At 53.5% G+C, this 230686-nt stretch carries 205 protein-coding genes, 1 tRNA gene, 5 pseudogenes, 1 riboswitch and 1 other annotated feature; of the genes and pseudogenes, 161 read left to right on the top strand and 50 right to left on the bottom strand.

Annotated elements, in window-relative coordinates:
• The first annotated feature begins 143 nt into the window (after positions 1-143).
• Positions 144-1232, top strand: coding sequence for an AbrB family transcriptional regulator (locus tag AC27IT_RS08945; protein WP_340672954.1), 1089 nt, complete (start codon positions 144-146; stop codon positions 1230-1232).
• A 39-nt stretch (positions 1233-1271) separates the two neighbouring features.
• Here AC27IT_RS08945 and AC27IT_RS08940 read toward each other — a convergent pair whose 3' ends face one another.
• Positions 1272-1823 carry a hypothetical protein gene (locus tag AC27IT_RS08940; protein ID WP_155808656.1) on the bottom strand — a complete coding sequence of 184 codons (552 nt, stop codon included), beginning with the start codon at positions 1821-1823 and terminating at the stop codon, positions 1272-1274.
• Between the two features lie 528 nt (positions 1824-2351).
• Between AC27IT_RS08940 and qoxA the strand changes: the two genes are divergently transcribed.
• The 17 genes from qoxA (at position 2352) to AC27IT_RS08855 (ending at position 17145) form a co-directional block, all read left to right on the top strand.
• Positions 2352-3335 (top strand): cytochrome aa3 quinol oxidase subunit II, encoded by a 984-nt coding sequence (gene qoxA, locus AC27IT_RS08935; protein ID WP_025848019.1) that lies wholly within the window; start codon positions 2352-2354, stop codon positions 3333-3335.
• A gap of 23 nt (positions 3336-3358) precedes the next feature.
• Positions 3359-5329 (top strand): cbb3-type cytochrome c oxidase subunit I, encoded by a 1971-nt coding sequence (locus AC27IT_RS08930; RefSeq protein WP_005835023.1) that lies wholly within the window; start codon positions 3359-3361, stop codon positions 5327-5329.
• A 2-nt stretch (positions 5330-5331) separates the two neighbouring features.
• Positions 5332-5934 (top strand): cytochrome o ubiquinol oxidase subunit III, encoded by a 603-nt coding sequence (gene cyoC / locus AC27IT_RS08925; RefSeq protein WP_025848022.1) that lies wholly within the window; start codon positions 5332-5334, stop codon positions 5932-5934.
• Between the two features lies 1 nt (position 5935).
• Positions 5936-6250 (top strand): cytochrome o ubiquinol oxidase subunit IV, encoded by a 315-nt coding sequence (gene cyoD, locus AC27IT_RS08920; RefSeq protein WP_005835019.1) that lies wholly within the window; start codon positions 5936-5938, stop codon positions 6248-6250.
• Between the two features lie 139 nt (positions 6251-6389).
• Positions 6390-6941: a GNAT family N-acetyltransferase gene (locus tag AC27IT_RS08915; RefSeq protein ID WP_025848024.1), complete on the top strand. Its 552-nt coding sequence runs from the start codon at positions 6390-6392 to the stop codon at positions 6939-6941.
• A 139-nt stretch (positions 6942-7080) separates the two neighbouring features.
• A complete protein-coding gene (locus AC27IT_RS08910; RefSeq protein WP_025848025.1) occupies positions 7081-7650 on the top strand; it encodes an FAD-dependent oxidoreductase in 570 nt (189 codons plus the stop codon).
• Positions 7651-7806: 156 nt separating this feature from the next.
• Positions 7807-9330 (top strand): MDR family MFS transporter, encoded by a 1524-nt coding sequence (locus AC27IT_RS08905; protein ID WP_025848027.1) that lies wholly within the window; start codon positions 7807-7809, stop codon positions 9328-9330.
• Positions 9331-9342: 12 nt separating this feature from the next.
• Positions 9343-9876, top strand: coding sequence for a PadR family transcriptional regulator (locus tag AC27IT_RS08900; protein ID WP_007781730.1), 534 nt, complete (start codon positions 9343-9345; stop codon positions 9874-9876).
• An 88-nt stretch (positions 9877-9964) separates the two neighbouring features.
• Positions 9965-10255, top strand: a complete 291-nt coding sequence (locus AC27IT_RS08895) for a DUF3817 domain-containing protein (protein ID WP_005835010.1) — start codon at positions 9965-9967, stop codon at positions 10253-10255.
• A gap of 125 nt (positions 10256-10380) precedes the next feature.
• Positions 10381-10578, top strand: a complete 198-nt coding sequence (locus AC27IT_RS08890) for a hypothetical protein (protein ID WP_005835007.1) — start codon at positions 10381-10383, stop codon at positions 10576-10578.
• A 526-nt stretch (positions 10579-11104) separates the two neighbouring features.
• Entirely contained in the window at positions 11105-11623 is a 519-nt protein-coding gene (locus AC27IT_RS08885) for a DUF2179 domain-containing protein (RefSeq protein WP_005835003.1), read from the top strand.
• 224 nt (positions 11624-11847) lie between these two features.
• The gene (locus tag AC27IT_RS08880; RefSeq protein ID WP_005835001.1) at positions 11848-12576 is read left to right on the top strand and encodes an amino acid ABC transporter ATP-binding protein; all 729 of its coding nucleotides are present in this window, start codon (positions 11848-11850) and stop codon (positions 12574-12576) included.
• A 43-nt stretch (positions 12577-12619) separates the two neighbouring features.
• Entirely contained in the window at positions 12620-13474 is an 855-nt protein-coding gene (locus AC27IT_RS08875; protein WP_005834999.1) for a transporter substrate-binding domain-containing protein, read from the top strand.
• Positions 13475-13557: 83 nt separating this feature from the next.
• Complete coding sequence (locus AC27IT_RS08870) at positions 13558-14211, top strand: amino acid ABC transporter permease (RefSeq protein WP_007781739.1); 654 nt, start codon at positions 13558-13560, stop codon at positions 14209-14211.
• 14 nt (positions 14212-14225) lie between these two features.
• Positions 14226-14876 carry an amino acid ABC transporter permease gene (locus AC27IT_RS08865; RefSeq protein WP_005829028.1) on the top strand — a complete coding sequence of 217 codons (651 nt, stop codon included), beginning with the start codon at positions 14226-14228 and terminating at the stop codon, positions 14874-14876.
• Positions 14877-14955: 79 nt separating this feature from the next.
• Positions 14956-16224 carry a sensor histidine kinase gene (locus AC27IT_RS08860; RefSeq protein WP_005829030.1) on the top strand — a complete coding sequence of 423 codons (1269 nt, stop codon included), beginning with the start codon at positions 14956-14958 and terminating at the stop codon, positions 16222-16224.
• A gap of 3 nt (positions 16225-16227) precedes the next feature.
• Positions 16228-17145, top strand: coding sequence for a response regulator (locus AC27IT_RS08855; RefSeq protein ID WP_005829032.1), 918 nt, complete (start codon positions 16228-16230; stop codon positions 17143-17145).
• Between the two features lie 142 nt (positions 17146-17287).
• Here AC27IT_RS08855 and AC27IT_RS08850 read toward each other — a convergent pair whose 3' ends face one another.
• Genes AC27IT_RS08850 through AC27IT_RS08835 form a run of 4 tightly spaced genes read right to left on the bottom strand, consistent with a single transcriptional unit; the run spans position 17288 to position 20779 of the window.
• Positions 17288-18013, bottom strand: coding sequence for an ABC transporter ATP-binding protein (locus tag AC27IT_RS08850; protein ID WP_005829038.1), 726 nt, complete (start codon positions 18011-18013; stop codon positions 17288-17290).
• A 4-nt stretch (positions 18014-18017) separates the two neighbouring features.
• The gene (locus AC27IT_RS08845) at positions 18018-18824 is read right to left on the bottom strand and encodes an ABC transporter permease (RefSeq protein ID WP_487091743.1); all 807 of its coding nucleotides are present in this window, start codon (positions 18822-18824) and stop codon (positions 18018-18020) included.
• Positions 18825-18842: 18 nt separating this feature from the next.
• Positions 18843-19433 (bottom strand): nitrous oxide reductase accessory protein NosL, encoded by a 591-nt coding sequence (locus AC27IT_RS08840; protein WP_005829041.1) that lies wholly within the window; start codon positions 19431-19433, stop codon positions 18843-18845.
• Positions 19430-20779, bottom strand: coding sequence for a right-handed parallel beta-helix repeat-containing protein (locus AC27IT_RS08835; protein WP_174435234.1), 1350 nt, complete (start codon positions 20777-20779; stop codon positions 19430-19432). Before AC27IT_RS08835 ends, AC27IT_RS08840 begins: the two co-directional genes overlap by 4 nt.
• A 510-nt stretch (positions 20780-21289) precedes the next feature.
• On the opposite strand from AC27IT_RS08835, the gene AC27IT_RS08830 reads away from it, so the two are divergent.
• The 9 genes and pseudogenes from AC27IT_RS08830 to AC27IT_RS08790 all read left to right on the top strand — a co-directional run bounded on the left by AC27IT_RS08830 (position 21290) and on the right by AC27IT_RS08790 (position 28464).
• Positions 21290-21589 carry a hypothetical protein gene (locus AC27IT_RS08830; protein ID WP_283858799.1) on the top strand — a complete coding sequence of 100 codons (300 nt, stop codon included), beginning with the start codon at positions 21290-21292 and terminating at the stop codon, positions 21587-21589.
• A 296-nt stretch (positions 21590-21885) separates the two neighbouring features.
• The gene (locus AC27IT_RS08825) at positions 21886-22383 is read left to right on the top strand and encodes a hypothetical protein (RefSeq protein WP_487091742.1); all 498 of its coding nucleotides are present in this window, start codon (positions 21886-21888) and stop codon (positions 22381-22383) included.
• A 50-nt stretch (positions 22384-22433) separates the two neighbouring features.
• The gene (locus AC27IT_RS08820; protein ID WP_487091741.1) at positions 22434-22910 is read left to right on the top strand and encodes a hypothetical protein; all 477 of its coding nucleotides are present in this window, start codon (positions 22434-22436) and stop codon (positions 22908-22910) included.
• A gap of 11 nt (positions 22911-22921) precedes the next feature.
• Complete coding sequence (locus AC27IT_RS08815; RefSeq protein ID WP_487091740.1) at positions 22922-23320, top strand: DUF4280 domain-containing protein; 399 nt, start codon at positions 22922-22924, stop codon at positions 23318-23320.
• A gap of 23 nt (positions 23321-23343) precedes the next feature.
• Positions 23344-25923 carry an EndoU domain-containing protein gene (locus tag AC27IT_RS08810; protein ID WP_487091739.1) on the top strand — a complete coding sequence of 860 codons (2580 nt, stop codon included), beginning with the start codon at positions 23344-23346 and terminating at the stop codon, positions 25921-25923.
• A 22-nt stretch (positions 25924-25945) separates the two neighbouring features.
• Positions 25946-26326: a ribonuclease toxin immunity protein CdiI gene (cdiI, locus tag AC27IT_RS08805; protein WP_005829054.1), complete on the top strand. Its 381-nt coding sequence runs from the start codon at positions 25946-25948 to the stop codon at positions 26324-26326.
• Positions 26327-26476: 150 nt separating this feature from the next.
• Positions 26477-26722: pseudogene (locus tag AC27IT_RS08800) on the top strand (transposase); the annotation flags it as partial.
• Positions 26723-27022: 300 nt separating this feature from the next.
• Positions 27023-27997 (top strand): hypothetical protein, encoded by a 975-nt coding sequence (locus AC27IT_RS08795; protein ID WP_487091738.1) that lies wholly within the window; start codon positions 27023-27025, stop codon positions 27995-27997.
• Positions 27998-28011: 14 nt separating this feature from the next.
• Positions 28012-28464: an SUKH-3 domain-containing protein gene (locus tag AC27IT_RS08790; protein WP_025847537.1), complete on the top strand. Its 453-nt coding sequence runs from the start codon at positions 28012-28014 to the stop codon at positions 28462-28464.
• Positions 28465-29708: 1244 nt separating this feature from the next.
• On the opposite strand, the gene AC27IT_RS08785 is transcribed toward AC27IT_RS08790, so the two are convergent.
• Positions 29709-30239 (bottom strand): peroxiredoxin, encoded by a 531-nt coding sequence (locus AC27IT_RS08785; protein WP_005829060.1) that lies wholly within the window; start codon positions 30237-30239, stop codon positions 29709-29711.
• Between the two features lie 260 nt (positions 30240-30499).
• On the opposite strand from AC27IT_RS08785, the gene AC27IT_RS08780 reads away from it, so the two are divergent.
• Positions 30500-32092 (top strand): FMN-binding glutamate synthase family protein, encoded by a 1593-nt coding sequence (locus AC27IT_RS08780; RefSeq protein ID WP_283858804.1) that lies wholly within the window; start codon positions 30500-30502, stop codon positions 32090-32092.
• On the opposite strand, the gene AC27IT_RS08775 is transcribed toward AC27IT_RS08780, so the two are convergent.
• Positions 32072-33364 (bottom strand): copper amine oxidase N-terminal domain-containing protein, encoded by a 1293-nt coding sequence (locus AC27IT_RS08775; RefSeq protein ID WP_005829064.1) that lies wholly within the window; start codon positions 33362-33364, stop codon positions 32072-32074. The two genes, AC27IT_RS08780 and AC27IT_RS08775, sit on opposite strands and share 21 nt — an antisense overlap.
• 271 nt (positions 33365-33635) lie before the next feature.
• Between AC27IT_RS08775 and AC27IT_RS08770 the strand changes: the two genes are divergently transcribed.
• Entirely contained in the window at positions 33636-35720 is a 2085-nt protein-coding gene (locus AC27IT_RS08770) for a TerD family protein (protein WP_283858805.1), read from the top strand.
• A gap of 17 nt (positions 35721-35737) precedes the next feature.
• Here the strand turns inward: AC27IT_RS08770 and AC27IT_RS08765 are convergent.
• The 3 genes and pseudogenes from AC27IT_RS08765 to AC27IT_RS08755 all read right to left on the bottom strand — a co-directional run.
• Positions 35738-36202, bottom strand: a pseudogene (locus AC27IT_RS08765) (MFS transporter); the annotation flags it as partial.
• Between the two features lie 14 nt (positions 36203-36216).
• On the bottom strand, positions 36217-36501 hold the full coding sequence (locus AC27IT_RS08760; protein WP_007785834.1) for an MFS transporter: 285 nt from the start codon (positions 36499-36501) through the stop codon (positions 36217-36219).
• Positions 36502-36517: 16 nt separating this feature from the next.
• Positions 36518-36937: a MarR family winged helix-turn-helix transcriptional regulator gene (locus AC27IT_RS08755; protein ID WP_005831982.1), complete on the bottom strand. Its 420-nt coding sequence runs from the start codon at positions 36935-36937 to the stop codon at positions 36518-36520.
• 195 nt (positions 36938-37132) lie between these two features.
• A riboswitch (cobalamin riboswitch) is annotated at positions 37133-37352 on the top strand.
• Between the two features lie 283 nt (positions 37353-37635).
• On the opposite strand from AC27IT_RS08755, the gene cobO reads away from it, so the two are divergent.
• The 23 genes from cobO to AC27IT_RS08640 all read left to right on the top strand — a co-directional run bounded on the left by cobO (position 37636) and on the right by AC27IT_RS08640 (position 59994).
• Positions 37636-38175, top strand: a complete 540-nt coding sequence (gene cobO, locus AC27IT_RS08750; protein WP_005831984.1) for a cob(I)yrinic acid a,c-diamide adenosyltransferase — start codon at positions 37636-37638, stop codon at positions 38173-38175.
• Positions 38175-39281, top strand: coding sequence for a threonine-phosphate decarboxylase CobD (gene cobD, locus AC27IT_RS08745; protein WP_007785829.1), 1107 nt, complete (start codon positions 38175-38177; stop codon positions 39279-39281). The genes cobO and cobD overlap by 1 nt, the downstream gene beginning before the upstream one ends.
• Positions 39278-39817, top strand: a complete 540-nt coding sequence (gene cobU / locus AC27IT_RS08740) for a bifunctional adenosylcobinamide kinase/adenosylcobinamide-phosphate guanylyltransferase (RefSeq protein WP_283858806.1) — start codon at positions 39278-39280, stop codon at positions 39815-39817. Before cobD ends, cobU begins: the two co-directional genes overlap by 4 nt.
• Positions 39814-40554 (top strand): adenosylcobinamide-GDP ribazoletransferase, encoded by a 741-nt coding sequence (gene cobS, locus AC27IT_RS08735; protein ID WP_122952911.1) that lies wholly within the window; start codon positions 39814-39816, stop codon positions 40552-40554. The genes cobU and cobS overlap by 4 nt, the downstream gene beginning before the upstream one ends.
• Positions 40551-41174: a histidine phosphatase family protein gene (locus AC27IT_RS08730; protein ID WP_025847515.1), complete on the top strand. Its 624-nt coding sequence runs from the start codon at positions 40551-40553 to the stop codon at positions 41172-41174. The genes cobS and AC27IT_RS08730 overlap by 4 nt, the downstream gene beginning before the upstream one ends.
• Positions 41171-42130 (top strand): adenosylcobinamide-phosphate synthase CbiB, encoded by a 960-nt coding sequence (gene cbiB / locus AC27IT_RS08725; protein ID WP_283858807.1) that lies wholly within the window; start codon positions 41171-41173, stop codon positions 42128-42130. Before AC27IT_RS08730 ends, cbiB begins: the two co-directional genes overlap by 4 nt.
• 99 nt (positions 42131-42229) lie before the next feature.
• Positions 42230-44011 carry a precorrin-3B C(17)-methyltransferase gene (gene cobJ / locus AC27IT_RS08720; RefSeq protein WP_007785819.1) on the top strand — a complete coding sequence of 594 codons (1782 nt, stop codon included), beginning with the start codon at positions 42230-42232 and terminating at the stop codon, positions 44009-44011.
• 34 nt (positions 44012-44045) lie between these two features.
• Positions 44046-45035, top strand: a complete 990-nt coding sequence (locus AC27IT_RS08715) for a sirohydrochlorin chelatase (RefSeq protein ID WP_487091737.1) — start codon at positions 44046-44048, stop codon at positions 45033-45035.
• A gap of 13 nt (positions 45036-45048) precedes the next feature.
• A complete protein-coding gene (gene cobK / locus AC27IT_RS08710; protein ID WP_007785815.1) occupies positions 45049-45816 on the top strand; it encodes a precorrin-6A reductase in 768 nt (255 codons plus the stop codon).
• Positions 45817-45878: 62 nt separating this feature from the next.
• Positions 45879-46529, top strand: a complete 651-nt coding sequence (locus AC27IT_RS08705) for a precorrin-8X methylmutase (protein ID WP_007785813.1) — start codon at positions 45879-45881, stop codon at positions 46527-46529.
• Positions 46530-46533: 4 nt separating this feature from the next.
• Positions 46534-47670, top strand: a complete 1137-nt coding sequence (locus AC27IT_RS08700; RefSeq protein ID WP_340673380.1) for a cobalt-precorrin-5B (C(1))-methyltransferase — start codon at positions 46534-46536, stop codon at positions 47668-47670.
• Positions 47633-48862 (top strand): precorrin-6y C5,15-methyltransferase (decarboxylating) subunit CbiE, encoded by a 1230-nt coding sequence (gene cbiE, locus AC27IT_RS08695; protein WP_283858809.1) that lies wholly within the window; start codon positions 47633-47635, stop codon positions 48860-48862. Before AC27IT_RS08700 ends, cbiE begins: the two co-directional genes overlap by 38 nt.
• A complete protein-coding gene (cobI, locus tag AC27IT_RS08690) occupies positions 48859-49572 on the top strand; it encodes a precorrin-2 C(20)-methyltransferase (RefSeq protein WP_005832006.1) in 714 nt (237 codons plus the stop codon). Before cbiE ends, cobI begins: the two co-directional genes overlap by 4 nt.
• Complete coding sequence (gene cobM, locus AC27IT_RS08685; RefSeq protein ID WP_283858810.1) at positions 49569-50348, top strand: precorrin-4 C(11)-methyltransferase; 780 nt, start codon at positions 49569-49571, stop codon at positions 50346-50348. The genes cobI and cobM overlap by 4 nt, the downstream gene beginning before the upstream one ends.
• Complete coding sequence (locus AC27IT_RS08680) at positions 50345-51487, top strand: cobalt-precorrin 5A hydrolase (RefSeq protein ID WP_025847497.1); 1143 nt, start codon at positions 50345-50347, stop codon at positions 51485-51487. The genes cobM and AC27IT_RS08680 overlap by 4 nt, the downstream gene beginning before the upstream one ends.
• Entirely contained in the window at positions 51484-52860 is a 1377-nt protein-coding gene (locus AC27IT_RS08675; protein ID WP_487091736.1) for a cobyrinic acid a,c-diamide synthase CobB, read from the top strand. Before AC27IT_RS08680 ends, AC27IT_RS08675 begins: the two co-directional genes overlap by 4 nt.
• Positions 52853-54370 carry a cobyric acid synthase gene (locus tag AC27IT_RS08670; protein ID WP_487091735.1) on the top strand — a complete coding sequence of 506 codons (1518 nt, stop codon included), beginning with the start codon at positions 52853-52855 and terminating at the stop codon, positions 54368-54370. Before AC27IT_RS08675 ends, AC27IT_RS08670 begins: the two co-directional genes overlap by 8 nt.
• Positions 54367-55419 carry a nicotinate-nucleotide--dimethylbenzimidazole phosphoribosyltransferase gene (gene cobT, locus AC27IT_RS08665; RefSeq protein WP_007785801.1) on the top strand — a complete coding sequence of 351 codons (1053 nt, stop codon included), beginning with the start codon at positions 54367-54369 and terminating at the stop codon, positions 55417-55419. Before AC27IT_RS08670 ends, cobT begins: the two co-directional genes overlap by 4 nt.
• Positions 55416-56204: a uroporphyrinogen-III C-methyltransferase gene (cobA, locus tag AC27IT_RS08660; RefSeq protein WP_238504112.1), complete on the top strand. Its 789-nt coding sequence runs from the start codon at positions 55416-55418 to the stop codon at positions 56202-56204. The genes cobT and cobA overlap by 4 nt, the downstream gene beginning before the upstream one ends.
• A gap of 90 nt (positions 56205-56294) precedes the next feature.
• Entirely contained in the window at positions 56295-56948 is a 654-nt protein-coding gene (locus AC27IT_RS08655; protein ID WP_487091734.1) for a precorrin-2 dehydrogenase/sirohydrochlorin ferrochelatase family protein, read from the top strand.
• A 188-nt stretch (positions 56949-57136) separates the two neighbouring features.
• Positions 57137-58504, top strand: coding sequence for a YcdB/YcdC domain-containing protein (locus AC27IT_RS08650; RefSeq protein ID WP_483072524.1), 1368 nt, complete (start codon positions 57137-57139; stop codon positions 58502-58504).
• Positions 58505-58754: 250 nt separating this feature from the next.
• Positions 58755-59447: a hypothetical protein gene (locus AC27IT_RS08645; RefSeq protein WP_429779113.1), complete on the top strand. Its 693-nt coding sequence runs from the start codon at positions 58755-58757 to the stop codon at positions 59445-59447.
• Positions 59437-59994 (top strand): peroxiredoxin family protein, encoded by a 558-nt coding sequence (locus tag AC27IT_RS08640; RefSeq protein ID WP_487091733.1) that lies wholly within the window; start codon positions 59437-59439, stop codon positions 59992-59994. The genes AC27IT_RS08645 and AC27IT_RS08640 overlap by 11 nt, the downstream gene beginning before the upstream one ends.
• 270 nt (positions 59995-60264) lie before the next feature.
• Here the strand turns inward: AC27IT_RS08640 and AC27IT_RS08635 are convergent, their stop codons facing one another.
• Positions 60265-61494: a cation:proton antiporter gene (locus AC27IT_RS08635; protein WP_005832025.1), complete on the bottom strand. Its 1230-nt coding sequence runs from the start codon at positions 61492-61494 to the stop codon at positions 60265-60267.
• A 2-nt stretch (positions 61495-61496) separates the two neighbouring features.
• Positions 61497-61994 (bottom strand): cation:proton antiporter regulatory subunit, encoded by a 498-nt coding sequence (locus AC27IT_RS08630; protein ID WP_025847479.1) that lies wholly within the window; start codon positions 61992-61994, stop codon positions 61497-61499.
• Positions 61995-62274: 280 nt separating this feature from the next.
• Between AC27IT_RS08630 and AC27IT_RS08625 the strand changes: the two genes are divergently transcribed.
• The gene (locus AC27IT_RS08625; RefSeq protein WP_005832027.1) at positions 62275-62529 is read left to right on the top strand and encodes a hypothetical protein; all 255 of its coding nucleotides are present in this window, start codon (positions 62275-62277) and stop codon (positions 62527-62529) included.
• Positions 62530-62700: 171 nt separating this feature from the next.
• On the opposite strand, the gene AC27IT_RS08620 is transcribed toward AC27IT_RS08625, so the two are convergent.
• Positions 62701-63996, bottom strand: a complete 1296-nt coding sequence (locus AC27IT_RS08620) for a dicarboxylate/amino acid:cation symporter (RefSeq protein WP_448792588.1) — start codon at positions 63994-63996, stop codon at positions 62701-62703.
• Between the two features lie 263 nt (positions 63997-64259).
• On the opposite strand from AC27IT_RS08620, the gene AC27IT_RS08615 reads away from it, so the two are divergent.
• From AC27IT_RS08615 to AC27IT_RS08605, 3 genes are all read left to right on the top strand, one after another.
• The gene (locus AC27IT_RS08615; protein WP_005832029.1) at positions 64260-65006 is read left to right on the top strand and encodes a stalk domain-containing protein; all 747 of its coding nucleotides are present in this window, start codon (positions 64260-64262) and stop codon (positions 65004-65006) included.
• 167 nt (positions 65007-65173) lie between these two features.
• A complete protein-coding gene (locus tag AC27IT_RS08610; RefSeq protein WP_025847473.1) occupies positions 65174-65854 on the top strand; it encodes a response regulator transcription factor in 681 nt (226 codons plus the stop codon).
• Complete coding sequence (locus AC27IT_RS08605) at positions 65844-67271, top strand: HAMP domain-containing sensor histidine kinase (RefSeq protein ID WP_025847471.1); 1428 nt, start codon at positions 65844-65846, stop codon at positions 67269-67271. Before AC27IT_RS08610 ends, AC27IT_RS08605 begins: the two co-directional genes overlap by 11 nt.
• Before the next feature lie 23 nt (positions 67272-67294).
• Here AC27IT_RS08605 and AC27IT_RS08600 read toward each other — a convergent pair whose 3' ends face one another.
• Positions 67295-68344 carry a DctP family TRAP transporter solute-binding subunit gene (locus AC27IT_RS08600; protein WP_487091732.1) on the bottom strand — a complete coding sequence of 350 codons (1050 nt, stop codon included), beginning with the start codon at positions 68342-68344 and terminating at the stop codon, positions 67295-67297.
• A 127-nt stretch (positions 68345-68471) separates the two neighbouring features.
• On the opposite strand from AC27IT_RS08600, the gene AC27IT_RS08595 reads away from it, so the two are divergent.
• The 10 genes from AC27IT_RS08595 (at position 68472) to AC27IT_RS08550 (ending at position 78315) form a co-directional block, all read left to right on the top strand.
• Positions 68472-70031, top strand: coding sequence for an ATP-binding protein (locus AC27IT_RS08595; protein ID WP_025847468.1), 1560 nt, complete (start codon positions 68472-68474; stop codon positions 70029-70031).
• Positions 70031-70789, top strand: a complete 759-nt coding sequence (locus AC27IT_RS08590; protein ID WP_005832033.1) for a response regulator — start codon at positions 70031-70033, stop codon at positions 70787-70789. Before AC27IT_RS08595 ends, AC27IT_RS08590 begins: the two co-directional genes overlap by 1 nt.
• On the top strand, positions 70786-72156 hold the full coding sequence (locus AC27IT_RS08585; protein WP_005832034.1) for a sigma-54 interaction domain-containing protein: 1371 nt from the start codon (positions 70786-70788) through the stop codon (positions 72154-72156). Before AC27IT_RS08590 ends, AC27IT_RS08585 begins: the two co-directional genes overlap by 4 nt.
• 231 nt (positions 72157-72387) lie before the next feature.
• Positions 72388-73317, top strand: a complete 930-nt coding sequence (locus AC27IT_RS08580; protein ID WP_007785781.1) for a S66 peptidase family protein — start codon at positions 72388-72390, stop codon at positions 73315-73317.
• The gene (locus AC27IT_RS08575; RefSeq protein ID WP_487091731.1) at positions 73314-74528 is read left to right on the top strand and encodes a M20 metallopeptidase family protein; all 1215 of its coding nucleotides are present in this window, start codon (positions 73314-73316) and stop codon (positions 74526-74528) included. The genes AC27IT_RS08580 and AC27IT_RS08575 overlap by 4 nt, the downstream gene beginning before the upstream one ends.
• 113 nt (positions 74529-74641) lie before the next feature.
• On the top strand, positions 74642-75094 hold the full coding sequence (locus AC27IT_RS08570) for a Dps family protein (RefSeq protein ID WP_007785779.1): 453 nt from the start codon (positions 74642-74644) through the stop codon (positions 75092-75094).
• A gap of 22 nt (positions 75095-75116) precedes the next feature.
• Positions 75117-75782 carry an RNA polymerase sigma factor gene (locus AC27IT_RS08565; protein WP_005832038.1) on the top strand — a complete coding sequence of 222 codons (666 nt, stop codon included), beginning with the start codon at positions 75117-75119 and terminating at the stop codon, positions 75780-75782.
• Positions 75773-76750, top strand: coding sequence for a hypothetical protein (locus AC27IT_RS08560; RefSeq protein ID WP_310670343.1), 978 nt, complete (start codon positions 75773-75775; stop codon positions 76748-76750). Before AC27IT_RS08565 ends, AC27IT_RS08560 begins: the two co-directional genes overlap by 10 nt.
• 169 nt (positions 76751-76919) lie before the next feature.
• Positions 76920-77852, top strand: coding sequence for a type I pantothenate kinase (gene coaA / locus AC27IT_RS08555; protein WP_005832040.1), 933 nt, complete (start codon positions 76920-76922; stop codon positions 77850-77852).
• Between the two features lie 22 nt (positions 77853-77874).
• Positions 77875-78315 carry a 2-thiouracil desulfurase family protein gene (locus AC27IT_RS08550; RefSeq protein ID WP_005832041.1) on the top strand — a complete coding sequence of 147 codons (441 nt, stop codon included), beginning with the start codon at positions 77875-77877 and terminating at the stop codon, positions 78313-78315.
• A 294-nt stretch (positions 78316-78609) separates the two neighbouring features.
• On the opposite strand, the gene AC27IT_RS08545 is transcribed toward AC27IT_RS08550, so the two are convergent.
• Positions 78610-78852: a hypothetical protein gene (locus AC27IT_RS08545; RefSeq protein WP_340673390.1), complete on the bottom strand. Its 243-nt coding sequence runs from the start codon at positions 78850-78852 to the stop codon at positions 78610-78612.
• A 104-nt stretch (positions 78853-78956) separates the two neighbouring features.
• Positions 78957-79826, bottom strand: a complete 870-nt coding sequence (locus AC27IT_RS08540; protein WP_025847445.1) for a LysR family transcriptional regulator — start codon at positions 79824-79826, stop codon at positions 78957-78959.
• Between the two features lie 145 nt (positions 79827-79971).
• On the opposite strand from AC27IT_RS08540, the gene AC27IT_RS08535 reads away from it, so the two are divergent.
• The 9 genes from AC27IT_RS08535 (at position 79972) to AC27IT_RS08495 (ending at position 90314) form a co-directional block, all read left to right on the top strand.
• On the top strand, positions 79972-81264 hold the full coding sequence (locus tag AC27IT_RS08535; protein WP_309479455.1) for an NCS2 family permease: 1293 nt from the start codon (positions 79972-79974) through the stop codon (positions 81262-81264).
• A gap of 82 nt (positions 81265-81346) precedes the next feature.
• Positions 81347-82753, top strand: a complete 1407-nt coding sequence (locus tag AC27IT_RS08530) for a competence protein CoiA (RefSeq protein ID WP_327945100.1) — start codon at positions 81347-81349, stop codon at positions 82751-82753.
• A 135-nt stretch (positions 82754-82888) separates the two neighbouring features.
• Entirely contained in the window at positions 82889-83674 is a 786-nt protein-coding gene (locus tag AC27IT_RS08525; protein ID WP_025847437.1) for an ABC transporter ATP-binding protein, read from the top strand.
• Entirely contained in the window at positions 83671-85593 is a 1923-nt protein-coding gene (locus tag AC27IT_RS08520) for an AMP-binding protein (protein WP_327945101.1), read from the top strand. The genes AC27IT_RS08525 and AC27IT_RS08520 overlap by 4 nt, the downstream gene beginning before the upstream one ends.
• Positions 85593-86477 (top strand): branched-chain amino acid ABC transporter permease, encoded by an 885-nt coding sequence (locus AC27IT_RS08515; protein WP_005832048.1) that lies wholly within the window; start codon positions 85593-85595, stop codon positions 86475-86477. The genes AC27IT_RS08520 and AC27IT_RS08515 overlap by 1 nt, the downstream gene beginning before the upstream one ends.
• Before the next feature lie 4 nt (positions 86478-86481).
• Positions 86482-87543, top strand: coding sequence for a branched-chain amino acid ABC transporter permease (locus tag AC27IT_RS08510; protein WP_005832049.1), 1062 nt, complete (start codon positions 86482-86484; stop codon positions 87541-87543).
• Positions 87544-87590: 47 nt separating this feature from the next.
• On the top strand, positions 87591-88835 hold the full coding sequence (locus AC27IT_RS08505) for an ABC transporter substrate-binding protein (protein ID WP_007782849.1): 1245 nt from the start codon (positions 87591-87593) through the stop codon (positions 88833-88835).
• A gap of 20 nt (positions 88836-88855) precedes the next feature.
• Entirely contained in the window at positions 88856-89644 is a 789-nt protein-coding gene (locus AC27IT_RS08500; protein WP_005832051.1) for an ABC transporter ATP-binding protein, read from the top strand.
• Positions 89645-89849: 205 nt separating this feature from the next.
• A complete protein-coding gene (locus AC27IT_RS08495; protein ID WP_007782845.1) occupies positions 89850-90314 on the top strand; it encodes a GNAT family N-acetyltransferase in 465 nt (154 codons plus the stop codon).
• Positions 90315-90426: 112 nt separating this feature from the next.
• Here AC27IT_RS08495 and AC27IT_RS08490 read toward each other — a convergent pair whose 3' ends face one another.
• Positions 90427-91485 (bottom strand): hypothetical protein, encoded by a 1059-nt coding sequence (locus tag AC27IT_RS08490; protein WP_007782842.1) that lies wholly within the window; start codon positions 91483-91485, stop codon positions 90427-90429.
• A gap of 281 nt (positions 91486-91766) precedes the next feature.
• On the opposite strand from AC27IT_RS08490, the gene AC27IT_RS08485 reads away from it, so the two are divergent.
• From AC27IT_RS08485 to AC27IT_RS08470, 4 genes are all read left to right on the top strand, one after another.
• A complete protein-coding gene (locus tag AC27IT_RS08485) occupies positions 91767-92447 on the top strand; it encodes a queuosine precursor transporter (RefSeq protein WP_005836664.1) in 681 nt (226 codons plus the stop codon).
• 852 nt (positions 92448-93299) lie between these two features.
• Complete coding sequence (locus AC27IT_RS08480; protein WP_005836666.1) at positions 93300-93956, top strand: SurA N-terminal domain-containing protein; 657 nt, start codon at positions 93300-93302, stop codon at positions 93954-93956.
• A gap of 53 nt (positions 93957-94009) precedes the next feature.
• Complete coding sequence (locus tag AC27IT_RS08475; protein ID WP_005836668.1) at positions 94010-94231, top strand: hypothetical protein; 222 nt, start codon at positions 94010-94012, stop codon at positions 94229-94231.
• Between the two features lie 610 nt (positions 94232-94841).
• Positions 94842-100358, top strand: a complete 5517-nt coding sequence (locus AC27IT_RS08470) for a chitobiase/beta-hexosaminidase C-terminal domain-containing protein (RefSeq protein WP_487091730.1) — start codon at positions 94842-94844, stop codon at positions 100356-100358.
• A gap of 136 nt (positions 100359-100494) precedes the next feature.
• Here the strand turns inward: AC27IT_RS08470 and trpS are convergent, their stop codons facing one another.
• Positions 100495-101478: a tryptophan--tRNA ligase gene (trpS, locus tag AC27IT_RS08465; RefSeq protein WP_005836084.1), complete on the bottom strand. Its 984-nt coding sequence runs from the start codon at positions 101476-101478 to the stop codon at positions 100495-100497.
• 68 nt (positions 101479-101546) lie between these two features.
• Positions 101547-101811: a binding site (T-box leader), on the bottom strand.
• A gap of 138 nt (positions 101812-101949) precedes the next feature.
• Here trpS and AC27IT_RS08460 point away from each other — a divergent pair.
• The 5 genes from AC27IT_RS08460 to AC27IT_RS08440 all read left to right on the top strand — a co-directional run bounded on the left by AC27IT_RS08460 (position 101950) and on the right by AC27IT_RS08440 (position 107202).
• The gene (locus tag AC27IT_RS08460) at positions 101950-102558 is read left to right on the top strand and encodes a TetR/AcrR family transcriptional regulator (RefSeq protein WP_487091729.1); all 609 of its coding nucleotides are present in this window, start codon (positions 101950-101952) and stop codon (positions 102556-102558) included.
• The gene (locus AC27IT_RS08455; protein ID WP_327991482.1) at positions 102551-103090 is read left to right on the top strand and encodes an HXXEE domain-containing protein; all 540 of its coding nucleotides are present in this window, start codon (positions 102551-102553) and stop codon (positions 103088-103090) included. Before AC27IT_RS08460 ends, AC27IT_RS08455 begins: the two co-directional genes overlap by 8 nt.
• Positions 103091-103162: 72 nt before the next feature.
• Positions 103163-104461: a helix-turn-helix domain-containing protein gene (locus tag AC27IT_RS08450; protein WP_005836089.1), complete on the top strand. Its 1299-nt coding sequence runs from the start codon at positions 103163-103165 to the stop codon at positions 104459-104461.
• 227 nt (positions 104462-104688) lie between these two features.
• Entirely contained in the window at positions 104689-105918 is a 1230-nt protein-coding gene (locus AC27IT_RS08445; protein ID WP_025847422.1) for a Zn-dependent hydrolase, read from the top strand.
• A 102-nt stretch (positions 105919-106020) separates the two neighbouring features.
• A complete protein-coding gene (locus tag AC27IT_RS08440) occupies positions 106021-107202 on the top strand; it encodes a M20 family metallopeptidase (protein ID WP_007782819.1) in 1182 nt (393 codons plus the stop codon).
• Positions 107203-107279: 77 nt separating this feature from the next.
• On the opposite strand, the gene AC27IT_RS08435 is transcribed toward AC27IT_RS08440, so the two are convergent.
• Genes AC27IT_RS08435 through AC27IT_RS08415 form a run of 5 tightly spaced genes read right to left on the bottom strand, consistent with a single transcriptional unit; the run spans position 107280 to position 111122 of the window.
• Complete coding sequence (locus AC27IT_RS08435; protein WP_005836091.1) at positions 107280-107756, bottom strand: DinB family protein; 477 nt, start codon at positions 107754-107756, stop codon at positions 107280-107282.
• A gap of 28 nt (positions 107757-107784) precedes the next feature.
• Positions 107785-108291 (bottom strand): HugZ family pyridoxamine 5'-phosphate oxidase, encoded by a 507-nt coding sequence (locus tag AC27IT_RS08430; RefSeq protein WP_025847418.1) that lies wholly within the window; start codon positions 108289-108291, stop codon positions 107785-107787.
• A gap of 28 nt (positions 108292-108319) precedes the next feature.
• Positions 108320-109099, bottom strand: coding sequence for an ABC transporter ATP-binding protein (locus AC27IT_RS08425; RefSeq protein ID WP_005836095.1), 780 nt, complete (start codon positions 109097-109099; stop codon positions 108320-108322).
• Position 109100: 1 nt separating this feature from the next.
• Positions 109101-110096 carry a FecCD family ABC transporter permease gene (locus AC27IT_RS08420; protein ID WP_283858828.1) on the bottom strand — a complete coding sequence of 332 codons (996 nt, stop codon included), beginning with the start codon at positions 110094-110096 and terminating at the stop codon, positions 109101-109103.
• Positions 110097-110111: 15 nt separating this feature from the next.
• Complete coding sequence (locus AC27IT_RS08415) at positions 110112-111122, bottom strand: helical backbone metal receptor (protein ID WP_487091728.1); 1011 nt, start codon at positions 111120-111122, stop codon at positions 110112-110114.
• A gap of 547 nt (positions 111123-111669) precedes the next feature.
• Here AC27IT_RS08415 and AC27IT_RS08410 point away from each other — a divergent pair.
• Complete coding sequence (locus AC27IT_RS08410; RefSeq protein WP_340673394.1) at positions 111670-113784, top strand: polymorphic toxin-type HINT domain-containing protein; 2115 nt, start codon at positions 111670-111672, stop codon at positions 113782-113784.
• Positions 113785-113801: 17 nt separating this feature from the next.
• The gene (locus AC27IT_RS08405) at positions 113802-114188 is read left to right on the top strand and encodes an Imm8 family immunity protein (protein ID WP_007782801.1); all 387 of its coding nucleotides are present in this window, start codon (positions 113802-113804) and stop codon (positions 114186-114188) included.
• A gap of 453 nt (positions 114189-114641) precedes the next feature.
• On the opposite strand, the pseudogene AC27IT_RS08400 reads toward AC27IT_RS08405, so the two are convergent.
• From AC27IT_RS08400 to AC27IT_RS08380, 5 genes and pseudogenes are all read right to left on the bottom strand, one after another.
• Positions 114642-115462, bottom strand: a pseudogene (locus AC27IT_RS08400) (IS256 family transposase).
• Between the two features lie 150 nt (positions 115463-115612).
• Positions 115613-116248 carry a hypothetical protein gene (locus tag AC27IT_RS08395; RefSeq protein ID WP_005837212.1) on the bottom strand — a complete coding sequence of 212 codons (636 nt, stop codon included), beginning with the start codon at positions 116246-116248 and terminating at the stop codon, positions 115613-115615.
• A gap of 4 nt (positions 116249-116252) precedes the next feature.
• Positions 116253-117194, bottom strand: coding sequence for a S8 family peptidase (locus AC27IT_RS08390; protein WP_141333635.1), 942 nt, complete (start codon positions 117192-117194; stop codon positions 116253-116255).
• Between the two features lie 53 nt (positions 117195-117247).
• The gene (locus AC27IT_RS08385; protein ID WP_327945107.1) at positions 117248-118240 is read right to left on the bottom strand and encodes a hypothetical protein; all 993 of its coding nucleotides are present in this window, start codon (positions 118238-118240) and stop codon (positions 117248-117250) included.
• 427 nt (positions 118241-118667) lie between these two features.
• Positions 118668-119264: a MerR family transcriptional regulator gene (locus AC27IT_RS08380; protein WP_283858833.1), complete on the bottom strand. Its 597-nt coding sequence runs from the start codon at positions 119262-119264 to the stop codon at positions 118668-118670.
• 286 nt (positions 119265-119550) lie between these two features.
• On the opposite strand from AC27IT_RS08380, the gene AC27IT_RS08375 reads away from it, so the two are divergent.
• The 3 genes from AC27IT_RS08375 (at position 119551) to AC27IT_RS08365 (ending at position 121319) form a co-directional block, all read left to right on the top strand.
• Positions 119551-119745, top strand: a complete 195-nt coding sequence (locus AC27IT_RS08375; protein WP_005828092.1) for a hypothetical protein — start codon at positions 119551-119553, stop codon at positions 119743-119745.
• A gap of 169 nt (positions 119746-119914) precedes the next feature.
• Positions 119915-120610: a metal-dependent hydrolase gene (locus AC27IT_RS08370; RefSeq protein WP_005828090.1), complete on the top strand. Its 696-nt coding sequence runs from the start codon at positions 119915-119917 to the stop codon at positions 120608-120610.
• Positions 120611-120860: 250 nt separating this feature from the next.
• Positions 120861-121319: a TspO/MBR family protein gene (locus AC27IT_RS08365; RefSeq protein WP_005828088.1), complete on the top strand. Its 459-nt coding sequence runs from the start codon at positions 120861-120863 to the stop codon at positions 121317-121319.
• A gap of 19 nt (positions 121320-121338) precedes the next feature.
• Here AC27IT_RS08365 and AC27IT_RS08360 read toward each other — a convergent pair whose 3' ends face one another.
• Positions 121339-122631 carry an amidohydrolase gene (locus AC27IT_RS08360; RefSeq protein WP_238503933.1) on the bottom strand — a complete coding sequence of 431 codons (1293 nt, stop codon included), beginning with the start codon at positions 122629-122631 and terminating at the stop codon, positions 121339-121341.
• Positions 122632-122840: 209 nt separating this feature from the next.
• Here AC27IT_RS08360 and AC27IT_RS08355 point away from each other — a divergent pair, with 209 nt between their 5' ends.
• The 10 genes from AC27IT_RS08355 to AC27IT_RS08310 all read left to right on the top strand — a co-directional run bounded on the left by AC27IT_RS08355 (position 122841) and on the right by AC27IT_RS08310 (position 133074).
• Complete coding sequence (locus AC27IT_RS08355; protein WP_035423134.1) at positions 122841-123698, top strand: MurR/RpiR family transcriptional regulator; 858 nt, start codon at positions 122841-122843, stop codon at positions 123696-123698.
• Positions 123699-123719: 21 nt separating this feature from the next.
• A complete protein-coding gene (locus tag AC27IT_RS08350) occupies positions 123720-124757 on the top strand; it encodes a serine hydrolase domain-containing protein (protein ID WP_487091727.1) in 1038 nt (345 codons plus the stop codon).
• Positions 124758-124814: 57 nt separating this feature from the next.
• On the top strand, positions 124815-126113 hold the full coding sequence (locus AC27IT_RS08345) for an ABC transporter substrate-binding protein (RefSeq protein ID WP_005828078.1): 1299 nt from the start codon (positions 124815-124817) through the stop codon (positions 126111-126113).
• A gap of 26 nt (positions 126114-126139) precedes the next feature.
• Positions 126140-127129: a carbohydrate ABC transporter permease gene (locus AC27IT_RS08340; RefSeq protein ID WP_025846786.1), complete on the top strand. Its 990-nt coding sequence runs from the start codon at positions 126140-126142 to the stop codon at positions 127127-127129.
• A 60-nt stretch (positions 127130-127189) separates the two neighbouring features.
• Positions 127190-128014 carry a carbohydrate ABC transporter permease gene (locus tag AC27IT_RS08335; RefSeq protein WP_025846788.1) on the top strand — a complete coding sequence of 275 codons (825 nt, stop codon included), beginning with the start codon at positions 127190-127192 and terminating at the stop codon, positions 128012-128014.
• Complete coding sequence (locus AC27IT_RS08330) at positions 128001-128975, top strand: N-acetylglucosamine kinase (RefSeq protein ID WP_283858834.1); 975 nt, start codon at positions 128001-128003, stop codon at positions 128973-128975. Before AC27IT_RS08335 ends, AC27IT_RS08330 begins: the two co-directional genes overlap by 14 nt.
• An 8-nt stretch (positions 128976-128983) precedes the next feature.
• Positions 128984-129886: an N-acetylmuramic acid 6-phosphate etherase gene (gene murQ, locus AC27IT_RS08325; RefSeq protein WP_005828070.1), complete on the top strand. Its 903-nt coding sequence runs from the start codon at positions 128984-128986 to the stop codon at positions 129884-129886.
• Positions 129887-130059: 173 nt separating this feature from the next.
• The gene (locus tag AC27IT_RS08320) at positions 130060-131472 is read left to right on the top strand and encodes a PAS domain-containing sensor histidine kinase (RefSeq protein ID WP_283858835.1); all 1413 of its coding nucleotides are present in this window, start codon (positions 130060-130062) and stop codon (positions 131470-131472) included.
• A 33-nt stretch (positions 131473-131505) separates the two neighbouring features.
• Positions 131506-131832 (top strand): DUF3870 domain-containing protein, encoded by a 327-nt coding sequence (locus AC27IT_RS08315; RefSeq protein ID WP_005831450.1) that lies wholly within the window; start codon positions 131506-131508, stop codon positions 131830-131832.
• Between the two features lie 27 nt (positions 131833-131859).
• The gene (locus tag AC27IT_RS08310) at positions 131860-133074 is read left to right on the top strand and encodes a sensor domain-containing diguanylate cyclase (protein WP_007782758.1); all 1215 of its coding nucleotides are present in this window, start codon (positions 131860-131862) and stop codon (positions 133072-133074) included.
• Here AC27IT_RS08310 and nhaC read toward each other — a convergent pair.
• Entirely contained in the window at positions 133071-134441 is a 1371-nt protein-coding gene (nhaC, locus tag AC27IT_RS08305; protein WP_283858836.1) for a Na+/H+ antiporter NhaC, read from the bottom strand. The genes AC27IT_RS08310 and nhaC overlap by 4 nt on opposite strands.
• Positions 134442-134806: 365 nt before the next feature.
• Between nhaC and AC27IT_RS08300 the strand changes: the two genes are divergently transcribed.
• The 14 genes from AC27IT_RS08300 (at position 134807) to AC27IT_RS08235 (ending at position 150896) form a co-directional block, all read left to right on the top strand.
• Entirely contained in the window at positions 134807-135730 is a 924-nt protein-coding gene (locus tag AC27IT_RS08300) for an NAD(P)/FAD-dependent oxidoreductase (protein WP_005831444.1), read from the top strand.
• 30 nt (positions 135731-135760) lie between these two features.
• Complete coding sequence (locus tag AC27IT_RS08295; protein WP_005831442.1) at positions 135761-136009, top strand: glutaredoxin family protein; 249 nt, start codon at positions 135761-135763, stop codon at positions 136007-136009.
• A gap of 70 nt (positions 136010-136079) precedes the next feature.
• Positions 136080-136637, top strand: a complete 558-nt coding sequence (locus AC27IT_RS08290) for a peroxiredoxin (protein WP_005831441.1) — start codon at positions 136080-136082, stop codon at positions 136635-136637.
• Positions 136638-137391: 754 nt separating this feature from the next.
• The gene (locus AC27IT_RS08285) at positions 137392-139632 is read left to right on the top strand and encodes a hypothetical protein (RefSeq protein WP_197187258.1); all 2241 of its coding nucleotides are present in this window, start codon (positions 137392-137394) and stop codon (positions 139630-139632) included.
• Positions 139633-139657: 25 nt separating this feature from the next.
• Positions 139658-140845: a HEAT repeat domain-containing protein gene (locus tag AC27IT_RS08280; RefSeq protein ID WP_487091726.1), complete on the top strand. Its 1188-nt coding sequence runs from the start codon at positions 139658-139660 to the stop codon at positions 140843-140845.
• 16 nt (positions 140846-140861) lie between these two features.
• Positions 140862-142298 (top strand): glycosyltransferase family 2 protein, encoded by a 1437-nt coding sequence (locus AC27IT_RS08275; RefSeq protein ID WP_026557914.1) that lies wholly within the window; start codon positions 140862-140864, stop codon positions 142296-142298.
• A 2-nt stretch (positions 142299-142300) separates the two neighbouring features.
• The gene (locus AC27IT_RS08270; RefSeq protein WP_025846796.1) at positions 142301-143092 is read left to right on the top strand and encodes a response regulator transcription factor; all 792 of its coding nucleotides are present in this window, start codon (positions 142301-142303) and stop codon (positions 143090-143092) included.
• 32 nt (positions 143093-143124) lie between these two features.
• Positions 143125-144486: a nucleotide sugar dehydrogenase gene (locus AC27IT_RS08265; RefSeq protein WP_005831430.1), complete on the top strand. Its 1362-nt coding sequence runs from the start codon at positions 143125-143127 to the stop codon at positions 144484-144486.
• Positions 144487-144540: 54 nt separating this feature from the next.
• On the top strand, positions 144541-146373 hold the full coding sequence (gene glmS / locus AC27IT_RS08260; protein ID WP_026557913.1) for a glutamine--fructose-6-phosphate transaminase (isomerizing): 1833 nt from the start codon (positions 144541-144543) through the stop codon (positions 146371-146373).
• Between the two features lie 56 nt (positions 146374-146429).
• Positions 146430-146636: a hypothetical protein gene (locus tag AC27IT_RS08255; protein ID WP_005831426.1), complete on the top strand. Its 207-nt coding sequence runs from the start codon at positions 146430-146432 to the stop codon at positions 146634-146636.
• Positions 146633-147655 (top strand): bifunctional UDP-N-acetylglucosamine diphosphorylase/glucosamine-1-phosphate N-acetyltransferase GlmU, encoded by a 1023-nt coding sequence (gene glmU / locus AC27IT_RS08250; RefSeq protein ID WP_025846800.1) that lies wholly within the window; start codon positions 146633-146635, stop codon positions 147653-147655. The genes AC27IT_RS08255 and glmU overlap by 4 nt, the downstream gene beginning before the upstream one ends.
• Positions 147655-148575: a hypothetical protein gene (locus tag AC27IT_RS08245; protein WP_025846802.1), complete on the top strand. Its 921-nt coding sequence runs from the start codon at positions 147655-147657 to the stop codon at positions 148573-148575. Before glmU ends, AC27IT_RS08245 begins: the two co-directional genes overlap by 1 nt.
• A gap of 5 nt (positions 148576-148580) precedes the next feature.
• Entirely contained in the window at positions 148581-150260 is a 1680-nt protein-coding gene (locus AC27IT_RS08240) for a hypothetical protein (protein WP_025846804.1), read from the top strand.
• A 93-nt stretch (positions 150261-150353) separates the two neighbouring features.
• Positions 150354-150896 (top strand): hypothetical protein, encoded by a 543-nt coding sequence (locus AC27IT_RS08235; protein ID WP_005831419.1) that lies wholly within the window; start codon positions 150354-150356, stop codon positions 150894-150896.
• Between the two features lie 78 nt (positions 150897-150974).
• Here the strand turns inward: AC27IT_RS08235 and AC27IT_RS08230 are convergent, their stop codons facing one another.
• The 6 genes from AC27IT_RS08230 to AC27IT_RS08205 all read right to left on the bottom strand — a co-directional run bounded on the left by AC27IT_RS08230 (position 150975) and on the right by AC27IT_RS08205 (position 157730).
• Positions 150975-151853: a hypothetical protein gene (locus AC27IT_RS08230; RefSeq protein ID WP_025846807.1), complete on the bottom strand. Its 879-nt coding sequence runs from the start codon at positions 151851-151853 to the stop codon at positions 150975-150977.
• 125 nt (positions 151854-151978) lie between these two features.
• On the bottom strand, positions 151979-152461 hold the full coding sequence (locus tag AC27IT_RS08225; RefSeq protein WP_005831415.1) for a GNAT family N-acetyltransferase: 483 nt from the start codon (positions 152459-152461) through the stop codon (positions 151979-151981).
• A 5-nt stretch (positions 152462-152466) separates the two neighbouring features.
• A complete protein-coding gene (locus AC27IT_RS08220; protein WP_007782718.1) occupies positions 152467-153777 on the bottom strand; it encodes a YheC/YheD family endospore coat-associated protein in 1311 nt (436 codons plus the stop codon).
• 43 nt (positions 153778-153820) lie between these two features.
• Positions 153821-155197, bottom strand: a complete 1377-nt coding sequence (locus AC27IT_RS08215) for a YheC/YheD family endospore coat-associated protein (RefSeq protein WP_005831411.1) — start codon at positions 155195-155197, stop codon at positions 153821-153823.
• A 2-nt stretch (positions 155198-155199) separates the two neighbouring features.
• Positions 155200-156291, bottom strand: a complete 1092-nt coding sequence (locus tag AC27IT_RS08210) for a YheC/YheD family endospore coat-associated protein (protein WP_007782712.1) — start codon at positions 156289-156291, stop codon at positions 155200-155202.
• Positions 156292-156296: 5 nt separating this feature from the next.
• Complete coding sequence (locus AC27IT_RS08205) at positions 156297-157730, bottom strand: YheC/YheD family endospore coat-associated protein (RefSeq protein WP_283858841.1); 1434 nt, start codon at positions 157728-157730, stop codon at positions 156297-156299.
• A 93-nt stretch (positions 157731-157823) separates the two neighbouring features.
• On the opposite strand from AC27IT_RS08205, the gene AC27IT_RS08200 reads away from it, so the two are divergent.
• The 3 genes from AC27IT_RS08200 to AC27IT_RS08190 all read left to right on the top strand — a co-directional run bounded on the left by AC27IT_RS08200 (position 157824) and on the right by AC27IT_RS08190 (position 162247).
• The gene (locus AC27IT_RS08200; protein WP_007782705.1) at positions 157824-158981 is read left to right on the top strand and encodes a DUF445 domain-containing protein; all 1158 of its coding nucleotides are present in this window, start codon (positions 157824-157826) and stop codon (positions 158979-158981) included.
• A gap of 212 nt (positions 158982-159193) precedes the next feature.
• A complete protein-coding gene (locus AC27IT_RS08195) occupies positions 159194-160504 on the top strand; it encodes a DRTGG domain-containing protein (protein WP_005831405.1) in 1311 nt (436 codons plus the stop codon).
• A gap of 1110 nt (positions 160505-161614) precedes the next feature.
• Positions 161615-162247, top strand: coding sequence for a DUF2087 domain-containing protein (locus AC27IT_RS08190; protein WP_005831403.1), 633 nt, complete (start codon positions 161615-161617; stop codon positions 162245-162247).
• A 191-nt stretch (positions 162248-162438) separates the two neighbouring features.
• Here the strand turns inward: AC27IT_RS08190 and AC27IT_RS08185 are convergent, their stop codons facing one another.
• Together AC27IT_RS08185 and AC27IT_RS08180 are read right to left on the bottom strand one after the other, a co-directional pair.
• Positions 162439-162657, bottom strand: a complete 219-nt coding sequence (locus AC27IT_RS08185) for a hypothetical protein (protein ID WP_025846811.1) — start codon at positions 162655-162657, stop codon at positions 162439-162441.
• Positions 162658-162723: 66 nt separating this feature from the next.
• Positions 162724-163035 carry a YtpI family protein gene (locus tag AC27IT_RS08180; protein WP_005831401.1) on the bottom strand — a complete coding sequence of 104 codons (312 nt, stop codon included), beginning with the start codon at positions 163033-163035 and terminating at the stop codon, positions 162724-162726.
• A gap of 177 nt (positions 163036-163212) precedes the next feature.
• Here AC27IT_RS08180 and AC27IT_RS08175 point away from each other — a divergent pair, with 177 nt between their 5' ends.
• The 8 genes from AC27IT_RS08175 (at position 163213) to pyk (ending at position 173961) form a co-directional block, all read left to right on the top strand.
• Positions 163213-166641: a DNA polymerase III subunit alpha gene (locus tag AC27IT_RS08175; RefSeq protein ID WP_487091725.1), complete on the top strand. Its 3429-nt coding sequence runs from the start codon at positions 163213-163215 to the stop codon at positions 166639-166641.
• Positions 166642-166809: 168 nt separating this feature from the next.
• Positions 166810-168054: an NADP-dependent malic enzyme gene (ystJ, locus tag AC27IT_RS08170; protein ID WP_005831397.1), complete on the top strand. Its 1245-nt coding sequence runs from the start codon at positions 166810-166812 to the stop codon at positions 168052-168054.
• 98 nt (positions 168055-168152) lie between these two features.
• Positions 168153-168824, top strand: coding sequence for a FadR/GntR family transcriptional regulator (locus AC27IT_RS08165; RefSeq protein ID WP_283858844.1), 672 nt, complete (start codon positions 168153-168155; stop codon positions 168822-168824).
• 82 nt (positions 168825-168906) lie between these two features.
• Positions 168907-169089 carry a hypothetical protein gene (locus AC27IT_RS08160; RefSeq protein ID WP_005831394.1) on the top strand — a complete coding sequence of 61 codons (183 nt, stop codon included), beginning with the start codon at positions 168907-168909 and terminating at the stop codon, positions 169087-169089.
• 21 nt (positions 169090-169110) lie between these two features.
• Positions 169111-170055, top strand: coding sequence for an acetyl-CoA carboxylase, carboxyltransferase subunit beta (accD, locus tag AC27IT_RS08155; protein WP_007782689.1), 945 nt, complete (start codon positions 169111-169113; stop codon positions 170053-170055).
• Positions 170022-170978, top strand: coding sequence for an acetyl-CoA carboxylase carboxyl transferase subunit alpha (gene accA / locus AC27IT_RS08150; protein ID WP_005831390.1), 957 nt, complete (start codon positions 170022-170024; stop codon positions 170976-170978). Before accD ends, accA begins: the two co-directional genes overlap by 34 nt.
• A gap of 223 nt (positions 170979-171201) precedes the next feature.
• Positions 171202-172161 (top strand): 6-phosphofructokinase, encoded by a 960-nt coding sequence (gene pfkA, locus AC27IT_RS08145; protein WP_005831388.1) that lies wholly within the window; start codon positions 171202-171204, stop codon positions 172159-172161.
• Between the two features lie 45 nt (positions 172162-172206).
• The gene (pyk, locus tag AC27IT_RS08140) at positions 172207-173961 is read left to right on the top strand and encodes a pyruvate kinase (protein ID WP_025846818.1); all 1755 of its coding nucleotides are present in this window, start codon (positions 172207-172209) and stop codon (positions 173959-173961) included.
• A gap of 928 nt (positions 173962-174889) precedes the next feature.
• Here the strand turns inward: pyk and AC27IT_RS08135 are convergent.
• Positions 174890-175609, bottom strand: a complete 720-nt coding sequence (locus AC27IT_RS08135; RefSeq protein ID WP_025846819.1) for a hypothetical protein — start codon at positions 175607-175609, stop codon at positions 174890-174892.
• 379 nt (positions 175610-175988) lie between these two features.
• On the opposite strand from AC27IT_RS08135, the gene AC27IT_RS08130 reads away from it, so the two are divergent.
• Positions 175989-176183, top strand: a complete 195-nt coding sequence (locus tag AC27IT_RS08130) for a hypothetical protein (RefSeq protein ID WP_025846822.1) — start codon at positions 175989-175991, stop codon at positions 176181-176183.
• Between the two features lie 480 nt (positions 176184-176663).
• Positions 176664-178925, top strand: a complete 2262-nt coding sequence (gene nrdJ, locus AC27IT_RS08125) for a ribonucleoside-triphosphate reductase, adenosylcobalamin-dependent (RefSeq protein ID WP_007784801.1) — start codon at positions 176664-176666, stop codon at positions 178923-178925.
• Positions 178926-178972: 47 nt separating this feature from the next.
• On the opposite strand, the gene AC27IT_RS08120 is transcribed toward nrdJ, so the two are convergent.
• Positions 178973-179770, bottom strand: a complete 798-nt coding sequence (locus AC27IT_RS08120) for a GerAB/ArcD/ProY family transporter (protein WP_005834772.1) — start codon at positions 179768-179770, stop codon at positions 178973-178975.
• 11 nt (positions 179771-179781) lie between these two features.
• A complete protein-coding gene (locus AC27IT_RS08115) occupies positions 179782-180015 on the bottom strand; it encodes a hypothetical protein (protein ID WP_005834770.1) in 234 nt (77 codons plus the stop codon).
• Between the two features lie 138 nt (positions 180016-180153).
• On the opposite strand from AC27IT_RS08115, the gene AC27IT_RS08110 reads away from it, so the two are divergent.
• Positions 180154-180585 (top strand): acyl-CoA thioesterase, encoded by a 432-nt coding sequence (locus AC27IT_RS08110; protein WP_007784796.1) that lies wholly within the window; start codon positions 180154-180156, stop codon positions 180583-180585.
• Between the two features lies 1 nt (position 180586).
• Positions 180587-180982 (top strand): FxsA family protein, encoded by a 396-nt coding sequence (locus tag AC27IT_RS08105; protein WP_005834767.1) that lies wholly within the window; start codon positions 180587-180589, stop codon positions 180980-180982.
• 68 nt (positions 180983-181050) lie between these two features.
• Here AC27IT_RS08105 and ytvI read toward each other — a convergent pair whose 3' ends face one another.
• A complete protein-coding gene (gene ytvI, locus AC27IT_RS08100; RefSeq protein ID WP_327945151.1) occupies positions 181051-182181 on the bottom strand; it encodes a sporulation integral membrane protein YtvI in 1131 nt (376 codons plus the stop codon).
• A 379-nt stretch (positions 182182-182560) separates the two neighbouring features.
• Here ytvI and citZ point away from each other — a divergent pair, with 379 nt between their 5' ends.
• The 4 genes from citZ to AC27IT_RS08080 all read left to right on the top strand — a co-directional run bounded on the left by citZ (position 182561) and on the right by AC27IT_RS08080 (position 187522).
• Positions 182561-183673, top strand: coding sequence for a citrate synthase (citZ, locus tag AC27IT_RS08095; protein WP_005834764.1), 1113 nt, complete (start codon positions 182561-182563; stop codon positions 183671-183673).
• A 135-nt stretch (positions 183674-183808) separates the two neighbouring features.
• The gene (gene icd / locus AC27IT_RS08090) at positions 183809-185092 is read left to right on the top strand and encodes an NADP-dependent isocitrate dehydrogenase (RefSeq protein ID WP_005834761.1); all 1284 of its coding nucleotides are present in this window, start codon (positions 183809-183811) and stop codon (positions 185090-185092) included.
• A gap of 52 nt (positions 185093-185144) precedes the next feature.
• The gene (gene mdh, locus AC27IT_RS08085; RefSeq protein WP_005834759.1) at positions 185145-186083 is read left to right on the top strand and encodes a malate dehydrogenase; all 939 of its coding nucleotides are present in this window, start codon (positions 185145-185147) and stop codon (positions 186081-186083) included.
• Positions 186084-186913: 830 nt separating this feature from the next.
• Positions 186914-187522, top strand: a complete 609-nt coding sequence (locus AC27IT_RS08080) for a hypothetical protein (protein WP_487091724.1) — start codon at positions 186914-186916, stop codon at positions 187520-187522.
• 81 nt (positions 187523-187603) lie between these two features.
• Here the strand turns inward: AC27IT_RS08080 and AC27IT_RS08075 are convergent, their stop codons facing one another.
• Complete coding sequence (locus AC27IT_RS08075) at positions 187604-188128, bottom strand: hypothetical protein (protein WP_005834754.1); 525 nt, start codon at positions 188126-188128, stop codon at positions 187604-187606.
• A gap of 1035 nt (positions 188129-189163) precedes the next feature.
• Here AC27IT_RS08075 and AC27IT_RS08070 point away from each other — a divergent pair.
• The 9 genes from AC27IT_RS08070 to AC27IT_RS08030 all read left to right on the top strand — a co-directional run bounded on the left by AC27IT_RS08070 (position 189164) and on the right by AC27IT_RS08030 (position 198785).
• Positions 189164-189859 carry a response regulator transcription factor gene (locus AC27IT_RS08070; RefSeq protein WP_005833838.1) on the top strand — a complete coding sequence of 232 codons (696 nt, stop codon included), beginning with the start codon at positions 189164-189166 and terminating at the stop codon, positions 189857-189859.
• Between the two features lie 18 nt (positions 189860-189877).
• A complete protein-coding gene (gene pnpS / locus AC27IT_RS08065; protein ID WP_221843328.1) occupies positions 189878-191641 on the top strand; it encodes a two-component system histidine kinase PnpS in 1764 nt (587 codons plus the stop codon).
• Between the two features lie 93 nt (positions 191642-191734).
• A complete protein-coding gene (phoU, locus tag AC27IT_RS08060; protein ID WP_005833842.1) occupies positions 191735-192391 on the top strand; it encodes a phosphate signaling complex protein PhoU in 657 nt (218 codons plus the stop codon).
• Between the two features lie 176 nt (positions 192392-192567).
• Entirely contained in the window at positions 192568-193656 is a 1089-nt protein-coding gene (locus AC27IT_RS08055) for a PRK06851 family protein (protein ID WP_005833844.1), read from the top strand.
• Between the two features lie 68 nt (positions 193657-193724).
• Entirely contained in the window at positions 193725-194663 is a 939-nt protein-coding gene (locus tag AC27IT_RS08050) for a VanW family protein (RefSeq protein WP_283858847.1), read from the top strand.
• Between the two features lie 200 nt (positions 194664-194863).
• Positions 194864-195292: a MarR family winged helix-turn-helix transcriptional regulator gene (locus tag AC27IT_RS08045; protein WP_283858848.1), complete on the top strand. Its 429-nt coding sequence runs from the start codon at positions 194864-194866 to the stop codon at positions 195290-195292.
• Between the two features lie 9 nt (positions 195293-195301).
• A complete protein-coding gene (locus AC27IT_RS08040) occupies positions 195302-195961 on the top strand; it encodes an efflux RND transporter periplasmic adaptor subunit (RefSeq protein WP_007784784.1) in 660 nt (219 codons plus the stop codon).
• A gap of 6 nt (positions 195962-195967) precedes the next feature.
• Entirely contained in the window at positions 195968-197197 is a 1230-nt protein-coding gene (locus tag AC27IT_RS08035) for an efflux RND transporter periplasmic adaptor subunit (protein WP_005833853.1), read from the top strand.
• 13 nt (positions 197198-197210) lie between these two features.
• Positions 197211-198785 carry a DHA2 family efflux MFS transporter permease subunit gene (locus AC27IT_RS08030; protein WP_122953234.1) on the top strand — a complete coding sequence of 525 codons (1575 nt, stop codon included), beginning with the start codon at positions 197211-197213 and terminating at the stop codon, positions 198783-198785.
• A 510-nt stretch (positions 198786-199295) separates the two neighbouring features.
• Here the strand turns inward: AC27IT_RS08030 and AC27IT_RS08025 are convergent.
• Positions 199296-200240, bottom strand: a complete 945-nt coding sequence (locus tag AC27IT_RS08025; protein WP_005833858.1) for a DMT family transporter — start codon at positions 200238-200240, stop codon at positions 199296-199298.
• Positions 200241-200368: 128 nt separating this feature from the next.
• Here AC27IT_RS08025 and AC27IT_RS08020 point away from each other — a divergent pair, with 128 nt between their 5' ends.
• On the top strand, positions 200369-201121 hold the full coding sequence (locus AC27IT_RS08020; protein ID WP_025846844.1) for an N-acetylmuramoyl-L-alanine amidase family protein: 753 nt from the start codon (positions 200369-200371) through the stop codon (positions 201119-201121).
• Here the strand turns inward: AC27IT_RS08020 and AC27IT_RS08015 are convergent.
• On the bottom strand, positions 201099-201920 hold the full coding sequence (locus tag AC27IT_RS08015) for a divergent polysaccharide deacetylase family protein (protein ID WP_283858849.1): 822 nt from the start codon (positions 201918-201920) through the stop codon (positions 201099-201101). The genes AC27IT_RS08020 and AC27IT_RS08015 overlap by 23 nt on opposite strands.
• Positions 201921-202031: 111 nt before the next feature.
• Between AC27IT_RS08015 and polA the strand changes: the two genes are divergently transcribed.
• The 5 genes from polA to AC27IT_RS07990 all read left to right on the top strand — a co-directional run bounded on the left by polA (position 202032) and on the right by AC27IT_RS07990 (position 207974).
• The gene (gene polA / locus AC27IT_RS08010) at positions 202032-204683 is read left to right on the top strand and encodes a DNA polymerase I (RefSeq protein ID WP_283858850.1); all 2652 of its coding nucleotides are present in this window, start codon (positions 202032-202034) and stop codon (positions 204681-204683) included.
• A 53-nt stretch (positions 204684-204736) separates the two neighbouring features.
• Positions 204737-205564: a DNA-formamidopyrimidine glycosylase gene (gene mutM, locus AC27IT_RS08005; protein WP_005833866.1), complete on the top strand. Its 828-nt coding sequence runs from the start codon at positions 204737-204739 to the stop codon at positions 205562-205564.
• 27 nt (positions 205565-205591) lie between these two features.
• Positions 205592-206194, top strand: a complete 603-nt coding sequence (gene coaE, locus AC27IT_RS08000) for a dephospho-CoA kinase (protein WP_005833868.1) — start codon at positions 205592-205594, stop codon at positions 206192-206194.
• Entirely contained in the window at positions 206191-206754 is a 564-nt protein-coding gene (locus AC27IT_RS07995) for a lytic transglycosylase domain-containing protein (RefSeq protein ID WP_005833870.1), read from the top strand. Before coaE ends, AC27IT_RS07995 begins: the two co-directional genes overlap by 4 nt.
• 173 nt (positions 206755-206927) lie before the next feature.
• The gene (locus AC27IT_RS07990) at positions 206928-207974 is read left to right on the top strand and encodes a glyceraldehyde-3-phosphate dehydrogenase (protein ID WP_005833872.1); all 1047 of its coding nucleotides are present in this window, start codon (positions 206928-206930) and stop codon (positions 207972-207974) included.
• Positions 207975-208107: 133 nt separating this feature from the next.
• Here the strand turns inward: AC27IT_RS07990 and AC27IT_RS07985 are convergent, their stop codons facing one another.
• On the bottom strand, positions 208108-209238 hold the full coding sequence (locus AC27IT_RS07985; protein ID WP_007784773.1) for an HD-GYP domain-containing protein: 1131 nt from the start codon (positions 209236-209238) through the stop codon (positions 208108-208110).
• A 137-nt stretch (positions 209239-209375) separates the two neighbouring features.
• Between AC27IT_RS07985 and nrdR the strand changes: the two genes are divergently transcribed.
• The 3 genes from nrdR (at position 209376) to dnaI (ending at position 212395) form a co-directional block, all read left to right on the top strand.
• Positions 209376-209861: a transcriptional regulator NrdR gene (gene nrdR, locus AC27IT_RS07980; RefSeq protein WP_007784772.1), complete on the top strand. Its 486-nt coding sequence runs from the start codon at positions 209376-209378 to the stop codon at positions 209859-209861.
• A 140-nt stretch (positions 209862-210001) separates the two neighbouring features.
• The gene (locus AC27IT_RS07975) at positions 210002-211441 is read left to right on the top strand and encodes a replication initiation and membrane attachment family protein (RefSeq protein ID WP_005833878.1); all 1440 of its coding nucleotides are present in this window, start codon (positions 210002-210004) and stop codon (positions 211439-211441) included.
• A 15-nt stretch (positions 211442-211456) separates the two neighbouring features.
• The gene (dnaI, locus tag AC27IT_RS07970) at positions 211457-212395 is read left to right on the top strand and encodes a primosomal protein DnaI (protein WP_005833880.1); all 939 of its coding nucleotides are present in this window, start codon (positions 211457-211459) and stop codon (positions 212393-212395) included.
• Here dnaI and AC27IT_RS07965 read toward each other — a convergent pair.
• The gene (locus tag AC27IT_RS07965) at positions 212285-213007 is read right to left on the bottom strand and encodes a YdcF family protein (RefSeq protein ID WP_487091723.1); all 723 of its coding nucleotides are present in this window, start codon (positions 213005-213007) and stop codon (positions 212285-212287) included. The two genes, dnaI and AC27IT_RS07965, sit on opposite strands and share 111 nt — an antisense overlap.
• Positions 213008-213213: 206 nt before the next feature.
• On the opposite strand from AC27IT_RS07965, the gene AC27IT_RS07960 reads away from it, so the two are divergent.
• The 4 genes from AC27IT_RS07960 (at position 213214) to AC27IT_RS07945 (ending at position 219373) form a co-directional block, all read left to right on the top strand.
• A complete protein-coding gene (locus tag AC27IT_RS07960) occupies positions 213214-215853 on the top strand; it encodes an Ig-like domain-containing protein (protein ID WP_487091722.1) in 2640 nt (879 codons plus the stop codon).
• Between the two features lie 300 nt (positions 215854-216153).
• Positions 216154-217248: an ankyrin repeat domain-containing protein gene (locus AC27IT_RS07955; RefSeq protein ID WP_487091721.1), complete on the top strand. Its 1095-nt coding sequence runs from the start codon at positions 216154-216156 to the stop codon at positions 217246-217248.
• 378 nt (positions 217249-217626) lie between these two features.
• Positions 217627-217702 (top strand) — tRNA-Ala (locus AC27IT_RS07950).
• A gap of 312 nt (positions 217703-218014) precedes the next feature.
• The gene (locus AC27IT_RS07945; protein WP_122953236.1) at positions 218015-219373 is read left to right on the top strand and encodes a stalk domain-containing protein; all 1359 of its coding nucleotides are present in this window, start codon (positions 218015-218017) and stop codon (positions 219371-219373) included.
• Positions 219374-219529: 156 nt separating this feature from the next.
• On the opposite strand, the gene AC27IT_RS07940 is transcribed toward AC27IT_RS07945, so the two are convergent.
• Positions 219530-219748 carry a helix-turn-helix domain-containing protein gene (locus AC27IT_RS07940; protein ID WP_207212831.1) on the bottom strand — a complete coding sequence of 73 codons (219 nt, stop codon included), beginning with the start codon at positions 219746-219748 and terminating at the stop codon, positions 219530-219532.
• A 483-nt stretch (positions 219749-220231) separates the two neighbouring features.
• Between AC27IT_RS07940 and AC27IT_RS07935 the strand changes: the two are divergent.
• Positions 220232-220429, top strand: a pseudogene (locus tag AC27IT_RS07935) (transposase); the annotation flags it as partial.
• Positions 220430-220493: 64 nt separating this feature from the next.
• On the opposite strand, the pseudogene AC27IT_RS07930 reads toward AC27IT_RS07935, so the two are convergent.
• Both AC27IT_RS07930 and AC27IT_RS07925 read right to left on the bottom strand, forming a co-directional pair.
• Positions 220494-220733 (bottom strand): annotated as a pseudogene (locus tag AC27IT_RS07930) (ATP-binding protein); the annotation flags it as partial.
• 19 nt (positions 220734-220752) lie between these two features.
• Positions 220753-221873, bottom strand: a protein-coding gene (locus AC27IT_RS07925) for an IS3 family transposase (RefSeq protein ID WP_100225778.1) whose coding sequence is annotated in 2 segments (ribosomal slippage) — positions 220753-221624 and positions 221624-221873 — 1122 coding nt in all. Because the reading frame shifts where the segments join, the coding sequence is not laid out codon by codon here.
• A 459-nt stretch (positions 221874-222332) separates the two neighbouring features.
• Here AC27IT_RS07925 and AC27IT_RS07920 point away from each other — a divergent pair.
• From AC27IT_RS07920 to AC27IT_RS07895, 6 genes are all read left to right on the top strand, one after another.
• Positions 222333-223124 carry a DUF2935 domain-containing protein gene (locus AC27IT_RS07920; RefSeq protein ID WP_122953199.1) on the top strand — a complete coding sequence of 264 codons (792 nt, stop codon included), beginning with the start codon at positions 222333-222335 and terminating at the stop codon, positions 223122-223124.
• A 1327-nt stretch (positions 223125-224451) separates the two neighbouring features.
• On the top strand, positions 224452-225540 hold the full coding sequence (gene dndB, locus AC27IT_RS07915) for a DNA sulfur modification protein DndB (RefSeq protein ID WP_122953198.1): 1089 nt from the start codon (positions 224452-224454) through the stop codon (positions 225538-225540).
• Between the two features lie 7 nt (positions 225541-225547).
• On the top strand, positions 225548-226951 hold the full coding sequence (gene dndC / locus AC27IT_RS07910; RefSeq protein WP_122953197.1) for a DNA phosphorothioation system sulfurtransferase DndC: 1404 nt from the start codon (positions 225548-225550) through the stop codon (positions 226949-226951).
• Complete coding sequence (dndD, locus tag AC27IT_RS07905) at positions 226941-228965, top strand: DNA sulfur modification protein DndD (RefSeq protein WP_122953196.1); 2025 nt, start codon at positions 226941-226943, stop codon at positions 228963-228965. Before dndC ends, dndD begins: the two co-directional genes overlap by 11 nt.
• Positions 228949-229335, top strand: a complete 387-nt coding sequence (gene dndE / locus AC27IT_RS07900) for a DNA sulfur modification protein DndE (protein WP_122953195.1) — start codon at positions 228949-228951, stop codon at positions 229333-229335. Before dndD ends, dndE begins: the two co-directional genes overlap by 17 nt.
• On the top strand, positions 229336-230463 hold the full coding sequence (locus AC27IT_RS07895; RefSeq protein WP_122953194.1) for a cysteine desulfurase family protein: 1128 nt from the start codon (positions 229336-229338) through the stop codon (positions 230461-230463).
• Positions 230464-230686 lie beyond the last annotated feature (223 nt).

Below are 230686 nucleotides of genomic sequence, written 5' to 3'. Positions count from 1 at the left end.
AGCGTTTTTCTTTTTCTGCCATTCGCGCAAGGAATCGTCCGCGATAACGAATGGCTATTTTTCAGATGGCTTTTTCTGGCGTACACTGGAGGTACAGCAAGAGAGCAACAAAAGCAACGTCAGACAAGAAAAGAGGGATCAGCATGCTTTTGCTTTTGCTTCGCATATTGCTCACGCTGCTGCTCGGTTCAGCGGGAGGCTGGCTGTTTGCCGAGGTGCTTCACAGCCCGCTGCCGTGGTTGATCGGTTCCTTGCTGGCGACTGTCGCGGCGACCATGCTCGGGGTGCAAAAGCTGTGGATTCCGGGCTGGTTCCGTCAGGCGGGACTGATTGTGATCGGCATATCGCTTGGCCTGCGCATGACGCCGGATATTTGGCAGACCATGACAGATCATATCGGTTTGATGCTGATCGCCACGCTGCTCACAGTGCTAATCAGCCTGCTCAACGCGTGGATTTTTTACAAAATGGGCAAGGTCGATCGGGTTACGGCGATCTTCAGCAATATTCCCGGCGGTCTGTCGGAAATGGTGACGATCGGCCAGTCTGTCGGCGGCAATCAACAGGTGATCTCGATTTTTCACTCGATTCGTGCGGTGACGATCGTTTTGTGCACGCCATTTTTAATCTCCTGGCTGTTTGACGGGCACGCCTCGTCTGTGGTGCTGTCGACAGGCGGTCACGTGCTGGAGTGGCTCCCGACCATTTTGCTTGTCACAGCCAGTCTGATCGGTGCGCTGGTGGCTACCCGCTGCTCCATTCCTGCGCCGTATTTGCTTGGCCCGTTGCTGATTGCCGCACTCGTCTCCCTGAATACACCGTGGACGGGCGAGAATCCGGCGCTGGCAGGAGGGCTGGTCAAAGCCGCGCAAGTGTGGATCGGAGTAAGCATCGGGCTTGGTTTTCGCAAAGAAAACATCCGAAAACAAAAGCGTTTTTTCCTGCTCGGCGCCATACATTCGCTGCTGCTGTTCGGCATGGTGACGGCGATGGCTGTGGGCCTGGCCTATTTCGCCAACATAGAAGTGGCGACGAGCATTTTGGCGACGGCGCCTGGCGGAATTGCCGAAATGAGCTTGACCGCCATGTCGATCGGGGCAGATCCGCTGCTCGTGACGGCCTTCCAGTTGTTTCGCGTCCTGTTTGTGCTCACGCTGTTTTCCTTCGGCGGGCGTAGCTGGGGAAAACGGCATCGGGCCGAGGCGGCAGCGACTTTGGACAGAACGGCCTGACGTTGGCAAAACGGAGGGCGGCAACAAAATCCGGCAGCATCAATGAGCAATAACAGAATCCGGTAGCACCAAGCGAATACGAAAGCCTGCAGCCTGTTTGCGAACAGCGAAGCTGCAGGCTTTTTTTATCGGGACAAGCAAAAATCTTCTACCGATCAACAAAAAGCGCCGCTTCACAATTAAGACACAAAGGAAAAATGTAACAATCGCTAGTTCAATAGGTTTGTGGAAAAAGTTTTGACAAATTTTCAATAAAAATTTGAACAAAACATGAACAAAAAGTGAATTTTGTGTTACAATAAGTTCAACAAAGAAAACGACGCAAGGTAAAATTCCAAAACGACAGGGGTTTTGAACCATGAATACAGATAAAAAAGCTGCTGACTTGCTGAGATGGATCGCTTGGACAGCAATTGCAATCGGCGGATTGTTGATGGCGTTTACTGCAAGCGATTTCAGAGCGGAGAACTTCCCGTTGATGGTATCCATCGGATTTTTGATCGCAGGCATGAACATTTTCATCATGAGCACGGTTTTCCGCTTGATGAATCTGCGCAAACAAGAAGTGTAACAAAACGATGCCAAATCCATAAAGGAAACCTCTCATTTCTTCCTTATATAATGAGAGGTTTTTTGTTGCCTGTAGCTGAAAAATAACGGAAACAATAGCGGAAAAACCGAACACCGCTTACGCAAATGCGCGGCGTAGCCTTCTTTTTGGAGCTGTCCAAGAGGAAGGCTTTTTTTATTTAAATTGAAAGCACAAAACGGAGGCGATCAAACTGGATATTATATCCATGTTTGGGTGTGGTTGTGCATCCAAGGGGATTCCTAACAAGAATTTGAGCAACTCGTGACTGCTTCGTGAACACTTTGTCACAGAAAAGCTACGAATTATTGAACGTCCGAAAAAACAAGTACAAAAGTTGTTCGTCTCTGCTAGTATGTATATGCGGTTATCTGGTATGTTCACTTTCGTTAAAAAAATCTCTGCTGAGTCCTGTTCGAAGATGGATTCCATCCTCTGCGTGAAAGACTCAGAGGGGAGGCGAACGCGAATAGCGGATGCACCATCAGTTTAGATGCTTGTTGTTTTGTGAAAGAGGAGGGATTAGGAGAATGAGTGGAGGAAAAATGCTGAGGCAAATCCACTTTTGGATCTTGGCAGCGTTGACCACCGTCCTGCTTTCAGGCTGTGGTAGTGAGTATCTTGTCTTGAATCCTAAGGGGCCTGTAGCAGAGACGCAGTACAATCTCATTATTATTTCCACTATATTGTGCGCTGTCATCATCGTTCCGGTTCTTGCGCTTACCGCTTTTATCGTCTATCGATATCGGGACAAACCGGACAACAAGGCACCTTACAAGCCAGAGTGGGCACACAACACGGCCCTCGAAGCAATCTGGTGGGGGATTCCGGTGGTCATCATTGCGATCCTGGGATACTTTACCGTTCGCGATACGTATGTGTTGAAAGAGTCTCCGAATAAAGAAGTAGCTCCAATGACGGTACAAGTGACCGCGTTGGATTGGAAATGGATGTTTACTTACCCTGAGCAAAACATTGCGACGGTCAACCACCTGGAGATTCCGGTTGGCGTACCGGTTCACTTCCAGATTTCTGCGGAAGCGCCAATGAACTCTTTCTGGGTACCATCGCTTGGCGGCCAGGTTTACGCGATGGCAGGGATGGCGACCGAGCTGTACTTGCAAGCTGACGAGCCGGGCGAATACGCCGGATTCAGCTCCAACTTCTCCGGTGAAAAATTCGCTCACATGCAGTTCAAAGTTGTAGCGAAGCCGAAAGAAGAGTTCGACCAGTGGGTCAAAGAAGTAAAAGGCACGAGCCCAGCAATGACGAAAGAAGATTACAACGAGCTGAAAAAACAAGGATTGTCCGAGAAAAAGCTGTACTCTGCATTCCCGGAAGGCTTGTTTGAAGAGATTGTGCAACGATACAGCCATGGTCACGATATGGACCATGTGATGAAAAAACAGCCTGCTCCGACAGGTGACAAGTCAAAAGAAACTTCGCAAGAGACGCAACAGTCGACTGATATGAGCAACATGCATGGAATGGATCATTCCAGTATGAAACATTAGGCGAAAGGGAGGAGGAATACCACGTGTGGGAGGACATTAAAGAATTTGCATCCACGTTCTTCGTAACTGGTGACCCACTGATTTACGGTGCGGACGTATCGATTGTGCTGACAATGCTCGCGATCGTGTTTGTCCTGACCAAATATAAAAAATGGGGTTGGCTCTGGCGTGAATGGCTGACTACCGTTGACCATAAACGTATCGGGATCATGTACCTGATTTCATCGCTTCTCATGCTGTTCCGCGGTGGGGTTGACGCCCTGCTGATGCGTCTGCAGTTGGCATTCCCGAATCTGGAATTTTTGCATGCCGATCACTATAACGCGATCTTTACCACTCACGGTACGATCATGATTTTGTTCATGGCGATGCCGATGATGTTCGGTTTGTTCAACATGGTCGTTCCGCTGCAAATCGGGGCGCGCGACGTTGCGTATCCGTTTTTGAACGCACTCAGCTTCTGGCTGTTTTTCCTTGGGGCGATGCTGTTCAACCTGTCTTTCGTTATCGGGGGTTCCCCGGACGCAGGTTGGCTGTCTTATCCGCCATTGTCGCAAAATGATTTCAGTCCAGGACCAGGGCAAAACTTCTGGATCTGGGGAATTCAAATCTCCGGTATCGGTAGTTTGGCAACAGGTATCAACTTTATCGTAACGATTCTCAAAATGCGTGCACCAGGTATGACGCTTACCAAAATGCCGCTGTTTAGCTGGTCTGTTCTGTCGTCCAGCATCATGATTATTTTTGCTTTCCCGATCTTGACTGTCACCATCGCACTTTTGTTCCTTGACCGCTTTGCAGGTGCGCACTTCTTCACGATGGATGGCGGCGGTAACCCGATGATGTACCTGAACCTCATCTGGATGTGGGGTCACCCTGAGGTGTACATCGTAGTTGTACCAGCGTTCGGTATTTTCTCTGAAGTTGTGGCGACATTCTCGCGCAAACGCATTTTCGGTTACAAATCCATGGTGTGGGCTTTGATGGCAATTGCGATCGCGTCCTTCTTCACATGGGCTCACCACTTCTTCACAATGGGTACAAGCGCCAGCGTTATCGCCTTCTTTGCGATCTCGACGATGGTCATTGCGATTCCGACCGGTGTGAAGGTGTTTAACTGGCTGTTTACGATGTTCCGTGGTCGGATATCCTTTAAACAACCGATGCTGTGGACCATTGCGTTCATTCCTTGCTTCCTCGTAGGGGGAGCGACAGGTGTCATGCTGGCGGTAGCTCCGGCAGACTACCAGTACCACAACAGCTACTTCCTGATCGCCCACTTCCACCAAGTGTTGATCGGTGGGGTTGTGTTCGGTTACCTGGCAGGTATTTACTACTGGTGGCCAAAACTGTTCGGCTTCAAGCTGGATGAGAAGCTGGGACGTTGGGGCTTCTGGTTCTGGAACATCGGTTTCTATATTTGCTTCATGCCGCAATACGCGCTTGGCTTTATGGGTATGACTCGCCGTTACTACACATACGGTTGGGATCGCGGTTGGGAAGACCTCAACCTCGTATCGACTGTCGGTGCGTTCATGATGGGGATCGGCTTCATTTTCCAAGTATGGCAAATCGCTTACAGCATCAAGCACGGAGAACGGGATACGACAGGGGACCCATGGGATGCACGTACCCTGGAGTGGTCGATTCCATCTCCAGCGCCGTTCTACAACTTCGCTGTCGTTCCGCATGTGAAAGAAGCGGATGACTGGTGGGCAACAAAACAAGCAAAAGCAAATGGCACGTATAAACAAGAGCCGGCGCATTTGGAACCGATTCATATGCCGAAGAACTCTGGTATTCCGATTATCATGTCGACCTTCTGGTTCTTGATCGGATTTGGATTCACCTTTGGATGGGTATGGATGGCCGTAGTTGGATTCATCGGAGTTGCCGTGTGCATGTGGGTACGCTCCTTCCAATATGATACGGATTATTACGTACCGGTGGATGAAGTGCGTCGCACGGAGGCTTCACTGGGGAGGGTGTTGTAATGATGGCTAATCATCACGACCATAGTCATGGCCACGACCATCATGAAGAGCATGAGCAACTAAAGGTTCTTGGCTTCTGGATTTTCGTAGTTACGGACTGCATTTTGTTCGGTACGCTGTTTGCCACCTATGCAGTAATGATGCATAGCTTTGCAGGCGGACCGACTGGAAAAGAACTGTTTGAAATGCCTGGGATCATCGCTTCAACTTTTATCCTGTTGACCAGCAGCTTTACGAGCGGACTTGCTGTGCTGGCGATGAACAAAGGAAAAGTAAAAGAACTGATCGGATGGCTGGCGGTTACAGCCGTCCTGGGTCTGGCCTTCGTCGTGCTGGAGATCAACGAGTTTACGCACTTGGCGCATGAAGGAGCAACCATCGCGACTAGCGGTTACTGGTCCGCCTTCTTCACCCTGGTTGGAACGCACGGGTTGCACGTAACCATCGGTCTGTTCTGGATGGTCGCGCTGATGATGCAGTTGAAGCGCCGCGGTATCAATGCGGTGACTCGCCGCAAAATCACCAACCTGAGCTTGTACTGGCACTTCCTGGACGTTGTGTGGATCTTCCTCTTCACAGTCGTCTATCTGATGGGGGTGATGTAAGATGACACAACATCAAAATCATGGCAATCACGATCACGGGTCGCTGAAGTCGTACGTCATCGGCTTCGTCCTCTCGATTGTGCTGACCATTATCCCGCTGGTGCTGGTCATGAACCAGATGCTCGAAAAAACGGCTCTCGTAATCACGATCTTGGTGATGGCCATCTTGCAATTCGTTGTTCAACTGTTCTTCTTTATGCACATTCGCGAGGGAGAAAAACCGCGCTACAATGTACAGACATTGATCCTCGGTCTCGTGATCGTGTTTACGATCATCGCAGGTTCCATCTGGATCATGATGTTCAACAAATACTAAGCAGAATTATAGTGAAAAAGCCAAAAGGCGTGAGTCAAGCGATCGGTTGCTTGTCTCGCGCCTTTTTCTTGCTCCGTCATGTTTAGCGTGCTAAGATAGACGGAAATTATTGACAGCACATTCGAAAGGCAGTGGGAGTATGGCAGAGCAGCTCGTTTTGGTCAAGCCTTCCGCCCGGCGACAGCAGGAGTATTTGGCTTATTACGAAGAATGGAAGCAAAGCGGGGAACCGTTTGTCCCTTGGGTGGCCGGGCGCGAGCCGTACGATTTTGGCGCTTATCTGGCGTTTCTTGCCAGCGAGGGAAGCGAAGAAAGTATTCCGGCCGGCTGGGTTCCGCACTCAACCTACTGGCTGGTGAACGGCGAGGACAAAATCTTGGGGGTAGTCAACATTCGCCATCGCCTGAACGAGCATTTGTACAACGCAGGCGGCCATATCGGCTACGGCATCCGGCCGAGCGAAAGACGAAAAGGCTACGCGACGGCGATTCTCGCGCTCGCGCTGGACAAGACGAGAGAGCTTGGCCTGGAGCGGGTACTGGTTGTGTGCGATCGGGACAATACCGGCTCGGAAAAAACAATTCGCGGCAACGGCGGGGTGTTGGAATCCGAGTTCACGGAAGCGGACGGCAATGTGGTGCGGCGGTATTGGATTGCATTGCATTGCGATAGAGCCAATCCCAACGATTAAGGCGGTACCAGGGACAAAGGCTATCACTTTTTTCAAGGCTAACGCGTCCTTTCTATTTTACCTGCCGCCAACCCTTTTCTTTTTCAAAACAAAGTATATAATTATGTTGTGTAACGTATTTTGGAAAGGGGAGATTTCTTTGTTTGATATCGTGATTGTTGGAGCAGGCCCAGCGGGTGGAAGCGCAGCATTGTTTGCCGCGAAGGCGGGGAAAAAGACGTTGTTGATTGACAACGACAAGAGCATGACCAAACGCGCGTGGATGGAAAACCACTATGGCATCATGGAAATCTCGGGCCCTGACCTGATCGAGACAGGGAAAAAGCAGGCTGCCAAATTCGGGGCCGAGCTGGTGGAAGACCAGGTAACTAACGTGAGGAAAACCGAGCAAGGACTGGTCGTGGAGACAGCGGAAAAAGGCTCGTTCGAAGCGAAGCATGTCATTTTGGCGACAGGCGCGGTAGTGGCGCTTGCCGAAGAGATTGGCGTCAAGACAAAAGATGGCACGGAGCCGCGCATCAAGTCGGTAGTAGACGTTGACGCACAAGGAAAAACGAACATCGAAGGCATTTGGGCGGCAGGCACGTGCGCAGGCGTGAGCGTACATACGATCATTACCGCTGGCGACGGGGCGAAAGTCGCGATTAACGTCATCAGTGAGCTGAACGGCGAGCGTTATGTCGATCACGACGTGTTGAAAACAAACTGAGTAGAGATGTGCAGGCACCTTCTCTTTTCTGAAGAGAAGGTGTTTTTTTCGCAGCAGTAGCAAATGCTTCCTGCCCTATATTTTTGCAGACATATGGTCAAATTTGAATATAATAGTTTATATTAGTTTGATTTGACTGATAGGAGGAAAATGGCAATGATTGCCAAGGAAAGCAACGTAAATTTTGTCGTCGCAGCGCTCATGCTGGGGCTGTTGATCGCGTCCATGGACAACACGATTGTGGCGACAGCGATGGGGACGATTGTGGGCGAGATGGGCGGCATGGACAAATTCGTCTGGGTGACGTCCGCGTACATGGTCGCGACGATGGCCGGGATGCCGATTTTCGGCAAGCTGTCCGACATGTACGGGCGCAAGCGGTTTTATATTTTCGGCCTGATCGTTTTTTTGGTCGGCTCCATTTTGTGCGGGACCGCGAACAGTATTGTCGAGCTGAGCATTTATCGCGCGATTCAGGGGATTGGCGGCGGCGCGTTGATGCCGATTGCCTTCACGATCATTTTTGATGTGTTTCCGCCGGAAAAACGCGGGAAAATGACTGGGCTGTTCGGGGCGGTTTTCGGTACGTCCAGCGTGTTCGGGCCGCTGCTTGGCGCGTACATTACGGAGTATGTCAGTTGGCACTGGATTTTTTACATCAACGTGCCGATCGGGGCTTTGTCGCTCTGGTTTATCAGCGTGTACTACAGAGAGTCGCTGGAGCACCGCAAGCAAAGCATCGACTGGTGGGGAGCGATTACGCTTGTCGGAGCGATTGTCAGTCTGATGTTTGCCCTGGAGCTTGGCGGCAACCAGTACGCCTGGGATTCCGTGCAGATCATCGGGCTGCTCGTAGCCTTTTTGCTTTTGTTCATCATCTTTTTGTTTGTGGAAACGAAAGCGTCCGAACCGATTATTTCGTTTGCGATGTTCAAGCAGCGGCTGTTTGCGACGACGAACGCGGTCGCGCTGCTGTACGGCGCGGCTTTTATCATTACGACCGTCTTTTTGCCGATCTTCATCCAAGGGGTGTACGGCGGGTCTGCGACCAACTCCGGCCTGCTTTTGACGCCGATGATGCTCGCCTCTGTCTGCGGCAGCCAACTGGGCGGGTTTCTCACGACGAAGACGAGCTTCCGCAACATCATGCTGTTGTCCGCTGTCTTTTTCGTACCGGGGATTTTCCTGCTGAGTACATTGTCGCCCGACATGGCTCGTTCGACGGTCACGGTGTACATGATTTTGACTGGCTTTGGCGTCGGCTTTTCTTTTTCCGTATTGGGGATGTCGGCGATTCACGGCTTCGACATGCGGCAGAGAGGCTCGGCCAGCTCGACCAACTCTTTTTCCCGCTCGCTCGGCATGACGCTGGGCATTACCGTATTTGGCATCTTGCAGCGCAACCAGTTTGAAAACGGCATGGCTTCGACTTTTTCGGGGCAAGGAGCTGTCGGGGCGATCACGGACCCGCGCGCGATCTTGACGCCGGAAGCGCGGGCGGCTATCCCGGCTCCTGTGCTGGAGACGATCACGGACATTCTCGCTTCCTCGATTGCTCAGACGTTCATGTGGGCGCTCGTTCCTGCCATTCTCGCCGTCATCTGTATTGCGCTGATGGGGAACGAGAGTGCGCTCGGCAGGGCCAAAAACGCACCGCAAGCAAACCCGGAACGCGGGTAAGAGGAGAGGGCCATGAGTCTGAAATTGCTTATTTTAGGGCTGCTGATGGAAGGGGAGCGACACCCGTATGAAATCCAGCAGCAAGTGAAGACGCGAGGAATCGACTGCTACGTCAAGTACGCCAAAGGCTCCCTCTACTATGCGATCAATCAGTTGGAAAAGGGTGGGATGATCGAGGTTACGCAAGTCATTCGCGAGTCGAACCGCCCGGATAAGACAATGTACCGGATCACCAAAAAAGGGGAGGCAGAGTTCCAGGAGCTGCTTTTGCAGGAAATGCGCAAGCCGATGCAGTTGACAAACCCGATCTACGCAGCTCTGACTTTTGCTTCCCACGGCGATCCGGCGAAAATGGGAGAGGCGCTTGCTACAAACATCGAGGAGGTACAGCGGCAGGCTGCCTTGCTCGAATCGATTCTCGAGCAGCAGCGAGCGCGGCTGGATTGGGGAGCGAGGACGATTTTGCTCGGGGCGATCGAGCATCTGCAGGCAGAAGTGCGCTGGTTGGAGCGCATCCGCGAAGAAGCGTGGGGCCGCCAGTTTTGAATTTATTATGAACATTGGGCAATTCCCATCATTTTGATAGTTTTTCATTTATAATGATGATAATTACAGGCAAGGATGGTATCCGCTCATGATGAATACCGCACTCGGACGTTTTCGCGTCATCGGCATTATCGAAGGAATCTCGTATTTGGTATTGCTCTTGATTGCCATGCCGCTAAAGTACTATCTCGACTTTCCGGCCGCTGTAAAAATCGCCGGCTCGCTGCATGGGCTGTTTTTTGTCCTCTATATTTTGGCACTGGCGCATGTTACATTTAAAGACAGATGGTCTGTTCTCAAGGTGATTGGGGCGTTTATCGCGTCGCTCTTGCCATTCGGCAACTTCGTTCTGGATGCACGATTGAAAAAAGAGCAATAAAACAGCAGAGTTTGCAGCGAAAAAAGGCGGGTCAGCGTACCCGTCTTTTGAGCACCATCAGACAGAACCGATCATACATAAGCGCAACGCTGTTCAAATATGGATCGCGATGGGGGAGGATCTGTGTGGAGACCAGAATTTTGGCAGGTGTTCTTTTATGGGATAACGAAGGGCAATACGTTCTCGAAACCGGGATGGAGAATCGGTACAAGCTGGTGCTGCCACAGATCATCACATTTACGCAAAGCGATGAAAAAGTGGCGTCAGATGAATTGGGCGAGCAGCACGTCGGCAAAAACGTGATTGCCAGATGCTTTGTGTGAGCGAGGGTAGGCACGAGCCTATTCTGGAACGAAAAACGACAGACTATTCCGAAAAATAAAGGGGCGGTGCACATGGAACTGCGCGAGCGATATACAAAAACAGGCGGAAATCAAAGGCTCCGGGTACGTCGTGGAATCGCTGGAAGCGGCGCTGCCTGGGCGGATGCTCGACCTGCTCGCGAAAAAAGAGTGGATAGAAGCGCTGGCGGGTAAATTGTACGAGCACAGCCGCGCCTAATCAGCCTCTCGCGGGGAAAAACCGACCGCACGAGCGGATTCAGGATTCACGCTGCCGTTGCAGGCTGGCTCAAGTATCCAGTCGGCAGCTTCGGCTGGGGATTTTGCGCAGTTCCGCACGTCGCCTAGCCTGCTCGTGCCGCCCTTTCCGACCGAGCAAGCACGGCTTGCGGTGGAAGATTTTTGCGCCTTTTTCCGTCTGGATTTTGCCTGGAAGATCGATTATATTGTAGTAATTGTGAGTACATAACATATTGGCCCGAGTAGATTCGGGTGGGGGTAGGGGAGCATGGGCTTCGAGTTTGTGTGGATCATCATCGGGATCAATATTTTGTACGTGTCGTTTTTCACGTTGCGACTGCTGATGGTGATTAAAGGGTATCGTGTGCTCGCTTCGCTGTTGGCGATGGTGGAAGTATTCGTCTATTTGAAAGGACTCGCGATTGTACTCGACAACCTGGACAATCCGGTCAACCTCGCCGCGTACTGTATCGGCTGGGGAATGGGTGTGTACATCGGCAGCAAAATCGAGGAGTATTTGGCCTTGGGCTATGTCACCTTGCAGGTAGTGGTCGATTCCGTCGACCTGGATGTTCCTGTGCGGCTGCGCGAGCACGGCTTCGGCGTCACCTCCTGGGTGGCAGAAGGCCGGGACGGGCACCGCCTCATGATGCAGGTGCTGACCAAGCGCAGCAACGAAAAAAAGCTGTGGCAGCTCATTCATGAGATCGCGCCAAAAGCGTTTGTCATTTCTTTTGAGCCGAAAAACTTGAAGGGCGGCTTCTGGGTCAACCGCCTGCGCCAGTAGGAGCAGCCGTTCCATTTCCATTTGTAAAAGATGCCAGTCGTCTTCTGTGCCACACAGGCAGGAAGCGGCTGGTTTTTTGTTTGTCTGCTCGGCCAAAAAGCCGGGTCCTACGCCTTTATTATTAGAAAATTATAAAGAGAAATAAAATACTTTGTATTTTTCTGTAGATTCGGGTAGTTCGTCCTTACCATACAAACTATGACAGAGAGCAAGGGGGGATCTGGTTGATTAGTTTTCATCAAGTCAACAAACATTACGGGAGTTTCCACGTCCTGAAAAACATCGACCTGCATATCAACCAGGGAGAAGTAGTCGTCGTCATCGGCCCGTCTGGATCGGGGAAAAGTACGATGGTTCGCTGTATCAACAGATTGGAAACGGTTACAAGCGGAGAGCTGCTGGTAGACGGGGTAAAAGTAAACGACAAAAACACCGACATCAACAAGCTGCGCCGCAATATCGGCATGGTGTTCCAGCACTTCAATCTGTATCCGCACAAAACCGTGTTGGAAAACATCACGCTGGCGCCGATCAAGGTGCTGGGCGTATCGCAGAAGGAAGCAGAGGAAACGGCGCTCTACTACCTGGAAAAAGTAGGGATTCCGGAGAAGGCGGAAAAATTTCCGACCCAGCTCTCCGGCGGTCAGCAGCAGCGTGTAGCGATTGCGCGCGGACTGGCCATGCGCCCGAAAATCATGCTGTTTGACGAGCCGACCTCGGCGCTCGATCCCGAGACGATCGGGGAAGTACTGGACGTCATGAAAAAGCTGGCGAAGGAAGGCATGACGATGGTCGTGGTCACCCACGAAATGGGCTTTGCCCGCGAAGTGGCAGACCGGATCGTGTTCATGGACCAGGGCAGGATTCTCGAAGAGGCTACGCCGCAAGAATTTTTCGAAAATCCGCGTGAAGAACGCGCGCGCCTGTTCCTGAGCCGGATTTTGAATCACTAGACATTCACTTAAAACAATAAAAAAGAGATGAGGGGTAATTCAGATGAAGAAAAGTGTATGGAAAAAACTCGCAGGTATGGGTCTTGTATTGATGCTGAGCGCAACCGCACTCGCAGGCTGTGGCGGGGGCAAGACAGAAGGCGGCGCGGCAGGCTCTGCATCGAATGGCGCGGCGGCTGGTGCCGGAACATTGGCAAAAATCAAGGAAAGAGACAAGTTTGTCGTAGGCGTGAAGTACGACCTGAACCTGTTCGGTCTGAAAGATCCGTCGACAGGCAACGTAGAAGGCTTCGACATCGACATCGCCAAAGCGATTGCAAAAAAAGTGCTCGGTGACGAAAACAAAATCGAGCTGAAGGAAGTTACCTCCAAAACGCGTATCCCGATGCTGAAAAACGGGGAGATTGACGCGATTATCGCGACGATGACCATCACCGAAGAACGCAAAAAAGAAGTAGACTTCTCCGATGTGTACTTCATGGCAGGACAGTCTTTGCTGGTGAAAAAGGACAGCCCGATCAACAGCATCAAAGACTTGCAAAAAGGCATGAAAGTGCTGACCGCAAAAGGCTCGACTTCCGCGAAAAACATTCGCGAAAGCGCACCGGATGCAGAAGTGCTTGAATTTGAAAACTACGCAGAAGCCTTTACCGCGCTCAAAGCTGGACAAGGTGACGCGCTGACTACCGATAACGCCCTGCTGTACGGAATGGCGAAGCAAGATCCAAACTACCGCGTAACCGAAGAAACATTCACCGAAGAGCCATACGGAATCGCGATCAACAAAGGCGACGCCGAGTTTGTAAAAACCGTGAACGACGTGTTGAAAGAAATGAAGGAAAACGGCGAGTACGACAAGATTTATGAAAAATGGATCGGGGAAAAACCAAAAAAATAAGCGGTTCGACTCCATGACGGATGAGCGGTTCACTCTGCCGCTCATTCCCTTATTTTCTTACGACTAGGGGGATCGCAACAGAGATGATCGATTTTTCTATCTTGTTTGAGCACTGGGACATGTTTATCGAAGGCTTCTGGAACACCGTGCAAGCCAGCCTGCTCGCTCTTGTCGGGAGCTTGGCTTTAGGGACGCTATTCGCCATTTTTCGGATTTCGCCGATTCGCCCGCTCAACTGGATCGGTACGGCTTACGTCGAGTTTGTGCGCAACATCCCGCTGATTCTCGTCGTCTTCCTGTTCTTTGTCGGCCTGCCGGCGCTCGGGATTGTACTCGCGCCGTTTGTCGCTGGTACGCTCGGGCTGACTGTCTATACGGCAGCGTTTATCGCGGAGACGATTCGCGCCGGGATTCAAGCGATTCCAAAAGGGCAAATGGAAGCAGCCCGTTCCTCGGGTCTGACTTACAACCAGGCGATGCGCTACATCATTTTGCCGCAAGCGATCAAAGTCGTAATCCCGCCGATGGGCAACCAGTTTATCAACCTGGTGAAAAACTCTTCGGTGCTTGGCGTCATTGCAGGTCTTGACCTGATGTACTTCGGCGACCTGATTTCCGCCGATACGTTTGTGACGTTTGACGTTTACATTTTTGTCGCAGTCTTTTATCTGATTCTGACACTTCCGTTGAGCTTGCTCGTAGGCTACCTGGAGCGACGCTTGGCTGGAAGCCGCTAAGGGGAGGGGACATCATGGACTTTATCGGAGCATACGCGCCCAGTCATTTGACCTTCCTGCTAGAAGGTTTCTGGATTACCCTGCAGGTTGCCTTTTTATCGATTGTGTTCAGCTTCGCCATTGCCATCGTCGTAGGGGTGCTTCGCTACGCGAAAATTCCCGGCGTCTCCCAGGTGCTGGCTACCGCCGTCGAGCTGATTCGCAACTTGCCGCTCTTGTTGATTATTTTTTTCACGTACTTTGCCTTGCCGGAAGTCGGCATCAAGCTGGACAAGTTTTATGCGGCTGTGCTGGCACTGGTCATCTTCGAGGCGGCCATGCTGTCGGAAATCGTGCGCAGTGGTTTAAAATCGGTGGAAAAAGGGCAGATTGAGGCTGCGCGCTCCTCTGGCCTTACCTACGTGCAGACGCTCTGGCACATTGTGCTGCCACAGGCGCTCAGACGGATGGTTCCGCCCATCGTCAGCCAGTTTATCTCGCTTCTGAAAGACACTTCGCTCGCGGTCGTGATTGCGCTGCCGGAGCTGATGAACCATGCGCAAATCATCAATGGCCGCAACGTCAACTACGTGATTCCGACTTTCCTCTTGGTGGCAGTCATGTACTTTGTGGTCAACTACGCTTTGTCGATCGTATCCAAACGTCTTGAAAACAAACACGCCTGATGCAAAAGCATCTTTTCCGATCTCCAGTTCTTTGTAAAATAGGAATGGGAGATCTTTTTACGTGCTAAAGGGGGCATCTATGCGCGAGCGCCTGTTGGTCCTCATGATTATTATGCTGGCAACCGCCTTTTTCGGAGAGATGAAGGTCAACCCGCTCGGGGGAACGTTTCGTTTCTCGCTGGGGATTGCCGCTTTCTTTTTCGGCCTGCTCTGGTTTTCGTCCGTGCCCGTGATCTTGACCGGCTTTTTGACCGGGACGTTCATTCTCGTCTTCCGCGTCGGGCTGGATTTGTTGATGGAATACCGCCCGTTGCTGGAGAGCGTGTCTGTCCATCTGCCGTCCGCGTTTTACTACTTCAGCTTCGCGATTTTGTTCCGTGTGCTGCGGGCCCGAGACTACCTGGAGTTTCCGCTGAAGATGGGGCTGATCGGCGCGTCCGTCGACTTTTTGTCCAACCTGGTCGAGCTGCGCGTGCGCGAGTATTTTACCGACTTTCCGCCGCTTACGTGGCAGAGCTTTTTCATGCTCCTGATCTTCGGCGTGTTGCGCAGCTTTTTTGCCGTCGGCTTGTACAACAGCGTCTCGATCCGGCAAATTCGCGCGGTCGGGGAGGTGCGGCAGCAGGAGCTGGAGCGGCTGCGGATGATAAATACAGAGCTGTACGAAGAGGCGTTCTACCTGCGCAAGTCGATGACGCAACTGGAAGACATCACGCGCGAGAGCTATCGGCTGTACAGGCGGCTCTTGACCTCGCAGCACGCCGAATCTCCGACGGCATTGACGATTGCCGAAAATGTGCATGAGGTGAAAAAAGATTCGCAGCGCATCCTCGCGGGCATCTCCAAGCTGATTAACCAGGAAGGGCTTGCTTCCCAGCTTCCGATCAGCGAGCTGTGCGAGCTGGTGATGAGAGCCAACCGGAAGTACGCCGAAATGCTGGGCAAAGAAATTCAGTTTACATGGAGCTGTTATGTCAGCTTGTCGACGAATCAAATCTACGCGCTGCTGTCTGTGCTGAACAATGTGGTCGCCAATGCAGTAGAAGCGATTGACGAATCGGGTAAAATTGTACTGAATGTCCAACTGGACGGACGGCACATCGTCTTTTCCGTGCTGGACAGCGGACCGGGGATTTCGCAAGAGGAACGGGAATGGGTGTTTGAACCGGGCTATACGACCAAGTATGATGAAAAAGGCAATGCGTCCACCGGCATCGGCCTGACACACGCCAGAGGCATCGTGCAGAGCTTGCAGGGACAACTGCAAATTTTGCACGACAGAGGGCTGTGGACGCATTTTGAAGTGCGGATTCCGACGGATCAATTGCTGAGAGGGGAGGGAGTATAGCCGATGATACGTTTCTTTTTGATTGAAGACGATGCCGTGGTGCGCCGCATGCTGGAGCGCATTATTGCAGACAGCGGCCTGGGCGAGATCGTGGGCCAGGCCAGCGATGGCAATCGCGTCTCCATCGACCAGTTGTACGGAGTGGATGTCGTGCTGATCGACCTGCTCATGCCAGGGCTAGACGGCATCCAGACGATCAAGAAGCTGCAAGCGGAAGGATTCACGGGCCGATTCATCATGGTTTCCCAGGTGGAAAACAAGGAGATGATCGGGGAGGCTTATTTGCAGGGGATTGATACGTTTATTCAAAAGCCGATCAACCGCCTGGAAGTCATTTCTGTGCTCAGGAGGGTATCCGATTACTTGACACTGGAAGCCTCGCTGCAATCCATCCGCAAGTCGCTGCAAATTTTGGATGTCAAAGGAAAAGAGCAGCCGGCGAGCGGGCTGAAAAAACCATCCTCGGACGAAGAGAGCCTCGCGCAAAAAGCGAGACAACTGCTGCTGCAGCTCGGAATCGCCAGCGAAGCGGGAGCGCACGATCTTTTGGTCATCATGGGCTGGCTCGCCCAGAACGAGCGGGAAGTGGACAAGCTGCGCGATTTGCAGTTGAAGGAGCTGTACACGCAAATTTTGACCAAGCTGCATGGCAACCTCGATGAACAGGCGCTGACCAAAGAAGTGCGAGCGATGGAGCAGCGCATTCGCCGCATGGTGCTGCAAGCGTTTACGCATTTGTCCTCGCTCGGCTTGACGGATTACGCCAACCCGACCTTCGAGCATTTTGCCCCGCGCCTGTTCGATTTCCAGGAAATTCGCCAGCGGATGCAAGAGCTGGAGGCCGGAGAAAAAACGACGAAATGCCGGATCAGCGTGAAAAAGTTTTTATCTGTTTTTTATATGGAAGCAAAAGCGATTTGAACCGGGGGAAAAGCTCACATAGCGTTCCGTCATGAAGGGAATCGCTTCGGCAAGGAAATGGCGGTTATCACATACATCCATCAATAGTGAAAAAGAGCTTGGGGTCGCTTCCGTCCCCAAGCTCTTTATATGTGTAGGCAAGCTACGCATGCGCGCGCGATACCAGCTCGGCAAACGCGCCGTACAGGCCGACGGTCCCGTACTGCTTCTGGTAGCTGCCAATCGTGTCGTCGCGGACGATTTGGCCGTTCATGAGAAAAATCGCCCGGTCCGCCACCGCGTCAGCGACCTGGAGCTGGTGCGTCGAGAAGATGACGGATTGTCCCGCCAGCCGCAGCTCGCGCACCAGGTCGACGAAGGCGTCCATCCAGTAAGGATCGAGGCCGTTCGTCGGTTCGTCCAGGACGACGAGCGCGGGCTTCGCCAGAATCGCCTGGGCGAACAACAGCCGCTGCTGCATCCCTTTGGAAAAGTGCGTCACGCGCTTATTGCGGGCATCGTGCAGGCCGACCGCCTTCAGCATTCTGTCGGCGTCCTCGGCGGTGCGGTTGCGCAGGGCGGCGTAAAACTCCAGCGTTTCTCGCGCGGTCAGGCCAGCGCTGAAGGAGAAGTGGTCAGGCATATACCCGATCTGCTGCAAGTATTCGACGCGCTGCTCCTCCCAGGTCAGGCCGTTGAGCTGGATCGTGCCAGCAGTGGGGCGGAGGATGCCGACCAGCATGCGCAGGATCGTGCTTTTGCCCGCGCCGTTTCCGCCGCACAGAGCGACGACTTCGCCAGGCTCGATGCGCAGGCTGAAAGGATGGACAATCGTTTTGTCGTTGATCGTTTTGCTTACCTGATCGACGGTAAGTCCGAAGCTTTGCACGGTGTTACCTCCTTTCCCATGCCCGGGTAGCGATCCACAAGGTCGCGCCAATCCAGAGCAGACAGAGAGCGACGAAGCAAACGTCGCCGAGCGCAGAGTCAATCCAGTAAATCCACTTGTAGTATTCGGGGCCGAAGATCGCGCCGCCGCCCAGCCTGGTCACAGAGTAAATCCGCACAAATTCAGCCGGGTTGAAAAAGGTCACAATCTGCAACAAAGGCTTGATCCACGTATAAGGTACGAAGCTGAGTACGGAAATCAACAGCGTCGGCCAGGCCAAAATGTAAAAGAACCAGATGCTGACGCCCATCGTCAAAGCTTGCCAGCGGTTGCGGCACAAGGCGCCGATCACCATGGCGATCCCTAAAAACAGCAGAATGAGACAGATGGAAAAGACGAGCAAAAACAGCAGGGTGGAAAAGGCAAAGCTTTTTCCGAGCAACAGTCCAGCCACGCCGGAGACGCCGTAGCCGAAGCTGATGATGGCGATTAGCACCAGCGCCTGTCCCGCGTATTTGCCCACGAGAAACGACGAGGTCGTCATCGCGTAGGTGGAGAGAAGCTGCCAGCTCCCTTCCTCTTTTTCCGCCGTGAGGGAAAAAGAGGAGAGCAGCATAGTCATCAGCGGCAGCAGGTACAAGATCAGATTGAGCATGGTGCCTGTCGTGTACGTATAGCCTTTCATGTAGGACTGCGACTGGATGATGAGCAGCCCCAGGCTAAACAGGGAGAACAGCGCCATGAAGGAGTAGGACCACGGATTGCGGAAGCCTACCTTCACTTCCCGTTTGGCGATCAGATTGATGTGCAAGGCTCTCCACTTCCTCTATTAGTGGTGTGTCGTTGTCGTCGTGCTGCTGCCGTGCGCAGGGGTGCTCTCCATGTCGCCCGATTGATGTCCGCCCGAGGAAGGGCCTTCCGAAGAATGCCCGTCCTTTTTCATATGCTTGCTCATGCTGCGCTCCCACGTATGGTTTTTCAGGCCTTCCGCGTCCATGATGACGCCTTTCTTTTGCTCCGCGACGAATTTCTCCGCTTCCGCCTTGTCTTTGAACGAGTAGATGCCGTAGCTCATCGGCGTTTTGAACTCTTTGTCATAGGCGAATGTCGCCTGCTCGGCTTTTGTCCACTCCGCTGTGTAGTAGTCGCGGACGTACTGCATCGCGACTTCATCGGTGCCGTGCTGTTCCGTCCATTCGTGCAGGCAGCCGATGTCGTCGAATTTGAGCGCCTTGCCGTCTTTCAAAATGATTTCGGTTGCGTTGTGATCGTTCGGGACGTGCATGTGGCAAATGTCGCATTTGTCCACGCCTTCCGCGATCTCGACAGGCTGTGCTTCTTCCTTGCCGCAGCCGACGATGAGCAGGCTGATGCCTGCGATTGCTCCGAGTGTGGTCACCCATTTTTTCAAATTCATCATGATTTTTTCACTCCTACGTAAATGAATGTACAGCTTCCTGCCAAAAGAATAAGGCCAAGGATGCCTGCGCCCCAGTTGCTGCCTGTTTCGGCATTAGCAGAGACGACAGCAGAGGTCGGCATCAGCGGTGTTTCGTCCCGGATCGGGCTGCCTGCACCGCTCGTAAACAGATTTTCCAGAAAGACGAAGCCCGGCGATTGGAAAAACAACTGGTAAGCGGGAATCGCGTCTGTCAGGCCGAGGTAAAACGGATTCATTTCATACGGCAAATCGCTTTTGTGGTCGCCGTCCACATCGAGGCCGAGCAGGTTGTCCCAGTAGTTGCCGTTCAGGTTGTCCGTTGCGCTGTCCTGGGCCTGGGCGGCGATGACATTGGAGATGAAGTGGTTGTTCGTCCACGTATTTCCCGCGGAGGCGATCAACTGCATGCCGACGAAGTTGAGCGAGAGCTGGTTGCCTGTGACCGTAATCCCGCTGGAGCGCTCCAAGTATAGCCCGACGCGGTTTCCTTCGATGTGGTTGTCCGCAAGCAGCGAGTTTTGCACGTCGTAGAGCAGGATGCCCTGGGAATTGGGGTTTTTTTGCTGCTTCAAAAACCGGTTTCCGACGACGGTGGCATCGGCTGTTTCCATCAGCATCGCGCCTGTGACGTTTTCGCTGCCTGTATTGTTCTTCAGGGAAGTTTGCGTGGTGCCCATCAGGTGGTAGCCGTAGCGCGATTTTTCCACCCGGTTTTGCGTGAGCTCGTTCCCAGTGCTTTTTTCCAGGTAAATCCCGTCAAAGACGTTTGTGACCTGATTTTCAATCAGTCGGTTGTCGTGCGAGTCGTACAGGTCGATGCCGTTTCCTTTTTGGGCCTGGACCGTCACCTTTGGCTTGCTCGCGCTTTTGGACAGATGCGCGCTGTGGTCGTGGCCGGCATCGCTTGCGCTGCCTCTGTCCTTTACCTTGCCGATGACCGAGACGTTGCGTATCGTGTTGGCATTCGCGCCTCGCAACTGAATCCCGGTTCCCATCGTTTCCACGGTGACTTTTTCCAACAGGTTGCGGCTGCCGCTTACGATGATGGAGGCGTCCTCGCTGTTGATTCGTCTGTCCAGCACCGTAATGCCTTGCAAAGTCACGTCGTCTGCCGCGATCGTCAGAGCGGCTTCCTCGCTCGGATTGGTCAGCTTGACCTCGCCTTTTGCCAGCAGCTTGAGCGGCTTCGTGATGCGGATGGGACCTTCGTACTTGCCTTCCGGTATCGTGACGGTGTCGCCTGGCGCTGCTTGGTCGATCAGCGCTTGCAGGGACGCTTCGGCCTGCGCCGGATAAGCCGCTGGCAGGATGAGCACAAGCGCCAATGAAGATGCCAGCAGCAGGCGGAACGCGGTTTGGTTTTTTCTTGTGCGAGTCAGGGTAGATTCCCCCTTTGTAATGAGAGCTCTCGAACTTTCCTCCTGAGGGAAGGGCGGCCAGCTACATTCAGGATAGCAGTCCCTTTTCATTTTCGGATGACTCAAACGGGCTATAAAACGTGTCAAAAATCGCAACGATTTTATAAAAACTGGAAGGAGTTGTCGGCAGGCGGACACGGCTGGAAGACGGCGGGGAAAAAACGCTTTCCTCGCTGCTTTTCGGACAGGGGGAGGAAAATGGCAGATTGGAAGGCAACATCGGCATAGAAAAACGCTTCCCCGGAAATAGCGAGGGAGGCGTTTTTGCGTGCGCTACGCATGGGCTTTGCTATTTCTAATATTTGGGTGAAATGGACAAGGGAAAGTTCCGATACATACAAAGAAGAGATAAGGAATAATATTACAAAGTTTCTTTAATGAGGGATTTCATAAAAGATAATAAAGGCGGTACGAGCTATGGAGCATAGGGATGAAAAGATACTGGCATTATTGAATGAATCGGAAAAAGCGAGCGTTCCCCTTAACATTTGCACCGGACCAGTCAGGGTGGGAAGCCGCTTCTACGAGTTTGAACAGCAAGGATTTTGGGACAACAAGGTCTGCTTGTTTATCCCAAAAGAGTTTGAGGACATGCCTGACCATTTGCGGGCAGTCAAATATCCGTACCAGCAGCGCCCGCAGATTATCAAAAGCGATGAGACGGGCGGCATTAATTTTACGTTGAGCAGGGTCGACCAAGACTTGCAGGACCAGTAACAGCGACAAGAAAATCATTTTAACTGCCCAAGAGGATATTGAAATCATCGGGGGCGAAAAGGTGGTCATTCATGGAGAAGCGGGCGTAGACCTGAAGCAGGCCGATGCTACCTTAAGCATCGTAGACGATGTGACTTTAAGCGGGGCGAAGGTAAATATCAAATGAGCAAGCGGATGGACAAGCAGGCGGCCATGCATGATTTTTGGCAGAATTATGTGAGGGATCGGTGGCAGCACGACCTGATCGAGATTGACCAGCGGTACCGCGAGAAAAAGGAAAGCATCGAGAGCGGCTTTTGCGACACTTTCCAAGCGTTGTGCGCACAGGCAGCCAGGCAGCAGGAGCAGGGGGAAAGGGGGAGATTTGCACCATCTACTTCTCTTTTCTGCGGACAAGCATTCTGGAGAACAGGGCCGCATACCGTCTGGACGCATATGATGAAAACTGGTTTTTGGACAGGACGGAATGCTCCGTGGTGTGGGAAGCGGACTTCATCTTTGCTCCCTTGTTCCGGCGGATGGCGGAGCTGGAAACGGTCAAGTCCTGTTACGCAAGAAAGATCACGTCGATGGACATCGAGCGGATTAAGCTGATAGAAGCGATCAAGTACCATTTGCTGACGGTGGAATTTATGAGAAGCATGGTGCCCATGCTCCTGGAGTGCCAAGGCTTCTGCCAGATGGCCAAATCTCCGAAAATTTGCCTGTTGGCCGGGGAATACCGGGATCAATCCGAAGTTTTGTACGCTCATCCGGGCCCGGCAGCGAAACAAACCAATGGAGCGGGAGCGTAATCACGGACTATTTTTTGCTGAAATAAGATGAACGGTATACGGATGTGCCCTTGTTACTTGATGTCCACAAAAAAATCGACACGCGGGATATCCATCCCACACGCGCTTATAAAATCGCCGACCCGCTGATTTTCCATGTCAAAGCGGGAGAAGAGAGCAGCTATCTCGACATTTTTGATCGTCAGTTGCTTTTGCTGTCGGACAAGCTGAAGCGGGTGGTGGAAGCGTACGAACCCGACACTTTGTTTAAGCTGGTTCCGCTGATTGACCTCTCCCGTCACAGTCAAAACAACTACTATCTGCCCATCTTGGAAGAAGTGGAAGCTGTCAGCCCCCGAAGCGAATTTAACCGCGACAAAAGTGTGATAAAAAGGCTGGTGCTGTTGGAAGAAAAGCTGCGCGGGAAAAAGATCGTCCGGATCAAAGAGAGCGAAAAACCGCTGATCGTCGTCCGGTTGGACGTGGCGGAGAGCATTCTGCGGCGGGATTTGACAGGAATCCGGCTGGAACGAGTGCCGGTTGAATAAAGGAGGGACCGATGATGCAGGGAGGAACGCGCTACGTGGTAAGAGGGGCGAAAATGCGTTGCCATTGCGGCAGCCACTCCAGGCGGATTAACTTGCCCGTCAGCCACGGCTCGTATGCGAACGGAAAACCTGTGATGAACAGTGAAGATTACAAAGCGGGCGAGAATATCGCCCATTTCGGTATTTGCACAAGCCCATCCAATCCCAGCAATGCCACCATCTATTTGATCGCCGAGGACGGACAAACCATCGCTGGCAAACCTTGCACGCCTACAATCTGCGCTCCCTGGCTTCAGGCGAAGGAAGAGACGAGAGTAGAAGGCAAAGCGGCACTTACGACCGATTCCCAGCTCATCTGCGGTTACCAGGGCATCATCCGGTTTCTCACAGACGGGCAGCATGACGAATAAATCCAAGCGGAGGCAAATGAGGGATGACAGGGTATGAGCGTATCCGGGTAACAGCGCCTTACCGGATCAAACGAATCGAAGATGTACGGATGGAGTGGAAGCCCAACGAACACGCGCGGTTGTACCTGCGGGGCGTCGTGGACGACAGCGAAAAGGTGAACGCCGTGCTGCAGGCTGCTTCGGACGATGAAATCCATCTGTATGACAGTGATGGCAAAACCGAAACCACCATCTTCAAAGGAATAGTGACTTCTGTGCAGATCGCCCATACGCAAGGAGTTTACGCGATTGAAATAGAAGGGCAGTCCGGAAGCTTCCAGCTCGATGTAACGAAAAAGCGCCGCTCCTTCCAGCAGGCAGAGATGACCTATCCCAAGCTGGTACAGGAGGTCATCAAGACTTACCCCGGCCACAACGTGACCACCAGCATCGGGGAAGGAGTTCAGATCGGGGAGCCGATCATCCAGTACGACGAGACGGATTGGGAACTGCTCAAGCGGCTTGCCAGCCATTTTCACGCCGTTCTCGTCAGTGATATCATGGAGGCGACACCGCGATTTTCTTTTGGACTGCCCCAAGGGAAAAGCTACACCTTGCCGGACGATGTGGCGTATACGGCGAGCAAGGACTTGTTGGCGTACCAAAAAGCGGGCGGAGATGCGGCAGGCTTGCACGATACGGATTTTTTCACCTACGAAATCGAGTCCGGCGAGCCGTATGCGATCGGAGATGAAATTTGGTTCCGCAACAAGCGGATGGTCGTCAGCGAAGTGAGGGCGCGAATGGAGCGGGGGCTGTTTGTCTATACGTATCGCTTGTCCCGGATAGACGGCATACGGCAGGGACGCATCCACAACGCCAAGCTCTCCGGCGTCTCGCTGGAAGGCAAGGTGCTTGCGGTCAAAGGCGAGCAGGTTAAGCTTCATCTGGATATAGACAAGCAGCAGCCCAAGGAAACAGCGTATTGGTTTCCGTTTGCCCCGCCTACAGGCAATGTGATGTACTGCATGCCGCAGGTGGGCACGAGCGCCAGCCTGTATTTCCCCGATGCGACGGGAAAGCAGGCGGTGGTGCTTGGCTGTGTACGCAAAAACGGGGACAGTTGCGCGAAGACAGGCAACCCGAACATCCGGTATTTCGGCACGGAGCACGGAAGCGAACTGGAGCTTGCCCCCACGGCCCTTACCATCGTGAGCGGATGCAAGGAGCCGTTGAAGTTGACCCTGGACGATCACGTCGGGATTACACTGACCAGCCATAAAAAGCTGGTACTGAACGCGAAGGAAGAAATCTCGCTCTATACCCCAAAGCGAATCGTCATCCAGGCGCAAAGCCAGATTCTCGCCAAGAAAACGAGTGCGCCAAGCGGATTTTCGCTGGAGAGTGAATACCACTTCCTGGGGGCTGCCGTTCACGTGGAAGGACGGGACCGGACCACGTTTCCCGCGTATGACGACGAGCCGCAGCAAGGAACACCCCCACCTCCGGAACCGCCGTTTGATTGGGGAAAACTGGCCGTATGTGTGGTAGCGGCCGTGGCGATTGTCGGGGCCGTGGCGTTGACGGTAGCGACGTTTGGTGCCGGTGCGGTCATTGGGGCAGCAGCAGTAGGGGCCGCTTTGGGAGCGATAGGCGGCGTCGTTATGACTGCCTCGTCCGATCTCATCCACGGAGAGGCGAGCAGTCCTTACGAGTATGTCAAAAGCGCGGCCCAGGGGGCTGTGATCGGAGCGGTATGCGGAGCGATTTTCGGCCCCGTCGCCGGCATCGGCGGAGGAGCGGTTGTTCCGCTGACGGGAGGACAAACGACCGTAGGGCTCGGCTCGGCGATGTTTATGGGAGGCTCATCGGGCTACATTGATTATTCGCTGCGGGAACTGTGGGACGGGCGAACACCGGACGGAGGCAAAGCGCTGGAATCGTTTGCGTTTGGGGCAGCGCTGGGAGGAGCTTTTTCCGTAGGGGCGTCCTGGCTAGCTAAAGGTGCCGAGAGGGTTAAGGGGGCGCTGAAGCGGGGGGCGAGTTCGAAGGTTGAGGGGACGGGTGAAGTTCCTAAAGTTAGTCCGAAAATTGAAGTGAATTTTAAAACTGGTTATGATAAGCATCTAATTGAAGTAGAAGGCTTTAAAGCAAAACCGACTATAGGAATAAAAGGTGGTCATAACCTTGAAAACTTCGAAAAGTACATTTTAGACAACTTTGGTGATCAGGTTAAGAATATTAACCAAGCTGTGACAAAAACGCCTCATCCCGATATCCCAGGAATTTATGAGATTAAATACAAACTTCCTGTTTATGACGGACTGAGCACAGCAAACGGTGGAAAAGGAAACTTTACTGGCCAGTGGAAAGAGTACAAGAATCCAAAAACTGTATATGATCCGAAAGTATTCTCTGATGAACAAATATTGAAGTTAGGAAGAGAAGCAATTGAAGAGGGCATTCGAAGTAATAGAATAAGAATAGATCCACGACCAAATGCTGTTTCAGATGAAATTGTTGGATATGTTGAAGTTAACGGTAAAAAACTGCAATTTATAGGATATAGGGACAAAGTTACTGGAGAAATAACAAACTTTTTCCCTGTAATATCGAAAAACTAGTTAAGAGATGGAGAGGAAGAATATGGATGATGAAATTTATTATGTAGAAGATATAAAGGAAAAGATTGAGAATATGGAGGCATACTACAGTACTTTAGGTGATGGCTACTTTTTAGATGCTCTTAATGAATTTAAACATGGGAAAGGCTTTGGTATTGGTTATACTAGCTGTTATTTTGCCAACGAATGCACTCCAAATGATGAAGAGTATTTTGGAGATACTGGAGTGAACTTTACAACAACTCCGCCAGTGACTAGCGTAGAAGTGTATGCAATTGTGGATTATGAGATGTTTTTCGACTATTTAGTTAAAGTAGCTCAGGATTATCTATCAAGGCATCCTCAGAATAGTGTAATAGTTGAAAGTTGTTTAGCCCAAATCAAGGAGAAGTTGAAATTATAGCTTAACATAATGGTATGCTTACAACCCAAACAACAAGGTAGTACCATGAAACCAAATACTAAATAATTCAAATAGTCTGTAAAATATTCTGTGTAAACTCTCAAAACCTACTACAATTAAGAGAAAGGCTGGTTTGAGAGGATGGCAGCAATGGCGAGATTTAGTAAGGAACAAGTAAAGGCGTTTGTGAAGGAGAACAACCTCAAGACAATGGAAGATGTACATTCAGCGTTAAAGGAGCTGTTTGCAGAGACGCTGCAATCCATGCTGGAGGCGGAGCTGGACACGGAACTAGGCTATGAAAAGCACGATGTGAAGAACAAGCGGACGACCAATAGCCGCAACGGAAAGAGCAAAAAGACCGTAACAAGCGAATACGGCAAAGTCGAGATTGAGTCTGTAAAATATTTTGTGTAAACTAACAAGATCGTACAATAGAACCAACAAACCAAACACGTGATAAACTTTCAAAAGCTCATTCCTATTTTGAGCCATGAGTAGGAATGAGCTTTTTTTGCATGCTCAAAATCATACGAACGCCGGCCTGTATTTCCCCGATGCGACGGGAAAGCGGGCGGTAGTGCTTGGCTGCATCCGCAAAAACGGTGAGAGCTGCCCTACGACTATATCAAGACCCCCCCACCCCCGGAACCGCCGTTTGCTTGGGGAAAACTGGCCCTTTGCGTGGTAGGGGCCGTGGCGATTGTCGGGGCCGTGGCGTTGACGGTAGCGACGTTTGGTGCAGGTGCGGTCATTGGGGCAGCAGCGGTAGGAGCAGCTCTGGGAGCGATAGGCGGGGTAGTCATGACCGCCTCGTCCGATCTCATCCACGGAGAGGCGAGCAGTCCTTACGAGTATGTCAAAAGCGCGGCCCAGGGGGCTGTGATCGGAGCGGTATGCGGAGCGATTTTCGGCCCCGTTGCAGGCATAGGCGGAGGAGCGGTCATCCCGCTGACGGGAGGACAAACGACCGTGGGGCTCGGCTCAGCGATATTTATGGGAGGCTCCTCGGGGTACATTGATTATTCGCTGCGGGAGCTGTGGGACGGTCGGACACCGGACGGAGGCAAAGCGCTGGAATCGTTTGCGTTTGGGGCAGCGCTGGGAGGAGCTTTTTCCGTAGGGGCGTCTTGGTTGGCGAAAGGTGCTGAGAGGGTTAATGGGGCGCTGAAGCGGGGGGCGAGTTCGAGGGTTGAGGGGATGGGGAAACCCATACCTAATCTAAATTCAAAAGCTAGCTCACAAGTCATCAATCTAAAAAATGTAGAGGATGCTGCAAGACAGTATGCCTCTAGCTTGAGAGATGGTATCCTTAATGGAGCAATCAAGAAGACAACGGGCGGTAAGATTGATGCAAAAGTGTTAACCGTTGCAGTAGATAAAAAAACAGGCGAGATGTTTTATGGAATAAGTGGATCAAAAAATAACCCGACCAGGTTAAATGAAACACATCCAGATTTACAGCAGATTATTGATCATAAAGGGGTTTCCGAAACGAACTATCCATTAGATAACTGCGGAGAGTTCAATGCAATTAACCATGCACTATTCAATGGAAATCAAATTACCGATCTGAAACTGTATACGATCAACATTAAATCTGGCGAGTTTAAAGAAATGTGTCTGAACTGTGATTCAATGTACAGTAAATTGGTTGAAATTATTAAATAACAAGGAGCGGAATCATGGAAGATAAGGTGCGAGATTTACTTCAGAAAGCAGGATGGTTTAATGGTCGAGAAGTGGATATTAGTCAATACTTGGATTTTTTGAAGGATGAAGAATATTATGTTTTTAAAGGTGCAACTGATTTTCTTAAAGAATATGGCGGTTTGATAATCCAATTTGAAAATCCCAAAAGATTAGACAGCTATTTAACTTTAAATATTAATCCCATTGATGCAGCAAGCTCGATTTTCCGGGAAGTATCGAAGAGATATGAACGATATTGCAACGAGTCATTTGTTATTGTTGGAGAAATTCCACTTATGGAAATGACTTGGTATATTTCTTCATCAGGTACTTTTTATGGTGGAAACGATGATTTTCTTATCCGTCTAGGAGATGATTTTTGTCAGGCACTTCACAATATAGTTAGTGGTGTCAAATTGGACGTTATTACTGTTGAAGATGAATGAGAGGATTTACATTCTAACGTTTAGATCGTACAATACAACCAACAAACCAAACACTTGATAAACTTTCAAAAGCTCTTTCCAACTTGATTCATGAGTAGGAATGGGCTTTTTTGCATGCCCAAAATCAAAGGAGGATGAAACGAATGGCGAGACGGAGCAGGTAGTGGTAGTAGTAGAACTGAACGAACAGCCACCATCCGGGAAACGCATTTCCACTTGCCAGCCACACATTAAAAAAGACGCTTCCGTTGGGAGCGTCTCTATTGCCCTGCCATCTTCGCTGCGGAGCGCCGTTAGGTTTTCGCGACGGTCAACAATATCGGAGCCGTGCTCGGACCGGCCTTTATTAGTTTCCTTTCGCCCAAACTGGAGCTTGCCCCTACGGCGATTAACAAGGCGGAGGGGCGGTCGTTCCGCTGACGGGAGGACAAACGACCGTAGGGCTCGGCTCAGCGATGTTTATGGTAGGTTCCTCAGGGTACATTGATTATTCGCTGCGGGAACTGTGGAACTGTCGGACACCAGACGGAGGCAAAGCATTGGAATCGTTTGCGCTTGGAGCAGCGTTGGGAGGAGCTTTTACCGTAGGGGCGTCCTGGCTAGCTAAAGGTGCCCGCGAAATTACGGCTGAACGTCCTCTGTCGCAGGGGCCGGATGGGCTTGTAAATATTCAATGGCGTTGTAAATAAGCTCAGCGGCTTCCTTGCGGGTAATGACGGCTCATCCAGATCGGCTTCTGCATCGACCGGTTTCCATGATGCGGTTGGAGCGGTGATTGCTGCAATCATTTCCCGGAGGCGGGTGGATTCTGAGGTGTCCACCAAACTATCGAGGTAGCACAAGAGCAGAGGCTCTCCACACCTGTTCAGCTCCTCGCACCGGAAGTCTGCATTGCCCTGAAACCGCTGAACAAAATAATCGCCGAGCCGGACAGGACTTCTTTTCATGGCTGTCTCCGTTCGATGGATTTTGCTGTATTTTTTACCAAATCGTTGCGGATTATGAGTAGCTTGAGAAAAGCTGGCTCAAAAGATACCAGCGGCGCGGGCAAAGCATGATCTCGGAAAGTCTCGCTCTACGCTTGCGTGATGGAGAGAGCGGATGAATACAGCCATGCGGGTGGGGAGAGGGCTGGCCTCTTTGCTCGCGCCAAAGAGGAACGAAAAAAACCTCGGCCACAGCGGATGGAGGAACACGCATCTGCTTTAGGAGACCGAGGTTTTTTTCGTTGGGGCTGAAGGGGGTTACGAAATCGTTTTTTGCCCGGGCTTCCAGTCCATCGGGCACAGCCCGCCGGATTGCAGGGCTTCGATGACGCGCAATGTCTCATCCACGCTTCTGCCTACTTTGGAGTTGGAGACGACCGAATACTGCAAGATGCCCTCCGGGTCAATGATGAAGCTGGCGCGCAGAGGCGCTTTGGTCGCTTCGTCCAGCACGCCGTAGCTGATCGTCGCTTCCTTGCTGTAGTCAGAAGCGAGCGGGAAGGACAGCGGGCCGATGCCGTCGCTCGCCTTCATCCAGGCTCTATGTGTATGAATGCTGTCACCGCTCACGCCGAGCACCTCGACGTTCAGCTCGGCAAACTCCTTGATCCGCCGATTCAGGCTGAGAATCTCCGTTGGGCAAACTTTGGAGAAATCGAACGGATAGAAGAACAACAGCAGCCATTTGCCGCGGTAATCTACCAGACTTTTCGATACGGGGAAGCCGTTGTCAAAAGTCACGGTGTCCATCGTAAAGTCTGGTGCGGGAAGTCCAATGCGTGCGCTCATTGTGCATCTCCTCTCTCTGTTTTTCGAAAAATATGTCTGGTACCAAATTACCACGAATGATATTTATAATCAATATCAAATGAAAATTGTTTTAATTAAAAGTGCAACATGCCTTTTCGAGTTAGCCCAAACGAAACGGCGGTATGAGCAGAGGGAATTGGTAGTATGCTAATCCATGCAATACCACATTTGCGAACAAATGAAACCTTTTCGGTTCTTTTTTCCAATCCAACGTTCCATGGCGGGAGGCTCAGACAAGGATGCAGTCGCTTCTTTTGACCATCGTGCTTGTAGTGGTGGCAGTGCCGCCGCTCGTCTTTTTCGGCTATATGTACGTCTTGTCCAAACACCCCAAGCATTCCATCATTCGCTCCCATCCTTTTTTGGGCTGGGTGCGCTATTTGCTGGAAAAGCTCGGACCGGAATTTCGCCAGTATTGGTTTGACAACGACACGGAGGGAAGGCCGTTTTCGCGAGCAGATTTTGTCGGGCTTGTTTACGCGGCGAAATACAGGACGGACCTCATCTCGTTTGGCGGCAGACGCGATTACGAAAAGCCGGGCTTTTACCTGTCCAACGCCATGTTCCCGAAGCTGACGAGCGAGCTGCGGGTAGATAACGATCGGCCGATTTTGGGCAAAAAGTACGTGATTACAGATGAAGGGTTGTTTACCCGCCAGGAAAAATGGATCGAGGAACAGGTGAAGCCGTGGCTGTTGCACGATCAGGATGACATTGTCGTAGGAGAGCGCCGCGAGCATCCGTGGCGGCTCAAGGGCATGTTCGGGGCATCGGCCACATCGTACGGGGCGGTGGGGGAGAACTATATTTTGTCTACCGGAAGCGGAGCCCGCATGGCAGGAGGCTCCTGGATCAATACGGGAGAGGGCGGCGTGGCGGAGGTTCACCTTGCGACAGGCGTGGATATCGTCTCGCAGATCGGGCCGGGCATGTTCGGCTTCCGCGATGACGCGGGCCGTTTTTCCATCGAGGAATACAAGCGCAAGGCCAGCGTGCCCAACATCAAGGCATTCGAGCTGAAATTTCATCAAGGAGCGAAAATACGCGGCGGCCACCTCGAAGGCTCCAAAGTCACAGAAAAGGTCGCGGCAGCGCGGCTGGTGCCTGTCGGCAAAACCGTCAATTCGCCCAACCGCTTTGCTTTTCTGACCAATCCCGAGGAGGCGCTGCGGTTTATCGCCACGCTGCAGGAGGCGGGCGGCAAGCCTGTCGGGATCAAAATTGTCGTCGGGGATGCGAAAAGATTGGAGCCGTTGTTTGCCAAGATGGTCGAGCTGGATATTTACCCGGATTTCATCACCGTGGACGGCTCGGAGGGAGGGTCAGGCGCGACGTTTAAAGCCATGGCGGACGGGATGGGGCTGCCGCTTTATCCGGCGCTGCTCATTCTCGATGACACGGCGCGAAAATTCGGGGTGCGCGACCGCTTCAAAATTTTTGCTTCCGGCAAGCTCATCACCCCGGACAAAGTCGCCATCGCCCTGGCGCTCGGCGCGGACCTGGTCAGCTCCGCGCGCGGCTTCATGATGGCAAACGGCTGTATCATGGCCCTGCAATGCCACACAGGCAAATGTCCAACGGGAATCACCACGACCGATTCCAAATACCAGAAGGCGCTCGCCCCGGAAGAAAAGCAGTGGCGCGTCATGAACTACATTTTGCAGTTGCGCGAGGGACTGTTTTCGTTGGCGGCCGCCTGCGGGCTGGAGAGTCCGCGCGATTTTCGCCGCGAGCACGTCGTCTATACAAATGAAAGCGGGCAAAGCGTGCGGGTAGCGGACCTGTTTCCGTACCCCGAGAAGACGGGGGAATCAGGAGCCGCCCTGCTTTAGCCTGACCCAATGGTTGTAGTCGTGAATCGCAAAGCCGGCAAAGCTCGCATAATGCTCGAGATGTTCCTTCGCCAACTGCAGTTCGGTTTTCATCGTCTGGAGCGGCAGTGCGTGAAAGCTCGTGTGCGGCCCTTCCGCACTGGGAGCCGTCTCTACGGCGACGATCACCTGCTTTTTCAGCGTGGCCGCTTCCCGCAAAATCGGATGGGCGTTGGCGATAATCCCGTCGTTGCCCAGCGCGACATTGCGGTAGTCCATGATGACTACGGCATCTGCCTTTTCCAGCATCCAGGCGCTCAAGCTGTAATCCGTGCCCGGGACTTTGACCTGATGGAGCCAAAACGGGATGTCGAGCGTGAGCGTAAGCCCGCTTGAGCGCATGTCTTTTTCGATCAGGCGAACCGTGTCCATCCAGCTTTGCACGATTTTGTCGCGGTTTGACTTCCATTCCGGCAAAATGTACGGCTCAATGTCAAAATGCAGCCCGGCGAACCGCTCTTGCGCGGCGACCGAGGCGTTGTAAGCGCGGACCCAGTTGATAAACGCCTTGAGCTCGCCATGGCTTGCGGGAAAAGCCCATTGGGGACGGCCTTCCAGCGCTTCTACGGCGATTTGCTTTTCCTGCGCCTTGCGGATGAACTGCTGATAGACAGTCGGCGGGATGTCCCGGTCGATTTGCAGGTAGATTGCGCTCAATTGATGCTCGCTCGCAAACTGGATAATCTGCTCTTGCTGGGTGTAGAGCAGGCTGGCATCCCAAAGCCACGTGCTGCGCCGATGCTGCCATGTGCTGTCAGGAGCAGGCGGCACAGATGCCGGAGGGACTGCACTCGCATGGCCGGAAGTGGTGATCGCGACCAGGTTGCGCTCGGCCAGCCACTCGATCCGGGCGTCAAACAGCTCGCTGATGAAGCGCAGCGGAACCATCGTGCGGTTGCTGCGGAGCACGGCCGGGGCGTCAAAGTGGACCTTTTTCCCGTTGACCAGCGCGTAGTCCTGGCCGATGGTCAACTGAATGGTGTCCGGTTCTTTCCGGAGCGTCACCTGGCTCGTCTGTGGATTCCACTGCATGCCAAGACCGAGCTTTTCCGCGACAAACCGGGCGGGAACCATGGTTCGCTGCGTGCTTGGGTCCACGTAAGGCAGGGCGTCGGGAAACGTGACGTACTCTCCGTTCACGGCTACCTGGACTTGCGGAGCGGACTGGGCAAAAGAGAAGGGAGCGGCGCTGAGCAGAAAGGTCAGCAGGCCGACTCGCTGCAGTTTTTTCATGCGTGCTTTTCCTCGCGTCTTTCTATAGAATGTGCTGTACTATTTTACAATAGGACTGTTTGCCTTTACCTGATTACAAGGTTGCAGGGGAGCAGGAAAAATTTGTGAAGAAACGACTACTTTTCCACTGGATGACTTTACAGGAGCGGCGACCCAGCGGTAAAATGGTTGAAAATGACAAAAGGAATAAAAAATCAGGCTATTGTACACCTTCCTTCTACTCAATTGATGATTAGGGGTACTGCTTTCCTGATTTTTTTTATTGAGGCCGATGAAAAATCAAATCTACCTTCGCCGGAAAAATAAACTGGTCGTCGAGAAGGGACAGCATGAATTGCCTGTCTCTTATTTGGCTGCGGCTCTGCGCAACATCGAGAGTCTGGGCTACACGTTTTCCCTGGAGCTGCTGGAGCGAATCCGCACGCTGTCTGAAGCGGAGTTTTTCCCGCTTTACTCCGAGGTAGTGACGGTATTGAAAGAAATGGTGGGCGCATCCCGCAAGTACAAGCCGATGTATCCGAATTTTCCCGAACAAGTGATGGAGGCGAGCGAGGGAGAATTGTATTTGCAGGCGATCATCCACTACCTGACGTGGCAGCTTCCTGTGCACGAGGTGAAAAAACGGCTGCCGCTGTTGCGAGAATCCCGCCTGAAGGTGATCCAGTTGGGAACGGACGAAGAGCTTTTGCAGACGGGCATGAACCTGTTGCGGGCAAAAAGCTCGCTCTCGGCGCAGGACAAGGAAGACCTCGCAGCGCTGCTCACCGAGTGCGATGGAATCGCAGAAGCGCTGCCGCCAGAGATTCCGCACAAGGAAAACGCGGCGGTCGTAGCCAGCATCTTGCTGCGTGCCGACAAGCTGCCGCCCGGCTTTTTTGCGACCTATTGCAAAACGGCGACCGACGTCTTGCGGCTGGCGGTTGCGCTGTCTGACGGCGATGTCAGCCTGGCCGCCCCTGCGAAATTCCGCAAGTTCAGCCGCGCCGAGCGCCGCCTACTGCTGCGCTTGCTGGAAGCCAGCCCGAACCTCGCGGAAGACATGCTGCGCTACAAAGGCCGCTGGATTCGCCTCGGGGAAATCTTGCATCCGTTCGAATACAAGGACCGCTATCCGCAGACGGCGGAAGCGTTCGATATTTTGCGCAACAACCGCCGGCTGGAAACGTTCAACAGCAAGGTCGAGCTGGCGCTGGCGTGCGGGGATGTGCACGAGGCGACGAGCCTGCTCGTGCAGCGGCCGGGGGAATTTGCCCGGCGCCTCGACCACCTGCTCAGGCTGGCAGCGGATCGTGACGAGGTGCTCCGTTCGTTTGCACAGGTCGCGCCTTTGGTGTCTACCCCTGTGCTGCTGCAAGCGCTGAACCACTTCGAGAAAAGAGAAGCGTACGGAGAGTGGCGCACCTTTTTCCCGAAAGGAGAGGTGGCAAAAGTACAGACGATTGCAAACGCGCTGCCGCAGTTGCCGGAAGACGTCCGCGCGAGTGCAGCCCGCAGATGCCGGGAAGCCCTGCTGGAGCGGTTTGCTGCCCTGCCTTCCCTGGGAAAAGTCTACCTCGATCCGCGCTTGCAGGAGCAGCTCGTGCCTTTTTCGCAACGGTCGGCGAGCAAAGCGCTGCGGACGATCGTGCGCGGCTCCAGACTTCCGATCCCGGAGGGCAGTACGATCCGCTTTTTCACCTGGTGGAAGGAAGGCATTGTCAACAACGTCCCCACCGGGCGCGTCGACGTCGATTTGTCTGCGGTGCTGTACGACGCGGACTGGAAGTACATGGAGCACATTTCCTACACGAATTTGCGCTCGGAGAAATACCGCGCCTACCATAGCGGCGACATTGTGAGGGCGCCGATGGGGGCCTGCGAGTTCATCGATGTGGATATCGAATCTGTCCTTCATTACGGCGGCCGTTACGTGGTCATGTCGCTGAACTCGTTTACCAGTCAGCCCTATTGCGATTTGCCCGAATGTTATGCGGGCTGGATGATACGCAAGGCTCCACAGTCGGGGGAAATTTTTGAACCGCAGACGGTGCAGGACAAGATCGACCTCGCTTCACGCTCTACGATCTGCATCCCGGTCATTCTCGATCTGGCGGAGCGAAAAGTGATCTGGACGGACATCGCGCTGCGCTCCCACCCCCGGTTTGTCAATAACGTAGAGGCGAACGGAGGCGGCGTGGAGTGGATGGGAAGGGCGCTCACCTCGCTGGTGAAGCCCACTCTCTATGAGCTGTTCACGCTTCATGCGCAAGCGAGAGGCACGCTGACTGACCGGGCGGATGAGGCGGACACGGTTTTCTCCATGGACGAGGGAATCACTCCGTTTGACCTGGAAATCATCATGGCGGACTTTTTGTAAGCTCGCTGGTTTCGTTAGGCAAAGGGAATGAGGTGCGTGTCCATTAAGCCGGTAGTGGTGAATCCGCAGATGAAAAACGGCAAAATCAGAAACCAGAAAGCCTTGGTTGGAAATATCCGCCTGACCGGTTGCCGGCTGGAAGGATGTATTTGTTGTCTTTCATCTGCGATCTGTGGCGAACCTCCTATCGGTTGCAAACCCTTTTCGGCAGGATGATTCTTCAGAAGAAACATCATGACGGGAAATACCACGATCAGTAAAAAGAGACCCAATACCGCAACAGCCATTTTCCAGTCAAACCACTGTATGAAAAACAGTGAGGCTGGCACAACTACCATTTGGCCTACGCTAAAGCCAGCCTCTATTACTCCGAATGCGAGTCCACGCCTTTTATTGAACCAATTTGTGACCATAATGGTTGCGGCTACATTGGAGGCACCTCCAACACCAATGGAAGCGAAGACACCATAGAGAATAAACAATTGCCAGAGGGAAGTTACCCATTGCGTGAAAAAATGCTCAGACCAACCAGAAGTGTGCTGCCTAAGAGAATGGACCTGGCACCAAAGCGGTCAATCAACCTGCCTGCTATTGGTTGGGATATGCCATAAATGACAAAACTCAATGTGGAGATGAGAGAAATGGTACCTCGATCCGCGGCAAAGCCATTCTCCCAAGGTTCAATAAATGCTCCGAAAGAAAGTCTTGCTCCTTGCACAGCCAACAATGCGAAAAAGGTGACAAATAAAATGATCCACGCGTAATGCACTTTGCTCTTCACAGTCTCAACGCACTCCTTATGAGTTTAATCCCAATCTGGTCAGCATGTTTTTGAATAATTTCGCTTCTTCTTCACTGAATATGGACATCGCTTCTTGATTCACTTCGTCACTGATCTGATTCAGAGGTTGTTCCAATTCCTTGCCTCGCGGAGTCAGAAAAATCAAGTTCGTCCGGCGATCATTGGGATCGGAACGACGCTCGATGAGCCCCATATTTTGCAGTCGATCGAGCACCCCCGTGATGGTTGCTCCATCCAAGCGAAGCCGACTACCCAATTCCACACCTTTTTGGCCATCTTTTTCCCATAGCGCATGTAATAGAACAAACTGCACGGGAGTAATCCCGTACGGCGATAATTTGGCCTTTTCCATTTGCCAGATTTTTTGATACGCCTTCCCGAGAAGAAACCCATAGCAATCCTCAATCCGATCCATATGTACCTCCAAATATTTTATTGGAAATCGATGTAAGAATAAGATAACACGCACACAAAAGATTTGTATACAAATAATTAGTTCACAAAACAAAGATCAATGCCCAGTATGTTCCTATCCGCAGCTTTTGCTTGAATCCCCGGTAGCATTTGCTATTATTAAAGCAAGTGCTTGTCATAGAAACGAACGACATTTGAATATGGTAGAAAAACAGGTCCTTGTTTTTCGCAAGCGATAGTTTGCGAATGCGAGGTTAAAAGGGAAGTTTGGTGAAAAGCCAACGCGGTCCCGCCACTGTAAAAGAGGAGCTCTTCTTCTTGGCAACGGCGCCATCCACTGCACGCCAGCGTGCGGGAAGGAGGAAGAAGAGCGAAGATCCTTGAGCCAGGAGACCTGCCTGTTTTGATGTCCACTGATTTCCTTCGGGTCAAAGGATGAGGTGAGGATTGTTGCAGTCGGCTATCCGCGCTTTGTTTTCCTTGGAGGTTTGGGGAAACAAGGCGTTTTTTTGTACGCGGAAAGCGAAACAGGAAGCAAATCGGCAAACTCTTCACTTTTTCAGTCAGGTAAATAACGAGGCTATGGAAAACATTTGAAATAGGCAACGGAGCCTAAACTGCATTTTTGGAGCGCTGTGCCTCCGAAAATTATTAGGGATGGGCAACGGGGCCTACAGTTTATTTTGGGGGTGGGCGTACTTGAGCAACAAGCGGGGCCTGTTTTTGGTCTACACCGGAGACGGCAAAGGAAAGACAACAGCCGCGGTGGGGCTGGCTGTGCGCGCGACTGGACGAGGCAAAAAGGTCATCATGATCCAGTTCATCAAGTCGCCGGAGCGCACGTACGGAGAGAAAATCATCTTCGACAAGCTGGGCATCGAAATCGTGCAAAAAGGCGTAGGCTTCACCTGGACGAAGACGCCGGAGGAGCATCGCGCGGCGCTGCAGGAAGCGTGGGCGTTCGCCCGGGAAAAGCTCGCTTCGGGCGAGTACGATGTCGTCATTCTCGACGAGCTGAACAATGCGCTGGCGATCGACCGTTTTCCGATTGCGGACGTGCTGCCGCTCGCGGACGTTTTGGAAGCGATTCAAAACAGGCCGAGCCATGTGCATCTGGTCGTGACGGGGCGGAGCGCCAAGCAGGAAATCATCGACATGGCCGATCTCGTGACAGAGATGAAGCCGATCAAGCATTACTACGATGAAGGAATACCAGCGGTGCTGGGGGTAGAGTTTTGATGAACGTACTGGAAGCGTACGGCCACGGCGGAGATTTGTTGACGGCAGCGGACCGCTTTGGGATGGAGCCGGGCCAATTCCTTGATTTCAGTGCCAATATTAACCCGCTGGGCATGCCGGACAGCGTGCGCGAGATGCTTTTGGCCTCTCTGTCTGCCGTGCTGCGTTACCCGGACCCTGGGCATCGCCAGTTTCGCCGGGCGTTGGCGCAGCGGTTGCAGTTGCCAAAGGAATGGCTTTTGCCTGCGAACGGAGCGGCAGAAGCGATGGCGCTCGCGATTCTCGGGCTGCAGCCGCAAACAGTCGGCGTGATTTATCCTTGCTTTTCGGAATATGCAGAGCTTTCCGAGCAGTTTGGCGCAACCGTCATCGGCTGCTACGGAAAAGAAGAGAACGGCTACAAGGCCGACAGCGCCGAGCTGTACCGTCTGTTCGAACAGGCTGATCTGGTGTTTGTCGGCTCGCCGAACAATCCGACTGGCATCTTGTATGAGCCACAGGAGCTGTTGCAGATGGCGGACTGGACGGCCCAGACCGATACGTGGCTGGTCGTGGACGAGGCGTTTCTCGATTTTGTGGAAGAAAGCCGCCAGTTTACGCTGGCAAGTCGGCTGGAGCGCTTTCCCCGCGTCATTTTGCTGCGCTCGATGACGAAAATGTACGCGATCCCCGGCTTGCGTCTCGGATACGCGATCGCCCAGCCTGACGCGATTGCGAAAATGCGCGCGAAGCAGGTGAGCTGGAGCGTGAATGCGCTTGCGCTTTTGGCGGGGGAGCTGTGCTTGCAAGAGCATGAGTACGAGCGGCGGACACGCAGCCTGGTCGCCAGGGAGCGCGCTGGCCTGGTCGCGTTTATTCGCGGGGAGCTGGGCTGGAAGGTCTGGCCGGGGGAGGCGAACTTTTTGCTGCTTCGCTCGCCGGAGGGCTTGCCAGCCGCACAACTGCAAGAGCGGCTCGGCAAAAAAGGCGTGCTGATTCGCAGTTGCGCCATGTATCCCGGATTGACGGCGCATGACGTGCGCATCGCCGTTCGCGGGCCAGAAGACAATGCGCGCTTGATCGCGGCCTTGCGCGAGGTACACAGCGAAGGGAGCGGGGAGCGATGAGTCTTGTGCTGGTGACAGGCGGCGTGCGCTCAGGAAAAAGCCGCTTTGCGGAAGAACTGGCGCAACAGGCCGGAGAGCGCGTCCTGTACGTGGCGACGGGTCAGGCGTGGGACGAGGAAATGCGGCAGCGGATCGAGCGGCACAAGGAGCGGCGACCGAAGCAGTGGGGCAGCGTGGAGGTCGGCGAGCGGCTGTGCGACTACGAGCCTGCTAGCACACCTTACGACGTCGTGCTGATCGATTGCCTGTCGACGTGGGTGAGCAATCGGCTGATGAGCGTCGAGGAAGCAGAGTGGCGAAGCGAGGCGCACACAGAGGCGCTGCTTGCGGAGGCAGAGGCGTGGCTGGGGCTTGTCCGGCGCTCCCCGCAAAAAGTGATTGCGGTCACAAGCGAGGTCGGGCTGGGCGGTGTCGCCATGAATCGGCTCGGCCGCTGGTTCGCAGACGCGCTGGGCGACGTCAACCAGCGGGCTGCGCGCCAGGCAGAGACGGTCTACGCGGTCATGGCCGGAATCCCGTGGAGGATCAAAGGATGAATGCATTTTGGCACGCGATCGCCTTTTTCACCCGGATTCCGGTTCCGTGGCTGCGCCCGTCCGACGAGGCGTGGAAAAAAAGCGTCAACTGGTATCCGGCAGTCGGGCTGGTCATAGGTATTTTGCTATGGGGAGTCCACCAGACGGGGCTTGTGCTCTTTAGCCCGTGGCTGTCCGCCGTGCTGACGCTCGCTGTCTGGGTGTACATCACAGGCGGACTGCATCTGGACGGCTGGATGGATTTGGCGGACGGACTGGGAAGCAGCCGGCCAAAAGAGCAAGTGCTCGCGATCATGAAAGACAGCCGCGTGGGCGCGATGGGGGTTTTAGCCGCGATCTTGCTACTTTTACTCAAGGCAGGGGCCGTCGCGGAGCTTGCGCATCCTGGCTGGGGTGTGCTCCTCGTATTCGTTCCTGCCATAGCGCGGACACATGTGCTGCTGTCGATTCGGCTGTGGCCGTATTTATCGCAGGAAAAAGGGATCGGCAAAGGCATCAGTGCAGGGCTGTCGCCTGTCGCCATCGCCGCCGGATACATCGTTCTCGCCGCGGCTGGCTGGTTCGCCGGAGGTTTGCAGGTCGTCGCGGCAATGGTCGTCTCGCTTTTGTTCGTGCTGTTGTTTTCCCGCTCGGTCGCCCGCAAGCTCGGCGGCCTGAACGGAGACTGCTACGGAGCAGCTATCGAGAGCGGCGAGGCGGTCATGCTGCTCGTACTGGTCGGGAGCTGGTGGACATGAAGTTGATCTGGATACGGCACGGGGAGACAGACAGCAATCGGGAGCGCAAATATCTCGGGCATAGCGACATTCCATTGAACGAAAAGGGGGAGCAGCAGGCGCGCGAGCTGGCGCGGCAATTGTCGCAGCAACTAAAACGGCCTGTCGCGCTGTACGCAAGCGATTTGCTCCGCTGCACGCAAACGGCCCGGCCGCTGGCAGACGAGTGGGGGCTGCCGATCATTTCCGTCCCGGCTTTGCGCGAGCTGTCGTTTGGCGACTGGGAGCTTTTGACCTACGAGGAGCTGATGCGCTCGGATGCCGAGCGGGCTGCCCGCTGGTACGACGACCCGTATCGCTGCAGTCCGCCGAATGGCGAGAGCTTGCAGGAACTGGGGCACCGGGTGGACGGCTGGCTGCGCAAGCTTTTGGAGCAGCGGCAAGCGGCTGCGGACGAGACTACGGTTTGCGTCGCGCACGGGGGAGTGATTCGCTGGTTTCAGGCGGTTTGGCTGGAAAACGACCCTAAGCGATATTGGCACGTAGATGGCGTAGGGCACGGAGAGGCCCTGCTGGCGCAATGGGACGGGCGACGCTGGCGAAGACTACGGCTGGAAGGCTTAAAGAGAGGGACAACATGACGGAAGTATGGATATTGTGCGCGGCATACGTGATTGACCGGGTGGTCGGCGACCCGCGCAGCCTGCCGCATCCGGTGGTCATGATCGGCTGGTGGATTACGCGGCTGGAACGGGTCATTCGCGCGGCAGTCAAGCAGGAATCGCAACTGAAGCTGGCTGGCGTCCTGTTCCCGCTGTTGATCGTCACAGGCAGCTACGCGGTCGTCTGGCTGCTGTTATGGGGAGCGGCGTTCATTCATCCGCTGCTCTCGTGGGTGTTGAGCGCGTGGCTCATCTCCACGACGATTGCCACAAAAGGACTCGCGGACGCGGGACTGGAGATCGCCCGCCACCTGCTCGCCGGGGACATGGCAGCGGCGAGACGCTCTCTGTCGATGGTGGTCGGCCGCGATACGGAGCAACTGGACGAACCGGAGATTTGCCGGGGGGCCGTGGAGACGGTGGCGGAAAACATCGTCGATGCGATCGTTTCCCCGCTGATCTATGCCGCGATTGGCGGCGCGCCGCTGGCGATGGCGTACCGGGCAGCCAACACGCTGGACTCGATGGTCGGCTACAAAAACGAAACGTACAAAAATCTCGGCTGGGCGTCCGCCCGCTTCGACGACGCGATGAACTACATACCCGCCCGGCTGACTGCATTGCTGTTGGTAATCGCAAGCGGGCTGCAGCGGCTGGATTGGCGACAGTGCTGGGCGATGATTCGCCGGGACGCGCATCTGCACCCGAGCCCGAACAGCGGGCTGCCGGAAGCGGGAGTGGCTGGCGCGCTGGGCGTGCAACTTGGCGGGCTCAACTACTACCAGGGAGTGTCTTCCAACCGGGCGCGGCTCGGGGATGCGCATCGGCCGTTGGCTGCGGCGGATATTATGGCGACGATTCGGCTGATGTATCTCACCTCCTTGCTGTGCCTGCTCGTGTGCCTGGCGATTGCGGCTGCCATTGCTTTTATATAGGGCGGCACTTGAAACGAAGCGTAAGACAACGGAAGAAATGAGAACGAACGAGATAACGGCTGCCTGCGACACGCAGGCAATGGAAAGGGGAGGGGCCGTATGAGCGGCAAGTTGTTTGTGATCGGGTTTGGCCCAGGAAGTTTTGAGCATATCACCAAGCGGGCGCGGGAGGCACTGCAAGAGTCGGACGTCATTATCGGCTATTCGACTTACGTGGATTTGATCCGCGGACTTTTGACCAACCAGGAGATCGTCAGCACCGGGATGACGGAGGAAGTGACGCGTGCGCGCGAGGCGGTGCGTCAGGCCGAGGAAGAAGGCAAAAAAGTAGCGGTCATCTCCAGCGGCGACTCCGGCGTCTACGGGATGGCGGGACTGGTCTACGAGGTGCTGGTGGAAAAAGGCTGGACAGAAGCGACAGGCGTTCCGATCGAAATCGTGCCGGGCATCTCGGCGATCAACTCCTGTGGCGCGATCCTCGGCGCTCCGATTATGCACGACGCCTGCACGATCAGCTTAAGCGACCACTTGACGCCGTGGGAGCTGATTGCCAAACGGATTGACGCAGCCGGGATGGCCGACTTTGTCATTGCCCTGTACAACCCTCGCAGCGGCAGGCGGACGCGACAGATCGTCGAGGCGCAGCGCATTCTGCTGCAATACCGCTCGCCAGATACCCCTGTCGGTATTGTGAAGAGCGCCTATCGCGAGCGCGAGACGGTTGTCGTGACGACGCTTGCGCAAATGCTCGAGCACGACATCGGCATGCTGACGACGGTCATTATCGGGAACTCTTCGACGTTTGTCTACGATGGCAAAATGATTACGCCGCGCGGCTATCAGCGCAAGTACACGCTGTCTGCGGATGAGCAGCCGCTGAAGCCGCACCAGCGCCTGCGCGTGGAAAACGAACCGTGGTCGCTCGAAGCAAGCGGCGAAAGCGTCAACGCCTCTGCGGCCAAGCCAGCGGAGCCTGCGAGCGAGCGCCCTGTGCTGGCTGGGGAAGCTGCGAAGCCAACGGCGCCGGAAGCGGCGTTTTCCGGCACGGCGACCAGTACGGCTGTTCTGGAAGCGCCGCCAGTCGAACAAAAGGTGGAGACAGCAAAGCCCGAAGCAGAGCGTCCGCCATTCGAATGGGCGATGCAGGCGCTGAATGCGATCCATGCAGCCAAAGGCATCGAAACGACGCCTGCCACAGCAAGCAACGTGCGTCCAGCCTCGGCGTTTCAGCCGGAAATGATTTTCGAATTTGCGGTCAGTCCAGGCGTCGCCAACAAAAAAATTACGCCGCAGCAAATGATGGCCATTGCCGAGGTGGCGGGTGAAAAGGGCGAGATCGAATACACGCCGCACCACCAGATGATTTTGCGCGTGCCGACTGCCGACCCTGACAGCATTACAGGCCGACTGCGCGAGCTTGGGCTGATCCTCAGTCCGATCGGAGACGTGTTGCAGGTAAAAGCGTGCGATTTTTGCGACGGCGAGAAAAAAGACAGCATTCCGTATGCGGAGGAGCTGCACCGAAGACTGGGCGGAAAAGAAATGCCGAAGGAGCTGAAAATCGGCTTCAACGGCTGCGGAATGGCCTGCTACGGAGCGGTTCAGGAAGATATCGGAATCGTGTTCCGCAAAGGCAAGTTCGACCTGTTCCTGGGCGCGAAAACAGTCGGGCGCAATGCGCACTCCGGCATTCCGGTCGCGGAAGGCATCGACAAGGAGGATATCGTGCCGATTGTCGAGCGAATCGTGAATCGATTCAAAAAAGAGGCATTTCCGAATGAACGCTTCCACAAGTTTTTCCAACGGGTAGGCGAACTGGAAGGCTACGCCTGGTACGAACCGGCCAAGGCGGAAATCGAGAACGCCGCTTGCGGAGATTGATCGGTTGTTCGAACAAATACGAGGGGGAAACGAAATGGACGCGGTATTATTTGTAGGACACGGGAGCAAGGACCCGGAAGGCAACGAAGAAATCCGGCAGTTTGTCGCTTCGCTTGCGCCAGAGCTGGATGTGCCGATCATCGAGACGTGCTTTCTGGAGTTTGCGCGCCCAGACATGCTGCAAGGCTTGAATACGTGCGTCGCTCGCGGCGCTACGCGGGTGGCGGTCATTCCGATCATCCTGTTCTCTGCGGGACACGCGAAAATCCACATTCCGGCGGCAATCGACGAGGCGAAGGAGCTGCATCCGCACGTGCAGTTCATCTACGGCCGTCCGATCGGTATTCACGAGGAAGTCATCAACATCCTGTCTACACGCATGGCGGAAGCGGGCTTTGCCTCCGGCGAAGACCACGACGACCTGGCAGTGCTCGTGATCGGGCGCGGCAGCAGCGACGCGGACGCCAACAGCGATATTTACAAAATGTCCCGCCTGTTCTGGGAGCGCTACAAGGCGCGCTGGGTAGAGACGGCTTTCATGGGCGTGACCTATCCGCTCTACGACGAGGGCGTGGAGCGCTGCCTGAAGCTCGGCGCGAAGCGGATCGTGCTCTTGCCGTACTTCCTGTTTACCGGCGTGCTGATTAAGCGGATGAGCGATCAACTGGAAAGGTTCCGCCAGCAATACCCGGAAGCCCAGTTTGAGATGGCTGAGTATTTCGGCTTCCACCCGCTGTTAAAAGAAGTGATGAAGGACCGGATCGAGGAAGCGCTGCACGGGGAAGTGAAGCTGAACTGCGACACCTGTCAGTACAGGCTGGCAGCGATGGAGCACATCGACCATCACCACCACCATCACGACGACGAGCACGGTCATGGTCACCATCACCATCATCACCACCATGGTCATCATCACGATCATGACCACGACCACGATCATCACCACGCTCACGATCATCACCATGGTCACGACCATCACCATGACCACAAGCATGAGCATAAACACGACCACGTAACGAAGTAGGAGGAGACACAGCATGATTCTGGTACTGGCTGGAACGAGCGACGCCCGCGAATTGGCCCTGTTAATCAAGGAAAACGGCTACGACCTGCTGACGACGGTCGTAACGGACAACGCTGCGAAAAGCATGGAAGAGGCAGGCGTGCCTGTCCAGGTCGGACGCTTGAGCGCGGACGACATCCAGCAGTTGATCCGGGAGCGAGGCGTGCGGTGCGTGGTAGACGCAAGCCACCCTTTTGCCGAGGAAGCCTCGAAAAACGCCATGGCTGGCGCGCAGGGCGCAGGTGTGCCGTACATCCGCTACGAGCGGGAAAGCCTCGCTGCGCCAGGCAGCGAAAAGCTGATCGTCGTCGAGGATTACGTGCAGGCGGCTGAGCTTGCCGCTGAAAAGCGCGGGGTCATCATGCTGACGACAGGCAGCAAGACGCTGAAAACGTTCACGGATCGCCTGCTGGGCCTGCCGGATACGACTTTGGTCGCCCGGATGCTGCCGCGCCTCGACAACATGCAAAAATGCGAGGAGCTCGGCGTGGAGCAAAAAAACATCGTCGCGATGCAAGGGCCTTTTTCCAAGGAGCTGAACAAAGCGCTCTACGCCCACTACGGCGTGACGCTGATGATTACGAAGGAGAGCGGCAAGGTCGGCGCTTTTGACGAAAAGGTGGAAGCGGCGCTGGAAATGGGCATCGAAACCATCGTCATCGGCCGGCCGAAAATCGACTACGGGACCAAGTTTTCCGATTACGAAAGCGTGCTGAACCAGCTCAAAGCGGTCGTTCTATAAGCGCCAGGCCGTGTGCATGCAATGAGCACCTACCCCAAACAACTGACTGGAGGAAACCAACCATGGATTTCAAGACGGAATTCAAGCCTTTGACTGTACAACCGCAAGAGATCGAGGACATGAGCTTTCAGATCATTACCGATGAGCTGGGCGAGCATCCTTTTACCGCCGAACAATTTCCTGTCGTGCAGCGCGTCATCCACGCTTCCGCAGACTTTGATCTCGGACGCAGTCTCGTCTTCCACCCGGATGCTGTCCAATCCGGCATTGAAGCGATCCGCAGCGGCAAAATCGTCGTCGCGGACGTGCAAATGGTTCAGGTCGGCATCAGCAAAAACCGGATCGAGAAGTTCGGCGGCCAAGTGAAGGTGTACATCTCCGACCGCGACGTCATGGAAGAAGCGAAACGCCTCAACACGACGCGCGCGATCATTTCCATGCGCAAAGCAGTGAAGGAAGCAGACGGCGGCATTTTCTGCATCGGCAACGCGCCGACAGCGCTCCTGGAGCTGATCCGCATGGTGAAGGAAGGCGAAGCGAAGCCAGGTCTTGTGATCGGGATGCCAGTCGGCTTCGTCTCTGCGGCAGAGTCCAAGGAAGAGCTGGCGAAGCTCGACATTCCGTTCATCACGAACATCGGGCGCAAAGGCGGAAGTCCTGTGACAGTAGCAGCATTGAATGCCATTTCCATCATGGCGGAACGGTTGGGATAGAGAGATGGCAGCCAAAGCAGCGTCGGACGAAAAAGAGGCAAAACCCCTCCGCCACGGCTATACAACCGGATCGTGCGCAACGGCGACGACCAAGGCTGCTTTGATCGCGCTGATTACCCAGGAGCCGCAGTCAGAGGCCACCATCCGCCTGCCGATTGGCGAGGACGTGACTTTTCAGATGGAGAGCTGCGAATTTTCGCCGGAAAAAGCGACGGCGGGCACGATCAAGGACGGCGGCGACGACCCGGATGCGACCCACGGTGCGCTGATTCTCTCCACCGTGGAATGGTCCGATGAGCCTGGCATTATACTGGACGGCGGCGTTGGTGTCGGTCGGGTGACCAAGCCAGGGCTGCCTGTTCCGATCGGAGAAGCGGCGATTAACCCCGTCCCGCGCAAAATGATTCGGGAAACCGCGCAGGCGGTGCTCGATGAGTACGGGACAAAGCGCGGAATCAAAATCGTGATCTCTGTGCCAGCGGGCGAGGAAATCGCCAAAAAAACATTGAATGGACGACTCGGCATACTCGGCGGCATCTCCATTTTGGGGACGCGCGGAATCGTGGTGCCGTTTTCCACTTCTGCCTACAAAGCGAGCGTGGCGCAAGCGATCAACGTCGCCAAGGAGGCGGGCTGCGACCACATCGTCCTGTCCACGGGCGGCAAGAGCGAATCGTTCGGGATTGCCACCTACCCGGAGCTGTCCGAGGAAGCGTTCGTGGAAATGGGAGACTTTGTCGGTTTTGCGCTCAAGCAATGCAAGAACCGAAACATGCGCAAGGTGACCTTGGTGGGGATGATGGGTAAATTTTCCAAAGTGGCGCAGGGCGTCATGATGGTCCACTCGAAAAGCGCCCCTGTCGACTTCGGCTTTCTCGCTCAGATGGCAGAAGAGGCGGGCGCGCCGCAGGAGCGGACCCGCGAGATACTCACCGCGAACACGGCCTCGCAGGTTGGCGATCTGATGGCAGATACGCCTGCTTTTTTCGAGATCATGTGCGCGAACTGTTGCCGGGCAGCCCTGAAGGAAGTGGGCGGCGGCATGGAGGTCGAAACCATCATCATTACTATGAAAGGGTCCCTGTTGGGAAGGGTGACGATCAATGACACAAGCGATGAAAGTGATCGGGATCGGGGATGACGGACAGCAAAGCCTGCTGCCGTTGTACCGGACCTGGATTGAAGAAAGCGAGCTTCTGGTCGGCGGAGAGCGGCATCTGGGCTTTTTTCCGGAGTACAAAGGGGAAAAACGGGTGCTGAAAGGCGGCTTGTCCGCGATGGTGGAGGAGCTGCGCTCCGAGACGCGCAAGACGGTCATTCTCGCTTCGGGCGATCCGCTCTTTTACGGGATCGGCAGCTTGCTGGCGAAAAAGCTGAACGTGGAAATTTACCCGCACCTAAGCTCCATTCAGCTCGCTTTCGCCAAAATGGGCGAGGCGTGGCAAGATGCGGCGCTCGTCAGCGTGCACGGCCGCAGCATCAAGGGACTGGCGCAGCGCATCGACGGGAAGGAAAAGGTCGCGCTGCTCACCGACCGGGAAAATTCGCCAGCGGCTATCGCCCGTTATTTGCTGTCGTTTCAGATGACCGAATACGAGGCGTTCGTGGCCGAGAACCTGGGTAACGCCGAGGAGCTGACGGGCTGGTACACGCTGGAGGAAATGGCAGATGGCGTCTTTTCCGATCTGAATGTCGTGATTTTGAAAAAACGCCGTCCAAGCCCGGTCTGGCCGTTTGGAATCGCGGATGAAGAGTTTTCCCAGCGCAAGCCGGACAAAGGACTGATTACGAAAAAAGAAGTGCGCATTGTAAGCATCGCCCAACTGCAACTGCACATAAAAAGCATCGTCTGGGACATCGGCACGTGCACAGGCTCTGTCGCCATCGAGGCGGCGCGGATCGCGCGGGAAGGCGAAGTGTACGCCGTGGAGAAAAACGCGGACGATTTGGAAAACTGCCGCCAGAACATGGCGAAGTTTCGCACGGATTTGACCGTTGTGCATGCGCGCGCGCCGCAAGGACTGGACGAGTTCCCGGATCCGGATGCCGTGTTCATCGGCGGCAGCGGCGGGGAATTGCGCGAGCTTTTGCATATTTGCTGCACGCGTCTGCGTCCGGGCGGCCGAATCGTGGTCAACGCCGCGACAATCGAGACGCTGTACGAAGCGACGCAAGCTTTTGCAGACGAAGGCTTTGAAACATCGGTGACATTGGCGCAGTTGTCGCGCAGCAAGCCGATTTTGTCTCTGACGCGGTTTGAGGCGTTGAATCCGATCTACATCATCACGGCCTGGGCCAAACAGACAGAGGAACAAGGGGGAGACAGCAAGTGAGCAAGATCGGAACATTGTACGGGCTGGGCGTAGGTCCCGGCGACCCGGAGCTGATTACTGTCAAGGCATTCCGCCTGTTGCAGCAATCTCCGGTGATCGCGTACCCGAAAAAGCGGATGGGCAGCAAAAGCTACGCGCACCAAATCGCCGAGCTGTACGTGCAGCAGTCAGAAAAAGAAATGCTCGGACTGGTGTTCCCGATGACGCGGGACAAGGAAATTTTGGAGCGCGAGTGGAACAAAACGGTGGAAATCGTCTGGGAGCGTCTGTCCGAGGGAAAAGACGTCGCGTTCGTGACGGAAGGCGATCCGATGTTTTACAGCACGTTTATCCACATGATGCGGGTGATGCACGACGAGCACCCGGAAGTGCCTGTGGTGACCGTGCCGGGCGTATCCTCGTTTCTCGGAGCAGCTTCGCGCTTCAACCTGCCGCTTGCGGACGGCGACGAGCAGATCGGAATTATTCCGGCGACAGAAGACCGGGAAGCGATGCGCAAAGCGCTTGAGAACCACGATACCGTCGTGTTTTTGAAAGTAGCGAAAGTGCTGCCGATGATTATCAGTTTGCTGAAAGAAATGGGACTCGCAGACAAAGCCGCCGTCGCGACAAAGGTCACCTCTTCCGAAGAGATGGTCTGGACGGACATGCGCGAGCTGGAACGGGCAGAGCTTGGCTATCTTACACTGATGGTGGTGAAAAAGGGATGAAACTGTACATAGTGGGAGCGGGTCCCGGCGACCCTGACTTGATTACCGTAAAAGGCTTGAAGCTTTTGCAAAAGGCAGACGTGATTTTGTACACCGACTCGCTCGTCAACGAAGAGCTGGTGGCGCTCGGCAACCCTGACGCTGAGGTGCTGCACAGCTCCGGCATGGCCTTGGAAGAAATGGTGGCGCTGATGGTGGACCGGATCAGCAAAGGCAAAACGGTCGTGCGCCTGCATACGGGCGATCCGTCTGTGTACGGGGCGATCATGGAGCAGATCGCGCTGTTGAAGGCAGAAGGCATCGAGGTGGAAATCGTGCCGGGCGTAAGCTCTGTGTTTGCGGCGGCAGCGGCGGTCGGTGCGGAGCTGACGATTCCCGAGCTGACCCAGACGCTGATCCTCACCCGCGCGGAAGGACGCACGCCTGTGCCAGACAGGGAAAAGCTGCGCGCGCTCGCGGAGCATCATTGCACGCTGGCTCTGTACCTCAGCGCGACTTTGACGAAAAAAGTGGTGCGCGAGCTGATCGAAGCGGGCTGGAGCGAGGATACGCCAGTCGCTGTCGTGCAGCGGGCGAGCTGGCCGGATCAGTTGATCGTGCGCACGACCTTGAAAAACCTGGACGAAGACATGGGCAAAAACGGGATTCGCAAGCACGCGATGATTTTGGCCGGCTGGGCTTTGGACCCGGACATTCACGAAAAAAGCGAGCAATACCGTTCCAAGCTGTACGATAAAACCTTCACGCACGGGTACAGAAAAGGTGTGAAAGAATGATAATCGAACTGGTCGAAGGAGAAATTCCTGTCATCCGTCAGCAGGGCGATTACGCGATTGTCGCCATCACGAAGCACGGGGTCGAGATGGCTCGCGATCTGGCGCAAAAATTTCCCGGGACAGACCTGTACTACATGAGCAAGTTCGCGCGCGGGGACGAGGAAGCGCGCGGCATCCAGCTTTTTTCCAACAGCGTGCGGATGCTGTTTCCGGCGCTGTGGCCTGTGTACAAAGGGCTGATTGTCATCATTTCGCTCGGGGCGGTCGTGCGCATGATCGCGCCGCTGCTCGAAGACAAAAAGAAAGACCCGGGCGTCGTTGTCGTCGACGACCGGGGAGAAAACGTCATCAGCGTGCTGTCCGGCCATCTGGGCGGGGCCAATGAGCTGGCCCGCGAAGTGGCGGCGGTCATGGGCGCACGCCCGATCATCACGACCGCGTCCGACGTGCAGAAGACGATTCCGGTCGATTTGTTCGGCCGCCGTTTTGGCTGGGAGTGGGATTCTGCCGACAAGCTGACGCCTGTGAGCGCCTCGGTCGTCAACGAGGAACACGTAGCGGTAGTCAACGAATCCGGCGAACGCGACTGGTGGATGCACGACACGCCGATGCCGCCGTCGATCAAGGAGTATGCGAGCATCGCCGAAGCACAGGCTGCCAAGCCGCACGCGGCCCTCGTCGTAACTCACCGCCTGCTTGCGCCGGAGGAACAGACGATTTTGGACAACGGCGTCCTGTATCGCCCCAAGGTGATCGTGCTGGGGATGGGCTGCAACCGGGGAACGTCTGCGGAGGAGATCGAGGCGGTCATCCGCGAGACGCTGGACGAACTGCAATTTTCGCTCAAGAGCGTCAAGGCGCTGGTTACCATCGAGCTGAAAAAAGACGAGGCCGGGTTGATCGCCGTATGCGAGAAATACGGCTGGCCGTTCGTCTGGTACTCACCACAGGAGCTGAACCAGGTGGAAATCAGCGAGCCGTCCGAGACGGTGTTCAAGTTTACGGGAGCGTACGGGGTGAGCGAGCCTGCGGCCAAGCTGTACGCAGGCGTCGACGAGCTGGTGCTGACCAAGAAAAAGTCGGGCAACGTCACCATTTCGGTCGCCCTGATGCCCTATCATAAGGAGGAGCGCGCATGATGGACAGCCGCCGTATCGTAATCGCCGGAACAGGCAGCGGAGCGGGGAAAACGACGGTAACCATCGGGCTGATGGCTGCCCTGATCCGCAAAGGCTATATGGTGCAAGGCTTCAAGTGCGGTCCTGACTACATCGACCCGACCTACCATACCGCGGTGACGGGCAGAGCGTCGCGCAATCTGGACAGCTTCATGCTGGAGCACGACGTCGTGAAGGAGATTTTTGTCCGCGGCAGCGAAGGCGCGGATATTTCGATCATCGAAGGCGTCATGGGCATGTACGACGGCAAGGAAGCGACCAGCGACAAGGGCAGCACGGCCGAAATCAGCATTTTGACCGGATCGCCTGTATTGCTCGTCGTCAACTGCCAGAGCATGGCGCGCAGTGCGGCTGCGATTGTAAAAGGCTTCCAGTTGCTCAATCCGCAGGCGAACATCGTCGGAGTGATCGCGAATAAGGTCGGCAGCGAAGGCCACCACAAAATCGTCAAGGCCGCGATTGAGCAGGAGTGCGGGATTCCGGTCGTTGGCTACCTGAAGCGGGAAAACGAGCTGGAAATTCCCGAGCGCCATCTGGGGCTTGTGCCGTCTGTGGAGCGCGGCGAGCTGGCGCCGCTGTTTGCCAAGCTGGCTGACCTGATCGGGGAGACGGTAGACCTGGAACTAGTCTGGGAGCTGGCCAAAGCCGAGCCGCTGCAAGTGGAGCCGAAGCTGTTCGCACCGCGCGAGGCGGCTTTCGACGTCACGATTGCCGTAGCGAAAGACCCGGCGTTCCACTTTTACTATCCGGAAAATCTGGAGCTGCTGCAAGCGTACGGCGCGAAGCTGGCCTTTTTCTCGCCGCTTGCGGGGGAGGGCGTACCGGAAGCAGCGGACGGCTTGTACATCGGGGGAGGCTTCCCGGAGGAGTTTGCCGCCGAGCTGTCGCAAAACGAGGCGGTGAAGGAATCGTTCCGCCAGGCGGTCAAAAAAGGCTTGCCGACCTTGGCCGAGTGCGGCGGATTCATGTTTTTGACCGAGGCGATTGTGACGACAGACGGGGAGAGCTATCCGATGGTCGGACTCATCCCCGGCAAGGTGACGATGCAAAAAAAATGGGCGGCGCTCGGCTATCGCGAGGTGCGCGGCAAGGAGGGCAACTTCCTGATCGGCCCAAAGGAACAGGCAAAAGGCCACGAGTTCCACTATTCGACCTATGCCACCGACGAGCAGCTCCCTGCGGCCTACGAGACAAAAGGGCTGCGCGGCACCAAGCCGGAGGGCTTTGCCAGGGACAATCTCGTCGCGGGGTACACGCATTTGCATTTCGGCTCCAACCCGGCGCTGGTGAAGCGCTGGCTCGGTTTGTGCGCGGAGGTGGCCTCCCGTGCCTAAAGCGCTCCCGCTGATGATTCAGGGAACCAGCTCCGATGCCGGAAAAAGCGCGATCGCGACAGCGCTCTGCCGCATTTTTGCCCAGGACGGCTACAAAACGGCGCCGTTCAAGTCGCAAAACATGGCGCTCAATTCCTATGTGACGCTGGACGGAAAAGAAATCGGGCGGGCACAGGGCGTTCAGGCGGAGGCGGCGGGCATTCTCGCCACGACCGACATGAATCCGATCCTCATCAAGCCGACGCGGGATTCGGAGTCGCAGATCGTGGTGAACGGCGAGCCGTACGCCAACATGAAAGCGATGGCGTATCGGACGGATTTTTACGACGAGGGACTGCGCATCATTCAGGAGTCGTATCAGCGGCTCGCTGCCGCCTACGAGCGAATCGTCATCGAAGGGGCGGGCAGTCCGGCGGAGATCAACCTGAACGACCGCGAGCTGGTCAACATGCGGGTTGCCCGCCTGACGAACGCTCCGGTCATTTTGGTGGCGGACATTGAGCGCGGCGGCGTGTTTGCCAGCCTCGTCGGCACGCTGCAACTGCTTGAACCCAAGGACCGCGACCGGGTGATTGGCGTCATCATCAATCGTTTTCGCGGCGATCTGACGCTGTTGCAGCCAGGTCTGGACTGGTTCGAGCAGTACACAGGCAAGCCTGTGCTTGGCGTGGTGCCGTTTATTCCCGACTTGTGGATCGACGCGGAGGATTCGCTCATTTTGCACCGCTACCAGGGCCAGCGGGAGACGCCGCGCGAGCTGGATATTGCCGTCTTGCGCTACCCGCGCATCTCCAATTTTACGGATGTCGACCCGTTTTTTGTGGAGCCGGACTGCCGTCTGCGCCTTGTGACCCGGCTGGAAGAGTTGGGCGAGCCGGACCTGATCGTGCTGCCCGGCAGCAAAAATACGTTGGAAGACTTGCAATTTTTGCGCGAGACGGGACTGGCCGAGGCGGTGAAAAAGCTGCATCTGCAAGGCAAGTCGTACGTGGTCGGCCTGTGCGGCGGCTATCAGATGCTCGGCGAGTCGATTCTGGACCCGGCTTGTGTGGAGTCGCCGCTGCAACAGCTTGACGGGCTGGGCCTGATTCCGATGGTGACGACGATGGAGCAGAAGAAAACGACGGTGCTGTCCCGCGGGGAAGCCACATTCGCCGGAGAACAGCTTACGCTCGAAGGCTACGAGATTCACATGGGCCAATCCGTTTATGCCAAGAGCGAATGTCCTTTTATTCAGATGGGAGATCGGGCAGAAGGCTACTGTCACGAGGAACGCCGGCTGATCGGGACGTATTTTCACGGACTGTTCCACAACGACCGCTTCCGCACGCTCTTGCTGAACGCGATTCGCGCGAAAAAAGGGCTTGCGCCGATCACAGAGCGCCCATCTTTCGTGGCGCTTCGCGAGCAGGGCTACGATCTCTTGGCGGATACGGTACGCCGTCATGTGCGGTTGGATGCGATTGAAGAACAGATGAAGGCTTATCAGGAAAAAGAGGTGCGTAGATGATGGCAGGCTTGGAAAAGCGATTTCCGGCGATTGCGCCGCGAAACCAGGAAGCGAGTGAGCAAACGAGACAGCATGTGGATCAACTGACAAAGCCGCTGGGCAGTCTGGGACGTCTGGAGGAGCTGGCCGTCGAGCTGGCCGCGATGACGGGCGAGACGTTTCCGGTCGTCACGCCGCCGGGCGTACTCGTTTTTGCCGCCGATCACGGGGTGGCCGCAGAAGGAGTGTCGGCCTACCCGCAAGAGGTGACGGCGCAAATGCTCTTGAATCTGGTGAACGGCGGCGCGGGCATCAACGTTTTCGCACGGCAAATCGGCGCGATGCAAAAGTTCGTCGATGTCGGCGTGGCAGTAGAGGTCGAGGCGCCAGGCGTCATCAACAGAAGAATCAGGGCAGGCTCGGGCAACATGCTGAAGGAAGCCGCCATGTCCGCTGACGAAGCGCAGCGCACGCTCGCGGTTGGCATCGAGCTGGCAGAGCAGATTATCGACGAAGGCGCCAAGGTGCTGATCGTCGGAGAAGTAGGAATCGGCAACACGACGGCGAGCAGCGCAATCCTGTCTGCCTTGACCGGGGCGGACCCGGACGAGATCGTCGGCCGCGGCACAGGACTGGACGACGCGGGCTGGCAGCGCAAAAAAGCGGTCGTTCGCGAAGCGCTCGCCCTGCATCGCCCGGATGCCAACGAACCGCTGGACGTCCTGGCAAAAGTGGGCGGGTTGGAGATCGGGGCGATGGCAGGCGCGATGATCGGCGCGGCTTCGCGGCGCGTTCCGGTGCTCTTGGACGGCTTTATCGCCACCGTGGCGGCACTGCTGGCCGTGCGGCTTGCGCCTGCGGTCGCAGACTACCTGATTGCCGGGCATCGCTCCCAGGAGCCGGGGCACGCTTTTGTGCTGAACGTACTCGGCAAACAGCCGCTGCTCGACTTAAACCTGCGACTTGGCGAAGGCAGCGGAGCGGCCGTTGCGTTTTCGATCGTCGAGGCGTCGTCGCGAATGGTTCGGGAGATGGCGACATTCGCATCGGCGGGGGTCAGCGACCGATGAGCGGCGCAGGCAAAGTGTATCTCGTCGGCGCAGGCCCCGGCGACCCGAAGCTGATTACCGTAAAAGGTCTGGAATGTCTGCAAAAGGCAGACGTAGTCGTCTACGACCGCCTCGCGAATCCGGCTTTGCTCGCCCATGCGCCCGAGACAGCGGAGCGCATCTACTGCGGCAAGCTGCCCGATCATCACACGATGCGGCAGGAGTCGATCAATGAGGTGCTGGCCGAAAAGGCGCTGGAAGGCAAAGTCGTCGTGCGGCTGAAAGGCGGCGATCCGTGCGTCTTTGGCCGCGCGGGCGAAGAAGCGGAGTATCTGGCTACGCGCGGCGTCGCGTTTGAAATCGTGCCGGGCGTGACGGCAGGAATCGCCGCTTCGGCGTACGCGGGCATCCCGGTGACGCACCGCGATCACGGCTCGTCGTTTGCCGTGGTGACGGGACATCTGCGCGAGGACAAACCGGAGCTGGCTGTGGAAAAATGGCGGGCGCTGGCAGGCGGGATCGACACGGTTGCCTTTTACATGGGCGTTGCCAACCTGCCGCTCATCCGCACGCAGTTGATGAAGCACGGCCGCGATCCGAAGACGCCCGTCGCCGTCATCTCCTGGGGGACGCTGCCAAAGCAGGCTGTCGTCACAGGCACGTTGGCGGATATTGAGGAGCGCTTGGCAGAAAATAGCCATATCACCAATCCGGCGATCATTCTCGTCGGAGACGTCGTGAAAATGCGGGAAAAGATTAACTGGTTCGAGGCTTCGCTCGGTCTGAACGAGGGGATTCCCGGGTAAGCCAGGGCAGGCGAGGCGGGCAAGCGGATGAGGCGGTCGGAGGAGCCATCCGCTTGTTTGCCTGAAACATTTTGGGAGGAGGGATGCCGGATGCGGCCGTATGCCATGATGGTCAACCTGGAAAACAAACGCTGCGCAGTCGTCGGCGGCGGGCAAGTCGCGGAGCGGAAAATCGCCAGTCTGCTTGCCGCTGGGGCAGCCGTCAGCGTCGTGAGTCCCTCCTGCACAGCGTTGATCCGCGAATGGGAGCAAGCTGGCAAGCTGACGCTCCGGCTGCGCCCGTTCGTCCCCGAAGACGTCGCGGACGCCGTGCTCGTCATCGCGGCGACCAGCGATCCGGCTGTCAACCTGGCCGTCTACGAGGCGTGCGGGCCGCAGCAGTGGGTCAACGTGGCAGACCGTCCCGACCTGTGCTCGTTTACGGTTCCGTCCGTAGTCGAGCGCGGCGACCTGACCGTTGCCATCTCCACCGGAGGAAACAACCCGGGCCTGGCGAAAAAAATGCGCCGCCAACTGGAAGCGTGGATCGGGCCGGAGTACGAGGACTACACGCTCTTCTTGGGCAAAATGCGCCGCCGCGTACTCGCGCTGGATAAGCTCAGCCCGGCAAACAAACGCGCCATTTTGGCAGAGCTGTTGGACGACCGCTTTTTGCACTGGACCCGAAGCGGGGAGATCGAGCGGAGGGACCGGGAGGCAGAGGCGGTTGTCGCGGGATGGCTGGAAAGACAAGAAGAAACATGAACGGAAACAACCTGAGCCTGTTCAGCATATGGGCTTGGGTTATTTTTTTGTGAAAAAGATGACTGCATCCTGAAATGCTCTTTTGTGGTAAAATTTAGTATATGAAGCTATCGGCGCATCCAATTTTCATTCAAGCTCCCATGAGATGTACCGGGACGAGCGATAAACAGGAGTAGGAGAAGATAATTATGAGGCATACTGGCAGAAAAAGATTTTGGAAACGAATGTCGATTCTCACGCTTTTATCCGTATTTGCAGTGGGCAGTTTCGCAGGTGTGAGTCAACAGGTACACGCAGTTGAGCAAAAATCCGCAAAGCTTCTTTCAGAACAACAGGCTGTAGAAGCGGCGAAGAAATGGATGGATATCCCCGCAGGCTACCAATATTCTTACGGACTATACTTCGAACCGTACGAAGAGGACAAGACACCGTACGGAGCATGGTTTCTCGCCTGGCATCACCCAGACGGTTCGTTCATTTCGTATAAAATTCACCCTGTCTCAAGCCGCCTGTTGAGCTACGATCGTTACGACAATGACACTAAACCCGCTGGCACTGCTCCCCCGATTCAAAAGCAAATGGCCCGTGAGAGAGCGTTGCAGTTTCTTGCAAAATTCGTTCCCTCAGAGGAGCGGGCAAAGCTGATGGAGCCAGAGGAATGTACATATACGAGATACGGTTCGCCAAGATATGGAATTAAATTTAAACGTGTTGAAAACAGCATTCCTTTCAAAAACAATTCGATTGACGTAGTTTTGGGAGGAGACGGAAAGCTTCTCCACTTCGTGCGGCACTGGTATGAGGGAGAGGTGCCCGACGCAAGCAAGATCATGGCAGAAAAGGCAGCGCGGGAACTTCTGGAGCAAAATGCGGAGCCGACCTTGTACTATAGGGAAACGCCTGATAACTTGCAAGGGAAATACAAGCAAAAATATATGTTAGTCTATGATTATTTGCGGGGCGACCCCCAATTCGTCGATGCGATCTCAGGTGTGATGGTGGACAAGTATGGAACCTTGGCAAAGCCGAAGCAACCGATCAAGAGCCTGAAAGATTTGCCGCTTGTAGCTGCTCCGAAAGAGGGAAACGGGATAAAAGGAACGTTTACTCTGGAGCAGGCGAAGGCCGCGGCAATTCATTTTTTACAAACCACACTCAAAGATCAACTAGATCATGTCTATCTGGAACCGGAGATTATACCGAGATCGGCTGATTGGAAAGATTACAGTTTCAAATTTAGCTGGTTGCATAAAGGGACTCTGGTTGAATACGCTACATTTGAAGTAAGGGTCAATCCGGACACCGCAGAAAGTCATTTTCGGGGAGAACATCCTCTCCCGCCTGTGATTGATGACAACAACGCGCAGAGAGTGGATGTGGCCACAGCGAAAAAAACGGAGCAGACGGTGAAAAAATCGCTTGAACTTTTCTACTTCCAGTCAAATCAATATGACGATAAGGCCAAGGAACCAAAAGCGTTGCTTCTGTACCGTTTCGTCCATGAGCCGGGCTTCGTCGACGGACATACCGGAAAATGGATCAGCCTTTCGGACTGAGCAGAAAACAAATAAGCAGCGGTGTCATCTGAAAAAACGCCACTTGATGAGGGTGGTGTTTTTCGTTTGGGGATGATTCCTGCCCTGCTGCACGCGAAACTGCGCCGAACTCGTGCAGCAGGCACAGCCAAGTCGCCCATGCAACACAAATTTCCCCGGAGCATTCCATTATTCCCCTTTTCCTGATATGGTGATAGATGGTATGCAACCCCTTCAAGCGCAAGCCATCTTTTCCAAGGAGGAAACAGCTTTGTCGGACGCCTTTCAGATCGGTCCCTTTTTGTTGAAAATGAGCACGCTGGCCGTGATCGTGTCCATCGCCAGCGGCTTTCTTGCGATTACGTTTTTGTTTCCAAAAGAGAGGGCGACAAGAGTTGCCATCACAGAGCTGCTGAGCAACGCGGTCGTTCTCGCCTTTCTCGTCTGGAAGCTCAGCTATGCGCTGTTTCATCTGGAGCAAATGCTGCAAAATCCTTCGTCGATCCTCTACTTCTCCGGGGGCGAGAGCGGAGCGTGGCTGGCAGCCGTGGCGGTTGCGGTCTACCTCGTGGTGACGGTGCGCAAAAAAGCTTTGCCGGTCCAGCTCGTGGCCTGGGCGATGGCGATCGGCTTTTTGGCTGCGGCTGGCGTGCACCATCTGCTGACGGCTTTGCTGGAAAAAGGCGGCGTGTGGTACCACGGCCAGCAGCTCGTGCTCTGTCTGTTGTTCCTCGGCTGGCTGCAACGTGTGCGAGAAGCACTCGCCGAGCTGCCTGCCTGGCTTGCGCCGCTCATGTGGTATGCGATCGGGCAGGTCTACGTGCTGTTTTACTTCGAGCCTCGCCAAGCGGTGCTGCTGGGACTTTCTGCGGAGCAGCTCGCTTATTACGGCTGCGCCCTGCTGCTGCTGTTTTTGTCCAGGCGCGCCACCCAAGCGAAAGGAGAGGCGTTGGATGAAGCGTAATCACATATGGGCGGTTGTCGTGCTGGTCGCCTTGCTGGCGTGGGGTGTCGTGGATGCATACGTCCTTGACACAGGAGCGGAAAATGCGGCGACAAGCGAGCCGGGCAGCGTGCCGATCGGGTTGGAAAAAGGCAACCTGGCGCCAGACTTTGAGCTGCGGCAGCTCGGTGGCGGCAAGGTGAAGCTGTCCGATTTGCGCGGAAAAAAAGTCATCGTCAACTTGTGGGCGACCTGGTGTCCGCCGTGTCGGGCGGAAATCCCGGACATGCAGCGGTTTTACGAAGCAAACAAGGCGAACGGTGTTGTCATCCTGGGCGTCAACCTGACAACAACGGAGACGAAGCCAGAAGATGTCGAAGCGTTTGTCCAGGCGTACGGCATGACTTTTCCCGTGCTGCTCGATGACGAAAAGCACGTATCCGGCGTGTACAAGGCCATTTCCATTCCGACCAGCTTCCTCATCGACAGCAATGGCGTGATCCGCGAAAAGTACATCGGCCCGATGAGCTACGAATGGATGGAGAAGACGCTGGCGGGGATGCAGTAAAGTGAGCCGGGCACGCGCAGCGGCCGTTTTTGACGCCGGTCTCTGCGGGCGGCCATCTCTCATGCTCATGTACGGATGCGAGTTGCGTCGTCGCCTGACCCAAGACCAGCTCCAAAGCCAAAACGAGAACCTCGTGCGAGCGCGAAAAAAAGCAGCCCGCTGGATGAGAACAGGCTGCCGTGCAGTCATTTTGTTAAACGTGAAAGGATGGCAAAGGCCAACCACCACCAGCCTGACTGAGAAAGCTGCGAATATCCGCAATCGGTTCAATCAGTTGCCGGGATTGTTTTCCGGCGATTTGCTTTTGCTGCCCCGGTCCAGAGGAAGCACGGCATTCAGCAACTGGTAGATGAGCTTGGATTCCTTGGTCAAAAGAGGGCCTAATATCGCCAGGATCAGCACGTACAGCGCGGCGAACGGCTGCAGGATATCCATGAGTGCGCCCGCTTTTCCCAGATTAGCCATGATGATGGAAAACTCACCACGAGAAACGATTGTCAGCCCGATGTTCGTGGAAGCCTTGGGCGGCAGTCCGGCGCTGCGGCCTGCGAGCAGACCGGCGGCGACGTTGCCGACGAGCGTGATGATGACCGCCACGATGGACAGCCAGACGGCTCCCCCGAGCGACAAGGGATCAATCGTCAACCCGAAGCTGAAGAAAAACATGGCGCCGAAAAAGTCGCGAAATGGCAGTATCAGATGTTCGATGCGTTTCATATGTTGTGTTTCCGCTAATACGAGCCCCACGAGCAGTGCGCCGATGGCTTCAGCTACATGGATAGTCTCGGAAAAACCCGCAATCAAAAACAGGGCGGCGAACACCGTAATCATGAACACTTCGTTCGATTTGATGTTCAGCGCGCGGTTCAAAAAGGGGACGAGCTTGCGTCCGACGATGATGAGCAAAAGCATGTAGCCCAGCGCGATCAGGGCGGAAGAGAGCACGCCGCCAAGCGAAGTGGCACCGGAGAGGACAAGCCCGGAGACGATCGAGATGTACACCGCCAAAAAGATGTCCTCGAACATGATGATGCCGAGAATCATTTCGGTTTCGCGATTGGCGGTGCGCTTGAGATCGACCAGCACTTTGGCCACGATCGCGCTGGAGGAAATCGTGGTGATTCCGGCGACGATCAGCATTTCCTTGAGCGGAAAGCCGGCAGCCCAGCCAAACAGCAGACCGAGCGTAAAGTTGATGGCGATGTAGATCGTGCCGCCAATCGCAATAGAGCGGCCTGCCTTGACGAGCCGCCCTACCGAAAATTCAAGACCGAGGTAAAACAATAGAAAAAGCACCCCGACTCTGCCCATAAATTCGATGAGCGGAGCGCTGTCGATAAAGCGAAGGTCGAACAGGCCGATGTCGGGCGCGTGCGGACCGACGACCATCCCGACCAAAATGTAAAAAGGGACGATGGAGAACTTCAGCTTGATGGAGAGAAAGCCGGCGATGGCTATCAGAGCGAGCGCAAGGCCGACTTCAAACACGATGTGCTCCAAGGTCAATCACCCCCGTTGCTGAGAATAGTCTTGAGCGCCTTCACCTGCTTTCGTTCACCTGCTACAACTAGAGTGGAGCTTGCACAGAGCACATACTCGGGGCCCGGGTTGATCGTTTGCTTGTGATCTTTTTCAATGACCGCGATGATCGTGGCTCCGGTCTCCTGTCGTACGTCCAGCTCGCCGATGGTCTTGCCGATCGCGCGTGCGCCCGGTTCGATCTTGTACCACTCGATCATTAGCTTGTCCAATGCGACCTCGACTGTTTCCAAAGCGGATGGCTTGTACGTCAGCCCGCCGACGATTGCGGCAATTTGCCGGGCCTCGTCATCATCGAGGGTCACCATCGAAATGTTGTCGTCCGGATCTTCGCGATCAAAATGGTACATTTCCCGGCGTCCGTCATCGTGAATGACGATGACCAGCTTATCGCCGCTTTTTGTTTCCACCTGGTATTTTCTGCCGATGCCCGGCAAATCTGTTTCTCGAATAGAGAACATGCAACAGCCTCCTCCAAATTCACATCTGTAATTTATATTAGGTAGTCGCTCTTTGGCGCGAAAGAGCGCTTTTGCATGTCGCCGATAATCATTTGGAATTATAACCATTCCGGTGCTATTTTAGTAATAATCCCGGTGCATGCACGGTGGCATTGTCGACATACGTACCTATTATCCATTATTATACACGAAGCGGCATCCGCTTTTTGGAATGAATCCAAATTCACATAGATGCAACAAATTCGCACAGATTTGACACATTTTTTAAGGGTGATGAAGCGTGGCCAACAAGCAATATCGTTTAACCGAAGCCGAATGGCATTTTATTCAGGACATGCGCTCCATGGAGATGGATGAGCTGCTGGACATCGTGATTGCCTTGCGCAATGAGGTGCGGGAGCTGGAGAAAAAAGCAGAAATCATCCGCGAGCGGGAAAAGGAGCACTGGCTGGAGGAATACCAGGCTGCGCAGAAGCGGATCAAACATCTGCGCCAGTTCGAGCAGGACCTGCGCAAGACATGGCCACATGACTGAGCAAGGAGCACCCTTCTTCCACCATTTTCCACCAGTGCGCATGAATTTTGGCGGATGGTGTATCCGTGTCAAAAACTTGCCTGAGAAAAGAAGAGCCTGTCACGAAACAAGGGAACCCACGAGAAGGGTTCCCTTGTGTTATAGCCAGAAGCAGCGGCACATATCATGTTGTTAGGCCAAGATCGCTTTGCTCTCTGCTTCCTGCCCAGAGTCTGGCTCTGGCGTGTCACTCGCTTGCTGGACGCGTCCCGGGTGGAATTCGTCCTCTTGTTTGGCGATGACAACCGCTGCTACGCCGTTTCCGATCAGGTTCGTAATCGCACGCGCCTCGGACATGAAGCGGTCAACCCCGAGCAGCAGGGCAATGCCTTCGACCGGAATCATCGGGAAAGCTGCCAGTGTAGCCGCCAGCGTAATGAAGCCGGAGCCTGTCACGCCCGCCGCGCCTTTGGACGTAATCATCAAAATGCCGAGCAGCGTCAACTGTTGCCAGATGCTGAGGTCAACCCCGTAAGCCTGGGCGATGAACATGGCCGCCATCGACAGGTAGATCGAGGTTCCGTCCAGGTTGAACGAATAGCCTGTAGGAACGACGAGGCCGACAACCGATTTGGAGCAGCCGTACTTTTCCAGGCGGTCCATCATCCGCGGGAGTGCAGATTCCGAGGAGGAGGTGCCAAGCACGAGCAAAATTTCTTCGCGAATGTATTTGATAAACGAAAAGATGCTGAATTTGTAGTAGCGGGCGATACCGCCCAACACCAGGACGATGAACAAAAACATGGTGATGTACACCGCTGTCATCAGCAGGCCCAGACGGGTAAGAGAGCCGATGCCGAATTTGCCGATCGTGTAAGCCATTGCACCGAATGCCGCCAGCGGGGACACTTTCATAATCATGTTGACGACGCCGAAAAATCCGTGTGTCAGCTTGTCAAACAGCTTGATGACAGGCTGGGAGGCAGGACCCATTGCCGCGAGCGACAGCCCGAACAGGACAGCGAAGAACAGGATAGGAAGCAGTTCGCCTTTTGCCATGGCACCGACGACGTTTTCCGGGATGATGCTGGCGATAAAATCAACGAAGCCGTGGCTCGACTGCGCAGCCGCTTCTGTGTACTTGCTTACGTCGCCGCTTGTCAGGCCCGTTTTGTCGAAGCCTTCGCCCGGTTTGATGAGGTTGACGACGAGCAGCCCGATGGCGAGCGCGATCGTGGTAACGATTTCAAAATAAATCAGCGCCTTGCCGCCGATCTTCCCGACCTTTTTCATGTCGCCCATGCTCGCGATTCCGTTGACGACGGTGAAAAACACAATCGGCGGAATGACCATTTTAATCAGCTTCACAAAAATATCTGCCAATACTTTCAGTTCTGCGCCGAACTTGGGAGCAAAATGCCCGACGATAATCCCGAGGATGATGGCAATCACAACCTGAACGGTCAGGTTTTTAAAGTTGATCCGCATCGAACCGACCCCTTTTCTCTTTCGTCTTTAGAAATGCTGTTGTAAGCGCTTCACTCATCTATTTCGCATTGTATAGAATGGACAAAAAATTGAAAATGATACGGTCATATTGGTTGTTTTGGTCGTTTTGGTCATGGACTCTCCTGAAACTGGAAAGGAAAAAATGCAATGTTGACATACGCTCGACACGATCAGTAGGTAAAGTAAGTTATGTACATAGCGACATGACATGAAAAAGACAACCGGGAGAAGGAGGATTTTCGATGTTTAAAAAACAGTATCTAGCAGTTTTCTCAGCGGTGGTTCTTGCGACAAGCTTGCTGCCGACTGGCTCTCAGGCAGCGACTGGAACAAAAAACTTGCAGGCGAAGTACAACAATATCAAGGTTTTGTATAACGGCGCTGCCGTTCCGACTACGATCGAACCATTCATCGTCAACGGAACCACCTACATTCCGCTGCGCATGATGGCAGGCGTGTTCAACAAGGAAGTCGTCTGGGATGGCAATACGTACACTATCACGGTAAAAGACCAGGCTGATGCCCAGCATGCGGCTGAACTGGCAGCGCGCGATGCCCAAATCCGCAGCCTGCAAAGCAAAATCGACACGCTGAACCGGCAAATTTCCGATCTGGAAGACGATCTGGAAGATGCGAAAAACAAAGATGACGACGACGATTTCGACGATCAACTGGATGACTTGGAAGATGCTCTGAATGACGATTACGAAGACTTCCGCGGCGCTGAGTGGGATATTACCCTGAGCGGCGACGAAGATGAGATCGAGGTAGAAATCGCTCTCGACTTCGATGAGTACGAGGACGAATTGGACGATTCCGACTATGAAGACCTCGTGATTAACGTCATCGAGGACATCTGGGATGAATTCGACGATGCAGACGTGGTAGGCGAGATCGTCGACACCAGTAACAACGACAAGAAAAAATACGACTTTGAAGGCGATGCAAGCGATGGCGACATCTACTTCGAGGACGACATTATCAACTAATGGCAGTCAAAAAGCCTTGTCTCCTGTAAGGGGGCAAGGCTTTTTTCCTATTTTCCAAAAACACGCAAATCCAATTATAAAAAGAAAGGGGTAAACTGATAGTATAGTAGTACGTAGCAGAAAGAGAGGACCATGCGAGCAATCGCGAATGGGAGAATAGGAAGCCTATGAAAAGCATTTTGTTGGTAGAAGACGAACTGGTGATCTCGCGCGTGTTGAAAGCGTACCTGCAAAAAGCGGACTATGAGGTCTGGCAGGCTGAAGACGGCATCGAAGCGATCCGCCTGTTTGACGAAAAAAAACCGGATCTCGTTCTTTTGGATCTCATGCTTCCCGAGCGAAGCGGCTGGGAGATTCTGCAGTATATTCGGGAAAAAAGCGCCTGTCCGGTCATTATTATGACGGCGCTGGGACAGACCGATCAAAAGCTGAAAGGGCTGAACCAGGGAGCCGACGACTACATAACAAAGCCGTTTGTCGCCGAGGAAGTGGTGGCGAGGGTCAATGCTGTGCTGCGCCGCTCGGTGATTTTGGTCAAAGACCAGGAGACGCGCTTTTTCGGCAGCCTGAAAATCAATTTCCAGTCCCACCACGTCACGCTGCACGGGCTGGAACTGGTGTTTCATCCGCGTGACCTGTCGCTGCTGCTCTTTCTGGCGCAAAACCCGAACCAGACCTTTACCCGCGAGCAGTTGATTGAGCAGGTGTGGGGAATGGACTACGGGGGCAGCGACCGCGCCGTGGATCTCGCCATCAAGCGTGTGCGAAAAACATTGGAAAATTGGCCCGCCCACGAAGGCGAGATCAAGACGCTGCGAGGGGTGGGTTATCAATTCTGTGTTTACTAAAAAAAAGGAACCCGTTTCGCTCCTGCGCTACTGGACGACCCGCTACCTGCTGACACTGGTCGTAGGACTGCTCATCGTCGGGGCCGTGTCTGCCTACTGGATCAAATATGCTGCGGTGGAAAAGCAGATTGAGGTGACCCGGCTGTTCGCCGAGGAAGTGGCGGATCGGGTCGTAGACGACGAAGGCGACATTTTGGTGGGGGCCAAGCTGCATCAGGTGCTGGACAACCGGCGCAAGTTCATGGGGGTGGATCGCAACCTGGTCTTGTTAATTAAAAACAATCAGGGAGAGGTCATCTACAGCCGCCCGGGAATGCTGCCGCCCACGCTGGAAAAAGCGCTTCCCGGCTTGCTTGAGCAGGCTGATACGGCAGACAGGATCAAGCAGGCATCGGGCGACACGCTGTACGTCATCAGGAAAAATTTGGAATATAACGACAATATTATCGGGAAGGTCATTTTGCTTTTTCCCGAAACCGATATCAAAATCGGCCGGGAGCAACTGCAATATTTGGTCATCATGCTCGGCAGCCTCGGCGTGCTTGGCTGGGCCGTCATTTACTTTCACTCCCGGCGGCTGTCGGAGCCGATTCAGCAAGTCGTGCTGTCGGCGCGCAAAATCGTGGAAGGCAACTACGATGTCGCGATCACGCAGCCAATCCAGGAACGGGAAATTCACGAGCTGGTCTACACGTTCAAGGAGATGGCTGACCGCCTGCGCCAACTGGAAAGCATGCGGACAGAGCTGTTGGCCGGAGTAACGCACGAGCTGAAAACGCCCGTGACCTCGATCAGCGGGCTGGTCCAGGCGATTAACGATGAAGTCGTATCGGGGGCAGAGCAGAAGGAATTTTTGGAGATATGCCTGCGCGAAACAAGGCGTCTGCAAAAAATGGTCGAGGACTTGCTCGATTTCAACTCGTTTGCCGTAGGGGCGATTACCGTCCACAAGGAGGAGCAGGACATCAGCAAGCTGGTCAGGGAAATCGCCTCGCAGTGGCGAATCGTGCAAGACCTGGGGGCGATCTCGTTTGAGGTCGTCATCCCGGAAAAATCTGTGACCGTTTTTGTTGACCCGGGCCGCGTCCAGCAAATTTTGACCAACCTGCTCAACAACGCGAGACAGGCGATCGGAAAAGCAGAGGCCGAGGGGAGCATCCAGCTTGTTTTGTACGAAACCGAAGGCGACATGCGCATCGACGTGAAGGACAACGGACACGGGATTCCGGCAGAGGAGCAGCCGCTTGTCTTCGAGCGGTTTTTTCGCGGCAGCAACAAAAAAGACAAGGTGCGGGGGCTGGGACTTGGGCTGTCGTACTCGCGCATGATGGCCAAAGCGCTGGGCGGCGACCTCATGCTTCGGCAAAGCAGTGAACAGGGCTCGGTCTTTACCCTCATCCTGCCTAAGCAGACGTAAAGACGGGCGAGAGCGGAAGAGCTTCACCGTCTCTGGTGAAGCTCTCTGATTTTTTCCATCAAGTCAGCCCCGATGCTGTCTGCGAACTTGTCGTAGACTGGCTGCACGGCTTGAATCCAGGCTGCGCGCTCTTCTTCTGTCTGCACGTGGATCTGGATGTTTTTCTGCTCCTGGAGCATGCGCAGTTGGCTCGCGTTCATGGAAATAGCCAGTTGATTGTTGTACGCGGTCGCTTCCTGCATCGCCTCTGTGATCGCTTGCTGAATATCCGGGGGGAGCTTGTTCCAGAACGATTGATTAATGACGACCGCGTAGCCGAGAAAGCCGTGGTCGCTGATGGTCATATACTTTTGCACTTGATACAGCCGCTTCGTGTACACGTTGGAAATCGTGTTTTCCTCGCCGTCCACTTTTCCGCTCGCCAGCATGCTGTACAGGTCGCCGAAGTACGAGCCGATCGGAATGGCCTGAAAAGAGCGAAACTGCGCTTCCAGCACGGCGCTCGGGATGATGCGGAAACGTTGGCCGACGAAGTCGTCTGGCGTAATCAGCGGGCGATTCGCCGTCATCTGCTTGAAGCCACTCGACCAGAAGGCCAGCCCCTTCATATCGGATTGTTCCAGCGTGGAAAACAGCATTTGCCCGATTTCGCCGTTGAATACGTTTTCCACGTCCTCCTGCGTCCGAAACAGGTAGGGCAATTCGAGCACAGCCCAGGCCGGGATCATGCTCGACAGGTGGGAGAACGCAGGCGCGATCATTTGCACTTCGCCGTTTTGCAGGGCCGATATCTCCGTCTTTTCGGAGTGCAGCACGCTGTTGGGGAACACTTGCACCTCGACGCGTCCGTGAGTCTTGTCTTTGACAAGCTGCGCGAACCGTTCCACCGTCAAGCCTTTTGGCGTGTTTTCCGCAACCACGTGGCTGAATTTGATGATGATGCGCTCGGACAGTCCCTCCTGCACCTCGTCATAGCCGAGCTTCGCCATCGACAGGTCTGTCCCGAAGCCGATCATGACAGCGCTCACAAGCGCGATCATCACAAACAGCGCGATGCTCAGAAAAGATTTCATCTTTTTTCACCTGCCCACGATCAGTTGATTTGCTGGATGTACTGTACCAAAATATAGAGAAGCAAGCAATCCCCACTGGAAAGGAAGAGCTGGTCTGTTCAAACAGTTAACGATCAAATGGAAGATTATGCTGCTTTCGGTGGGAATCGTGCTGTTCTCTCTGGTTATTGGGCTGCTGATTATTGTGGGAGGCATGATTCGGGTCACGGAAAATCAGCTTGGCCAACGGCTGATGACGATCGCCCGCACTGTCGCCCAGATTCCGCTGGTGCAGGAAAGCATCCAGGAGCCGGACGGCTGGCGGCAGATCAACCCGACGGCGCACAAGCTGAGAGTCGTCAATGACGTGACGTACATCGTCGTCTTGAATATGGAGCGGGTGCGCTACTCCGACCCGCTGGACGAGCGGATTGGCACCGTGTTCGAGGATGCGGCTGTCGAGGAGGCGTATTCTGAGCACTCCTATTTGCAAAAGGTGAAAGGGGACATGGGCACGGCGCTTCGTGCTTACGTGCCGATCATGGACGAGCAGCACCAGCAGGTCGGGGTGGTGCTGGTGGGCCGGGTGATGCCCGGCACGTGGGAGGTCATGAAAAGCGAGCGCGGCAACATCGCGCTGACGCTGATTCTCTCGCTTTTGGTCGGCGTCTGGGGCAGCTATTTGCTGGCTCGCCACATCAAAAAGCAGATGCTCGATCTGGAGCCGGAGCAGATCGCGCGCATCCTGGTCGAGCGGACGGCAACCTTCCACGCCATGCACGAAGGGGTCATCGCCATCGACAACCGGGAGCACATCACGATTTTCAACGATCGGGCCAAGCAAATTTTCGGGATCGAGGGAGACGTATTGGGAAAATCCATTCGCTCGGTACTGCCCGACACCCGCTTGCCCGAGGTGCTGGAACTGCGGCAAAACTTTACGAACACCGAACTGCACGTAGGCAATGCCTTGCTCTGGTCCAACCGCTTTTTGATTAAAGTCGAGGACAAGATCGTCGGCGCCCTCGCCATCTTCCAGGACAGGACAGAGGTTGCGCGGATGGCGGAGGAACTGACAGGGGTCAAGGAGTTTGTCGGCGCCCTCCGCGTCCAAAACCACGAGCACATGAACAAGCTGCACACGATCGCGGGCTTGCTGCAGCTCAACCAATACGACAAGGCGCTCGCCTACCTGTTCGAGATCAACGAGGAGCAGGAGGAACTGACGTCTTTTCTGACGACGCGGATCATGGATGAAAACTTGTCCGGGCTGTTGATCGGCAAGGTCAGTCGCGGCAAGGAACTGGGCATTCGCGTGGTCATCGACAGGATGAGCCACCTGGAGAAATTTCCACCCTACATGGACCACCACAACTTCGTGCTCATTCTGGGCAATCTGATCGAAAATGCATTTGACTCGCTGGAGCAGTGCGAGCGTGCGGACAAGGAGATTACGATCAGCATCGAGCAGGATGAAGAGGTGTGCTCGATTCTCGTGGAGGACAACGGGATCGGGATGGACGAAGAGACGCGCGAGAAGATGCTGGAAAGAGGCTTCTCCACCAAAAGCCGGGCGAACCGCGGACTCGGTCTGCACCTGGTGCATCAACTGGTGCGAAAAGGAAGGGGCGAGCTGGTCTGCCATTCCCGGCCGGGAGCAGGAGCGAGCTTCATGATTACATTCCCGATGAAGGAGGTGGACGAATAGTGGAGACGGACAGCATTCGCGTACTGGTAGTGGAAGACGATCCGATGGTGCAGGAGATCAACAAGCAGTTTATCGAGCGCGTGCCAGGCTTCACCGTCGTCGGGATGGCGGCGAACGGGGCCGACGGCGTGTGGATGGTGCAGGAGCTGGGGCCGGACTTGGTCATCATGGACATTTTCATGCCGATTCAGGACGGGGTCAAAGCGCTCGCGGAGCTGCGTGCGGCCGGTCAGGACGTCGATGTCATTGTGGTGACCGCGGCCAAGGACAAGGCGACGATTCAGGCGATGCTGCGCGGCGGCGCGATGGACTACATCATCAAGCCGTTCGCGTTTGATCGGATGAAAAAGTCGCTGGAAACCTACCGCGAGTTTCGCCAGAAGATCGAACAGGCAGGGGCGGCTTCGCAGGATGAGGTAGACCAGCTTTTGTTTCGCGGGGCGTCAGAGCGCGAAGAGGAACAGGCTCGCTCGGCTTCGGCAGGCACAGGCAGCAAGCTGAGTCCGCTGCCAAAAGGGCTACACGCCGTGACGTTAGAGCAGATCATTCGCCAGCTCGACAACGAGGACCAGGCGCTGTCGGCGGAAGATGTGGCGGAGCGGGTAGGCATCGCCAGGGTGACGGCGAGGCGCTATCTGGACTACCTGGAGAAGGCCGGGATGGTGAGAATCGACGTCAGCTACGGCGGAGTCGGCAGGCCGACGAATCGCTACGTGCGCGTCGACGAGCATGAGACAGGGGGTGGCAGGCGGGCATGATCGACTTTGAAGCCATATTGGACGGGCTGTTTGACATCGTTCACGTGACGGATGAAAAAGGACGGACACTGTATTGCTCCGGGCGCTACGAAGAGTTTTTCGGGATCGATCCGCAGGAAATGATCGGCAAGCCGATTGAGGAATTTTACCATCTGGGCTATTTTTCCCCGACGATTACGATGCGCGTCATTCGCGATCGGAAAAAGGTGCACACGATCCAGACGACCCGGAAAAAACGCCGGCTGCTGGTCGAGGGCACCCCGCTCTGGGACGCGGACGGCAACTTTTGTGGAGTCGTCAACACGTCGATTGACATTACCGACCACGAGCAGTTGCAGCAGGAGCAAAATGAGCGCAAGTACGTCGGCGGCCTTTTGCAAAGCGAAATGACAAAGGAGAACAGCAGGCGAAAAGGCAAAATCAGTCTCGTCTACCGCAGCCAGTCGATGGAGCAGGTCACCGCGCTGGCGGAAAAGCTGGCGCAGGTCGAGTCGTCCATGATTTTGCTGGGAGAATCGGGCGTCGGCAAAGGCGTGCTCGCGAAGTACATCCACGAGTGCAGCCCGCGCGCAGACAAGCCGTTCGTCCACATCAACTGCGGAGCGATCCCGGAGACGTTGCTGGAATCGGAGCTGTTCGGATACGAAAAAGGAGCGTTTACCGGAGCGGACAAGGACGGCAAAGCGGGCCTGATCGAAAAGGCGAACGGCGGCACGCTGTTTTTGGACGAGATCGGAGAGATGCCGCTCGCCTTGCAGGTGAAGCTGCTCAACGTCTTGCAGGAAAAAACGATTACGCCCGTAGGCAGCGCCGTTCCGCGCAAGGTCGACGTGAAGCTGATTACCGCCACCAACCAAAACTTGCGGCAAATGGTCAAAGAGGGCAGGTTTCGCGAAGATTTGTACTACCGGATTCACGTCGTGCCGCTGGAAATTCCGCCGCTGCGGGAACGCCGCGAGGAAATTCCGGTGCTCGTCCATTATTTCCTGGGCGTTTTTTGCGAAAAGTACTGTCTGGATCGGCAGCTTTCCGACGCCTGCTTTCGGATTCTCGCGGAATACGATTGGCCAGGCAATGTGCGCGAATTGGAAAATGTAGTGGAGCGGCTCGTGGTGACCGCCCCTGACGTCCTCATTACGCCGACGCAAATCCCCCGGTACATCCACAGCCACGAGGATAGCGCCTTGGGCGGCATCAAGGTCGAGCGGGTGATGCAGATGCAGGAGGCGATGGAGGAAGTCGAACGGCAGTTGCTGCAGCGCGCCTACGAGCAGCACAAGACGACGACAAAAGTAGCGGAAGCGCTCGGCATCAGCCAGCCATCCGCCAGCCGGAAGCTGAGAAAGTGGGTATTCACAGGTGAATAATCGCTATTCGCGCGTGAATAGCATGCTGGATGGTTCCTGCGCGAATGGGCGGTGCTTGTATGCGGCCGTGAATAGCCGCTGTACATACAGGGAGCGGGCAGCTTGTTGGCATTGTTTTTGCAATATTGAAAAAGTCATGAACGGATGAGGGAACGCATACGTGTGTGCAAAAGCTGCTTGCGCAAGGGCCGCTGTGGACAGATGGACAATTGATAAAGGGAGACGTGTCGGATGAATAAAGGAAAAGCATTGCGGGCAGGAGATACAATCGGGCTGGTCGCCACTTCCAGTCCCGCTACGGAAGAGGTGCTGGGCAAGGCAGTGGCCGCGATCATGGAGATGGGCTTCAAGGTAAAGGTCGGGCAGACGTGCTATGAGACGTACGGCGGCTATTTGGCGGGCACCCCGGAGCAGCGGGCAGGCGAGCTGAACGCGATGTTTGCCGACGACGAGGTGGACGGCATCATGTGCATGCGCGGCGGTTACGGGTCCCCGCAAATTTTGCCGCTGCTCGATTACGACCTCATTGCGCAAAATCCGAAACTGTTTGTCGGGTACAGCGACATTACTGCGCTGCACGCCGCTTTCGGACAGGTATCGCATCTGGCGACCTTGCACGGGCCAATGGCGACCTCGGATATTGCGCACGGCCTGGACGACTGGACCAGGCAGTATTTGCTGCGGGCGCTGACCCGGCCTGAGCCGCTCGGGCCGATCATCAACCCGCCGGGAGAGGACATTCTCTGTCTCGTGGAAGGGCAGGCGTACGGCCCGATTGTCGGCGGAAACCTCGCTTTGATCGCCACGCTAATGGGCACGCCGTATCAGGTGGATACCCGCGGCAAAATCCTGTTTCTGGAAGACATTGACGAGGAGCCGTATCGCGTAGATCGCATGCTGACACAGCTTGCGCTCGGCGGCCTGTTCGCCGATTGCGCAGGCATCGTCATCGGCACGTGGACCAACTGCGAGCCGAAGAAGCGCGAAGGCTTTTCCGTCTGGGACGTGTTCCAAAACATCGTCGTGCCTTACGGAAAGCCGACGATCTGGAACGTGCAGATCGGGCACGGCTCTTACAATATGGCGCTGCCCTTCGGCGTCGAGGCTACGCTTGACGCGACTTCAAGAATACTCGCGGTAGAGGAGAGTGTGACCGTATGAGTCCCGGACAAAACGACTGGATCATGCAGCAAGCGCAGGAGCTGCTTCCTTGGCTGAGGGCAGTTCGCCGCGATTTTCATCAAATTCCCGAGTTTGGGCTGGAGGAGTTTCGCACACAGGAAAAAATTAGCGCCTACTTGAACGAGTTGGGGATTCCGCATGCAAAAGTGGCGGGCACAGGTGTCGTCGGACTGATTGAAGGCGCACGGCCAGGAGCTGTCGTCGGGCTGCGCGGCGACATGGACGCGCTGCCGATTGTAGAGGAAAACGCCGTGGAGTACCGCTCGCAAATCGCCGGACGGATGCACGCCTGCGGCCACGATGCCCACATGACGTGCCTGCTCGGTGCGGCGCGGCTGCTCGCGGCGCAGAAGCAGCAACTGTCCGGCAGCGTGAAGCTGTTTTTCCAGCCTGCGGAAGAGACGGTGGGCGGGGCGCTGCCGATGATCCGCGAAGGCGTGCTCGACAACCCGCGCGTGGAAGCGGTTTTTGGCTTGCACGTATCGCCTGAGCTGGCTGTCGGTAGCATCGCGGTCAAGTACGGACAGATGAATGCGGCCTCTGACGATGTGCACATTGTCGTCCGCGGGGAAAACGGGCACGGAGCCTACCCGCACAACGGCAAGGACGCAATCGTGATCGCGGCTCACGTCATTACCGCCCTGCAGACGATCATCAGCCGCAACGTCGACCCGCGCGACTCGGCGGTGCTTTCGCTTGGCATGATCGCTGGCGGGACGGCAAGCAACATCATCGCCTCGGAAGTGAAGCTGACCGGAACGATCCGGACGCTGGACAAAAAGGTGCGGGCAATGGTGAAAGAGCGCGTGCGCGAGGTAGCCGAACTGACGGCGAAAAGTCTCGGCGGCTCGGCAGAGGTGGCGTTCGAGGAAGGCTACACCTCGCTCATCAACGACAACGCTATGGTCGACCTGGTGAAAAAGTGCGGCGAAGAACTGCTCGGAAGAGAGCGGGTCAAGGTGAACGAGCTGCCGAGCCTGGGCGTGGAAGATTTCGCCTTTTTCGCGGAGCATGTCCCGAGCGCCTTTTACCACCTCGGGGTGCGCAATGAGGAAGCGGGCTTCGTCTATCCTGTCCACCATCCGCGCTTTGACCTCGATGAGCGTAGCCTGGTGATCGGCACAGCGATGCAGACGTACAACGCGATCACCTTTTTGCAGGAGCGGGCGGCCAGCTTGCAGGAAAAATAACGCAGGCTTCTCACACGCCGTTTTTCAAGGCAGGGTCCGGGTATAGGATGAGGCGAGCGGCGGAACACTACAGACGCTGTATCTTTTTCATCAGAGAAAGGAGCGTCTTTTTCATGAGCATGACGATAAGTCGGCCCGTCACCGATGTCTTAAATAAACAGGTTGCCAACTGGTCTGTGATGTATGTGAAACTGCACCATTTCCACTGGTATGTAAAAGGTCCGCACTTCTTTACGCTCCACGCCAAGTTCGAGGAACTGTACAACGAGGCGGCGACATATGTGGACGACCTGGCGGAGCGGCTGCTTGCCGTCGGCGGCCAGCCTGTCTCGACCATGAAGGCCTGTATCGAGCAGGCTTCGATCAAGGAAGCGGCTTCTGGCGAGACAGCCGAGCAGATGGTGCAGGCGGTCGTGAACGACTTTACGACGTTGATCGGCGAGCTGAAGGAAGGGATCGTCGCCGCAGAGGCAGCCGATGACGAAGCGACGGGCGACATGTTTTTGGGAATGAGCGAAAGCCTGCAAAAGCATGTGTGGATGCTGCAGGCGTATTTGGGAAAATAAGCGCAAGCAGGAGAGCAAGCTGATGCCGTCGGTGTCAGCTTGCTTTTTTATCCAGATAAGAATTTGTGGATTTGCCAAAAAACGTGTAAGAAAATGCGGGCTGCGGTATCTAAATGCTGAAAGGGAGGGGAGGACGCTGAGAGACAAAGAACTGCTGCCGTCGCTCTCGATTCTTCGCACGACAGTCGACGTCTCGCTGGAAGCGATCATGGACGCTCATCTGTACCGGATTTACCGTCTCTGCTGCTGGCTTGTCCAGGACAGGCAGGTCGCAGAAGATATTGCCCAGGAAGTGTTTTTGCGCGCGTACCAGCACCTGCCGCGCTTTCGCGGAGAGAGCAAAATCGAGACGTGGCTGTATCGGATTGCGGTAAATGAGTGCAAACGCTACATGCGCTCGTGGTCGTTTCGGCATTTGCTGTATCAGGCGGAACCGGCTGTGCCTGGCTTTTCCGGGCTGGAAGAGGAAGTGCTGCAAAAAGAAGAGTGGCGCCAACTGGCAGGCTGTATGGCGAAGCTTTCGTATCGTCATCGGCAAATGCTGGTTCTCCACTACTACGAAGAACTAAGCGCGGAAGAGATCGCGGCGGTTCTCGGCATATCGCCCGGCGCTGTCTACACCCGTTTGCACCGCGCGCGCGAAAAGCTGAAAAAGCTGTTGCTAAAGGAGGGAGAACCGTGGACGTAGAAAAAGGATTGCGCCAATTGGCAACAGTCGAACGGCAAGCGTGGAAGCTCGACGACGAGCGGAAGGCACGCATGGAGCAGAACATTCTCGCACAGGCAAAAAGACGGAAAAGCGCGCTCCCGCGAATCGGAGGGGCGGTTGCTGCCGGAATCGTGCTGGCGGTCACGGTCGGCGTCGGCCTTCAGGTTGGTGTGAGCAATCAAGGGGGCAAACATCCGTTGGAAGCGCCCTATGGCGAAGCGGTACTCAGTCAGCGCGCGGCTCAGCTAATCGAGATCATGGCCTTGTACGGCGGAGTACACGCAGCGAAAATTTCCGCTTCTCCGTTGGCGGGAGTTTTTGCCGAGGCGCAGGAAGCCGTTCTGTTGGAGGAACCGTACAGGAAGGTGCACATCCTCTTTTTTCCGGAAGGGTACCGGGCCGATCAAATCAAGATCGTGGAGGACTTCACTCGCCCGAAGGAGGTCACTTATACGTTTCAGGGGGCGAAGCTGCGGGAGGATCTCCTGCCGCTTTCGGCGAGCGGCCCGACGTATTTGTATGCGGTCAAAAACGTCCTGTTTCTGACCAACAGCTTGTCGCTGCATGCGGACGTGAAATTTGCGCTGGACCGCGAGCAGCGGCATGAACAGTTTTTGCAAAGCTTCGGGCTGTCGCTGTCGGCGTATGCGTACCTCCACGATTACAAGCAAAACGCGATCTATACAGACATGGGGTGGAAGCAAGACGCGCTGAAACAGATCAGGTTGCTTTCCCGCCAGCCGATGGTGGAGCGCGGAACGGCCTACAAGGGCAGTATTCCTGCCGTCTTTTTGAAAAAAGACGAGCCAGTGGCTGTCGTCATATACAATGACGGGCTGGGAAGCAACCACCTTGCCAAATATCGCTGGGACGAGCAGGCGCAAAAGTGGGAGCTGGAAGAAAAAAAGCGCATGCCCGCAACAGGTCCGGCAGCGACGGCGACGTAACAGCGAGGCGGGATTTTCCGTGGGTGCGCATCTGTCTTCCATAAACAAAGAAGGTGCTGTGGTTCTATTTGAGACATCCCTCTTGTTCCCAAGAGAGGCATGCTAGTGTAAACTTACCTTGTGATGAAACAAAGAAAGCACTTTCATGATGGAAAGGATGTACATTCCCATGGCATCACCCTACGTTACGTTTAATCGCGAGCAGTGGAGAGCGCTGCGGGCCTCCACACCGCTTACCATATCAGACGAAGAGCTCGCCTGTTTGCAGGGGTTGAACGAAAATATATCCATGACCGAAGTGACCGATATTTACTTGCCGCTGTCCCGGCTGCTGAATTTGTACGTCGGCGGCATGCAGGAGCTGTATCAGGCGACGCATACGTTTTTGGGCAACCAGGACGGCAAGGTGCCGTTTATCATCGGGATCGCCGGAAGCGTGGCGGTCGGAAAAAGCACGACAGCGCGTATTTTGCAGACGCTTTTGTCGCGCTGGCCGAATCATCCCAAGGTCGATCTGGTGACGACGGACGGCTTTTTGTATCCGAACCGCGTCTTGGAAGAACGGGGGATCATGAAGCGCAAAGGCTTCCCGGAAAGCTACGACCTGCGCCGCTTTATCAACTTTTTGGCCGATGTGAAGTCCGGTCTTCCCGAGGTCAAGGCCCCGGTCTACTCCCACCTCGTCTATGACATCGTGCCAGGGGAATGGCAGACTGTCCGCCAGCCCGACATCCTGATCGTGGAAGGCTTGAACGTGCTCCAGCCGCCAAAAGGCGACGAGCCGCATATTTCCGAGGTGATCGTCTCCGACTTTTTCGATTTTTCGATTTACGTGCACGCCGAGGAAAAAGATATTTTGCAATGGTACGTGGAGCGGTTCAAGCTGCTGCGCCAGACGGCATTTTCCGATCCGAACTCGTATTTCCGGCGCTACGCGAGCCTGTCTGATGAGGAAGCGACAGAGGTGGCGACAGGCATCTGGACGGAGATCAACGGAGCCAACTTGGTGCAAAACATTTTGCCGACGCGCGTCCGTGCCCAGTTGATTTTGAACAAGGGACAGGACCACATGGTGCAAAGCGTCAAGCTGCGCAAGCTGTAAACACATGGGAGGGGGATCGCTTGTGAAAATGATTAGCGCTTGCCTGATCGGCTGCGAATGCCGCTACGACCAAAAATCGTGTCTGGACAAGGAACTGGAGCAGTTGCTACGGGACGGCAAAGTAATCCCTGTCTGTCCGGAGCAGTTGGGCGGCTTGCCTACTCCGCGTCCGCCAGCGGAGATTGTCGGGGGAGACGGAAACGACGTGCTGGATGGGCGGGCAAAAATTATCGACCAGACAGGCTGTGACGTGACGGCTGAATTTGTGGCGGGCGCTTATCAGGCGCTGAGGCTGGCGCAAACGGTCGGGGCGACGTCTGCCATCCTGAAAGAAAACAGCCCGTCCTGTGGCAGCTCGTTCGTGTACGACGGCCAGTTTTCCGGGAAAAAGGTGCCGGGAGCTGGCGTGACGGCGGCGCTGTTTCGCAGACACGGCATAGAGGTGAAGTCGGAGCGGAACTAGCTTTAGCGCATTGGAAAACTTGGCTGCGCCAAGCCATCGGCGCAGCCTTGGTTGCCCTTGTACTCACCCACGCATCCCCAGCCGAAAAGCAGAGGAAAAGAAAGAACCCGCCGCAAAGCAATAGCGCCGTTTTTCGGAAGCGAAGCTGCGAATAGTAGGGGCGGAAAATAAGGGCAGAGAGCAGGAAATAGACGATATTGGCGAGGAAAAAGACTAGCTCTTGTTCCCCGTGAAGCAAGCGGTGCACTTCGTTTTGCAGCTTTATCCATGTGGACTCGGTGCTCTCGGCAGGAATCAGCCGCTCCCGAACGTAGTCGTATGGTACGCGACGGCATTTCCTGTCTGATCCCGTTCGTATTCGATTTTGTACATGACGTCGGAAAAAATCGACTTCGTGTAAACCAGCTCATCGGTGGCAAAGTGGTGGCGCTCCTTTGCGTTTTCCCAGACGATGAACCAACTGAAAAAGAGCGCGATCACTACCGCCAATTGCCAGTATGATTTTGGTTGTACGCGTCCTTTTGGTGTGCTTTGCAAATTCGATCATGCCTTTTTTGTGGTTTTTTACAAATTATACCACAAAAACCCGTGCGCGTAGCAGATGGCTGTGCGCACGGGTTTTTGTTTCGGTTTCTACTCGTTTACGAAAACGTCTCGATAAACCGCTTGGCAGCCTTGGACAAGTGTCGGCCCGACTGCCAGACGACAGCGGCAGACGAGTAAATGGACGTCCCGGCAAGCCTGATTCCATGGATTTGTTCGCTCTTGTGCGTCTCCCAGGCGGAAATCGGGACGATGGACGAGCCGACGGAAGCGGCGACCATGCTGACGATCAGCGAGATGTCCGGGCATTCGCAGATGACGTGCGGCGCAACGCCAAGGCGCGAAAACTCTTTGACGATCAGGTCGTAAATGCCAAGGCCGGGCAGGCTGGGCATGATGAGCGGAAGCTTGGCGATTTCCCGCATGTGAATCTCGGTGCGGTCCGCATACGGCGAGCTTGCGGGGACGATCAGGACGAACGCCTCTTCCTCCAGCGGAATCATCGTGCAGTTGTTGAGCGAGTGGGGCAGGCGCACGATCGCGACCTCGATGGTGCGTCGCTCCAGCCACTGGTTGAGCAGTTGGGTATCGCCCTTCCAGACTTTGTAGGTAATGAGCGGATATTTTTGCTGAAACAGGCGAATCTGCTCCGGCAGACGGTAGGCGGACAAGGCGCTCACCCCGATGGACAGCGTCCCGCGAATGCCTTCGCCCGTTTCTTTTACTTCGGAGAGCGCTTCCTCCATCTGGTGGACGATGTTGAGCGCCTGGCGGTACAAGGTAAGCCCGGCTTCGGTCAGCTCCATCCGCTTCCCGGAGCGCTCCACGAGCGTGACGCCCAGCTCGTCCTCCATTTGCTTGAGCTGCTGGCTCAAAGGAGGCTGGGCCATGTTCAGCCGTTTCGCCGCCCCTGTAATTTGGCCTTCCTCCGCGATGGCGATAAAGTAGCGCAATTGCCGTATATCCACGTGTCATCCTTCTTTCGTTTTGCTCAACTATATGATTTCGATATGAAAATCAGATTTACTCGATATTTTTCATATTGTTGTTGCTATGATAGCATATGTTTCAGCAAAACATCGAGAGACGACGAAAGAAGGAAGGGAAATAGACGTGCGTACGTGGCTGGATAAGCTGTTTCACTTGCGCGCTTGCGACACGACGTTTCAACGGGAGCTGATCGCCGGATTTATCGGCTTTGTCACCATTGTCTACATTGTTGCCGTAAACGCTTCGATTTTGCAGGATGCCGGAATCCCGATGGAGGCAGGGATTTTGGCAACTGTTCTGACCGCTTTTATCGGATCGCTGTTAATGGCCTTCTGGGCGAATGCCCCGATCATCCTCGTCCCCGGCATGGGGATTAATGCGCTGTTCACCTATACGCTCTGCCAGTCGATGGGCCTCTCCTGGCAGGAAGCGCTGGCGGCTGTATTCGTTTCCGGCCTGATCTTTACCGTCATCGCCTTTACCCGCGCGGCGGCGATTTTGTCCAATGCGATTCCCGCTTCGCTGAAGGAAGCGATTACGGTAGGCATCGGCTTGTTTTTGACCTTTATCGGGCTGCAAAAAGGCGGCCTGATCGTCACCAATCCGTCCACATTCGTCGCGCTGGGCGATTTGTCCAGCCCGCATGTGCTCGTGACGTTGGTAACGCTCCTCCTCACGCTGATCCTGTTTGTGCGCAATGTCCCCGGCAACTTCCTGATCGGGATTGCGGCTGGTACGGGACTTGGCTTTTTGTTCGGGATCGTCGAGCCGGGGACAGGAGAGACGTTTTCGTTTGCGCAGTACGGACAAGTATTGGGCGGCATGTCGTTTTCCGCCATCTGGACCTTGCCGTTCTGGATCGCGACCTTTTCGCTTGCGATGGTGATCGTGTTTGAAAACATCGGCTTGCTGCACGGGCATACGGCGATGATCGGCCAGCCGCAAAAGTTCCGCCGCTCGCTGCAAGCAAATGCCTTGTCGGCGGCTATTTCCGGCATCATGGGAACGAGCCCGACCGTCGCAACGGTAGAGACGGCAGCCGGAATCGCGGCAGGAGGGCGGACAGGGCTGACCACGCTCGTCACCGGGACGCTTCTGCTGTTCTCGCTCGGCCTGATTCCGGTGGTGAAAATGATCCCGGACGGCGCGGTTGCGCCTGTGCTCATCATCATCGGGGCACTGATGCTGCAAAATGTGCAAAACATCAATCTGAAAGACTTTTCGGAGGGCTTCCCCGCCTTTTTGATTATCGCGATCATTCCGCTGTCCTACAGCATCGTGGACGGCATCGCTTTCGGCTTCGTGGCGTACCCGCTGATGAAGCTCGCGCTGGGCAAGCGCCGGGAAGTGCCTGCTCTGCTCTATGTGATCGCCGGGCTGTTCTTGCTTAATCTGATGCTGCCTGTATTCACGTAAGGAAGAGATACCCCGACTTTCCGTTGGGGTATTTTTTTGTCCTTCTGCCTTCTGGTACGGTATGGCCGAGGGGGAATGGACAGTGAGACAGTGTGTGCACGGAGAGGGCTTTTCGGTTGATCCGCAGACGCATTCGCCGGAGTTGCTGCGGACATGGTCCGGCAAGCAGTTGTTTTGTCAACAGTGTGGGGCGAAAGTGATCTTTCGGCACGGACAGCTCGTGACCCCGCACTTTGCCCATGTAGCGAGCAGTTGCTGTGACGCTGGCGAGCCGGAGACAGCCGAGCACAAGGCGGGAAAACAACTGCTGGTGGAGTGGGTCCGGGAGCTGTATCCCGCGAATCACACGCGTCAGGAAGCGTATTTGGAAGAGATCGGGCAGCGCGCAGATGTTTTGACGATTTTCCCGAACGGACAGCGGCTTTGTATCGAATACCAATGCTCACGGATCGAGGACAAGGCATTGCGCAAACGAATCGAGGGATATGACCAGGCGCAGATCGCGCAAATCTGGATCATCGGGAAAAGCGTCTTTGCGAGCAGGTCTGTCAATCGCTTTCGGCTGCAAGCCTGGGAGAAAACGATTTGGGAGAGGCAGCGCCTGCTGTGCCTGCTCGATCCGCTCGGGAGGAAGCGCCTGGACGTGCTCCTGGATTTGGCAGCAGTGGCGGGAGCGAAGACGCTGTTTTCCTGCAAGCGCAGGGCGGAGTGGGAGCTTTCGCGGTTGAAGCTCACGCCGGAAGCGCAGCTTTTGCAGGCAGACGATGCCCCGCTGGCGGCGGAAAAGAAGCGACAAAGCCCGCAAGCCCAAAAAACATCCCGGCGCAGGGCAACAAGGGGAAAGGCGGCGCTGGCACATAAAAAAACGGAACGCGAGCGAGAGCGCGAGTTTTTGGCCCACCCGTTGCGAAAGTTCGCGCTGGCGAGAGTGGGCGACTATCTTTCGCATCCGCTGTTCAACCAGAAGCTGGAGGGCGACCAACTGTTTGTCATCGACCATCGCCTGTGGCAAAGCTATCTGTTTTTGACGGAAATTCACAAGGTCTATCAAAGGAAGGCTGTATTTGCCACCGGAACGGAAATTCCCCGGCTCTTTATCAAGCACATTTTGACGAAGGATGACCGCTTTTTCGAGCGGCCGTTTCGCAGCGTAGTGACCAGGTACGTCGACCAGCGGCTGGCGCAAACGATCCGTCGCCCGAACGAGCGAGAGTCGCCTGGCAAAGCGGTTCACGAGCTGGTGTACGAGTACTTTTGCCGCCTGGAGGCGCTTGGCTTTTTGCGAAATACAACGCCAAACAAAGAGCGCATTTCGGCGAGCGGTATGCTGTACGGAAGGTTTGACGTGCTGTTTGACCGTTTTTGTCCCGACTTGTTCGGCCATACGGAGCGGGAGCTGGTCGCCTTTTTTCGGCAGCACGACCTTTGCTATCTGAAGGGCAGGTGGTTTGACAAAAAGCAAACGCGGAAAACGCCGCTGGATGTATAGGGAGAAAGAATGGAAAATCAATTAGATTGAAAATAAAGAAAATTTTAAAAATTTAAGAAGGGCTTTGCGGTACAAGCAACGAATGTAATGTTTACATCCAGCATATACATTGCGAAAAAGAAGGGGGGATTTCAGATGGCGTTGCTTGAGGTAGACCGGCTGTCGCTGCAGTTTGGCGGGGTAGCAGCGTTGTCGGAGGTGAGTTTTCACGTGGAAAAGGGCGAGATTTTTGCCCTCATCGGGCCGAACGGAGCAGGCAAGACGAGCATGCTCAACTGCATCAGCGGCCTGTACAAACCGACCTCTGGCACCATCCGCTTCCAGGGCGAGCCGATTCTTGCGCTTCCTCCCTACAAGCGGGCGGAAAAAGGCATTGCGCGCGCCTTTCAAAACATCGAGTTGTTCAAACATATGACTGTTTTGGACAACATCATGCTGGGCAGGCACGTGCGGATGCGGGCCGGGCTTTTGTCGTGCGGATTTTACTGGGGGAAGGCACAGCAGGAAGAGATCGAACATCGGCGGGCTGTGGAGGAGATCATCTCGTTTCTCGAGATTGAGTCCATTCGGCACAAGCCAGTGGGCACTTTGTCGTACGGCCTGCAAAAACGCGTGGAAGTCGGGCGAGCGCTCGCTCTGTCTCCGGAGCTGCTGTTGCTCGACGAGCCGATGGCGGGGATGAACAGCGAAGAAAAAGAAGATATGGCGCGGTTTATTCTCGATATTCACGAGGAGCGGGGCACGACGATGATCTTGATCGAGCACGACATGGGCGTAGTCATGGAGCTGTCTCAGCACATTGCCGTACTGGACTTCGGCAAATGCATCGCTTTTGGCACGCCGGAACAGATTCAGACCGACCCGCAAGTGATCGAGGCGTATTTGGGGCAGGAAGGGACAAAAGAGGGGAGGAGCGCATGAAGCTGAAGACCATTCCGCAATATTTGCTGGCAAGGGGAGTGCAGTGGCCGAACAAGACAGCCATGCGCCAAAAAAAGCTGGGCATCTGGCAGGAGCTGACCTGGAGGCAACTGTCGGAAGAAGTGAAAGCGCTGTCAAGTGGGCTTAGAGAGCTGGGCTTTTCGCGCGGCGACAAGCTGGCGATCATCGGGGACAACCGTCCGGAGTGGGTGATGGCCGAGGCAGCCGCGCAAGCGCTCGGGGGCGTATCCGTCGGCTTGTACCAGGATTCGCTGCCAAAAGAGATCGCCTACATTTTGAACCACTCCGATGCAAAAATCGTCGTAGTCGAGGATCAGGAGCAGGTCGACAAGCTGCTGGAAATTGCCGACGAGCTGCCGTTTGTGCAAAAGATCGTGTTTTACAAGGACAAAGGGATGCGCGGCTACGATCACCCGCTGCTCTCCCCGTTTCGCGACGTCCAGCAGCTTGGGAGGCAATGCGCTTATTACGCATCAGGCGAGTGGGAGCGGGAGGTTGAGCAGGGAAGCGTGGAGGACATCGCGATATTGTGCTATACCGCCGGAACGACCGGACCGCCAAAAGGGGCGATGCTGTCTCACCGCAATCTGCTGCACATGACGGAGAGCCTGTTTTCCATCGACCCTGTGGACGTGTCCGACGAGTACGTCTCGTTTTTGCCGCTGGCCTGGATCGGGGAGCAGATGATGAGCGTCTCCGGCGCGTTTCTCGCAGGCTACACGGTCAACTTCCCGGAGGATACGTCTACGGTACAGGCGGATTTGCGCGAGATTGGCCCGCACCTGATTTTTTCCCCGCCGAGAATATGGGAGGACATGGTGTCGCGCGTGCAGGTCAAGCTGCAGGACGCTGGCTTGCTGAAGCGCTCGTTGTACGAATGGTTCCGTCCGTACGGCGAAGCGAAGGCGCAGGCCGCGATCACGGGCGGGCGGCTGACAGTCTGGCAGCGCTTGATGTACACGCTCGGAGACTATCTCGTCTTTTCCGCGATCAAGGATCATCTGGGGCTTTTGCGCATCAAGCGCGCCTATACGGGAGGCGCCGCGCTGGGAGCAGACGTCTCCCGGTTTTTTCAGAGCCTTGGGGTCAATCTGAAGCAAATATACGGGCAGACGGAAGTGTCCGGGATCGCCGCCGTTCACCGCGACGGTAAAATCAAGCCGGATACGGTCGGCGAACCGCTCCCGGGGACGGAAATCAACGTTTCGGACAAAAGGGAAATCTGGATCAAAAGCCCGAGCGTCTTTTCCGGCTACTACAAAAACGAGCGGGCGACGGAAGACGCTTTGGTGGATGGCTGGCTGCGGACGGGAGACGTCGGCTATATGGACGAGAGCGGACAGTTGGTCGTGCTCGACCGTTTGCAGGATGTGATCCGCTTGGACAACGACGAGCTGGTGTCTCCGCAGTTGATCGAAAACAAGCTGAAATTCAGCCCCTATATCAAGGAGGTGATGGCGATTGGCACGGATCGCCCGTATGTGACGGCGATTCTCAATATCGACATGGCGAATGTCGGCCGCTATGCCGAGCTGAATCAGGTCGCCTACACGACGTACAGCGACCTGGCGCAAAAGCAGGAGGTGCTGCTGCTCATTCGCCGCGAAGTCGAGCGGATGAACAGCGAGCTTGCGGAAAAGGAAAAAGTGAAGCGGTTTGTGCTGCTCCACAAGGAACTGGATGCGGATGACGAAGAGCTGACGCGGACGAAAAAAGTGCGGCGGAGCTACGTCGCAGACAAGTACGAAGCGGTAATTGACGGCATGTACAGCGATTTGAACGCGGTCTGGGTAGAGGGCGCGGTCCGCTACCGAGATGGTCGGGAAACAGCCGTCCGCACGCAACTGAAAATCGTCGATGTGGACGCGCCGCTGGCGTCGGATGGGGAGGTGGCGTAATGGATATGTTTTGGCAACTGCTGGTCATGGGGCTGGCGGTAGGTAGCATTTACGGCTTGATCGCGCTCGGATTTGTCCTCATTTACAAATCGAGTGACGCGATCAACTTCGCGCAGGGCGAGTTCGTGCTGGTCGGCTCGTACGTCTGCCTGACGCTGATTACTTCCTACCAGATACCGTTTTTGCCCGCCTTGCTGCTGACGCTCGTCTTCAGCGCGGTGCTCGGCTGGGCGGTGGAGCGCGTCGTCTTGCGGCCGTTCATCGGCGTGCCCGTCATCTCCATGATTATGGCGACGATCGGTCTGTCCAGTGTCATGGCGGGGATCGTCCACCTGTTCTGGGGGACGGATACACGGGTGTTTCCGGCGATTTTTCCTGTGCAGCCGCTTGCGCTCGGTGGCGTAGTCGTCCCGCAAGTGTACGTCTGGTCGCTGGTTACCGTACTCATTTTGCTCGGGTTGTTTACGTTGTTTTTCAAGTTTTCCAAGCTCGGAATCGCCATGCGCGCAACGGCGGACGATCAGCAGGCAGCTCTCTCCATGGGGATCAGCGTAAAAGTGATTTTTGCCGTCACCTGGGCGATTTCCGCGATTGTCTCGTCAGTCGGCGGCGTACTGCTCGGCAATATTAATGGGGTCAACTCCTCGCTGGCGCTGATCGGGCTGAAGGTGCTGCCAGTAGCTTTGCTCGGCGGACTGGACAGCATTCCCGGCGCGATTGTCGGCGGCTTTATCATCGGCGTGCTGGAGACGCTGGCGGGCGGGTACCTCGATCCGATTTTGGGCGGCGGGGTCAAGGAAGTGTTGCCGTTTGTCGTACTCGTGCTGATTCTCATGTTCAAGCCGTACGGGTTGTTTGGCAAACGTGAGATTGAAAGGGTGTGAGCGGATGAGAAGTCCATTTGTCAGTGAATGCGGAGAGTTTCGCACGACGTATCGGGAAGACATGGCGCTGTACAAAATTCCGCGCATCCGCTACCGGGTGTACGCGCTGCTCGGTTGTTTTCTCCTGCTGCCCTGGGTGGTCAGCGAGTATGTGACCAGTCTGGCTGTCTTGTGTGCCATCGCCTCGATCGGCGCTATCGGTCTGAATATTTTGACAGGTTTTACCGGGCAAATTTCCATCGGGGTCGGCGCTTTTCTCGGAGTGGGCGGGTACGCATCGGCGCTGCTCACGACGTCGCTTGGCCTGAGCTTCTGGATTTCGCTGCCGTTGGCCGGAATTGCGACGGCATTGGTCGGGGCGCTGTTCGGAATCCCTTCCTTGCGGCTAAAAGGGCTGTACCTCGCGATGGCGACTTTGGCCGCGCAAGTGATTATTTTGTATGCGATGAATCATTGGGATGGGCTTACGGGCGGTACAGCCGGGATGATTTTGTCCCGCCCGACGCTGGGCAGCTTTTCGTTCGATTCGGAGATGAGCTATTACTATTTGACGCTGGCTGTGCTCGTGGTTACGTTCGTCTTTTCGGCAAACCTGTTTCGCTCCCGCACCGGACGCGCGTTTGTCGCCGTGCGCGACCGCGATCTCGCCGCAGAGGTCATGGGGATCAACCTGTTTCGCTACAAAGTGCTGGCTTTTGCCACCAGCTCGTTTTTCATCGGGATCGCAGGCGCGCTGATGGGCCATTACACGCTGGTGATTTCCCCGGAGCACTTCGACATCGGGGTGTCGATCGAGTATTTGGCGATGATTTTGATCGGCGGGCTGGGGAGTGTCGTCGGCTCGATTTTCGGCGCGGTGTTTCTCACCTTGCTGCCCGTGCTGTTGCGCGAGCTGATGGATTTGCTCGCTGTGCTGTTGCCGCAGGTGACCGAGCATTACGGCGCCATTCGCCAAATCATTTTTGGCGGCATCGTCATCGGCTTTCTCATCTACGAGCCGGAGGGACTGGCGAAGATGTGGCGCAATTTCAAGGAGAAGTGCAAGCTGTGGCCGTTTTCCTACTAACGCTCTTTGGGCAGCGCCTGTAAAAAATAAAAAGGGGGATTTTCAGGATGAAAAAACGGATGCAAGCGATTTCGGTTGCGATTCTCTCTGCGGTATTGATCGCAGGCTGCGGGGGAGGCGGACAGTCAAGCGCTCCGGCCGCGACAGGCGGCTCGTCGGGCAATTCGTCGGGCGGCACAAGCGCTCCGGCTGCAACTGCGCCTGCGGCCACGATCAAAATCGGCGGGCTGTTTGACGAAACGGGCGGAACCGGAGACGTCGGCAAGCCGTACGCAGAGGGCGAAAAGGCGTACATTGACTACCTCAACTCCAAAGGCGGCATCGAGGGGGCGAAGGTCGAGCTGATCGGCGTGGACTACGCCTACAAAGTCCCGGAGGCGGTGAAAATTTATCAAAAGTTCATCAAGCAGGATAAAGTCTCGGCGATTTTGGGCTGGGGAACCGGAGACACGGAAGCGATGAAGGAGCTGATCGCCAAAGACAAAGTGCCGTTCATCTCCGCCTCCTACTCCGAAGCGCTGACGCAGGTCAACCAGCATCCGTACAACTTCATGACGGCTGCCACCTACTCCGATCAGGCCAAAGTCGCGATCAAATGGTTCCGCGACAACTGGAAAGGCAGCGGCAATCCGAAGCTGGCCTTGCTCTACAACGACACCCCGTTCGGCAAGTCGCCGATTGAGGACGCCAAAGCGTACGCCGCTTCCGTAGGCGTGGACGTCGTGGATGAGCAGATTGTCGATCTCAAGGCGCTCGACGCGACACCGCAGCTTCTTAACATGCAAAAGAAAAATCCCGACTTCGCCATCATCCAGCAGACGTGGGGAGCGACGGCTACCATTTTGAAGGATGCGAAAAAGCTCGGGCTGACGACCAAATTCATCGGCTTGAACTGGGCGGCGGGCGAAGGCGTCATCACGCTGGCGGGCGACGCGGCGGAAGGCTACATCGGCGTCATCACGCACGCCTTCCCGTACGAAAATTTGCCGGGACTGAAAGAAATCGAAGACTACCTCGCCACCAAAGGAGAGAAGCTGGCGGACAAAAACCAGAAGTTCGTCCAAGGCTGGGTCGCAGCGAAAATCATGGTGGAAGGAATTAAAAATGCGGGCGACAATTTGACAGGCGAAGGAATCAAGGCGGGCATCGAAAAAATTTCCAACCTGGAGTTTGGCGGCCTGGCTGCTCCTGTCTCCTTCTCGGCTGATAATCACCGCGGAACGACGCAGGTGCGGCTCGGCGAAGTGAAAAACGGCAAGTTCGAGATCATTACGGACTACATCGGCTACTAAAGGCTGGATCGGGGGAAGCCATGCTAACACTGAACAACGTGGAAGTGATGTACGGCAAGGTGATTCTCGTCCTGAAGGGGATGTCGATGCACGTGCCGGAGGGGAAAATTGTCGCGCTGCTCGGCAGCAACGGCGCGGGCAAGACGACGACGCTGCGGGCGATATCCGGCCTGCTGAAAAGCGAGAACGGCGAAGTGACGGACGGCAGCCTGGAGTACGCGGGAAGCGTCATCACCGGGAGAGAGCCGGAGGAAATCGTCAAAAGCGGAATTTTTCAGGTGATGGAAGGCAGGCGCGTGTTCGAGCATCTCAGCGTGGAGGAAAATCTCATCGCCGGAGCCCATACGCGGCGGGAGCGCGGCTCGCTCAAGGACGAGATGGAGCAGGTCTACCATTACTTTCCCAAGCTGAAAATGCTGCGCACAAGAACGGCTGGCTACTTGAGCGGCGGCGAACAGCAGATGCTGGCGATCGGCCGGGCGCTGATGGCCCGTCCACGGTTGCTCTTGCTCGATGAGCCATCGCTCGGTTTGGCCCCGCTGCTCGTGAAGGAAATTTTTTCGATCATCAAAAAGATCAACGAGGAGCAAGGCACAACGATACTCGTCGTCGAGCAAAACGCGAATGTCGCCCTGTCCATTGCCGATTACGGCTACATCATGGAAAACGGCAGGATCGTGCTGGAAGGGGACGTGGAGTCGTTGCAGTCCAACGAGGACGTTCGCGAGTTTTACTTGGGTATGAGTGACGGGAAGCGAAAAAGCTTTCGCCAGGTGAAGCACTACAAACGGCGGAAGCGCTGGTTGTGACGGTAGAAAGCGGCAAAGGCAGCCATCCTCTTTGGGGGGTGGCTGTTTGCTTATTGATCTTTTCATCCAGCCAGTGGTAAATTTAGGGGTGCTGTAGCGGGTGCGCACCATGGCGTGCCTCGCTGCCACACGTCCATTCACGGGCTTTAACGCAAGGCTGGCCGCTTTGCGAAAAGACTGCACGGCCCGATCAAGGAGGGAAAGCATGCTTCCGTTAACGTTACAACAGGTCGATGAGCTGACCGCCGATGTCGCGGCCGTAATCGCGCCGTGCCTGTACAACCCGACACCGGAAAAGCTGAACGTGCTCATGAGATTGTACAAGACCGATCCGAATCGGAGCTTGTACGCCTGCGTCGATGGCGACAGCGTCTTCGCGATTATCGGGCTGAAAAGGAATCCGACTGAGAATACGGCGGTCATTTTGCATATTGCGGTCACAGAAGAGCGGCGGGGACAAGGCGTCGGACGCCAATTGATCGACGACGTCTTGGCCCTGCACTCATTGGCTGCCATTCAGGCGGAAACCGATAGGGAGGCGGTTGCTTTTTATCGGTCGTGCGGGTTTGCGGTGGAGAGTCTGGGGGAAGTCTACCCCGGTGTTGAGCGTTTTTTATGTATGAAAAAGAATGAGGCTGGACTTGCGGGGAAGAGGGAAAGCGCCAGGTAAGCCAGTTTTTGCAAAAAAGGACACCTTTTGCTTCGTCATGAGCAGAAGGTGTCCTTGCTTGTTTAGTCCGGCGCCCATCTCCCTCAGTTGCCCGAAGCGTCTGTTGCCAAGCTTAGCGCTTCACCAGCACGAACGCCTTTTTCACTTCATCCAGCGTCATGACGAGCGATTGAAACTTTTTGCCTTTGTCAGTCGCCGGGTCAAACACGCTGTCTTGTGGCAGAGCCGCGACGTAGACGGTGTTGGTTGCGGGATTTTGCGCGATTTCGTAGCCGACTGGCGGTTCATTTGGCGTGTTCAGCTTTTTCCAGTCGCTTTTGTCAAAAGCGTAAATCACGACGACCGCTGCCTGGTCTTCCGCCTTGCTGCTGTTGAACAGGAAGGAGGTCACGCTCTTGGCCTCTGGCAAGTATGGATCGGCATGCGGGCCTGTTTTCTCGTCGATCAGGATGTTCCCGTTCCACGATTGTGGCGCGAGAAAATCATAAGCGGAGTCGTAGCTGCGAAAAGAGCCTTGATACACTGTTTTCTCCGCTTTGGTCGGCTCAAAATGGGCGCTCATCAGTTCCCACTTGCTTTGGCTCCATTTCCATTTCGATTTGAGGTAGCCGCGCACGTCTGCGTTGTAGTCTCCGGTCAGGCGCTCTGTGCCTTCCAGCACGTAAAGACCGTTTTTGTTGTTGTCGATTGGCTTCAACTCGACAAATCCGTCTCCAACGATGCCTTGTTTGTCTTTATCAAGGCCAGGCAGGCTGAGCTTTTCGGCTTTGCCGTTTTGGACGGTGTAGATGTGCTGGATGGTGTAGCCGCCGCTGCCGCCCGTATTTGCGGTAACCATGATCTCGCCTTTTTTGTCGTAGGTGAAGTCTTGCACGGACAGCTTGGGCTCATAGCCGCCGTCTTTGACGTCAATCGGAAACGACTTCTTGGTCTGGCCATCTGTTACTTTGACAGTGAGGGCGGAAATGTACGGGCTGTTTTTGTCCTTTTTCCCGTAGAGCGTGATCGTGTCGGCCTTTTTGTCGCCTGTCACGTCAGCCGTTTTTTCCGCGAGCGCCTGCAGGTCTTTTGTGGCAGAGCCTGTGCTTGCGGCGTCGGCGGTCAGGGCTTGTCCGGTGAAAAGCACCGAGGTGAGCAATGTCCCTGTGACGATTTTGTTCCAGTTGTTCATGTTGAATGTTCTCTCCCATCTTGGTGTTTGTTCATGGTGTCAGGTGAGTGTGTGGTGAGTGAGTTCATGTGTCTTGCTACACGTTCATTATGTACGATAGAGTGGATCCGATGGTTACAGACAAGTGACAGCCCGCCTACAAAACAGTAACAGGGAAAAAGCGGGCGGGGCAGCTTCCTGCGAGCATTGCGCAAACAGCCGATTCCAAGTAGAATGATGAAATGCCCAAAAGGGCCGCGGTTCGAAAAACTCCCGCGTTATCAAAACTAGGAGGCTATCATATGTTTAATCTTGCACTCGGAGTATGTTTTGCTCTGGTGAATTTCGGGCTGTTTCTGCTCTGCTACCGCCTGTTCGGCAGAATGGGGCTGTACGCCTGGATCGGAATGGCTACGGTGCTGGCGAACATTCAGGTGGTCAAAACCATCGAGATGTTCGGGCTGGTCATGACGCTCGGCAATACGATTTATGCATCCATCTACCTGGTGTCAGACCTGCTCAATGAAAAGTACGGCGAGCGGGCGGCGAAAAAGGCGGTCTGGTTCGGCTTTTTCACCTTGATCGCGACGACGATCATCATGCAGCTCGTGCTGTTGTTTGATCCGCAGCCGGAAGACATTGCCCAGGAATCGCTGGAAAAGCTGTTCGGCCTGATGCCAAGGCTCGCTTTGGGCAGCCTGTGCGCGTACTTGCTGAGCCAGTTCGTGGACGTGAAAATTTACTCCTGGCTGAAGATAAAGTGCCCGGGACGCAACCAGTTGTGGATTCGCAACAACGGGAGTACGCTGTTCAGCCAGTTGCTCGATTCCTTGACGTTTTGCACGATCGCTTTTTGGGGCGTCTACCCGCTGGAAGTGTGGTGGCAAATTTTATTGACCACGTATTTAATCAAGTTCGTCGTCTCGGCTGCTTCGACGCCGTTTCTCTATATCGCACGCAATATGAAGGTGCCGGAAGAGTAAGCACAAAAAGACAAAAAAAAGCCACCTGATCTTACCCTTGTAAAGTAGACAGTCTATAAACAAGCCTTTATAAGTCTATCGCCACACACGTTTTGGGCTCTGGGTGGAGAGGTCCGCCTCTTCCCCGTCCGCACTCGCAGATTTTCACAAAGAAATCATGTTCAACATTCATCCTACAAACAAAGTCTCGTTATATCCCTTCAATTAGTGAGTTTTGAAGATACACCATACTGCCCCCCCAAAAATAAATTGTATTTTTTGTAACTTTTTGTAACATTCATCCGTCTTTATTAGTGTAATATTCCAAAAATTAGAACTAGAGGAATCACTAGTGAAAAAAGGCTCTGCAATTTTTACGGCAGCAACACTTTTAGTGGGAGTACTGTCTTTTTCGACACCGAGTCACGCGACAACCACTTCGTTTACTGATACCGACTGGTTAAATGCCTGGAGGGTTTCTTCATCAGGCTATATATACACGCCTGTTGCTTTAACCACGAAGGTCATCTCAGATTTTTCAATTGACTACACAGCTAAAACAAAAGTAGCAACTAGGTGGGATCTAAGTGCAAGCATTAGTTCGAGTGCCGCAAGTACTTTTGGAGGTAGCCTAGGTGTGGGTACACTAAATGTCAGAGGGTCCTCGGTATCTTTGCCTAACACAAGCTCTTACGTTTCTGAACCTAATACAGTGGTTACAGGACGAAATTGGACAGGTACAAAATCATATAATGCGACAGAAGGCAGTAGTTATGGCACGAGTGCATATATTGTATCATCGAGCAAAGGTTATCAAACGAATACAACTGGCCAAGTAGACTTTAGCTGGTAAAAAAAGGAGGTAGAAAAAGGATGAAAAAACTCTCAATTTCCCTCTCTCTATTGACTGTATTGGGCTCAGCTTTAGCAATATCCTCTTTTGCGACAAACGAACAAACTGAAGTTTTCAAGTCCCTTAAAGAAGAGATAGTCAACATCAAATCAACTAAAGAAAGCACCTTAGTTCAAGTTGAAAATGAAAGTATTACTGATAAGGAATTTAAAATCTATAAGGCTTACATGAAGGCTAATCAAAAGCTCAATAAAGCCTCGAATGAAATATCAGATAATGATTTGTTGACGGAATTGGTAATGGATGAACTATTAGTTCAGGAAGCTGAAAATCAAGGTGTGTCAGTTAGTTTAAATACAGCAAAAGAATATTCGATCAAAATGAAAGAAATATTAGAAAATGCTGATGAGAAATCCAAAGAATTTCAAAGGAATGCTATAGAAGTAACTGGTTTAAGTGAAGACAAATACTGGGAAGAATATGCTCCGGACATGTATAGGAAGCAGCTAAGTACTTCAAACTTGGTTGAAAAACTCGTAAAAGACGGGGTACTCCCAAATGCAATAGACAATCTTGATGACTTTAATAAAGCATTCGAGAAATACAAGAAAGAATTGTATAAAAAGGCTTCGAAAAAGGTGAAAGTTCTAAATGACGAAGTTCAATTGCAGGACTAAACAAGCTGGGGCTGAGTAGCCCCGGCTTGTTTCCTATGAGGGAGGGATAATAAATGAATGAAAAGAATGAAACGATGCCCACAGATAAATCCGTTTCAGAGCGCAATCCTATAAATGAAATGTTGGAGGATGCGCAGCGAATAGAAGGAAGCGGGCCACCTAAAAAAATAAATATGAAAACAATGCCAAGATGGTTGAGAATATTTGGTTATTCATTTCTGATTCTGTTTTTTGTCTTTGTATTATTGATCCTTATTTCGAGTTTGGTGAGATAAACGCATAGTTCGATCCTCTCAGTGAAGGATGCACGTACCCCTGTCAAGTAGACAGCTATAAAAAAGCCTAAGCGGCCAGTGTGTTTCCGTACGCAGCGGGAGCATGTCAACGCTGGAATTAATTTGACCCACTAGCGCCGGGATATTTTTGACCCACCTGTGCGCCTGGCGTCGAATAGATCCCGGTTTTTAGTTTTTCTTCGAGTCGCTTGTTGTACTGCTGGGACGTGTATGGGAAGCTTTGATCCGAATGGAGAATCGCTCCCTGCACGTCTCTTTCCTTATGCAGCTCTTCTACGGTGTCTATGACCAATGGGAGATCGTTCCTTTTGAAGACCTGCCAAGCGACAATCTCATTGATAGAAAAGATCCTGTATCGCTGACAAGAAATAGAACTTGTCCATCAAAGCAATACAGGAAAAATCCGTTACAAACAGCCGATTCGGTTGCTCTGCTTTGAAGTTGCGTTCACTCGCTTTGAAGGTTTTTATTTTACAAGAATGGAAGGAATATACATTCTTTACATCCAATTTACATAAAATTCGGATTGTATGTTTACGATGTGTATAGTTTATGGTTTCGCATGTTTGAGAGGAGGAAGAAAAAGAGAATGCAAAGCAAAAAGGGAAGATTGCGCTGTCTCTCGAAGCTGGCGCTGATCGCGGCGGTTGTCGCGAGCGCGGTTTTGCCGAGCGGATGGGAGCCGCAGGCAAAAGCGCAGCAAGCCGGACATGTCGTCATCAGCGAGGTGTACGGAGGCGGAGGAAACAGCGGGGCCGATTACAAAAACGACTTTATTGAGCTGTACAATCCGACGGGCACGACCGTCTCGCTTGCAGGCTGGTCTGTGCAGTACGCTTCAGCAAGCGGGCCGACATGGAGCAAGACAGACTTGACGGGCAGCATCGCTCCATACGGATATTACTTGATTAAGCAGGCGGCAGGAACAGGGGGAACGACCGGGCTGCCCGCCGCAGATGACGAGGGCGCGATTGCCATGGGAAGCACGGCTGGAAAAGTGGCCCTCGTCAGCAGCGGAACTATCTTGACGGGAGCCGATGTGTCCGCCCGGCCCGATGTAGTCGATCTGGTCGGCTTCGGAGCGGCCAATGGCTATGAGGGGGCTGGTCCTGCTCCCGCTACGTCGAACTCTGCCAGCGCTTCCCGCAAAAGCCGAGCGGATGGCATCGTGCCAAACGGCGGTAACGGCTGGGACACGGACAACAACAGCGCCGACTTCGTGGTGGGAGAGCCGACTCCGAAAAATACGCAGAGTCCGGCAGAGCCGCCGCCGACAGAGAGCGATGTCAGCGAGAAGCCGAGCGGCCGGGAGCTGCTGTTTGACAATACGAATCCGGCGGAAGCCGTCATTCGCGGCCAAGTCCGTCCGCACGTCACCATCAAGGTGTACGCAAGCCTGCCTGCTGGCAGCGAAACGCCCTTGGCTGAGCAGGTGTCGAACGATTCCGGCCAGGTCGAACTGACTTTTGCCCATCCGACTTCGGCAGCGGTCTATCTCACAGCGACGGAGAGCGGCAAACAGGAGAGCGAAAGCATCGAGCTGCTGCCAGCCGAGGCAAGCCCGGCCTTGACGGCTGAAAAAATCAGCTTGCAGCAAACGGGAAGTGCAGCGGAGTTAAACGGCCAAGCGGGGGCAGCCGCAGGCAAGGCGATTTTGCGCGCCTATGATGCGCCAGATGGCAACAGCCTGCTGCTCAGCGGCAATCCGACAGGCAACGCAGGGGAGAACGGCGCGTTTTCTTATTTGCTGCAAGGCATCGAGCAGTTGGAAACCGTCTACGTGACGCAGCAGCTCGCAAGCGAGCACGGCAAGATGTTCGAGAGCGAGCCTGTGCCGATTGCCAAGTCTGTGCTTTCGACCAGCACGATTGCCGAGGCGAGGGCGCTGGCAAAAGGAACAACCGCGAGCGTTGCCGGAACCGTGACGGCCATCTTTGAGGCGGGGGGCCAAAACAACGTCTACATGCAGGACGAAACGGCCGGGCTGGTCGTGCGCGGTCCAGGGCTTGCCGCCAAAATCGCGGTCGGAGACAAAATCCGGGCGACCGGAAAAATGAATGACTACTACGGGCTGGCCCAGCTCGAAGCCGCAACCGACGACGTGACAGTCGTGGAGAAGCAGGCAGGTGTGCCAACGCCGCAGTCGGTTACATCGGTGAATTTTGCGTCCCATGCGGGGGAAGCCATCGAAGGCCAACTGGTGACGGTCCGCAATGTGACGGTCCAGTCTGTACAAAGCGGCAATTATACGTTGCAAGACGATCAGGGCAACTTCCTCTCCCGCCCGCCCGTCACTCTCCTGCTGGAACCGGGCACGACTTACGCCAGCATCACCGGAGTGGTCAACTACGATTTTAACGAATACAAACTGGTGCCGCGGACGCAGGCAGATTTGGTCGAGGATGAGACGCGGGTGCCGACGGTGACGGCGTATCCGCAAGGCCCGCTGGTCGCGGCAGGCACCAAAGTGAGCTTGTCCACGTCCATGGCAGACGCGAAAATTTACTACACGACAGACGGCACGGAGCCGACCAGAGACAGTGCCGTCTATACGGAGCCGATCCAGCTCGACGCGGATACGACGATTCAGGCGTTTGCCGTCAAGGAAGGTTTCACGGACAGCAAAGTCGCCAGCTTCCGCTACACGATCCAAAAAGAGAGCGTGCGCATTCGCGATATTCAGGGAGCCTCCCACCAGTCCCCGCTGGACAACGGCACGGTAAAAGCCGTCACGGGAATCGTCACGGCAGTTGTGAAAAGCAGCGGAACGATACATGGCTTCTACATGCAAGACCCGCTTCCGGACGACGATCCGCGCACGTCCGAGGGCATCTACGTGTACGAGCCGAAAGCGGCGGTAAACGCGGGCGATGAAGTGAGCGTAGACGGTACGGTGAAGGAGTACGTGTCGCAAAACCGAGCGGCGACCGATCTCACCCAGACGCAGATTGACGCGGCGAGAGTCACCGTTGTCAAAAAGGCGCAGCCGCTCCCGGACCCGGTTGTTTTAGGGAAAGGAAGCTACCGCTATCCGAAGGGGATCATTGACAACGACAGCCTGGGCACATTCGATCCGGAGGAGGACGGCATTGACTTCTGGGAGAGCCTCGAAGGGATGCTGGTGCAGGTCGACAATCCGGTCGTAGTCGGGGAAACAAAAGTTTTCACGAACCCGGCAAGCGTAGAGTTCGTCGTCATTGACGACGAGGCGCATCGCGGACAGCCGCGTACGCCGGCAGGCGGCGTGGTGCTTGCAGCCGACGATTTTCACCCTGAGCGCATCACTGTAGCAGACAAACTCGTGCCGATTTTGGAGCGTCCAATGGTTGGCGACAAAATCTCCGAGCCTCTGGTAGGGATCATTGATTACAGCTTTGCCAATTACAAGCTGTATCCCACCGAAACGGTTTCCGTCCAGTCGGGCGGCAACAAACCGACTGTGACGACACTCGCCCCGAAAGACGATGAGTTGACGATTGCTTCCTACAACATTGAAAATTTTTCGGCCAAAACCGAGTCCCAAAAAATAACGCGAATCGCGGAAACGATCGTCGAGAACATGAAAGCGCCGGATATTATCGGCGTAGTGGAAATGCAGGACAACAACGGACCGACGGACGACGGCGAAACAAATGCCGCGAAATCCGCAGATGCCTTGCGCAAGGCAATCCAGCAAAAGAACGGCCCTGCCTATCGCTACATCGACATCGCGCCAGAGAACAACCAGGACGGGGGCCAGCCAGGCGGCAACATCCGCGTCGGGTTTTTCTACAACCCGGCTCGCGTGCAACTGGCAGAGGGCGTAGCGGGAACGGCAACAGAGGCAGTACAGGTCGAGACACGCGACGGAGCGGCGTACCTCTCGCGCAATCCAGGCCGGGTCGACCCGAACAACGAGGCGTTCGCGTCCAGCCGCAAGCCGTTGGCGGCGCAGTTCGTCTTCCAGGGCAAGCCTGTGTTTGTCATCGCCAACCATTTCAATTCCAAGGGCGGGGATGGGGCGCTGTTCGGCAAACAGCAGCCGCCGGAGCTGGTTAGCGAGAAGCAGCGAATGAAAATCGCCCGCGTGCTGAACGGCTTTGTGAAACAAATCCACGCAGCAGATCCCAAGGCCAATGTGGTCGTGTTGGGCGACCTGAACGACTTTCCGTTCTCCAATCCAGTGAAAGCGCTGGCGGATGGCGCTCTGACCAATATGGTCGAAAAGCTGCCGCCGGGCAGACAGTACACCTACGTGTACCAGGGCAATTCGCAGGTGCTCGATCAAATTTTGGTCAGCCCCCATCTGGAAAAAAGCACAAAGGTGGACATCGTGCATATCAATGCCGGATTCACCGAGGCCGAGGGCCGGGTGAGCGACCACGATCCGGTGCTTGTGCAAATCCATTTGCAAGATCAGGGCGAGCACGAGACGACGGCGCAGGAAGTGGCGGACGGCATCACGAGTCTTGCGCAGCCGGCAGCGGGGGCGACAAGGCTGCGTTTGCCTGAAGTGCCCGCAGGATTTACGGTCGCGATCAAGCAATCGAGCGACACAGGCGTCATCGCGCTGGATGGCACGATCACGCCGCCGAGCCGCCGGACGGACGTCGAGCTGATTTTGCTAGTAACCCGGGAGTCGGACGGTACGAGCGCCAGCACCGAAAAGCTGACCGTCCAGGTGCCAGCCAAACCGACAACCCCGCCGCCTCCTGTCACTCCGCCAGATCCGACACCGACGCCAGACAGGCAAAAAGAAACAAACAAGCAGGCAGAACAGGCCATTTTGTCTGCAAAAGATGAACAGAGCATCGAGGAACAGGTGCAGCGGGTGCTTGCCAGCCTGGAAAAGCTGCTCGCCGCCAAACAGGTCAACCAGGCCGAGAAGTGGGACGCGGTCGCGCATTCCGTTTCGACCGTGCTGGCCGCTGTAGCGGAGCAGGCGGAGCGCGGAGTCGTTCGGGAAAAGACGCTGCTTGCGCTTGGCGAAAGCTTTTTGGACGAAGCATTTGCGCCCCTCGCAAGCGACGAGGAAGCGGATGCGGAGCTGGCAAGGTTGGGGCTCGCCGCCTTGGCGAATTTTGCAAACACAGTGCTGGAACCGCTCGCGCCAAAGGCGGTTCCTAAGGACGTAGCCAAGCGTGTTCGCCTGCTGGCAGAAACGCTGCTGAAACAGGCAAGCACATTGGCCGTCGAGCCTGGGGCCGAGATCAAAGCCCAAGACGAGCAAGTGGGCGACGCGCTCGACACGCTGGACGATTTTTTGGAAGCCATCGAAGACGTGCAGGAAAAAATCGGCTTTTCCCCGGTGCTGTTCATTCGCATGGAAGGCGAGGAAGCAGAGGAAGACGGTGCGGATGCCGATACGGCCGACCGTCCCCGCAGCAAAAAAGCAGGGCAGGCAGATCAGCGGATTACATTGGAGCAGAAGCTGGTCGAGCTGCTAAAGAAAAAAGAGGTCGGCGTCAGGCTGACCGTTCCGGCAGGAGCATGGGTAGAAGTACCGGGAGCTTATTTTGCCAAGGAAAGCGGAAGAAAATTTGCCCTCTCCCTGACAGCGGCAGAAGCAAGCGGCTGGAAGGGCGTTTCCCATCCGGGTGAAGCCTATTTGCTCGAAGCGTGGAGCAACGGAAAAGCGCTGGGCAGCCTTGGCGAGCCAGGCTTTACGCTCGCGCTGCCGCTGGCGGCCGATGCAGGTGAAAAGCTGCAAGCTTACACGTACCGCAACAAGCAGTGGCGGGCAGTAACAGGGGCGAAGGGCAAGCCGCTCCAGGTGGCGCAAGAAGCTGACCTGGCCGTCTTCACAGTCAAGTCGGCGGCGACCTACGTCGCGGGGAACGCTGCCTTGGAGGCGCTCGAAGCCAAACTGAAGTCGTTGAAGCTCGCTCCCGGAGAGGAAGCACAGCTTGAGGTGCTGGCGATATTCGGCGACGGCACTTCGGAAGACGTGACAAAGGCAGAAGGAATCGAGTTCGAGTCCAGCCGTCCCGCGCAGATCGAGGTGGACGAGGAAGGCCGGGTGTCAGTTCTGGCCGATGCGGAAGCGGGCACGCGCGCGACGATTTCGATTCGCTATGCCGGAAAAACGGCGAAGGTGCATCTTTTTGTCAGAAGCGCAGAAAAGTAAGGGCCGCGGGGGAGAGCTTCACGCAGGAGCGGGCGGCACAACTGCTTGCCGTCGCAAAGCCGCGAGTCTCGTCTGCCTCACAAATGAAAAAACGGGTCGGGAGAAGCTTCCCGGCCCGTTTTGCGTCTCGATTTTCCTAGCGCGCCATTCCCATTGCTCTTTCTACTTTGTGCAGCATTTCATTCGCCACGGCATTTGCCTTTTCTGCGCCCGCCGAGAGGATGTCGTCCAGCTCGGAGGAATGGAACAGTTGCTCGTAGCGCTCCTGGATCGGACGCAGCGTCTCCACCACGACTTCCGCCAGGTCGGTTTTGAATGCGCCATAGCCTTTGCCCTCGTACATCGCTTCGATCTCTTCCAGCGACTTGCCGGAGCAGAGCGAGTAGATCGTCATGAGGTTCGATACGGCAGGCTTTTCTGCCTTGTCGTAGCGCACGCTGCTGTCCGAGTCGGTCTGCGCGCGCTTGATTTTTTTCGTAATCGTCGCCGGGTCGTCGAGCATGGAGATGAAAGCGCCCTGGTTCGGATCGGACTTGCTCATTTTTTTCGTGCCGTCGGCAAGCGACATGATGCGTGCGCCCGTTTCCGGCAGGCGTACTTCCGGAATGGTGAAAATGTCGCCGTAACGGTTGTTGAAGCGGGTCGCCAGGTCGCGGGTCAGCTCCAGGTGCTGTTTCTGGTCCTCGCCGACCGGAACGTAGTCTGTGCCGTACAGCAAAATGTCTGCGGCCATCAGTGGCGGATACGCCAGCAAGCCGGCCGGAATCGATTCGCCCCGTCCGTCGGATTTGTCCTTGAACTGGGTCATGCGCTCAAGCTCGCCGAGGTACGAGGTGCACAGCATGATCCAGCCGAGTTTGGCATGGGCTGGCACTTCCGATTGGACGAACAAAGTCATTTTGTTCGGGTCGAGGCCGACTGCCAGGTAGAGCGCTGCCAGACGGCGGATGTTTTCGCGCAAGACGGCTGGCTCCTGCGGAACTGTGATCGCGTGCTGATCGACGATGCAGTAAAAGCAGTTGAACTGGTCCTGCAGCGGAACGAAATGCTTCATCGCGCCGAGGTAGTTGCCAAGGGTCAAAATACCGCTCGGCTGAATACCGGAAAAAATGGTTTTCATGAGAGTGCTGCTCCTTTCCATAGAGGGAAATCTGTTTGGGAGAAAAACAAAAAGGTCCATCCGCCCTGGACAGGGACGAATGAACCGTGGTGCCACCCTTGTTATTTTGCACACGGGAAAAGCCATGCGCAAAATCGCTTTGTTCCGTACCGTTTTGATACGGTGTCCTTTGTAACGTACGGACGTCACGCCAAAGCCTACTGCCGCTTTTGAAAAACGGGTTCGGTTTGGAGCTCGGGAGCCCATTCACCATTTCCTTGACACTGATTCGCACCAACCATCAGCTCTCTGCCGTCTCGAAAAATGACTACTCTTCTCCCTCATTGCCATCGAAAGATACCCTTTGAGCAATCATTTTACGCAGTCCAAACCAAAAAAGCAAGAGGGGATTGACAATATCATCCAAAAATTGTAAAAGTAACTCAAGAGTTATATAACTGAAAAGTTACTTTTTAGGAGTGAACAACACGGATGGACAGCAAATTTTCCAAAGGGGAGCAAAGCCGCGGACGGTTGCTGGCAGCAGCGGCTTCCGAATTTGCGGCCAAAGGCTTTCACCGTGCCAGGGTGAGTGACATCGTGAAGGCGGCCGGGCTGACGCAAGCGTCTTTTTACCAGTATTTCGAGAGCAAGGAAGGGCTGTACCAGCAGCTCATGGACGAGTTTTTCGCGAAGCTGTGGGTGCTGGCCGACGGAGGGAGCAAGGTGACGGCGCTGGACGAAGCGGATGTGTACGGGCAGGTGCGGGAAAATCTCTTGGCGCTGTTCCGCTTCTTTCAGGGGCGGCCGGAGCTGACGCAGATGGTGCTCTATCAGGCGGAGGCGGGAGAGGAGCTGCACCGCAAGCTGGCAGCCATGGTCAGCGCCAATCTGCGGCAAAACCAGGCGGCGGGCCATGTCCGCGCCGACCTGTCGCCGGAGGTGGCGGCAGAAGCAATGGTCGCCGTCTGCTACCGCCTGACGTCCCGCTTTTTGCTGGCGGGGGAAAAGACGGCCGAGCAGCTCGCCGACGAGGCGGTGTCGTTTTTGGCGCACGGAATCTTGCAGGAAAAGACGAGGGAGGGGGCACGGCATGAGTGAGCTTGTGAATCTGATCTGGCTGTTGCTGGTCGTGTTTGTGTTTCACGATCTGGAGGAAATCATCACGGTCGAGGGCTGGCTTGCGCAGAAGCGGGAGCAGGTTTTGCGCGCGCTGCCGAGCTGGCTGCAAAAGTTCGTGGAGCCGTCGCTTGCGATGAACACCGCGCAGTTTGCCGTAGCCGTCACGTGCGTCTTCGCCGTCCTCGCCGCTGCCGTCGTGCTTGCGGCTGCCACGCTGCCGCTTGGGACGTACTTGCCGTTTTTTCTCGTCTGCCTGCACGTTATGTTTTTGCACGTTTTCACGCACATCGGACACACGATTGCGCTGCGCACGTACACACCGGGCGTCGTGACGGCAGTCGTGCTCGTTTTGCCGTACAGCGTCTACACCTATGTCTGCCTGTTTGAAGCAGGGGTGCTTACGTGGCCGCTCGTCTGGAGTACGCTGCCGTTCTGCTTGCTGGCCGTGCCGATTTTGTACGCTGCGCACTGGCTCGGGCAGGCGGCAGGAGGGCTGGTCAGCCGCGGATGAGGCGGGGGTGGCTGTAAGTGCGGGCATATTTTTGCTATTCTAGGAAAAAACGCTGTGAAAGAGGGACGTGTATTGAAGCTGCGACTAGGCGTGATCGGCGCGGATGATTCGCTTGTGATTATCCAATCGGTCATGCAGGAGTTTCCCGAGATCGAATGCTTGCCGATTGTGTATTGGAGAGAAGAGGAAATCGTCGAGCTGCTCATGGCGCATCTGGATGAGGTGGACATGTGGCTTTTCTCGGGTCAGGTTCCTTATGCGATGGCGAGCCAGACCGGAAAAATCCAGGTGCCGATGGCGTATGTGCCGCATATTGGCGCGAGCCTGTACCGGACCTTGCTGCATCTGTCCCATCAGCTCGGGATTCGCGTGGATGAGGTGAGCTTCGATACGTTTTCGGGCGAGGAGCTGGGGCATTTTCTCATGGAAGCGGGAATCGCGGAAGGCTACAAATGGCTGAAGCATTACGAAGGTGCGATCTCTGCCAATGAGCTGGCGGATTTTCATGAGGCATTGTGGAAGGAAGGCAAGACGAAGGCGGCGGTGACCTGCCTGCGGACGGCAGAGCTGGAGCTTGTGCGCAGAGGCGTTCCCGTGCATCGCGTCGTGCCGACGCGAGCGGGCGTGCTGTCGGTCGTCCACATGCTTTTGCGCACGCATGAGATGCTGCATTTCAAAGACACGCAAATCGCTGTGCAGATGATGGAGATTGATCCGTTTCGGGAGCTGGCAGGCGGGAGTTTTTCCACGGACGAATGGCAAAACGCCGAGATCAAGACGATGGAAAAGCTGTTGCGCTACGCCAAGTATTTGCAAGGCTCGCTGAAGACGGCGGGGCCGGGGCGCTACGTCATTTTCACGACGCGCGGAAAAGTGCAGGAAGTCACCGGCGACTATGCGACGATCCCCGACCTGGAGGAGCTGTTCGGGATTCGCGCCGATCTGGTGACGTGCGGAATCGGGATCGGCAAGACGGCGTACGAAGCGGAAATCCACGGCGGCACTGCGCTTTTGCACGCCAAGGAGCGGGGCGCGGGCAACTGGATGGTTTTCCTGGACGACAAAAGCGTCGTGGGGCCGCTCGGACGCGACGAGCAGATCGCCTATCGGTACGACTCGAAGAAGCTGCAGGAGTTGAGCCAGCTTACTTCGCTGAGCGTCATGACGCTGTCGAAGCTGGAGTCGATCTTGAAAAAGCGGGGCAAGCAGGAGATCAACGCGCACGAGCTGGCTTCGCACATGCAGATTCAGCCGCGCAGCGCCCGCCGCATTTTGATCGAGCTGGAATCGAAGGGCATCGCGCAGGTGGTCGGGGAGGAAAACCCGCATCCGCGGGGGCGTCCGCGCAAGGTGTACCGGATCCATTTTTGAGAAGCTAGGGGGCCTGCCTCTCTACTCAACCAATTGCAATCGTGAACATAGAAAAGGCGTGCAACGAGCAAGCGCATTTGCACGCCTTTTTCCGTGAAAACCAACTGGAAAAATCAGCATGACGCAGGCTTTTCTCCTTTTCAAAATAGACAGACTATTATACAATTAGGGACATAGCCGTAAATCAACCGTTAATAGACGGTTTTACGAAGGAGGAGTCTCTTGTCATGATTAATGCGGACCGATTGTGGGACCGACTAGGGCAGGTAGGCAAGATTGGCGCCCAGGAGGCCGGAGGGGTAACGAGGCTGTCATTTACACCTGAGGAACGGGCAGCAAAAGACATCGTCGCCGGCTTCATGAAGGAAGCGGGACTGGCAGTTCGCGAAGATGCGGTAGGCAATCTGATTGGGCGAAAAGAGGGGAAAAACCCTGCGGCACCTGTTGTTCTCGTAGGCTCGCACATCGACTCCGTACCGAATGGCGGAGATTTCGACGGGCCGCTTGGCGTTTTGGCAGGCGTAGAAATTTTGCAGACGATGCAGGAACAAGGCATAGAGACCGAGCATCCGATTGAAGTGATCGCTTTCACGGATGAAGAGGGCACGCGCTTCGGCTACGGCATGATCGGCAGCCGCGGGATCGCCGGGCTGATTAAGCGCAGCGAGCTGGAGCAGGCGGACAAGGACGGCATCACGATTGCCGAAGCCATGCGCCAGGTCGGATTGGACCCGGATCAGACAGGTCAGGCGGCGCGCACGCCCGGCAGCGTCAAAGCGTACGTGGAGCTGCACATCGAGCAGGGCAAGGTGCTGGAAAGCCGCGATTTGTCCGTCGGGATCGTGACGGGTGTCGCAGGACCGCTCTGGATGAAATTCGTGCTGGAGGGCGAAGCGGGCCACGCTGGAGCTACGCCGATGAACTTGCGCCGCGATCCGCTGGCTGCGGCAGCGCTCGTGATGCTTGCCATCGAGGAAGAGGCAGCGCGGACGGGCACAAGCGTAGGGACGGTCGGACAGGTGCAGGCGTTCCCTGGCGGAGTCAACGTCATTCCGGGCCGGGTAGAGTTTTCGCTCGACTTGCGTGATGTGGACGAAGCGGTTCGCGATCAGGTCGAGCAGCGCATAATCGAGCGGGCGAAAACGATCTGTGCCGAGCGGAACGTGACGCTGAAAGTGGAATTGTTGCAGCGGATCGCTCCTGCCGTATGCTCCGAGAGCATCCAGCAGGCGGCGGCAGAGGCGTGTGCCCAGGAAGGTTTGGAGGCGTTCCGGTTGCCGAGCGGCGCAGGCCACGACTGCATGCAACTGGTTGACCTGTGTCCGGTCGGCATGATTTTCATTCGCTCCAAAGACGGTATCAGCCACAATCCGGCCGAGTATTCGACAATTGAGGATTGCGCGGACGGAGCCAACGTGCTGTACCGCACCGTGCTGGCTTTGGCGAAGCAAATATAGAGAGACTGACGGAAAAGCAACAGGCGTACAAACAAAAGAGACGAGGGTTCGGCAGCTTGGCGACGACGGGCAAAAAGCGCACCGAACGAGGAGGAGAACCGGATGACAGCGACAGCAACAACATTGAATCAGGCGGCAGAGGCGGTCAAAGAGCAAGTAATCGCGTGGAGACGCTATTTGCACGAGCATCCCGAACTGTCTTTTCACGAAGAGAAAACAGCGCAGTTCGTGTACGAGACGCTTCTGTCTTTTGGCAATCTGGAAGTGAGTCGGCCGACGAAAAACAGCGTAATGGCCCGCCTGATCGGTTCGCAGCCGGGAAAAGTGCTGGCGATGCGCGCCGACATGGACGCTTTGCCGATTACGGAAGAAAACACGTTTGAGTTCGTCTCGAAAAATCCGGGCGTGATGCATGCGTGCGGACATGACGGCCATACGTCGATGCTGCTCGGAACCGCGAAAATTTTGTCCGGGATGAAGGACCAGATCAAAGGCGAGGTGCGCTTTTTGTTCCAGCACGCGGAAGAAGTATTTCCGGGCGGCGCGGAGGAAATGGTGCAGGCGGGAGTCATGGATGGCGTGGACATCGTGATCGGTACGCATCTGTGGGCGACGATGGAGTACGGCACCGTAGGCATTTGCCCTGGGCCGATGATGGCAGCTCCTGATACGTTCTGGATTACCGTGCTCGGAAAAGGCGGGCACGCGGCTCTTCCGCACGAGACGATCGACAGCATCGCGGTTGCGGCGCAAGTGGTGACCAACCTGCAGCACATCGTCTCGCGCAACGCCGACCCGCTCGACAACCTCGTCTTGTCCGTGACGCAATTTGTGGGCGGCACGACACACAACGTCATTCCGGGCACAGTGGAAATTTGCGGGACAGTGCGCAGCTTTGACCAGACGCTGCGCGAATCCGTTCCCGGCCTGATGGAGCGCGTCATCAAAGGGATTACGGAAGCGCACGGCGCAAGCTACAAGTTCAAGTACGAGTTCGGCTACCGTCCGGTCATCAACGACGAGGAAGTGACCCGCTTGATGGAAGAAGTAGTCGTGGAATCGCTGGGAGCGGAGTGGGTGGAGCATATGCGCCCGACCATGGGCGGCGAGGATTTCTCGGCGTTCCAGCAAAAAGCGCCAGGCTGCTTTTTCTACGTCGCTGCCGGCAACAAGGAAAAAGGCATTACGTATCCGCACCATCACCCGCGCTTTACCATCGACGAGGATGCGCTGGAAGTCGGCGTGAAAATGTTCGTCAACGCGGCGAGAAAAATCGTCATGTAAAAATGTTAAACCCAAGCATGAAAAAAGCGCCCCCTGTCCAGGTCGGATGGGGGCGCTTTTTGCGTGAATAGGGCGCTTTAGTGCGTGCGCTCTTTTTCTCTTGTATGAAACGCTTTTTGGATTTGCGAAATCTGTCCGGCGTGGATGCCTGTATGGTACATCAGACGCCCCAGCGCTTCGAGCGGAGTCGAGCTGCCGAGCGGCGTATTGACAGGCGTATGCCACGCTTCCTCGGACAAGCTTTTCATGCCTTCGAGCAAATGCTCGTTGGAAGCCGTCATAAAATCGGCAAGCTCCTGCAAGTTCGTAAACTGCCGCCCCTCGACAGGGCCGTTTTTCGTCAGTAGCTCCACGTCCGCCGGGATGCTGCGGCCGAAAAACCACTCGGCAAACATGTATTCCACTTCGGCGTTATGTCTGAGCATATACCCGATGGAGGCAGGGCCGAGTCCGAGCGTCAAGTCTTGTTCCGGCATGCTTTTGGCTGTCTTGTGGAATCTTTCCTGGATCGTGAGCCAGAGTGTCAGTGCAGTTGAATACGTTGAATTGGTCATGAATTTGCCCTCCTGTTGGCGCGAATGATTATTTGGCGGTTTGGGTGTGGCCGTCGCGATTGACGTGTTCGAACTTGTCGGCGGAAAGATCAATGTCGTACGCCTGGCCAAATCCGGCGACGTAGCGGCCTTCGGATGGCGTCAGCTCAAACAGGGAGAAGTCGAGGCCGCGCAGCATATCCATCATGCTTTTGCCAAAGCGCTGTTCGAACAGCGCGAAAATCTCGTCGCAGTCCGCGTTGCCGATATTTCTCGCTGTGCAGACGAAGCGGGCGCGCTGGCGGGCGAACAGATTGGCCGTCTTCGCTTCATCTTCAATCAGCATGGCATCGACTGCCGGCGTTTCTTCCAGATAGCGATAATGGTTGGCGATTTTGCTGATGTAGATATAAAACTTTCCGTTGGTTTTGACAAAAGGGGCATAGGAGACAAACGGCTTTCCATGCTCGTCGACCGTGCTGAGCATGAGCGTCTTCATTCCGGCAGCAAACGTTTGGTACTGGACCTTCATCGCTTCCTTCGCCATTGCTTTCATACGAGCATCCCTCGCTTTTCCTGTAGTTTTATTGCGCTTTTTTCAGGACGTGAATACGCGGGCTGGTGCTGTCTGGCGCGTACCGGATTTCTGTGTCGACCCCGTAGACGCTGCGGATCAGCTCCAGCGTAAACACATCCTGAGGCTTGCCGAAAACACGAATGTCCCCGTCTTTGATGACGCAAATTTTATCGCTGTAGGTGCTGGCGTGATTCAAGTCATGCAGCACCATGACAACCGTGAGCTTCAATTCCCGATTCAGCTTGGCGATCAGCTCAAGCACATCGAGCTGGTGGGCAATATCCAGATACGTCGTCGGCTCATCGAGCAGCAGCAGCTTCGGCTTCTGGGCCAAGGCCATGGCGATCCAGGCGCGCTGGGCTTCCCCGCCCGACAGAGAAGCGAGATAGCGGCCCCGGTAGCTTTCCAGTCCTGTTTGCTGCAACGCCCAGTCGACGATTTCGTAGTCGGCTGCATCCAGCCGTTCATACCATTTTTTGTGGGGGACGCGACCGTAGCCGACCAGCTCCTCGACAGTCACATCCGAAGGACAGGAGTTGGACTGGCACAGCATGCACATGATGCGGGAAAGCTGCTTCATGCTCATGTTGTCGGCTGGCTCCCCTGCGATGCGCACCGAGCCGCTCTCGCAAGGAATCAGCCGGGAGATGGCTTTGAGGACCGTCGATTTGCCGGAGCCGTTTGGCCCGATGAGCGAGACAATCTCTCCTTCATGTATATCCAGTGAAAAGTCATTTACGATTCGTTTTTTGCCGTAACAGACGTTCATTGACTGCACGTTCAGCACATCACGTTCCTCCTTTGCGCATCAGATAAAGGAAGTAAGGCCCGCCGACGATGGCCATGACGATCCCCGCCGGAATTTCGAGTGGAGCAAAAAGCGTCCGGCCCAGCGTGTCTGCCACAAGCAGGACGAGCGAGCCGAGCACGAGTCCAAACGGCAAGTTCATCCGGTAATCGGAGCCCATCAGCATGCGCGACATGTGCGGGACGATCAGCCCGACGAAACCGACCAGGCCCACGGTCGAAACGGAGATGGCCGCGAGGTAGACCGCGATCAGGGACAGGGTGAAGCGAAGCCGGTTCAGGTTTTGCCCGAGATTGTGCGCGACCTGCTCGCCGAGACGCAAGATGTTGGCCTGGCGGATACACATCAGCGCAGCGATCCACCCGACGACCGAGTAGGGGAGAATCGTCAGCACGTCGCTTGTGCTTTTCCCGGACAGGCTTCCGTTCATCCATTGCAGAGCCGCTGGCAGCTTGTCGCTGTAGAGGATGGACAACAGGCCGATGACGCCGCCAAATACAGCATTGACGGCGACACCGGACAAAATAATGCGGATCGGGGTGAAGCCCCCTTGCTTTTTCCAGGCCCACAAGTAGACCATCACGGCTGCGATGCCCCCGCCGACAATGGCAAAGAGCGGAATCAGCGCGGAATAACCGGGGACGACCAGCATGATGAACAACACCGTGACCGCTGCCCCGCTGGATACCCCGGTCAGCCCCGGATCAGCCAGCGGATTTTGCATGACAGCTTGCAGCAGCGCCCCGGACGCAGCGAGGTTGGCCCCGATCAGCAGCGCGAGAAACACGCGGGGAATCCGAATGTCCCAGAGAATCGTATGGTTGGCTTCATTGCCTTGGCCGAGTACGGTCGTCATCGTTTCCCACAGCGAGAGCTGCACGCTCCCAAGCCCGACAGACAGGACGATTGCCGCTGCCAGCAGCAGGCAGGCGATGCTGAGAAGGACTGGTTTCCTGGTTGAATGGTTCTGGCTCACTGCAAAAACTCCTTATCACTTGTACAGAATTTCCGCGAGCTGCTGGTAGGCGGCAGGGGCGTTGACGATCGAGGCAGTGCCGAACGTGCTGAAATCAAGCGACTGCATTTTGCCGTTTTTGAAGGCGTTCATTTTTTCCCAGGCGCCGTTCTTTTTCACGTCTTCTTCGAATTTTTTCGCTACGGCATTCGGATCGCCGTGCGCCACGAGCAAAATCACGTCCGGGTTGGCCGCGACGATGCTCCCCATGTTCAGCGGCGCGTACGTTTGCGTTTGCTTCAACGTGTCGGTAGCGACGTTGACGGCTCCCAGATTGTGCGCGATGCTTCCGGCGAAAGTCTGGTCGCTCATGACCATGAGCGCTTCCGCCGAGCCGAACAGGAACAGCACGTTTGGCGTCGGTTTGCCCTTCGTCGTTTCGATGATGCTTTTTTCCTGCTCCGCAATTTTGCTCAGGAGCTGCTCTGCTTTTGCCTCTTGCTTGAACAGCCGTCCGAGTACGACAGTGGACAATTTCAGCTCATCCAAGGAATCGACAGGCAAGTAAGCGGTAGGTGTGCCGGCAGGCTTTAATTTTTTGTCGACGCTGTCCTTGATCGAGGACGGACCGAGCACGAACTCCGGCTGCAGCTTCGCGATTTGCTCCAGGTCCGGCTGGTGCGACGTCCCGATGCGCGGAACGCTGTCCAGAGCCGCTGGCAGCTTGCTGCTCGTCGTCGGTACGCCTACGGGGGCGATCCCGAGTTCATGCAAAATTTCCGTAATCGCGACAGAGATGGTCACGACTTTTGTGGGAGTTTGGTTTTGAAACTGGGCGAGCAGTTCTTCCGCCTTTTTCTCATCAATGCTGACAGAGGGAGCAGCCTGCTCGCTGGATGCCGCTTGCGTGGAGGTGTTTTGGCTCGGTTGTTCGCTGGTTTGGTTCTGCTGAGTGGTTGCCTGTTCGGGAGACTGTGCACTGCTGCACCCGACAGCGCTTGTCAAAAGTAGGGCAATCATGCCCATTTTCCATCCTGATTGCTTCACTATGTATAGCCTCCTGATCTTGATAATGAGAATCAATACCGTTTGGCTTGATTATATAGAGAATGATTACTATTATCAATAAGGATTTTGTAATGAAAAATGGCCACGAGTGCAGGGGAACCGCCGGAAACCGCAGATTTGTCGAAGGGTGGAGATGGTAGTGAGTTAGAGGAGGTTGTTATTTTGTATATTAATTTGTTCCATTTTTATACAGCAGGACTAGGGGGCGTTATTGTTATGCATACTCGTTTTGTTTGGAGATATTACAAGGGGAGTTTTGAGGGGGGATTGTCAAGATAAGCGGTGTTGAATGGGCGCGGTTTAGTGAGGGCGTGGCGACTTGCGGATACGGAAGCGAGCGGGGGAGTGATGCGGAGGCAATCGTGACGGGGTATTTTGGATCATCGACAAATTCGTTTGTCTATGAATCATCTTGCACGCAGAGTATTTAAGAGTATAACCAAGTCTGCATATCAATTAATTGGAAATAGAGGAAGGGATGTGTAAGATTTGATTCACTTAAAACGACTTTTGTGAGTTTGAGAACTTGGGTGTCGATTCCTTTGTAGATGTAAATAAAAGTAATAGCACAGCGGCTTTCTTTAAAGTGACGCCAGCCCATTCTGGTAAGCACCGAATTTTTTCGTCTCCGTATTTCAATAATGGACTTGAACAAGATACAAGACTGTCTATTTATTCGGATGCAAATTTGCAGAATGAAGTGACAAGCAACGACGATCATGAAGGTCCTTTTGGCACCAAATTTTCAAAAGTCGAATGGGACGCGACAGCGAATACAACATACTACGTTAAGCTTGAAACAACAGCACCTGCCTTGCAGTCTCGACTTACCTTTGAAGAAGACTTGGACAGCACGAGAGAAACAGCCATTCCGGCTGAATGGGATGAAATTTATACGGACAAATTGTCGTCTCCCTATGACGTTGACTACTTTGTGCTCACGGCTGAAGAAATGGCTTACATGAACCTGTATGTGACAAATAACATGCTCATCTTGGAGGACTCGCAAGGAACTGAGCTTAAAACCTTCCACGCGAATGAGGAAGACACGTTGTTTGTTACAGAAGCGGCTGGGACCTACTATGCAAAGGTAGTTTGGAATCAAAGCCAGGCACCAGTCCAATTAAATTCTGGTATTTCGCTATTGTCCGCTGAAATCGGTCAAAGCTATCAAGCAGGCTTTCATGGTCCAAAACGAATTTCCAGTAATTTCGCAGTGGATACAACACCAGGTTTTGAAAAATCAGTAACTGTACAATGGAGATTTTCAACTCCCCATCCAAGCGTAACGATTCAGGTACTCAAGCAGGGAAGACCAGTCTATGAAGAGACCAGAACGAACCAGCCAGCAGGATACCATACGTTCAGTTGGAATGGCATCTACACAAAAGTGAATCCCGGACACCTGGCTGAAAGTGGCGTCTACTTTGTTAAAGTCGTAGCTTCCGATGCACAACAATATCAAATTCTTGTGCCAATAAGTGTTGTGAATACAAACCCGAATGAAGAGCTTGATATCCAATATTTAATCTCTCGCTACAACAGCACCATTCCAAGCGCCACGATCCGTCAAGCACAAGAGAATCTGCAGTCTATGCTGTTCTATGATGGCCCGATCACGGGGGCGTACAATGAAGACTTTTTAGTGTCTGTCATTGCTTTTGAAGTAATTCTGAACAGAAGCGTGCATGTTTCTCTCAACGTAAACGTTGGTGGTGGAGAAGTACTAGAAGAGAAAGGGGAGTTAACGAATCAGTTAGTTTATTACATCCATTCAGGAAGAGCGACTGGGCGGGATAAATATGGAAAGTTTGCCGAGTTTCTCTTTAATGGAGATGTTGTTATATATGAGACTGGTGCAGCCACGGTTCCTGTGCTTCGTTTGACCAAGGTTGGTGGAAAGCTAGTCAAGAAAGCGGGTAAGACCATTGATGATTTATTTGAATGTAATTGCTTTACAGCAGGGACAAAGGTTTTAACGGATGAAGGTGAGAAACCTATCGAGGAAATCGAGGTCAGGGACAAGGTTCTGGCCAAAGACGAAGAGACAGGCAAGTTGGCATACAAGGAAGTGGAATGGCTCTATCAACGAGATGTTCAAGAGACGTATAATCTTACAGTTTACGGTGAAGTGATTACAACAACAGATGAGCATCCGTTTTGGATTGTTGGCAAGGGGTGGGTGGAAGCTAAAAAACTTGTGCCAGGGGATGTTCTAACCACTTCGAATGGCAAAGAGGTAGCCATTGAAAAGGTGGAGAAGAAGCAGGGGCACACAACCGTTTACAACTTCAAGGTGAAGGATTTCCATACGTATTTTGTCTCCAATCTGTGGATTTGGACGCATAATAGTTGTGAGATCACCCCAGAACAGTTAGCCGAGCTGGCAAGAAACTCGAAACCGATAGATGGATTGGAAGGTACAGTATCCGCCTACGTTGTGCATCAAGCAGCGCGTATTTTTGTCGGAGAGGGTGCGGCTATACAAAAAATTGATGGTGGGATGTTGTATACTAGTAAAGACAAGCTTAGAAGGGTTAGAACTGGACAAAAACTGGGGAAAGGTGTCTATGAAGCCAATTTTGAGACTTTTGATGCTAAAAATACCAAACTTACGAATTACCATGTTGAAATCAAATAAACAGGATGTGATCCTATATGGTAGTGCCAGTTTTAAAAAGAATTGTGTTAGTTGGTGACGAACCAGATGTAACAGATGATGATTTTGGAGTTGCAGCAAATGCAGATATTGGAACGGATGATGCGGAAGGGGTAGATTATTTTTATTTTAGAGTAGTAAGCCCTAAAAGACTGCTTTCTTTTCTGAAAGAGGATAAGATTGTAAATGGTCGAGCTACTTTTATTATGGAAAGGTTCGATTTAAGTTTAGTAGAGGAAGAGATTAACAAAATCTTAGGAGATTGCATTCGCCCTACATGGGCTGAGGTAGCAAAGGCAATTAACCGCCATTTGAATTGGGAGTACGATAACATTCAATACGAAACAGTTGAAGAAGCAATGGCAAGACTAAAGAAGAACAAATGATATATGAGACCTTGAAGGATAGTTTCCTTCAAGGTCTATTTTCTATCACCCATGGACTTGAAATGCATTATTTAAAAGCGCGTAGCGTAGGAACATTAAAAGAAAGTTGGAGATACAAAAACAAGCTCTAGCTGTGCAGTTTGCTCCGTTGCTGCTTTGTAAATGGGTGTAAGGTGCCGTTACTTTCTTGACATCATTGTACGGTGACATTGGAAATGAGCGTAGGTGAAGTCTCAATACCATACAAGTCTTGCAGGTGATCTTGAATATCGGGAATGTAAATTTTTTTGTGTAAATGGGTTTTTAACAGGCGGATGGTTACGTGGGCGGCTTTACATGGAGGGGCGGGCATGATAGGCTCGTTTGCCATGCGATGCATGGTTGACTGGCATCGCCCCATCGCAAGAAATCATGCCCGCAGAGGCTCCATGTCAAGCCGACTCAACAGTTGGGTTATGCGGACAGTTCGCCTTGCAATCGATCTCCAAAATGGATGGCCAGTTGTGAGATACATTCTTTCCAACTTCGAAGCGGCATCGTCCACTTCTTCGATGCATTTACGGTAGCGAGGTAGATGATTTTCCGCAGAGCATCGTCGGATGGATAGGCCGTTTTGGTCTTTGTGACCTTACGGAGTTGCCGATGATACCCCTCGATTATGTTCGTTGTATAAATGCCCAAAATGTCCTTATGACCCGACATCGAAATGCCAAGAACGCTGTAGGCCGCTTTGTTGATGATCCGATTTTCTTGCCGAACTTTAAAGTGAATGGCATCCAGGAACACGATGGGATAGACACGATCAAGCGGTCTGCATTGCCATTCCGCTACCAAAGGCATAATCTTGTCGGTCACCTTACTAACCATGGCAGGAGATACGTCAATCCCATACAACTCCTTCATGTGTTCCTCAATGTCTCGTGTGGACATTCCTTTGGCGTAGAGTGCGATGATTTGCTCCTCTAAGCCATTTACCGTAGTCTCATGCTTCTTCACAACGTGAGGTTCAAATTCTCCATTACGGTCACGAGGTACCCGAATTTCTGTATGGCCAAACTTTGTTTTCAACGTCTTTTTGCTATACCCATTCCGACTATTTCCCGTGTGATCGCCGTCAGAACTATGTTTGGCATAGCCCAAATGAGCATCCATTTCTGCTTCAAACAACTGCTGAATGGTGTCGCGGAACAAATCTTTAACATGGCGTGCACGTCCTCGATGGTACGGCAATCCTTCGCTAACTCCTTGATCGTCATGTCTCTTTTGTCTTGCATAAATGATCATCTCCTTACTGGGAAGTTTAACCATTTACACAAAACTTTTTACGCTCTCTCTTGACCACTTCACCGATAGATTGTTTTTTTCTCAAAGAGAAGGCTTTTAATTATAGGGAATGCTTTTCAGTTGTTTTTAGGTGCTACTGATTACTGTTCGTAAATAATCTTTCCGTTCTGATCTAGAGCAACGAATTTTGCTTTGACCTCCTCACGAGGAGACGCATAAAGAAACTGTTTTTGATTATCACCTATCTTGATTACATACATACGATCATCTGTGGTAGTAATTCTAATTTCTTTAACCTGCTTCTCATTTATATAGCCTGAGTAAATTCTATACGACTGTTTTATAGTTTCATTTTCTTCTACCAGTTCTTTCCCAACACTCATTTGTAATACTACAGCTAAATCTGGAATTTCAGGGGTTTCATTGATAGATTGAATGACCCACCCTTTATCTTTAGGATAAGCCTGAACAAGCCCATAATGTAGTTTGTTATCAACTTTGAAGTTAATCGTACAAAAAATGGTCTTGCTAATTTTTGCATAGTTAGTAACCTCAAATTCACTTATAGAATTACTATTGTAGTACTTAATCAATCTCTGATAGATAGGCTCTTCTATGCTTTTTTCATTCCCAGCCTCACCAACTACAGGCGGATTATCGGCTGGATAGGTGACATTGTTTATCGATTGAGTCGGTTGTTCTTTGTTAAGCACCTCTGAATTACTACAACCACTAATAAGAATAAGTGTGATTATAAAAATCAGTCTTCGTTTCATATTATCACTCCACGAAATTAATTGCCTTCAATAATGATCCATTAATATCTGCCATTTGAATATTTACTCTACTTTGCTTCCAATTTACTAAGTGGCGGCGAGCTGTTTCTTGAATTATGCTTTCAATATTCTTTGGTGTCAAATTGGGGTTTGTTGCTAATAACATAGCTACCCAAGTCGTTACCAATGGGGCAGCCAGCGATGTTCCATTAAAAATTTCAACGCTATCCCCACTTAATTTATGATTTATTGAGTAAATTTTTGTTCCAGGCACGAAAATATCAACAGTATCATTAAAGTTACTTAGCGACCAAACATCCAAGTTTTCATCTAAAGCACCAACGGAGATTACACCAGGTATTTTATAAGATGCTGGGTAGCTGTATTGTTTAGAAGAATCGTTTCCTACGGATGCAACGATCGTGATTCCGCTATTTACGGCTTTTTCAACACTGTTTTTTAAGGAAGGGGTGTCTTTATAAGTAGATAAGCTAATATTAATCACATCAACTCCTATGTGTGAAACCTCATCTATAGCTTTAGACAATGTCTCAGTATTTAAAGTATCTGAATGAATATCATAGGTATACAGCGTTATTCCTGGGAGTATTCCATTAAAATTCAGATTTTCGCATTCCCTAGCCCCAATCACGCTAGCAATAATTGTACCGTGTGATTTATCACCGAATCTTTGTGAGGAAGCAATCTCATTTAGTGTTAGATTCTTTTGATTCCCGTCTATACCACTATCAATTATCGCTATTTTCACACCATACAATTTTTCTTGTGAAATTCTAACTTTTAAAGGATACCCATTCATATTTTGAATTGCTTCGAGATTTGGTGTATTGGGGTATCTGAAATCAGTTTCAATTTTAATATTTAAAGCAATAAGAATTAATGTAATTCCTATCGCAAAGATATAAATTATTTTTTTTCTCGACATAATCACACAAATTAAAAGGAGGGGATAAAAAACTATCCCCTTCTAGCGCCCCTTTACAGTTTATATCCACCATAATAAATTGGGAGTCCATGATACATGACTTCAATGATGCTGAACTCATGCCAAATCGTCGAGTGCGTTAAGGTAACACTAATACCTCCTGCGACAAAATTATAAGAACCGCTTACTTGGGCAGAAAGCTTCATAGTAGCATCCGAAAAAGTTTGTGTGTACAGATTTGAAGATTTGGAAGCTTTATCATAGGGACGCCCGACATTTGGATTGGGAGTAACTACCTCCATGATACCTGAAGAAGAGGCAGTGGAGTAGGTATAGTAGACCGAAACAGTGTCATCATCAGCAGTGCTTGTGTTTTTTTTATCTAGTGTATATTTGATTTGAAGATAGTTTGATGCGTATCCCGCTGCATTATAGAACTTTATATCGGTGCTTGTTCCCCAATTTCCACTTGAGCTTGGTAAAGTTCCTTGACCTATAGTTGTCACATTTGACCCCCATGGACCAGCATAAGGCTGGGATGATGCGTTCGTTTCTACTTGATCGCTGTCAGAATCTACTTCTTTTACGCTTTCAAAAGTTGCTTGCATGCGATCTCCGCTAGGAAAAGTTATCTCGTAGAAGCTTTTGGGTTTTCCATTTTTCTCAATATCTTCTTTAACTAATTTGGCTAATAAATCGTTTCCTTCAAAGTGAGACTGTAGTGCATTTTCAGTAGCCTTTTTAATTGCAACGGGATCCTGCTGCAAAATCTTCTCCCTAAACTCTTTTTTATTTTTCCGAATATAATCATCTGTATACTCAACTGCCGACAAGCTACGTACAGAATCAACATCAATCGTCTTATTTTCCTTTTTTAGTTGATCAAGCGAGGCTTGTAATTCGGAATAGTATAAAGCATCTTCAACTGATAATCCTTCATTAATTAACTTTTTGTAATTACTTTGTTTTTCAGTGGCATATATTGGTGAAGATACAGATAAAAGTAATGCTGGTATTAAAATACCAACGGCTATTTTTTTAAACATTGTACAAATTACCTCCAAATAGTTTTGATTAAATAAAAAAACAATCTATACCAATGGCATTTGTAGTAGCATTTCCCCTCCTTGGCCAATTTCTAATAATTGTAAACTATACATTCATTTGTTTTAAATGTCAATTTTTATAAAAAAACCTCATAAGATAATTTAGCTATCTACTAAATAGTTTTTCTTAACTAATGCGGATAGCATTCACTCACTACTGAATCGCTTTTCCTAGGTAGTCACCATCGCACGAATATGCGAATTTCGACAGTGATCGTATCAAATTACACACCCAAAACAAAAAACACTCTACCGCCCTCGCGCACCGAGGCGAGTCAGAGTGTTTTTGCATCGGCCTCACGAACGAACATACGAAACCGCAGAAACCGCCTCCGCCAGCTTGCCAAGCCGCTTCCTGCCATTACACTTAGCTCAGCCGAAACAGCTTATGCCAAATAGACATTTTCCGCTCGGCGTCCTTGAGCTTGGCCAACTGGACTTTGGCGTCCATGATGTCGCTCATCGCTTTGGTCAGGCGGCGGTCGCGCTCCTTGAGGCTGCTGCGGATATACGCCTCCTGCTTTTCCAGGCGCGCGAGCAGCGCCTGCTGGTTCTCATCCTGCTGCTTCACGTGCAGCGCCAGGGCGTGCAGCTTTTCGTCGATGGCGTCCAATGCTTCGAGAGTGTCTTCTGTTGCGACGGGATGAGCAACAGGGGCGAGAGCAACAGCCGTCTCTCTGTGAGCCGCTCCCGCTCCCGTGTAGTTTTGGCTGACGATCATTAGCGCGGCTTCTTCCTGGGGAATGAGCTGGTCCTTGGTCAGCTCGTAAAAGCGGGTCAGGCAGGACACATCCATCTGGCGGTATTCGCGCCGGTTTTGATTGTCCCGCAGGAACCAATAGCCGTGCTGCTCGAGCAGCATGCTCCACTTGCGCAATGTGCTCGCCCCGATCCCGAGCATTTCGGCGACTTCCCTGCCGCTGTAGGTCCGTTCCCTGGCGACAAGCTCAATGACGTCTCCCATGCTTATCCCTCCTGCCGTACGTGCTTTTCATCCGTTTTTTACCCATTCTGTGCGGCAAAAGAATTTCCTTTTGCAATCGTGCGACAATTTCCTGCACCGTTCGAATTTTGCGCCGGTGATTGTCCGCGCTCTGTCATCTGCCGACAAAACTCGCCGTTGTGGCGCTGCACGCCGCAAACTAGACGAATGACGGACGGGTACAAGTACATTTTCTGTTTGTCTGTGCATTTGCTCAGTAGGGCTATGCCAAACGTACATAGGATGCTTACAGAAGGAGGGATTGACCATGGCATTCAGAGACCAGGTGAGACGATTCGAAGGGAAAAACGTAAAGGTTGAGACTGTGAATTGCAACTTTTTCGGCAAGCTGATCGAGGTAAAATCCAGCACTATCATCCTGCGCGAACACGACAACCATCGCCGCACCATCATTCGTGATTCTAAAATTATTGCCGTTACGGAACACGACCACGACTGCTAAGCTGCCATACCGTCTAGTTAACAGAAATGAGTTGTTCCTCAGGCTGTCGAGCGATCGGCAGCCTCTTCCTTTCTTTTTGCCGGAGTGTGCAGATGGATTTTATTCCCGCCCCTGCGCATGGTAACATGGTAGAGGAACAAACCAATGATGAGAGAGGGCAGGGGATACCATGTTGGAAATCCGGTTTCACGGACATTCTTCCGTGCAGTTGACCAGTGAAGGGCATTCGATCATGATTGACCCGTTTATTTCGGGAAATCCGCTGGCAAAAACGACGCTTGCGGACATCCAAGTCCAGTACATCCTGCTGACGCACGGACACCAGGACCATATTCTCGACGCAGTCGAGCTGGCAAAGGCAAATGACGCGACCATCGTCGCGACGCATGAGCTGGCTACATACCTTGACTGGCAAGGCGTCAAAACCGTTTCGATGAACCTGGGCGGCTCTGTGACACTGCCTTTTGGAAAAGTGAAAATGACACAGGCGTTCCACAGCTCCGGCGTCGTGCTGGATGACAAGCAGCAGATCGTCTACATGGGGATGCCAGGCGGCTTTGTGATCGAGCTGGGCGGCAAAACGATCTACCACGCGGGAGATACAGGGCTGTTCGGCGACATGAAGCTGATTGGAGATCGCCATGATATCGACTTGGCGTTTTTGCCGATTGGGGATGTATTCACGATGGGGCCGGAGGATGCGGTGATCGCCGCCGAGTGGATCGCCGCCGACTACGTCGTGCCGATTCACTACGATACGTTCCCGCCGATCAAACAGGACGGAGACGCGTTTGTCGCGACTTTGGCCGAAAAAGATATCAGAGGCAAGGCACTGAAACCAGGCGAGGTTTTGCGCCTGCCGTAGTCTGCAAGACTGCGAGCCTGTAAGACTGCAAGCTACAAGCCCGCAAGTCTACCAGCCCGCAGCCGAGAGCAAACCGCCTTTTGCCAAAAAACCGCTTGTCCGAAAAAACGGGACAGGCGGTTTTTCTTTTCCTGTCTTCTATAAAAAGAGACAGGCCAATCTCTGAAAAAGCGGCATGAAAATGGTAGCGACGCTCATAGATATAGAAACATAGGGAAGAGAGCCTGGCAAAAAGGAGAGGAAAGTCTCGATGAGCACTTTGCACCATACGCTGCTGTTTTTCTCGGTGATCGTCCTTTATTCATTGGCGAGCCTCGCCTTTCCGGGGGGCGGGGCCTGGTACGAGTCGCTGACCAAGCCTGAAGGCACGCCGCCCGACCATGTGCTCAAGATCGTCTGGTTTATTTTGCATGTGCTCATTGCTGTATCTGTCGTCATTGCTGTTCGCCGCAAGCAAATGAATCGGGAGCTTTTGCTTCTGTACGGAATAAACTGGTTTTTTCATCAGTTGTTTACGCTGTTGTTTTACAGGCTGCAATTGCCGTTTTTGGCCGCCGTCGACACGATCCTCATCCTGTACTCGACCTGGGTGCTGATCCGGGCGATTCGGCCGCTGGACAAGATCGCCTCCTCCTTGTTGATCCCGTATTTGCAATGGAGCGTGTTCGCCATCTATCTTGCGGTTTCGTTCTGTGTGCTGAACCTGTGAGCGTTGGGAGCGTGCCGGACTACAGCCCTGCGACGAGCCGCTTTGCCCGCTCTGTGGCTTGGCGATACACGTCCTCCCAGGAGATGGTTTGCAGCTTGCGGTCGCGCATCAAAACTTCGCCGTTGACGATCGTGGTATCGACATCCGCGCCGGTCGCGCTGTAGGCGACGAGCGAATGCAGGTCGTGCAGCGGGGCGAGGTGCGGCTTTTTCAGATCGAGCAGGATGAGATCGGCGCGTTTGCCTGTCGCAAGTGTGCCCACCTCGTGGTCGATCCCGAGCAGTCTGGCGCTCTCGATCGTCGCCATGCGCAAAACTTGCTCGGCTGGCAGCACGGTCGGATCGCCATAGTGCAGCTTTTGCATCCAGGACGCCGCCTTGATTTCCGCAAACATGTCGAGCGTCGTGGCGCTGCCTGCTCCGTCGGTGCCCAGGCCGACCGTGACGCCTTGGGCGAGCAGCTCCGCGACAGGAGCGATTCCGCAGCCGAGCTTCAGATTGCTCACAGGGTTGTGCGCGACGCCGCCTCGCATGCCGCGCAAACGGCCGATGTCCTCTAGGCTCAAGTGGACAGCGTGGGCGAGCAGGACGTGATTTTCGTGAAAAGTCCCCAGCTCCTGCAAATACTCGGTCGGCGTCTGGTCGTATTTCTCGCGGATTTTTTCCACTTCCTCGCGGGTTTCGGCCAGGTGGATGTGCAGCGGAATCCGGCGGCTTCTGGCGAGATCGACGACCTCTTTCAGCGGCTGCGGCGGGCACGTATAAGGCGCGTGCGGCCCGAGCATGGTGGTGATTCTGCCGTCTGCCGCACCGGACCATCTGTCGATCAGATCGAGCGCTTCGGTCATGCGCCGTCCGCCGTCATCCTGCAAAAAGATCAGGCCGCGCGTCAGGGAAGCTCTGATTCCGCTGTCCCGCACGGCTTCGGCTACAGCGTCCATGTGCACGTACATGTCGGCAAAAGCCGTCGTGCCAGAGGCGATCATTTCCGCAATCCCGAGCATCGTTCCCCAGTAAACGTCCTCTGGCGTCATCCGCGCTTCCGCTGGCAGCATCTTTTTGTCCAGCCAATCCATCAGCTTCAGGTCGTCGGAAAAAGCTCGCAACAGCGACATGCTCGCATGATTGTGGGCGTTGACAAGGCCAGGCATGGCGACCATGTCTTTGGCCGGAAGCACGGTGCTGGCAGACGCTTCAATCACGGGTGCGAGCTTCGCAATCCGCCCGTCCGCAATCAAAATGTCCCCGACCCACGGCCGTTCTTTTTCCACCATCGTCAAGATATGGCACCCTTTAATCAGTAACGTGTTCATGCAACCATCCTCCTTGGATTTCTGTTCGGTTGCAAGCGTAAAGCTTCACGCGGCGGCAGAGTCAAGAGGGAAATTTGTCTCGAAAAAGAGAAGCAAAGCAGTGCTGATTCGCCGGATTCTGTAATATTGTTTATTAGATAACAATTGACTCAAGAAATAATACTACATAAAATGGTGATAAGATACGAAGGAAGAGAGCGGTGGCGCATATGTTAAACGGAGGACTTGTCAGCCTGCAGGCGATTTTGGACGAATTGAAGCCATCCGAACGCAAGGTGGCCGAGTATATACTGGCTCACCCGGAAGATGTGGTGAAGCTGTCGGTGCAAAAGCTGTCCGAGCTGAGCGGAGTATCGGAGGCGACGATTATTCGCCTGGCTCGTTCGCTGAATATGAAGGGCTATCAGGAGCTGAAGCTGCGGATTGCGGGCGACTTGAACAAACAGACGGCGCCCACGAGCTATCAGGAAATCATGATGGAGGGCACGACCGAGTCGATCATGCAGGCGGTGAGCTGGAACAACATTCAGTCGATTCAGGACACACTCTCGGTCCTGTCCAGCGAAGAAGTGAACAGAGCCGTCGATGCGCTGTCCACAGCGAGAAAAATAGATGTGTACGGAGTAGGAGCCTCCGCGGTCATTGCCGACGACATCAGGCAAAAGTTTTCCCGCATCAACCTGTGGTGCGAGGCTTACTCCGATTTTCACGCGCAACTGACCTCGGCTGTCAACCTGTCGGAAAAAGACGTCGTCATCGGCATTTCCTATTCGGGGCAAACCGAGGATATCATCCAGTCGCTGACAGAGGCGAGACAGCAGGGCGCCACGGTCATTTCGCTGACCAAATTCGGGCCTTCGCCTGTCGCGGATTTGGCTCATATCCGGCTGTTTACCAGCTCCGTGGAAAAAAGCATCCGCAGCGGGGCGATGGCTTCCCGGATTGCGCAGCTCAATGTGATTGATATTTTGTTCATCACGATGGTCAGCAGAAAGCAGGATGATGTGATTCCGTTGCTGGAAAAAACGCGGCTGGCTGTCAGCCGGACAAAACGCTCATCCAATTGACGAAAAGGCGGAGGGGGAAACATGGAGTCGCTCGAAAAACTGTTGCAAGGCTGGATCGGCGAGCGACTGCTGCCGGGAGCTGCCCTGCGCGTCGTCCGCGAGGGGCGTGTCTGCTACTCGCTCGATGCGGGAGCTACGAGTATCGCCGACGGCCAGCCGATCACGAAAGACACTTTGTTTGACTTGGCCTCGCTGACAAAGGTGACAGCGACATTGCCCGCGCTCCTGCTCTTGATGCAGGAGGGGCTGCTCGCCCCCGATGACCGGATCGGCGCATTTTTTCCGGATTGTCCGCCCGATAAAGCCGCGATCACGATCGGGCAGTTGCTCGCGCACACGTCCGGACTGCCGGCAGATTTAGAGACGCGCAGGCGGGATAGCGAGATCGTGCTGCCTGAGCTGTTGTATCGGCAGCAGTTGCTGCAAAAGCCGGGCGAGCGAGTCGTCTACAGCGATCTGGGAATGATCTGGCTCGGCCTGCTCATCGAGCGAGTGGCAGGACAGCCGCTGGATGCGTTTGTCGCACAGCGGGTTTTTGCCCCATTGGGGATGGCGCACACTTGCTACTGTCCCGACGGAGAACGTTTTCTGAATATTGCGCAAACGGAATATTGCTCGTTCACAAGCGCGTACATCTGCGGGAAAGTCCATGATGAAAAAGCGTTTGCCATGGGCGGAGTCGCGGGGCACGCCGGGCTGTTTGCGACTGCGGACGACTTGTGCCTGTACGCGCAAAGCTGGCTGTACAACGAACCGCCCTTGCTTGCGGAGCATTGGCGCGAGCTGGCGGTGCGCAACCACGCCGGGCAAGCGGGCGAAAGCCGCGGTTTCGGCTGGGAGCTGAACCAGGCAGGAACTACGCTCAGTTGCGGCGATCATTTTCATCCCGCGAGCTACGGACATACGGGGTTCACCGGGACCAGCATCTGGATCGACCCGGTCCGGGAGCTTGCCGTCATTTTTCTCACCAATGCCGTTCACCTCGGGCGCAATCATCAGCTTCGGCAATTGCGGCCCATCCTGCACAACGCTGTCACGACCGCGCTGCAAACGGTCTGACTGATAAAGCGAGAGCACGTGTATGATCGCTTCGAAGAAAAAGGGGGAGGGTTCTGGATGAAGCATTTCCGTTTTCGAAGGGCGGCGTCTGTCTTTTTGGTAGCAGCCATGGCACTGGTCGGCTGCAGTTCAGGTGGAGGGGAGCAAACCGCGCCGGGCACCCAGCCTGGTGGCAATGAGGGCGGCGGACAGCAGGTGACGCTGTCCATGCACAGTTGGCGGGTCGAGGACACAGAGGGCTACAAGGCGATTATCAAAGCGTTTGAGGCCGAGAACCCGAACATCAAGATCGAGTTCAAGCCGTTCAAGGCAACCGAGTACAACACCATCCTCAACACCGCGCTGCAAAGCGACAGCGGACCGGACATCCTGCAACTGCGTCCGTATGCTCCGGGTATTTCCCTGGCGGAAGCAGGCTATCTGGAGTCGCTGGACAATGTGCCAGGCATCTCCTCCTTCCCCAAAGACGTCCTCGCAGCGGCGACAGGCAAAGACGGCAAAGTCTACGGCGTTCCGCTCTCCTTAAATTCCACGCAGTTTTACTACAACAAGAAAATTTTCGAGCAAAACGGCCTGACAGAGCCAAAGAGCTGGGACGAATTGATAGCGACAGCCAAGGCGTTGAAGGAAAAAGGCATCACGCCGATTTCGTTTGGCGCGAAGGAAGGCTGGCTGCTTTCGTTGAGCCACGGCGTGATCGCTCCGGCGAGCTACAGCGGCGGCGACTATCTCGACAAGCTGCTCAAAGGCGAAAGCAATCTGCAAAGTTCCGAGTTTCTCCAATCGGTTACACGCATGCAGGAACTGATTCCTTATTTCCCGGAAAATTATGTGGGGCTCGAATTGAACGACATGCGCACCTTGTTCGCGACGGAAAAGGCGGCGATGTTCATCAACGGCAGCTTTGAGCTGGAAGGGCTGAAAAAGCTGAACCCCGATCTGCAGCTAGATTTTTTCCCGATGCCGACCAACAACGGGCAGTCTGTCCTGACGACATGGGTGGATGGTTCGTATGCCGTCAACGCCAAGTCGAAGCATAAGCAGGAAGCGTTGAAATTCATGGAGTTTATGGCGACCAAAAAGTTCGGCGAGCTGTTCGCCAACCAGTTCAAGCGTATCAGCGCAGTGCCGGGAGTGTCGACAGACGATCCGCTCGTAAACAAAATGGCGGAGCTGTCGCAAACAAGCTCGACGCCTTACCTGATGGTCGTGCACTTCGCCGAAGGACAGCCGACAACGAAGCAAACGCTGGAAAACGCCCTGCAAGGCATGTACTTGGGCAAGCTCACGCCCGAACAGGTCGCGGGGGAAGTACAGAAGTCCGCCGCCACCTGGTTCCCTCCGTTTAAAAAGTAGGCAGTGATGATCGTTGGCGGGAGCGGATGAACCGTAGCCCTCCCGTCCGCGAAAGCCAAAAGGGGGTGGAGATCATCGGCACGAGGAACAGGCATACGATTCGACCGAAGGGGCGGGCGCGCTGGCTGATCCACCTGTTTCCCTTGCCCGCCTTGATTGTGTACACGCTGTTTGTCCTGTACCCGATTCTTAGCGCTTTTTTGTACAGCTTGTACGACTGGCAGGGCATCAAGCGGGGAGTGTTTGTCGGGCTGAAAAATTTTGTCACGCTGTTTACGGTGGAGCCGTTCAACGAGATGTTCTGGAACGCCTTCGGGCACAACGTCTCCTACTTTGTCATCGAAATGATCGTGCAAAACGGGATTGCGTTCGGCCTCGCCTTTCTCATCTACCGCAAAATTCGCGGCTCGGCCTTTTTGAAAATCGCTTACTTCATGCCGCGGCTGCTGTCTGTGATTGTGATTGGTTTTTTGTGGAAATTAATCCTCAATCCGAATTACGGAGCGCTGAACACGCTGTTGGCCGAGGTAGGACTGCAGGAGTGGGCCAGACCGTGGCTGGGCGATCCGGATACGGCGCTGATTGCGATTATTTTGATTAACTGCTGGTTTGGCATCGGCTTTGCCATGCTGATCTTTTTGGCCGGATTGCAGGCGATTCCGGAAGAGCTGATCGAGGCAGCCAGGCTGGACGGGGCGCGGGGCTTGCGGTTGTTGTGGAAAATCATCCTGCCGCTGTGCATGCCGGCGATTACGATCATGACGATCTTCACCTTTATCCAGGCGTTCGAAGCGTTTGAGCTGGTGTACGCGATGCAAGGCTCGATGGGCGAGCCGTTTCGCTCGACGGATACGCTCGCGGTCTACTTTTATCGCATGGCGTTTTCCAGTGCGGGCGGCGCGGGAGACTTGGCTGTCGGACTCGGCTCCGCATTGGCTGTCGTGCTGTTTTTCATCGTCGCGTCCGTGTCGGCTGTCTCGCTGTACTTGATGCGCAAGCGCGAAGTCCAGCATTGAGCGATGAAGCGGACCCGCGAGCAGGCTGGGGCTGAACCGGAACGGGAAGGGGGGATGCAGGTGAAAACGAGCGTAGCGGGCAGGGCGGTTTCGTATGTGGCCGCGTATATGTTTGCATTGGTGTCGCTCTATCCGATCGTGTTAATGATTCTTTCCTCGTTTAAAACGAACAGGGAGATTTTCGCCAGTCCGTTGTCGCTGCCGCAGTCGTTTGGCTTTGCGACGTACCGGAAGCTGTGGGAAGCGGTGCCGTTTGCCGACTTTTTGCTGAACAGCGTATTGGTCAGCGGGATGTCGGTGCTGATGATTACGGTCTTTTCCGCGATGGCTGCCTTTTACTTGTCGCGCTTTTCGTATCGCTGGACAGGGGCGCTGTACTTCTTTTTCATCATCGGGCTGATGATTCCGATCAAGCTGGGGATTGTGCCTTTGTTTTTGCTGATGAAAAATTTCGGGCTGCTCAATTCGCTCTGGTCGCTGATCCTGATCTACACGGCGAGCGGGATTCCGATCTCGGTGTTTATTTTGACGGGGTTTTTCCGCACGCTTCCTGTAGAACTGGAGGAGGCGGCGCGGATTGATGGCTGCAGCCACTTTCAGGTGTTTTGGCGCGTGCTCTTGCCGCTGATCCGGCCCGCGCTCGCGACGGTTGTCATCATCAACTTCATTCACGCCTGGAACGACTTCTTTTTCCCGCTGATCTTCATTCAGGAAGACGCGCTGAAGACGATTCCGGTGGGGATGATGGTATTGTTCGGGGAGTACGAAACAGATTGGAGCCTGCTTTTTGCCGGGCTGACGTTGTCTGCGCTGCCAATGATCGTCGTGTTTTTGCTGGCGTCCAGACAGTTCATGGAGGGGTTGACCGCAGGTGCAGTTAAATGACGGGAAAAAATGGTTTATCGGGATAGATGGAGGGGGGACGAAGACAAAAGCCGCCATCTGCGACGGGCAAGGGCAAGTGTGGGCGATCGTGGCAGGGGAGTCATCCAATCCGCTGTCGCGGCCGTGGGCACAGGTGGAGGCGACGCTGCAACAGCTCGTTGCGACTGCGTGCGAGCAGGCGGGAGCGAGAGCGGAAGAGGTGGCGGGGCTGTTCATCGGTCTGGGCGGCGCTGATCGCCCGGCGATTCGGGAAAAGCTGCACGCTTCGTTTGCAGAGGTGTGGCAGGAGCGGCTGCGCGTGGACAACGATGCGGTTCCTGCGCTCTACTCCGGGACGTGGGGGCAGCCGGGGATTGTGCTCATCTCCGGTACAGGCTCGATTGCGTGTGCGCTGACAAGCGGAGGGGCGAGGCACCGCGTAGGCGGTTGGGGCTATTTGCTTGGCGATGAAGGCAGCGGCTACGATCTCGGAAAAAAGGCGGCCATGGCGGTTTTGCGCGCATATGACGGTCGCGGAGAGCCGACTGCCTTGACCGGGCTGTTTCTTGCCCATTACCAGGTGGCAAGCCCGGATGAGCTGATCGGCGTGATCTACGGGGCCAGCAATCCGCGCATGCGCCTGGCCGGGGCGAGCGAGCTGGTGGAGCAGGCGGCACGGCAGCAAGACAGCCTCGCGTGCAGACTGATTGCAGAAGCGGCGGACGATCTGCTCGAGTTGGCGCAGGCATGCCTGGAAAAGACGCAGGAAGCACTGCCTGTCGTGCTCGCGGGAGGGCTGCTTGCCACCGACACGCTGGTCAGACAGCGAGTGATGGATAAAGCTTCGTTTTCGACGGTCATCCCGGACGTGCCGCCTGTGATCGGTTCTCTGGCAGCGGCGATCACAGGCACAGGCCACCGCCTGGACGAAAAAGCGGCAGAGAAGCTGCGAAAAAGCGGTACAGCCTTGGAAAAGAGGTGAAGCCCAACATGGACGAAAACCTGCACCAGCTTCAGACGGAAATGCGCAATCCGGCCAGCGAGCGGCTGGATCAGATGACGGCGCTGGAAATCGTCACGCTGATGAACGAGGAAGATCACAAGGTAGCGGTCGCCATCAAGCGGGTGCTGCCGCAAGTCGCCGAAGCTGTCGAGCAGATCGTGCAGGCGCTGTCGGGCGGCGGACGGCTGTTTTACTTCGGAGCCGGTACGAGCGGGCGGCTTGGGGTGCTGGACGCCGCTGAATGCCCGCCGACTTTTGGCACGGATGCTTCCGTCGTGCGCGGAATCATTGCCGGCGGAGCGCAAGCGATGACAGAAGCCATCGAAGGGGCCGAAGACTCGCACGAGCTGGGGCGGCAGGATGTGCGCGAGGCGGGAGTCGGGCAGGGCGATGTCGTCGTGGGGATCGCGGCCAGCGGGCGGACGCCTTATGTGCTGGGAGCGCTGGAAGAGGCGAGGGCGCGGCAGGCTGCAACGATAGCGCTTTCCTGCAATCCAGACCCGGACAGCAGCAAAAGCGCCGACATCGCGATCAACATCGAAGTCGGTCCGGAGGTCGTCACCGGCTCTACCCGGCTCAAGGCAGGCAGCGCGACGAAGATGGTGCTGAACATGCTGACGACTGCGAGCATGGTGCAGCTTGGCAAAGTGTACGGGAATTTGATGGTGAACGTGCAGGCGACGAACCAGAAGTTGCGGGAGCGCGCGAAGCATATTGTCATGCAAGTGACGGGAGCGTCGTACGAGGAAGCGGACCGATTGCTCGGGGAAGCGGCAGGCGATGTGCGAGTGGCGATCGTCATGCAAAAGACAGGCTTGGCGGCAAAGGAAGCGGCAGAGCGGCTGGCGCGTGCAGGCAATAAGGTCAGGGCCGCGATTGAGCACGGGTAAGAATGCTCCCCTCTATCCTATAAAAGAAGATTTATATACATTTCACAAACCCAGGGGATGGAAACGGCAAAAAGAATAGGGTAAAATTGGGTATGAATAGCATTTGAGAACGGTTAAGGCTATTTCCGCTAGGCGGAGTAGCCGTTTTCTCGTCCCAGGAGGGGAGGGGCACAATGAAAGACCTGTTGGATAATGAGTGCAGGAGCAGTCTTCTCTATCGCTCCTTCTTCGAGCAAATGGTGCAAGCGGCTTTTTGGCTGGATCAATCAGGAAGCGTTTGCAGAGGCAATCCCGCCTGCGAAGCGCTGACAGGCTACGCAGCAGAAGAGTGGGAGGGCTACCCGTTTTGGAAGCTTGCCATCGCGGAGGAGCAGGAGACAGTGCGCCGTCAGACGCAATGCGCAGTAAACGGGGAGCCGATGCCATTTTGCACGGTTTTCGCTCACAAGGCTGGTCCGCCGGTACCTGTCCATATTACGTATGGCGCATTTTTTGCGGAAGGTGCCACGATTGGCTATTACGCGATGGTGCAAAAGCTGTCGCAAGCCGTGGCCGACAGCAGGGAGGCCCAATCGTGCAAGGTGCTGGATCTCTCGCTGGAGGCGGCCTTTATCTACGAAAAAGGAGAGCTGAAGTACGTCAACCAATCCGGAATCAGGCTCATGGGAGCACGAGGGTATGAGGAGCTTTTGCCCTATCCGTTCACTTCCTTTTTCCACCCGCGCGACATGCCTTTGATTCACGAGCTGCAAAAGCGGCTGGAGCGGGGAGAGACGACCTCGCCGATTGAGGTGGAGCTGATTCGCCTGGACGGCACGCGAACGGATGTGGAGGTTTGCGGCACATCTGTGGTCATTCAGGACAAGCTACGCCATTACATATTGATACGCGATATGACAGAGCGCAAAAGGGTGCATGAATTTTTGCAAAACTCGGAAAAACTGGCGCTGGTGGGACAGTTGGCGGCGGGGATTGCCCATGAGATACGCAATCCGCTGACTTCGTTGAAAGGCTTTATCCAACTGATGCAAAAGGACGGCATGCGCAAGCCGGAGTACTTTTCCATCATGAGCTCGGAGCTGGCGCGGATCGAGATGATCGTCAGCGAGCTGTTGGTGCTGGCGAAGCCGCACGCGTCTGCCTTTGAGGTGCACGACTTGACCAATCTCATCACCCATGTGGTAACGTTATTGGAAACAGAGGCGATTTTGCAAAAAGTGACGATCCAGGTCGCGTTTGAATCGCCGTTGCCTATGGTTCACTGCGATGAAAACCAGTTGAAGCAAGCGTTCATCAACTTTTTGAAAAACGGTATCGAGGCTACATCAGGCAGTGGGGAAATCGTCATCCGGCTATGGTGCGAGGGCGACAAGGTGGTCATCCGCTTTGAGGACAACGGGGTAGGCATCCCGGCGGAGCAGCTTGCCCGGCTGGGAGAGGCTTTCTTCACCACGAAGGAGACGGGAACCGGCCTCGGCCTGATGGTCAGCCGCAGAATCATCGAAAACCATCGAGGAACATTACGGCTGATGAGCACTCCAGGAATCGGAACGACAGTGGAGGTATGTTTGCCCGTCATCAGCTAGAGCGGGGCGAATGGCGAAGGGGAGGACATGCAGATGGCTGAGTGGAAAAACAAAAACACAGTGCTGACAGCGGGATTTGCCCAAATCCCCAAAGGGACGACGCTGTACGAGGTGTCGACGATGGTGGGCTGTGTGCTCATCATTGATGCCGATGACGGCGTCATATGCGATGCCAGTTTTACCTTTGTGATGGACAAGACGAGCGAGTTTCTGGTCAGTCTGCTCGTGGGCAAGTCAGTGGCAGGGGGGATGCAGGAGATTGCGCAGACGATCCAGGAGCGTTTTCTCGCCCCCGGCCAGGGAGCTGTTTTGCAGGCCATTCGTGCGGCTGTCGATCGTTATCACGAGAAAAAAGCGTAAGCCTACCCAATAGCCGGAGGGTTGTACATGCATGAAAACAACGCCGTAAGAGAAGCGTACGCAAGACATCTGCTGGAGCGTTACAGCGGCTGGCTCAGCCGTGTTGACGCCGTGGATCAGGAAGAGATCGAGACGGTAGCCCGCGAGATTGACGAGGTGTTGGCAGCAGAAGACGGGATGCGGCACAAGGAGCTGCTGAAAAAAATCAGCGAGCTGCGGGACAAGGTATCCGAAATGATGTGGATGTCGGAGCACATGAAAATTTTGCACGACTTGAGCCATATTTTTGCGAAGACGTTTGAGGAAGACAAGATTTTGTGGAAGGCTTTTGAGCTGGTCTCCCGCGTGATGCGCGCCGACGCCTTTTTCATCGCGTTTTTTGACGAGGGCGACAGCGAGATCAGAATCCCGATCAGCATCGACAACGGCATCAACTACGGGCCGATTACGGTTCCGTACGGCCAGGCGATGATCTCCAAGGTGATTGAGACCCGGCAAACGATCCACATTCGGACGATGAAGGACGAGCCGAGCGAGCCGGAAATGATTCGCTGGGGCAGCCCGGAGATCGACACGAACACCTGTATTTTTGTGCCGCTGATGCTGGGGAATCAGATCAAAGGCGTCATTTCGGCACAGTCCTATCGCGAGTTTGCCTACAAAAAGGAGCACGAGGAGCTTTTGAAGATCATCGGCTTCCAGGTGGCGAGCGCGATCGAGACGGCGCGTCTGTACGAGCGGATGTACCAGATGTCTTTTCAGGATGAACTGACGGGACTTGCCAACTACCGGGCGTTCCACCGCGATCTGGAAAAGCTGCTGGGAGAAGAAAGCTCCCCGGTGGCGTTGATTATGCTCGATTCGGACAGTTTGAAACTGGTGAACGACCATTTCGGACATCACGCGGGAGATGAGCTGATTAGAAGAATCGCCGAGGCGATGAAAGCCGTGGCAGGGCGAGAAAATACGGCCTACCGCTATGCGGGGGACGAGTTCATGCTGCTCTGCCCGAAGGCGACGATGAAGGAAGCGGAGGAAAAGGTGCGGGCGATCCGCGACTTTTTGCGCATGCACCCATTATTGCAGGACAATTGCTGCATCCCGATCGCGGTCAGCGTCGGCATCGCGCGTTTTCCCGACGACAGCGACACGGCAGACGGCTTGAAGCGGGCAGCAGACGAGGCGCTGTACCGCTCCAAGCGCAGAGGGAAAAATTGTACGACCGTGTATGCGACAGGCTAGTGTCTAGTTTCGACTGTGACTTTTGGCTGCCGCAGAGCAAACAGGAAAGTCAACAGCGGCGAAATCCACAGGTAGATTACATACGGCAAGTAGTCGATTGTCGCCACGTGCAACGTTGAGGTGAAAAAGGCCCCGCTGACGCCCCAAGGAATGAGCGGGTTGACGAGCGTCCCGCAGTCTTCGAGCGTACGGGAAAGCCGTCTGCCTTCGATCCCTTGTTTGACAAAGGCGTCGTGGAACATTTGCCCCGGAAGCAGGATCGACAAGTACTGTTCGCCTGTCAAAAGGTTGACGAGGATGGACGACGAGCCGGCCAGTCCGACCATGCCTGCTGCTTTTTGGATGCGCTGGATCAAGCCTGCAAACAAGGCTTCGAACACACCGCTGTACTGCAAAATACCACCGAGAGACAGGGCGATGAGAATGAGGGCAAGTGACCAGGTCATGGACAACAGCCCGCCCCTGTTCACGATAGAAGCAACGGCTTCGTTGGCGATTTCGCTGGCGAAGCCGTTTTGCATGACGTTCATCCATTCGACCGGGGAGTGAACGCCTTGCACGAGAGCAGCAGTCGCGACTCCGCTCAAGATCCCGAAGACGAGGGTCGGCAAAATCGGCTTGCGCAAGGCAGAACAGACGAGCACGACGGCAGCAGGCAAAAGCGTCATGATTCCCAGGGAAAAATGCTGCGCAAGCACCGTCTGGATTTCCTGGATCGCCTCCAGGCTTACGTCAGCGGACTGTCCCTGAACGGCGAAGAAAATCGCCGTAATCAGCAGGCCGGGAATCGCGGTGTGCGACATGAATTTGATGTGATTCATCAAAGAGACGTTGGCAATCGCAGCCGCAAAGTTGGTCGTGTCTGACAGCGGGGACATTTTATCCCCGAAGCAGGCGCCGCAAATAATCGCCCCGGCTGTCATCAGCGGGTCGAGCCCGAGTGCGGTCGAGACGCCCATCATCGCTACGCCGATCGTGCTGATCGTCGTAAACGTGCTGCCGGTGACGCTCGAGACGATCACGGTCAAAAAGAGGGCGCTGATCGTAAAGTACTCCGGCGAGATCAGCGAGATGCCAAGGTGCAAGATCATCGGAACCGTTCCGCTCATCATCCAGACCCCGATCAACATCCCGATCAGACAGAGGATCAGCATCGGGGCGATGGCGGTCTGGATGCCTTTGACCAGCCCTTCTTCCATCCGCTTCCACGGCACCCCGAACAGCCGCAGGAGCGTGGCCGCCGCAATCGTGGCGGCAAAAAGCGGCATGTGTGGCTCTACTTTGCCCCAGAACAAGGCAGGAAACAGGATGCCGAAGATCGCCAAAAGCACCCAAATACTTTGCGAAAATGAAATAGATTTGTTCATGATGGCAACTCCTTGCAAAATCAGGCTAACGCGAGCGAGCAGCAAGCAAAGAGACGTGGGCTTTCATGCTTTCGCGCTTTTTGGCTTTGTTGCTTTTTCGCTTTTGTGCGTTCCAGTGATAGGCGTACTTTATCCTGAATGGTTTGATTCGTCAACGTGTTCGCTTGTATTCGGAATCGCAAAATAATACGGAGTAGTAGCACATTTTCGTCCGCTATACGTTTGACTGGCATATCAGCCGATAAAAATTACTTATTTAAAATTATTATAAAAAGATATTGACTTTTACTTGATATCTAGTAAAATGAGAACTGTTCCTAGTTAATAATAATTATAAATTGAGAGAAAGAAAGGGGGAGCCATTCATGTACGATGTAATCATAATCGGCGGCGGCCCGGCTGGTACATCCGCTGCGATATATACAGCCAGGGGGAATCTGAAAACGCTGGTGATCGATAAGGCGCCAGGCACAGGTGCGCTTGCCCTGACACATAAAATCGCCAACTACCCTGGCGTGGAAGGCGAACTGACGGGAAAAGAACTGCTCGACAAAATGCGCAGGCAGGCGGAGAGCTTCGGTGCCGAGTTTATACAGACGACGATTTCAGCCGTCGATGTCGAGGACGAAGTCAAAAGCATTTTTACCGCGCACGGCACGTTTGAAGCAAAAGCGGTCATCGTGGCGACTGGCTCAAAAGGGCGCAACCGCATGCTGCCAGGAGAGGAAGCTCTGCTCGGACGCGGCGTCAGCACATGTGCGACGTGCGACGGAGCGTTTTATGAAGGCAAGCATGTCGCCGTGATTGGCGATACGGAGGAAGCGCTGGAGGAAGCCCATGCGCTGACCAAGTTTGCGGGCAAAATTACGTTTTTGGTGCCGCGCGCCGATCTGCAAGGCGTGGAGGAGGTGCCGGAGCTGCCGAAAACAGACATCCTGTACCGCACCCGCCCACTGGAGATCGTCGGCACGAATACAGTAGAAGGTTTGCGCATCCGCAATGCGGCAGGCGACGAGGAAGTGCTTTCCGTAGACGGCGTGTTCGTCTTCCTGTCCGGCAGCAAGCCGGGGACGGATTTTCTCGACGGCCAGGTTCCGCTCGATGACGAGGGCTTCATGATCCTCGACGAATACATGCAGTCTTCTGTTCCAGGCGTGTTCGGAGCCGGAGAGGTGCGCAAAACCCCGGTCAAGCAAGCCGTCGTGGCAGCGGCAGACGGTGCGATTGCGGCGATGGCCGTGGACAAGTACATTCACAAACGTTCCAAAGTGGTTCCCCAATACAAATAATTCCCCCAACATAAAAGGAGAGATGGATACATGGTACAAGCAATCGTTTATTCCAGCACAAACTGCGGTTTCTGCAAGCAACTGAAAACGTATTTGACGGAACAAAACATTTCTTTTGAAGAGCGCAACATCGACGAAAAGGAAGAATTTGCGCAAGAGCTGAGCCGCCTCGGCGTGATGTCGGTACCGTTGACCGTCATCGGCGAAAAGAAAATTTTGGGCTTCAACCCGAACCGCATCAAAAAAGTACTGGCTTCCCTGGAAGAAACGGCACAGTAACCTGTCGCCTCGGCAGCAGCCCGTTTTGTCACTGACCAAATCCAAGACACCGCAAAAGGAGCGATTACGTATGACCACCCAACAACAAACTGTACAGCTTCAAGTAGGAAAACCGGCACCGGACTTCAACATGCTCACAACCAAAAACATGGAGACGTTGAACGAGCGCGTGACGCTCGCTGACTACAAAGGCAAATGGCTGATCCTGTTCTTCTGGCCGTTCGACTTCACCTTCGTGTGCCCGACGGAAGTGACTTCCTTCAGCGACAACATGGACGAATTTGAAGATCTCGATTGCGAAGTGCTGGGCGTGTCCACCGACAGCGTGCACACACACCGCGCCTGGATCAAAACGCCGCGCGACCAGAACGGCATTGGCGAAGTCAACTTCCCGCTGGCAAGCGACTTCACAAAAGAAACCGCCCGCGCTTACGGCGTCCTCGACGAAGTAACCGGCGCAGCCCATCGCGGCCTGTTCATCATCGACCCGGACGGCATCCTGCGCTACCAGGTCGTAACAGACATGAACGTGGGCCGCAGCGTAGACGAAACACTCCGCGTCCTGCAAGCTCTCCAGGCAGGCGGCCTGTGCCCTGCAAACTGGAAGCCAGGAATGAAAACTTTGTAATCTCATTGAACACAATTTCATCAACGAGCAAGAGGGGAAAAGGCAATCCCGCCGTCTCATGGAGGCGGGGGATTGTCTTTTTTGTTTATGGTAAAAAAATCGGAGCCCCGCGCCTTGAGTCCGACCGAGGCGCTTTTCCTTTTAAAAAACCCGGATACTCGTGATAGAGCCACAGTCCCGCTTCACGCAGCATCCGGGCCATTCTCCGTCCCGAAACCGCTTTTCCATCCAATTTCCTGTATTTTTTGTGTAAAGAAAAAACGATATTGGCAAATTTGTGCGATTTCCAAATAGTAGCAACCTACCATTTTTCAGGGCATTCGCAAAATGAAAGCTTCAAGCACATGTACCTAATTGTCAAAAAATGATGGGCCGGATGGAGGGGCGGGTTGCAGGACTTCGCACCAAAATATGTAGGACGATGGGGGCGAATCTGCCTCTCCATTACAGTTTCATGACAAAACCGTAAAACAGACATTAGTGAATTTCGTCTATGGGAACGGTTTGCCCCCTATGTTTACAATGACAGTGACGTTTGGGCGAGAGAAAGCCGGTAACCGCCCGCTGACGTAGAAGCCGCGCGTCGGCATCGTTTTTCTGAATCTGTGAGAAACGTCTCGACGTGCGAAAACACCTCGGCGCTTTTCATAAAAGGAGCATAAAAGGAGATGTGACCGCCTGCGGTCGACAAAACGGCCTTGGCCGTTTCCGTTGAAAAGAAAGCTCGCGGTAACATATCGGAGGTTGACGGGAATTGGAACCAAAAAAGAATAGACGCTGGCGTTGGGCGAGCCTCACTGCCTTGATGCTGGCAGGGGCAAGCGCCATCTGGTGGTTTTGGGACGCGGACCGGGTCGAGAGCATGGAGACGACGGCTGGCGTTCAGATGAAATTTCGGACGTCAGGCGAGCAGATCGAAGTGTTCCGCAATGAGAAATGGCAGCCGTTCTTTGCCAAAGGCGTCAATCTGGGCGCGTCGCTGCCGGGTCATTTTCCTGGCGAGCTGCCTATTACCAAAGACGATTACTTGCGCTGGTTCGCCATGATCGACGAGATGGGAGCGAACGTCATCCGCGTATATACCATTCATCCTCCTGTCTTTTACGAGGCGCTTGTGGAATACAACCGCCATAAAGAAGGAGATCCGCTCTACTTGATGCAAGGCATCTGGAGCCCGGAGGAACTTTTGATCGAAAAGAAAGACGCGTACTTGCCCGAGATTCGCGAACAGTTTCGGGCAGAGATCAAAGACGCAGTCGGCGCTGTGTACGGGGAAGTCACTTTGCCTGAAAAATCAGGAAAAGCGAGCGGTACATACCGCGCCAATGCGGGCAAGTACTTGATCGGCTGGCATACAGGCACCGAGTGGGACCCTGTGATGGTGCAAAACACCAACCGCCTGCACCAAAAGCTGCCGCCGTATCAGGGCAAGCATTTCCAGGCGACGGCAGAGGCGACCGCCTTTGAGACGTGGCTCGCGGAAATGGTCGACACCGTCGCAACGGAAGAGAGCAAGTACGGCTGGCAGCACCCGATGACGTTTACCAATTGGGTGACTACCGATCCGCTGTCCCATCCGGGCGAACCGCTGTATCACGAGGATCTCGTCAGTGTCGATCCGACCCATATCCAGCCGAAAAACTGGGAGGCAGGCTACTTCGCTTCCTATCACGTGTATCCGTACTACCCGGATTTGTTTCGCTACGATCCGGCCTTGCAGCAGGTGAAAAATGACGACGGGCAGGTCGATTCGTACAAAGCGTACTTGCGGCTTTTGAAGGAGCATCACAAAAACATGCCGATCATGGTGACGGAGTTTGGCGTTCCGGCATCCATCGGAGTCGCCCACTTCGGCAATCTCGGACGCAATCAGGGCGGGCATTCCGAGCGGCAGCAGGGAGAGATCGACGCAGCGCTGTTGCGCGAGATTCACCAGGAGGGCTACGCGGGCGGCATCCTGTTCGTCTGGCAGGACGAATGGTTTAAAAAAACGTGGAACACGATGCGCTTCGAGCTTCCCGAAGACCGCCGCTCCTTCTGGATCAACGTGCTGACGAACGAGTCGCTGTTTGGCGTACTGGGGATGTACCCGAACAAAGAAGGCGTGCTCGCGATCGACGGCGACCGCGCCGACTGGGATCAGCTCAAGCCGGAGGAAAAACAGCGCCTCGACATCCGCGTCCCCGGCATCGACGAAATCTGGATGACGCACGACGAAGGCTACGTGTACGTGCTCGCCAAGCTTGCGCATGCGTTTGACCCGGAAAAAGAAAAGCTCTACCTGGGCGTGGACACGACTCCGGGCGGCAACAAACACGCGGCACAGTTGCCCGGCCTTACGCTCGACGAAGGGCTGGAGACGCTGATCGAGCTGGGAAAACCGGAGGAAAGCCAAATCCAGATTGCGGCCAACTACGATTTTCACACGCGCCTCTACGGCAAACGGTACGGCTTGCTTGAGGTGAAAGCCGAGGAGCAGCAAGACGACTCCGGCATTTTCAAGCCGTGGAAGCTCGCGGTCGGGCTGGAAATGGAGCCGCCGGACAGCAAAAAATACTACCCGCTGGAAGAAGTCGTGGTCGGCAAGTTGCATAGAGGAACGACGGATGCCGCAGACCCGCAATACGACTCGCGCACAGCGTGGCAGGCAAAAGGCGATGTGGTCGAGCTGAGAGTGCCGTGGATGCTGCTTGGCTTTACCGACCCGAGCTCGCTTACGGTGATGAGCTACCAGGATGAAGGCAAGAACTTTGCGACGAACACGACAAAAGGGATTCGCCTGCTGCCGGTTCTCGCAGACCGCGCGACGAAAAGCATCGTCGGCAAAACTGAATGGCCTTCTCCTTATCCGGTGACACAGCTTCCGCTCTATTCGTGGCCAGCCTGGGAGCAGGTCGGCTATCACGAGCGGAAGAAACAGAGCTATGCCATCATCCAGCAAGCATTCAAAGAGATAGTTGCCCCTGTGGCAGACAAAGACAAAGCGCAACCGTAAAAGGTTGGATAGGAGAGTGGCAAACGTGCAAACACCATTGGCGATGGCAATTGTCTTCGTGTACGCACTATGCGGGTTGACCGTACTGGGCTTGCTTGCGTTGTTCGCACTGAAGCTGCGGAACATATCGGCAGAAAAACAGGCGCGGCGCTGCCAGGAAAAATACCGCGACTACTTCGTCTACTTGCAGGCCTATAGCGAAGAGGAAGAACGCCTGAAAGTGCCTTATGGCGACCCGACGCAAAAAGAAAAGCAACTGATCCAGAAAAAGCTGTTTGAGCTGTTGGAGCGCTTTACTGGCGTCCACCGGGAAAAGCTGATCCGGCTGTGCGAAGATATGGGGCTGGTCGCCCTCGATCTCGAACGGCTGAAAAGCGGCTGGAAATGGACGCGAGTCGACGCCGCCTACAACCTGGGAGTCATGCGCTCCCGGCAGGCCGCACCGGATTTGCTCGCTCTTTTGCAAAAGAGTAGCGCCAATGATCCGAGCCTGTTCATCGTTGCCCGGGCGATTGCCAAATGCGCCCGAGACAACGGTGATCTGCGGCAGATGGCAGAGTTCGTCGTCCGGGCGAAGAAAAACGTCCACCAGCTCATCGTCGACATGATTAGCGACTCCCAACTGGATACCGATTCGCTGTTTACCGAGTTTATCCGCGACAAAGACCCGGAGCTGGTCAAAATCGGACTGATCGGCTTCTCAGTGCACGCGCAGACTGGCCTGGAGCCGGCTTTGCCCAAGCTGGTCATGTCGCCGGACAAAGAAGTGCGCATCAAGGCCGTGAAGCTCATGTGCCGCGACGTCAGGTATTTAAGCGAACAGACGGTCAAAGATTTCCTGAACCACAAAGACTGGGAAATACGCGCACTGATCGCCAAAGCAATCGGGGCCTTGCAACTGGCCGCCTACATTCCCGCGCTGAAAAAAGCGGTCGGGGACAGCAACTGGTGGGTGCGCCATCACAGTGCGCGCAGTCTGGCACAGATGCACACAGAAGGCTTTGCGAAGCTGTGCGAGATTTTGCGGGAAGAGCGCTTCGGCCACAAAGTCGACATGGCGCACCAAATTATTTTGGAGGAGCTGGAAAAAGAAAAGCTTCGTCTGGAGCAAGAAAGCAGCACAGAACAGCAACTGGCGTACAACGAAAAGCTGCATCTGTACCGCAAGTCGTACAAAAAAACGATCTCTACGGTTCAGGTGATGGAAGGCTAGAAGAAAGGAGGCCAGCATGAGAGAGTTTCTGCTCTATTACGGAATGTTTGCGATGTACTACGTCATCGCGATCAATTCCTTGTACTTCATCATCATGATGTTTTCGTTCAAGAGCATCATGGGGATTCTGAAAAACTCCATTTACTCGCGGTTCCAGGCATTGTCTGGCTCGGAGCATGTACCGCCGATCTCGATTCTGGTCCCGGCGTACAACGAAGAGCTGACGATCATCGAAAACGTCCGGTCGTTGCTCGCCTTAAACTACCCGCGCTACGAAGTGATCGTCGTCAATGACGGATCGAAGGACGATACGTTGCAGGTGCTCATCGAGGAGTTTTCGCTGAAAATCTCCCAGCACATGCCTGTCCAGCCGCTGCTGCAAACCTCGCGTGTACGGGGAATCTATCACAATCCGGCGTTCCCCAATCTGTATTTGATCGACAAAGAAAACGGAGGAAAAGCCGATTCGCTGAACGCGGGCATCAACCTGTCGCACTACCCGCTGATCGCTTCCATTGACGCCGATTCCTTGCTGGAAAAAGACGCACTCATCCGCATCGCCAAGGTGTACATGGAAAATCCCGAGGAAACCGTGGCGATCGGGGGCGACATTCGGATCGCCAATGGCTGCAAGATCGAAAACGGCGTCGTCAAAGACATTCGTTTGCCAGACAAGTTTTTGCCGATGATGCAATCGGTCGAATACTTGAAGGCGTTTCTCGGAGGGCGGATCGGCTGGAGCGCGATCAACGGCTTGATTATCGTCTCGGGTGCGTTCGGCGTGTTCCGCAAAGACTACGTCGTCAAGGTCGGCGGCTATCGCGAGGGGTATCCCGGCGAGGACATGAACATCATTATCAAACTGCACAAATACATGCTGGAAAACAACTTGCCGTACCGGGTGGCGTTTTGCCCGGATGCCGTTTGCTGGACGCAAGCGCCGGACTCGCTGAAGATTCTCGGCAGCCAGCGCCGCAGATGGGGACGCGGCAACCTGAAAAACATGATCGAATACGGCAAGCACATGGTCTTTCGCCCGAAATACAAGCTGTTCGGGATGCTGACTTTGCCCTTCAACATTTTGTTTGAAACGTTGAATCCGTATTTCCGCATCACGGGTCTGCTCGCGCTCATCGGTTATACGATGCTGGACATGACGAACAGCCACGTTCTTTTGATCTACGGTCTGCTCAACGTGCTGTATGGCGTACTGTTGGGGATCGGCTCGATCTTGCTGGAGGAAATCGCGTTTCGGCGATACCCGCGCTTCCGGGACATCGTCAAAATGCTTTTCTATACAATCCTGATGTTTTTTGGCTATCGGCAAATCGGCGTCATCTGGAGATTCCTCGGACATATTGAATATTTGCGCAACAACAACTCGTGGGGAACGATGACCCGGACGAGCTGGCAGTCCAAAAACAACAAAAATATTTCCAGTTTGGAGGCTTGATGATGAGTAATCTCGTACCTGCTTTCTATGAATTGTTAAGCAAGATGGAAGAGAACCGCATGGCGTGCGGGGTTATCCTGGCATCTTGCAAAAACTTTTCCGCAGAGTCGCTGGAATTGGTCAAAAGGGATATGGAAGCGCAACTGGCAGACACCATGACCATGCATTTTGCGCATGACAAAAGCAAAAATATACTCGGCATTTTGCTGGAACAAAAAAAGCTCGCAGACACCCATTTTTACGCGCTGCAAGTCAAAGACTATTTGCTCGGCCGCAAGCTTTTGACAGGCGGGTTGTTGATCGCCAGCTTTCCGGAAAGCTCTCGTTCCTCGGCGCAAATGCTGATGCGAATGATTCAGGAGATGAAGGACGCAAGCGAGCTGGGAAGCATCAAGGTTTACGAACAGCACGCGGCGAACCGCGAGCAGGAGCCGGCAAGCATTTTGCTCGTCAATCAGGATGAGACGGTCAACGAGTTTTTGCGCATCTATCTACAGCGCAAAGGCTACCAGGTAACCGTCGCTCACGATGGGATGGACGGTATGGAAAAATTCCGCGAAGCCGCCTACGACCTGGTGATTACAGACCTGAACCTGCCTGTCGTCAGCGGCTATCAACTGATGGAGAAAATCAGGCATCTCGGCCAGGAAGCGATGAGCAAAATCATGGTGCTGACAGATAAACGCCTGGAGGAAGATGTGCAAAAATCGTTTGCCCTGGGCGCCTCCGATTACATCACGAAGCCATTTTCGCCAGTCGAGCTGGAAGCCAGAGTCAAACGCTTGATTTCATAGAAATTCATAAAGAGAAAGGGAGAGAAACGAGGATGACAAGATACGAGGAACTCCAGCAACTGCTTGGGCAAAAGACAGCGAAAATCGGGGTGATTGGGCTTGGGTATGTCGGGCTGCCGCTCGCGGTAGAGACGGTGAAGAGCGGGTACACCGTCGTCGGGATCGACCTGCACGCCGGAAAGATTGAGAGCTTGAAAAAAGGAGAGTCGTACGTGCAGGACGTCTCCAACGAAACCTTGCAGGAATGCCTGGCGACGGGGCGCTTTTTCCCGACGACGGACTATCGCGCGATCGAGGAACTGGATGCGATCAGCATTTGCGTTCCGACACCGCTCAGCCCGAACCAGGACCCGGACACGTCCTACATCACGAATGTGGTAGAGCAAATCAAGCAATACATGCGCAAAGGACTGCTCATCACACTGGAGAGCACGACCTATCCGGGAACGACCGAAGAGCTGATCGGGCGCGAGCTGGAAAAGCTCGGCTACGTCACAGGCGTCGACTTTTTCCTCTGCTACTCGCCTGAGCGGGTCGATCCGGGCAACCGCAAGTTCAACACGTACAATACGCCGAAAATCATCGGCGGCACGACGGAGCGTTGCATCGAGCTTGGGACACTTCTCTATGGCAACCTGGTCAAAACAGTCGTTCCGGTTTCCTCGCCAAAAGTGGCGGAGATGTCCAAGCTTTTGGAAAATACGTTCCGCAGCGTCAACATCGCGTTCATGAACGAAATGGCGATGATGTGTGACAGAATGGGCATCAACGTTTGGGAGGTAATCAAGGCCGCATCGACCAAGCCGTTCGGGTTCATGCCGTTTTATCCGGGACCCGGGATCGGTGGGCATTGCATACCGCTCGATCCGATGTATTTGTCGTGGAAAGCGAAAGGCTACCGTTTTCATAGCCAGTTCATCGAGATTGCCCAATCTATCAATGACAACATGCCAGATTACGTGCTGAACAAGACAGCACAGGTGCTCAATATTTACGCGAAAGCGATCAACAGCTCGCGCATTCTCATTTTGGGCATGGCCTACAAGCCGGACGTCGACGACTTGCGCGAATCTCCCGGACTGGAAATTTACGAGCTGTTCAAAAAGAGCGGGGCGCAGGTCGACTACTACGACCCGTATGCGCAAAGCTTCGTGAATAAAAAGGGACAGGTCGTGTCCTCGATTGAAAACGACTACGAGTTGTTCAAGACGTACGATTGCATGGTGCTCATCACCAACCACAAGTGCTTCCACTACCAGGAGCTGGCTGACTTGGGCGTCGCGATTATTGATACGCGCAACGCTTTCGACGGCATCACCAACCCGAACGTCTACCGCATCGGCACATCCGTTGCGATCCAGGAAGAAAAGGAAGTCGTGAGCTTGCTCGCCTAACAGGCGGGCGAGCGCCACACACAAACAAGCACGACCGAAGGAGGAAGGACAAACATGTGCGGAATTATGGGATACATCGGGTACAGACAAGCACAACCCATTTTGATTAACGGACTTCGCAAGCTGGAATACAGAGGCTACGACTCGGCTGGCATCGCGGTCTGCGACGGCAAGTCGATCGCCGTACGCAAGGCAAAAGGCAGAATCGACGTCCTCGTGGAGAAGACGGAAAAGTCCGGGCTTTCCGGCTCCATCGGCATCGGCCACACGCGCTGGGCGACGCACGGGCGGCCATCGGATGAGAACTCTCACCCTCACGTGGACCAGACGCAAAAATTTTCCATCGTGCACAACGGCATTATCGAAAACTACCTGGAAATCAAGCAGGAGCTGATCGAGCAAGGCGTCGCGTTCAGCTCGGAGACCGATACGGAGGTGATCGTCCACCTTTTGTCCCGCGAATACGACGGCGACCTGCTCGCTGCGGTGCGCAAGGTGGCAGGCAAAATCCGCGGGGCGTTTGCCCTTGGCGTCATGTCGGAGTATGAGCCGGACAAGCTGATCGCAGTCCGTATGGCAAGTCCGCTGATTATCGGGGTAGGCGAAAACGAGAACTTCATCGGCTCCGATATTCCCGCCATCCTGGAGCATACGCGCGACGTGTACGTTTTGGAAGACGGCGATCTGGCCGTCTTGACCAGAGATTCGGTGCAGGTCATGAGCCTGGCGACAGACGAGCCGATAGAGCGCGATCTCGTCCGGATTGACTGGAACAAGGAGCAAGCGGAAAAAGACGGCTACGCGCATTATATGGAAAAAGAAATCTACGAGCAGCCGCGCGCCTTGCGCAACACGATGACAGGCCGTATCGACGAAGCCGGACAGAAGGTTGTTTTCCCTGATCTGCAACTGCCAGCCGAAACGATTCGCAGCATCGAGAAAATTTACATTGTCGCATGCGGCACAGCTTACCATGCAGGTCTGATCGGCAAGCATGTGATCGAGAGTCTTGCGCGCATCCCGGTCGAGGTCGACGTGGCCTCCGAGTTTCGTTACCGCCGCCCGCTGTTCGGGCCAAACACGTTGACGATTGCTGTCAGCCAGTCCGGTGAGACAGCAGATACGCTGGCGGCGATGCGGGAAGCGAAGCGCAACGGCTCTGTCGTGCTCGCTATTACCAACGTAGTCGGCAGCTCGATTGCCCGCGAGGCAGATGAAGTCATCACGACCAATGCCGGACCGGAGATTGCCGTCGCTTCTACGAAAGCGTACACCTCCCAGCTCATCGCCTTCTATTTGTGGGGAATGTACTTGGCGCAGGAAAAAGCGGCGCTTGCGCCAGCCGAGATCGCTTCGCTGATTCAGAGCTTGCAACAATTGCCTGGACAGGTAGAGGACATTCTCGCGCATGCCCAGCAGCTTCGCCAGTTTGCTGAAGCGATCAAGGACGAGCGCCATCTGTTTTTCATCGGCCGGGGGATTGACCATGCCGTATCCATGGAAGGCTCGCTCAAGCTCAAGGAAATCTCCTATATCCATTCGGAGGCGTATGCCGCAGGGGAGCTGAAGCACGGCACCTTGGCGCTGATCGAGGAAGGCACGCGGGTCGTTGCCCTGTCCACGCAGGACGCTTTGCACGAGAAAATGATTAGCAATATTACCGAAGTGAAGGCGCGCGGTGCCAACGTACTCGGCATCACGCACGAGGATCATGTCGATCTGCATCGCTCGGTGGATGACGTCTGCCTGATTCCGAAGACAGATGCGCTGTTTACCCCGGTGCTCGCTGTCATTCCGCTGCAGCTCATCGCCTACTACACTTCTGTCGTGCTGGGCAACGACGTAGACCGTCCACGCAATTTGGCAAAAAGTGTAACAGTTGAGTAAGCGAATCCGTCTATCGTTATGAACCACCATATGGACTTGCGAGGAGGAACGGGTAAATGAGCACCTCGAAGCGGGAGTTGAACCAGGAGATTTTGCTGGAGATCATGCTCCAGGCCTATCAGCTAGGCGTGCAGAGGAAAGACGTAGATTTGAACATGATGATCCACACGTTGACTGATGAATTGAAGCCGTACTTCGAACAGCAAATCCAGCAAGGCCAGCATGCATCTAATCGGCTGGCCAGAGTGGAGGCGACAGGATGAACATACACGCAGTAGTGCTCGCAGCAGGAAAAGGAACCAGAATGAACTCTGCCTTGTACAAAGTCATGCATCCGCTGTGCGGCAAGCCGATGATCGAGCATGTCGTCGGGGCACTGGAGCCTTTGTCACTACATACCTTGGTTGTCGTTGTCGGTCACGGGGCCGAAGCCGTGAAAAAGCAGCTCGGAAGCCGCGTGCAATACGCGCAGCAGAAGGAGCAGCTCGGCACCGCGCACGCCGTATGGATGAGCAAAGACATCCTCGCCGAGCAAGACGGCGTAACGCTCGTGCTCAATGGCGATACGCCGCTCGTGCAAAGCGAAACGTTGCGGCGTCTGCTCGACTACCATCAGTCGAAGCAGGCGGCAGCGACGGTTTTGACTTCCATCGTGGAAGACCCGACCGGCTACGGAAGAATCATTCGCGACGAGAACGGCGATGTCCGCAAAATCGTCGAGGAAAAGGACGCGACCCTCGGGCAAAAAAAGGTGAACGAAATCAGCACGGGCATCTTTTGCTTCGATAATCGAAAGCTTTTTGCGACCCTCCCGAACGTCTCCAATCAGAACGCGCAGGGCGAGTATTACTTGCCAGACGTCCTGGCGCTTTTGCAGGAGCAGGGGGAACTGGTGGCCGCACACGTTACCGAAGATCCGGAGGAAGGCTCCGGCGTAAACGACCGCGTGCAGCTCGCCCACCTGGAACGGCTCATGCGCAAGCGGATCAACGAGCGCCACATGAAGAGCGGCGTGACCATGATCGACCCGGCCGCTACGTACATCGACTCGGCGGTGACGATCGGGCGCGATACGGTGCTGTACCCCGGAACGTTTTTGCTTGGCGCGACGCAGATCGGGGAAGGCTGCCAGGTTGGGCCGCACGCCCACGTCAAGGATATGGTCGTCGAGGATTACACGCGGGTTCCGCCGTTTTCCTCATTTGACGGGAGCGCGTACACAGACAGGGCGGCAGTTGAGGTGGCAGCGACGACAAACGGGCAGGATCACGGCCTGAATTGATGCGGGCGCTGCGAAAATACGGGCCGCTATGGGCCGGGATGGCGATTTTTGCGGCCGCTTCCATCCTCATGCTCGTGCTCTCCAACCACTCTCGCGCTGCCCTGACGACAGCCACCTGGATTTGGCACGCCAAACAAATCGAGACGCAGACAGACGAAATGATCGCGTTTGCCGAGGAAAACGGCATCAACCTGATCTATCTCCATGTGGAACCGACTACTGTTTCCCCCGAGGCCTATCGGACGTTTATCCGCAAAGCGGTACAGGCCAACATCCAGGTGGAGGCGCTGGGCGGCGATCCCAACTGGGCGCTGACCAAAAACCGCCAAAGCATCGACGAACTGATCTCCTGGGTGAAAGCGTACAACAGGAGCGCCAGGGCGGACGAGCGCTTTAGTGGCATCCACGTCGATATCGAGCCGTACTTGCTGTCCGCCTGGAAGGAGTCGCAGCAGGATGTCGTGCGCCAATGGCTGAAAAATGTCGCGTACCTCGTGGCCGAGACGAAGAAGGACACCGATCTGGCGGTGGGCGCAGACCTGCCGTTCTGGATCGACTCCGTTTCCGTCCCGGGAAGCTCGGAAAAAGTCAGCAACTGGATGGTGCAGCGCCTCGACAGCATCACGCTGATGGCGTACCGCAACCGCGCCCAGGGAGACAACGGCATTGTCGAGATTGTGAAAAAGATCGTAGCCGACGCCAACTCGCAGAAAAAAGGCTCGGTGATCGTCGGGGTCAACATTATGGAATCGGCGGAAGGCTCGCATGTGAGCTTCTACGACGACGGTCCGGCGGAGATGAAAAGCCAACTGGCGATTTTGCAGCAGGAGCTGTCCGGCAATCCGGCGTTCGCAGGTAGCGCCATTCACGACTACGAAAGCTGGAAACGAAGCATAGAAGCCAATGAGAGGAGTAGCTAGCACAGATGAAAGCCGCGCCTATCTACCTTAGTGTTCTCTGCCTGACGCTCGGCTTTCTGTTCGGCTTTTCCCCGGCGGAAAAAAAGAGTAAAGCCACGTGGATTTGGCAATCCGAAATCATCGGAGACGAAAAACGGGAAATTCTGGAATTTTGCAAAAACAACGAGATCAACCTGATTTACTTGCGGATCGAAATGAACAAGCCGTTTGACTACTACCGCGCCTTTATCCGCGAAGCGAATGCGATGGGCGTGGAGGTGCACGCCGTGGCCGGACACCCTGCCTGGGCGCTTAAAAGCAACGAAAAGCGGATGATGAATATCGTCAAATGGGTGAAAAACTACAACCACGAAGCGGCGGAAGACGAGCGCATCCGCGGCATTCAACTGGACATCGAGCCGTACTTGCTGCCGTTCTGGGAGACGGATCGCGAGCGGATCATCCGGGAGTGGCAAGCCAATGTGCAGGCGTTTACGAGCGAAGTGAAAAAACAGCCCGAGCTTGTGGCAAGCGTGGCGCTCGCCTTTTGGCTCGACGATATTCCCGTTCCGGGCGAGCAGTCTGTATCGGTGTCGCAATGGATGATCGAGCAGTTTGACACGGTGTGCATCATGGCCTACCGCGATACGCTGTCCGGGAAAAACGGCATTCTGGCACTGGTGGAGGATGAGCTGAAAGAAGCGGACAAGCTGGGCACGCGGGTGATGATTGCCGTCAACATGAAAAAGCTCGGCGACGACCACGCTTCTTTTGCCGAGGAAGGCGTAGAGGAGATGAATCGACAGCTCGCGCTTTTGCCCGAAAAATTGGGCGACCATCCGTCCTACTCCGGTATCGCGATCCACGACTACCGCTATTGGAAGGAGGCTCTCCCGGTGGCTCCGGTCACAAAAGAGCGCTACAAAGGCACCTATATTTGGCGCGCTGAGCTGATCGGCACTGAAAAAGAGGAAATCCTCGCCTTTGCCGAACAAAACGGCGTCAATCTGCTCTACGTTCGCCTGGATTTGGAGCAACCCCACTCCTACTACCGCGATTTCGTGCGGGAGGCCCGAGCGGCAGGCATCGAGGTGCACGCCATGGGCGGCCATCCGGTCTGGGCACTGGCAGAGAGCAGAGGGAAAATCATGAAGCTCGTCAACTGGGTGAAAGCGTACAACCAGTCGGTACAGTCAGGTGAGCAATTTCAGGGCATCCATCTCGATATCGAGCCGTATGTGATGCCTGTCTGGCGAGAGGATAAAGACAACGTATTGCGCCAGTGGATGGCAAACATTCAGGCGTTTGTCGCGGAGACGAAGCAGGACGGCCAACTGGAAGCGAGCGTCGATCTTGCCGCCTGGCTGGACAATACGTCTGTGCCGGGACAGCCGGACACGCCGTTTTCCCATTGGATGATCGAGCAGTTGGACCATACGACTTTAATGGCTTTTCGCGATCGGGCGGATCGCATCGTCGGCTTGGTAGAAAATCAGGTGAAATACGCGCAGAGCATCGGAAAAAAGATCGTCGTCGCAGTCGAGACAAAGGAGAGTCACGAAGGGAACGGCATTTCGTTCTACGAGGAAGGAATGAGCGAGATGCATCGGCAGTTGGAACAGGTGACAAAAGCGCTGGATCCGTACTCTTCGTTCATGGGGCATGCCATTCACGCCTACGATTACTGGAAAAACGGCAAGGAATAAGGGACGGCAGCCTGAAAGCAAGGAAGCACACCGCCGGAACGCGAATGTTGTACAATAGGAAGACGAAGGTCGTTTGAAAAGAGGGAACGATACATGCGTGATGTGCCCAACAGACACAGAGGTCTTCCGTCTCGGACACCCGAGATGCTGTACAATGTGGTCCGCAAGTTTTACCGCGGTGCTGTCAGTCACTACGACTTAATCCAGGAAAAAAAGCGGGAGGCGCACGCCTGCTGGGAGCAGATGCAGACGAGCGGGGATGACCGTCCGCTGCGAGCGGCGCTGACTACGTTGTTTTTGGAGTTTCATTTTTACGTGACGTGCTGGCTGCAGATCGAGCTGGCTCTCTATCGGCTGGCCCGGCAGGATGAGCGGCTGGCGCTCGTGATGGAAAAGTTCCGGGCCGCGCTGGAACGGCATGTAGCCGTGCGCGAACAGTTAGAGCAGACCGAGGCGTGTGTAGCTGCCCAGTTCACCGCTCTTGGCTCCGGCTGGTCTTGCCCGGGGATCGAACAGGATGCCTACCTATTCGACGGTTTCACGTTTACCGTGGACGAGTCGAGCTTGGTCGAGTTGCATGCCTTGTACGCCGCGATAGAGGAACAGCGCAGGCTGTCCCCAAATGAAAAAGCGTGACCGTCCGCAGATGGTCACGCTTTTTTTGGTGCTGAAGCCAAGCCAGAAGGCATGGCAAAGCCTTTGCCCGGCGACTTTTTAGAAGCTGCCTGGGAAGATGGAGCCAGTGTGTGGAGCTGCCTGGCCTGGCGTGTTCAGTTGGCGTACTTCCTGAACGTTAGTGCCAGCAAAGCCGGGAGAAAAGATCGAGTGCGCTCCCGAGCCGAGCGGTTGCTGGTATTGCTGAGCTTGCTGTTGTTGCTGCTGGCCGTACTGAGCTTGCATGCCGAAGCCGCCTTGCGGAAGCGAAGCAGCATAGCCGCCGCCATGGTTTTGCTGGCGCACTTCCTGGACGTTTGTATGGGCAAAGCCAGGGGAGAAGATGCTGCCAGTCAGCGCTGGAGGATAAGCGACTTGAGCGGTGTACGGCTGCTGTTGGCCTGCAAACCCTTGATAGCCTGTGTAGCCTTGTTGGTTTTGCTGACGCACTTCCTGAGCGTTCGTGCCAGCGAAGCCAGGCGAGAAGATCGAGCCTGCTCCGGATCCGTAGCCTTGGTTGTAGGAAGGCTGCGTCTGCGCGTAGTTGCCGGATTGATGCATGATGGCGTTGAATGCCTGGTTTGGCACATACGCTTGCTGTTGTTGCTGTTGGCCATACGCTTGTTGCTGGCCATAGCCTTGCTGCTGCGGAGCCTGGTAGCTGTGGTTTTGCTGACGTACTTCCTGAGCGTTCGTACCCGCAAATCCTGGCGAGAAGATCGATTGAGCACCGCTCGCTCCGCCACCAGAAGCCATGCCGTATGTAGGAGTCCCGATAGATTGGGCATGTCCGCCATGGTTCCAGTGTTGAACTTCCTGGACGTTTGTTCCGGCGAAGCCTGGCTGGAACATAGCTCCGGATGGGCTCATCGCTCCGAGGAACTGTTGTTGCTGTTGAGATTGCATTTGGTTGTTATTGTTGTTGTTTGTGTAGGTCATGGGAAAGACCACCTCCTGCAGAGTATTTTTACCAAGGAAGGTTTCCTCATGCACGAACGGATGAAGCAAAAGAATTCGCATTAGTGAAGAAATCGACGAGCGCATGGCAAAAAACATGCCGGACATCATCCGGCATGTTCCTGCAAATCGGTGGGATTCCAGTGGCCAAAAGCGAACCAGAGCGTAGGCTTTCCCGTTGGCCCGATGCTCGCTTTGACAGGCTCGAAGCCCATGGTGCGAAAAAGGGTAAGACTTGCCTCATTATCGAGAGCTACGCGCACGTACAGTTTGGGCAAGCGCTGACAGATGAGCGTCGTCAGCGCTTTGCCGATTCCCCGATTGCGGTAGCGCTTATCTACAACCAGGAAGGATTGACCCAGTCCACAGCGGGAAACGGCGAACAAGCCAACGACGCGTTTCCCGTTCATGGCAAGAGCGACACTGGAATCCTTTTTGGAAAGCAGCTTGGGGGTCAGGCGCGAGAGCCAGTCGATTGCGTGCTTGGTGATGCGCCGATCCCCTTCCTGACGGGCAAATCTCACCAGAGTCGCCTGAGATTCAGCCAGTGCTTGCGGAGGTAAGATCACGTATTTCAACGATTTTTTCATGGCGATTACCCTGCTGCGGCTTCACGCCCGCTTTGCAGTCTGGATACGTACTGGGCGTAGTGGATGAGATTGGACAGCGACAAGCGCCTGATCGAAGGCTCATCGAACTTCTCCGGCTTGGCGTTCGCTTCAAAAAACCAGAGGCTGCCGTCTTCTGTCAGGCCGAGGTCCATCGACATTTCAGCCAGGTCTTTGATCTCCTCGTTCAGCGTGCTTGCGATCGTAAGCGCTGTCTGGTGAATCTTTTCTTCCATCTTTTCCGGATCAGCCTTGAACAAAGTCTGGAGGACGGAAGACAAGGAGTGGATGGAGCCGCCGCGCGGGACGTGCGTAGTGATGCTTTGCGAGCCGGAGCGTCTGATTCCGACGCCGGTTACGCCCCATTCGCCATGGCCGTTTTTTTGCACGAGTACCCGCACGTCAAAAGGCTTGCCGTTGAAGCGTGCCCTGCGGATGCCTTGCTGCATGATGTACCGCTGCTGCCGGACGTGGCTATTTACGTGCTTCCACAAATCTTCCAGATTGGAAAAGCGGCGCGTGACGGCCCGTTGTTCCTTGAGCCGCTGAAGCCGCCAGCCGTCGTTTTTGTATTCGACCCGCATGATCCCTTCCCCGGCCTTGCCGCGCACCGGCTTGAGGTAGACGAAGCGATGCTCGGTGCAAAAGCCTTTGAAGCGGGCGAGCGTATCGAGCTTTTTCGTCTCCGGGAGAAACGCATGCACCTCGGGGTACTTTTTTAGCATGGAGAAAAGCTCTTGCTTGTCGAAAAAACAGCGATTGAACAAGGTGACGTTCGGCATCTCGTGGATGCGGGCCAAAGCTTTTTTGACTTCGGGACGCTGCTCTGCCTTTCGGGTAGGGATGCGGTTATAGACGACGTGCGGGAAGGGGAGAACGACTTCCTGCCACAGATTTTGCTTGTGATTGTACAAATAGCCGCGTACCTTCTTTTTCTCCCAGTTGATGCCTTGCGGAGTGAAGACGTACACGAGCGCCCCCCAACGCTTGCCAGATTGCGAGATGTCCTTGAAGTTTTCGCGATTACCCAAAAACGCTGCGCCCTCGCCAACAGTCAGAATGCCAATCAGAGGGCCAAGCTTTAGCGAGTCGTTCATCATTTTCCAGTTGATCCGCGTTCGAAACCGCCCTGGCTGCATCGCGGGCAAGCCCGTGTACACCCTTTTGTTGTGCGAAAACGGACCGAGGCTTGCGAACAGTTTCTTTTGCGACCGCTTGCCTAGAGCTTGCCGTGGTAGCTGGATGAACCATTTGCCGCTGGGGAGGATGGTCAGCCACCCGGAGCGCTGCTGAAGCATGGGTGTTCCTCCTTCCTGAAAAACGGTGCTGTTTGTCTATCGCCTAGAAATTGGCCAAATAACAACTGTAGTCGACGAGCAGCTTGCGGGACTCCTGATCGGCTTGCTTGAGCCGGGCGTGCTTGAAGATGGAGCGGCCGGGCTTGGAGTTTGCCTCGAACATCCAGACATGGCCGTGGATGTCGATGCCCATATCCAGTCCCAATTCGCCAAGGTCGATGCCTTTTGCCTGCTCGATCGCCGTGGCAAGGCGGATGGAAGCCTCGCTGATTCGCTCGGACATCAGCGCTTTTTGCTTTCCGTACAGATGGTGGAGCAGTTCGTCTCCGGGAATGACGGTACCGCCCGTGCGCACGTGCGTCGTCACGCTGCCGGAGCCGGCTACCTTGGCAGCCGTGCAGGAAACTACCCATTCGTTTTGCTGGTTTTTGTGCAGATGAACGCGGAAGTCAAACGGGCGTCCGTGGAAGGTTTTGAGCGGGATGCCTTGCTGCGCCAGGTAGCTGCCGACTCTCCGGCTGCGGAACACGTGCTGGTACAGGCTGGACAGCTTGGAAAACTGCCGCTTTACATTGCCGCTGCCGTTGTGATACGAGGCTGTGTAGCCGCCGCCCGACTGTCTGACGACTTTCACGATGCCGTAGCCGAGGCTGCCGTTTTTCGGCTTCAAATACACGATCGTGTATTTTTTCAGCAAATTCCGCACAGTCGCAAGCGAGGGGGACGTGTACGTTTCCGGGATGTGCTCGTTGACTTCCGGATTCGGGTAGAGAATCTGGTGGACTCCCCACTTGTTGAAAAAGCCTTGGTTGAACATCGGCATGTTCGGATAGCTGGCGAGCTTGTATTTGAACTCCCGCACAGCTTCGTGCTTTTCCGCCGAGCGGGAAGGAATCCGGTCGTAGACGACGTCCGGCATGGCGGTGACGATTTTTTTCCAGTAGTACCCGCCGGTCTTGCCCTTGCGCAAAAACCAGGCGTTGACCGTATTGGTACTCCAGTCCACGTCGTGCGGGGAGAAAATATAGTAAAAGACGCCTTTGCCTTCCTGGGCCTGCAGCAGCTTGTAGAAAAAAGAAGTGCGCTGGCCAATCGGCTGCCGCGGGTCCCTGCGAATGCCTGTCGTGACGATGCCGATCGCCGGACCGATTCGAAGCGTCGAATCCTCCAGCTTGAGCTGGATCAAACCGCCGTGCGGGATGCCCAGCTCGGACTGGAGCAGCGTGGTCACTTTGATGACATTGGAATCAGGATTTCGCTTGTCTTGCAGTACGGTTGCGACGACTTCCTTTTTGCCCAGCATGACCGTAATTTTTTGGCGATGGCGTAGCTGTAGCTTGGAGAAGAGATTAGTCGGCAGGATGATCCCGCTGACACGGGGATTGGAAAGGAAGCGAAGCCGCATTCTGAACGTTTCCATGCTTAGTAACCTCCTACGCGCTCTTTCATGAGATAGTGGGCGTATCGAACGGGCTGGGTAATGGAGTGGCGTTTGGCGACCGGGTCGTCAATCAAGCGAAACACAGTCCGTCCTGGCCTGCTGTTGACCTCGATGACCCAGACATTTCCGGCCGTGTCGATGCCGACATCAATCCCCAACTCGACAAGCCTGCCGTGGCAATCCTCCAAAAAGCGCGGCAATTCCTGTGCGAGCTGGTTGATCGTCTGATCGATCCGCGAGTGGACGGCAGGCTTGAAATGCCGGGCTAGAAACGCGGAGAGCGGCTCTGCCTTGCCTCCTCCATGCAGGTTGGAGGTAATGCTTCGCTTGTCGCCAAGGCGAACAGCTTTTCCTGTCGTCTCCCATTCACCCTGCCCGTTTTTTTGTACGAGCACCCTGACGTCAAAAGGGGTGCCATCCGGGGTATGCAGCTTGAGATAGGGCTGTACAAGGAATTTGCGCCCGGAGGTAAACGAGGCGACAAAAGTCTTCAGCCCGGCGGTGTCCCGGATCTGCCTGCGAAACGGCCGATTTTCCCGGTTCCGTCCGGTCGCCTCGTAGCCGCTCTTTGTCTCCTTGATGCGAACGACCCCGATTCCATGCGTTCCCGCCATGGGCTTGATGACGACAGCTCCGTGCTTTTGCAGCATGTCTTGCACGGTGGCGAACGACAAAATTTCGGTCGGCGGCAAATAAGAAGACAGCAGCGGCGACTTGGACAGCATTTGGTGAACCTGCCACTTCCCGGACAGACCACGCCCCAAAAATGTAATGTTGCGATCGTTTTGCAACTTTTCCACAAATGGTTTATAGTGGCGGTAAGCTGGGCCTACGAAACACCGATCGTAGATCAAGGCCGGGAGCGGGAAAACATTTGCTTGCCACGATCCGTTGCGGTATTCGAAGCCTTTTACCGTTCGCGAGGAAAAGTTAACCTGACGCGGCGAGAACACAAAGACGCGAATGCCGTGCTTGCGTCCGTACAGCGTCAGCTTTTTGTAATACCCTTTGTCTACAAAGTGGGAGCCTTGGCAGCGGGTCATGATGCCAAGACTTCTCGCGTCTGCTCTCATGTGGGTCACCTTCGCCTGTTTTTCTTGCCTTTGGATTTGCCTGTTGTCGCCCTTGGTTTCGGTTTGGCTGTCCGGGGAAAACCACTGATGTAGGATGAGTATTCCAGCATGCGTACGACGGAAGGACGGGCGCGTCGGGGCGGCTCCTCCACGCCTTCAGGCAAAGGAATGGTATTGGCGGTTTTGGAAGGCTTGCTGTTCACCTCCAAAAGCCACACCTGTCCACGGACATCCACGCCGAGATCGACGCCGAATTCTGCGTAATGGCCGGGCAGTGCTTCTTCAAGCAGGACGGACAGCTTGAGGGCCACTTCTTTTAGCGTGGCTGGAGACGGGCGAACGGAGCTGGCCCATGGTCCACATACACGCAGTGCCTGAAGGGGCGTCATCATCTGGCCGCCTCTGGATATATTGGAAACGATGCGATTCAATCCCAAACGGGCAACCATAGATGTGACGGCCCATTCGCCTGCGCGATTTTTTTGCACCAGCACGCGAAAATCAGTCGGCCGACCGTGCATGCCGATCAACGGTAAACCTTGCTGCAGCAAATAAGGTTTGCCTTTTGTCTGTTTGTGCAAGTACTGGTGCAAGCCGGTTATGCTGGAGAACGTTTTGCCAAACCCGCCTGGGCGGGCGAGCTGATACCCCTCCTGCGTTCGGCGCAGCCGGATAATCCCTCGTCCCATGCTTCCATTTTCCGGTTTTGCATAAACAGTGCGATACGTAGACAGCATCATCCGCAAATCTCCCAGGCTCTGAAAGCGAACCATGGCAGGAAGATGCTCGGCGGCGCTTTCCTGATTTTGCAGAGCGGAGTGCACGTGCCACTTGTTCAAGAAACGCTCGTTGAAGAAGGGGATGTTGGCTTCCTTGCAGCGCTGCAGCCAATTCGCCATCTGCTCGCTGCGCTCCCTTTGGCGGGAGACGAGGCGGTTATAGATACATTGGGGCAGCGGCAGCACTTTTTGGCGCCATACTCCTCCTCTCCGAACAAGGCCGCGCACGATGCCGGCATCCCAATTGACATCCTGAAGTCGGAATGCGCAGATGATTCCTCCACGCTTGCGGCAAATATCGGCTAGCTCGTTGAAAAAAGTTGACAACGGTCCAAACGGGGATTGCGTAAATTGGGCATTGTAAGAGGATACGAGAATCCCTACATACGGCCCGAAAACAAGCGTTTGTTGGTCCGCGTCGTAGCGCAGCAGCAGAGGAACGCCTGTAGGGAGGCGAAGCGACCCAGCCACGGCGGGCCGGATGAGTGTTTGGCCGCTGCGATCTATGCCGCTGATGCGGGCGCGAACCGTTTTGCTTCCGAATTGGACAGTAGCGGTGGGCGAAGAAAGATTCCATTTGCGCATTTGCGCCTGGGGCAGGTAAAGGTCTACTTCCGTCTTTGGCTCGTATCCGACGACGATGGTTGGAACGTAAGACATGGCTATCCCCTTCCCATCAGGCATAAAGTTAGTCTATGGTATGAGTAGCCAAATCGTTTGGTGCCATGCAGAGAAGAAAGGTTGTTAGGAATTATGAACTTATGGATAGTATTAGTGAATATTGGCGTCGGTTCTGTCATTGGCGGCGTCACGAACGAACTGGCCATCCGCATGCTTTTCCGGCCGCTCAAGCCTTGGTATATCGGCAATTGGAAGGTGCCGTTTACCCCGGGACTGATCCCGAGAAGGCGGGATGACATCGCAATACAAATGGGCAGGTTGGTGGAAGAGCATTTGCTCACGACAGAAGGCGTCAGGCGGGCGCTTGCCCAGGGCGGTCTGGAAAACACGCTGGCAAGCTGGATGAACAATCTGGCGATGCACTGGATGGCGGACGAGCGTACGTTGCGTCAGGCTTTGCTTGCCGCTGTTCCCGATTTGTTCACAGAGGATGGAGGCTGGAAGGAAGGCGTGCGCGCTCCTGTGCAGGAGAAGTGGGACGCTTTTGTCCAACATCTGCTCAGTCAATATGAAGAAACAAAGCTGCGCGAGCTGATCCCGCACGCGGGGCAAGAGCGCCTGGACGCCACGTTCGCGACGGTCAGCCAACTGCTGATGGACCGTTTGCGCGGCTATCTGCACTCGCCGGAAGGACAGCAAACGTTGCAGAGCATGGTCAAAAGCATGCTCGGCGGCGGCGGAGGGATGTTTGGCGGGTTGGTCGGCATGTTTCTTACCGACGACAAAATCATCGGCAAAATTCTCCCGGCTCTCGACGACCTTTTGCAAAGCCCGGAGCTGGCCGGACGCCTGCAGCAGTTTTTGCGCAAGGAAGCGGACAAGCTGCTGGACAAAAATGTCGGCGAGCTGGTGGAGTGGCTTGGTCGCGAGCAGATCGACGACTGGTCGCGGGCGCTTTTCGCCAAAATCGAGGAGCAGAGCCTGCGACTGGTCGATGAGCCGCTGTCGCGCCTGACCGCGCCCATTCAGGAGACAGTTCAGACGAACCTCGTCCCGCGGCTGGCAAAATGGATGGTAGAGTCGCTGCAGCAAAACGTGGAACGCATTTTTTCGCGGCTGGCGATTCGCGATATTGTGACAAGGCAGGTAGAGGGCTTCCCGATTGAAAGAATCGAAGAGATGGTCGTCGGCATCTCGGGAAAAGAGTTTCGCATGATTACGGTGCTCGGCTTTATTCTCGGCGGGATCATTGGTCTGGTCCAAGGGCTTTTGGCAAGCTGGTTAGGGTAGGAAAACTGAAAAGAAACTGTAACCGCCTTGTAATAATCCTGTAATATTCCTTGGGTAAGATAAAAGCACGATGAAAACCCCCTTAATGATATACTTTCTGATCGGTAGCTTGAAAAAGCTACCCTTTTTTTTTGCCGCGCCTTCGGGTATATTGTTCGAAGGAGCGCGCGTACATTGGAACGGGTGGGAGACCAGGAAGGGGGAGTAGCAATATGGCAACGAAGCATGAACAAATCTTGCAGCATATTGATCGCCTTCCGATCGGTTCGAAGATTTCCGTGCGGCAGATCGCCAAAGACCTGGATGTGAGTGAGGGTACGGCCTACCGCGCTATCAAGGAAGCGGAAACACAAGGATACGTAAGCACCATTGAACGTGTCGGCACAGTGAGAATCGAGAAGAAGCAAAAGGAAAACATAGAGCGATTGACTTTTGCCGAGGTGGTCAACATCGTCGACGGCCATGTGCTGGGCGGACGGGAAGGGCTGCATAAGACATTGAACAAATTCGTGATCGGCGCGATGCAGTTGGAAGCGATGATGCGCTACATCGACGCGGGCAGCTTGCTGATTGTCGGGAACCGCTATCAGGCGCACAAGATCGCTTTGCAGCAAGGCGCAGCCGTACTGATAACAGGCGGCTTCGATACGAGCGAGGAAATCAAGCAACTGGCGGATCGGCTGGCTCTGCCGATCATTTCGTCCAGCTATGATTCGTTTACGGTCGCGTCGATGATTAACCGGGCGATTTACGACCGTTTGATTAAAAAGGAAATCGTGATGGTGGAGGACGTGCTGAAGCCGCTTGCGGAGACGCCGGTACTGCTGCCGAGCGATACGGTCGCCAAATGGCATCAGTACACGGAGTTGTATCAGGATACGCGCTTTCCGGTTGTCGACGAGCAGATGCGTCTGATCGGGATTGTGACTTCGAAGGATATTATCGGCCACGAAGAGACGGCGACGATCGACAAGGTGATGACGAAAAATCCGATCACGACTTCGCCGCGCGTGTCTGTGGCGTCTTCGGCGCACATGATGGTGTGGGAAGGGATCGAGCTGTTGCCGGTCGTGGACAATTATCGCAAGCTGGTGGGCGTGCTGAGCCGCAACGATGTGTTGAAAGCGCTCCAGTTCACGGCGAAGCAGCCACAGATGAGCGAAACGTTTCCGAACCTGATTATGTCTCATTTCCGCGAGGAGCGTCAGGCTGACGAGCTGGTCTATCTGGGCGACGTCACTCCGCAGATGACGAATCATCTGGGGACGATTGCGAGCGGAATCATGACGACGGTGATGGTGGAAGCGGCTTGTAATCTCTTGCGTCAGCATCGCCGGGGCGACATGGTGCCGGAAAACATCACGGTGTACTTTTTGAAGCCGGTACAGATGGAGAGCCACATCCAGGTGCAGCCGCGGCTTTTGGATATCAGTCGGCGCTTCGGGAAGGTGGAGGTTTCGGTCTACCACGGCGAGCAGCTCGTCGGGCAGGCGATGATTACGGCGCAGATTATTGATCGGTGAGGTGTGTAGTGTTTTTGGGCAGTCTCTTTTTAGAGGGGCTGTCCTTTTTTGATGTTTTTTAAGCGGGGCTGTTGCGGAGAGAAGAATATTTCCGGACTAAGCTCCGGTCTTCACCCACTGAACACAAGCTATCGCTCGCGTTCAGCGGGGCCCGGTCTACGTCCTGCAGGGAAGCGGGGACTGTCCGCTCCGCAGGGATTCGCGGGGAAACGCAAAAGTGGTAGCCGCTTCGTAGTCTAGTCAGGGTTGCGTTTCTGTTGCCCGCGAATCCCTGCTCCGCTGAGTAGGACTTCGCGAGTCGCGGCGTCCGGAAATATTCTTCTCTGCGTGGCTGGGGTTAAAAGATAAAAGGATTGGAGAGGTTTCACTGATGTTTCCTCGTGAGAAATGGCAGGGATGCTTACTGAGTGAAGACCAACCAGCTATTCATTACAGCTATCGTTCGCGTTTAGCAAGTCCCAGACTTCATCTGAAACAGAGCCTCTAACGTGATTAGCAATCTCGTAAGGATACGTTACAAGTAAAATTTAGACTTTCCAGCAGATACATTTAGTTTTAGATACTACTTTACATTTTCCATCAGCCATACGGCCAGGTAGAGAGCTTTTGGCCGTTAAAAGCCCTGTCCCAGCCAACAGCTTCTTTTTTCCCCGACCATTGCTGCCGAACTGAACCGAGCACTTTTCCCGTCCTTTAAAAAGCCGCTCTGAAGCCAACCGCCCCTGAGAGGAAAAAGAAGAAACAAACGAAGGATCTTTGGGACCCCATCCGAGGCGCAATGGAAAAAGGGAAACACGCTTTTAAGCGTCCACTCTGAACAAGCATCCTGAGAAGACCACTTTGGACGCGGTTTCCCTTTTGGAATGGAGCCGGGCAGTGAATCATCCGAGCAGGGGTCCCAAGAATCCTGAGTGGTTTCTTCTTTTTCCTCCGCCACTGCAGCCCGATAGAGCGCTTTTCCCCTTGAAAAAGCCCCGCCCATCCCACCAGCCCCTGAGAACCCAAAGAAACCCCACACATTGACAAAAACCAACAAGTTACACTATCATCTAATTAGAAATTTATCTAATCACATACGCTCACCTCCCCAAAAAAGAAAGGAGCATCCCTGTGCAACTGGATAAACTCGTCACCTTTTACAAAGCCTTGGGCGATCCGACGCGGGTGCGTATCCTCGCGATTTTGGCAAACGGCCCCTTGCACGGGCAGGCGCTGGCTGGGAAGCTCGGCGTGACGCCGCCGACGATTACGCACCATATGGCGAAGCTGCGGGAGGCGGGGATCGTCTACGAGCGGCGAGACAAAAATACGATCTACTTTTACTTGCACGAAGCCAACATGAAGCGGCAGACCCAAGCTATATTGAACGTGCTCGAACGGGCGAAGGACTTTAGCGAAGAAGGGCTGTTTGCGCAAGCGGAGGAAAACCACGATCAGAGGAGGGCCCAGATGGCAGCGGAACACATGCACGTAATCAAAAGCTTCCTGACTCCAGACGGCAAGCTGAAGCAAATCCCGTCCCAGCGCAAGAAAAAGCTGATCGTGTTCGAACACATGGTCCGGGGGCTGGAGCACGGCCGGAAATACAAGGAGCAGGAGATCAACGACTACATCCGCCAGTTCCACGAAGATTACGCGACGATTCGCCGGGAATTTGTCATGAACCACTACATGTATCGGGAAGACGGCATCTACGAGCTGAACCCCGAGGAAATGTGGGCCAAAGCAGAGGATTTGCGTTAACTGGAAACAATCGCCATGCAAAAAGGGCATAAAAAAGGACAACCGTCGGCACTTCGCTCAGGTTGTCTGAAACAATAGAATGTCACACAAACTGATTATAACGAGAACAGATTGTGCTTAGCCATGGCAAACCATTGGCAATTCAGGAAAACTATTTCCAGCAGGCTAAAAGAGAAGCATCGCAATAACCGCTACGCCTCTCTTTTAGCCTGCTTTTTCTTTTCCCGCAAAAGAAAAAACTCCCGGGCAAAAGCCCCGAGCGCCATCGACAACGCGACGACGACTACGAGATGCAGGGCGCGGACAAACGTGTGCGGCGTGAGCAGCAGCACGACGATGCTGGAAATAAGCATCAGCCCGAGCAATGTAGAGCAGATGGCGAGCTGCTTGCCCGTTGTCCATGTCTTCACAAATCCACCTCCTGTCAAAGAAAAAAGCATGCCGAACAATCTGTTTGTTCCCATGCTTTTTAGCTCTCAGATGCCTTTTTTCAATTCTGCCCGCCAGGCGCTGCGATAGTGCAAAAAGTTGCGGGTTCCCAAATACAGGTTCATCACGCCGACGAGCAGCATGACGATCGCGACCACGATGCGGATCGTATCGAGCGTATCAAACGTAAACTGGTTGAGGCCGAACAAAGAGACGAGAATGCCAAGTGCAATATTCATTTTGCCAAGCGTCATCCGGGACTCCAGCGGATGGATGCCGCGTCTGCGCGCGTGGATGCTGAAATAGACGCTGGCCACGAGTGAAGCGAGAACGCCGGTCAAATAAAAGGCCGACCACATAGATGGCTTCATCCTTTCGAACAAATCTGGTATTATCCTACCAAATCAAAGCAAGAAAGGTCAAATTCCAAAAAGAACATTTGTTCTTGTTTCCCCGCATTCCCCTTACTTTCGGTATAATGATAGAGAAAGCGACGAAAACGAATCGACTCGGAAAACAGGAGAGGAAGGAAGCAGATGACCTCCTTTGTCCATTTGCACGTTCATACAGAGTACAGCCTGCTGGACGGAGCGGCGAGGATCGAGGCGCTGGTGGCGCGTGCGCAGGAGCTGGGCATGCGCGCGCTGGCGATTACCGATCACGCCAACCTGTACGGGGCTGTCCCTTTTTATAAAGCTTGCCGGGAAGCGCAGATCAAGCCGATCATCGGGATGGAGCTGTACGTGATCGAAGGCAACTTGCAGGATCGCGTGCGCAATGCGCCTGCCCCGCACCATTTGATCGTACTGGCCGAAAACGAAACGGGCTACCGCAACCTGCTCAAGCTGGCGACAGTCGCCAATACGGAAGGAAACTACATCATCCCGCGCGTGAACAAAGAAGTGCTCGCCCGTCACGCCGCAGGGCTGATAGCGCTCAGCGGCTGCCAGCACGGCGAAGTCGCGCAGCTTTTGCTCGCAGGCGAAGCGCAGGCGGCGCTGGAAGCGGCCTTGTGGCATCGGCGCGTGTTCGGCGAAGCGAATTACTTTTTGGAGCTGGCGGACCACGGCCTGGAGAGCGAGCGCAGGCTCAATGCTCGCCTGGTCAAGCTGAGTCAGGAGACGGGCATTCCGCTGGTCGCCACGAACAACGTACACTACGTCATGCAAAACGAGCATCGCCTGCACGATATCCTGCTCGCGATCAAGGAAGGCAAAACGATCGAGGAGGAAAACCGTTTTCGCTACGAAACGGACCAATACTACTTGAAAAGCGGAGAGGAGATGGCAGCGGCCTTTTCCTACGCGCCCGAGGCGCTGGCGAATACGGCCATGATCGCAGACAGATGCAGCGTAGAGCTGTCGTTTGGCGCGCACATTTTGCCGGAATTTCCCTTGCCTGCGGGACAAGATTCGGCACAATATTTGCGTTCGCTCTGCGAGCAAGGCTGCCGGGAACGCTACGGGGAAATGACGCCGCAAATCCGGGAGCGGCTCGATCACGAACTGTCGATCATTACCGGAACGGGCTTTACCGACTACTTCCTGATCGTGTGGGACTTCATGCGCTACGCCCACCAGCACGGCATTCCGACCGGGCCGGGCCGGGGCTCTGCCGCGGGCAGCCTTGTCGCCTATGCGCTGAAAATTACAAACGTCGATCCGCTCCGCTTCAACCTGCTCTTTGAGCGGTTTCTCAATCCCGAGCGGGTGACGATGCCGGATATTGATATCGACTTTTCCGTGGAGCGGCGCGACGAAGTGATCCACTACGTGGCGAAAAAGTACGGTCACGACCGCGTCGCCCAGATCATTACGTTCGGGACGATGGCGGCTCGCGCTGCGGTGCGCGACGTCGGCCGGGCGCTCGGGCTGTCGCTTGGGCTTATCGACCGCGTGGCCAAAATGATTCCGCAATCGCCGGGGATGACGATTGACCGCGCGATAGAGCTCAACCCGGATATCGGCAAGCTGTGTGCCGAAAACAAGCAGGCCGCCTTGCTGATCGCGACAGCAAAAGGCGTGGAAGGGCTGCCGCGCCACGCTTCCACCCATGCGGCGGGCGTCGTCATTTCGCGCGAGCCGCTGACCAGCTACGTGCCGCTGCAAACCGGCAACGAAGGGCTGGCGCTCACCCAGTATCCGATGGAGATTTTGGAGGAAGTGGGCCTGTTGAAAATGGATTTTCTCGGGCTGCGCAACCTGACGATCATTCAGGAGACACTCCGCCACCTCGCCGAGCAAGGGATTGAGCTTGACCTGGAAAAAATTCCGACAGACGATCCGAAAACGTTCCGCATGCTGTCGCGCGGCGAGACGACAGGCGTGTTTCAGTTGGAGTCGGGCGGGATGCGCCATGTGCTTCGCGACCTGAAGCCGACCAGCTTGGGTGACATCATCGCTGTACTCGCCCTGTACCGTCCGGGACCGATGGAGATTATTCCCCAGTACATTGCCGCCAAGCACGGCCAGAGCAAAGTCCAGTACGCTCATCCGATTCTCGAGCCGATTTTGCGCGAAACGCACGGCTTTATGATCTACCAGGAGCAGATCATGCAGATTTCGTCTACGCTCGCTGGCTTCAGCTTGGGCGAGGCCGATATTTTGCGCCGGGCAGTCGGCAAGAAAAAACGCGAGCTGCTGGCCGAGCAGCGGGAAAAATTCGTGGAAGGCTGCGTCCGCCATGGCTACGGGGAAGAGTTGGGCAACCAGGTGTACGACCTGATTGTGCGCTTCGCCGATTACGGCTTCAACAAGGCCCACTCCGTCGCCTACGCGATCATCGCCTACCAGATGGCGTACTTGAAAGCGACCTATCCGCTCGCTTTCATGGCAGCGCTTTTGTCGCTGTCCATCGGCTCGCAGACGAGGATCGCCGAGTACACGGAAGAGGCGCGCCGTCTCGGCTTGCGCGTGCTTGGCCCGGACGTCAACAAGAGCGCCGCGTACTTTACGGTAGAAGACGATGCCATCCGCTTTGGGCTTGCTGCCGTGAAAAACGTCGGCTACGGCGCGATCGAGTCCATCGTCAAGGAGCGCGCTGTCCGGCCGTATCGGGACGTATTCGATTTTTGCGCCAGAGTGGATGCGCGGCTCGTGAACAGACGGGTGGTCGAGTCGTTGACACTGTGCGGCGCGCTCGATTCGCTGCCTGGCCATCGCAGCCAGTTGCTGCTTTTGCTTGATGAAGCCGTGGGCAAGGCCAACGCAAAACGTGTGGAGCGGGACGCCAACCAGCTCAACCTGTTTGCCGGAGAGGAGCAGTCTGCCCCGCCACGGGACCCTGCGGAATACCCGGAGGTGCCGCCGCTTTCACGCGCCCAGCAGTTGAAAGAAGAGCGCGAGCTGATCGGCGTCTACATCTCGGGGCATCCGCTCGACCAGTACGCCCATGTGGCTGCCCGCCCGGAAGTGACGGCCATCTCCGCTCTCGGCGAGGTAGCCCGCGACAAAACGGTCAAGGTGTTCGGCATGATTACCGAGGAAAAGCGCATCCAGACGAAAAAAGGCGACCCGATGGCGTTCCTCACGCTGGAGGACAAGACGATGCCTGTCGAGCTGGTCGTGTTTCCGCAGGTGTTTGCCAAGTACGGACCGCTTCTGGGCAAGGAGCGCATCGTCGTGGTCGAAGCGCGGGTAGACCATCAGGAGGATACGGTGAAGCTGATCGCTTCGCGTTTTTGGGATGCCGAGACGCTGCCTGCACCGACGACAGAAACGGTTCTGTTTGTCAAAATAACGGCCCGGCAGGAGCACGATTCGACACTTACGCGCCTGCAACGGCTGTTTGTCGAAAAAAAAGGAACGATTCCTGTGATTTTGTTTTACGAAGGAAAAAGACAGACAATTCGCCTTCCCGACGATATTCGGGTAGAGGTGGACGAGTCATTTTTGGAGCAAGCGCGAGAAATTGTGGGACGTGACAGCGTAATTCCGAAAGAATTGCCAATAAACAAGGGAGGATGAGGAATGTCCTCCCTTTTTCGCCGTTTTCGGCAGGTTTACAGGATAATAGTTTTTGCTATATAGTGAACTCATAACTCAATAAGTGGTCAGACCACTTAGGGCTTTTAAGCATGAAAGAGGCTGTACAAGCAATCATAGAAAGATTATCGTGAAATGGAGTGGGTTAAGATGTCTAATCTGAGAGAGGAAGCACTGGAACTTCATCGAAAAAATAAAGGGAAGCTGGAGGCGGTGACAAAGGTTCCTGTTCGCAATGCGTACGACCTGAGCTTGGCTTATTCTCCTGGCGTAGCTGAACCTTGCAAAGACATTTTCGACGACAAGTCCAAAGTTTACGAATACACCATGAAAGGCAACCTCGTTGCTGTCGTGAGCGACGGTACAGCCGTTCTCGGCCTCGGCAACATCGGTCCGGAAGCAGCGATGCCCGTGATGGAAGGAAAAGCGGTACTGTTCAAATCCTTCGCAGGCGTGGATGCTTTCCCGATCTGCCTCAACACAACCGACGTGGACAAAATCGTCGAGACGGTGAAGCTGCTTGAGCCGACCTTTGGCGGCGTGAACCTCGAAGATATCGCAGCTCCTGCGTGCTTCGAAGTGGAAGAGCGCCTGAAGCGCGAGACGAACATCCCGATCTTCCACGACGACCAGCACGGTACGGCGATCGTGACGGCAGCCGGTCTGATTAACGCCCTGCGCGTAGTGGACAAAAAGCTGGAGGACATCCGCGTAGTGGCGAACGGTGCGGGCGCCGCTGGTATCGCGATCATGAAACTTTTGATTTCCATGGGCGTAAAAGAAGTCATCATGGTCGATACAAAAGGAATCGTGTACGAAGGCCGCGACTACGGAATGAACCCGGTAAAAGAAGAAATGGCGAAAATCACGAACCGCAGCAAGCTGCAAGGCGATCTGGCAGAAGCGATGAAAGGGGCAGACGTATTTATCGGCGTATCCGTAGCAGGTGCTGTCACTCCTGAAATGGTGCGCTCCATGAACCGCGATCCGATCATCTTCGCCATGGCGAACCCGACTCCGGAAATCATGCCGAACGAGGCAAAAGCAGCGGGCGCAGCGGTTGTCGGTACAGGCCGTTCCGACTTCCCGAACCAGGTGAACAACGTCCTCGCTTTCCCGGGCATTTTCCGCGGGGCGCTGGATACGCGCGCGACCGAGATCAACGAAGAGATGAAGCTGGCAGCCGTCTATGCCATTGCCGACCTGATCTCGCCAGAAGAGCTCTCTGCTGAAAAAGTAATTCCTGCTCCATTCGATCCGCGTGTTGCTCCAAACGTTGCAGCAGCCGTAGCCAAAGCGGCGATGGAAAGCGGCGTAGCCCGCATCACCGTCGATCCGGAAGCAGTAAAAGAGAAAACAGCCAGTCTGGCAGCCATTTCCTACCAGCAAGTGTAAGGGAAGTGCAGTCAAACACCCTCCACGAGCACCTGTATCGGACGTGAATATGTGGAGGGTGCTTCACTTCACCAGTAGTAGCAATAAGGAGGGTCATTGTGCTCGACTCCACTCAAGATCGAAAGGTTTACGAAGGCATTCTCCTGCAACTTCACGAAATCATTCAGGAGCAAAACTTACGGCCTGGCGACAAGCTTCCGTCGGAGCGAGAGTTGTCTGAGCAGTTGGGAGCAGGGCGATCCTCTGTACGCGAAGCTCTCCGTGCTCTGGAACTGCTCGGGCTCATCGAGACTCGCCGCGGAGAAGGCACCTTCCTCAAGCATTATCGGCACAACCGTCTGATCGATATTCTTGGCTTTTTTATCCTACGGGATACGAAAACCAAGAAGGACTTGATCGAAATGCGCAAAATGCTGGAGATCGACGCTGTTCGTCTCGCCTGTAGGCGGGCGACCGCGAAGCATTTTGAAGAAATGGAACGGATTCTCGCCATTGCGCACGAACGGGTAGAGAGAGGCGAGGTTCCTACGGAAGAAGACTATCAGTTTCATCGCGTGATTTGCCGATCCAGCCGCAATTCCATTTTGCACCGCATCTGGACGCCGTTGGTAGAGTATAGCAACAGCGTGCGGACGGAATCGCTGTCGCGGGAAGGCAGGGCGCGCATGGCGCTGGAAGAGCATCGCGAGATCATGGAGGCAATCCGCGCAGGCGATGTCAGTGTCGCGGTTGAGAGAATGAGGCACCATCTGGAGAACAGCAAGCTCTAGATTTTTCTCCTATTTGCGAGGGGCGCTGGCGCTGTGATATGATGATGCAGACCTGTATTGGACGATGAAGGAGGAAGCCAGCATGTGGACGGTCATCTACATCGCTCCTAGCGCTAAAATAGCTGAACGGATACAGCAACGTTTGACAGATGAAGGGTTTTTGGTCAAGGTTCGCGAGGCGAAGGTCTCGAAGCAATACGAGATTCTCGTGCCCGAGGGCGAACTGAATGAAGTCCGGGATGTACTCGGCTCGATCCTTCACTGATGAGAAAGGTGGGGTGTACCTGTGCTAAAAGATCTTTTCGGGAAAAAGCGCAAATTTGCCACTGTCCCTTCTGAGACACTGGCACGTGTCCCTGCTTCCACCGACGCTAGCAAGGAAGCGGGTACGAAGGAGAAGGAAGTCCCTGAGGGATTGATGAATAAATGCCCACATTGTGGGACGATCCACTACTCGAAGGATTTGGAAAAAAATCTGCGCGTATGCAAAGGCTGCCAGTTCCACTATTCCATGTCCGCGCCGGAGCGGTTGCAATCCATTTTGGATGATGGGGTTCTGACAGAGGAGTTTGACGCGAATTTGATTACCGCCAATCCGCTCGGGTTTCCAGGCTATCTGGAAAAGCTGGAGCAGGACATGGCCAACACCAATCTGAACGAAGCGATCATCACCGGCGAGGGGCTGCTCGGTGGCAACCGCATCGTGATTGGCGTCATGGATTCCCGCTTCCGCATGGCCAGCATGGGCTCGGTTGTCGGGGAAAAAATTACGCGTGCGATTGAGCAAGCGATCGAACGGCGACTGCCTTTCATCCTGTTCTCCGCATCCGGCGGGGCGCGCATGCAGGAAGGCGTTCTCAGCCTGATGCAAATGGCGAAAACAAGCGCGGCTTTGTCCAGACTTGACCGCGAGCGCTTGCTGTTTATTTCGGTCATGACGAATCCTACATACGGCGGCGTGTCGGCGAGCTTTTCTTCGCTCGGTGACTACAACATCGCGGAACCGGGCGCCATGATCGGCTTTGCGGGACGTCGCGTCATCGAGCAAACCATTCGCCAGGAGCTGCCAAAAGACTTCCAGACAGCAGAATTTTTGCTGAAAAACGGTCAGCTCGACATGGTCGTGCACCGTAAAGACATGCGCCAAACGCTGTCCAATCTGGTAGAGATGCACACGTCACGGGAAGGAGTGGAAATATGGCAGGCGAACTCCCCTTTGAAAAGCCATTAGTAGAGTTGCAAGACAAAATCAAGGAATTGCGTCGCTTTACCGAAGAAAAAGGCATTGATTTTTCCGACGAAGTAAAGCGTCTGGAACAAAAGGCAAAAGAGCTTGCCGAACAAATTTACGGCAACCTGACGCCGTGGCAGCGCGTCCAACTGGCCCGTCACCCGGAAAGACCAACGACTTTGGACTACATTCAACTTCTTTTTACTGATTTTCTGGAAGTACATGGGGACAGGCTGTACGGGGACGACCATTCGATCGTGGGCGGGATTGCCAAGTTTGACGGGCGCCCGGTGACGGTTATCGGCCATCAAAAAGGCAAAGACACGAAAGACAACATCAAGCGCAACTTCGGGATGGCTCATCCGGAAGGCTACCGCAAAGCTTTGCGCATCATGCAGCAGGCCGACAAATTCGGACGGCCGATCATCTGCTTTATCAATACATCAGGAGCTTATCCAGGCAAAGCGGCAGAGGAACGCGGCCAAAGCGAAGCGATTGCCCGCAACTTGCGGGAGATGGCTACCTTTCGCGTGCCGATTATTTGCATTGTCATCGGCGAAGGCGGCAGTGGCGGCGCGCTGGCGATCAGCGTAGGCAACCGCATCTATATGCTGGAGAATTCCTATTACTCCGTGATTGCGCCGGAGAGTGCGGCTGCGATTCTCTGGAGAGATTCCAGCCTGGGCATGCGCGCAGCGGAGACGATGAAAATTACGGCTCCCGATCTGCTCGCTCTCGGCGTGATTGACGGCATCATCGACGAGCCGTTTGGAGGAGCGCACCGCGACCTGATTGCACAGGCGACCTCGGTCAAGGCGGTCATCTCCGAGCAACTGGAACAGTTGGGCCGTTTAAGCCCGGATGAACTGGTACAGGACAGATACGAGAAGTTCAAACGAATCGGCGAGTACGCCTCCCTGTAAGCTGCAGGGGGCGTTTTTTGTCTTTTTTCTGCACGGAAAATCTGCTACAATCGAGTTCGAATAAGCGAGTTATCAGAGCTTTCAAAAAGTATGGCACATTTCTGTTGTGTGTATAACAGATATACGAAACGGAGTAATACAGCATGTTTCATACACGTTATGGTACATACTGTTTCTGTTTCATGACATGCTAAAGACGATATGGATTGGAGAGGTGGATTCCATGCAAAAGCTTGCGGTTCTGACCAGCGGCGGAGATTCGCCAGGCATGAATGCGGCGGTACGTGCGGCCGTTCGCCGTGCCGCTTACCACGGAGTGCAAATGTACGGGGTATATCACGGATACGAAGGTCTGATGAAAGGCGATATCCAGGAAATGACACTGGGCTCCGTTGGGGACATTATCCAGCGAGGAGGAACCATCCTCTATTCTGCCCGGAGCGAGGCTTTCAAGACTGACGCCGGACAGCAAAAAGCGGTCGAGCAGTTGCGCAAATTCGGGATCGAAGGGCTGATCGTCATTGGCGGGGACGGCTCTTTCCGCGGAGCGCAAAAGCTGACGGAAAAGGGCTTCCCGACGATTGGCGTGCCGGGCACGATCGACAACGACATCCCGTGCACCGACTTTACGATCGGGTTCGATACCGCGCTCAATACGATTGTAGAAGCGATCGATAAAATTCGCGATACGGCAACCTCCCATGAGCGCACCTACATCATTGAGGTAATGGGACGCGACGCAGGCGACCTGGCTTTGTGGGCAGGGCTTGCCGCAGGGGCCGAGTCGATTATCATTCCGGAAGAATCCCAGGACATGAATGATATTATTGAGCGTCTGCACGCCGGACAGCGCCGCGGCAAAAAGCATTCCATCATCATCGTGGCAGAAGGCGTGGGCAGCGCGGCTTCTTACGCCGAAGCGATCACCAAGGAAACAGGCTGGGAGACGCGCGTGACCGTGCTCGGACACATTCAGCGCGGAGGCTCGCCGACCGCGATGGACCGGATGCTGGCGAGCCGGATGGGTGCAGCCGCAGTCGACTTGCTGTTGGAAGGCAAAAAAGATCGGATGGTCGGCATTCAAAACAACCAGATCGTCGACGTTGATTTCAACGAAGCATTGTCACAGAAGCATCAATTGGATTTATCCGTATATCAACTGGCGCGAACACTGTCCATCTAGTCGAAAAGCGCTGGAGCAGCAGTGTATAGAGGAGGCATAATTCCTATGTTAAGGAAAGCAAAAATCGTGTGTACAATCGGACCGGCGAGCGAGTCTGTCGAGACGCTGAAAAAGCTGATACACGCGGGAATGAACGTAGCTCGTCTGAATTTCTCCCACGGAAGCCACGAAGAGCACGCGGCGCGCATCGCAAACATTCGCCGCGCATCCGAGGAGACTGGCAAGCCGGTGGCGATCCTGCTGGATACGAAAGGGCCGGAAATCCGCACGGGCACGCTTGCCGTTGAGGCAGTCGAGCTGGAGGAAGGAAAAACACTGATCCTGACGACAGAGGAAATCGCTGGCACAGCCGAGCGCGTCTCCATTACGTACTCGGAGTTGCCGCAAGATGTCAAACCGGGCGATACGATTTTGATCGACGACGGCTTGATCGGGCTGACGGTTCAGGAGGTCCGGGGGAACGAGATCGTCTGCCTCATCAAAAACGGCGGTACGCTGAAAAGCAAAAAAGGCGTCAACGTACCGGGCGTCAAAATCAACCTGCCCGGGATTACGGAAAAGGATGCGCAGGACATCGAGTTCGGCATCCAGCAGCAGGTTGATTTCATCGCGGCTTCTTTCGTCCGCAAAGCCTCCGACATTTTGGAAATCCGCCAGATTTTGGAGCGCCACAACGTGCGCATCGACATCATCGCCAAAATCGAAAACCAGGAAGGCGTCGACAACGTCGATGAAATTCTCGTCGTAACAGACGGCCTGATGGTGGCGCGCGGCGACCTGGGTGTGGAAATTCCAGCCGAGGAAGTGCCGCTCGTCCAGAAAAAGCTGATTAAAAAATGTAACGAGCTGGCCAAGCCTGTCATTACGGCTACGCAAATGCTCGATTCGATGCAGCGCAATCCGCGTCCGACCCGGGCCGAGGCAAGCGACGTCGCCAACGCGATTTTTGACGGCACGGATGCGATCATGCTGTCCGGTGAGACGGCTGCGGGCAAATACCCGGTGGAATCTGTGGAAACGATGGACCGCATTGCCGTAAGAGCGGAGCAAGAGCTGAACTACCGCGAGATTTTGTACGCACAAGCCCAGCTTAAGCAAGTGACGATTACCGATGCGATCAGCCAGGCTGTCTCCAATGCAGCGCTGGATTTGGACGCGGCAGCGATCATTACCGCAACCGAGAGCGGACATACGGCGCGCATGGTGTCCAAATTCCGTCCTAAGGCGCCAATCGTCGCAGTCACTCCGCATGCGGCTGTCATTCGCCGTCTGGCGCTCGTAAACGGCGTCTATCCGGTGAAAGGCGAGCTGGCGAATACAACCGATGAAATGCTGGAGATGTCGGTGCAGGAAGCGATCGACGCCGGCTTTGTGCGCCATGGCGATCTCGTGGTGATTACCGCGGGCGTGCCTGTGCGCGAAGTAGGGACAACCAACCTGATGAAAATCCACGTAATTGGCGATGTGGTGGCAAAAGGACAAGGCATCGGCCGCAAAGTCGTGACGAGCCGGGTCGTGATTGCCCGTTCCGCAGAGGAAGCGCTGCAAAAAGTCGAGGAAGGCGTCATTCTGGTGACGATCGGAACGGATTCCGACATGATCGAAGCCTTCAGCAAGGCTGGCGCCGTCATTTGCGAAGAGGGCGGGCTGACGTCTCACGCTGCCATCGTAGGCTTGAACCTGGGCGTGCCTGTGATCGTAGGCGTGCCGTTTGCTACAGACTTGTTGAAGGAAGGACAGGTCGTGACAGTCGATTCGGAGCGCGGGCATATTTATTCAGGTCATGCGCGCGTTTTGTAAATATCATAGTCTTGTATGATATGGCTTTTCAGCCGAACCCCGTGATGAAAATCAACGGGGTTTTCTTTGTGTGCCACGCATGGCGACTAACTAAGCGGTGAAAGTCCGCTTGTGGGGGCTGGTAGTGGACAACCCCTAGCCAAGAGCAAGGGTGTACAGCATGAGGTGGAAAGGAAGCTGGAGGCAAAATCCCGGCCCGAGGACAAACGAACATCATCAGGTAGAGGGGATGGGACGACCTTGCTGAACAAAGCAAAGTCCAATACGCTACACGGACATCCCAGTGTAAATGATGCGGGGAGATGGGAGGAAAGTGAGTCGTCAGGAGCGAAGGGCAGCCAACTTCCAGCGGAAGGCTCACCGCAGAAGAACAGGGCGGAACACGAAGGAGATGGGCGAATGAACTTCTACCCTCTCTCAAAGAAAGCGGGGAAACCATCAAGGAGCAAATCCGGGCAGGTAAATACCGCCCCCAATCCCGTTCGTAGGGTAGAAATCCCAAAAGAGAACAGCGGCAGCCGGTTAAATAGGCGCTAGTTGCCGAAAACAGCGAAAAACGCCCGAAAATGAGGATTCGGGCATTACCCCCCACTGGTTGGTAGTTTTGGTCTCGAGCTTCATCGGACGTTTTTGGATGTTTGTATAATTGCAAAGATATAGGCAGCTATTAAAACAATAAGACTAAGCCACCAGAGTTGGTCTGTAATTGTATAAAGGAGAAATGCTAAAACGGCTCCATTCATGTCTCTTAATATGCTTACTTTTTTAAAAAAACTATATATATATGTTAAAAACATAAGAGACAAAACAAAATATGGAAACAAGCTATTCAATAGGAATCCCACCTTTATTATGCCATTTACTTTTGGATTAAAAAACACATGCTACCTAATTTAGCAACATGTGTTTTTGGTTTTAATTAGACTTCTCAATACGTTCTTGTACGCATGTAAGCTCCTCCGCTGTAAATTCGGACGTAAACACCATAACCTTTATTCTTATTAGATATATAGGTTGCTCCTAACCCAAACAGAACCGATGAAACTTCTAAAGACAGGCCTAAACCCTTGGTTGTTGGGAATAGAGAAAGTATTTTTCCTGCAAACCATGAAATCGCAGCAGCAATCCCTAATTTTTCAACTAGCCATCTAGTATCGTCATCACTAAAGTACCACCATTCGCCAACACCCCAATCACTGCTTGAATATACATATGTATCCCTGTCGTGTCCATAATAATAATCCTCAGTTACAGCCATGGGACTTACTCGGTTTTCTAGAGTCCTTCTCTCTTCATTTGTAAACTCTTCGTTAGCAGAATTAAAGACTTCTTCTAACAAAACATAGGTCTCTTCCGGAATTTCCTTTTTTGCCCCTTCTTTAAAGTGATAACCTGTTTCATCTGAATAAATGAGATCCTCATATTGTTTAAGTCCTTCTTGTATTGTTTTGAATTCCTTAGATTCTAAAATATCATTTAGTTGTTGGTAAGCCTTTTTAGCTTCTGGGTCTATTTGTAGCTCTTTATAAAAAGATTTTTCGTCAAAAGTTGGATCAACTTGAACATTAGCATGTGCATAATTTGTTGGGATTAAGGCTGAAACGGAAAATAGTGAGAGAGATAAAAGCAAAAAGATACTTTTTTTCAATTTAGACACCACTATTTACATTTTTTGTATATCCTATCAATTTCCAATATAAAAGTAAATTACCTATATTATAAACATGATGGTATCAATTACCGAATCATAGTAAAATTGGGACAAGTACATAGGCACGGCTTTCAAGGGGGGCGGCTCATCCTCACGTCTAACAGCGAGGGGGTGAGAGCATGACAGTATTCGAGGCGCTAATGGGGAATGTAACTTTTTTTGTGTAAATGGGTTTTTAACGGGTGGACAGTTAGATATGACGTGGGCATATGTGTTTGATATTGAGCCACAGTAAACCATACATTCTTTTTCAAAAGTTTCCCCTGCTAAACAAAGGGGAAACTTTTGAAATTTTTTGTACCAAGGAGGCTAATATATGCAACAGTTGGCAAATATCATTTTGATCTTTTCTTCTGTTATCACCCTTATATTTGCTGGGAGGGCGATCATTCAATATAAGGGTGCAGATGATAATCGGAAAAAAAAATTAATAAATACTTTTCTGATTTCCCTTGTGATTACAGGGATTTTGATAGCGTTGGTAACAATGATTATTATTGGATCAGCTTAGCTCTGAAAATCAGCTTTTGACATGATCGGGCAGCAGTAAAACACAATGGTAACTCAACGTAAATGATCCAGCAGAAAGGTCTTTGCACAAATACTTTTTTGGGGTGGCATAGCGTCACCCTTTTTTGTGTTGTCCCAACTGTCTGCCAAGTTTTTTTGCTAACGCTTTCCAAATAACGGCGCTTTTTAGGTGATGCAAACCAAGGGAGAATCTGATAAAATCGATCAGGTGTTCGTCTTGGTGGCTCGCGGCTTTTTACAGTTTGCGCGTGTTTTTTCCAGGAGAAAACGATGTCATCCGGCTCGCGAAAAGGGGAAAAACGGCTCCCTTCGTGCGGTTGTCGATGTCAAGAACTTTTTTCAGTGAAACACAATATATAGTGTTGTCGAATTTTATTTCGCACAATATATAGGTGAAACTATTGAGTTTTTTTGACAAAGATAGTTAACTAGAGAGGAAAGAATCGAAGGAGGAACGTTCATGTTGGCAACCGAAACCGTATCCCGAACCGTTTTTTTGAGGGATGAATTTTTAGCACAATATCCAGATTTTCCTGTTCATATGAATCCTCTGGGACAATTTGTTTACTACCGGACTTATTCTCGCTTCCTCCCGGAGAAAGGCAGACGGGAAACGTGGAAAGAAACATGCCGCCGCTCGGTGGATTACAATATGAAGCTTGCGTACCAACATATGAAAAAGATCGGCTTGCAGCCGGATGAGCGGGCGATGGAGGCAGAAGCGGAAGGGCTGTTTGACAACATGTTCAACCTTCGCCAGTTTTTGTCCGGACGGACGCTGTGGGTAGGCGGCGCGGAGAACGGCGTTGCCGATTTGTACCCACTGGCTAACTTCAACTGCTCGTTTTTGAACATCAGGTCATGGGACGACCTGGGCGATTTGTTCTACCTGTTGCTCGTAGGAACGGGCGTAGGCTTTAAATGCACGAAGGAAATGGCAGCCGGACTTGGGCCGATCCGCACCAACGTCACCCTGCTTTCCTCCGAGTACAGACCGCTTCCGAAGCACCAGCGTCTGGAACGCTCCGAGCTGAATGTGCTGGACAACGGCTTTGCGAAAATTTACGTAGGGGACAGCAAGGAAGGCTGGGTCGAGTCGCTGCGCCTGTACTTGCAAATTCTCACGGATTCCGCCTACGAGCATATCCATACGGTCAAAATCTCCTACAACAGCGTGCGGCCAAAAGGGGAGCGGCTGAAGCGCTTTGGCGGAACAGCAAGCGGACACGAGCCGCTGCGCGAAATGTTTGAAGGAATCGACAAAGTGCTGAAAAACCAGATCGACCAGCATCTGGCCCCGATCGAAAGCGACGAAAAAGGGTACGGCAAAATTCGCCCCATACATATTCTCGACATCGGCAACCTCATCGGAGCAAACGTTGTGGTCGGGGGCGTGCGCCGCACCGCGGAAATTTTCCTGTTTGACCACGATGACTACGAGTGCATGCTGGCGAAATACGGCATCAACGGCTTCTGGACAGAGGAGCAGCTCGCCCACCATCGTCGTGTCGGAGAGCTTTTGGGAGAGCACAAGCCTGTCTGGTTTGACAGCATTCAAAAAGTGGGAGACGGGCGCTTCGGCCTGGATCACCGCCGCATGTCCAACAACTCGATTGCGTTCACCAAGCAGCCGACCAAAGAGTTTTTGCATCTTGTGTTCACGCTGATGCAACTGGAGGGCGAGCCAGGCTTTATCAACCTGGAAGAAGCGAATCGCCGCCGCCCGAATGCGGAAGGACTCAATCCTTGTGCGGAAATTTTGCTCGATTCGTACGGGGTCTGCAACTTGACGACAGTGAACCTGGTTCAGTTTGTCCGCGAGCGTGAGGACGGCTCGAAATATTTGGACCTGGACGGACTGTTGGACGCGCAGCGCAAATCTGCCCGTGCAGGATTGCGGATGACGCTCGTAACACTGGAGCTGCCGCACTGGGATACGGTCCAGCAGCGCGACCGCCTGCTCGGAACGTCGTTGACAGGCGTGAAGGATGCGCTCGCTTCTCTCGGCTATACCGAAGAGCAGGAGTTGGAGTTGCTGCGTCAACTGGGCGATGCTGCCCGCAGTGAAGCAGACCGCTACGCGTATGAGCTGCGCGTGAACTCGCCGCTGCTCGTGACGACCGTCAAGCCGGAAGGGACGTTGTCGCAGGTGGCCGGGGGCGTTTCCAGCGGCTTGCACTGGTCGCACTCGCCGTACTACATCCGCCGTATTCGCATCAACGCCCAGGACCCGCTGGCAAAGGCTGTACAAGCTCTCGGCTGGACCGTCCATCCCGAGGTGGGGACCCCTGGCGAAACGCACGAAGAGCGCATGGCAAATGCGCGTACGCTCGTGATCGACTTCCCGGTAGCATCCGGTGCGCAAGAGACGAAAAACGAAGTGAGCGCGAAACGCCAGTTCGACACGTACTTCCGTTTTCAAAAGGAATACACCGAGCACAACTCTTCCAATACGATTACCGTTCGCAAGGAAGAGTGGAGCGAAGTGGAAGAAATCGTCTACGCCAACTGGGACAATTTTGTCGGCGTGTCCTTCCTGCAACTGGATGGCGGAAACTATCAGCTTGCGCCGTATGAAGAGTGCACGAAAGAGCAATACGAGGCGCTGAAGCAATCGATGAAGCCGTTTGACCCGGCGATTTTGCAGCAATTCGAAACAGGCGGCGAGGCTGATCTGTCTACCGCAGAAGCGTGCGAAGGCGGCGCTTGCCCGATTCGTTAACACGCTGCTTCACATGAGGAACCAACATAGAGAAGAGGGAGAGACGGTCACGACGAGTCTCTCCCTCTTTTTTTGCGGATCAGGCCGACGATCAGGAGCAGCAGCGGGTAAAACAGCCCGAAAATCAGGCTGTAAGGCAACCAGGCGTCGACATCCCACTGGTTCATATACGCTGTATTCGGATAGACGATCAGGGAAAAGACGACGACGAGAAAAGCTTTGGGAAGGATGAGCGGCTTGTAGGTGCGGAGCCGAAATACTTGCACCATGCTGACAAACGACATGGTGCCTCTCATGATGCCGTTCCCGCTCGCTTCGAGAATCGGCTGTACGTTTTCAAACTCCATGGTCGAACAAAGAAAAAAGATCAGGGAGCAAAACAGCAACAGTAGCAACGGGGTAAACAGCTCGATGCATCGGGCGAAAGCCTCCAGTCCAAGCCGCATGGCGAGCATGACGACGAGCAAAAACAAAATGTGCAGCGCGATGATCGGAGTCTCTGGGAACATGTGCGTGATTAAAAAGTTTCCGATGTAAAACAGCACCTGCGAAGAGGCGAGCAGCATGGTGAAGAGGAAAAGCAGCGAGACTGCCCAGCCGAGCCATTTGCCGAGAACGCGTTCGTTGATTTCCAGCAAGTTTTGATTGGGATAGAGCAACCCGACAGCGATGTAGAGCCAGGCCAATCCATAGCCGACTACATTTCCCAGGATGGCGCAAATCCACGCGTCCTGCTTTGCATCCGCAGCCAATGTAGAAGGGGCGACCAAAATCGTGGTCCCGATGCAGAACAGGGCTGTAATTATCATCATTTGCCGATTCGAGATAGTGACGTTGGACAGCACCTGATGTCCTCCTAGTGGAACAATCTCTGCAAAAATTCCCCAAAGGGGCCAAGGACGGCGAGCACCCAATCGCCCGGATTGGGCATGGCGACCCCCAACACTTTGAGCACGCCTGCTGCTGCGGCGAGCAAAAGCAAAAGGGAAAACACGACAAGCTCCCGATAATAGCCCAGGTGAACCAGATGAGGGATTTCCCACCAGGCAATGATGATCGCTGTGACCAAGACAACGGTTGCTCCCCACATTCCTTTTTCCTACTTTCCTGTTTGCGCCAGTTTATTCTTTTTCGAGTATTGACGTAATGAAAAATTGACATACCAGCCAGACCGCAAGACCAGTTTGTCTATGGTACAATATACGTATAGAGAAAGGGGCGATGATGAGTGAGTCCGATTATTCATGCCCATCGGCTGCGAGTGCGCTACGGCGAGACCGATCAGATGGGCGTGGTCTACCATACGAATTACTTGAACTGGTTTGAGGTAGGACGAACCGAATTGATCCGCAATGCGGGGCTTACCTACCGCGAGCTGGAGGAAAGAGGCGTGCTGCTGCCGGTCACGGACGCGTCGCTCTCCTACAAAAAGCCGGCCCGCTACGACGATGTGGTGGAAATCCAGACGCGGGTCAAGGAGCTGAGTGCCGTTCGACTAGCGTTTGCTTACGATATTATCCGCGTGTCGGACCAGGAGCTGCTCGTGTCGGGCGAGACGATGCACGTTTTTACGAACGCAGAGCTGAAGCCGATTCGCTTGTCCAGAACAGAGCCGGAGGTTTACGCCTGGCTGGATGCCCAGTATAAAGGAGGGGAGTAGCATGCTGCGCTTTCTCATCATCCTGTTTGTCGTCGGATTCGGTTTGGAGCTGTGGGGGCTGATTACGGTCGGCTCGCTCATCGGCGGCTGGAACACGGTTTTGCTGGTGATCCTGACCGGGCTGCTCGGGGCTTGGCTGGCGAAGCAGCAAGGCGTCCAGGTGTTTCGCACGCTGCAGTTCCAGTTGGCACGGGGGCAGATGCCGACAGAGACGATTATTGACGGCGCGCTGATTCTGATCGGCGGCATTTTGCTGCTGTTGCCAGGCTTTGTCTCCGACGTGATCGGCCTGATTTTTCTCATTCCGTACACCCGCATGATTTTGCGCCACCTGCTGAAACAATGGCTGTGGTATTTGATCTCGTCGGGGCGCATCCAATTCTTTTTCCGCAGATAAAAGAGCAGTTGTCAAAAAGAACCGCTTCGAGCGACGGCCTCACGGCTAGCCCGAAAGCGGTTCTTTTGTTAGGTGCGTTTTCCCCGAATGTAGGTCCAGATGTCCACGAACACGTTGGCTTTGACCAGCGCGTTAATCAATACGAGCGAGACAGGGCCGATAATCAGCCCCAAAAAGCCGAACAGTTGCAGGCCGACGAACAGGGCGACCAGCGTGAGCAGCGGATCGAGACCGACGCTTTCCGCGACGACCTTTGGCTCGATGATCTGGCGGAAGATGAGAACGACCGCGTACAGGATGGACAGTCCGATGACCATCGTGTAGTTGCCTTTGAAAAACAGGTAGATGATCCACGGAACGAAGACGGTTCCCGTTCCGAGATACGGCAGCAGATCGACCAGGCCGGTAATCAGCCCGATCGTAATCGCGTATTCGACGCGCATGATGAGAAGGCCGACGATCACGATGGCGGCCGTCAGCGAGATGAGCGTCAACTGCGCCTTGAGAAAACCGAGCAAAGCGCCGCGCAGGTCGCGGAAAATCTGGTCCAGCCGGTTGTTGACGCCGCTTGGCAACAGGCGGCGGAAGCGCGCTTCCCAGAGGAAGAAGTCTTTGGAAATAAAGAACGCGCCCATGATGGAAATAACCGATACGGTAGCCATGTTCGGCAGGGAGACGAGCACGTTTTTCAGGCCGTCCAGGAAGCTGACAATCAGGTTTTGCCCGGCGTGGGTGATGGAAGTAATGCCGCTTCCGACCGTATTGCTAATTTTGTCCTTGTAGTTCGGGTCAAGCTGGTCGTAAATCCATTGCACCTGGTTGTAGATGCCGAGCAAAAAGTCTTGCGAGATCGTCCGCTGCAAATACTCGGACAGCTCCTGGGCGAATCCCGGCAGGCGCTTGGCCAGCTCGCCGATCTCCACGACGGTTTCCGAGACGACCAATGTCGCCAGCCCGATGGCGAGCAGCATCAAGACGAGCAGGGCGAGAGTGACCGACAGCCAGCGCGGAATCTTGAACTTTTGCGTGACGAACGTGACCGGCCTGTGGATCAAAAGCGCGATGACTAAAGCAATTATAAATGGGTAAAGTAAGGGTGTTGCAAACTGAAACAGCCAAATTCCTACATAAACAAGCAGGCAAACCCAGAAAAAGCGAATGATCTGAAAGAGGCGCTCCACCCAGTTTTCCTGATTCAACAAAGGTCTCCTTTCTGCCATCGAACAGCACACAAATCCTTATGGAACTATTATGCAGCAAACCGGACAAATGGAGCAAGTTCGCGCAAAAAACAAAACCGGGTTTCATCCTTTGAAACATTTTTTCGCCAATCTTATTCACAAAATCGCAATAATCTTTTATAATTGGGTCGACTTATAGTGGATTCTTTTCACTCGCCTCTCCCCCTTGGCATGTTCTAAGGATTTGCGTGGATCTATTCCCTGACAAGAGTGGTGGATGAAAGAAACCGCTGCCATCAACTTCATATTTGCTGTGGATAAAGTCGTTTATCAGTCACAAGGACAAGCGAGGACTGGATAAGCGCTACTACTTGAGTGGAAAAGGAGAGGGAGTTCTATGACAACAACACGTGGACTAGAAGGCGTCGTTGCCGCTCAATCATCGATCTGTTCGATCGTCGATGGGGTTCTTTGCTATGGCGGGATCAACATCGATGAGTTAGCAGAACATGCAACTTTTGAAGAGGTTGTATATTTGCTCTGGCATGGAGCGTTACCGAAGCGTGATCAGCTAGACGCTTTGAAAAAACAATTGGGTGAAAATGCAACAGTGGCAAAAGAAGTGCTGGAGAGCATCCGCCACTACCCAAAAGGCGTACACCCAATGGCGGCGTTGCGCACAGCTGTCTCTTCGTTAGCGCTCTACGACCCAGAAGCGCAAGACATGTCTCCTGAAGCCAACTATCGCAAATCCATCCGTCTGATGGCTCAAACTCCTACCTTGATTGCCGCTTACGAGCGCATGCGCAAAGGTCTGGAGCCAGTTGCTCCTCGTGCAGATTTCACCATCGCCCAAAACTTCCTCTACATGCTGACTGGCGAAGAGCCGACAGAAACAGCAGTGAAAGCGTTTGACGTTGCGCTGGTTCTGCATGCTGACCATGAGTTCAATGCATCTACCTTCGCTGCTCGCGTAACCGTTGCGACCTTGACTGATATCTACTCCGGTATCGTCTCTGCCATCGGCACGCTCAAAGGCCCTCTGCACGGCGGCGCCAATGAAGCGGTTGCGAAAATGCTGGTGGAAATCGGCAGCCTCGACAACGTAGAATCGTACATCCGCGCCAAGCTGGACAACAAAGAGAAAATCATGGGCTTCGGACATCGCGTCTACAAAGATGGTGACCCGCGCGCGAAATGGCTGAAGCAAATGTCCCAAAAGCTGACCGCGCAAATCGGTCGTCCAGAGCTGTATGAAATGTCCGTGAAAATCGACGACATGATTTCCAAGGAAAAAGGACTGAAGCCAAACGTTGACTTCTACTCCGCTTCCGTGTACATCTCTCTCGGCCTGGAAACTGACCTGTTCACACCGATCTTCGCTATCAGCCGCATGTCCGGCTGGACGGCTCACATCATGGAACAGTATGAAAACAATCGCCTGATCCGTCCGCGCGCGGATTACACCGGTCCGGTCAACCAACACTACGTTCCGATTGACCGCCGCTAAACACTCGCTATTTTCGAGCGTGGAGGGCACCTGTTCCCTAAGCGCAAGCTTGAGAACTACCACAAGCAGTGGTAGTTCTCCTACGTCTGGAAATATTCATAATCACCTATTATCTTCACCACTGGAGGGATTCTTGTGTTCAAAAACCTTGCACAACCAACTGCCGGCGAAAAAATTACGGTTGATAACGGCAAACTGGTAGTTCCAAACAACCCGATCATTCCTTTCATCGAGGGCGACGGTACTGGCCCTGACATCTGGAAAGCTTCCGTTCGCGTACTGGATGCAGCGGTAGAAAAAGCATACAACGGCGAGAAAAAAATCGCTTGGTTCGAAGTATTCGCAGGAGAAAAATCGTTCAATCAATACAACGAGTGGCTGCCAGAAGATACATTGACAGCGATCCGCGAATACTTGATCGCCATCAAAGGTCCTCTGACTACACCAGTAGGCGGCGGTATCCGTTCCATCAACGTGGCGCTGCGCCAAGAGCTGGATCTGTACGCTTGCGTGCGTCCTGTTCAATACTTCGATGGCGTTCCATCCCCTGTGAAACATCCTGAATTGACAGATATGGTTATTTTCCGCGAGAACACAGAAGATATCTACGCTGGTGTTGAGTGGGCAGAAGGCACTCCAGAAGTGAAAAAAGTAATCGAATTCCTGCAAAAAGAAATGGGCGTGAAGAAAATCCGCTTCCCGGAAACTTCCGGTATCGGGATCAAGCCTGTTTCCAAAGACGGTACAGAGCGTCTGGTTCGCGCAGCGATCAACTACGCGATCGACAACAACCGCAAATCCGTTACCCTCGTACACAAAGGCAACATCATGAAGTTCACCGAAGGCGCGTTCAAAAGCTGGGGTTATGCAGTGGCTGAAGCGGAATTCGGCGACAAAGTGTTCACTTGGGCACAATACGACCGCATCAAGGCTGAAGGCGGCGACGCTGACAAAGCGCAAAAAGAAGCAGAAGCGGCTGGCAAAATCATCGTAAAAGACGTGATTGCCGACGCGTTCCTGCAACAAATCCTGACTCGTCCTGCCGAGTACGATGTAGTAGCAACCCTCAACCTGAACGGTGACTACATCTCCGACGCGCTGGCTGCACAAGTTGGCGGTATCGGTATCGCTCCAGGCGCAAACATCAACTACCTGACTGGCCATGCGATCTTCGAGGCAACTCACGGTACAGCGCCTAAATACGCTGGTCTGGACAAAGTGAACCCATCCTCCGTGATCCTGTCCGGAGAAATGATGCTGCGTCACCTGGGCTGGAACGAAGCGGCTGACCTGATTATCAACTCCATGGAAAAAACCATCTCCGCGAAAACCGTAACGTACGATTTCGCTCGCCTGATGGAAGGTGCAACCGAGCTGAAATGCTCCGAGTTTGCTGACGCGCTGATTCAAAACATGTAAGATAAAGATAGTTTGGCAACGATTACCTTACATTTTGGAGGGGAGTTAAGTCATGGCATTCAACCGTAAAAAAATCGCTGTTATCGGTAGTGGCTTCACTGGTGCAACCACAGCATTTATTTTGGGGCAAAAAGAACTGGGCGACGTCGTATTGGTTGATATTCCGCAACTGGAAAACCCAACAAAAGGGAAAGCGTTGGATATGATGGAGTCTTCTCCTGTACTGGGGTTTGACGCCAACATTACAGGCACAGCCAGCTACGAGGACATCAAAGGTGCCGATCTGGTCATCATCACCGCAGGGATTGCCCGCAAGCCTGGCATGTCCCGCGACGACCTGGTGAACACAAACGCAGCCATCATGAAGTCGGTGGCGGAGCAAGTGAAAACGTATGCGCCAAACTCGATCGTGCTCGTTCTTTCCAACCCTGTTGATGCGATGACTTATACCTTCTATAAAACGTCCGGCTTCCCGAAAGAGCGCGTAATCGGGCAATCCGGCGTGCTGGATACGGCGCGTTTCCGTACCTTCGTGGCAATGGAGCTGAACGTCTCTGTTGAAGACGTGACAGGCTTCGTGCTCGGCGGACACGGCGACGACATGGTTCCATTGGTGCGCTACTCGTACGCGGGCGGCATTCCGCTGGAAACATTGATCCCGAAAGATCGCCTCGATGCGATCGTCGAACGCACCCGCAAAGGCGGCGGCGAAATCGTCAACCTGCTCGGTAACGGTTCCGCCTATTACGCCCCGGCTGCCTCGCTGGTGCAGATGGCTGAAGCGATCATCAAGGACAAAAAACGTATCCTGCCATCCATTGCGCTTCTGCAAGGCGAGTACGGCTACCACGATCTCTACCTCGGTGTTCCGACCCTCCTGGGGGCAAACGGGATCGAGAAAGTGATCGAGCTGGAACTCACCGCAGAGGAAAAAGCAGCCCTCGACAAATCGGCTGATTCCGTGCGCAATGTCCTGGCTGTTTTGAAATAGCCGGGTCGAGATGAATAACCAAGACGCCTTTCTTCGCGAAAGGCGTCTTTTTTTGCGGGAACGTCCAGTGGAGGTGAAGCAAATGACGTCTTTGTCCCGCGGCGGGCGGGGCGAACTGCTCGGCCGAAGTAGTTGCGAGACGAATGAAGTGCAAGGCGCCTTTGGCTTGGGGGAGTTTTTTTGCGTGTTTTCCTTTTGCTCCTCTGGCTCGGTAGGAATTCTTCTAAAACCTTGTGGTTTTTTTCGCTTCCTCTACGAGCTGTGAGGTTCGGTCAGGCGTTCTTTGGGAAAAGCCGAGTAGGTCGAAGCTGCAGTGGAGGGAGGAAACAGGAGAAAGCGCAGCAGGTGCTTGGGGCCTCTAGCGAGGGAGCGCAGACTGCCCGCCTGCGGGGAAAAAGGAAAACCGCGTCCAAAGTGGAGGATTCAGGGAAGCGGGTTCAAGGTGGACGCTTAAAAGCGTGTTTTCCCTTTTCCCCTCCGTCTCGGAAGGAGTCCCAAAGACCTTTGCGACTTTCTCCTGTTTTCTCTACGAGCTGAGGGGGGCGGTCAGGCGTTCATTCGGAAATGACAAGGTGCTCATAGCGTAGTGAGGAGGGGAGCTGGAGTTTATATTGAATTATATTGCTTATTATCAGGCCCAAAAGGAGTTGCACCTATACGACTCTTTTGAGGGGGGTATTTTCAAAGAGGTAACAAACTTAAATAGGGAAAATGTTGAATTTTTTTTGAACAAGTCGATTTAATGATAATTTTATTACAAAAATGGAAAAATTTTATAATAATTTGTAGAATAATGTACTTGATGAAATTAAATAAATTAAGGAGGAAACATGAAAAAGCCATTTCTTGTTGTATTAACGATGTTTTTAGTCGTATTGAGCCTTGGTAATCTTGTTGCTTCTGCCAAAGGCAACAATGCAACAGTAGAAACAGGGGAGGTTGTTGTTGAAGACCTTTCCTACGAGGAAGCAATGCAACGTATTGCAAAATATAGCGGTAGGTCGTTAGAGGAAGTAAAAAAAGAACAACCTAAAACACAAAAGAGCTTAAAAGCTTTAAGTGCAACATGCTCATACAGTGAAGTGTCTCAGCGATTATCAGTTTCAGGAACATATAAACCAAGATTTATTGCTATTGTAAATAAGTGCAGAGACGGTAGTTTCGGTTGGGTTTCTGACATTAGATATGCCGGATTAGATAGGTATCACGGGGTGAGCAAGCAATTTTCAGGTGATGTACAAGCGTGGGTAAAAAATAATCAACAAGGTATTGAGTATCTTGTAAACGGTGATTTTTATGATAATGGATCAACTACTCTAAATTTTCAAACCGGCATAGACACCCCGGTATTTAAAGCTACTTTTAGTGTTGCAAATGCATCAAATCATTACCGATACTTCTATAGCGGATATCAGTATCTCTCTGTTACTGGGAATTAAATAACTGCATACATTCAAAGGGGCAATCTTCAAGTCAAGAGAATGACCAGAGAGCCCCTTTTTGCTGTTCGGAGAAATTGTTTAGTTCGTTTTCTTTGAGATGAATTCGTTTGAAATTGTCTTAAAAATATTGGTGTACATTAGTTTGAGATTTTTTTCTGTCTTTTCATCATTTTCCAGGCCATATTCAAATATTTTATATTGCCCGTCTTCATTGATAAATCCAGTTGCAAACATACCGGAGCTCGTTGAGGGAGCAGTAGAATATGTTAGACTTTCTTCTATGAACGGGTAATATGATTTGGTTGATCCGATAAAGAAAACAGGGTATTTCAGACTTTTATAAAGCCTGGCAAATTGAGGTTTGGAAGCTTCCTCTAGGCACTCTGGCATGATAAATAATGCGTGAAACTCTGTATCCGATGCATTAATTAGTGATTCAAGAGTTGTTTCGATGAAATCAATATTTTCGTTGACCACAGGAGGCTGCCCGATCACTCCAATTTTTAGATTCTGCTCGTTATTGCCTGCAAAGGAGTTATCATTTACACATCCGGCAGTAAGCAACAGGCAGGCTAAAATGATATGTAAAAATATACTTCTCAATTAATCAACTCCCCGGCCTTTGAATTTTACATATAATACCATAATTTTCTTATATGGTCAAATCTTCATTATTAGGGGTGTACAAACATTTGGCTGTTATAATCTTTTAAGCCCGGGCTCTGCAACTACCTCTATGGGTTGCCCCGAAAGGCTTGTAAGATTTTTAAAACTCCCATCAACATCATTAGCCCCTGACGAGGAAAGAGGAGGAATACGCGAAAGCCCTTTGGGATCCCGACCGAGGTGGAACGGAAAAAACGAAACACGCTTTTAAGCGTCCACTCTGAGACCCATCCTGAATAAACCACTTTGGACGCGGTTTCATTTTTTCCCTGGAACCGGGCAGTAGTGCTTCCAGCGGGGATCCCAAGAAGCTCCAGCGATTTCTCCTCTTTCCTCGTCGCCACGAAAGCTACGATCAAGGGGCTTTTAAAACAACCGGGACGAGCCGAAGCCAAGGCTGCGATCAGGAGCTTTCAAAACAACCGGAACGAGCCGAAGCTAAAGCTACGATCAAGGAGCTTTCAAAACAACCGGAACGAGCCGAAGCTAAAGCTACGATCAAGGAGCTTTCAAAACAACCGGGACGAGTCGAAGCCAAAGCTACGATCAAGGAGCTTTCAAAACAACCGGGACGAGTCGAAGCCAAAGCTACGATCAAGGAGCTTTCAAAACAACAGGGACGAGCCGAAGCCAAAGCCGCCATCAAGACGCTGTCAAAACACGGAGCGGCCAAAGCCAAAGCCACGAGCAGAAGCCTCTACGACCAAGGGACCTTTCAAAACACCCCCCGAAGCCTAACATCCCCTCCCTGATGCCCACCCCTCATTCGAGGCATACTACTCCAAAGAACCAACGGAACGCCCAAGCCACACCCACCACAGCCAGCCTCCAAACACTTTTACAAAAAAATTACTTGTCTTCCGGTTTCAGCATTGGCAGACTGAGAGGTGTAGAGAGAAGAAACAAACCAGAGGACGAAGGTCTGAAAACAATTAATCTGCAGCATCGCATTGGTAGGGGGAAACGGATAAAATGATTAAGGTTTTGGTAGTGGATGACGAAGCTTCCATCGTGAAGCTGCTGCAATTCAATCTGGAAAAATCGGGTTTCCAGGTAGTGACCGCCTTTGACGGCAGACAGGCGCTCGACATGGTGAAAAGCGAGCAGCCCGATTTCATCATTCTCGACTTGATGCTGCCCAAAATGGACGGCATGGACGTCTGTAAAACATTGCGCCAGGAGCGCATTAACACGCCAATCCTCATGTTGACCGCAAAAGACGATGAGCTGGATAAAATATTAGGTCTGGAGCTGGGCGCTGACGACTATTTGACCAAGCCGTTCAGCCCGCGCGAAGTAATCGCCCGCGTAAAAGCCATTCTCCGCCGCATTCAGGCAACCCCGGAAGCGGCGGTTGCGCCGGAAGATGTCGTGCTCCAGTTTGGCGACATCCGCATCTACCCGGAAAAATACGAAGTCTTTTGCAAAGATACAAAGGTAGAGCTGACTCCAAAAGAATTCGAACTGCTCAACTACCTCGCCAGCCACCAGGGGCGCGTGCTCACCCGCGACCAACTGCTGAACGCCGTCTGGAACTACGACTTTATCGGGGACTCCCGGATCGTGGACGTGCATGTCAGCCACCTGCGGGAAAAGCTGGAGGAAGACACGAAAAACCCGCGCTACATCAAAACTGTTCGCGGCTTGGGATACAAACTGGAAGGATAACAAACGGGAGGCACGACCTTGACTCGCTTTCGTATCAAACTCACCTTCACCATTCTGGGATTAATCTCATTGGTCCTCCTGTTGATGGGGATGTACTTTGCGAAGGTATTGGAAAATTCCTACCTGCAATCGCTGCATGAGCTTTTGTCCCGCGAGTCCAAGCTGGTTGCCCAGGCTGTCCGCTTCCCGACCGTTTTTGACAATCAGGAGACGCTCGCGGATCGCGTCCTCCAGGTGGCGCCATCCGACGAAGTCCGCCTGACCATCATCAACCTGGAAGGCGAGGTGCTGTACGACAACTCCTCCCATGCCGATGAGATGGAGAACCACCACGACAGGCCGGAAATGCTCGCGGCGCTCAATGGAGAGACCGGCATTTCCCGCCGCTTTAGCGAGACGCTGGGCTATGACATGATGTACGTAGCCGTGCCCGTCGAGCAGGGGACGAACATCGTCGGTGCCGTCCGCTCGGCCATGTCGATGAAAGACATTACGGACACGATCCACAACATGTGGTACAGCCTGCTGACAGGCTTGCTGGTGACGCTTGTCGTCGGCTCGATTGTGGTGTCGCGCATCTCCTTTTCGATTATTCGTCCCATCGAGGAAATTACGCGAGTCGCCCGCAACATTACCCAGCGCCAGTACGAGAGCCGGGTACGGATCAAGGCCAAGGACGAGATCGGCCAGCTCGCCGGCGCCATCAATTTCATGGCGTCCAGCCTGGAACAGCAAATGTACGAAATCTCCGAGAACCAGCAGCGGCTCGCCGGGGTGCTGACCAACATGACGAGCGGGGTCATTTTCATCTCGGAGCAGCGCAGAATCATGCTCGTCAACCCCGCCGTGGAAAAGCTGCTCGGAACAGCCGGACACGAGCTGGTAGGCAAGCTGCACATCGAGGCAGGCAAAAGCTTTGGCCTGTCCCAATACATTGACAGATGCCTGGACAAAAGCGAGAAGTTCCGGCAGGAGATCCACATTTACTATCCGCAGGAGCGCGTGCTCGACGTCAATTTTGCCCCGTACATTAATTTTAAAGGGGAATCGCGAGGCGTCGTCGTCGTGCTGCACGACATCACCGACATTCGCCGCCTGGAAAAGATGCGCAGCGACTTTGTCGCCAACGTCTCGCACGAGCTGCGGACGCCGATTACTTCCATCAAAGGGTTTACAGAGACGCTTTTGGAAGGGGCGATGCAGGACGAGGAAACGTGCCGCAATTTCCTGCAAATTATTTCGGATGAGAGCGAACGGCTGTACCGGATGATCCGCGACATTTTGGACTTGTCCAAAATCGAACAGAAGCGGATTCCCCTGCACCTCAGCCGCGTGCATGTGCAGGAGCTGATCCGCTCGGCAGCGGCGATCATGCACGACCAGGCGCTGAGAAAGCAGTTGAAGGTGACGCTGCCGGACAGCCAGCCGGACATTTGGTTGATGACAGACAAAGATTGTCTCCAGCAAATCGTCCTGAACCTTTTGACCAACGCGATCGCCTACACTCCGGAAGGCGGAGAAATCACGATCAGGACAGAAGCAGACGACGAACACGTGACGATTCAGGTTTCCGATACGGGCATAGGTATCCCGGAAAAAGACCTCACGCGCATTTTCGAGCGCTTTTACCGTGTCGACAAGGCGCGCAGCCGCGACTCCGGCGGAACGGGGCTGGGCCTTGCGATTGTCAAACACCTCGTCGACAACTTGCACGGCCAGATCGGGGTAGAGAGTGTGGAAGGAAAAGGCACCACCTTTACCGTCACTTTGCCGCTCGGCTGAAATATTTACACAAACAAAATAGTAGCTTTACCCGTGCAATACAATCCCCTTGTACTATTTGTCGTGTCAGACAAATGAAGGGGGACGAGGAACATGTCGCGGCACGCTTTCGAAGAGCAGTTGGACGTATTGCATCGCAAGCTCATGTCCATGGGCACATTGGTGGAAGAAGCCATTCATAAATCGATTAAAAGTTTGGTGGAGCGGGATGTTCAGCTTGCAGAGCAGGTCATTGCCGCCGATCCGGTCATCAACGAGCTGGAGCAGGAGATACAGAGCGAATGCTTCCGCCTGATCGCTTTGCAGCAGCCGGTAGGGAGTGACCTGCGCCGTCTGGGAACGATGCTGAAGCTGGTGACGGACCTGGAGCGGATGGGCGATCATGCGGTCTCCATCGCCAAAACGACACGCCGCCTGATGGCTGAACCGTATATCAAGCCGCTGATTGACATCCCGTTGATGGCCGATCATGTAAAAGCGATGGTGCGAGATTGCCTGAATGCCTATATCGCCCGCAACAAGGAAGCGGCAGAAGAGATCGCCGCTCGCGACGATATCGTCGACAAGCTGTTTGCAACGATTTTCCGTGACTTGATCGAAGTCATGACCAAAAACGGCAGCGCGATTTCACAAGGGACGCATCTTTTGCTGGTGGCGCAATATTTGGAGCGGATTGCCGATCACGTCACGAATATTTGCGAATGGATCATCTACATGTCCACAGGCAAAATGACCGACCTGAACAAATAAGCCCGGGCGAGAACGTCTTGCCGGAGCCAAAAGCCACAAACGCCAAAAAGCCGCTGCGAGCCGTCTCAAGCTTGCAGCGGCTTTTCCGCTCATGACAGACGCCTATTTCCTTCTGGCTGCATACAATACAACGATTCAACCCCATTATCAGCAAAAGAAGTACGGGAGGGAATGGCATGGCAAAACAAGTACGCCACATATACGCCGCAGGCAACACGGCGCGAGGATACAAAACGTTTTACGATTCGGTCCTGCAAGGGCTGGAGCGCGTCTACATCCTGTCAGGAGTCGTGGAGGGAGTCACGTCCCCGCTCATCGAAGCCATCGGCAAGGAGATGTCGCGCAAGACGAATCAGGTGGAGTGGATTCACTCTCCGTTTGTGAACGGGCAATACGACGGTGTTGTTTTTCACGAGTGGAGGGTCGCCATTATGGACGGCAGCTATCCTCGCATCTGGCGACCTGCTGCGCCCGGTGTGACGGAAATCCAGGTCAATTTGCAAACGGCGGTCGGCATCGAACAACTGGCCCCTTACAAAAAACAAATCGCAGCGTGGTACGAGGAGATTTTTGCCAAGAGCGAAGCCGCTTATCAGTCGTTCGGGGAAGCGCTGCGCATTCACGATGAATGGGAAGCGCCGTACATTGAAAACTTGAACCGCGAGGAAGCCAACCGCGTTACGGAAGAAGTAATCGCGCTGTTTTTTGGCGAGGAAAAGCTTGGCAAAAAGGCACGGGTGCGCAGAATGTACCTGGGGGCCGCCACGCCGCATGGGCCTGTCGATCACATCATGAAGCTGACAGACTCGTTGCAGAAGCGCTACTTCATCAAAGGAAGACCGGGATCAGGCAAGTCGACCATGCTGAAAAAGCTGGTAGTCGAAGCGGAAAACCGCGGCTACGACGTGGAGGTGTACCATTGCGGGCTGGACCCGCACAGCCTGGATATGGTGATCGTGCCGGAAAAAGGGCTGGCTATTTTCGACAGCACCGCCCCGCACGAATACTTCCCCAGCAAGGAGACAGACGAAGTCATCGACATGTACACGCGGGCCATCGCTCCTGGCACCGACGAGAAGTACCAGGAGGAGCTTGCCGACATCAAGGCTCGCTACACGCAAAAAATCAAGGAAGCTACGGCGTCCTTGCTCGCTGCCAAAGAACTGCGCGATCAATTGAACAATCTGTACAGCGAGGCTGCGGACCAGTCCAGGCTCAAAGCGGTCGCCCAGGCGATCATGAGCAGACTGGCGCGGATGGGATAAAGACACAGCGCATGACCGCATGAAACCCGTTCGGCTGCTCATACTACAGGAAGGAGGTGAGTGGCCGGATGGGTTTTGCTTTGACTCTGGCTTTGCTTTTGCTAGCCAATCCCCTCGATCCGACCAACTTTTTGCACGTCGAGTTGGGAGACAAAACGGTAGCCATCCTGGACCGAGCGGATTATACCTTGCCTGTTGACGGTGTCCCTGTCGCGGATGACTACCGTTTGCAAAAATTGATAGACGCAGTAGCCAAAGAAGCGTATGTAGCGCCGATCAATGCGACGATTAATGCGCACGGCGCCATCGTTCCCGAGAAAAAAGGCCGCAAGCTGGACGAGGCTGCTTTTTTGGAGCGGTTTTACCAGTATTACTACGGGCAGGGCGCTGCGACCATGCAAGTCTCCTACCAGGAAGTGTATCCAAAGGTGGACAAGGCTCTCCTCAGCCAAGTTCGGAAAAAAGTGATCGGGCAGTATGCCACCTATTTCAATTCGCGGAACAAAAACCGCTCTCACAACATCAGGCTCGCTTCACAGGCGATCAACAACTACGTCGTGTTGCCGGGAGAAATTTTTTCCTTCAATAAAGTAGTTGGCCAAAGGACGAAGGAAAAAGGCTACCTGCAAGCGCCCATCATCGTCAGGGGAGAGCTTTCCGAAGGGATCGGGGGCGGGATTTGCCAAGTGTCCTCGACCTTGTTCAATGCGGTCGACAAGGCGGGCTTGCATATCATGCAGCGCTATTCCCACAGCAGGAACGTCGCCTATGTGCCTCCTGGCCGGGATGCGACCGTGAGCTGGCACGGCCCGGATTTTGTCTTTCAGAACAAGTATGCATACCCGGTCATGATCCGCGCCATCGCTGGAAACGGGACGATGTACGTGACTGTGAACTCTTTTCCCGAGATCGAATACGAGCCGCGCCACGTGCCGAGCGTGCGCCAAAATACGCCGGAGGAAGGGCCTGCAAGCCCCGAGACCATCACAGAACCAACATTGCCTTGAGCTGCATGGGCATGTTGGTTTTTTTGTATGGAGAGCGAAAAAAGGAAGGTTTCGCCAGCGCGGTTGGCAAGGTAGCGTTTACAATTACCTAGTTAAAATTTAACCTAAAGAAATAGTTGCCACGGAATCAAAAAAGTCGTATAGTGTTTCCTGTGATAAAAATTTCGTGTCCGAAATATTAGGTAGGAAAGGAGTGCATCATGAACAAGCCTTTGCATATACGGGAATTGCTGAAGCGTCTGAACAAGACGTTTGCGACGATGGCTACGAAGGAGCTGAGCAAGTACGGCTTGACCGTTCCTCAGTTGATGGTCATCCGGCAAATTCATTGCGATCCCAAGACGATCGGCCAGCTAAGCAAAGCTGTCGATCTGTCGTACAGTACCGTTTCCGGCATCATTGACCGGCTGGAGAGAGAGCAGTTGGTCGAGCGTGTCCGCGACGACAAAGACCGCCGTGTCGTCTGGATTCGGAAAACGGAGAAGATTACAGAACTGTTTGCCAAGGTGGACTTTTTTTCAGAGGAATTTTACAAGCGGATTTTCCACGGTTTTTCGGATGAAGACCTGGACGGCATTATTTACTCGATGGAAACGTTGATTGCGAAACTAGAAGAGAGAGAAAGCTGAGGAGAAACCATGAAGCGAAAACTGGTATTGTATGTCATTTTGCTCCTGTTCGTTGTAGGGGGCGGGGGCATCGGTTACTACTACTGGTATCAGGGTGAACATTACGTAACGACGCAGGATGCCAGAGTGGCAGGGGACATTTATCGGGTCATGCCCAAAATGACAGGCAAGCTGACTGCCCTCACTGTCAAAGAAGGCGACACAGTCGTAGCCGACCAGATCGTCGGGCAGCAAGACACGACCAACATCGCGACAAACCTTTTGGAAAACAGCGTGCTGCGTTCCCCGATCACTGGCACGGTCATCAAAACGCAGGCGAAGGAAGGCGAGATTGTTTCCACAGGACAATCCGTTGCGCTGGTGATTGACGAGAGCAAGCTGTACATCTCCGCCAACCTGGAAGAAACCGAGATCGGGCGACTGAAACTGGGACAAAAGGTAGAATTTACGCTGGATGCCTACCCGGGCAAAAAGCTGACTGGCCATCTGATGGAGATCGGCAAAGCAACCAACTCCACGTTTTCCTTGATGCCAGCCGTAAACACTAGCGGGAACTTCACAAAGGTCACCCAGCGGATTCCGATTAAAATTGCCATTGACGACACAGCAGGTCTACATTTGGCTGCCGGTTTGAACGCCGAGATCAAAGTGCAAGTGAAGGAGATGTAATCTGGCATGAAAAAGACAGCTCAATGGAAATCGATCGCGGCCGTGCTGATGGCAATTTCGCTCATTACCGCAGGCTGTAGTGATACGTCTTCTGCTTCGACAGGAGAGGAAAGCATCCCGGTTGTAAAGACGTGGAAGGTGACGTCCTCGCAATCCGGCCTGATTGCGAGCGGGAAAATTGCCGCTTCGGACGAGATTCAGGTCGTCTCCAAAGTATCGGGCAAAGTGGCGAGCGTCAACGCGAAGGAAGGCTCTGTCGTCAAGGCAGGCGATGTCCTGGTGACGCTGGAAGCAGCCGATTACCAGCAGCAAATCAACCAGGCACAGGCCGCGATTGCCGGAGCAAACGCAAAGCTGCGCGACACAAAAGCAGGCGCGCGCAACGAGCAGCTCACACAGTTGGCAAGCGTCGTGACGCAAGCGCAGGCAGGTTTGAAAGTAGCAGAGAGCAACTACAACCGGATGAAAGCTTTGTTTGACGCAGGAGCGCTGTCCCAGGCGGAATTGGAAAAAGTTTCGCTCGATTTGGAAAAGGCGCGTACTGGTCTGGAGCAGGCACAGGCGCAGTACGATCTGGCGAAAGCGGGTCCGACTGCGGATACGGTCGCAGCCCTGCAAGCGGAAGTAAGCCGTCTCAATTCCGGCCTGGAGCTGGCGAAAAGCAGCTATGACAACACGATCATTCGCGCGCCAATCAGCGGAATCGTCGCGAAGCGCTCGATTGATCCGGGCGAGATGGCGGCAGCAGGCTCGCCGCTTCTGGTGCTGGTGAACATGTCTGACGTGAAGGTGGAGGCGAGCGTCTCCCAGGATCAGATCAACAATGTCAAAGTAGGCTCTACGGTTGACGTCAAAGTAGGCAGTCTGGGCGGCAAGGTTCTGAAAGGAACTGTCGAGTTCGTCTCCCCGGTTTCTGACGCCAACAGCAGCTCGTTCCCGATCAAGGTCAAAGTGAGCAACCAGGAAGGACTGCTGCGCGCAGGGATGGTAGCGGAGGTCGTGCTGCAAGGTCAGGCGAGCCAGGGAATGAAAGTGCCAAGCTCGGCTGTTCTGGAAAAAGATAACAAGCATTACATTTACACCGTGGACAACGACGTCGTCCATCAGGTGGAAGTGTCTGTAGACAGCGCCAGCGGTGAGTGGACAACAGTAACCCAAGGTGTGAAAGACAACGATCAGATCGTGCTGAATCCGACAGACAAATTGTCCGAGGGCACCAAGGTAATCGCAAACTAACGGGGGTGATGGCATGGCGGAAGCGGTGGCACAGCGGGAGGACAAAAGCGGCAGTGGCGGCATGTGGCTGTCACTGGTCGCGATCCTCTCGGGAACCTTCGTTGCGATTTTGAATAACAGTTTGATTAACGTTGCCCTGCCCACCATGGTCAGTATTTTCGGCTCCACGACGGAGACCATGCAATGGGTTTTGACGGGCTACATGCTGGCAAACGCCGTCATGATTCCGATGAGCGGTTCGCTGTCGGCCAAGTTCGGGGCGAAAAAAATATTCGTCCTGTCGCTTGCGGCCTTTACGATCTCCTCCGTCCTCTGCGCGCTCGCCTGGAGCGATTCTTCGCTGATCGCCTTTCGCGTCGTGCAGGGCGTGAGTGGCGGGATGATTATGCCGATCGGAATGTCGATGATTTACATGATCGTCCCGCGCGAAAAGATCGGGATGGCGCTGGGGATTTTCGGGATTGCCTCGATGACGGCGCCCGCGCTCGGTCCGACATTGGGCGGGTACCTCATCGAATTTTTAAGCTGGCAGTTTTTGTTTTTGATCGGTGTTCCGTTCGGGATTTTCGCCGTTATCATGAGTATGGTGCTGCTCAAGGAAACGCCGAAAAAGCCGGAGCTGAAGTTCGACTACCTCGGGGCTTTCCTGGCGATTGTCGGCTTTGGCGCACTTCTGCTCGCCTTCAGCAAAGGGCAGGCAGAGGGATGGACGTCCTTTTTCATCGTCAGCCTGTTCTTCGTGGCGATCATGAGCCTGGCGCTGTTCGTCTGGGTGGAGCTGGGAAAAGAACAGCCGCTCTTGGATCTGCGGCTGCTGAAAATCCCGGTATTTTCGATCAGTATCTTGACTTCGGGCTTCGTCATGATGGGGATGATGGGCGGGATCTTCCTGATGCCGATCTTCCTGCAAAACATCCAGGGGATGACGGCCATGGAGTCGGGAATTTTGCTGATGCCGCAATCTATCGCGATGGCGGTCATGATGCCGATCAGCGGCAAGCTGATGGACAAATACGGCATCGGCCCGATCGGGCTGGTCGGGCTGACGATCATGACGGTTACGACTTATGAGCTGCACAATCTCGCGGCAGACAGCATGCACTCCTGGATGGACATGATTTTGACCATCCGTGGCGTCGGCATCGGGCTGTGCATGATGACGCTGTCCACAGTCGGGATGAACGCCGTGCCGCGCACGAGCGTAGGGGACGCTTCGCCGCTCTCCAACGTGCTGCGTCAGGTGATGAGCTCGTTTGCGATTGCGATTTTGACGGTTATCATGCAGGCGCGCCAAAATTTCCACATGGCGTCGATCGCAGACAATCTCAATACGGATATGGCGACGCAGTTTATCAGCGGCATCTCCGGCTTGTACGCGCAGGCAGGGGTAGATGCAGCGAGCGCCGCAGGCGGGGCCAGCACGATCCTGTACGGGATGATGGCGAAGGAAGCGCTGGTGCAAGGAATCGGGGACACCTTCCTCGTCTCTGTAATCCCGATTGCGCTGTCGATTCCACTCTTGTACTTTTTGCATAAAAAACCTAAGAAAAATCCACAGGCGCCCGAGCAGCAAAAGGCGGCTGCCTAAACGAAAAAGCGAAAGGGTCACTTCTGCAAGCCTCATGTCCGGCTGCGGGAGTGACCCTACTTTTATATTGTTGCGTGCTTGTTCCGGCTTTTGTGCTGGGGCTTACTGCTTGGAAGAATGGCGTGGATCGTGGCTGTAACGGAGGGAGGAAACAGGAGAAACCGCTGCAGGTGCTTGGGGCCTCTGGCGGGGAAGCTGGGCAGGAGTCCCAAAGACCTTCGCTTGTTTCTCCTGTTTCCTCTGCGAGCTGTTTCTGTCGTTCGATCTTCCTTGAATGGACCACTTTGGACGCGGTTTCGCTTTTTCCACGGAGCCATGCAGTGAAGCTTCCCAGCAGGGATTCCAAGAAGCTACAGCGATTTCGCCTCTTTCCTCGCCTCACCAAAAGTACCGATCAAGGCAATCCCCTAAGACGAAACTTTCCACAACCAGTACACAATCCTCCCCACAATATAACCAAGCAAAACCGTCCAGCCAATCTTGGCCCAGACATTCAGGCCTTTCACAAATTCACGCAAGCTTTTTCGGGGTTGGGGGTGCTTGTTCACCTAAAGACACTCCTTTTGCTGGTTGGTTATAGCGAATAAACAAATAAATACCGGCGATGATAATCAGTCCGCCGACCCATTGCGGCACGGTGACGACTTCTCCCAGAATGAAGTAAGCCAGGATGGCGGTTCCGATCGGTTCCCCCAAAATGCCCATGGAAATCGTGGTCGTGTTCAACCATTTGATGACCCAGTTGAAAATCGAGTGGCCGAGCAAGGTCGGGAACAGCGCGAGGCAGAAAAACCAGCCCCAGTCCTGTGCAGGGTAGCCGACCAGCGGATAGCCGAGAACGAGATCGTAGGCGACCAGAATCACGCTCGTCGCCGTGTAGACGACCAGTGTGTAGGTAAACGAAGACATGTGCTGGCGGACGTACTGGCCGACCAGCCAGTAGCCGGTGACGGTCACCGCGCCGAGCAAGGCGAGCGCGTCGCCGAAAAGAGCCATGCCGCCGACCTGAAAATCTCCCCAGCCAATGACGAAGCTGCCTGCGATGGCGAGCAATCCGCCCGAGAGTGCGAGCAGCCGCACGCGCTCCCCGAAAAAGAAGTAACCGCCGATAAAGGCGAATAAGGGCTGCAACGTTACCAGCACGGTTGAGCTGGCTACAGACGTGTAGTTCAACGATTCGAACCACAACAGAAAATGGCTGGCCAAAAATGCGCCGGACAATAGACAGAGTAGCCACACTTTTCTGCTCATGTTTCCGATCTCCGCGAGAGCGCCGCGATTCCAGAGCAAAAACGGAAGCGTCAGGACGACGGAAAAAATCAGCCGATACGTGGCGATAATCGGCGCAGGCGCGCTGGACAGCTTGACGAAAATCGCGGACGAGGAGATGGCGATCACCCCGATGAGCAGTGCCAAGTACGGGGGAAACAGCGGCTTTTCCAATGGTTGATTCATGTGTACACCTTCTTATGTCAGCTACAAGTCACGATGTTTTCTATTGTACCGTTCGCCTGAAAAATTCACAATGTTATGCTTACCCAGTTGCCTGAAAGGTTTTTTTTCAATCAGGCAATCCTACAGGCATGAGATACCTACATTCCTTTTTCCGCATCGTTGTGTTGTTGCTTTTGCTCGTGTGCATGCCTGCGCGAACAGAAGCGATCCCGCTGACCCCCATCCACATCCTGATCGACGTCGGCCACGGAGGGGTGGACTCCGGCACCTCTTACGGCAATCTGCATGAAAAAGACATCAATCTGCAAATTGCCAAGCGCCTGTACGAGCAACTGACCAAGGCAGGGTACAGCGTAGCGTTGAATCGCTATGAGGATATCGCGCTGAGCGACGACAACCGCTGGCTGGGCAATCGCTCCCGGCATATTCGCGACCTCGCCCAGCGCAAAAATTTGGCGAAGGAAATCGTGCCGCAAATGATGCTGAGCCTGCACGTGAACTGGTCGAGCGATTCGCGCCGCCGCGGGCCAGTCGTGCTCTACCAGAGCAATGAACAGAGCTTTATGCTGGCCGATCTGCTGCAAAGCTCGCTGAACCGGCTGGCGAACACAAACGACAAGCCGGTCAAGGGCAAGACGTACTACATGCTGCGTCACAGCTACTGTCCGTCGGTCATCGTGGAGATGGGGTTTATCAGCAACGCTTCTGACCGTGAAATGCTGACCAATCCTGCGTCACAAGAAAAAATCGCCCAGGCCATCAGAGAAGCCGTGAGCGAATACGTGACCTTGACAGGAAATCTGAAAATGGAGACGTTCGCAGAAGAAAGCTGGTGGCAAGAGCCATTGATCCAGCAGATCAATGGCCGACTTGATGAATAAGCTGTGAAATCGTGACAAATTCGGCCTCCTTCTGAATCCGCGGGATGTACTGGCGCAGAACGGAGGCTGTTTTTTTGCCCGGAGGCCCGACGTGCCCGATCGCGATGCAGAGCGGGTGGTTGCCGATCAGCTTGCATATTTTCTCCATCTGCTTGGTGATGTGCGGAACAGAGTAGACGTCGTCGAGAAAAATCCGGTTTTCCGCGTGCGGTACGCCCATCTCCTCGGCGATTTTGCCGGCCACGCTCTTGTCTGTCGTTTTGCTGTCCAGGTATATGAGGCCGCGCTTTTTGACGACACTCATGATAATTCGCATGATGCGCTCGTCAGCCGTCACCTTGGAGCCCATATGGTTGTTCATCCCGATGGCGTGCGGCACGTCGTCAATCGCTTTTTCGACCCGCTGGCGAATTTCTTCATCGGACAGATCGGTCGTAATCGCCCCTGGCCCGAGCCAGGAGCGCTTGCCCTTGACAGGCTCCATCGGCATGTGGACGAACACGTCGTGCCCCTTTTGATGGGCGAGCTCGGCGTCGTGCTTCGTGCTCGGCATAAACGGCATGACCGCGACCGTCAGCGGAACGGGCAAATTCAGAATGTCCTCCGTCCCTGCCATGTTGTTGCCGAAGTCGTCGATGACAAACGCTACCAAGTGCTTCGGTTTTGGCTGTGCGGGGGGAGCGGTGTCGCCTGCGGCCGCAGTCCACGAAAAAGTGAAGCAGGAAATCAGGGCGGCAAGCACGAGCGGAAATCTTTTCAGCAAATACATATGATCGCCTTCCTTGTCCATTTTTTTCATAGTCTGTTCAACCGCGCCGGTGTTTACCCGCAGTATCTGCGGCTTGGCTTAGGCGATCGCCCTATGTTACGATAAAAGATAGTAGTTTTGCCACGAGAGGGGTCGGATTCCTTGAGTCATTTTGTGTTGATTGACGGAAACAGCGTAGCCAACCGGGCGTTTTATGCGCTCCCTTTGTTGTCCACGTCAACCGGACTGCACACGAACGCAGTCCTCGGTTTTACCACGATGTTGCTTCGCGTGCTGGAGGAAATGAAGCCAACGCATATTATGGTTGCGTTTGACGCGGGAAAAGTCGTCTTCCGCCACAGCGAGTACGCCGAATACAAAGGCGGGCGCAGCAAAACGCCGCCGGAGCTGTCCGAACAGTTTCCGCTCATCCGGGAGCTGCTCGACGCCTTTTCGATCAAGCATTTTGAGTTGGAAGGCTACGAGGCGGACGACATCATCGGCACGTTGACCAAGCATGCGGATGCCCAGGCTTGGAAAACAACCGTCATTACCGGGGACAAGGATATGCTCCAACTCGTGTCCGATCACGTATCGGTCGCGCTGACCCGCAAAGGCGTCAGTGAAATCGAGTTGTACACCCCGCAGGAAATTCAGGAAAAATACGGCCTTGCGCCGCTGCAAATCATTGATTTGAAAGGCTTGATGGGCGATTCGTCCGACAATATCCCGGGCGTGCCCGGCGTCGGCGAGAAGACGGCCCTGAAGCTGCTGCACGAATACGGCTCTGTCGAGAAGGTGCTGGAAAACATCGACCGCATCTCCGGCAAGAAGCTGCAGGAAAACTTGCGCGAAAATGTGGACAAGGCTAACATGAGCAAGGCGTTGGCGACGATTTTGCGCGAAGCTCCGGTCGAGCTGGACGTGCACGAGACGGCCTACGACGGCTACGACGGAGCGCTCGTCAGCGACTTTTTCAAAAAGATGGAGTTCAAGTCGCTGCTCTCCAAAATCAAGGTGGCACAGCCCGCAGAAGGAAGCGGACAGGAGACTTCTGCAAAGCCTTTTGAATTTGAAGTAGTCACAGAGGAAAACGCGGACAAGTACGCAGACAAGCTGACCTCCCCGATGGCCTTGTACATCGAAATGGACGGCGAGAACTACCACCATGCTCCGATTCTTGGCTTCGGACTGGCAGCGGAAGGAACGGTGCTTTTCGTACCGTGGGATGTAGCGCGGGAGTGGAAGGCGTTCTGTGCGTGGCTGGCCGACCCTGCCAAGGAAAAGTGGGCGTTTGACGGCAAGCGCGACACGGTAGGGCTGGCATGGCATGGGCTGGAGGCAAACGGGATCAGCTTTGACGTCTACCTCGCTTCCTACCTGCTCAACGCCTCGGAGAGCAATCCGACGCTCGACAGCATCGCTTCCCAGTACGCCCAGGTGCGGGTGCTGTCTGACGAAGAGGTGTACGGAAAAGGGGCCAAGCGCCTCGTGCCGGAAATGGACGTGCTCTGCGAACATGTGGCGCACAAGGCTGCGGCGATTTGGCAGAGCGTGCCGGTACTTCGCGAGCAGTTGGCGGAAAACGAAATGGTGGAGCTGCTCCGCGATCTGGAAGCGCCGCTCAGCATGGTGCTGGCGCGCATGGAAAAACAAGGGGTCAAGGTCAACAGCGAGCGTCTCGTGCAAATGGGCGAGGAGCTGGACAAAAAGCTGGCCGATTTAACCACACAGATTTACGACCTGGCTGGCGGGCCGTTCAACATCAACTCGCCTAAACAACTGGGCGAAATTTTGTTCGACAAGCTGGCCTTGCCTGTCATCAAAAAGACGAAGACTGGCCCTTCGACCAGTGCAGACGTGCTGGAGAAGCTGGCTCCGTACCACCCGATCATCGACGCGATCCTGAACTTCCGTCAGCTCGGCAAGTTGCGCTCGACGTACATTGAAGGGCTGACAAAAGAAATTCATACGAAGACGAGCAAGGTGCACACCTTGTACAACCAGGCGACCACGGCTACAGGACGTCTGTCCAGCACGGAACCAAACTTGCAGAACATCCCGATTCGCATGGAGGAAGGCCGCAAAATTCGCGAGGCGTTCATCCCGTCCGAGGACGGCTGGTACATGCTGGCAGCGGACTACTCGCAGATCGAGCTGCGGATTTTGGCCCACATTTCCGGCGACGAAAATTTGATCGACGCGTTCCGGAAAGGGATGGACATTCATACGCGCACTGCGATGGACGTATTCGGTGTGAGCGAGGGCGAAGTGACTTCCTTGATGCGCCGCCAGGCCAAAGCGGTCAACTTCGGCATCGTCTACGGCATCAGCGACTACGGCTTGTCGCAAAACTTGAACATCACCCGCAAGGAAGCCGCCGAGTTCATCGAGCGCTACTTCGCCGTCTTCTCCGGTGTGAAGCGCTGGATGGACGAGATTGTCCAGCAGGCCAAGCAGGACGGCTACGTGACGACGTTGTTGCACCGTCGCCGCTACTTGCCCGACATTCGCAGCAGCAACTTCAACCTGCGTTCCTTCGCGGAGCGCACAGCGATGAACACGCCGATTCAAGGGACGGCTGCCGACGTCATCAAGCTAGCGATGATTCGCATGCAGGAGAGCCTGGAGCAAAAAGGGCTGTCCAGCCGGATGCTTTTGCAGGTGCACGATGAGCTCGTGTTTGAAGTGCCGGAAAACGAACTTGCGATCATGCGCAAGCTCGTGCCGGAAGTCATGGAAGGGGCGCTTGCGCTCGACGTTCCGCTCAAAGTGGACGTGAGCGACGGGCGAAGCTGGTACGACGCCAAGTAGGCAGGCCGCCAAACCAAAAAAGAGAGAATGCAGTCAGCGAGAGGAGGAGGCATATGCCGGAGTTGCCAGAGGTAGAAACCGTCGTCCGCACATTGCGCAGTCTGGTGCTGGGAAAAACGATTGAACGGGTCAGTGTCCATCTGCCCCGGATCGTTCGCCAGCCGGATGACGTGGAAGCGTTCAAGGCCCAGCTTGCGGGCCAGACGATCCAGGAGATCGCGCGGCGGGCCAAGTTCATTCAATTTTTCATGGATCAGGACGTGCTCATTTCCCATCTGCGGATGGAAGGAAGATACGGGCTGTACCAGGCAGACGAGCCTGTGGAGAAGCATACGCACGTCGTGTTTCACTTCACGGACCAGACCGAGCTGCGCTACCGGGACGTGCGCCAGTTCGGGACGATGGACCTTTTTCCAAAAGGCCAGGAGACGGCTACAGGACCGCTGGCCAAGCTGGGGGTAGAGCCGCTGGAGGAAAGCTTTACTCCCGACGTCCTGCGCAAGCTGCTCGCAGGCAGGCCAACAAAAATTAAACCGCTCCTGTTGAACCAGGAATGTATTGTGGGACTGGGGAATATTTATGTGGACGAGTCACTGTTTAAGGCAGGGATTCACCCCGAGAAGCCGGCAGGCAAATTGACTCGCAAAGAGGTCGACCGACTGCATGAAAGCATCGTCGCTACCTTGTCCGAAGCAGTCGAGCAAGGGGGCAGCTCCATCAAGTCCTACGTGAACGGGCAGGGCGAAATGGGGATGTTCCAGCAATCGCTCATGGTCTACGGGCGAAAAAATGAGCCTTGTGTCCGCTGCGGAGCCGAGATTGTCCGCTTTGTGGTGGGGGGCAGAGGAACCCACATTTGCCCAGTGTGCCAGAAAAAGTAAACTTTTTGCCGAGGGAGGAGGATGGGCATGATCTTAGGATTGACGGGCGGGATTGCCACTGGCAAGAGCACAGTGACCGGCATGCTGAGAGAGCGCGGGATTCCGGTCATTGACGCGGACCAGATCGCCAGAGAGGTCGTGGAGCCGGGCAAGCCGGCGTATGAAGCGATTGTGCGTCATTTCGGAAGAGACATCCTGTTGGAAGACGGTCAAATTGACCGAAAAGGGCTTGGGGAGATCGTGTTTTCAGACGAGTCCGAGCGTCAAAAGCTGAACGCCATCGTCCATCCCGAGGTACGGCGAGTGATGCGGGAAGAGGCGGAAGCAGCCGAGGCAAACGGGGCTGACATCGTGTTCATGGACATTCCGCTGTTGTTTGAAAGCAAGCTGCAGCATATGGTCGAGAAAATTGTCGTGGTTTACGCGCCGTACGACATGCAGCTTGCGCGGATGATCGAGCGGGACGAACTGGAAGAAGAGCAGGCGAAAAAGCGGTTGCGCGCCCAGTTTCCGATTGAGCAGAAGAAGCTGGAAGCCGACTTTTTGATCGACAACTCCTTTTCCCGCGAAGAGACTGAGCGACAGGTGGAAGCGCTTCTCGCCGCAATCAGGTCGGAGCAGCGCTCATGAGACCAGGCAAACGCGCAGCATTCATTCTGCTCGTTCTGATGAGCGTTTTTTTGCTGCAAGGCACGCCTTTGGTTTGGAAATGGATGTACCCCATCAAGTATCAGCAGGAAATCGTGACAGCAGCGATCAAATACAATGTAGACCCTTATCTGATTTTGGCCGTCATCCGTTCCGAGAGCGGCTTCAAAACAGACCGCGTCTCGAAAAAAGGAGCGGTCGGCCTGATGCAGATCATGCCGGATACGGCGGAGTGGATCGTCAGCCAGGCCAAATTCCGTCCGCAAGACGAGCAGTACTTGTACGATCCCGTCATGAACATCGAGATCGGGACGTGGTACCTGAACTTTTTGCTGAACCGCTACGAGGGCGATCTCATCAAGGTCATCGCGGCCTACAATGCCGGACCGGGAAAAGTGAACGGCTGGCTGGAAAGCCAACAGTGGAGCGGGCACCGCGAAACGATTGAAGACATTCCGTTCGGAGAGACGCGCCAATATGTGCAGCGAGTCCTCTATTATCATGACCGTTACAAGCGCATATATGACTTCCAGTTGAGGTAAAAGCCGTTTCTCTTGCAGGAGAGCGGCTTTTATCTTTGCGTGGGTACAAAAAATAGGAGGGGAAAATCGTCCAAATATTTATTTTTCAGTAAAACACATTGATAATTGTGTTATACTTATTATAATGAAAGTAACGGATCAGTGTAACTTAATTGCGAAAGGGGTTTCTATTTATGACAATCAAAATTGGTATTAATGGTTTCGGCCGTATTGGGCGCATGGTATTCCGCCGCGCTATCCAGGACCCCAACATTGAAATCGTAGCGATCAACGCCAGCTATCCTGCGGAGACGCTTGCACACTTGCTGAAATACGACACGATTCATGGACGCCTGCAAAATAAAGTGGAAGTACAAGACAACAAAATCATTGTAGATGGCAAAGCGACAGTTGTCCTTTCCGACCGCGACCCGCTCAAGCTGCCTTGGGGCGAACTGGGTGTGGAAATCGTCGTGGAAGCGACTGGAAAATTCAAGGATCGCGAAGGCGCTGGCAAGCACCTGCAAAGCGGAGCGAAAAAAGTGGTCATCACGGCTCCAGCCAAGGAAGAAGACGCAACGATCGTCATGGGCGTAAACGATTCCATCTACGACCATGCGAATCACCATATCGTGTCCAACGCTTCCTGCACCACCAACTGCCTGGCTCCGGTGGCAAAAGTGCTCAACGATGCGTTCGGCATCGAGCAAGGCTTGATGACAACCATTCACTCGATCACAAACGATCAGGTGAACATCGACAACCCGCACAAAGACCTGCGCCGTGCGCGCGCGGCTGGCGAGTCCATCATCCCGACTACTACGGGCGCTGCTCGCGCGGTAGGCAAAGTATTGCCTGAGCTGAATGGCAAGCTGAACGGCTTTGCGCTGCGTGTCCCTACCCCGAATGTATCGGTTGTGGACCTGGTAATCAACACGAAAAAGCCTGTAACCGTAGAAGAAGTGAACCGCGTGCTGCGCGAAGCAAGCGAAGGCAGCATGAAAGGCTACCTCGAGTTTTGCGACGAGCCGCTCGTATCCAGCGACTTCAACGGCAACGACAACTCCTCGATCGTCGACGGTCTGTCCACGATGGTCATGGGAACCAACCAGGTAAAAGTAATCGCTTGGTACGACAACGAGTGGGGCTACTCCTGCCGCGTCGTAGACCTCGTGCGCCACGTATCGGAAATGCACAACCAGGCAACTGCCAAAGAAGCAGCGGCGGCTGGTGTCAACTAAGCTCGACTGAGCAAGCCCTTTGCCCGTTTCAAACGAAGCGGCAAAGGGCTTTTTGTCATGCTTGCCCCTCCCCGCAAAAAAAGGCTTCGCCGTCAAAAGGGCGAAGCCAAATTGTTTCCGCTATCATTTCCATTCACGAAGAAGAAGATTCAGACAAGCCGCTGATGTTAAACAATTGATCGTCTTCGAAGCCGACGATAAACAGCTTGATGTTTTCCTTCAGGTCGAGATCGTACGGAGCGATGACATCGTTGCCGCGCCCGTCTTTCAAGACGCGGATCGTCGGCCGATGGGAATAGTCCGGGTCAACGCGACTGACTACCCCTGTCTCGCCCGTATTGAGGACGACGCTGCTTCCGATCGGGAAAATCGCGATGTGCTTGATAAAGGCGTTCACCAGATGATGCTCGAAAAGATGACCGCCAGAGCCGAGCAAGTATTCGACAGCATCCTGGGGCATGTAGCGCTTGCGCCAGGGACGCGGAGAGGTCAATGAGTCATAAATATCGCAAAGACCGACAATCTGGGCGAATTCATGAATCTGCTTCCCGACCAGGCCCTGGGGATAGCCGCTCCCGTTCAGCCGTTCGTGGTGCTGCAAACAGACGTGGGCAGACAACAAGGAAATGTCGTGCTGCTTGCGAAGCAGGTCAAAGCCGAGCGTCGCATGCTGCTTCGCCAGCTCCTGTTCTTCTGCATTCCAGCGCTCTTTTTTCTGCAAAAGCTCCTCCGGCAAACTGACCTTGCCGATATCGTGCAGCATGGCCCCGATGCCCAGATTCATCAGTTGGGTCCGGTTGTAGCCGAGCGACATGCCGACTGCCGTCGCGAGCACTGCCACGTTGACCGAATGATGGTACAGGGATGGAGAATGGGAAGAGATCGTGGTCAGGTGACCGACCATCTGCTTGTTTTGCATCAGGTCGTCCAGAATGGAGCTGAAAGCCCGTTGAAAATGCAGGCCCATTTCTTTCAGGGAGATTTTGCGGGCCAGCTTGTTCGAGTTGGTGATCTGCTTGATCGTTTTTTCAATGACTTCCACGGCAACTTGTCTGGTCTGCGGACGAATGACGTCCTCCACTACGATGTCTTCCGTGCGTGGATCATCAATGTAAACGGAGTCGACACCGGATCGTTGAAGTCCGGATATCAAGCGCTCTGTCAACTGCATACCGACGCCAAGCAGCACTTTTCCATCTTCGGTGAAAACGGTACGGCCGAGCTTCATTCCCGGCTGGGCTTGTCTTAAAGAAACTAAACGCATTCCAATCCCTCCAACAGTACCCATATTGTACTCCATTCGACTTATGCTTTAAATAGGTACAAGGATTGACTTGACTTCTGACTGGAATATGAGGGACACTGTAGACATGTATTGTCAGTATTGGAGTTGATTCTGATATGCGTTGTCCATTTTGTGAATACAATGGCACTAAAGTCCTGGATTCGCGCCCCTTTAACCATAATAAATCAATCCGTCGCCGCCGGGAATGCGAATCGTGCGAACGTCGTTTTACTACATTTGAAATGGTCGAGGAAACGCCGCTCTTGATCGTGAAAAAGGATGGCACCCGCGAGGAGTTCAGCCGCGAAAAGGTGTTGCGCGGTCTGGTGCGCGCCTGCGAGAAGCGACCTGTTCCGTTGGAAGTGCTGGAAAATGTGGTGAACGACATTGAAAAAGAGCTGCGTAGCTGCGGCCAGGCGGAAATCCCGAGCAACGATGTCGGGGAAAAGGTCATGGAGCGTTTGTACCACGTCGATGAAGTCGCTTACGTCCGTTTTGCCTCTGTTTATCGCCAATTCAAAGATATCAATGTATTCATGAAAGAGCTGGAGGAGCTTCTGGCGCAGGCGAGGGGCAGCCAGTCTTCGTTGCCGAATGATTAAGAGATAGATAACCGATAGGACTCTCCTCACGCTCTTGCGAATTTCGCCGGGGCTATTTTGCTTTCCAGTTATTTTTCTACGCACATCCGTTTGCCATGCTATAATAATAGAATCGAATTTTGTCAGGAAGGAAAGATCTGATGCGCCGTTTAGTCTGGAACGAATTGTTGCCAAAAGATCGTTACCTGGTGCGGCTGGCAAGACCTCTCAGCTTTTCGGAAATGGGGTTTGTCACGCAGTTGTACTTGCCGATCATTGGCGTCGAATCGTACGCCCTCTACCAAATGCTTGTCCACAGTGTGCAGGAAGCGAGCGGGGCCTCTGCGGAGGGAACCCATCGCAGTCTCATGCTCGCCTCTTCGCTGTCCCTGGATCGTTTGCTGGATGCGCGTGAACGCCTGGAGGCCATCGGACTTGTCGAAGTGCGCCGCCGGGAAAACCAGCAGCGCGATTATTACTACGAATATTTGCTGAAACCGCCGCTTGCGCCCGGAGAGTTTTTCGCGGACTACGTGCTTTCATTGATGCTGCTCAACAAAATCGAAAACGTCCGCTACTCCCAGTTGCGGCAGCAGTATGCCGATGCCTTGGGCAGCAAGCTGGCAGAGGAATATTCGCAGGTAGAAAATATCACCAAAGATTTTCACGAAGTTTTCCAATCGTTGAAACCGTCGGAGCTGGAAGTGAAAAAAGGCTCGGAGCGCGAGCGCTTTTTGACCGAGATGGAGACAAACTTCCCGCAGGCCGAGATGAAGTCCGGCTTCGAAGCACAGGTGAACCATTCGCTGAGCGTGTCGTCTTTGCGGCTGTACTTGCCGGACAACGCCGATGCCGCCAAAGTGCTGGAAGGCAAAAGCATGGAACTGTTGTTTTCGCTCTGCCATTTTTATCAGTTGGATAGCTGGGGCATGGGGCAGGAGCTGCGCGACTGGACGCTGTACAAGGCGGACCGGAGCCTGGACGGAGAGGTGCTTCGCAAGCGGCTCATGCAGCGCTACACGGAAGGCAAGCTGTATCGCAGCGATGCGGCTTTGGCTACGCCAGATGACGACTGGGGGCCGGGCAAGTTGCCTGAACCGGGCAGCGAAGCGTTTGTGCGCGCCTGCCGGCTGCTTTCCCCGCTGGCGCTCTTGGAAAAGGTCGTGGGCGGCCGCGTGAGCAAGGTGTATCTGGAACGCGCCGAGACGTTGGTGTTCGCAGATGGCATGTCGCCGGAAGTCGTGAACGCGCTGCTTTTGCACACGCTCGCCAGCATGCAGATGGAGCTGCCGAAAGCGTACATGGAGACGATTCGCGACAGTTGGAAGGCGAAGCGGATTGCCACTGTCGATGAAGCGGTGAAGCAAATCGTGGAGCGCTCCGAGCAACGGGCGCAGTCCGGCGAAAAAGCAAAAACAGCGAAGAAGGAACCAACTCCGGTCAGACGAAACGGCCGGGCGATTTTGCAAGACAAGCTGCCAGCTTCGGTGGAATGGCAGTTGTCGCAGGAAAAGGCAGCGCCGGACGCTTCCAAAGGGCAGTCCATTCAGGATTTTCCGGAATTGCAAAAGAGGCTGGAAACGCTGCGAAAACGGAAGTAAGGGGAGTGAGGGAATATGGAATCTATCAGCGAGTTCATGCAGGAGCTTGCCAAGCGAACGCCGCGTCAACTGCTGACACCCGATCAGCAATTGGATAAAATGTTCCGTTCGTCTGCGTATTTGAAAGCTTTTCAGGCGGAGCACCCGGCATTGACCCGAGACGATTACCTTCGCTCGCTCTCCAGCATTTATACAGCAGTCAAGGAGCAGTATTGGTGCGAGCGTTGTCCGGGGCTTGGCGAGTGCCCGAATCTGGTCAGGGGTCACAGCACCCAGCTTGAGGTGGCCCACGGCAACATCGTCAGCTCGATCAGGCCCTGTTCCAAGCAGCTTGCGCACGAGGAAGAGGTGCGCCGCCGTCGCCTCATGCGCAGCTACTACGTGTCCGAAGAGACGATGAACGCGAGCTTCGAGTCAATGGTCATCGACGCCGACAATTTGGCCTCGGTGGAAGCGGCGATCCAGTTTTGTGAAAAGGTAGGTACGGGCGAGCGGGTCAAGGGCCTGTATTTCCACGGCCCGTTTGGCGTCGGAAAAAGCTACATCATGGGCGCGATCGGCCGCGAGCTGTCCGAGCGCAATGTCGCTTCCCTGCTCGTGTACGTGCCCGACTTTATCCGCGAGATGAAAGATTCGATCTCGGACCAGTCGTACGCTGGGAAGCTGGAGCTGCTCAAGGAAGTGCCTGTGCTCATCCTCGACGACATCGGGGCGGAAAACTTGACGCCGTGGGTGCGGGACGAGATTTTGGGCGTCATTTTGAACCAGCGGGCGAACAACCATTTGCCGACGCTGTTTACCTCGAACTACTCGCTGGAGGAGCTACAGGAGCATTTGTCTATCTCAAATGGCAACCGGATTGAGCAGACAAAGGCGGCGCGGATCATGGAGCGGATTCGTCACTTCGTGGACGTTTACGAAATCCGCCGCCAAAACCATCGAGCGGGCAGCTAACGCGAAGAGGCGGGAGGCTTCCCAGTACGAGATGGCAAGCACCTCTCTGCCCCGATGGTACGGCCCGAACAAGACATGCGAGTGCACGGCGACCGGAGAGGCGTTCCACCCAAGCGATTCGGCCATGGTCATTGCGCGGGCCAAATGGTAGTCGTGGCTAATTATCAACACATGGTGCATACGATAGTCGTCGAAAGCCTGCTGGCCGTACAGCAGGTTTTCGTATGTACTGGTGGACTGGTTCTCCATGAGAATGTGCTCTGCCGGGATGCCGTGGGCGACCAGATAGTCCCGGCTGACCTCTGCTTCTGTTTTCGTTTTTCCCTCGCCCAGTCCGCCTGTGACGAGCAAGGCAGACACGTAGCCATCCCGGTACAACTGGACGGCTTGCTCCAACCGCTCGCGCAGTCCGGGACTTGGGCCTTCTCCCCACACAGCAGCCCCCAGCACGATGCCGACATCGGCGTGTCGGGGGACAGCCTGCTCGGCCGTTTCTTCAATCCGTTGCCAATGATAGCCGATCCACATTCCGCCGAGCAGAACGACGACGGCGAGTGCCCGCAGCGCTCTGCGCGGAAAAAAATCTCGTATTCGTTTTCGCAGTTTTTTCATGCTATCGTTGCTCCCTCGCATCTCTCTTTTTCGTGCAAATGCTCGATCATTCTCTTTATTTAGACGTTGCAACTACTATCTAGTTACACGCTTCGACACATAGCCGACATAAATAACTGGTAAATTATTTCTCGCAAATGCCGATATAGTAATGGTGAGATGGTTTCGAAAAACAGCAAATTTCTTACTTGCGAGGGAGGCTGGCAATGTTCTGGAAAAAAACGATGCTCTTGTTTCTGGCCGTCCTGCTATTTGTGGGAACCGGAAGTGCAGGGATCGGATTGGCTGCGGAAGTCATCAACCGCCTTGTACTGACCAAAAACGAGGTAACGCTAGAGTTGGGTGACACCGTTTCCGTAGGGGCGACGGCCATCTATGAGAGCGGGAAAACGGAAGAGGTTACAGTGAAGACGAATTGGCAAAGCCCGGACCAGGGCAAGGTGATTAACGTCTACTCGGGACAAATCACAGCCAAGGCTGTCGGAAACGCCGTAGTCACTGCGGAATATATGGGCAAGACAGCTATCGTCAATGTAAACGTCACGAAAAAAGTAAAGGCGCTGTCGCTGAATCAGCAGTCCGTCAACACCCGGATCGGGGAAGAGAAAACGGTTGAATTGACGGCTTACTACAGCGAAGGCGAACCTGAAAACGTAACGGAAAAAGCCGACTGGTCAATCGACAAGCCGGCAGTTGCGACCGTCATTAACGGCAAGATCAGAGGCTTGAGCTCCGGTACGGCAACCGTTACGGCCAAGTACGGCAGCCAGACGACGAGCGTACAGGTCAGCGTGGAAATCGCTCACCGCCTCATTCCGAGCAAAACACAAGTGTCCCTGCTTTTGGGCAACCCTGGCACAAGCTCGGAAACAATCAAACTGCTCGCGATCTTCCCTGACGACACTCCGGAAGATAACGATGTAGCAGCGAAAGCCGAATGGTCTTCGGACAACCCGGCAGTAGCCGACGCGCTGAAAGGGACGATCACGGCATACGGTCCGGGCTCGGCTACCATCACAGCCAAATACGGCACCAAGACCGCAACGATCAAGGTTGACGTCGACAATACGCAACGGCTGGTGGCGACTCCCCAGAACGTATTTTTGAAGGTGGGAGAAAACAAGCCGGTGAAGCTGGAAGCCACCTATGCCAACTCGTCTACGTCTGTAGACGTCAATGACAAGGCAGAGTGGTCTTCGGACCGTGAAGATGTTGCGTACTACAGCAACGGACAAATTTATGCTGTCGCTTCAGGCGAAGCCATCATCACCGCCAAATACAGCAACAAAACGGTACAAATCTTGGTGGATGTAGAAGTGCCGCGCTCGCTGGACATCATCCCGTCCTACCTGACGATGGCAAGTGGCAAAACCGTGGAAATCGGAAGTGCGCCAAATGGCAACAACGTCATTGTGAAAGCCTTTTTTGCCGACGGACAGAGCGAGAACATTACCGACAAGCTCGAATGGTCCTCGGATCACCCGGATATCGTGTTTGCCAGCGGGAAAACCATTTCCGCCTACAAAGCAGGGACGGCGACCTTGACCGCCAAATACGGCGGGAAGACAGCTACGCTGGTCGTGGACGTGGATGTGCCGCAAAGCTTGACCGCCAACCCGGCCAAAGTCGCGATCCAGGTCGGAGATGTCAAGCAGGTAACAGTAACTGCTGCTTTCCCTGACGGAACAAGCACAGATGTGACCCAAAAAGTGACCTGGACATCCAGCGCGCCAGCAGTAGCCACTGTGCGCCAGGGACTGGTAACAGGTGTATCCACCGGGGCTGCGACGATCACGGCGACTTATGGGACACGCTCGATCAACATTCCGGTATCCATCGGCGTGCTGCAATCGCTGACCGTGGACAAAAAGTCGCTGGTCCTGAGCAAAGGCGACAGCCAGGAAGTCAAGCTGACCGCCACCTACGCGGACGGCACAGTCAAGGACAACATCAATGACCAGGCGACATGGACTACCTCCTCCGGTGCGGTAGCCGAAGTGAACGCGGGCAAAATTACCGCCGTTGCTTCCGGAAAAGCAACGATCACAGGTACGTTTGAAGGCAAGAGCGTGACGGTTGCCGTAGAGGTCGATCAAGCGCAAACGTTGACGATCAACCCTCGCCTGGTGATTATGAACGTCAATGACTCCACGGCAGTTGAATTGAAGGCGACAGACAGCTCGGGCGCAACCGTTGACGTCTCCAAAACCGCGGAATGGACCTCGTCCAACCTGAAGGTAGCCGACGTGGAAAACGGCAAAGTACGCGGCCTTGCCAATGGCCGCGCCACGATCACCTTCAAGTACGGCGGCAAGTCTGTAACCCTTCCGGTGGAAGTGGGAATCGTCACCAAGCTGGAGGCGGACAAGCGCTTTGTCAGCCTGAAATCGAATGGCAGCAGCGTCCAAATCAAGCTGACCGCCACCTTGTCAGACGGACGCACCATGGACGTCACCAGCCTTGCTGACTGGAAGACGAGCAACTACAAGGTAGCAGACGTCTCCAAAGGCTTAGTCAAAGGGATCGCCTACGGGAAGTCCACGATTACAGCCAAATACAACGACAAGAGCGTCTCCGTCCCTGTCGATGTAGACACGCTGAAATATTTGAAAACAGACGTCGTCCAGGTCATCATGAACAAGGGCGAAACGAAGCAAGTCAACGCCATCGCCACCTACACGGACGGCTCTGAGGCAAACGTCACGAAGCCAGCCTTGTGGACTACTTCGCGTCTGCTGGTCGCAGACGTGAAAGACGGTGTCATCAAGGCGACAGGCTCGGGCAAAGCGACGATCTACGTCAGCTACGGCGGCAAGAAAACGCCGATTGTGGTGACGGTGCGGTAGGTAAGAGCAGGAACAGATTTAAATTCATCTAATTCTAATTCCAGAAGGGGTGTCTCCATGGTCGATTGTTCGATCAAGGGGCGCCTCTTTTTTCATGGAATGGTAGCGTCTCCAAAGGGTGTCTTATAGCTAACACGGCCAGCCGGGAGAAGGGAGATTTGCGTAAGCGCTTGGCTGGACCGGACTTTCGGATTGTTATTTTTTTCCAACAGCTTTTCTATACTTTACGTAGCTTTTGCATCTACATAGATTTTGACTATAAATTAGGCAGGTTTTGAGGCGGGGGAGGAGTCAGGGCAGATGGTCAAACTGAAAGATATCGGGAGTTTTGAGGTGCTGCCGGAAATCGCAGCACACATTTACGAGGGAAACGTCGCGACTTTGCAGGCGGCGATTGCGGCAGGCTGGGATGTAGAAGAAAAGCTTGTCCTGAGCCAATATACGACCGTAAGCCCGTTGGAGCTGGCGCTAGTAGCGGAGAAGCTGGAGGTGGTCAAGCTCCTGGTTGAGCACGACGTCAACCTGAATGCGAAGGACGAACCTGCTTTTCTCATCGCTGTCCGCTATTGCAAGGAAGACATCGTCCGCTACCTCGCCGCCCAAGGCGCGCGGCTGGACATGAAAAACCGGGTCGGCTCCGGCGCGTATGCCCAAGCGTACTACGGCAACAAAAAGAATATTCCGCTCATCCGCGAGCTGGGACTCGATATCAGGCTGCATGGAGGCGATGTGTTGCGCATGGCCGTATCCGACCACGACCGGAAAACCGTCGATTACTTGCTCGATCACGGAGTCGACATCAACTACAACCAGCCGGACATGGTCTATCCGTATCGGGCGACTCCACTAACCGTCGCAACGCGCATGGGCAATCTCGCCATGGCCAAACATCTGATCGAACGCGGCGCCGACGTCACCCTGGCGGAAAAAGGCGGCGAGCGCCCCTACACCATCGCTGTCAGCAGCAAGCACGAGGAACTGGCCGCCTATTTGAAATCGTTAGAGCCTGCAAAGTTTCATGATGTGGAGAACAGGAAGTATGAGCTGCAAACCTACAAGCTGTCTGCCGAGCTGGTTCGTTTTCTCACTGGAGACAATCTGCGCGTGGAGCTTGCGGAAAACGAGTACGGGATGGGGTATATTGATTTCTTTTCGTTGGCAGATACGATCGAGCTGAAAGTCGGGCGGCAAAAGCTGCTGCGTCTGTCTGCGGATATCGAGAACTATTCGCATCTGCATCTGGTGTGGAATCCGAAGAAGAAAGGCATGATTGGTTGCTACGACGAAGAGCATGGGGAGTATGCCGATCTGGGCAGCTTTGCGGAGTTTTTGGCGCAGCCGGAGGTGGATTTGGTCCGGTTTATGGAGGGAGAGGTTGAGGAGAAGAAGGCTTAGGAGGGGAAGGGGCGGTGATGGGCTGTTGGCTTCGGCAGCCCTTGTTTCAGACAGCTCTTATTTCAGACAGCCCTTATTTCATAGAGGAAGTGCTGGAAGGGAAGCTGGCAGATGGAGGTGTTGGGTGGCGGTGGAGTACATAGGAAGGATGATAGACAGGGGCGTTTTTGGGTTTGGTTTTGTTTTCGGAGTTTGAACTGGGTGTTGAGTGGGGGGAGTGATTGAAATGTGAGTGAGCTATTCGGGAGATTTTTTTCATGACGAGCCTGACTTTTTCCGTTTTTTTCGCTTGCACTGTAATAGAGAGGTGTGCTATACTGAGATCACTGAGGCGGTAATCCGCTACAGCATACATAATGGTCATAATGATAATATCGCGGGCCCTTAGCTCAGCTGGGAGAGCGCTACACTGGCAGTGTAGAGGTCGTCGGTTCGATCCCGATAGGGTCCACCAATACATTTAATAAAAACGGCAGAGATGTCGTTTTTTTATTTTGAATTTACCCCCCTTGTTTGCTCTGTGTTTATTACGAGATAACAGGATTCTTAGATAGCAATTTTACAGAAAATTAGATAGCTCTATTGAAAAAACTCAAGCTGAAATGATGCTTGAGTTATTATTTGCCTATATACAATCATACTTCATTTTAGTCGAAAAATGTTGAATCGTGTGAAATATCTCGTTAAAATTAAGAAGAAATAGATTCCAATCATATCTTTGCACATAAGGATTTTCCGAATACCAAACCGGAAACGGAGGATAAAAATGAATAAGCTCGGATCATTCTGGCTAGCGATCATACTAGCCATTAGTGGAATATCGACCTTGTTTAGTTCAACGTCAGTAAAGGCAGAATCATCAGATTACATATACACAAAGGAACAGCTAGATGCTCTCAATCACCTTAATGAAATTCGTAGTAAAATCGGCGTTCACCCAGTCAAATTGAATCCGTTTCTAACAAAAGCAGCAGAAAATCACGCAAAATACCTAAATATAAACCCAGAGAATAATTGGTCATTATTAGCTCATAATGAGGAAAGCAACAAGAAGGGCTACACAGGCGATGATCCTAGCATGCGGATAAAGGCAGTGGGTGGATATTCAACAGGGGTTTTAGGTGAGGGAATAGCTTTTCGATCGTCATTAATAGAGGGGATCGATAATTTAATATATGGACCTTATCATAGGGATTCTTTGATTTCTGCAGATTTAGAAGAGGTGGGCTTTGCTTTCGTTAATGGTGTTATTGTAGGCAACTATTATCTTGGAGATGGTGACTCAGTTGCTCATAATGACGTTGTATATCCTTATAATGGCCAAACAAATGTGGATATAGGTTTTTATGGAGATGAACTTCCAAACCCGCTTAATCAATTTGGTGTCAGTAAAACAGGTTATGCAATTACGTATCAAACTGGAAAACTTCTCTCATTGGATACTGTGTACAATGTAAAAATAACAAATAGTAAGGGTGAAGATGTTCCAGTCTTTGTACAAAACGGTTTTGCTGAAGTTTATATTTTCCCCAAGGACGAACTTGCTTACAACGAGAAGTACACAGTAACGGTAACATACAATGGTTATGACACCACTGATGGTTGGGGGAATTGGAAGCCAACAAGTGGTTCGAAAACATGGTCTTTCACAACCAAGCCTGATCCAAGATTTGCTAAGCCTGACTATTTACCAGATCCTACACCAATCATCTTACCATCAGGTTATTATGACAGTAGTGGTAAATACGTACCAAGAAAACCTTTCACGAAAGACAATGTTGGTATTGGGATTAATGGAGACCTAATCACTGTTAATCCACCAGCATTTATCCGTGATGGGAATACTTTCATTCCCCTTCGAGGGGTTTTTGACGCAATTGAAGCAAAGGTAACTTGGTTTAAGGAGACTCACTCCATAGAAATTGAGAAATGGTACACTACAATAAGATTGACGATTGGCGATCGGACAGCTTATGTAAATGGTAAACCTATCACGTTATCTGTAGCACCGTTTATTTCATCTGAAGGTTCGACGTATGTTCCACTCCGTTTTATTAGTGAGACCATTGGAGCAAAGGTAGGATGGGATGCTCAGAACTTTGTAGCCCTGATTATTACAAAGTGATAAAACTCTCTCACCTACCAGCTCTTAAGTCAAAACAGCCTAATTTTGGCGGTTTCAGCGTGTAGACCTTGTATCTGTCGATACTTTGTCTACACGCTGAAGCCATCAGTGGGAGACTGATGGATTATCATAAAATTCTACGAAAACAGATTATTCTTACTTGCTCTCGTTTTTCTTTAGATTTTCATACTCAGCTTCCAGCAATCGGAAGAAATCAGAAGGTTTGATTTTCAATCCTTCGCAGAGTTCAAAAATTTTGCTGGCCGATGGTTCATTCCTGCCGACTTCAATCATAGATATGTACGAACGATCCACTTGACATAGTCCTGCTAAATCTTCCTGACTTAATCCCTGCTTGATTCGTAAGGCTTTCACGGTTTTACCGATAATTTTTTAATGGTAAGGTTATGGTTGTTCAAAGAGAAATACTCCTTTTACAACCATTATCAAATTGGTATAATTCCAACAACAGATAAAGTATTCAACATAATGTAATATATTTACAAAAGAACGTATGTTTTGTGGTGTGAGATCCTCTATATTGGTATCTATAGCCGGTGAAAACCATAGAAAACCAGTGAAAGCCTACATATCCGGTCAATGCTTGCGAGTATGCCTTTCTATTATCTTAGTATGTTGGGAATGTTTTTTCTAAAACATTAGCAACAATAAGCAATATTTAAGAGAAGCTGAAGGATATTAAATATTAAGCATTGACGGAGTGTGAGGAAAATCAGTCATAGTTCAACAAAAGAGAATGATGAACAAAAAGAACTGGTATTATCCCCTCAAGGTAGACAGTAAAAAAAGAGTTCATGATATCATGGACTCATTACTGTTGACCGGAGGGGATTTTTCATGCCACCAAAGAAGGGACAGGTCTTTACTCGTTATAGCGAGGATACGAAGAAAGAGGCTGTTCGCTTGCGTTTGGAAGAGCAGTGGAGCTATCAGGAGATAAGAGAAAAGCTGGGAATTAAAAGTGATGCACAGATCATCAGTTGGGTACGTAAGCACCAGAGCGGAGAATCGTTTGAGGATTATCGTGGGCTGTTTTTCGCAAGTCAAAAATACAGAGAATCGCTGCGGATTTGTGCATAGGCACGGCCAACGCTGAAGATTATGACGATCTCACTCCGGATAGCGCATTTCGTAGCCGGTAGCTCTCGCCGGTGAAAGCCAGGACGTGTGCGTGGTGAACGAGTCGGTCCACGAGCGCTGCTGTCAGTCTGGCATCTCCAAACACCGTGTTCCACTGGCCAAACTCAAGGTTAGAGGTGACAATCACACTCCTTTGCTCATAGCATTCGGAGATGACGTTAAACAGTAGTTCAGCTCCGTCTTTGTGAAAGGGCACAAACTGGATTGTCAACACTAAACTAGACAACTTTTTTAAGGTGTTCAAGTTTGTACTCGACAGGAGTTAGATAACCGAGTGAGCCATGGATTCTGATATGATTGTACCAATGCACGTAGTCGGATAACTCCAGCACTAGTTTTTCTAAACTTTCAAAATGCCGACCTTTAACAAACTCAGTTTTAAAGATTTTGAATGTTGCTTCGGCTACTGCATTATCATACGGACAGCCTTTCATACTAAGGGAACGCTTGATACGGAAAGCTGTCAGTGCTTCATCTATGAGCTTATTTTTAAACTCATTTCCACGATCGGTATGAAACATTTGAATCCTGTTTAAATCGGTCTGAATGGATGCAATCGCCTGGTAAACCAGCTTTGCATCTTTGCGTGGTCCCGCACTATACCCAATAATTTCTCGGTTAAAGAGATCGACTAATAGACATACGTATTGCCATTTTTGCGCGACTCTCACGTATGTCAGATCACTCACTACAACTGCCAGTTGTTCTCTCTGATCAAATTGTCGATCAAGCTCGTTTGTCACGTTTGATTCATTGCAAGACGCTACGTGAAGCTTGAACTGAGCCACGGTATACGATGACACAAGTCCGTTTTCTTTCATGATTCTGCCAATTCTCCGCCGGGATACGATCAAGCCCTTCTTTTTTAACTCCGTCTTAATTTTACGCGTGCCGTAGTTATGGCGGCTGATGCGGAAGATTCCCGTAATCGTTTCGACCAGTTCATCTTCGGAGTGTTTTTCCTGTGCCTCGTAGTAGTATGTACTTCTTGGTAATTGGAGGACTCTGCACATTGCTGATATCGAGTATTTGTGCTGGTTGTTCCGAATCACATTTACTTTCGTCCTAGTATCAGCGCAGCTTGCTTTAAAATATCGTTCTCCATTTGCAATTGTTTATTTTCTTTCCGCAATTTGATAAGTTCCTGTTGCTCGGGGGTAAGGTTATCCTTCTCTTTGAAAGAACCAGATGTTTGACTCTGTTTGACCCATTTGTCAAGCGCAGACGGTGTTAATTCATATTCACGAATGATATCCTTTCTTGGCTTTCCATTCTTATAAAGCTGAACCATCTGTTCTTTAAATTCAGACGTAAATGTCCTTCTTTCTTTTTTCGTCATAGTAGATTCTCCTCAGATATGTTAGTAGTAGTCTACTTGACCTTAATTTTCCTGTCTAGCTAAGTGTAACCTGTCCATATCAATAAATATAGCGCTCGTGGTCCAGAACAAACATTAATGCCTACTGAAGTGATGGAATTAAAAGGAAACCAGTTTGAAGTAACCCAAAGTTTAACCAGATCTAAATCTTAAATGATCCTTTGCTCGTTCTTGTGGTATTCTCCACTCCTCAATTGTCGCAGGTTCATTCCCCCTCCCCCGGGTACAAACGTAATGTTTTGTATTACAAGGGACTTACACAATTGAATTGGGCTTACTCCCTGAGGTAATGCTAGGCAATCGCCCATTCGTAATAATGGGCAACAGCATAGGTATAGATTGTGTTCAGGTAACGAATTGAACTCCTTGCTGTATCAATCCTTGCATGGGATTTTTAATTACTACCTCAGGAGGTGCCACATGGCAGATGAGTTTGTGGATCGGTCATTAGAAGAAATTCGCTTTTGGTCTCGCATAATGAAGGAACATTCCCTCTTTTTGAAATTGGGTTTCAACTGTGATGACACCAAGTTAATTAGCGATGCAGACCGCTTTTACGGGATCTTTGAAGATATTGAAAACCGCGCTCACTCCTTTTCCCGGGATGTAGATCCGCAAAGAATCTACGATTTTAACCAAATCGTGCACAATGCCGTTTCTCATATTTGGACTTTTAAACGACACGTTCTCGGGTTAATCATTCGTTGCAAGATCGGCGGAAACAATTTCCCTTTGTTGGTTGACCATGTTAGTAGAGAAGCTGCATATTTCAAAAATCGTTTAGAACAACTGAATACCGGAAACCTTGATCCACTGCCTGATGCTGTTATTAATGAGAATGTCTTTTTCCTGAAAATCATGGCCGATCATGCAAAATTTATAAACCACCTGCTTGATCCATCCGAAAGAAAGTTGGTGGAACAAGCGAGAGATTTCAGTCATGACTTCGACCAACTTTTATTTCAGGCACAAGATCTTGACTCCATGCGCCCCCAATCCCAAACTCGGCCTCTTCTCGATCAGTTCGTTGACCAAAACCGTGTTTCAGTCCGGCAATTACGCGACTTTAAGAAAACGGCGTATGAACTTATTGAAGCTTGTCGCATCAAAAGTATTATCCCTCCATTGCTTGCCGATCACGTCTTTCGGGAAGCCTCTCACTTCCTTGAAATACTCGATGCCTTTGATGTTGCTTTATCGCATTCAAAGTAGCTCATGGTAACTCCCCTTTTGGGGAATTTGTAATTCTTTTGATATACAATCGTGTGGTTTGTGCCCGGGAGCTGCAGCCCGGGCCTCCATCTTTACGCCACTGCTTGCTGCGCCGCCTCCGCCAGAAGTGAGTCGATACCGCCCCCGCCTTTCGGGATTTACCTGAGGAACCAAAGCTTTGAGCGGACGACTTACGTAGGACGAGCGGTACACTTCTGCCCCTCCCCTGTTTGACATAATGGAGCGTAAGTTAAGCCTTGCGCTTTGCTTGGCTTTTCTTTTTACGATACAGCAATTGGCGCTGACGCCTTCGATCACCGGAGCGGCCGTCTTACAAGTAAACGTATGACAGTCTGGATGGTCGTAAAAACTCTTGTTGTTATGACAAATGACCTCCCGACCGAATGAAGCAACTGTTCATCTGTCAGATGATCTGGTTGGCAGCTTTGATTGCCCAAATATTGACGAAACCCAGCTATTGCCTTCACTCGCTCCTCGCTCATCTTGTCACCTCATCATCATTTACCTTTCCTCGATGAAATGAACAAACGGACAGCAGTGGCTTTTAGCGGGGTGAAAAAGGGAGTAAAATAATCCGTCCCCAACAGCCCAGCATAGGGCCCAATGCTCTACAACTCCTGAAAATGACGAAAACCCCTGGTTTCCCAAGGGTTTCAACGACCTTATGTTTGGTGGAGCATAGCGGGATCGAACCGCTGACCTCTACTCTGCCAGTGTGGGGGAGGGGAGAGGAGAGATACGAAAAAAACGGAAGAAAGCCTTGCGGGGCAAGGCTTTCAAACAGTTAGTTTCATTTTCGTTCGAGGTTTCCGAGAAGCTAAAAAACGGAAAGGTGTGACCAAAATATGCTCTACATGCGGGAACATTGGCCTTTTGGTTCCCATCTGACGTGTTGAGCTAAGGCCTTGATTTATAAGAGTTTTCTCCAGTCTCACTTAGTTCTATTTGAATGCCTTCTTGATTGAAATGACAGCTTTCGTCCCCAATTCGTCCCCCCAAACCCTTAACCTTACTTCCCTCCTGTCAAGATCCATCAAGCCATATCTGCATGTTTCCACGGGTAAATGAAAATTCGCTCGTGTCAAGGTTATTCTAACCTGCATTCACCACAGCATATATCGGATATTTTTTTCGTCTTGACTTTGATCAAACATTTTATTTACTAGGTTCCACTGGTAACCGAAAATGGAGATAAGTCATCAATTTATAGCTTATTAGTGCAAATTACTACAATAAAACTTGTCAACAGAACTGTTATATTCTAATATATAGAAAGAAAATTACGTACGTAATAGAGGTGTTTTCCATGGATGCTACCTTTAGCTATAATTTTCCTGCTATACGCGGAATCCAAGCTGGTAATGAATATTACGTCGTTATGTGCCCTCTACGACTAATTCCAAGAATTTTCTTATTCGATGAAGAAGAAATTCCTCCTGAGCATCGTGCTCAACGTTCTTTGAATAAAGCGAGAGTGCCAGATATCTACAACTACATACTTAATAATCCCAATGATTATGTTTTTTCTTCCCTAACAGCTTCTGTAGACGGTAAAATGTTGTTTTCACCTTATTCTAATGATCCTCAATTTAAGGATATCGGTAGACTTTCAATTTCACTAGATGCCCGCTTTCTCATTAACGATGGACAGCATAGAAGAGCAGCAATTGAGGAAGCTCTAAAAGTTATGCCCGAAATAGGTCAAGAAACGATTTCAGTAGTGTTTTACCGAGACGAAGGCTTAATGAAAAGCCAACAAATTTTTGCTGATTTAAATCGTCACGCGGTGAACACGACTTCTTCACTAGGAATCCTATACGAACATCGTGATCAGTTAGCCAACTTAACAAAGGAGATCATTGCAAAAATTCCTCTGTTAGAGCGTTACACCGACAAAGAGAAGCAGTCGCTCTCCAAGCTTTCTCCCAAAATATTTGCACTGAGTAACATTTTTCAGACCAACAGCCGCATTCTTAATAAAAAGAAAGGCGAATTTATCTCAAATGCGGAGAAACAGTTTTTAGAGGAATTCTGGTCTGAACTGTGTAACTCCATGGTCGAATGGCAGCAAGTATTAAAAAAACAGCTTTCTCCTGCTGAACTTCGGTCGAATTATATAAACGCTCACGGTGTCTTTTTAGAAGCAATCGGAATTGTCGCCAATTATCTCTATAATAATCACCCAACTGACTGGACTGCCTATATTGCTAAGCTATCCTCCATCGATTGGAACAGAAGCAATATTGCCTGGTTGGGACGCGCCTTTGGACCAACAGGAAGAATTAATAAAAACAACGATACTATTCAATTGACAGCAAATTTAATCAAAAAATACGTAGGCATCCCCCTTGGAGAGCACGAACTAGCCATCGAAGACAAATTAAAAGTAGGGTGAATCATATATGTTATTTGATCTAATCAATAGTAAAGACAGAATTTCAGATAAGATTGCACAAATCCAAGAAATATATCTGCAGGATGACCGCCCATGGGTTGTTGGTTTTAGTGGTGGAAAAGACTCTTCCGTTGTGGTTCAGCTCGTGTTTCATGCGCTAGCGACTCTTCCACTGGAAAAACGAATTAAAAAAGTCTTTATCATCTCCTCTGATACGCTTGTGGAGACTCCTCTAATAATCTCGTCAATTAACGCTACCCTTTTAAAAATTCAGCAAAAGGCTGTCGAGATGAATCTTCCTATTGAAACGCATAAGGTAAAACCACTCATGGAGAAAACATTCTGGGCTTCTCTCATAGGAAAAGGGTATCCTTCTCCCCGCCAAAAATTCCGTTGGTGCACTGACCGGATGAAAATTGATCCAGCGAACAGCTTCATCCTGGATAAAGTTTCTCAATTTGGTGAAGTGATTATGGTTTTGGGCGTTCGCGACTCTGAAAGTGCTACACGCGCACAAGTGATGGAATCCCATACGGTGGATGGGAAAATTTTGATGCGACATTCCAGTCTATCCAATGCCTATGTGTATGCACCCATTCGTGACTTCACGTTGGATGATGTATGGAACTTTCTGTTGAGTAATGATGGGAAAACACCCTGGGATACCGACAACTATGAGCTGCATGCGCTTTATCAAAACTCTTCTGGTGGGGAATGCCCCCTCATTGTTGATAAAGAGATCAAAGAAAGTGCAGGTTCTTGCGGAAACAGTCGGTTCGGATGCTGGGTTTGCACCGTTGTGAAAGAAGATAAGGCACTAAAAGGGTTTATCGAGAGTGGTGAGAGTTGGCTAACTCCCCTTTTAGAGTATAGAAATTGGCTTTCTGAAATACGTGATAATCGAGAATATCGGGAAAAACACCGGATGAATGGTAGCATTTATTTCGTTGGTGAAGGAGAAGAAAAAGAGTTAGGCCTTGGCCCGTTTACGTTAGAAGCAAGAAAAGAGATATTGAAAGAACTATTAAAAACCCAAAAAAGACTCAACAATCCATACGATGCTGACTACAAACTGATTCAAGAAGAGGAATTAAAAGTGATTCAAAAATATTGGTTTGAAGACGGCGATTGGGATAATAGTGTTCAACAGATCTATCAAGAGGTTATGGGTGAGGGCCTAGACTGGGAATCGGATGAACGGCCATTGTTCGAAAGGGAACAACTCACAGATTTAGAGTTACTATGTGAAGCTAACAATGTACCTTTCGATCTCCTCAAAAAACTAATTGGTATCGAAAAAAGCTATGTTGGATATAAAGTTCGACGTGGTTTACTGCAAGATTTCGATAAAACGCTTAATCAAGATAAACTACACTATGGGAAAGTAGAAGGGTTTAAAGATGAAGTTTAACCGTTTGCGTATAACGAATATCGGAGCATTTTATGGCAACTTTGATTTTGATTTGCGCACCTTTAATGCAAATCAAAATGTCGTATTATTTGGTGGAAAAAACGGTGCTGGAAAAACAACCATTCTTGAAAGTATTCGTCTCGCATTGTTTGGCCCCTTGGCCTATGGATATAAGACAGAAAGTGTTCCCTATTTCGATAAAATTTCATCGAAATTAAATTCATATGCAGTTAAAAATCGCGAGAATAAATTTCAAGTGATTCTTGATCTCGAACTCGTTGAAAATCTCCAAAGAAATGTCTACGTTCTTCGTAGAAGCTGGCAACTAGAGCGTGACACCATCAAAGAAGATCTGGAAATTATATGCAACCAAAGGATCCTCTCCAGTCAAGAAAAAGACATTTTCCAAACCAAATTACGCGAGGAAACTCCCCCTCAATTATTAGAACTTTGTTTGTTTGATGGAGAAAAAGTTGCACAAGCCATTTCCGATGAAATTTTGTCCAGTTATCTACAAGAAACAGCGAAAGTGATGTTTAATCTTGATCTCTTTGAAAACTTGGAGACCGATTTAAAAACCTATTTAAAACAAGACGCGATCCAAGAAACCTTATCTAGCGATCAGCAAAAAATCTTAGAGTTAGAAAACACCCTGCAAATGCTAAATAAACAACGTGCGCTCATCATGCAGGAACAAGTAGAAATTGAGACAAAAATCGAGGAAAATCAATCTTCACTCGAAAACAGTGAAAAACAATTTGAAATCCATGGCGGATTACTAAAAGAGCAGCGAGATTCTTTAATTAATCAGATGAATGATATTGAGCAAGAAAGAAGAGCAATGATGGATAAAAATAGAGACTTAATCTCAACCCTTCTCCCCTTTGCTCTTGTGAAAGATATACTCCACGATGTCAATCGCCAAATGGAAAATGAAACAAAGCTTGAGATTATCGAAGGTCTTAAACAAATGACTCAACAAAGCGATTTCGATCACATCCTCCAGAATTTAACTCGGAAAGGGGTCATTCTGGCACAGAAGGAAACGGCTGCAGCATCCGAAGCACTTTACACAGAGTTCCTCGGACTACTTTCTATTGAGTCATCTGAACCCATTCATCGAGCTTCTTATCAACAAAAAGCCGAAATTGTATCCATTAGCAATCAGGTCAATCAGTTTGATCCGAAGGAAATTTCCGACAATATCAAAAGAAATGCAAAAATGATCAAAACGATACAAGAGATTCGGCAGAAAATTAATGAGAATGATATGACGAGCGAACTTCGGGACCTTCTGGAAAATATTAATGAAGCAAAGAATCGAAACATCGCATTGCTTCACAGAAAAGAACAATTAAACATAAGCCGCTCCGATCTGGAAGAACAGATTCAAAAGGTAACGAACACTTATCTTAAGTTAAAGGAGAAATTGATTCATTCCAGAAAAGCAGAAAATATCTTTGCCATCACCAAACGTGTTCTGGATGTGAGTAAAGAATTTCGTCGCCTTCAGATGCAGAAAAAGTTGCAGGATGTGGAGATTGAGGCAGCACGTATGTTGCAACTCTTGTTCCGCAAAGAACTATTTGTTGTCCGGGTATTTATTCATCCAGAAACGTTTCAGCTAAAGCTATTTAACTCAACCAATGAAGAAATTAACAAAGAAAGTCTCTCTGCGGGTGAGAAACAATTACTTCTCTTATCGACGATTTGGGCAATGGCCCATTGTTCTAGAAGACGTCTTCCATTCGTCTTTGATACGTTACTCGGTCGACTTGACCAAACACATAAGAAAAGTATCATCGAGCATTTGATTCCTCGTTGCGGCGACCAGGTCATTATTCTTTCAACTGACTCTGAAATTGATGAAGAGCATTACAAACTCATTCAACCTGCAGTTGTTTCAACCTATACGATTGAATATAACACACAAAAGTCAACCATTGAGGTTGGTAAGCATTTCTTTACCTTCTCGAATCCTTTGGAGGACAATAGCCATGCAATTTCGTCTTAAAACATCAAAAGCAACAGCGGACCGATTAAAAGATCTACAGAACGCTACAGGTTTAACGCCGAATATCTTGGCTAGGATTGCCGTCGCATTATCGCTGAAAGAGCCCCAACCCGTTAGTCCCATCGTGAAAGATGTAAGTGGACTGGAATTCAATCGAAATACATTGACTGGTAGTTATGATTTTGTTTTTAAAGCTTTGATTAGCCAACGCGAAAAAAGGGAACTATCAGATGAAGACTACTTTCCCGTTCTTTTTAATGCACATCTTGAGCGTGGATGTAAACTCCTAGAAAACGAATATAATTATGCTGGCAATAGTCAGAAACTGATTACAAACCTTCTTGATAAAATACCAGGGGGCAGCGATTAAATGATCTATTTTGACAATAGTGCAACCACCCCTGTTCATCCGGAAGTATTCGATGCAATGCTTCCATTTTTTAAAGAAGAATACGGAAATCCCTCTAGTAAATATTACACTTTGGCAGAAAATGCAAAAAAAGCGGTAGAAGAAGCACGGTTTCATATTGCCGAGTTACTTAAATGCGATCCGGATGAGGTTGTTTTCACTAGCGGAGCAACGGAAAGTAACAATATGGTACTAAAAGGGTATCTGGATACGCGTAGTGGGGTACGTATAATAACTACGAAAACGGAACACCCTTCCGTTCTCGATACTGCTCAATATCTCGAATCTCATGGTGTCAAAGTCCATTACCTTGATGTAGATACCTATGGTTTTTGTGATGTAGACCAGTTAGATACGTTATTAGAATCTGATCACCACCTGAAAACATTGGTTAGTGTTGTATGGGGAAATAACGAGATTGGAACGTTAAACGATCTCTCGACCATTAGCAGTATATGTGCAAAGCATGGCGTATCTCTACATACAGATGCTACCCAAGTAGCTGGTAAAGTAGAAATAGACCTATCATCCCAAGTCATTACGTTTTTATCGCTCTCTTCTCATAAAATACATGGTCCAAAAGGCATAGGAGCATGTATTATTAAGAAAGACGCACTAGGTATTCGAACAAAACTTACACCACTATTGCACGGTGGTGGACAAGAATTTGGGTATCGAAGTGGTACATTAAATGTTCATAACATCGTTGGGTTTGGAAAAGCCGCTGAAATAGCGAAACGCGATCTCCGCAGCACGATGAAACACCTTGCCGAGCTCGAACAATATCTCTTGCAAAAATTACATGAAAAATTAAGTGGAATCCTTCATTTGAATTCTCGGGCAGCTACGAAAATACCTGGAATCGTAAATATTCGCTTCGAAGGTGTAAACAACGAACTCCTTGTGAAGAAACTAGCTGACCACTTTGCCATATCGACAGGATCTGCTTGCAGCTCAAGTAAACCATCTCATGTTCTTCAAAGCATTGGTTTAACCCTGGATCAAGTGCGTTCTTCTGTTCGGATCTCGCTATCTCGTTTTAATACGCGAGATGAAATCGATCTCTTTATTGACACATTGACCCGGTAATACATTCAGGGGGGACTCCCTTCCCTCCCTTTCTATAACTGACTACTTACGATTTGGGGTGATCACAACTTTTAAGCCCCAAAATTGGATTTGAGACATACCCCCTTATCTTGTTAAGCTGATATCAGAAGAACAGAGGGGGATATTTTTATGCAACGGAGACGCTATTCAATCGAGTTCAAACAACAATTGATCCAGGAAGCCCACGAAGTAGGAAACGCTA

This window comes from Brevibacillus sp. YAE8, from assembly GCF_057543335.1.
This window is presented reverse-complemented; position numbering and strand designations above follow the sequence as displayed.

Excerpts from the sequence above, each read along its gene's own strand:
- AC27IT_RS08945 (WP_340672954.1), top strand. The coding sequence starts at position 144 with ATGCTTTTGCTTTTGCTTCGCATATTGCTCACGCTGCTGCTCGGTTCA.
- AC27IT_RS08940 (WP_155808656.1), bottom strand. The coding sequence starts at position 1,823 with ATGGATTTGGCATCGTTTTGTTACACTTCTTGTTTGCGCAGATTCATC.
- qoxA (WP_025848019.1), top strand. The coding sequence starts at position 2,352 with ATGAGTGGAGGAAAAATGCTGAGGCAAATCCACTTTTGGATCTTGGCA.
- cyoC (WP_025848022.1), top strand. The coding sequence starts at position 5,332 with ATGGCTAATCATCACGACCATAGTCATGGCCACGACCATCATGAAGAG.
- cyoD (WP_005835019.1), top strand. The coding sequence starts at position 5,936 with ATGACACAACATCAAAATCATGGCAATCACGATCACGGGTCGCTGAAG.
- AC27IT_RS08915 (WP_025848024.1), top strand. The coding sequence starts at position 6,390 with ATGGCAGAGCAGCTCGTTTTGGTCAAGCCTTCCGCCCGGCGACAGCAG.
- AC27IT_RS08905 (WP_025848027.1), top strand. The coding sequence starts at position 7,807 with ATGATTGCCAAGGAAAGCAACGTAAATTTTGTCGTCGCAGCGCTCATG.
- AC27IT_RS08900 (WP_007781730.1), top strand. The coding sequence starts at position 9,343 with ATGAGTCTGAAATTGCTTATTTTAGGGCTGCTGATGGAAGGGGAGCGA.
- AC27IT_RS08895 (WP_005835010.1), top strand. The coding sequence starts at position 9,965 with ATGATGAATACCGCACTCGGACGTTTTCGCGTCATCGGCATTATCGAA.
- AC27IT_RS08885 (WP_005835003.1), top strand. The coding sequence starts at position 11,105 with ATGGGCTTCGAGTTTGTGTGGATCATCATCGGGATCAATATTTTGTAC.
- AC27IT_RS08875 (WP_005834999.1), top strand. The coding sequence starts at position 12,620 with ATGAAGAAAAGTGTATGGAAAAAACTCGCAGGTATGGGTCTTGTATTG.
- AC27IT_RS08870 (WP_007781739.1), top strand. The coding sequence starts at position 13,558 with ATGATCGATTTTTCTATCTTGTTTGAGCACTGGGACATGTTTATCGAA.
- AC27IT_RS08865 (WP_005829028.1), top strand. The coding sequence starts at position 14,226 with ATGGACTTTATCGGAGCATACGCGCCCAGTCATTTGACCTTCCTGCTA.
- AC27IT_RS08860 (WP_005829030.1), top strand. The coding sequence starts at position 14,956 with ATGCGCGAGCGCCTGTTGGTCCTCATGATTATTATGCTGGCAACCGCC.
- AC27IT_RS08855 (WP_005829032.1), top strand. The coding sequence starts at position 16,228 with ATGATACGTTTCTTTTTGATTGAAGACGATGCCGTGGTGCGCCGCATG.
- AC27IT_RS08840 (WP_005829041.1), bottom strand. The coding sequence starts at position 19,433 with ATGATGAATTTGAAAAAATGGGTGACCACACTCGGAGCAATCGCAGGC.
- AC27IT_RS08830 (WP_283858799.1), top strand. The coding sequence starts at position 21,290 with ATGGAGCATAGGGATGAAAAGATACTGGCATTATTGAATGAATCGGAA.
- AC27IT_RS08815 (WP_487091740.1), top strand. The coding sequence starts at position 22,922 with ATGATGCAGGGAGGAACGCGCTACGTGGTAAGAGGGGCGAAAATGCGT.
- AC27IT_RS08810 (WP_487091739.1), top strand. The coding sequence starts at position 23,344 with ATGACAGGGTATGAGCGTATCCGGGTAACAGCGCCTTACCGGATCAAA.
- cdiI (WP_005829054.1), top strand. The coding sequence starts at position 25,946 with ATGGATGATGAAATTTATTATGTAGAAGATATAAAGGAAAAGATTGAG.
- AC27IT_RS08790 (WP_025847537.1), top strand. The coding sequence starts at position 28,012 with ATGGAAGATAAGGTGCGAGATTTACTTCAGAAAGCAGGATGGTTTAAT.
- AC27IT_RS08785 (WP_005829060.1), bottom strand. The coding sequence starts at position 30,239 with ATGAGCGCACGCATTGGACTTCCCGCACCAGACTTTACGATGGACACC.
- AC27IT_RS08780 (WP_283858804.1), top strand. The coding sequence starts at position 30,500 with ATGCAGTCGCTTCTTTTGACCATCGTGCTTGTAGTGGTGGCAGTGCCG.
- AC27IT_RS08775 (WP_005829064.1), bottom strand. The coding sequence starts at position 33,364 with ATGAAAAAACTGCAGCGAGTCGGCCTGCTGACCTTTCTGCTCAGCGCC.
- AC27IT_RS08770 (WP_283858805.1), top strand. The coding sequence starts at position 33,636 with ATGAAAAATCAAATCTACCTTCGCCGGAAAAATAAACTGGTCGTCGAG.
- AC27IT_RS08755 (WP_005831982.1), bottom strand. The coding sequence starts at position 36,937 with ATGGATCGGATTGAGGATTGCTATGGGTTTCTTCTCGGGAAGGCGTAT.
- cobD (WP_007785829.1), top strand. The coding sequence starts at position 38,175 with ATGAACGTACTGGAAGCGTACGGCCACGGCGGAGATTTGTTGACGGCA.
- cobU (WP_283858806.1), top strand. The coding sequence starts at position 39,278 with ATGAGTCTTGTGCTGGTGACAGGCGGCGTGCGCTCAGGAAAAAGCCGC.
- cobS (WP_122952911.1), top strand. The coding sequence starts at position 39,814 with ATGAATGCATTTTGGCACGCGATCGCCTTTTTCACCCGGATTCCGGTT.
- AC27IT_RS08730 (WP_025847515.1), top strand. The coding sequence starts at position 40,551 with ATGAAGTTGATCTGGATACGGCACGGGGAGACAGACAGCAATCGGGAG.
- cbiB (WP_283858807.1), top strand. The coding sequence starts at position 41,171 with ATGACGGAAGTATGGATATTGTGCGCGGCATACGTGATTGACCGGGTG.
- cobJ (WP_007785819.1), top strand. The coding sequence starts at position 42,230 with ATGAGCGGCAAGTTGTTTGTGATCGGGTTTGGCCCAGGAAGTTTTGAG.
- AC27IT_RS08715 (WP_487091737.1), top strand. The coding sequence starts at position 44,046 with ATGGACGCGGTATTATTTGTAGGACACGGGAGCAAGGACCCGGAAGGC.
- cobK (WP_007785815.1), top strand. The coding sequence starts at position 45,049 with ATGATTCTGGTACTGGCTGGAACGAGCGACGCCCGCGAATTGGCCCTG.
- AC27IT_RS08705 (WP_007785813.1), top strand. The coding sequence starts at position 45,879 with ATGGATTTCAAGACGGAATTCAAGCCTTTGACTGTACAACCGCAAGAG.
- AC27IT_RS08700 (WP_340673380.1), top strand. The coding sequence starts at position 46,534 with ATGGCAGCCAAAGCAGCGTCGGACGAAAAAGAGGCAAAACCCCTCCGC.
- cbiE (WP_283858809.1), top strand. The coding sequence starts at position 47,633 with ATGACACAAGCGATGAAAGTGATCGGGATCGGGGATGACGGACAGCAA.
- cobM (WP_283858810.1), top strand. The coding sequence starts at position 49,569 with ATGAAACTGTACATAGTGGGAGCGGGTCCCGGCGACCCTGACTTGATT.
- AC27IT_RS08680 (WP_025847497.1), top strand. The coding sequence starts at position 50,345 with ATGATAATCGAACTGGTCGAAGGAGAAATTCCTGTCATCCGTCAGCAG.
- AC27IT_RS08675 (WP_487091736.1), top strand. The coding sequence starts at position 51,484 with ATGATGGACAGCCGCCGTATCGTAATCGCCGGAACAGGCAGCGGAGCG.
- cobT (WP_007785801.1), top strand. The coding sequence starts at position 54,367 with ATGATGGCAGGCTTGGAAAAGCGATTTCCGGCGATTGCGCCGCGAAAC.
- cobA (WP_238504112.1), top strand. The coding sequence starts at position 55,416 with ATGAGCGGCGCAGGCAAAGTGTATCTCGTCGGCGCAGGCCCCGGCGAC.
- AC27IT_RS08655 (WP_487091734.1), top strand. The coding sequence starts at position 56,295 with ATGCGGCCGTATGCCATGATGGTCAACCTGGAAAACAAACGCTGCGCA.
- AC27IT_RS08650 (WP_483072524.1), top strand. The coding sequence starts at position 57,137 with ATGAGGCATACTGGCAGAAAAAGATTTTGGAAACGAATGTCGATTCTC.
- AC27IT_RS08640 (WP_487091733.1), top strand. The coding sequence starts at position 59,437 with ATGAAGCGTAATCACATATGGGCGGTTGTCGTGCTGGTCGCCTTGCTG.
- AC27IT_RS08630 (WP_025847479.1), bottom strand. The coding sequence starts at position 61,994 with ATGTTCTCTATTCGAGAAACAGATTTGCCGGGCATCGGCAGAAAATAC.
- AC27IT_RS08620 (WP_448792588.1), bottom strand. The coding sequence starts at position 63,996 with ATGCGGATCAACTTTAAAAACCTGACCGTTCAGGTTGTGATTGCCATC.
- AC27IT_RS08615 (WP_005832029.1), top strand. The coding sequence starts at position 64,260 with ATGTTTAAAAAACAGTATCTAGCAGTTTTCTCAGCGGTGGTTCTTGCG.
- AC27IT_RS08610 (WP_025847473.1), top strand. The coding sequence starts at position 65,174 with ATGAAAAGCATTTTGTTGGTAGAAGACGAACTGGTGATCTCGCGCGTG.
- AC27IT_RS08600 (WP_487091732.1), bottom strand. The coding sequence starts at position 68,344 with ATGAAATCTTTTCTGAGCATCGCGCTGTTTGTGATGATCGCGCTTGTG.
- AC27IT_RS08595 (WP_025847468.1), top strand. The coding sequence starts at position 68,472 with ATGCTGCTTTCGGTGGGAATCGTGCTGTTCTCTCTGGTTATTGGGCTG.
- AC27IT_RS08585 (WP_005832034.1), top strand. The coding sequence starts at position 70,786 with ATGATCGACTTTGAAGCCATATTGGACGGGCTGTTTGACATCGTTCAC.
- AC27IT_RS08580 (WP_007785781.1), top strand. The coding sequence starts at position 72,388 with ATGAATAAAGGAAAAGCATTGCGGGCAGGAGATACAATCGGGCTGGTC.
- AC27IT_RS08575 (WP_487091731.1), top strand. The coding sequence starts at position 73,314 with ATGAGTCCCGGACAAAACGACTGGATCATGCAGCAAGCGCAGGAGCTG.
- AC27IT_RS08570 (WP_007785779.1), top strand. The coding sequence starts at position 74,642 with ATGAGCATGACGATAAGTCGGCCCGTCACCGATGTCTTAAATAAACAG.
- AC27IT_RS08565 (WP_005832038.1), top strand. The coding sequence starts at position 75,117 with ATGCCGTCGGTGTCAGCTTGCTTTTTTATCCAGATAAGAATTTGTGGA.
- coaA (WP_005832040.1), top strand. The coding sequence starts at position 76,920 with ATGGCATCACCCTACGTTACGTTTAATCGCGAGCAGTGGAGAGCGCTG.
- AC27IT_RS08525 (WP_025847437.1), top strand. The coding sequence starts at position 82,889 with ATGGCGTTGCTTGAGGTAGACCGGCTGTCGCTGCAGTTTGGCGGGGTA.
- AC27IT_RS08520 (WP_327945101.1), top strand. The coding sequence starts at position 83,671 with ATGAAGCTGAAGACCATTCCGCAATATTTGCTGGCAAGGGGAGTGCAG.
- AC27IT_RS08515 (WP_005832048.1), top strand. The coding sequence starts at position 85,593 with ATGGATATGTTTTGGCAACTGCTGGTCATGGGGCTGGCGGTAGGTAGC.
- AC27IT_RS08510 (WP_005832049.1), top strand. The coding sequence starts at position 86,482 with ATGAGAAGTCCATTTGTCAGTGAATGCGGAGAGTTTCGCACGACGTAT.
- AC27IT_RS08505 (WP_007782849.1), top strand. The coding sequence starts at position 87,591 with ATGAAAAAACGGATGCAAGCGATTTCGGTTGCGATTCTCTCTGCGGTA.
- AC27IT_RS08500 (WP_005832051.1), top strand. The coding sequence starts at position 88,856 with ATGCTAACACTGAACAACGTGGAAGTGATGTACGGCAAGGTGATTCTC.
- AC27IT_RS08495 (WP_007782845.1), top strand. The coding sequence starts at position 89,850 with ATGCTTCCGTTAACGTTACAACAGGTCGATGAGCTGACCGCCGATGTC.
- AC27IT_RS08490 (WP_007782842.1), bottom strand. The coding sequence starts at position 91,485 with ATGAACAACTGGAACAAAATCGTCACAGGGACATTGCTCACCTCGGTG.
- AC27IT_RS08485 (WP_005836664.1), top strand. The coding sequence starts at position 91,767 with ATGTTTAATCTTGCACTCGGAGTATGTTTTGCTCTGGTGAATTTCGGG.
- AC27IT_RS08480 (WP_005836666.1), top strand. The coding sequence starts at position 93,300 with ATGAAAAAACTCTCAATTTCCCTCTCTCTATTGACTGTATTGGGCTCA.
- AC27IT_RS08475 (WP_005836668.1), top strand. The coding sequence starts at position 94,010 with ATGAATGAAAAGAATGAAACGATGCCCACAGATAAATCCGTTTCAGAG.
- AC27IT_RS08470 (WP_487091730.1), top strand. The coding sequence starts at position 94,842 with ATGCAAAGCAAAAAGGGAAGATTGCGCTGTCTCTCGAAGCTGGCGCTG.
- trpS (WP_005836084.1), bottom strand. The coding sequence starts at position 101,478 with ATGAAAACCATTTTTTCCGGTATTCAGCCGAGCGGTATTTTGACCCTT.
- AC27IT_RS08460 (WP_487091729.1), top strand. The coding sequence starts at position 101,950 with ATGGACAGCAAATTTTCCAAAGGGGAGCAAAGCCGCGGACGGTTGCTG.
- AC27IT_RS08455 (WP_327991482.1), top strand. The coding sequence starts at position 102,551 with ATGAGTGAGCTTGTGAATCTGATCTGGCTGTTGCTGGTCGTGTTTGTG.
- AC27IT_RS08445 (WP_025847422.1), top strand. The coding sequence starts at position 104,689 with ATGATTAATGCGGACCGATTGTGGGACCGACTAGGGCAGGTAGGCAAG.
- AC27IT_RS08440 (WP_007782819.1), top strand. The coding sequence starts at position 106,021 with ATGACAGCGACAGCAACAACATTGAATCAGGCGGCAGAGGCGGTCAAA.
- AC27IT_RS08435 (WP_005836091.1), bottom strand. The coding sequence starts at position 107,756 with ATGACCAATTCAACGTATTCAACTGCACTGACACTCTGGCTCACGATC.
- AC27IT_RS08430 (WP_025847418.1), bottom strand. The coding sequence starts at position 108,291 with ATGAAAGCAATGGCGAAGGAAGCGATGAAGGTCCAGTACCAAACGTTT.
- AC27IT_RS08405 (WP_007782801.1), top strand. The coding sequence starts at position 113,802 with ATGGTAGTGCCAGTTTTAAAAAGAATTGTGTTAGTTGGTGACGAACCA.
- AC27IT_RS08395 (WP_005837212.1), bottom strand. The coding sequence starts at position 116,248 with ATGAAACGAAGACTGATTTTTATAATCACACTTATTCTTATTAGTGGT.
- AC27IT_RS08390 (WP_141333635.1), bottom strand. The coding sequence starts at position 117,194 with ATGTCGAGAAAAAAAATAATTTATATCTTTGCGATAGGAATTACATTA.
- AC27IT_RS08385 (WP_327945107.1), bottom strand. The coding sequence starts at position 118,240 with ATGTTTAAAAAAATAGCCGTTGGTATTTTAATACCAGCATTACTTTTA.
- AC27IT_RS08380 (WP_283858833.1), bottom strand. The coding sequence starts at position 119,264 with ATGGGAGACGTCATTGAGCTTGTCGCCAGGGAACGGACCTACAGCGGC.
- AC27IT_RS08375 (WP_005828092.1), top strand. The coding sequence starts at position 119,551 with ATGGCATTCAGAGACCAGGTGAGACGATTCGAAGGGAAAAACGTAAAG.
- AC27IT_RS08370 (WP_005828090.1), top strand. The coding sequence starts at position 119,915 with ATGTTGGAAATCCGGTTTCACGGACATTCTTCCGTGCAGTTGACCAGT.
- AC27IT_RS08365 (WP_005828088.1), top strand. The coding sequence starts at position 120,861 with ATGAGCACTTTGCACCATACGCTGCTGTTTTTCTCGGTGATCGTCCTT.
- AC27IT_RS08360 (WP_238503933.1), bottom strand. The coding sequence starts at position 122,631 with ATGAACACGTTACTGATTAAAGGGTGCCATATCTTGACGATGGTGGAA.
- AC27IT_RS08355 (WP_035423134.1), top strand. The coding sequence starts at position 122,841 with ATGTTAAACGGAGGACTTGTCAGCCTGCAGGCGATTTTGGACGAATTG.
- AC27IT_RS08350 (WP_487091727.1), top strand. The coding sequence starts at position 123,720 with ATGGAGTCGCTCGAAAAACTGTTGCAAGGCTGGATCGGCGAGCGACTG.
- AC27IT_RS08345 (WP_005828078.1), top strand. The coding sequence starts at position 124,815 with ATGAAGCATTTCCGTTTTCGAAGGGCGGCGTCTGTCTTTTTGGTAGCA.
- AC27IT_RS08340 (WP_025846786.1), top strand. The coding sequence starts at position 126,140 with ATGAACCGTAGCCCTCCCGTCCGCGAAAGCCAAAAGGGGGTGGAGATC.
- murQ (WP_005828070.1), top strand. The coding sequence starts at position 128,984 with ATGGACGAAAACCTGCACCAGCTTCAGACGGAAATGCGCAATCCGGCC.
- AC27IT_RS08320 (WP_283858835.1), top strand. The coding sequence starts at position 130,060 with ATGAAAGACCTGTTGGATAATGAGTGCAGGAGCAGTCTTCTCTATCGC.
- AC27IT_RS08315 (WP_005831450.1), top strand. The coding sequence starts at position 131,506 with ATGGCTGAGTGGAAAAACAAAAACACAGTGCTGACAGCGGGATTTGCC.
- AC27IT_RS08310 (WP_007782758.1), top strand. The coding sequence starts at position 131,860 with ATGCATGAAAACAACGCCGTAAGAGAAGCGTACGCAAGACATCTGCTG.
- nhaC (WP_283858836.1), bottom strand. The coding sequence starts at position 134,441 with ATGAACAAATCTATTTCATTTTCGCAAAGTATTTGGGTGCTTTTGGCG.
- AC27IT_RS08300 (WP_005831444.1), top strand. The coding sequence starts at position 134,807 with ATGTACGATGTAATCATAATCGGCGGCGGCCCGGCTGGTACATCCGCT.
- AC27IT_RS08295 (WP_005831442.1), top strand. The coding sequence starts at position 135,761 with ATGGTACAAGCAATCGTTTATTCCAGCACAAACTGCGGTTTCTGCAAG.
- AC27IT_RS08290 (WP_005831441.1), top strand. The coding sequence starts at position 136,080 with ATGACCACCCAACAACAAACTGTACAGCTTCAAGTAGGAAAACCGGCA.
- AC27IT_RS08275 (WP_026557914.1), top strand. The coding sequence starts at position 140,862 with ATGAGAGAGTTTCTGCTCTATTACGGAATGTTTGCGATGTACTACGTC.
- AC27IT_RS08270 (WP_025846796.1), top strand. The coding sequence starts at position 142,301 with ATGAGTAATCTCGTACCTGCTTTCTATGAATTGTTAAGCAAGATGGAA.
- AC27IT_RS08265 (WP_005831430.1), top strand. The coding sequence starts at position 143,125 with ATGACAAGATACGAGGAACTCCAGCAACTGCTTGGGCAAAAGACAGCG.
- glmS (WP_026557913.1), top strand. The coding sequence starts at position 144,541 with ATGTGCGGAATTATGGGATACATCGGGTACAGACAAGCACAACCCATT.
- AC27IT_RS08255 (WP_005831426.1), top strand. The coding sequence starts at position 146,430 with ATGAGCACCTCGAAGCGGGAGTTGAACCAGGAGATTTTGCTGGAGATC.
- glmU (WP_025846800.1), top strand. The coding sequence starts at position 146,633 with ATGAACATACACGCAGTAGTGCTCGCAGCAGGAAAAGGAACCAGAATG.
- AC27IT_RS08245 (WP_025846802.1), top strand. The coding sequence starts at position 147,655 with ATGCGGGCGCTGCGAAAATACGGGCCGCTATGGGCCGGGATGGCGATT.
- AC27IT_RS08240 (WP_025846804.1), top strand. The coding sequence starts at position 148,581 with ATGAAAGCCGCGCCTATCTACCTTAGTGTTCTCTGCCTGACGCTCGGC.
- AC27IT_RS08235 (WP_005831419.1), top strand. The coding sequence starts at position 150,354 with ATGCGTGATGTGCCCAACAGACACAGAGGTCTTCCGTCTCGGACACCC.
- AC27IT_RS08230 (WP_025846807.1), bottom strand. The coding sequence starts at position 151,853 with ATGACCTACACAAACAACAACAATAACAACCAAATGCAATCTCAACAG.
- AC27IT_RS08225 (WP_005831415.1), bottom strand. The coding sequence starts at position 152,461 with ATGAAAAAATCGTTGAAATACGTGATCTTACCTCCGCAAGCACTGGCT.
- AC27IT_RS08220 (WP_007782718.1), bottom strand. The coding sequence starts at position 153,777 with ATGCTTCAGCAGCGCTCCGGGTGGCTGACCATCCTCCCCAGCGGCAAA.
- AC27IT_RS08215 (WP_005831411.1), bottom strand. The coding sequence starts at position 155,197 with ATGGAAACGTTCAGAATGCGGCTTCGCTTCCTTTCCAATCCCCGTGTC.
- AC27IT_RS08210 (WP_007782712.1), bottom strand. The coding sequence starts at position 156,291 with ATGAGAGCAGACGCGAGAAGTCTTGGCATCATGACCCGCTGCCAAGGC.
- AC27IT_RS08205 (WP_283858841.1), bottom strand. The coding sequence starts at position 157,730 with ATGTCTTACGTTCCAACCATCGTCGTCGGATACGAGCCAAAGACGGAA.
- AC27IT_RS08200 (WP_007782705.1), top strand. The coding sequence starts at position 157,824 with ATGAACTTATGGATAGTATTAGTGAATATTGGCGTCGGTTCTGTCATT.
- AC27IT_RS08195 (WP_005831405.1), top strand. The coding sequence starts at position 159,194 with ATGGCAACGAAGCATGAACAAATCTTGCAGCATATTGATCGCCTTCCG.
- AC27IT_RS08180 (WP_005831401.1), bottom strand. The coding sequence starts at position 163,035 with ATGTGGTCGGCCTTTTATTTGACCGGCGTTCTCGCTTCACTCGTGGCC.
- AC27IT_RS08175 (WP_487091725.1), top strand. The coding sequence starts at position 163,213 with ATGACCTCCTTTGTCCATTTGCACGTTCATACAGAGTACAGCCTGCTG.
- ystJ (WP_005831397.1), top strand. The coding sequence starts at position 166,810 with ATGTCTAATCTGAGAGAGGAAGCACTGGAACTTCATCGAAAAAATAAA.
- AC27IT_RS08160 (WP_005831394.1), top strand. The coding sequence starts at position 168,907 with ATGTGGACGGTCATCTACATCGCTCCTAGCGCTAAAATAGCTGAACGG.
- accA (WP_005831390.1), top strand. The coding sequence starts at position 170,022 with ATGGCAGGCGAACTCCCCTTTGAAAAGCCATTAGTAGAGTTGCAAGAC.
- pfkA (WP_005831388.1), top strand. The coding sequence starts at position 171,202 with ATGCAAAAGCTTGCGGTTCTGACCAGCGGCGGAGATTCGCCAGGCATG.
- pyk (WP_025846818.1), top strand. The coding sequence starts at position 172,207 with ATGTTAAGGAAAGCAAAAATCGTGTGTACAATCGGACCGGCGAGCGAG.
- AC27IT_RS08130 (WP_025846822.1), top strand. The coding sequence starts at position 175,989 with ATGCAACAGTTGGCAAATATCATTTTGATCTTTTCTTCTGTTATCACC.
- nrdJ (WP_007784801.1), top strand. The coding sequence starts at position 176,664 with ATGTTGGCAACCGAAACCGTATCCCGAACCGTTTTTTTGAGGGATGAA.
- AC27IT_RS08115 (WP_005834770.1), bottom strand. The coding sequence starts at position 180,015 with ATGTGGGGAGCAACCGTTGTCTTGGTCACAGCGATCATCATTGCCTGG.
- AC27IT_RS08105 (WP_005834767.1), top strand. The coding sequence starts at position 180,587 with ATGCTGCGCTTTCTCATCATCCTGTTTGTCGTCGGATTCGGTTTGGAG.
- citZ (WP_005834764.1), top strand. The coding sequence starts at position 182,561 with ATGACAACAACACGTGGACTAGAAGGCGTCGTTGCCGCTCAATCATCG.
- mdh (WP_005834759.1), top strand. The coding sequence starts at position 185,145 with ATGGCATTCAACCGTAAAAAAATCGCTGTTATCGGTAGTGGCTTCACT.
- AC27IT_RS08080 (WP_487091724.1), top strand. The coding sequence starts at position 186,914 with ATGAAAAAGCCATTTCTTGTTGTATTAACGATGTTTTTAGTCGTATTG.
- AC27IT_RS08070 (WP_005833838.1), top strand. The coding sequence starts at position 189,164 with ATGATTAAGGTTTTGGTAGTGGATGACGAAGCTTCCATCGTGAAGCTG.
- phoU (WP_005833842.1), top strand. The coding sequence starts at position 191,735 with ATGTCGCGGCACGCTTTCGAAGAGCAGTTGGACGTATTGCATCGCAAG.
- AC27IT_RS08055 (WP_005833844.1), top strand. The coding sequence starts at position 192,568 with ATGGCAAAACAAGTACGCCACATATACGCCGCAGGCAACACGGCGCGA.
- AC27IT_RS08050 (WP_283858847.1), top strand. The coding sequence starts at position 193,725 with ATGGGTTTTGCTTTGACTCTGGCTTTGCTTTTGCTAGCCAATCCCCTC.
- AC27IT_RS08045 (WP_283858848.1), top strand. The coding sequence starts at position 194,864 with ATGAACAAGCCTTTGCATATACGGGAATTGCTGAAGCGTCTGAACAAG.
- AC27IT_RS08040 (WP_007784784.1), top strand. The coding sequence starts at position 195,302 with ATGAAGCGAAAACTGGTATTGTATGTCATTTTGCTCCTGTTCGTTGTA.
- AC27IT_RS08035 (WP_005833853.1), top strand. The coding sequence starts at position 195,968 with ATGAAAAAGACAGCTCAATGGAAATCGATCGCGGCCGTGCTGATGGCA.
- AC27IT_RS08030 (WP_122953234.1), top strand. The coding sequence starts at position 197,211 with ATGGCGGAAGCGGTGGCACAGCGGGAGGACAAAAGCGGCAGTGGCGGC.
- AC27IT_RS08025 (WP_005833858.1), bottom strand. The coding sequence starts at position 200,240 with ATGAATCAACCATTGGAAAAGCCGCTGTTTCCCCCGTACTTGGCACTG.
- AC27IT_RS08020 (WP_025846844.1), top strand. The coding sequence starts at position 200,369 with ATGAGATACCTACATTCCTTTTTCCGCATCGTTGTGTTGTTGCTTTTG.
- AC27IT_RS08015 (WP_283858849.1), bottom strand. The coding sequence starts at position 201,920 with ATGAAAAAAATGGACAAGGAAGGCGATCATATGTATTTGCTGAAAAGA.
- mutM (WP_005833866.1), top strand. The coding sequence starts at position 204,737 with ATGCCGGAGTTGCCAGAGGTAGAAACCGTCGTCCGCACATTGCGCAGT.
- coaE (WP_005833868.1), top strand. The coding sequence starts at position 205,592 with ATGATCTTAGGATTGACGGGCGGGATTGCCACTGGCAAGAGCACAGTG.
- AC27IT_RS07995 (WP_005833870.1), top strand. The coding sequence starts at position 206,191 with ATGAGACCAGGCAAACGCGCAGCATTCATTCTGCTCGTTCTGATGAGC.
- AC27IT_RS07990 (WP_005833872.1), top strand. The coding sequence starts at position 206,928 with ATGACAATCAAAATTGGTATTAATGGTTTCGGCCGTATTGGGCGCATG.
- AC27IT_RS07985 (WP_007784773.1), bottom strand. The coding sequence starts at position 209,238 with ATGCGTTTAGTTTCTTTAAGACAAGCCCAGCCGGGAATGAAGCTCGGC.
- nrdR (WP_007784772.1), top strand. The coding sequence starts at position 209,376 with ATGCGTTGTCCATTTTGTGAATACAATGGCACTAAAGTCCTGGATTCG.
- AC27IT_RS07975 (WP_005833878.1), top strand. The coding sequence starts at position 210,002 with ATGCGCCGTTTAGTCTGGAACGAATTGTTGCCAAAAGATCGTTACCTG.
- dnaI (WP_005833880.1), top strand. The coding sequence starts at position 211,457 with ATGGAATCTATCAGCGAGTTCATGCAGGAGCTTGCCAAGCGAACGCCG.
- AC27IT_RS07965 (WP_487091723.1), bottom strand. The coding sequence starts at position 213,007 with ATGAAAAAACTGCGAAAACGAATACGAGATTTTTTTCCGCGCAGAGCG.
- AC27IT_RS07960 (WP_487091722.1), top strand. The coding sequence starts at position 213,214 with ATGTTCTGGAAAAAAACGATGCTCTTGTTTCTGGCCGTCCTGCTATTT.
- AC27IT_RS07955 (WP_487091721.1), top strand. The coding sequence starts at position 216,154 with ATGGTCAAACTGAAAGATATCGGGAGTTTTGAGGTGCTGCCGGAAATC.
- AC27IT_RS07945 (WP_122953236.1), top strand. The coding sequence starts at position 218,015 with ATGAATAAGCTCGGATCATTCTGGCTAGCGATCATACTAGCCATTAGT.
- AC27IT_RS07920 (WP_122953199.1), top strand. The coding sequence starts at position 222,333 with ATGGCAGATGAGTTTGTGGATCGGTCATTAGAAGAAATTCGCTTTTGG.
- dndB (WP_122953198.1), top strand. The coding sequence starts at position 224,452 with ATGGATGCTACCTTTAGCTATAATTTTCCTGCTATACGCGGAATCCAA.
- dndC (WP_122953197.1), top strand. The coding sequence starts at position 225,548 with ATGTTATTTGATCTAATCAATAGTAAAGACAGAATTTCAGATAAGATT.
- dndD (WP_122953196.1), top strand. The coding sequence starts at position 226,941 with ATGAAGTTTAACCGTTTGCGTATAACGAATATCGGAGCATTTTATGGC.
- dndE (WP_122953195.1), top strand. The coding sequence starts at position 228,949 with ATGCAATTTCGTCTTAAAACATCAAAAGCAACAGCGGACCGATTAAAA.
- AC27IT_RS07895 (WP_122953194.1), top strand. The coding sequence starts at position 229,336 with ATGATCTATTTTGACAATAGTGCAACCACCCCTGTTCATCCGGAAGTA.